Annotated in this window: 144 protein-coding genes; 71 read left to right on the top strand and 73 right to left on the bottom strand. The window is 67.9% G+C overall.

Annotated elements, in window-relative coordinates:
• Positions 1-93: 93 nt before the first annotated feature.
• The 3 genes from AC1RM6_RS18060 (at position 94) to AC1RM6_RS18070 (ending at position 1989) form a co-directional block, all read left to right on the top strand.
• On the top strand, positions 94-537 hold the full coding sequence (locus AC1RM6_RS18060; RefSeq protein ID WP_493103690.1) for a TadE/TadG family type IV pilus assembly protein: 444 nt from the start codon (positions 94-96) through the stop codon (positions 535-537).
• 2 nt (positions 538-539) lie between these two features.
• Complete coding sequence (locus tag AC1RM6_RS18065) at positions 540-995, top strand: hypothetical protein (protein ID WP_493103692.1); 456 nt, start codon at positions 540-542, stop codon at positions 993-995.
• A gap of 94 nt (positions 996-1089) precedes the next feature.
• Positions 1090-1989 carry a response regulator gene (locus tag AC1RM6_RS18070; protein ID WP_493103694.1) on the top strand — a complete coding sequence of 300 codons (900 nt, stop codon included), beginning with the start codon at positions 1090-1092 and terminating at the stop codon, positions 1987-1989.
• On the opposite strand, the gene AC1RM6_RS18075 is transcribed toward AC1RM6_RS18070, so the two are convergent.
• The 5 genes from AC1RM6_RS18075 to AC1RM6_RS18095 all read right to left on the bottom strand — a co-directional run bounded on the left by AC1RM6_RS18075 (position 1962) and on the right by AC1RM6_RS18095 (position 7981).
• Positions 1962-3068, bottom strand: coding sequence for a sensor histidine kinase (locus tag AC1RM6_RS18075; RefSeq protein ID WP_493103696.1), 1107 nt, complete (start codon positions 3066-3068; stop codon positions 1962-1964). The two genes, AC1RM6_RS18070 and AC1RM6_RS18075, sit on opposite strands and share 28 nt — an antisense overlap.
• Positions 3061-4083 carry a ParB/RepB/Spo0J family partition protein gene (locus tag AC1RM6_RS18080; protein ID WP_493103698.1) on the bottom strand — a complete coding sequence of 341 codons (1023 nt, stop codon included), beginning with the start codon at positions 4081-4083 and terminating at the stop codon, positions 3061-3063. The genes AC1RM6_RS18075 and AC1RM6_RS18080 overlap by 8 nt, the downstream gene beginning before the upstream one ends.
• A gap of 243 nt (positions 4084-4326) precedes the next feature.
• Complete coding sequence (locus tag AC1RM6_RS18085) at positions 4327-5559, bottom strand: autotransporter outer membrane beta-barrel domain-containing protein (RefSeq protein ID WP_493103700.1); 1233 nt, start codon at positions 5557-5559, stop codon at positions 4327-4329.
• 143 nt (positions 5560-5702) lie between these two features.
• The gene (locus tag AC1RM6_RS18090) at positions 5703-6716 is read right to left on the bottom strand and encodes a ParB/RepB/Spo0J family partition protein (protein WP_493103701.1); all 1014 of its coding nucleotides are present in this window, start codon (positions 6714-6716) and stop codon (positions 5703-5705) included.
• Between the two features lie 74 nt (positions 6717-6790).
• On the bottom strand, positions 6791-7981 hold the full coding sequence (locus tag AC1RM6_RS18095; protein WP_493103703.1) for an AAA family ATPase: 1191 nt from the start codon (positions 7979-7981) through the stop codon (positions 6791-6793).
• A 360-nt stretch (positions 7982-8341) separates the two neighbouring features.
• Here AC1RM6_RS18095 and AC1RM6_RS18100 point away from each other — a divergent pair, with 360 nt between their 5' ends.
• The 7 genes from AC1RM6_RS18100 to AC1RM6_RS18130 all read left to right on the top strand — a co-directional run bounded on the left by AC1RM6_RS18100 (position 8342) and on the right by AC1RM6_RS18130 (position 19438).
• The gene (locus AC1RM6_RS18100) at positions 8342-10027 is read left to right on the top strand and encodes a ShlB/FhaC/HecB family hemolysin secretion/activation protein (protein WP_493103706.1); all 1686 of its coding nucleotides are present in this window, start codon (positions 8342-8344) and stop codon (positions 10025-10027) included.
• Between the two features lie 49 nt (positions 10028-10076).
• Positions 10077-10637: a 2OG-Fe(II) oxygenase gene (locus tag AC1RM6_RS18105; protein WP_493103708.1), complete on the top strand. Its 561-nt coding sequence runs from the start codon at positions 10077-10079 to the stop codon at positions 10635-10637.
• The gene (locus AC1RM6_RS18110; RefSeq protein WP_493103710.1) at positions 10628-11140 is read left to right on the top strand and encodes a prepilin peptidase; all 513 of its coding nucleotides are present in this window, start codon (positions 10628-10630) and stop codon (positions 11138-11140) included. Before AC1RM6_RS18105 ends, AC1RM6_RS18110 begins: the two co-directional genes overlap by 10 nt.
• A gap of 573 nt (positions 11141-11713) precedes the next feature.
• A complete protein-coding gene (locus tag AC1RM6_RS18115) occupies positions 11714-14047 on the top strand; it encodes a beta strand repeat-containing protein (protein WP_493103711.1) in 2334 nt (777 codons plus the stop codon).
• A gap of 1200 nt (positions 14048-15247) precedes the next feature.
• Positions 15248-16828 carry a hypothetical protein gene (locus AC1RM6_RS18120; protein WP_493103712.1) on the top strand — a complete coding sequence of 527 codons (1581 nt, stop codon included), beginning with the start codon at positions 15248-15250 and terminating at the stop codon, positions 16826-16828.
• Positions 16829-16920: 92 nt separating this feature from the next.
• The gene (locus AC1RM6_RS18125; RefSeq protein WP_493103714.1) at positions 16921-17508 is read left to right on the top strand and encodes a PilZ domain-containing protein; all 588 of its coding nucleotides are present in this window, start codon (positions 16921-16923) and stop codon (positions 17506-17508) included.
• 361 nt (positions 17509-17869) lie between these two features.
• The gene (locus AC1RM6_RS18130; protein ID WP_493103715.1) at positions 17870-19438 is read left to right on the top strand and encodes a response regulator; all 1569 of its coding nucleotides are present in this window, start codon (positions 17870-17872) and stop codon (positions 19436-19438) included.
• Positions 19439-19593: 155 nt separating this feature from the next.
• On the opposite strand, the gene AC1RM6_RS18135 is transcribed toward AC1RM6_RS18130, so the two are convergent.
• Positions 19594-21282 carry a class I adenylate-forming enzyme family protein gene (locus AC1RM6_RS18135; protein WP_493103717.1) on the bottom strand — a complete coding sequence of 563 codons (1689 nt, stop codon included), beginning with the start codon at positions 21280-21282 and terminating at the stop codon, positions 19594-19596.
• A gap of 160 nt (positions 21283-21442) precedes the next feature.
• Here AC1RM6_RS18135 and AC1RM6_RS18140 point away from each other — a divergent pair, with 160 nt between their 5' ends.
• Positions 21443-21931, top strand: a complete 489-nt coding sequence (locus AC1RM6_RS18140) for a nitroreductase/quinone reductase family protein (protein WP_493103718.1) — start codon at positions 21443-21445, stop codon at positions 21929-21931.
• Between the two features lie 268 nt (positions 21932-22199).
• Here AC1RM6_RS18140 and AC1RM6_RS18145 read toward each other — a convergent pair whose 3' ends face one another.
• The 3 genes from AC1RM6_RS18145 to AC1RM6_RS18155 all read right to left on the bottom strand — a co-directional run bounded on the left by AC1RM6_RS18145 (position 22200) and on the right by AC1RM6_RS18155 (position 24138).
• Entirely contained in the window at positions 22200-22613 is a 414-nt protein-coding gene (locus AC1RM6_RS18145; protein WP_493103720.1) for an EthD domain-containing protein, read from the bottom strand.
• A 66-nt stretch (positions 22614-22679) separates the two neighbouring features.
• Positions 22680-23273 carry a TetR/AcrR family transcriptional regulator gene (locus tag AC1RM6_RS18150; RefSeq protein ID WP_493103722.1) on the bottom strand — a complete coding sequence of 198 codons (594 nt, stop codon included), beginning with the start codon at positions 23271-23273 and terminating at the stop codon, positions 22680-22682.
• A gap of 52 nt (positions 23274-23325) precedes the next feature.
• On the bottom strand, positions 23326-24138 hold the full coding sequence (locus AC1RM6_RS18155) for a TauD/TfdA dioxygenase family protein (protein ID WP_493103723.1): 813 nt from the start codon (positions 24136-24138) through the stop codon (positions 23326-23328).
• Positions 24139-24350: 212 nt separating this feature from the next.
• On the opposite strand from AC1RM6_RS18155, the gene AC1RM6_RS18160 reads away from it, so the two are divergent.
• Together AC1RM6_RS18160 and AC1RM6_RS18165 are read left to right on the top strand one after the other, a co-directional pair.
• Positions 24351-25139, top strand: coding sequence for a thioesterase family protein (locus AC1RM6_RS18160; protein WP_493103725.1), 789 nt, complete (start codon positions 24351-24353; stop codon positions 25137-25139).
• A gap of 138 nt (positions 25140-25277) precedes the next feature.
• Positions 25278-26534 (top strand): MFS transporter, encoded by a 1257-nt coding sequence (locus AC1RM6_RS18165; protein ID WP_493103727.1) that lies wholly within the window; start codon positions 25278-25280, stop codon positions 26532-26534.
• Between the two features lie 52 nt (positions 26535-26586).
• Here the strand turns inward: AC1RM6_RS18165 and AC1RM6_RS18170 are convergent, their stop codons facing one another.
• Positions 26587-28623 carry a molybdopterin-containing oxidoreductase family protein gene (locus tag AC1RM6_RS18170; RefSeq protein ID WP_493103729.1) on the bottom strand — a complete coding sequence of 679 codons (2037 nt, stop codon included), beginning with the start codon at positions 28621-28623 and terminating at the stop codon, positions 26587-26589.
• An 82-nt stretch (positions 28624-28705) separates the two neighbouring features.
• Here AC1RM6_RS18170 and AC1RM6_RS18175 point away from each other — a divergent pair, with 82 nt between their 5' ends.
• Positions 28706-29263: a TetR/AcrR family transcriptional regulator gene (locus tag AC1RM6_RS18175; RefSeq protein WP_493103731.1), complete on the top strand. Its 558-nt coding sequence runs from the start codon at positions 28706-28708 to the stop codon at positions 29261-29263.
• Here the strand turns inward: AC1RM6_RS18175 and AC1RM6_RS18180 are convergent.
• The 3 genes from AC1RM6_RS18180 to AC1RM6_RS18190 are packed head-to-tail and all read right to left on the bottom strand — an operon-like array spanning position 29251 to position 35558.
• Positions 29251-30660 (bottom strand): M20/M25/M40 family metallo-hydrolase, encoded by a 1410-nt coding sequence (locus AC1RM6_RS18180; RefSeq protein ID WP_493103735.1) that lies wholly within the window; start codon positions 30658-30660, stop codon positions 29251-29253. The genes AC1RM6_RS18175 and AC1RM6_RS18180 overlap by 13 nt on opposite strands.
• Before the next feature lies 1 nt (position 30661).
• Entirely contained in the window at positions 30662-33649 is a 2988-nt protein-coding gene (locus AC1RM6_RS18185; protein WP_493103737.1) for an amidohydrolase family protein, read from the bottom strand.
• A gap of 28 nt (positions 33650-33677) precedes the next feature.
• Positions 33678-35558 carry a gamma-glutamyltransferase family protein gene (locus tag AC1RM6_RS18190; RefSeq protein WP_493103738.1) on the bottom strand — a complete coding sequence of 627 codons (1881 nt, stop codon included), beginning with the start codon at positions 35556-35558 and terminating at the stop codon, positions 33678-33680.
• A 460-nt stretch (positions 35559-36018) separates the two neighbouring features.
• On the opposite strand from AC1RM6_RS18190, the gene AC1RM6_RS18195 reads away from it, so the two are divergent.
• The 4 genes from AC1RM6_RS18195 (at position 36019) to AC1RM6_RS18210 (ending at position 43289) form a co-directional block, all read left to right on the top strand.
• Positions 36019-39135 (top strand): TonB-dependent receptor domain-containing protein, encoded by a 3117-nt coding sequence (locus tag AC1RM6_RS18195; RefSeq protein ID WP_493103740.1) that lies wholly within the window; start codon positions 36019-36021, stop codon positions 39133-39135.
• 349 nt (positions 39136-39484) lie between these two features.
• The gene (locus AC1RM6_RS18200; RefSeq protein ID WP_493103742.1) at positions 39485-41155 is read left to right on the top strand and encodes a gamma-glutamyltransferase family protein; all 1671 of its coding nucleotides are present in this window, start codon (positions 39485-39487) and stop codon (positions 41153-41155) included.
• A gap of 193 nt (positions 41156-41348) precedes the next feature.
• On the top strand, positions 41349-41597 hold the full coding sequence (locus AC1RM6_RS18205; protein ID WP_493103744.1) for a hypothetical protein: 249 nt from the start codon (positions 41349-41351) through the stop codon (positions 41595-41597).
• Positions 41598-41912: 315 nt separating this feature from the next.
• Complete coding sequence (locus AC1RM6_RS18210) at positions 41913-43289, top strand: APC family permease (protein ID WP_493103746.1); 1377 nt, start codon at positions 41913-41915, stop codon at positions 43287-43289.
• 7 nt (positions 43290-43296) lie between these two features.
• On the opposite strand, the gene AC1RM6_RS18215 is transcribed toward AC1RM6_RS18210, so the two are convergent.
• Together AC1RM6_RS18215 and AC1RM6_RS18220 are read right to left on the bottom strand one after the other, a co-directional pair.
• Positions 43297-44562, bottom strand: coding sequence for a hypothetical protein (locus AC1RM6_RS18215; RefSeq protein ID WP_493103748.1), 1266 nt, complete (start codon positions 44560-44562; stop codon positions 43297-43299).
• Between the two features lie 8 nt (positions 44563-44570).
• Complete coding sequence (locus AC1RM6_RS18220) at positions 44571-45677, bottom strand: aminotransferase class I/II-fold pyridoxal phosphate-dependent enzyme (protein WP_493103750.1); 1107 nt, start codon at positions 45675-45677, stop codon at positions 44571-44573.
• Positions 45678-45959: 282 nt separating this feature from the next.
• On the opposite strand from AC1RM6_RS18220, the gene AC1RM6_RS18225 reads away from it, so the two are divergent.
• The 3 genes from AC1RM6_RS18225 to AC1RM6_RS18235 all read left to right on the top strand — a co-directional run bounded on the left by AC1RM6_RS18225 (position 45960) and on the right by AC1RM6_RS18235 (position 48275).
• The gene (locus AC1RM6_RS18225) at positions 45960-46478 is read left to right on the top strand and encodes a hypothetical protein (protein ID WP_493103752.1); all 519 of its coding nucleotides are present in this window, start codon (positions 45960-45962) and stop codon (positions 46476-46478) included.
• 100 nt (positions 46479-46578) lie between these two features.
• Positions 46579-47697: a DUF5694 domain-containing protein gene (locus AC1RM6_RS18230; RefSeq protein WP_493103754.1), complete on the top strand. Its 1119-nt coding sequence runs from the start codon at positions 46579-46581 to the stop codon at positions 47695-47697.
• Positions 47698-47717: 20 nt separating this feature from the next.
• Complete coding sequence (locus AC1RM6_RS18235; protein ID WP_493103756.1) at positions 47718-48275, top strand: hypothetical protein; 558 nt, start codon at positions 47718-47720, stop codon at positions 48273-48275.
• A 370-nt stretch (positions 48276-48645) separates the two neighbouring features.
• Here the strand turns inward: AC1RM6_RS18235 and AC1RM6_RS18240 are convergent, their stop codons facing one another.
• The 7 genes from AC1RM6_RS18240 to AC1RM6_RS18270 all read right to left on the bottom strand — a co-directional run bounded on the left by AC1RM6_RS18240 (position 48646) and on the right by AC1RM6_RS18270 (position 57833).
• Positions 48646-49095 carry a MaoC family dehydratase gene (locus AC1RM6_RS18240; protein WP_493103758.1) on the bottom strand — a complete coding sequence of 150 codons (450 nt, stop codon included), beginning with the start codon at positions 49093-49095 and terminating at the stop codon, positions 48646-48648.
• Complete coding sequence (locus AC1RM6_RS18245; protein WP_493103759.1) at positions 49095-50939, bottom strand: acetyl/propionyl/methylcrotonyl-CoA carboxylase subunit alpha; 1845 nt, start codon at positions 50937-50939, stop codon at positions 49095-49097. Before AC1RM6_RS18245 ends, AC1RM6_RS18240 begins: the two co-directional genes overlap by 1 nt.
• Before the next feature lie 4 nt (positions 50940-50943).
• The gene (locus AC1RM6_RS18250) at positions 50944-52545 is read right to left on the bottom strand and encodes a carboxyl transferase domain-containing protein (RefSeq protein ID WP_493103761.1); all 1602 of its coding nucleotides are present in this window, start codon (positions 52543-52545) and stop codon (positions 50944-50946) included.
• A complete protein-coding gene (locus AC1RM6_RS18255) occupies positions 52542-53456 on the bottom strand; it encodes an SDR family NAD(P)-dependent oxidoreductase (protein WP_493103763.1) in 915 nt (304 codons plus the stop codon). Before AC1RM6_RS18255 ends, AC1RM6_RS18250 begins: the two co-directional genes overlap by 4 nt.
• A gap of 280 nt (positions 53457-53736) precedes the next feature.
• Entirely contained in the window at positions 53737-54945 is a 1209-nt protein-coding gene (locus AC1RM6_RS18260; protein ID WP_493103765.1) for a CaiB/BaiF CoA transferase family protein, read from the bottom strand.
• Positions 54946-55115: 170 nt separating this feature from the next.
• Positions 55116-56261: an FAS1-like dehydratase domain-containing protein gene (locus tag AC1RM6_RS18265; protein WP_493103767.1), complete on the bottom strand. Its 1146-nt coding sequence runs from the start codon at positions 56259-56261 to the stop codon at positions 55116-55118.
• 18 nt (positions 56262-56279) lie between these two features.
• On the bottom strand, positions 56280-57833 hold the full coding sequence (locus AC1RM6_RS18270) for an acetate--CoA ligase (protein WP_493103768.1): 1554 nt from the start codon (positions 57831-57833) through the stop codon (positions 56280-56282).
• A 159-nt stretch (positions 57834-57992) separates the two neighbouring features.
• Between AC1RM6_RS18270 and AC1RM6_RS18275 the strand changes: the two genes are divergently transcribed.
• A complete protein-coding gene (locus AC1RM6_RS18275) occupies positions 57993-58814 on the top strand; it encodes an IclR family transcriptional regulator (RefSeq protein WP_493103770.1) in 822 nt (273 codons plus the stop codon).
• Between the two features lie 368 nt (positions 58815-59182).
• On the opposite strand, the gene AC1RM6_RS18280 is transcribed toward AC1RM6_RS18275, so the two are convergent.
• Positions 59183-60583, bottom strand: a complete 1401-nt coding sequence (locus AC1RM6_RS18280) for an aromatic ring-hydroxylating oxygenase subunit alpha (protein ID WP_493103772.1) — start codon at positions 60581-60583, stop codon at positions 59183-59185.
• 116 nt (positions 60584-60699) lie between these two features.
• Positions 60700-62595 (bottom strand): flavin-containing monooxygenase, encoded by a 1896-nt coding sequence (locus tag AC1RM6_RS18285; RefSeq protein WP_493103774.1) that lies wholly within the window; start codon positions 62593-62595, stop codon positions 60700-60702.
• A gap of 218 nt (positions 62596-62813) precedes the next feature.
• Between AC1RM6_RS18285 and AC1RM6_RS18290 the strand changes: the two genes are divergently transcribed.
• The 3 genes from AC1RM6_RS18290 to AC1RM6_RS18300 all read left to right on the top strand — a co-directional run bounded on the left by AC1RM6_RS18290 (position 62814) and on the right by AC1RM6_RS18300 (position 67688).
• Complete coding sequence (locus tag AC1RM6_RS18290; RefSeq protein WP_493103776.1) at positions 62814-64547, top strand: thiamine pyrophosphate-binding protein; 1734 nt, start codon at positions 62814-62816, stop codon at positions 64545-64547.
• Between the two features lie 70 nt (positions 64548-64617).
• A complete protein-coding gene (locus AC1RM6_RS18295) occupies positions 64618-66042 on the top strand; it encodes an aldehyde dehydrogenase family protein (protein WP_493103777.1) in 1425 nt (474 codons plus the stop codon).
• Between the two features lie 50 nt (positions 66043-66092).
• Positions 66093-67688: an SMP-30/gluconolactonase/LRE family protein gene (locus tag AC1RM6_RS18300; protein WP_493103779.1), complete on the top strand. Its 1596-nt coding sequence runs from the start codon at positions 66093-66095 to the stop codon at positions 67686-67688.
• A 19-nt stretch (positions 67689-67707) separates the two neighbouring features.
• Here the strand turns inward: AC1RM6_RS18300 and AC1RM6_RS18305 are convergent, their stop codons facing one another.
• Entirely contained in the window at positions 67708-69879 is a 2172-nt protein-coding gene (locus tag AC1RM6_RS18305) for a TonB-dependent siderophore receptor (protein ID WP_493103781.1), read from the bottom strand.
• Between the two features lie 112 nt (positions 69880-69991).
• Between AC1RM6_RS18305 and AC1RM6_RS18310 the strand changes: the two genes are divergently transcribed.
• The 4 genes from AC1RM6_RS18310 (at position 69992) to AC1RM6_RS18325 (ending at position 75050) form a co-directional block, all read left to right on the top strand.
• Entirely contained in the window at positions 69992-71020 is a 1029-nt protein-coding gene (locus tag AC1RM6_RS18310; protein ID WP_493103783.1) for a PstS family phosphate ABC transporter substrate-binding protein, read from the top strand.
• A gap of 24 nt (positions 71021-71044) precedes the next feature.
• Positions 71045-72064: a PstS family phosphate ABC transporter substrate-binding protein gene (locus tag AC1RM6_RS18315; RefSeq protein WP_493103785.1), complete on the top strand. Its 1020-nt coding sequence runs from the start codon at positions 71045-71047 to the stop codon at positions 72062-72064.
• Between the two features lie 82 nt (positions 72065-72146).
• Positions 72147-74663 (top strand): PepSY domain-containing protein, encoded by a 2517-nt coding sequence (locus AC1RM6_RS18320; RefSeq protein ID WP_493103786.1) that lies wholly within the window; start codon positions 72147-72149, stop codon positions 74661-74663.
• 252 nt (positions 74664-74915) lie between these two features.
• Entirely contained in the window at positions 74916-75050 is a 135-nt protein-coding gene (locus AC1RM6_RS18325) for a hypothetical protein (RefSeq protein ID WP_493103788.1), read from the top strand.
• 278 nt (positions 75051-75328) lie between these two features.
• Here AC1RM6_RS18325 and AC1RM6_RS18330 read toward each other — a convergent pair whose 3' ends face one another.
• The 9 genes from AC1RM6_RS18330 to AC1RM6_RS18370 all read right to left on the bottom strand — a co-directional run bounded on the left by AC1RM6_RS18330 (position 75329) and on the right by AC1RM6_RS18370 (position 84555).
• Positions 75329-75826 carry a nuclear transport factor 2 family protein gene (locus AC1RM6_RS18330; protein WP_493103790.1) on the bottom strand — a complete coding sequence of 166 codons (498 nt, stop codon included), beginning with the start codon at positions 75824-75826 and terminating at the stop codon, positions 75329-75331.
• Positions 75827-75851: 25 nt separating this feature from the next.
• A complete protein-coding gene (locus tag AC1RM6_RS18335) occupies positions 75852-76976 on the bottom strand; it encodes an acyl-CoA dehydrogenase family protein (protein WP_493103793.1) in 1125 nt (374 codons plus the stop codon).
• A 2-nt stretch (positions 76977-76978) separates the two neighbouring features.
• The gene (locus AC1RM6_RS18340; RefSeq protein WP_493103797.1) at positions 76979-77908 is read right to left on the bottom strand and encodes an acyl-CoA dehydrogenase family protein; all 930 of its coding nucleotides are present in this window, start codon (positions 77906-77908) and stop codon (positions 76979-76981) included.
• Positions 77898-79055, bottom strand: coding sequence for an acyl-CoA dehydrogenase family protein (locus AC1RM6_RS18345; protein WP_493103801.1), 1158 nt, complete (start codon positions 79053-79055; stop codon positions 77898-77900). The genes AC1RM6_RS18340 and AC1RM6_RS18345 overlap by 11 nt, the downstream gene beginning before the upstream one ends.
• A gap of 2 nt (positions 79056-79057) precedes the next feature.
• On the bottom strand, positions 79058-80683 hold the full coding sequence (locus tag AC1RM6_RS18350) for an AMP-binding protein (protein WP_493103803.1): 1626 nt from the start codon (positions 80681-80683) through the stop codon (positions 79058-79060).
• 6 nt (positions 80684-80689) lie between these two features.
• Positions 80690-81487, bottom strand: a complete 798-nt coding sequence (locus AC1RM6_RS18355) for an SDR family NAD(P)-dependent oxidoreductase (RefSeq protein ID WP_493103805.1) — start codon at positions 81485-81487, stop codon at positions 80690-80692.
• Between the two features lie 94 nt (positions 81488-81581).
• Positions 81582-82544, bottom strand: coding sequence for an acyl-CoA dehydrogenase family protein (locus AC1RM6_RS18360; protein ID WP_493103806.1), 963 nt, complete (start codon positions 82542-82544; stop codon positions 81582-81584).
• A 212-nt stretch (positions 82545-82756) separates the two neighbouring features.
• Entirely contained in the window at positions 82757-83272 is a 516-nt protein-coding gene (locus AC1RM6_RS18365; RefSeq protein WP_493103808.1) for a nitroreductase/quinone reductase family protein, read from the bottom strand.
• Between the two features lie 146 nt (positions 83273-83418).
• Positions 83419-84555 (bottom strand): Fic family protein, encoded by a 1137-nt coding sequence (locus AC1RM6_RS18370; protein WP_493103810.1) that lies wholly within the window; start codon positions 84553-84555, stop codon positions 83419-83421.
• A 307-nt stretch (positions 84556-84862) separates the two neighbouring features.
• On the opposite strand from AC1RM6_RS18370, the gene AC1RM6_RS18375 reads away from it, so the two are divergent.
• From AC1RM6_RS18375 to AC1RM6_RS18390, 4 genes are all read left to right on the top strand, one after another.
• Complete coding sequence (locus AC1RM6_RS18375) at positions 84863-85165, top strand: PspC domain-containing protein (protein WP_493103812.1); 303 nt, start codon at positions 84863-84865, stop codon at positions 85163-85165.
• Positions 85166-85434: 269 nt separating this feature from the next.
• The gene (gene msrB, locus AC1RM6_RS18380; protein ID WP_493103814.1) at positions 85435-85884 is read left to right on the top strand and encodes a peptide-methionine (R)-S-oxide reductase MsrB; all 450 of its coding nucleotides are present in this window, start codon (positions 85435-85437) and stop codon (positions 85882-85884) included.
• Positions 85881-86390: a peptide-methionine (S)-S-oxide reductase MsrA gene (msrA, locus tag AC1RM6_RS18385; RefSeq protein WP_493103816.1), complete on the top strand. Its 510-nt coding sequence runs from the start codon at positions 85881-85883 to the stop codon at positions 86388-86390. Before msrB ends, msrA begins: the two co-directional genes overlap by 4 nt.
• 2 nt (positions 86391-86392) lie before the next feature.
• Positions 86393-86827: a DoxX family protein gene (locus tag AC1RM6_RS18390; RefSeq protein ID WP_493103817.1), complete on the top strand. Its 435-nt coding sequence runs from the start codon at positions 86393-86395 to the stop codon at positions 86825-86827.
• Positions 86828-87042: 215 nt separating this feature from the next.
• Here the strand turns inward: AC1RM6_RS18390 and AC1RM6_RS18395 are convergent, their stop codons facing one another.
• The 3 genes from AC1RM6_RS18395 to AC1RM6_RS18405 form a co-directional block, all read right to left on the bottom strand.
• A complete protein-coding gene (locus AC1RM6_RS18395; RefSeq protein WP_493103819.1) occupies positions 87043-87453 on the bottom strand; it encodes a hypothetical protein in 411 nt (136 codons plus the stop codon).
• Positions 87450-87878, bottom strand: a complete 429-nt coding sequence (locus AC1RM6_RS18400) for a hypothetical protein (RefSeq protein ID WP_493103822.1) — start codon at positions 87876-87878, stop codon at positions 87450-87452. The genes AC1RM6_RS18395 and AC1RM6_RS18400 overlap by 4 nt, the downstream gene beginning before the upstream one ends.
• Positions 87879-88230: 352 nt before the next feature.
• Positions 88231-88836 (bottom strand): helix-turn-helix domain-containing protein, encoded by a 606-nt coding sequence (locus AC1RM6_RS18405; protein ID WP_493103824.1) that lies wholly within the window; start codon positions 88834-88836, stop codon positions 88231-88233.
• A gap of 117 nt (positions 88837-88953) precedes the next feature.
• Between AC1RM6_RS18405 and AC1RM6_RS18410 the strand changes: the two genes are divergently transcribed.
• From AC1RM6_RS18410 to AC1RM6_RS18435, 6 genes are all read left to right on the top strand, one after another.
• Positions 88954-89424, top strand: a complete 471-nt coding sequence (locus tag AC1RM6_RS18410; RefSeq protein ID WP_493103825.1) for a hypothetical protein — start codon at positions 88954-88956, stop codon at positions 89422-89424.
• Positions 89425-89438: 14 nt separating this feature from the next.
• Positions 89439-90491: a DUF1376 domain-containing protein gene (locus AC1RM6_RS18415; RefSeq protein ID WP_493103827.1), complete on the top strand. Its 1053-nt coding sequence runs from the start codon at positions 89439-89441 to the stop codon at positions 90489-90491.
• Positions 90478-90741 carry a hypothetical protein gene (locus tag AC1RM6_RS18420; protein ID WP_493103828.1) on the top strand — a complete coding sequence of 88 codons (264 nt, stop codon included), beginning with the start codon at positions 90478-90480 and terminating at the stop codon, positions 90739-90741. Before AC1RM6_RS18415 ends, AC1RM6_RS18420 begins: the two co-directional genes overlap by 14 nt.
• Positions 90729-91205, top strand: coding sequence for a DUF2280 domain-containing protein (locus tag AC1RM6_RS18425; protein WP_493103830.1), 477 nt, complete (start codon positions 90729-90731; stop codon positions 91203-91205). Before AC1RM6_RS18420 ends, AC1RM6_RS18425 begins: the two co-directional genes overlap by 13 nt.
• A 3-nt stretch (positions 91206-91208) precedes the next feature.
• Positions 91209-92015 (top strand): terminase large subunit domain-containing protein, encoded by an 807-nt coding sequence (locus tag AC1RM6_RS18430; RefSeq protein ID WP_493103831.1) that lies wholly within the window; start codon positions 91209-91211, stop codon positions 92013-92015.
• Between the two features lie 415 nt (positions 92016-92430).
• Complete coding sequence (locus tag AC1RM6_RS18435) at positions 92431-93570, top strand: hypothetical protein (RefSeq protein ID WP_493103833.1); 1140 nt, start codon at positions 92431-92433, stop codon at positions 93568-93570.
• Here the strand turns inward: AC1RM6_RS18435 and AC1RM6_RS18440 are convergent.
• The 7 genes from AC1RM6_RS18440 to AC1RM6_RS18470 all read right to left on the bottom strand — a co-directional run bounded on the left by AC1RM6_RS18440 (position 93547) and on the right by AC1RM6_RS18470 (position 106269).
• Entirely contained in the window at positions 93547-93711 is a 165-nt protein-coding gene (locus AC1RM6_RS18440) for a hypothetical protein (RefSeq protein WP_493103835.1), read from the bottom strand. The genes AC1RM6_RS18435 and AC1RM6_RS18440 overlap by 24 nt on opposite strands.
• 81 nt (positions 93712-93792) lie before the next feature.
• A complete protein-coding gene (locus tag AC1RM6_RS18445; protein WP_493103837.1) occupies positions 93793-95028 on the bottom strand; it encodes an aminotransferase class V-fold PLP-dependent enzyme in 1236 nt (411 codons plus the stop codon).
• Entirely contained in the window at positions 95025-97523 is a 2499-nt protein-coding gene (locus tag AC1RM6_RS18450; protein WP_493103839.1) for a zinc-dependent metalloprotease, read from the bottom strand. Before AC1RM6_RS18450 ends, AC1RM6_RS18445 begins: the two co-directional genes overlap by 4 nt.
• Positions 97524-97730: 207 nt before the next feature.
• Positions 97731-99710: a M56 family metallopeptidase gene (locus AC1RM6_RS18455; protein ID WP_493103841.1), complete on the bottom strand. Its 1980-nt coding sequence runs from the start codon at positions 99708-99710 to the stop codon at positions 97731-97733.
• A complete protein-coding gene (locus AC1RM6_RS18460) occupies positions 99707-100078 on the bottom strand; it encodes a BlaI/MecI/CopY family transcriptional regulator (RefSeq protein ID WP_493103843.1) in 372 nt (123 codons plus the stop codon). The genes AC1RM6_RS18455 and AC1RM6_RS18460 overlap by 4 nt, the downstream gene beginning before the upstream one ends.
• A gap of 267 nt (positions 100079-100345) precedes the next feature.
• The gene (locus tag AC1RM6_RS18465; RefSeq protein ID WP_493103845.1) at positions 100346-104677 is read right to left on the bottom strand and encodes an autotransporter domain-containing protein; all 4332 of its coding nucleotides are present in this window, start codon (positions 104675-104677) and stop codon (positions 100346-100348) included.
• 164 nt (positions 104678-104841) lie between these two features.
• The gene (locus tag AC1RM6_RS18470; RefSeq protein ID WP_493103848.1) at positions 104842-106269 is read right to left on the bottom strand and encodes an aldehyde dehydrogenase family protein; all 1428 of its coding nucleotides are present in this window, start codon (positions 106267-106269) and stop codon (positions 104842-104844) included.
• Positions 106270-106367: 98 nt separating this feature from the next.
• On the opposite strand from AC1RM6_RS18470, the gene AC1RM6_RS18475 reads away from it, so the two are divergent.
• Both AC1RM6_RS18475 and AC1RM6_RS18480 read left to right on the top strand, forming a co-directional pair.
• Entirely contained in the window at positions 106368-107273 is a 906-nt protein-coding gene (locus AC1RM6_RS18475; protein ID WP_493103851.1) for a LysR family transcriptional regulator, read from the top strand.
• 86 nt (positions 107274-107359) lie between these two features.
• The gene (locus AC1RM6_RS18480; RefSeq protein ID WP_493103853.1) at positions 107360-107761 is read left to right on the top strand and encodes a hypothetical protein; all 402 of its coding nucleotides are present in this window, start codon (positions 107360-107362) and stop codon (positions 107759-107761) included.
• Here AC1RM6_RS18480 and AC1RM6_RS18485 read toward each other — a convergent pair.
• On the bottom strand, positions 107751-108110 hold the full coding sequence (locus AC1RM6_RS18485) for a gamma-glutamylcyclotransferase family protein (RefSeq protein WP_493103854.1): 360 nt from the start codon (positions 108108-108110) through the stop codon (positions 107751-107753). The genes AC1RM6_RS18480 and AC1RM6_RS18485 overlap by 11 nt on opposite strands.
• A 123-nt stretch (positions 108111-108233) precedes the next feature.
• Between AC1RM6_RS18485 and AC1RM6_RS18490 the strand changes: the two genes are divergently transcribed.
• Positions 108234-108668 (top strand): hypothetical protein, encoded by a 435-nt coding sequence (locus AC1RM6_RS18490; RefSeq protein WP_493103856.1) that lies wholly within the window; start codon positions 108234-108236, stop codon positions 108666-108668.
• 6 nt (positions 108669-108674) lie between these two features.
• Here the strand turns inward: AC1RM6_RS18490 and AC1RM6_RS18495 are convergent, their stop codons facing one another.
• Positions 108675-109313 carry an SDR family NAD(P)-dependent oxidoreductase gene (locus AC1RM6_RS18495; protein WP_493103857.1) on the bottom strand — a complete coding sequence of 213 codons (639 nt, stop codon included), beginning with the start codon at positions 109311-109313 and terminating at the stop codon, positions 108675-108677.
• Between the two features lie 118 nt (positions 109314-109431).
• Here AC1RM6_RS18495 and AC1RM6_RS18500 point away from each other — a divergent pair, with 118 nt between their 5' ends.
• Positions 109432-109662 (top strand): hypothetical protein, encoded by a 231-nt coding sequence (locus AC1RM6_RS18500; RefSeq protein ID WP_493103859.1) that lies wholly within the window; start codon positions 109432-109434, stop codon positions 109660-109662.
• Here the strand turns inward: AC1RM6_RS18500 and AC1RM6_RS18505 are convergent.
• Positions 109640-110278 (bottom strand): SDR family NAD(P)-dependent oxidoreductase, encoded by a 639-nt coding sequence (locus tag AC1RM6_RS18505; RefSeq protein ID WP_493103860.1) that lies wholly within the window; start codon positions 110276-110278, stop codon positions 109640-109642. The genes AC1RM6_RS18500 and AC1RM6_RS18505 overlap by 23 nt on opposite strands.
• A 169-nt stretch (positions 110279-110447) precedes the next feature.
• Here AC1RM6_RS18505 and AC1RM6_RS18510 point away from each other — a divergent pair, with 169 nt between their 5' ends.
• Entirely contained in the window at positions 110448-111029 is a 582-nt protein-coding gene (locus AC1RM6_RS18510) for an ANTAR domain-containing response regulator (RefSeq protein ID WP_493104096.1), read from the top strand.
• Positions 111026-112231, top strand: a complete 1206-nt coding sequence (locus tag AC1RM6_RS18515) for an ABC transporter substrate-binding protein (RefSeq protein WP_493103861.1) — start codon at positions 111026-111028, stop codon at positions 112229-112231. Before AC1RM6_RS18510 ends, AC1RM6_RS18515 begins: the two co-directional genes overlap by 4 nt.
• Here the strand turns inward: AC1RM6_RS18515 and AC1RM6_RS18520 are convergent.
• The 8 genes from AC1RM6_RS18520 to AC1RM6_RS18555 form a co-directional block, all read right to left on the bottom strand.
• On the bottom strand, positions 112217-113809 hold the full coding sequence (locus AC1RM6_RS18520; RefSeq protein WP_493103862.1) for an EAL domain-containing protein: 1593 nt from the start codon (positions 113807-113809) through the stop codon (positions 112217-112219). The genes AC1RM6_RS18515 and AC1RM6_RS18520 overlap by 15 nt on opposite strands.
• Before the next feature lie 196 nt (positions 113810-114005).
• A complete protein-coding gene (locus AC1RM6_RS18525) occupies positions 114006-115073 on the bottom strand; it encodes a lipocalin-like domain-containing protein (protein ID WP_493103864.1) in 1068 nt (355 codons plus the stop codon).
• Positions 115073-117601, bottom strand: coding sequence for an FtsX-like permease family protein (locus tag AC1RM6_RS18530; RefSeq protein ID WP_493103865.1), 2529 nt, complete (start codon positions 117599-117601; stop codon positions 115073-115075). Before AC1RM6_RS18530 ends, AC1RM6_RS18525 begins: the two co-directional genes overlap by 1 nt.
• Positions 117591-118268, bottom strand: coding sequence for an ABC transporter ATP-binding protein (locus AC1RM6_RS18535; protein WP_493103869.1), 678 nt, complete (start codon positions 118266-118268; stop codon positions 117591-117593). The genes AC1RM6_RS18530 and AC1RM6_RS18535 overlap by 11 nt, the downstream gene beginning before the upstream one ends.
• A 318-nt stretch (positions 118269-118586) precedes the next feature.
• Positions 118587-119030, bottom strand: a complete 444-nt coding sequence (locus tag AC1RM6_RS18540) for a GFA family protein (RefSeq protein WP_493103873.1) — start codon at positions 119028-119030, stop codon at positions 118587-118589.
• Between the two features lie 163 nt (positions 119031-119193).
• Positions 119194-120609 (bottom strand): amino acid permease, encoded by a 1416-nt coding sequence (locus tag AC1RM6_RS18545; RefSeq protein WP_493103877.1) that lies wholly within the window; start codon positions 120607-120609, stop codon positions 119194-119196.
• A gap of 85 nt (positions 120610-120694) precedes the next feature.
• Positions 120695-121429, bottom strand: coding sequence for a sulfotransferase-like domain-containing protein (locus AC1RM6_RS18550; RefSeq protein ID WP_493103880.1), 735 nt, complete (start codon positions 121427-121429; stop codon positions 120695-120697).
• Positions 121430-121439: 10 nt separating this feature from the next.
• Positions 121440-122360: an aminotransferase class IV gene (locus tag AC1RM6_RS18555; RefSeq protein WP_493103883.1), complete on the bottom strand. Its 921-nt coding sequence runs from the start codon at positions 122358-122360 to the stop codon at positions 121440-121442.
• A gap of 187 nt (positions 122361-122547) precedes the next feature.
• On the opposite strand from AC1RM6_RS18555, the gene AC1RM6_RS18560 reads away from it, so the two are divergent.
• A complete protein-coding gene (locus AC1RM6_RS18560) occupies positions 122548-124185 on the top strand; it encodes a hypothetical protein (RefSeq protein WP_493103885.1) in 1638 nt (545 codons plus the stop codon).
• On the opposite strand, the gene AC1RM6_RS18565 is transcribed toward AC1RM6_RS18560, so the two are convergent.
• Positions 124155-124481 (bottom strand): hypothetical protein, encoded by a 327-nt coding sequence (locus AC1RM6_RS18565; RefSeq protein ID WP_493103886.1) that lies wholly within the window; start codon positions 124479-124481, stop codon positions 124155-124157. The two genes, AC1RM6_RS18560 and AC1RM6_RS18565, sit on opposite strands and share 31 nt — an antisense overlap.
• A 305-nt stretch (positions 124482-124786) precedes the next feature.
• On the opposite strand from AC1RM6_RS18565, the gene AC1RM6_RS18570 reads away from it, so the two are divergent.
• The 8 genes from AC1RM6_RS18570 to AC1RM6_RS18605 are packed head-to-tail and all read left to right on the top strand — an operon-like array spanning position 124787 to position 134397.
• Positions 124787-125995 carry a nitrate/nitrite transporter gene (locus tag AC1RM6_RS18570; protein ID WP_493103888.1) on the top strand — a complete coding sequence of 403 codons (1209 nt, stop codon included), beginning with the start codon at positions 124787-124789 and terminating at the stop codon, positions 125993-125995.
• Positions 125995-127191, top strand: coding sequence for an alginate export family protein (locus AC1RM6_RS18575; RefSeq protein WP_493103889.1), 1197 nt, complete (start codon positions 125995-125997; stop codon positions 127189-127191). Before AC1RM6_RS18570 ends, AC1RM6_RS18575 begins: the two co-directional genes overlap by 1 nt.
• An 11-nt stretch (positions 127192-127202) precedes the next feature.
• On the top strand, positions 127203-129686 hold the full coding sequence (nirB, locus tag AC1RM6_RS18580; protein ID WP_493103890.1) for a nitrite reductase large subunit NirB: 2484 nt from the start codon (positions 127203-127205) through the stop codon (positions 129684-129686).
• Positions 129683-130036 (top strand): nitrite reductase small subunit NirD, encoded by a 354-nt coding sequence (gene nirD / locus AC1RM6_RS18585; RefSeq protein WP_493103892.1) that lies wholly within the window; start codon positions 129683-129685, stop codon positions 130034-130036. Before nirB ends, nirD begins: the two co-directional genes overlap by 4 nt.
• A complete protein-coding gene (locus AC1RM6_RS18590) occupies positions 130036-132657 on the top strand; it encodes a molybdopterin-dependent oxidoreductase (protein ID WP_493103893.1) in 2622 nt (873 codons plus the stop codon). The genes nirD and AC1RM6_RS18590 overlap by 1 nt, the downstream gene beginning before the upstream one ends.
• Positions 132650-133465, top strand: coding sequence for a uroporphyrinogen-III C-methyltransferase (gene cobA / locus AC1RM6_RS18595; protein ID WP_493103894.1), 816 nt, complete (start codon positions 132650-132652; stop codon positions 133463-133465). The genes AC1RM6_RS18590 and cobA overlap by 8 nt, the downstream gene beginning before the upstream one ends.
• A 37-nt stretch (positions 133466-133502) precedes the next feature.
• The gene (locus tag AC1RM6_RS18600) at positions 133503-133931 is read left to right on the top strand and encodes a hypothetical protein (RefSeq protein WP_493103895.1); all 429 of its coding nucleotides are present in this window, start codon (positions 133503-133505) and stop codon (positions 133929-133931) included.
• A 37-nt stretch (positions 133932-133968) separates the two neighbouring features.
• Complete coding sequence (locus AC1RM6_RS18605) at positions 133969-134397, top strand: acyl-CoA thioesterase (protein WP_493103896.1); 429 nt, start codon at positions 133969-133971, stop codon at positions 134395-134397.
• Positions 134398-134442: 45 nt separating this feature from the next.
• Here the strand turns inward: AC1RM6_RS18605 and AC1RM6_RS18610 are convergent, their stop codons facing one another.
• The 5 genes from AC1RM6_RS18610 to AC1RM6_RS18630 form a co-directional block, all read right to left on the bottom strand.
• A complete protein-coding gene (locus AC1RM6_RS18610) occupies positions 134443-134811 on the bottom strand; it encodes a hypothetical protein (RefSeq protein ID WP_493103898.1) in 369 nt (122 codons plus the stop codon).
• Positions 134812-134905: 94 nt separating this feature from the next.
• On the bottom strand, positions 134906-135664 hold the full coding sequence (gene map, locus AC1RM6_RS18615; RefSeq protein ID WP_493103899.1) for a type I methionyl aminopeptidase: 759 nt from the start codon (positions 135662-135664) through the stop codon (positions 134906-134908).
• A gap of 1 nt (position 135665) precedes the next feature.
• Positions 135666-135872 carry a ParD-like family protein gene (locus AC1RM6_RS18620; protein WP_493103900.1) on the bottom strand — a complete coding sequence of 69 codons (207 nt, stop codon included), beginning with the start codon at positions 135870-135872 and terminating at the stop codon, positions 135666-135668.
• 634 nt (positions 135873-136506) lie between these two features.
• Complete coding sequence (locus AC1RM6_RS18625) at positions 136507-137262, bottom strand: endonuclease/exonuclease/phosphatase family protein (protein WP_493103902.1); 756 nt, start codon at positions 137260-137262, stop codon at positions 136507-136509.
• A gap of 176 nt (positions 137263-137438) precedes the next feature.
• Positions 137439-140018, bottom strand: a complete 2580-nt coding sequence (locus tag AC1RM6_RS18630) for a tetratricopeptide repeat protein (RefSeq protein ID WP_493103904.1) — start codon at positions 140016-140018, stop codon at positions 137439-137441.
• Between the two features lie 187 nt (positions 140019-140205).
• Here AC1RM6_RS18630 and AC1RM6_RS18635 point away from each other — a divergent pair, with 187 nt between their 5' ends.
• From AC1RM6_RS18635 to AC1RM6_RS18645, 3 genes are all read left to right on the top strand, one after another.
• Positions 140206-141138 carry a hypothetical protein gene (locus tag AC1RM6_RS18635; RefSeq protein ID WP_493103906.1) on the top strand — a complete coding sequence of 311 codons (933 nt, stop codon included), beginning with the start codon at positions 140206-140208 and terminating at the stop codon, positions 141136-141138.
• Between the two features lie 106 nt (positions 141139-141244).
• Positions 141245-141814 (top strand): LemA family protein, encoded by a 570-nt coding sequence (locus AC1RM6_RS18640; RefSeq protein WP_493103908.1) that lies wholly within the window; start codon positions 141245-141247, stop codon positions 141812-141814.
• Between the two features lie 4 nt (positions 141815-141818).
• Positions 141819-143765, top strand: a complete 1947-nt coding sequence (locus tag AC1RM6_RS18645) for a DUF2207 domain-containing protein (RefSeq protein WP_493103910.1) — start codon at positions 141819-141821, stop codon at positions 143763-143765.
• Positions 143766-143769: 4 nt separating this feature from the next.
• Here the strand turns inward: AC1RM6_RS18645 and AC1RM6_RS18650 are convergent, their stop codons facing one another.
• Both AC1RM6_RS18650 and AC1RM6_RS18655 read right to left on the bottom strand, forming a co-directional pair.
• The gene (locus AC1RM6_RS18650; RefSeq protein ID WP_493103912.1) at positions 143770-145122 is read right to left on the bottom strand and encodes a tetratricopeptide repeat protein; all 1353 of its coding nucleotides are present in this window, start codon (positions 145120-145122) and stop codon (positions 143770-143772) included.
• Positions 145123-145185: 63 nt separating this feature from the next.
• Entirely contained in the window at positions 145186-146742 is a 1557-nt protein-coding gene (locus AC1RM6_RS18655; protein WP_493103914.1) for a hypothetical protein, read from the bottom strand.
• A 132-nt stretch (positions 146743-146874) separates the two neighbouring features.
• Here AC1RM6_RS18655 and AC1RM6_RS18660 point away from each other — a divergent pair, with 132 nt between their 5' ends.
• Both AC1RM6_RS18660 and AC1RM6_RS18665 read left to right on the top strand, forming a co-directional pair.
• A complete protein-coding gene (locus AC1RM6_RS18660; protein ID WP_493103915.1) occupies positions 146875-149964 on the top strand; it encodes a ligand-binding sensor domain-containing protein in 3090 nt (1029 codons plus the stop codon).
• A 126-nt stretch (positions 149965-150090) separates the two neighbouring features.
• The gene (locus AC1RM6_RS18665; RefSeq protein WP_493103917.1) at positions 150091-151443 is read left to right on the top strand and encodes a vWA domain-containing protein; all 1353 of its coding nucleotides are present in this window, start codon (positions 150091-150093) and stop codon (positions 151441-151443) included.
• Positions 151444-151464: 21 nt separating this feature from the next.
• On the opposite strand, the gene AC1RM6_RS18670 is transcribed toward AC1RM6_RS18665, so the two are convergent.
• Entirely contained in the window at positions 151465-152079 is a 615-nt protein-coding gene (locus AC1RM6_RS18670) for a hypothetical protein (protein ID WP_493103919.1), read from the bottom strand.
• A gap of 129 nt (positions 152080-152208) precedes the next feature.
• Positions 152209-152868: a TetR/AcrR family transcriptional regulator gene (locus tag AC1RM6_RS18675; protein WP_493103921.1), complete on the bottom strand. Its 660-nt coding sequence runs from the start codon at positions 152866-152868 to the stop codon at positions 152209-152211.
• Between the two features lie 87 nt (positions 152869-152955).
• Here AC1RM6_RS18675 and AC1RM6_RS18680 point away from each other — a divergent pair, with 87 nt between their 5' ends.
• Genes AC1RM6_RS18680 through AC1RM6_RS18695 form a run of 4 tightly spaced genes read left to right on the top strand, consistent with a single transcriptional unit; the run spans position 152956 to position 158064 of the window.
• A complete protein-coding gene (locus AC1RM6_RS18680; protein ID WP_493103923.1) occupies positions 152956-154434 on the top strand; it encodes an efflux transporter outer membrane subunit in 1479 nt (492 codons plus the stop codon).
• Positions 154427-155587 (top strand): EmrA/EmrK family multidrug efflux transporter periplasmic adaptor subunit, encoded by a 1161-nt coding sequence (locus AC1RM6_RS18685; RefSeq protein ID WP_493103924.1) that lies wholly within the window; start codon positions 154427-154429, stop codon positions 155585-155587. The genes AC1RM6_RS18680 and AC1RM6_RS18685 overlap by 8 nt, the downstream gene beginning before the upstream one ends.
• A gap of 10 nt (positions 155588-155597) precedes the next feature.
• Entirely contained in the window at positions 155598-157130 is a 1533-nt protein-coding gene (locus AC1RM6_RS18690) for a DHA2 family efflux MFS transporter permease subunit (RefSeq protein WP_493103928.1), read from the top strand.
• 13 nt (positions 157131-157143) lie between these two features.
• Entirely contained in the window at positions 157144-158064 is a 921-nt protein-coding gene (locus tag AC1RM6_RS18695; protein WP_493103932.1) for a DMT family transporter, read from the top strand.
• Positions 158065-158310: 246 nt separating this feature from the next.
• Here the strand turns inward: AC1RM6_RS18695 and AC1RM6_RS18700 are convergent, their stop codons facing one another.
• Positions 158311-158676: a VOC family protein gene (locus AC1RM6_RS18700; RefSeq protein ID WP_493103934.1), complete on the bottom strand. Its 366-nt coding sequence runs from the start codon at positions 158674-158676 to the stop codon at positions 158311-158313.
• A 66-nt stretch (positions 158677-158742) separates the two neighbouring features.
• On the opposite strand from AC1RM6_RS18700, the gene AC1RM6_RS18705 reads away from it, so the two are divergent.
• From AC1RM6_RS18705 to AC1RM6_RS18720, 4 genes are all read left to right on the top strand, one after another.
• Positions 158743-159048 carry a helix-turn-helix domain-containing protein gene (locus AC1RM6_RS18705; protein WP_493103937.1) on the top strand — a complete coding sequence of 102 codons (306 nt, stop codon included), beginning with the start codon at positions 158743-158745 and terminating at the stop codon, positions 159046-159048.
• Between the two features lie 11 nt (positions 159049-159059).
• Positions 159060-160172: an alpha/beta fold hydrolase gene (locus AC1RM6_RS18710; protein WP_493103939.1), complete on the top strand. Its 1113-nt coding sequence runs from the start codon at positions 159060-159062 to the stop codon at positions 160170-160172.
• 141 nt (positions 160173-160313) lie between these two features.
• Positions 160314-160592, top strand: a complete 279-nt coding sequence (locus AC1RM6_RS18715; protein WP_493103941.1) for a type II toxin-antitoxin system Phd/YefM family antitoxin — start codon at positions 160314-160316, stop codon at positions 160590-160592.
• Complete coding sequence (locus tag AC1RM6_RS18720; protein ID WP_493103943.1) at positions 160589-161041, top strand: type II toxin-antitoxin system VapC family toxin; 453 nt, start codon at positions 160589-160591, stop codon at positions 161039-161041. Before AC1RM6_RS18715 ends, AC1RM6_RS18720 begins: the two co-directional genes overlap by 4 nt.
• 566 nt (positions 161042-161607) lie before the next feature.
• Here AC1RM6_RS18720 and AC1RM6_RS18725 read toward each other — a convergent pair.
• Positions 161608-162849, bottom strand: coding sequence for an MFS transporter (locus AC1RM6_RS18725; RefSeq protein WP_493103945.1), 1242 nt, complete (start codon positions 162847-162849; stop codon positions 161608-161610).
• Between the two features lie 150 nt (positions 162850-162999).
• A complete protein-coding gene (locus AC1RM6_RS18730) occupies positions 163000-163893 on the bottom strand; it encodes a LysR family transcriptional regulator (RefSeq protein WP_493103947.1) in 894 nt (297 codons plus the stop codon).
• A 114-nt stretch (positions 163894-164007) separates the two neighbouring features.
• On the opposite strand from AC1RM6_RS18730, the gene AC1RM6_RS18735 reads away from it, so the two are divergent.
• Positions 164008-164853, top strand: coding sequence for an oxidoreductase (locus AC1RM6_RS18735; RefSeq protein ID WP_493103949.1), 846 nt, complete (start codon positions 164008-164010; stop codon positions 164851-164853).
• 155 nt (positions 164854-165008) lie between these two features.
• The gene (locus AC1RM6_RS18740) at positions 165009-166295 is read left to right on the top strand and encodes a radical SAM protein (protein ID WP_493103951.1); all 1287 of its coding nucleotides are present in this window, start codon (positions 165009-165011) and stop codon (positions 166293-166295) included.
• A gap of 274 nt (positions 166296-166569) precedes the next feature.
• Here AC1RM6_RS18740 and AC1RM6_RS18745 read toward each other — a convergent pair whose 3' ends face one another.
• Positions 166570-166770 (bottom strand): DUF6771 family protein, encoded by a 201-nt coding sequence (locus AC1RM6_RS18745; RefSeq protein ID WP_493103953.1) that lies wholly within the window; start codon positions 166768-166770, stop codon positions 166570-166572.
• A 219-nt stretch (positions 166771-166989) separates the two neighbouring features.
• Between AC1RM6_RS18745 and AC1RM6_RS18750 the strand changes: the two genes are divergently transcribed.
• Entirely contained in the window at positions 166990-167778 is a 789-nt protein-coding gene (locus AC1RM6_RS18750) for a transglutaminase-like domain-containing protein (RefSeq protein ID WP_493103955.1), read from the top strand.
• A gap of 26 nt (positions 167779-167804) precedes the next feature.
• Entirely contained in the window at positions 167805-168107 is a 303-nt protein-coding gene (locus AC1RM6_RS18755) for a polyhydroxyalkanoic acid system family protein (RefSeq protein WP_493103957.1), read from the top strand.
• Between the two features lie 176 nt (positions 168108-168283).
• On the opposite strand, the gene AC1RM6_RS18760 is transcribed toward AC1RM6_RS18755, so the two are convergent.
• The 4 genes from AC1RM6_RS18760 to AC1RM6_RS18775 form a co-directional block, all read right to left on the bottom strand.
• Positions 168284-169894 carry a helix-turn-helix domain-containing protein gene (locus AC1RM6_RS18760; RefSeq protein ID WP_493103959.1) on the bottom strand — a complete coding sequence of 537 codons (1611 nt, stop codon included), beginning with the start codon at positions 169892-169894 and terminating at the stop codon, positions 168284-168286.
• A gap of 315 nt (positions 169895-170209) precedes the next feature.
• Positions 170210-170524 (bottom strand): hypothetical protein, encoded by a 315-nt coding sequence (locus AC1RM6_RS18765; RefSeq protein ID WP_493103961.1) that lies wholly within the window; start codon positions 170522-170524, stop codon positions 170210-170212.
• Positions 170521-171585: a hypothetical protein gene (locus AC1RM6_RS18770; RefSeq protein WP_493103963.1), complete on the bottom strand. Its 1065-nt coding sequence runs from the start codon at positions 171583-171585 to the stop codon at positions 170521-170523. The genes AC1RM6_RS18765 and AC1RM6_RS18770 overlap by 4 nt, the downstream gene beginning before the upstream one ends.
• A 15-nt stretch (positions 171586-171600) precedes the next feature.
• Positions 171601-171951 carry a hypothetical protein gene (locus tag AC1RM6_RS18775; RefSeq protein WP_493103965.1) on the bottom strand — a complete coding sequence of 117 codons (351 nt, stop codon included), beginning with the start codon at positions 171949-171951 and terminating at the stop codon, positions 171601-171603.
• Positions 171952-172116 lie beyond the last annotated feature (165 nt).

The following is a 172116-nucleotide window of genomic DNA, read 5'->3' on the forward strand; positions in this document are numbered from 1 at the left end:
AGCCGTCCTCTCGGTCGGCGCCACCGGTTTCGGCACCGGCCTGTCCGACAAGCTCAACGGCCTGCTGAACACGATCGATTTCGGCAACTGATCATGACCGGAAACAGGGCCGGCGCTCGCTTGCGCCGGCTTCCCTCCTGTGAGGCCGGCGCCGCGGCGCTCGAGTTCGCGCTCGTCGCGCCGGCCCTCATCCTGCTGATCTTCGCGGTGATCGTTTATTCGCTCTATTTCTCCGCCTATCTCGGCATTCGCCAGGCGGCAGCAGAGGGCGCGCGGGCGGCGGTCGCCGGGCTCAGCACCACCGAGCGCGCGACGCTGGCGACCGCGCGCGCGCAACAGGTGATCACCGGCTATGGCAGCCTGTTGTCGGGCGGCGGCACCCCCGTCGTCACCGCGGCCGGCGACGGCGCGGGTCGCTTCAAGGTCCGGGTCAGCTACAATATCGGCGGCAGCGCGATCATGCGCTATGGCGCGTTCCTGCCGCTGCCCAGTTCCACGATCACCTCGTCGGTGACCGTCAGCAACGGGAGCTATTGATCATGAGCGCGATGGCATGGATCGGTGCGGCAATCCTGACCATCCTGATGCTGCCCGCGATCGCGGGCGAGCTCGAGAACAAGACGATCCCCTGGCCCTATCATGCGGCGCTCGGGATTATCGGCCTGATCTTCGCCTGGACCACCCGCGGCGCCGGCCCCGCGATGCTCGCGCTGCTGACCGGCGCGGCGCTGCTCGCGCTGCTCGCGGTCGGCACCGCCGCGCTCAGCCGCAGTTGGGGCGTGCGGCTGCTGGGCGGCGCCGATATCCGGCTGCTGTCGGCGGCCGCGATCTGGGTCGGCCCGGCGGGCGTCATCCCGCTGCTGGCGGTCACCGCGGCGACCTTCGTCGCGGTCGCGGTGGTTTTGCGCATACGCACAAGACGCGTCATTCGCCCAACGATTGCGCTGATTACGGGTTTCTGCGTGGTTGCTATTTTTCTCGGCTATTCCGCATAGTTGTACCCAATCCAGTTACCAAAACATGCGGATGAGCCAAAGGGGTCTGGCTCGTTTTGCAAGTGTAACATGTTGCGGATTGGGGGAGTTTGTTGTGACGGTGTTGAATGCGATCAAGGCGGATGTCGACGTCAGTGCCATCCTTGTCGTCGATGACGAAGCGGACTGGATCGAAGAATGCCAGTTCATGCTCGAAAGCTTCGGTTACCCTTCGATGGGCGCGACCAATGTCGCCGATGCCCTCACCCGGATCACCGACCGCAGCATCACCACGGTCATCGTCGACTATAACATGCCCGGCCGCGACGGGATCAGCCTGATCGGCGAGCTTTCGGCGATCGCCGCCGCCGACGGGCGTGAACTCCGCTTCATCATGGCGACCGGCCACGCCACCCTCGACGTCGCGGTCGGCGCGCTCCGGGCCTCGGTGGTCGATTTCCTCAGCAAGCCGATCAACCGCGACGATCTGCGCGCGTCGCTGCTGCGCGTCCATGGCGTCCGGTCGGAGGCGCCGGTGCGCGGCGCGCTCGCCGCCCAGCTCTCGGGCCTCAGCGCCGAGATGCAGCGCCTGTCGAGCCTGATTGGCGATCCGGGCTTCGGTACGCCGGGCGATCGCGCGCCGTCGACCGGGGGCGCGGCCCAGACCGTCCAGAAACCCGCGGTGGTCGATTCCGACTATCTGCGCGGCCTGCTGCGCAAGGAAAGCAAGCGCCGTACCCTCGGCAACGGCACATTGTTCGGCGATCCGGCCTGGGCGATGCTGCTCGACCTGCTGATCGCCAAGCTCGACCGTCGCAACGTCTCGGTTTCGAGCGCGTGCATCGCCTCGGGCGCACCGACCACCACCGCGCTGCGGCTGGTCAACCGGCTGGTGAGCGAGGATATCCTGCACCGTGTCCCCGACGAGCGCGACGGGCGGCGCGATTTCCTGGTGATCAACCCCGAGATCGAAGCGCCGCTGCTCGCCTATCTGAGCGAAGTCGCCAATTCCTGAGCGTCGGCGGTCGGGCGCCGCGTCACCGGCGCGACCCCGATCGCGCGATGCGGCAGGCGCACCGTCAATCCCGTGATCGCCGGCCCCAGCCCGGGCTGGTCGAATCCGATTGCCCCGCCGGTACGCCGGATCAGATAGCGCGCCATGCTGAACGCCAGCCCCTCGCGGGTCGCGCCATATTGGATCGGCAAGCCGTCGTCCTGAATATGGAGGGTGATCCCCGACCGGTCGATCGACCGGTCGACCAGGATCGTGCCGCACGCGCCGGCGCCTTCGCCGTTGCGCCGGGCGAGGATCGCGTCGAACGCCTGGCCGATCATCGCCCGCACCATCATGTCCGCGCCGCCACGCGGCATCGCCACCACGAAGCCCGGCGCATCGCCGCGGATCCGCAGGCCGACCCCGGCGAACAGCAGCACCGGCCGCAGGTCGCCGATCGCGCGCATCAGCGCGACGTCGAGGTCGACATCCTCGTTGGGCTGGCTGTCGGCGTACATTTCGAGCGCGCTGCGCCCGAAAAGCTCGTCGCAGCGATCGACATGGTCGAGGATCGCGTCGAACTTGGCGAGCGCCTTGTCGGTCTGGCCCGATCGCAGCTTGGTCGCGCCATTATGCGCGGCGAGCGAGATCGCCGCGATCGGCTGGCGCAGTTCGTGGCGGAATTCGGAGATCAGCGCCGACATCGTCGCCATCGCATCGGGCGGGCTGAAACGCCCGCCGAAGCTCGGCGCGCGGCGCGCGATCATATAGCCCCTGCCCCAGCGCCCCTCGCCGTCGCCATCCTGCAGGATCAGCAGCTGCCAGTTGCGGCCGATCGCCGGCTCGACCGCGCGAAACTCGACGATCGCCTCGTCATGGCGGCGGATCGCCAGAAAGGCCGCCTCGTCGTCGGGATCGATCTGCAGCCGATAGGCGCGCGGGCCGCGGTCGAAGCGGAGGGTGCCGCCGGGTTCGTGAACGATTCGATCGATGACCAGCGGTGCACCGGCATGCTGCTCATCGACCGGCCGGTCTACGCGGGGCCTGCGCAACAACCCCAGCCAGTCGCGCACGCCGGCCGGTGATCTTCCGTCAGCCATCCTGTTCCTCCCCCAATATGATCATGTCCTTGCGCAGCTCGGCGATCCGCCGCGACAGGTCGGCGAGGATCACCTCGACATCGGCCTCGGGCGAGATCGCAAGGTCGACCGCGATATCGCCGGCCTTGCCATGGCGGATCCGCCCGACCTGAACCCCGCCGATCAGGATCGGCACCGGCTCCTGGCGATGCGCCTGCTCGACCACCGCCTGGCGGAGCCGAGCGAGCACCGCGGCAGCGGCCAGCAGCGGCTGGTTGCGCGCCGAACGCCGCTGCTGTTCCTCGCCGACCGCGATCGCGGCCTCGATCACCAGCGCCCGGCTGTCATGCCGGCGCAGCAACGGGGTCAGCACCTCCGAATGCCGCACGCGCAAATCGTCGCGGGTCGCGAACGCCTCGACCACCTCGTCGGGAAGCTGTGCCAGCGCCAGCAACCGGCTGAGCTGGCTGTTCGACAGGCTCAGCGCCTGCGCCATCCGCGACTGGACGCCATGATAGAAACGATCGACCGCCGCCTGATAGCTGCGCGCGCGATCGATCTCGGTGATGTCGGCGCGCTCGCGATTTTCGATGTCGGCGATGCGAAACGCCTCCTCGTCGGTCGCCTTGATCACCATCGCGCTGAGCCGCAGTTCGGGTCGGCCGTTACGGTTGAGCCAGTCGATCGCGAACCGCCGCCGGCTGCCCGCGAGCAATTCATACGGCGCCTCGGCGTCGGGGCCGGCAAGCCGCACCAGCACCGGAATGCGGTTGCCGCCCTCGGCCGCGATCGACTCGATCAAGCTGCGACACCCTTCCGAGGTCAAGCGCGGCACGTCGCGCGGATTGCCGTCCCACACCGCGCATTCGGAGGGCTGCAGCATGATCAGTTCGCGCCCCGCACGATCGTCGCGCACCACCCCGGCGAGCCGCGTATCGAGATGGGCGAGATGCTCGCGCGACGCCGCTTCGGTCGGCAACCGCACCGGCTGGTCATAGGACAAGGTGGTCAACAGTTCGCGCATCAGGCCAGCCATCGTCACTCACTCCGATTTGAAGGTTCGACCATGATCCTAGCGAAAGGATCGCGGCGTGCGCGGGGAGATGTGTTCGATCCGGTTTTAACCCGTTCTTCGTCAGACTGTTTTGCGTATGCGCAATTCATCACAGACGATCGATATTTGCATATGCGCAAAGTTTCCATTGCGCGATATTGCGTATGCGCAAAACGAATCATCTTATCATTATTGAACGATGACTTTGCGTATACGCAATGCATGTCAGAAGCGCCGACTGATGTTGAGGGCCAGCGCGTGGATGCGGCGGTCGGATGCGAGCTCGCCATTATAACCGATCCGAACCGATGTCCTCGCGTCATAGGTCGCGGTGACTCCGGCGGCCACGGTCGCGACGTTGCGCCCGAGCCTATTAGGTTGCAAAATGAAAGTCGCTAGATCGTTGGTGGCGGGCCGTGCCTCGATCCGGGTATCGGGCCGGCCGCGCAGCTCATAGCGCCAGTCGGCCTGCACGCTCGGGCGGATCGCCCATCGGCCCTTCTCGATCACCGTCGATACCCGCGCACCCAGGCTGCTGCGCAGCGACTGACCATGATAGGGCGCCACCCGCAGCGCCGCGGCCCCACCGGTTTCGAGCAGGCCATTGACCTCGGAATAGCGATAATGGAGCCCGGCAAAGGGCTGGATCCGCACCTTGCCCGCCGCGAGCATATAGCCGGTCTCGCCGCTCGCCGCCCAGCCGTCGCCGTCGGCCTTGGCGGTCAGCCGGTCGGCGAAGCTGCCGAAGCCGACCTGCCGGCGCAGCTTGTAATCGGCATAGTTGTAGGTGAGGCTGGCGTCGACATAGACCCGGCCGTTGTCGATGCTCGCATAGGGCCCGATGCTGGTGTTGAACAGGTTGATCCGCGGCCGCTGGCTGTCGAGCCGGGCATCGGTGCCGTCGATCCCGACCATCACCCCCAATATGATGTCGCTGCGCGGTGAAAAATCGACCCCGAAACCGATCGAGCGGCTGTCGGATTTGGTCTTCGGCCGGTCGGCGGCGGCATCGTAGCGCGCACCGCGGACATCGCCGAGCAGCACCATGTTGATCCTTCCCGCGCCATCGGCACGGTCCGGGCCATCGATCGCGCGGTTGCGCCGGTCGGCGAGATAGGTCCCGATCATCGCCGCGCGGGCATCGAGCGCCTGGATCGCCAGCTTGGGCAGCGCGCTGTAATTCTGCGTCGACAATTGCCCGAGCGCGTCGGCGCGCGCTGCTACCGTCGGCAGCGCATCGATCGCATTGAACATCGCCGCGCGCGCCGCCGGCGGGGTTCCGGCCTGGCTGTCGAGCGAGGCGCCGACCGCGATCTGGTTCGCGGTCTGGCCGAACGGCGCGAATGGCCGCGCCGATGCCGCGCCGGCACCGATCGCGACCAGCGCCATCAGCACCCAGGCCAGATGCCGCAGCGCGCGTGCGACCGGCGCCGATCGTGGAAACGGGATTCCGGACAAGACGCAACTCCCCCTTCAAGGAAACCAGCGCTCATCGTTGGCGGAAGCGGCTTTTCTGGCCAGTTCAAGTGGGTTCGGATCGGTTCTACCGGATCGCGGCATTCACCACCCATGCCACGGAAAGCGTGGCATTATTCTCGGCCTCACCCCTCGAAATACTGATCCACCAGCGCCAGCAGCGCCGCCTGGACCTCACCGCGCGACGCACCGCTGCGCGGCAGGATGCGGATCGCCATCCCCTTGCCCGCGCCCTTGCTGTCGACCTGCAGCATCGGCTTGCCCGATCCGCTTATGATCTCGCGTGCCGCCGGCGCCCTGGGGCGCCGCGCAGTCTCGCTGGCGGCCGCGAGCAGCGCCGTCACCACCCGGTGCGGCTCGAGCGCGGCATCGCCGGCGCGGTGCCCCGCCGCGATCCGTTCGGCGGCGGCGATCATCGGTTCGCGGGTGATCGCCTGACGCAGCATCGGCGCGAGCTGGCCGGCATGGCGCGCGGTGATCCCGCGCGGATCGGCGAAGGCGCCGACGATCGGCTGCGGTAGCCGCCCGACCTCGAGGATCCGGCTCATCCAGCCATTGGAGACGTTGAGCCGCTCGGCCATCGCCCCCTGCGAGCCGCCATAGAAGAGGTCGAGCGCGCGCAGGTAATCGCGGGCGCGCTCGAGGTCGGAAATATCCTTGCGCGCGCGGTTTTCGACATCGGCGAGCCGGAATCCCTCCTCGTCGGTCACCGACTGGATCGTCACCAGATAGTCGAACTGCGGATAATTATGCGCGCGCAGCCACGACACCGACCACCAGCGGCGCACCCCGGCGATGATCTCATAATCATGATCGGGGTCGTCGCGCAGCCGGCGCACGATCGCCGGGATGCGCTGTCGCCCCTCGGCCTTCAGGCTGGTGATCAGATCGCTGCAGGTCGCCTCGTCGAGCAGCTCGATCGCGCGGTTGTGCAGCGTCCAGGGCCGGCAGCGCGCGGGGTCGACCCATTCGGTGCGGTCGGTGACCAGCGCCCCGGTCGCGAGCCGCGACAGCGCGTCGGTGCGACTGCCCAGCACGTCGCGCGCCGGGGTCGCCCCGGCCGGCGCCGCGGCCCCCGCCACGCTTTCGACCATCGACGCCCCGAAACCGCGATTGCCCCCATTTTTCTGGCCGGTCATCCGCCCCACCCTTTTGTTCGAGAAAAATTCGATAGTAAAATCAATCTTCTGATCCTGATTTGCGCGCGGGCAAATCAGCCTTGTCGTGCCCAGACCCGCTGGATCTCCCCCGCAATCTCGGCATTGACCGCATCGAGATGCCGCACGCACCGGCGGTGGACCGAATGAGAGGTGATCGGCTGGTCGAGCTCGTAGACGGTCAGCAGCCGCGAGATCGCATTGTCGATCTCGGCGCTGTCCTTGAGCACCGCCTTGAGCATCGACGATCCGAACAGGCCCGCGCTCATCTGCAAGATCTCGCGGTGCATCGACTTGGATTCGTCGGCCTTGGTCGCGACCAGCCGGACGAAGCTGTAGATCGGTCGCCGCAGCTCCATCGCCTCGAGCGCCTCCATCGTCGTCTGCAGCATGTCGAGGAACGACACCGTCGACGAGAAGTCGACGATGCTCGGCGGCATCGGCACGATCAGCGCATTGGCGGCGTTGAGCACCCCGAGCGAGATCATCCCCAGCGCCGGCGGCGGATCGAGGATCACCACGTCATAGTCGTTGGCGATCGTCGCGACCGCCTGGCCGATCTGGTCGATGATCTCGAACCCGCGCCGCTGCGCGAGATGCGCGGCGATCTCATATTCGAGATTGTAGAGCTTCAGATTGGCCGGGATCAGGTCGAGCCCGTCGAAATGAGTCCGCCGGATGCGCGATGCCAACCCGCCCTCGCCCTCGTCGTGGAAATAGCCATAGAGGGTATCGCGCTCGTCCAGGTCGACATCGGGGACATAGCCGAACATCATCGTCGCCGACGCCTGGCTGTCGCAGTCGATCAGGCACACCCGATACCCCCTGATCGCCAGATATTGGGCGAGGTGGACCGACAGCGTCGACTTGCCGACCCCGCCCTTGAAATTCTGGCAGGCGATGATCGCCGGCATGTCATGGTCGCGGCGCCTGGGCGAGGTCCCGAACAGCGCCCGCATCGCGTTGAGATCGGCGAGCGAATAAGGGGTGCGATGCCCGCTGCTGGCGAGGCGTTCGCGCGCCGGCAGCCGGCCGTCCTGTTCGGCCGCGCGGATCATCGCCGCGGTGGCGCCGACCAGCTTGGCCGCCTTCGAGATCGTGTAGGTCGGCCCCCGCTTGCGCCCCGCCGCGCCGTCGACCGCGCCGGCCCGCAACTGGGTCATCACCGCCATCGCCTTGGCATAGATATCTCCGATCTGACCGCGATCGCGATCGTCGGACAGCGTGCTCGTCATCTGGTCGGCCATGTCCGTCTCCCCTTCTTCATCAGCCCGGCCAAGGCTACGCCCGCGCGCGTCTTCGACCGACCCGTTTCCGGACCGGTGCGGGCTTTCCACCCGGGCCTCCGGTCTGCCGCTGCGCGGGCGAAGCCGGCACCGCGCACGCTTCGTCCCCGCTTTCCGGGCGGTTCGTCGCGCGCGCGACCGCCGGCGGGGCGGTCGTGAAGCAACCGATCCGGTTTTTGTTGAACGTGAACCCCCCGGCATTTTCACCCATCCCAAGCTCGAAACCGGTCGTTGCGGCCGGGAATCAGTCGAAGGGGCCGAGGACCAGGGCATGCGAACAGGCGCGCCTCAACAGGCCGGGAAACCGGGCAGGAGCAGCTCGTGCTGACGCTGGAGCGCATGCGCGCAACGCTCGCCGGCGGGCGCGCCCTCGCGCTGGCTGTCGGTCTCGGCCTGGCGAGCCCCGCGCTGGCGCAGCCGCAGGTCCCCGCGGGCGTCGGCGAAAATCAGAGCCAGTCGCCGCAGATCGATCGCGACCGGTCCGATCGCGTCGCCCCGGCGCTGCCCGCCGCCCCCAATGTCTCGATCGCGCGCCCGGCCGCCCCCGGAGTCGCCGCCGCCGCGACCGCGGTCGCGCTCACCCGGGTCCGGTTCGAAGGCGCCTCGCTCGCCCCCGCCGCGCTCGGCAACGCCACCGCCGCCTTCATCGGCCAGCCACTGACCCAGCCCAATCTCAAGGCGATCGCCGATGCCGTCGGCAAGGCCTATGCCGCCAGCGACATCGCTTATTATTCGGTGGCGATCCCCGCGCAGACCCCGACCGGCGGGGTGCTCACCGTCCGCGTCGTCGAAGGCGCGGTCAAGCGCTACGCGATCAAGGGCGTGTCGGAAACCTCCCCGACCAAGCTGGTCGAGGCGCACATCGCCCGGATCATGAAGGACACGCCGCTGCGCAAGAGCGTGCTCGAACGCAGCCTGTCGCTGATGCGCGACATGCCCGGCCAGACGGTCGAGGCGCGGATCGGACAGATCGATGCCTCGGGCGCGCTGCTGCTCGAGATCGACCTCAAGCGCAAGCCGGTCAACATCAGCGTGACGATCGACAATAATGGCGTCAGCAACGTGATCAGCGCCTTCCAGGCGCAGGTCGCGGTGACCGTCAACGGTCTGGTCCGCGAAGGCGACAGCACCCGGGTCAGCTCCTATCTGCCGATCCACCCCGATCGCTACAAGCTCTACACCGCCAGCCATTCGACCCCGATCGGCACCAACGGCATGACCGCGACGATCAGCGGCGCCCGCGTCGAATCGCGATCGAACAACGGCGTCGAGGGCCAGGCGACGCTCGCCGGGCTGTCGCTCAACTATCCGCTGATCCGGTCCTACAAGACCAATGTCTCGCTCACCGCCTCGCTCGACGGTATCGACAGCAGCAACTATTATCTCGACACCCGCTTCGGTGACTATCGGTCGCGCGCGCTGCGCGCCGGCGGCAGCTGGTCGAAGGCCGACGACAAAAATGGCTATGCGGTCAGCGCGGTCGTCAGCCGCGGGCTCGACATATTCAACGCCAAGGCCTTTGCAGGCTTTTCGGAAACCGGCTTCACCAAGGCGAACGTCCAGGCGGTCGCGGTGCGCACCGTCGCCAAGAACCTCGTCGCCAAGGTCACCGCCACCGGCCAATATTCGCGCGACAAGCTGCCGGTCACCGAACGGCTGTCGCTCGGCGGCCCCGGTGCCGGCCGCGCCTATCGGGTCGGCACGATCACCGCCGATCGCGGCGCCACCGCCATGATCGAGCTGAGCTGGACGCTGCCCAAGCTGCCCGACCGGTTGAAGGGCAGCGCGCTGTTCGGCTTCGTCGACGGCGCCACCGGCCATGTCGTCGGCCGCCCGGTCTACAGCCTGCCCGCGCAGACATCGACGCTCGCCTCGGCCGGCGGCGGGGTCCGGGTCGGGTTGGGCAAATGGCGCGCCAGCGTCGAGGTCGCCGTGCCGGTCAAGCGCCCCGCCGCCAGCTATAGCCGCTCCGCACGCCTCTTCGCAGGGTTCGGGCGCAACTTCTGAACACCGGCTTTGCGAATACGCAAAGGCGGTCCTGTCGAGGGGCACGACCATGAAGAACGTGTGGGAAGTCTGGACCTCGGCGCTGAGCAGTGCCGAGTGCGACATGATCGTCGAACGCGCGCTCGCCTATGAGCCCCAGACCGCGACGATCGGCTTCGCCAAGGACCAGCGCCAGAACGACGCCTATCGCTCGTCGGTGGTGCGCTGGCTCAACGTTCCGGGCGAACGCGAGATCGTCGATCGGCTGATGCATTTCGTCCATGCATCGAACCGGTCCAATTTCGGGGTCGACATCGCCCAGCCCTTCGACCTCCAGTTCACCGAATATCATGGCAGCGCCCGCGGCAAATATGACTGGCACCAGGATGTCTGGCTCGAATCGAACCGGATGTTCGACCGCAAATTGTCGCTCGTCGTCCAGCTCTCCGAACCCGGCGACTATGAAGGCGGCGGTTTCGAATTTTTCGGGATCCAGCATCCCGGCGCGGTGTTCGCCCCGCGCGGCAGCATGCTGATCTTCCCGTCCTGGCTCCAGCACCGGGTGCTGCCGGTGACCAAGGGGCTGCGCCGCAGCCTGGTCTCCTGGGTCGAAGGTCCGCGGTGGCGCTGACCCCGGCGGGGGTTCCCGGCCCCGCCGCCCTGGTGGCGATCGGCTGCCTGGCGCTCCTCGCGCTGCTGCTCCTGATCGCCGCGATCGGCGATGTCCGCGCGCGGATCATCCCCAACCGGCTGTGCCTCGCCGTCGCGCTGCTCGCCCTCCCCTTCTGGCTGCTCGCGGTCCCGCACCCGATCGCGCGGATCGCCACCCAGGTCGGCCTGCTGCTGATCGCCTCGCCGGTCCTGCTGCTGCTGTTCGCGCGCGAAGCGATGGGCGGCGGCGACATCAAGCTGATCGCCGCGCTGATGCTCTGGCTGACGCCGCCCCAGCTCCCCCGGGCGTTCATCGTCATGGCGCTCGCCGGCGCCGCGGTCGCGATCGCGGTTGTCCTGTCGCACCGGATCGCGGCCCGATCCGCCGAAGCCGCGCCGCCCTCGGTGCCCTATGGCGTGGCCATCGCCCTCGCCATGCTCGGCGCCCTCCACGCCGACCTGGTGACGCTTCTCTCAGCCTGAGGCCGGGCGGTCCTCTTCCTCTAATATCCTCCCTGCGCGCAGCGTGGGGAGGGGGACCATCCGCAGGATGGTGGAGGGGTCTTCTGCGCTATCGAGGTTGCGCAGACCCCTCCACCAGCTTCGCTGGTCCCCCTCCCCAAAGCTGCGCTTTAGGGAGGATCGAGGCCAGCTACCACGCAGACGGATCGATCGCCCCAACCGAGTCGCCGGACGATGACGACGCCACCGCGCCTGCCCCCACCTTTTCCCACCACCAAAACCCGTTCTCGCCCCCGATCCGACCGCCATCCGCATTCGATCCGGACATGATCGCGATCCGGGTTTTTCGGCGTCCCGGCCCCTCCGGCCCACGTCTTTCCGGCTTTGCCGCCCGCTTTCCGCCCCGCTTGCGGGTATTGCGCATGCCGTCCCGGATATCGCGCCCCCACCCCGCCCCCGACCGGGCCCGCCCTCACCCGCCCAGGCCCCCGATCCGACCGCATCGGCTGCTGTTCGACGCGAGCCGGGGCCCCTGCACGCCTACGACAAGAGGGCTGGCCGGGGTTTCGTCACACGGCTCAGGGGAGAATGATCATGGCAAAGTCCACACGCAGTTCCTATCGCCGCAACCTGCTCGCCGCCTCGGCGCTGTCGATCCTGTTGCTCACCTCGGCCTGCTCGAGCGGGATCGGTTTCGATGTCGGCATGGGCGCCGGCCCGTCGGGTTCGGGCCAGGATCCGGTCGAGCCCTCGGGGCCGACCGGGCCGAGCGATCCCTCCGGTCCAAGCGGTCCGTCCGGCGGCCCGTCGGGCCCCACCGACCCCAGCGGCCCCAGCGGTCCGACCGACCCGTCGGGCCCAACCGGCCCCACCGGCCCCACCGATCCTTCGGGCCCCACCGGCCCCACCGATCCGTCAGGCCCGACCGGACCGACCGATCCCACCGGCCCGACCGGCCCCACGGGTCCCACCGGCCCGACCGGCCCCACCGGATCGACCGGGCTCAGCAGCGGCGTCGCCGGCATCTCGATCGGCAACAGCACCCCGCTCGGCCAGTCGGGATCGAGCACGCTGGTCGGCGTCAATGTCCTGCCGACCACGACGCCCTCGACCGGCACCGCCGCCACCGTCGACGTGCTGACCGGTAACGGCACCGTCGTCGACGTCGCCCTGCCGACCACCACCGAGCAGGTCCAGGATGGCCTCGCCCCGGTGAGCTCGCTGGTCACCGCGGTCGCCGGCGCTCCGGTCGGGACGATGGTCGGCTCGCTGACCGACAGCCTGTCGCCGACCGTCGCCGCGGTCACATCGACCGCCAACGGCGTCGTCGCCCCGCTGCTCGCGGGGGTGAACAGCGCCTTGTCGCCGGTCACCGATCCGCTGCTCGGATCGACCGGCACCCTCGCCCCGGTCACCAATGTCGTGCAGACCGTGCTCGACACCGTCACCGGCACCTTGCCGGGCAGTTCGACCGATCCGGTCGGCTTCAACGGCCCGCTGGTCGGTGCTGCGGTCGGCGGCTATGCGGTCAGCGGCGCCTCGACCGGCGACACCCTCGCCGGGATCAACCTGCTCCCCGCCGCCACCGGCGCCACTCCGGTCACCGGCACGCTCACCACGGTCAACGTCCTCTCGGGCGGCCAGGTGGTGAACGCGACCCTGCCGACCACCGCGGCGGGCGTCGAGGCCGGGCTCCAGCCGGTCGTCGGCCTGACCGGCGCACTGCTCGGGCCGCAGGTCGGCGCCACCGTCAACCAGGTCACCGAAGCGATCGCCCCGCCGGTCGCCGCGGTCACCTCGACCGTCCAGGCGATCGCCAGCCCGATCGTCAGCGCGGTCAACACCCTCGCCACCCCGGTCGTCGCACCGGTCCTGGCGACCACGGGTCCGGTCGCGCCGGTCGGCACCATCGTCCAGACCCTGGTCGGCACCGCCGGTGCGGTGCTCGCCAACTCGGGCGGCGTCACGCCGACCGATCCCGCCGCCGCGCTGGCGCCGGTCACCACCCTGGTCGCCAATGTCGTCGGCGGTGCCGGTTCCCCGACCAGTCCGGGTGCGGTCCTCGCTCCGGTCACGGCCATCGTCGGCACGGTCCTCGGCGGCGCGGGTGCGCCAACCGATCCCGGCGCTGTGCTCGCACCCGTGACCGCGGTCGTCGGCAGCGTGCTCGGTGGCGCCGGCGCTCCGACCGATCCGGGCGCGGTGCTCGCCCCGGTCACCGCGATCGTCGGTAGCGTCCTCGGCGGTACCGGCACCCCGACCAGCCCGACCGCCGTCCTCGCGCCGGTGACGGCCGTCGTCGGCAGCGTCCTCGGCGGCGCCGGTGCTCCGACCGATCCGGGTGCGGTGCTTGCGCCGGTCACCGCGGTCGTCGGCAGCGTGCTGGGCGGTACCGGCACCCCGGCCAGCCCGGCCGCGGTTCTCGCGCCGGTGACGGCGGTGGTCGGCAGTGTCCTTGGCGGCGCAACCGGCGGCACCCCGCTTCCGACCGATCCGGGTGCGGTTCTCGCTCCGGTCACCGCGATCGTCGGCGGTGTCCTCGGCGGCGCCACCGGCGGTACCCCACTCCCGACCGACCCGGGCGCGGTGCTCGCGCCCGTCACCGCGATCGTCGGCAGCGTCCTCGGCGGCGCCACCGGCGGCACCCCGCTTCCGACCGATCCGGGCGCAGTGCTCGCTCCGGTCACCGCGATCGTCGGCAGTGTCCTTGGCGGCGCCGGCGCCCCGACCGCTCCGGCGACCGCCCTCGCCCCGGTCACCGCGGTCGTCGGCAATCTGCTCGGCGGCAGCGGCGGAACGCCCGCCGTCAGCATCGTCGGCGCCGTCGCCGGCGCAATCACGGTCGGCGGAACCCCGGGCACCGGAGCCGCCAACCCGCTCACGCCCGTCACCGCTCTGGTCGGCGGCCTGCTCGGCAGGTCCAACTGACCGGGGGTCCGGCCCGCCTTCGCCCCGGCGGGCCGGACCAATCGGGCGCGGATATGCCCGAAGCGGACATGACCGGGGCCGCGTCGCCGATGAACCGGTTCCGCGAAAATCGCCGCCCGATCGTCACTTCATAGCTCGCCGCGACACCGATTGCGCACTTCCGGCCCCGCTTTGCGGACCTCCACCCGACCGCAGCCGGGCCGCACGATCACCCGCCGCAACCGATCCCGGCCAGTCCGACCGCATCGGCTTCTGTTGGACCCGCCGGTGCGCCGGCCAGGCCCTAGGACAAGCAACCGGCCATGGTTTCGTCCCATGGCTCAGGGGAGAATGGAAATGGCACAGAACACCACGCGTCGCTTCAAACGGAGCCTGTTGAGCGCCTCGGCCTTGTCGATCCTGCTGCTCGCATCGGCCTGTTCGCACGGAATAGGCTTCGATGTCGGCATGGGTGCCGGCCCGTCCGGCGGCCCGGGCACCCCCGTCGAGCCATCCGGCCCCAGCGGCCCCAGCGATCCTTCGGGTCCCTCGACCCCCTCCGGACCATCGGGCGGCCCGTCGGGTCCCGCCGATCCTTCCGGGCCCAGCGACCCATCGGGCCCCAGTGGCCCATCGGGGCCGTCCGACCCCTCTGGCCCCACCGATCCTTCCGGCCCGTCCGGCGGCCCCTCTGGCCCTGCCGACCCCTCTGGTCCCAGCGATCCGTCCGGCCCCAGCGGCGGTCCCTCCGGCCCTGCCGACCCCTCCGGTCCCAGCGATCCGTCCGGGCCCAGCGGCGGCCCCTCCGGCCCAGCCGACCCCTCCGGTCCCAGCGATCCATCCGGTCCCAGCGATCCATCCGGGCCCAGCGGCCCGTCGGGGCCCAGCGATCCCTCGGGACCGACCGACCCGTCGGGCCCGAGCGGACCCAGCGACCCCAGTGGTCCCACAGATCCGAGCGGCCCGAGCGGCCCCACCGATCCCAGCGGACCGACCGACCCGACCGGGCCGACAGATCCCAGCGGGCCGACGGATCCGACCGGCCCGACCGATCCCAGCGGGCCGACCGGACCAACCGATCCCAGTGGTCCCACCGGGCCGACTGGCCCGACCGGACCGACCGGCCCCACCGGACCGACTGGCCCAACCGGTTTCACCGGCGCGGCGGTCACCGCCTCGGTCGGCGGCAGCGCGCTGCTCGGCCAGTCGGGATCGAGCACGTTGATCGGCGCCAATGTCCTGCCGACGGCGACGCCCTCGACCGGCACGCTCGCCACCGCCAATGTCCTGACCGGCAATGGCACCGTCGTCGATGTCGCCCTGCCGACCACCACCCAGCAGGTCCAGGACGGGCTCGCCCCGGTCGGCTCGCTGGTCACCGCGATCGCCGGCGCCCCGATCGGCAACGCCGTCGGCCAGCTGACCGACAATCTGTCGCCGACCGTCGCAACGCTGACCTCGGCGGTCGACGGCATCGTCTCGCCCCTGCTGGGCGGCGTGAACAGCGCCTTGTCGCCGCTCACCGATCCGCTGGTCGGGCCGACCGGTACCCTCGCCCCGGTCACCAACGTCGTGCAGACCCTGCTCGACACCGTCACCGGCACCCTGCCCGGCAACCCTACCGATCCGGTCGGCTTCGACGGCCCGCTGCTCGGCGCCGCGATCGGTGGCTATCCGGTCACCGGCGCCTCGACGACCGACACCCTTGCCGGGATCAACCTGCTGCCGGCCGCCACCGGCGCGACCCCGGTCACCGGCACCCTCACCACCGTCAGCGTGCTGACGGGCGGCCAGGTGGCGAACGTCACTTTGCCGACCACCGCTGCCGGGGTCGAAGCCGGGCTCCAGCCGGTCGTCGGCCTGACCGGCGCGGTGCTCGGTCCGCAGGTCGGCGCCACCGTCGGCCAGGTCGCCGAGACGCTCGCCCCGCCGGTCGCCGCGGTCACCTCGACCGTCCAGGCGATCGCCAGCCCGATCGTCAGCGCGGTCAACACCCTCGCCACCCCGGTCGTCGCACCGATCCTCGCCCCCACCGGACCGCTCGCACCGGTAACGGGGATCGTCCAGACGACGGTCGCCACCGTGACCGGCGCGATCGGTGGTGCCGGTGGCGCCGGGTCGCCGCTCCCGACCGACCCGGGCGCGGTGCTCGCCCCGGTCACCGCGATCGTCGGCACCGTCCTCGGCGGCGCCACCGGCGGCACACCGCTTCCGACCGATCCGGGCGCGGTGCTCGCTCCGGTCACCGCGATCGTCGGCAGTGTCCTCGGCGGCGCAACCGGCGGCACCCCGCTTCCGACCAACCCCGGTGCGGTGCTCGCTCCGGTCACCGCGATCGTCGGCGGTGTCCTCGGCGGCGCCACCGGCGGTACCCCACTCCCGACCGACCCGGGCGCGGTGCTCGCGCCCGTCACCGCGATCGTCGGCAGCGTCCTCGGCGGCGCCACCGGCGGCACCCCGCTTCCGACCAACCCCGGCGCGGTCCTCGCGCCCGTCACCGCGGTTGTCGGCAGCGTCCTCGGCGGCGCCACCGGAGGCACGCCACTTCCGACCAACCCCGGTGCGGTGCTCGCGCCCGTCACCGCGGTGGTCGGTACCGTCGTCGGCACCGTGACCACCGTCGTCGGCGGCGCCGTGGGCGGAACCCCGCCGCTCCCGACCAGCCCGGGCACCGTCCTGGCTCCCGTCACTGGCCTCGTCGGATCGATCGTCGGCACCGTGGGGGGCTCGCCGACCGCTCCGACGGGGCCACTGGCACCGGTCACCAGCCTGGTAGGCAACCTCCTCGGCCGGGCGCACTGACCGGTGGCCCGGCCCACCTCCGCCCAGGTGGGCCGGGTCCTCGTGCTTGCAGATCATCGATGACCAAGAAGGACGACAGGAAGGAAAAACCCATGGGCCAGGCGCTTCAACCGACCCTCGACATCCCCTTCGCCACCGACAAGCGCCGTGCCGAACGCGCGCAGGTTCGCCTGTCGGCACGGGTACAATCCTATTCGCGCTTCATGCTCGAAAGCATCGGCTCCGACGAGGAGGAGATCACCGACGTCACCGTCAAGGATCTCTCGCTCGACGGTCTCGCCACCGACGCCGTCGGCGGCCTGCGGGTCGGATCGATCGTCCGGCTGCAGATCCCGCTGGTCGGCTGGCGCAACGCCGAGGTCCGGTGGATCCGCGGCGGGCATGCCGGATGCCGCTTCCTGGTGCCGCTGGCCCAGGACGAGCTGCGCGCGGCGATCGTCTCGAACCCGCTGATCAACGCCAACTTCCCGGGACTGGTACCGCATATCGACCGCGCCGATGCCGATCCGCTGGGGCTGGTCCCGCGAGTCGTCCCCGATGCCCCCGCGGTCGAGCTGGTCCGCCTGCCCCGATTGCCCTCGCTCCAGCGTGACAGCGACTGGCCGTCGCCAACCGTCTTCGGGATCAGCGTCGCGGTCGCGCTGTTCGTCTGGGCCATCCTATACGCGCTGGTCGCCTAGACCGCGCTCTCCCCGTCGCCCGGGACCTCCCCAGATCCCGGACCGACACCCGTCGACGAGGGCGACGCCGCCCCTGACGCCGCCCTCAACCCACACTCCGGCCATCAGCCCACCGGAACGACGGGAATAGCCTGCCGACCTGACGAAAAGAGCGGCGGGCAGTGACTGTAGCGTAGCGTACGGCCGAATAAGCCGGCGCGGGGCCGATCGGCACGGGCGATGCCCGCGCCGGTCGGTCCTTGTCCGCAGCCCTTCACCGGACCCGCGACGATAACGATTGCGGCGGCGCGGCGACATCCGTTGTACCCCTGAGGTTGAGCCGCTTCCGACACGTCCTAGCATGGGCGCAGGGGAGCTGCTCATGGCGGAATTTTTCGATGACCTTCTCGGCGCGGGCTATGCGCCGCACGGCTATTGCCTGCTCTGGCGGCCATGGCTGATCTGGACGCATGTCGTATCCGACGCGCTGATCGCCTGCGCCTATTTCTCGATCCCGTTCATCCTGCTGATCTTCGTGCGCCGCCGCACCGACCTGATCTTCAAGGGCGTGTTCGTGCTGTTCGCGGTGTTCATCTTCGCGTGCGGGTCGACCCATTTGATGAACATCTGGAATCTCTGGCATGGCGACTATGCGCTCGAGGCGGCGATCAAGGCGATCACCGCCGCGGCATCGCTGTCGACCGCGGTGATCCTCGCCTTCCTGCTGCCCAAGGCGATCGGCCTGCCCTCGCACGCCCAGCTGCAGGAGGTGAACGACGCGCTGCGCGCCGAGATCGTCGAGCGCCAGAAGGCCGAAGCAGCCCTCCTCCACGCGCGCAAGCTCGAGGCGGTCGGCCAGCTCACCGGCGGCCTCGCGCACGACTTCAACAATCTGCTGCAGGTGATCGAAGGCAGCGTCGAGCTGATCGCCACCGAGACCGAGGACAGCCGCCACCGCAAGCTCGCCCGCACCGCCCGCCAGTCGGTCGATCGCGGCCGCAAGCTCACCGGCCAGCTATTGTCCTTCTCGCGGGTCCAGAACCTCACCCTGCGCCCGATCGACGTGCTCGGCCTGCTCGGCGGCATCGAGGATCTGCTGCGCCGGCCGCTGCCGCCGTCGATCGATTTCGTCCTCGAGGCCGATGACGCGATCCCCGCGGCGATCGCCGACAGCAGCCAGCTCGAAATGGCGATGCTCAACCTCGTCCTCAACGCCCGCGACGCGATGCCGACCGGCGGCCGGCTGACGGTGACGCTCACCCAGCGCCGGCTCGCCGGCCGCGACGATGTCCCCGACGACGTCTATGTCGCGATCAGCGTATCCGACAGCGGCCAGGGCATCGCCGCCGAGGCGGTCGACCGAGTGTTCGATCCCTTCTTCTCGACCAAGCCGGTCGGCCAGGGGTCGGGCCTCGGGCTGAGCATGGTGTTCGGCATGGCCCGGCAGAGTGGCGGCACCGCGATCGTCGAATCGACCCCCGGGGTCGGCGCCAGCTTCACCATCTTCCTGCGCCGCGCCCAGGAAATGGCGGCGCCCGCGCCCGAGGCCGAGGAAAGCATCGCCGATCTCGCGAAACGGATCAAAGGCGCCAACCTGCTGGTGGTCGACGACGACGAGGCGGTCCGCGACACGCTGGCGATGATGCTGCGCAGCCTGGGCTGCATCGTCGACGAGGCCGAGAGCGGCGAGGAGGCGCTGCGCATCCTCGAACGCAAACAGCCCGAGCTGGTGCTGCTCGACTATGCGATGCCGCGCATGACCGGCGCCGAGGTCGCCCGCCGGATCACCACCCGCTGGCCCGACATCGCGATCGTCTTCGTCACCGGCTTCGCCCGCTCGGGCGCGATCGACGCCGCGATGGGTGGCCGCGCCCGGGTGCTCTACAAACCGATCTCGACCCGCGACCTGACCCGCACGCTCGCCGCAGCGCTGGGGGATCGGCTGGCTTAGGAGGACTTGGCCGCCTCAACCATTCGTCATCCCGGCGGAGGCCGGGATCTCGGGAGGCAGAGGCGCGCCCTATCCGCGCGAGATTCCGGACAATACCCGCCCTTGGACGGGGCAAAGCCCCGATCCGGGGGCCGAGGCGACAAACAAATGCCAGTTCACCCCGCCTCCGCCGCCAGCCGCGCCTTCGCGAAGTCGCGCAGCGCGCTGGTCTTGACCTTGGCGCTGCCGGTGAAACTCAACTGATCCTCCTCGACGAAGATCACCCGGCGCGGGGTCTTGTAGCTCGCCAGCCGCTGGCGCAGATAATCGCGCACCGCCGCCTCGTCGATCGTCGCACCGGGCTCGCGCACCACGCAGCTCACCACCATCTCGCCGAGCGCCGCGTCGGGCACCCCGACCGTCCGGCTGAGCCGCACCCCGGCACAACCGGCCAGTTCGGTGTCGACCTCGATCGGCGAGACATTGGCGCCGCCGGTCTTGATGATGTCGGTGATCCGCCCTTCCCACACCAGCCGTCCGCGCTCGTCGATCCGCCCGCCGTCGCCGGTCCGCAGATAGCCGAGCGCGTCGAGCGTCTCGTCGATCGGCACCCCGACATAGCCGAGCATCAGCGTCGCCCCCTTCAGCCCGATCTCGCCCGACGCGCCGCGCGGCAGGATCGCCCCGGTCAGCGGATCGACGATCGCGACCGCCGCCCCCGGCAGCGCCACGCCATGGGTGTCGCCGGCGACCTCGGCCGGGGTTCCCGACGGGAAGCCGGTCATGATCGTGAAGGTCTCGGTATTGCCATAAGCCCAGCGCGGTTCGACCCAATCGGTAGTCACGGTCGGATGGCGCGCGAGCGGGCTCTGCGCATCGACATAATGGAGGCTCGACAGGTCGGCACCGGCCCAGTTCGGCGCCGCCTCGAGCCGCGCCCATTGATGCGGCCAGGCGACCGCATGGGTGGCCCGCTCGGCCTCGATCAGCGCCAGCGCACCGGCGGGATCGAAGGTCGGCTGCAGGATCAGCGCCCCGCCCGACGAGAAGGTCGGCCCGAGCGTCTGGCAGAAATTGCCCGACCAGAAGAAGCCGTTGGCGGTGACCGTGCGGACGTCGTCGCCGACATTGCAGAACCAGCGCCAGCGCCACAGCTGGATCGCGACCGCGCGGTGGCTGCTGACGATGCCCTTGGCCTTGCCGGTCGATCCCGACGAGAAGAAGATCACCCCGGTATCGGCGGGGGTGACCGCGGCCGCCGTCGCCGCGACGATCTCCGGCGCTATCGCCGCACCATGGCCGATGAAATCCGTCCAGCGTTCGATCGCGCCGCCCGGCTCGCTTTGGCCGAGCATCACCAGCCGGCGCAGGAACGGAAAGGCGGGTGCCGCCAGCCGGCCCGGCGCGTCCCGCCCGATCTCGGGCGCGAGGTCGCGCAGGATCGCCGCGAAATCGGTCTTGAGCACCTGGCGTTCGAACAGCAGCAAGTCGACGCACGATGCCTTGAGCAGCTGGTCGAGTTCGGGCGCGGTCGAAAAGGTGCTCAACGTCACCGCGACCCCGCCCGCCATGCCGATCCCGAAAAAGGCGGCGAGCCATTCGGGTCGGTTGGTGATCAATATCCCGACCCGGCTGTCCTTGCCGACCCCGCAGGCGACCAGCGCCCGCGCGATGTCGGCCGCACGCGCGTGGAAATCGCGGTAGCTCCAGCGTTCGACCCTGCCGTCGTCCTGATGGAGCACCAGCGCCTCGCGGTCGGCGAAACGCGCCGCCACCTCGGCCAGATAGGCCGGCAGCGTCAGCGCCCCCAACCCGGCCTCTTCGGCGAGCGGCGGTCCCTGGAGGACGGAAAGTTGCGCGGTCATTCGGCATCCCCTGCCCGGCGCCATGCTGCGCCCGATGGACTTTGCTAACCGGGCGGGCGCATCGCGGTCAATTAAAATTGATCAAGCGTTCAATTTTCTCTTGGGGCGGTGCCGGCTTCGCGCTAACCGCAGGACGATATCGACCGGACAGGAGCGCCCGATGAGCAACGAAACCAGCGCGGACATCGCAAAGACCCGGCGGAGCTGGGGCGAGGAACATCTGGCGACCTATCTCGAATCGGGCGGTACGCGGGGCCATATCGTCGATGTGTCGGACATTGGCGGCCATGGCTTTACCACGACGCTGCTGCTGCAGACCGCCGGCCGCAAGAGCGGCCAGATCCGCACCAACGGCCTGATCTATGGCGATATCGGCGGCGAGGTCGTGATCGTCGCGTCGAAGGGCGGCGCCGACCAGCACCCGGCCTGGTATCTCAACCTCACCGCCAGCGACGAGGTCGCCTTCCAGATCGCCACCCAGGCCTTCCGCGCGACCTGGCGCGAACCCGACGCCGCCGAACGCGTAAAGGTCTGGGCGTTCATGGAAAGCGTGTTTCCGCCTTATACAAAATATCAGGCATCGACCGACCGCCAGATCCCGCTGGTGATGCTCAAGGCGATCGCGCCGACCGAGACCTTTACGGGCTGAAGGACTGAGAGGGCCCCGCGTCTTCCACTATCGTCATCCCGGCGGAGGCCGTCGGCGCTGACTTATGGCTTTTCCTTCCTTCGTCATTCCGGGCTTGACCCGGAATCTCTTTGCCTTTGAGGGGCGGAAGAAGAAGTGAGATCCCGGATTAAATCCGGGATGACGGGTTAAGTCGGCGCCTATGGGCGCAGGCCGGGATGACGGATAGGTGGAAGGGAGAGCCGCGGTTCGAGAGGCAGTGAACACGCGCCGCCACCTCTCCCCAACCTCACGCCGCGAACTGCGGCACCACCACCGGCACCTTGTTCTCCGGCCCCACCGGCGAGTCCGATTCCCACACCGTGCACACCGGGTTGCTGTTCGACGCGAACAGCTTGAGTTCGTCGGCCTTGCGCGCCTCGAGGAAGTCGGGATTGCCGAGCCCCTTCATCGCCGCCTCGAAATCCTCGCGGCTGTTCCACCAGATTTCCATGATGCAATCGAAGCCGGGATCGATGACTTCGCCGGTCAGCGGGTTCTTCTCGGGGGTGACGTAGCGGCGGACATAGCGCTGGGCATTGGGCAGCGGCGGCGGCGCGCCGATCTTCTGCGACAGCTGCGAATGCTGATGCTCATAATAGTCCATGAACTGCTCCATGGTCAGGTCGGCACGCTTGCGCAGGAAGACGATCTGCTTGATCATTCTGGCTCCTCTCGTCCCGCTCCATCGGAGCAGGCCCCTATCGTTCGCGAAAAATTGAACGACTGATCAACTATTCGGCTCGACCGAGTCAAGCGCCGACTGGAGCAGCGTGTCGATCATCGCGCGCAGTTCGGCATGGCCGGTGGTGACCCCGGTCGCTTCCTCCATCACCAGGATGCGCGACATGCCGGTGACCAGCAGCACCAGCGCCATCGCCTTGCGGCCGGCGGCGTCCTCGACCGCGCCTTCTCCACCGAGCGCCCTTGCCAGCGCCTCGGCCTGGGCGGTGCGCAGGGTGACCGCGGTCTCGGCCATCCGGCCCTGGATCATCTTGCGGTGGTTGGCGAGCGCGTAGAATTCGGTGCCGAGCGCGGTGTGCGCCGAATCCTTGCTCAGCTTCCAGAACGCCTCGAGCGGCCGGTCGGACGACAGGGCCTCGATCACCCGCGCATGCGCGCGTTCGGCCGCGCGCTCGTAGACCGCCATCAGCAGGTCTTCGGTGGTCGGGAAATAATAATGGACCAGCGACGGCTGCACCCCGGCTTCGAGCCCGACCCGGCGGGTGCTGACCGCGGCATAGCCCTCGTCGACGATCAGGGTCTCGGCAGTGTCGAGCAGCAGCGTGCGCTTCGCCGATCCCTTCGCTCCCCTGCCCGCCATGCCCGCGCCCTTCGTTCCTGCCGTGTGACAGGATGGCGTAGGCGAGCCGCGATCAGAAGGAAACCGGCTCGTCGCCGTGCAGGGTGGTCCGGTGCATCAGCCGCTTGCTGTCGAGCGCATAGCTGTCGGCGCGGTGCATCGTGCCGGTATTGTCCCACAGCAGGAAGTCGCCGACCTTCCATTTGTGGCGATAGACATATTGGTCCTGGGTCGCCCAGTCCTGGAGCCGGCACAGCAGCATATTGCCGTCCTCGATGCTCATATCCTCGACATAGAAGCAGGTCGCGCCGATCAGCAGCGAGGCGGCGCCATGCTGGTGATGCCAGACCAGCGGGTGGGTCTGCGACGGGCGGGTGCGCCAGCGCGCGAGTTCGGCCGCGGTCGGCTGCGGATGGACGAGCTTCTGGGTGGCTTCGAGCGCGTGGCGGACCTTGACCCCCTCGAGCGCCTTCTTCTCCTCGTCGGGCAGGTCGGCATAGGCCGCATAGGTGTTGCTGATCAGCGTGTCGCCGCCCTCGTCCGACAGCGTCTTGGCGGTGAGCATCGTCGCCTTGGCGGGCACTATGTCGTTGGCGCCGTCGATGTGCCAGAAAAAGGCGCCGCGGGTGTAATCGGCGGTGCTCGACACCGTCGGGTCGAGCGAGATCTTCGACACCCCCTCGTCGCCCAGCGGCACGACCTCGCCGATCGTCTGCGCGAAGGCGAGTTGCTCCTCGTCGGTCAGGAACAGTTCGCGGAAGACCAGCGCGCTGCGTTCGACCAGCAGCTTCTCGATCTCCCTGGCATAGGTGCCGTTGACGAGATCCTCGCGCGAGATGCGGATTTCGCTGCCCACGCGTGGCGAAAGATCGATCGATTCGAACATGGCACGGTCATCCTCAGGCGCCGTCTGCTGTCGCGGCGTGTCGGCCATTTTCTGCGCCTCCCCCGCGGCGCGAGTCAAATGATACAGCCGCGTTTCCATCATCGCTACGCCGGGGCGATGGACCGCGCCCCCCACCTGCGGAACAGGGGATTTGACGGACCGCGCATTCATGCCATGAGCACCGCGAACCGAACCGGGAACCGCATCGACCCATGGCCACCCTCGACCAGAACATCGCCGCCCTCGCGCCCGAAGGCGACGATTTCGTCATCGATGCCCCCGAGGACTGGGCGCAGGGCCGCACCCTCTATGGCGGCATGACCGCGGCCCTGTCGTGGGGCGCGATCGGGCGCGCGCTGGGCGATCTCGGCCCGCTGCGCTCGGCACAGTTCAGCTTCGTCGGCCCCGCCACCGGGCGGCTGCGCTTCACCGCGTCGGTGCTGCGCCGCGGGCGCTCCTCGGCGGTGGTCGACGTCGATTGCCGCAACGCGGACGGCCTCGCCGCCCGGTCGATGTTCGTCTTCGGGGCGGCCCGCGAAAGCCGGGTCGCGCACGACTTCGTCCCGCGGATGGCGGTTCCGGTGCCCGACCGGTGCGAGCCCTTCCACACATCGACCAAGCCGCTGCCCGGCTTTCTCGGCCGCTACGAATATCGGCTCGCCGCGGGGGCCCGGCTGTTCGAGACCGACAAGCGCCCCGAATTCGCGATATGGGTACGGCTGCGCGACGGCGCCGCCGACGACCGTGTCGCCGCGCTGCTCGCGGTCGCCGACGCGCTGCCCGGCGCGGCGATGGCCAATTTCCCGGCCCCCGCCCCGCTCAGCACGATGACCTGGACGGTCGACTTCCACCAGCCACTGGCCGAACCCGGCGACTGGTATCTGGTCTGGTCGTCGAGCGAGAAGGCCGCCGAGGGCTATTCGCTGCAGGCCATGCGGGTCTACAGCGAAGCCGGCGAGCCGCTGGTGTCGGCTCGGCAGATGGTCGCGATCTTCATCTGAATCCGGCGCGGAATCGCGCAAAACCGCCACCCTCTCATCTTCACCCCTTCCCCCCGGCCCTCCGCTCGTTCACAAGGTGAGTCGGCGGCGATGCGGAAACAGATATTCCGGTCCGCCATCGGGAGAGGAACCGGAAGCATGGCATATTTCGCCGAACTGCGTCAGAACTGGCGGCCCTTGCTCGCCGCCACCATCGGGATGGCGAGCGGCATGTCGATGGTCGGCATGGTCACCACCACGATCGTCCCGAGCCTGATCGCCGATGTGGGCTGGTCGAAGGCCGATTTCGCGATGGTCGGCAGCCTCGCGCTCGCCACCGCGCTGGTGTTTCCGTTCGTCGGCCGGCTGACCGATCTGGTCGGGGTGCGGCTGACCGCACTGATCGGCCAGGTGATCCTGCCGCTGATCTATCTCGCCTACAGCCTGATGGACGGCAAACTCTGGGTCTATATCGCGATCTTCGCGCTGCAGAGCCTGCTCTGCGTTACCACCACCTCGACCGTCTATACGCGGCTCGCGGTCCAATATGTCGTCAAGGCGCGCGGGCTGGCGCTCGCGATCGTCGCGTCGGGCCCGGCGATCGCCGGCATCGCGCTGGCGCCGATCCTCAACCATTATGTCGAGGTCAATGGCTGGCGCGCCGCCTATCAGGCGGTCGCGATCTGCACCGCGATCGCCGGACTGGTCTGCTTCCTGCTGATCCCGAGCAGCAGCGCCCCCGCCAAACCGCTCGCCACCGCGCCGAAGCGCCGCGCCCGCGACGATTATCCGATGATCTTCCGCACCCCCGCCTTCTGGATCCTCGTCGTCGCGATGCTGTTGTGCAATCTGCCCCAGACGATCCTGCTGGTGCAGCTCAAGCTGCTGCTGCTCGCCAACCATATCACCGGCGAAGGCGCCGCGGTGATGCTCAGCACCGTCTCGATCGGCATGCTCGCCGGCCGCTTCGTCACCGGCATCGCGCTCGACCGCTTCCGTCCCTATCCGGTGTCGTTCTTCAGCCTCGCGCTGCCGAGCATGGGCCTGTTCATCATCGCCTCGAGCTATGATGCCCCCGCGGTGCTGACCTTCGCGGTGTTCTGCCTGGGCTTCGCCTTCGGGGCCGAGGGCGATATCGTCGCCTTCCTCGTCGCCCGCCATTTCGGGGTCGCCGTCTACAGCTCGACGCTCGGCCTGCTGACTGCGGTGATGTCCTTCTCGACCGCATCGGGGGCAGCCCTGCTCAGCTTCACCCTTGCCCGCACCGGCGGCTACGAGCTCTATCTGGTGATCGTCGGCGTCGCGGTGCTGATCGGCGCGACCGCGATCCTGCTGCTCGGCCGCGGCAGCCCTCCGGGCAAGCTCGCGCGCACGATCGAAGAGCCCTATCCGCATCCGGCGGTCGCGGCGGAATAGGCTTGCCTCTCCCGATCCTCCCCATGCAGGTGCATGGGGAGGATCTTTTCCATCAGCCCGGCACCGCCTCCAGCCTGATCGGAATCCCCGAATAGCGCACCATCCCGGTCAGCCGGTCGACATGGTCGATGCTGGTCAGCAGGTTGACATTGGCGGTCTCATGGCCATGCGGAATCGAGGCGACGCCGCGGCGGATCATGTCGCTGACATTGGCGATCAGGACGATCTCCCCGCTGTCGGTCCGCACCCGCACATCCTGGCCATGGACGATGCCGTTCGCGGCAGCATCGTCGGGGTGGAGGATGATGTCCGCCGGGCTCCCGAGAAAACTCAGCGAGGCGTTGAGCTTGCGGCGCTGGCGGCGCGGGATGAAGCGCAGCGGCGGCTGGTCGTCGATCGTCGCCTCGTCGGCGGCGCGGACCGCATTCCACATCGCCACCAGCTTCGCGGGCGCGAGCCGCCAGCCGCCGATCCGCTCGATATGCCGGTCGACCCAGCCCGCCGGAAATTCGAGCGGCAGGGTCACCTGCCCCGCCGTCGCGAGGTCGTCGAAACTGCAGCGCGCCCCGGCCATCAGCGGCGCGAGCATCGCATGGTCGGCGCCCTCCACGCGGTCGTCGGCGGGGACATGGTCGGCGACCTCCATCCCCATCCGCCGCATCAGCTGCGAGATGATCCACCACGAGGCCCGCCGCTCGCCGCGCGGTTCGGCGACCGCCGGCGAATAGAGCATCGAGAGACTCCCGCTCAGCGTATCCCAGAACGAGATGTCGGGCCGCTCGACCTGGTCCTTGGTCGGCAGGACATGCGTGGAGAGCGCGGTGGTGTCGTTGGCGATCACCTCGAAGGTCACCATCAGGTCGAGCTTTTCGAGCGCGGGGACCAGCATGTTCGCGTCGGGGAAGGAGCGCACGATGCTGCCGCCGAGATTGACGAGCGCGCGGATATTGCCGGCCTGGATCTCGCCGGGCAGCGCGGCGCAGGGCCAGTCGCCGATCAGCCCCGACACCTCGGGCATCGTCGGCGCGCCGGGGGTGAAGGGATCGTCCATCAGCGGCAGTTCGAAACTGTCATATTGGGTGATGAAGCCCGGGTGGAACCACACCCCGCCGGGCCGGTTCATCTTGCCGGTCAGGATCGTCAGCACCCAGGCGAGCCACTGGGTCACATTGGCGGTCTCGGCCATCGTCGCGCCGGTGCCGGTCTCGACGGTCACCCCGCCCTTGCGCCGGATCGCGTCGAGCAGGTCGTCGAGTTCGGCCTCCCCGACCCCGGCGATCTTCGCGGCGGTGGCGCGGTCGAAACCGGCCAGCGCGGTGCGCAGTTCCTCGATCCCGGCGACCGGCTGCGCGAGCACGACCGGCCCGCCGTCGAGGATCTCGCGGACCAGCCAGGCGAGGATCGCATAATCCTTGCCCGGATAGGGCGCGATATGGCGGGTCGAGAATTTGGCGGTCTCAGTACGCAGCGGATCGATCGTCCAGATCTCGCCGCCGCGGCCGGTGATCGCGCGGATCGGGCCGGCCGGGTTGAACATGCCGGTGTTGTGACCATGGCTGACCATCGGGTTGACCCCGACATAGAGCAGCATGTAGACCGCATCATAATCGGTCTTGCCGCTCAGCCCCGGAAAGCCGCCGACCAGGCTGCAGACCAGCACTTTCGCAGTACCGTCGATCGTCAGCGGCGAGAATTTGGGGGGCGCGCCGAAGCCGCGATACCAGGCCTCGCCGGTGCGGAAACCGGCGGCGTCCATGCCCAGCCCGCTGCCGAAATAGAAACCGATCGCGTCCGGGCCATGCGCGTCGCGGATCGCCGAGAGGCGCGCGGCGATGTCGTCGAGGCACTCGTCCCAGCCCACCGGTACGAGCGCGCCGTCCCTGCGCATCATCGGCCGGTCGATCGCGTCGGGATGATGGTGCAATTTGCCGATCGCCCGGCCTTTCGGACAGGTATAGCCCTTGCTCAAGGGGTGATCGAAGTCGCCCTTCACCCGGGTGATCTGCCCATCCTCGATGTCGACGACGATGCCGCACAGGTTCGTGCAGATCTTGCAGTGGGTGCGTTTCGAGACCTTGGTTTCCAGCACGGCATCCTCTCGCCTGTCGGGCAAGGCCGTGCGGATTTTTCCGATCGACTCAGAGCCCATTTCCATGTGAACAGTTGCTCACATGGAGCAGATTGTCCAGCGACGCCGGGACTCGGCACAGACCAAGGCGCGAATCCTCGCCGCCGCCAACCGCGTGTTCGCCGATCTCGGCTATGCCAAGGCGGGCCTGCGCGACATCGCCGCCGAAGCCGAGGTCGCCTCGTCGCTGATCGTCCGCTACTTCGGGACCAAGGCCGGGCTGTTCGAGGCCGCCTTGATCGAGACGATCCGCACCAACAGCGTGTTCGCGCAGGAGAAGCACGGCTTCGGCCAAGTGATGGCGCAGCTCGTACTGGAACAGAGCAACATCGCCATCACCGCGATGCTGGTGATGGCGCTCGCCGACCCCGAGGCGAAGGCGGCGGCGCAGCGCGTGTCGGAGGCGCAGATCATCCAGCCGCTCGCCGACTGGCTCGGCCCGCCCGACGCCTATGCGCGCGCGCTGAACATGTTCTCGCTGCTTACCGGCTTCGTGGTCCAGATGCAGGCGCTGCGCACCGACGCGATCCCGCCGGCCTCTTTGCGCTGGCTGGCGGACGCGCTCGACGCGCTTGTCGATCCCGGCGATCAGTCCTTCTGATCGGCATAGGCCTTGACCAGCCCGTAGAGGAAGGTCCGCGCCTCCATCACCGACCGCACCCGGATCCGTTCGTTGAGGCCGTGGACCCCGTCGCCGTCTGGGTCGCGGAAGATGCCGGAGACGCCATAGGTCGGAATGCCCGCGGCGTTGAGGGTGACCGCGTCGGTGGCGCCGGTCGCCATGTGCGGGACCACCGGCACCCCGGGCCACACCGCCGCCGACAATTTCTCGGCGGGCAGCAGCACCCGGTCGGTCACCGGCGCGGGCGCGGCGGGCTTGTAGCCGCGGGTCGCGGTGACGCTCACCTCGGGATCGTCGACGACCTTGACCAAAGCCGCGCGGACCTCGTCGGTCGGCACCCCCGGGATCACCCGACAGTTGATCGTCGCGGTCGCGCGCTGCGGCAGCGCGTTGGCGGCATGGCCGGCGTTGAGCATCGTCGCGACGCAGGTGGTGCGCAGCATCGAATGATAGCTGGGCGACCGGTTGAGCAGGTCGCTCGCCGCCTTGTCCTGCGGATTGGCGACGACCGCGGTCATCGCCGCCCCGTCGGCGCCGCCGACCACCTTGGCCATCCGGGTGAAATAGCCGCGATTGGCGTCGATGAACTGGACCGGGAAATCGAACCGGCTGAGCCGGTCGAGCGCGCGGGCGAGGCTGTAGATCGCATTGTCGGGACGCGGCAGCGACGAATGGCCGCCGGGGTTGGTCGCCTCGAGGGTGAAGCCCATCACCACCTTCTGCGCGGCCTGGAAGGTCTGGTCGACCCGCTTGCCGTCGGCGTCGAGCTCGCCATAGCCGCCCTCGTTGAGCGCGATGCCGGCGTCGATCAGCGGGCGCTGATTGTCGACCAGCCATTTGGCGCCGTTGAGATACAGCCCCTCCTCGCCGCAGGTCAGCGCCATCTTGATCGTGCGCAGCGGCTTGTAGCCCTCCGCCCGGTAGCGCAGCAGATTATCGGCCCAGATCGCGTCCTGCGCCTTCATGTCGGCGACCCCGCGTCCATAGAGGAAACCGCCCTCCTCGATCAGTATGAACGGATCGCGGGTCCAGTCGGCGCGGCGCGCATTGACCACGTCGATATGGCCGAGCATCAGCACCGCCTTGAGCTTCGGATCGCGCCCCGGATAGACCGCCACCAGCGCCCCCGCCTTGGGATTGCCCTCGGGGACGAACAGATGGAGGTCGGCCTCGGGAAAGCCCCCGGCCTTCATCCGCGCCGCGACCTTCTCGGTTACCGCGGTGCAGCTGCCGGTGTCGAAGCTGCTGTCGGTCTCGACCATCTCCTTGAGCATGGCGCGGAACGAGGCTTCGTCGGGCTTCGGCGCGGCCTGCGCGACAGCCGGGAGCGACGTCGCGACCAGCGCCGCCGCGACGAATATGTGGGTGAACCTCATGCTATTTCCCCGCCTTGCCGGCCATCGCCACCAGCTCCTCGACCGTATAGGCCCGGCCATTGGCGATCACCGTCTTCACGTTGAACGTATTGGCGATATTCTCGCGCGGATCGCCCTTGACCAGCGCGATGTCGGCGAGCTTGCCCGCCTCGAGCGTGCCGGCGTCGAGGTTGAGCTCCTCGGCCGATGTCCTGGTCCCCGCCTGCAGCGCCTGGAACGGGGTGAGCCCCGCGTCGACATAGGAGGCGAGCTCGGCGTGGAGGTTGATCGCGATCGTGGTGTCGGTGCCGGCGGTGACCTTGGCGCCGGCGTCGTACATTTTCTTGAGCGCCTGCAGGCTCCCCGGCAGCCCCGACAGCCGCAGCGCCGCGACCATCGGATTTTGTTCGAGCACCGATTTCTGCGCCCAGATCGGGTAGAGCGCGAGCCGCGGATCGTCGCGATAGGCGGGGTTCTTTTCGAGATAGCCCGGCAGCGCCCCGAAATTGGTCGGGGTCAGGTAACGCTGGCTCTGCCTGAACAGCTGGATCACATCCTCATAGGCGCGGCCCTGCGGCCCCTGTTTGGGCGAATAGCCGCGCCGGCTGGTGGCACCCATATGCTCGGTCGCATCGACCCCGGTATAGGCCGCCGGATAGATTTCATGGCCGGTGACCGGCACCCCCATCGCATGCGCCGCCTCGACGATCCGCCGCTGGTAGAGATCGGGCATCCGGACATAGCTTTTGACGAGATCATATTTGAGCAGCCGCGCGCGCTCGAGTTCGCGTTCGAGATGCGCCGGCCCCGCGACCGCGACCCCCATCTTGTAATAGACGCGCTGCCATTCGAGCAGCGGGCCGTTGGTGTAGATGCGCGGCCCGATCCGCACCCCGGCCTCGTTCGCCTCGCGGTCCTCGACCCCGTCATAGGGCTGGTTGCCCGGATCGCGCACGGTGGTGATGCCGTACGCCAGCCAGGCGCGGTGCGCATTGGCGCCGAAATCCTTCTGGACATGGGCATGATGCTCGATCAGCCCGGGGATCGCGGTCAGCCCGGTGCCGTCGACGAGCTTGCCCGAGGCGTGGAGCGCGGCGTCGTGCGCGCCGATCGACACGATCCGGTTGCCCTCGATGACGATGTCCTGGTCGTGCTTCGTCTCGTCATGGACCGCATCGACGAGGTTGGACACATGGACGATCGTCCGCCCGACGGGCTTGGCGAGGGTGTAGCTGAGGTCGACCGGAATATCGCTGATCTTGCCGGTCTCGATGTCGATCGACTTCACCTTGTCGGCCGATTCATAGACGATCGTCTTCGAATCCGCCGCCCAGGACGGGAAATAGGAGATGTCCGAGGTGTAGCTGCGCAACGGCCCGGTCGGGGTGCCGTCGGCCGACACCGGCCAGATCTTCAGCACGCCCTCGTAGATCGCCGCCATCTTGGTACCGTCGGGCGACCAGGCCGGACCGCCGCCGCCGCGGGTGTCCATCGAGGCATTGGGTTCGGGCAGCTTCCAATAAGGCGCGCTGCCGTCGACCGGGATCAGATAGACCTGATTGGTGCCCTCGCGGAAACTCGCCGAGAATTTGTAGGAGAGCGCGACCGCCAGCGTCTTGCCGTCGGCCGACCAGCTCGGCGATCCCGGCTGGCCGAGCGACGCCTGCAGTCGGGTGACCTTGCCGGTCGCGACATCGGCGAAGCACACCCCCGCCACGCCCCACATGCCGTCGACGTCGACGAAGGCGATCTTGCTGCCGTCGGGCGACCAGGCGGCGCCGAGCGGCTGGGTGTCGATCGTGGTGAACTGGCGATCCTTGCCGGTCCTGAGGTCGCGGATCCACAATTGCGGCAACCCGCCGCCCTTGTCCGAGGTGTAGACCAGGCTGTTGCCGTCGGGCGACCAGGCGACATCGGCCTCCATCGCCGCGTCCCTGGTCAGATTCTCGGGCGCCCCACCCTTGGTCGACTGGAGATAGAGATCGCCGAGCGCGACATAGGCGATCCTGCTGCCGTCGGGCGACACCGCCGGCTTGACGATGCCGAGCGCGCGGCGCGGTGCGGTCGAATCGAAGTCGCGCCTGGCGCGAACATAATCGGGCCGGGTGACCTGCAGCTTCACCGCGAACGGGATGCTTGCGAGCTTCGCCCCCGTCCGCCGACGGATGCGGCCGTCGGAGACATAGACATAGTCGTCGCCCTTCGGCAGCCACGACACCCGGAACGGGAAGACATTCTCGTCGCCCGACACCGGCTTGCCGTCGATCTCGAGCCGGCTGCCCTTGGCATCGGCGACGACATAAGCGAGCTGGCCGTTCGGGCCCCAGGACGGCGCGTCGACCTTGCCCTCGACCTTGCGCAGCGGCGTCTCGACCTTGTCGGCGAGCGTCGTCGCGAACAATCCGGTCGCGGTGCCGCGGGTGCTGGCATAAGCGATGCGGGCGCCGTCCGGCGACCAGGTCGGCATCCGGTCCTCGCCGGGATCGCTGGTGAGCTGGGCGATCTTTCCGCTGGCGATATCGATCGTCCAGATATTGTAGTTCGGCCCGCCCGCGCCGAGCCGGTCGGACGAGAAGGCGATCGTCCTGCCGTCGGGCGACCAGGCCGGCTCGCGATCGTCATAGGCGCCGTCGGTCAGCTTCTTCGCGTTCGATCCGTCGGGCGCGATCGTCCACAGATCATAGCCGCCGTCGCGATAGGCGAAATAGGCGAGCGTCTTGCCGTCGGGCGACCAGACCGGCTGGCGGGCATCGTTGAAATAGTCGGTGATCAGCGTGCCGCGGCCGCCCTTGGCCGGGATGATCCACAGGCTCCCCTGCAGGTCGACCGCGAGATATTTGCCGTCGGGCGAGATCGCGACCGCCATCGAGGTGCCCTCATGGACGTCGAAGGCGATCGTCTTGCCATGGCCCGGAGGCGCGGGCTGGACCGGTTCGGCCTGTACCGCCGCCATGCTGCCGAGCAGCGCCGTGGCCGCCAATAGGCGCACCGCGTTCATCATTTTCGTCATGCCGACCCCCGTTTATCTGTCTTTGAATTCACCAGCCGAAGACATAGCGCTCGCGCCGCACGTCTGCGCCGCCGCGCAGCGTCCCCGGCCCCGGCACCACCCCCGCCGCGACGATCCCGGTCGACACCCCATAAGGCCCGAGCACGTCGAGCTTGTGCCCGCGCGCGGTCAGCGCCGCGCGGATATCGGCGGGCACCCGATCCTCGATCTCGAGCACCCCAGGCTCGTCCTTCTTGACCATGAACGATCCGTGGAAATGGTTTGAATTGATCCGCGGCGCCTCGATCGCCGCCTGCAGCGGCTGGCCGAACGCCAGCACCCGCAGCAGCACATTGACGATCTGCTGGTCCTGGTTGTCGCCGCCGGGCGTCCCGATCGCGAGGAACGGCGCGCCGTCCTTCAACACCATCGCCGGCGACAGCGTCGTGCGCGGCCGCTTGCCCGGGACCAGCACGTTCGGGCTTTCGGGGTCGAGGTCGAACACCGTCATCCGGTTGCTCATCGGCACCCCGGTGTCGCCGGCGACATAGGCGCCGCCGAGCAGCCAGCCCGAACTCGGGGTGCAGCTGAACAGATTGCCGTGCCGGTCGACCACCTCGACCGCGGTGGTGTCGGCGGTCGGGCCGCCCTTCACCTTGAGCATGTGCGGGGTGAACGCCGGCGTCGTGCGCGGCTTGCCTTCATACGCCCAGGGGTCGCCATAGCGATGCTCGATCGAGGCGCGCGGCCCGATCAGCTTCGCCCGCGCCGCGGCATAATCCTTCGACAAGATCCCCTTCATCGGCACGGTCGCGAAATCGGGATCGCCGAAAAAGGCGTTGCGGTCGTCGAAGGCCAGCTTGATCGCCTCGGCCAGCGTGTGGAGATAGAGGTCCGATCCCGGGGTCATCGATCCGATGCCGGCAGCCTCGGCGATGTTGAGGGTCAGCAGCATCGCCGGCCCCTGGCTCCAGAAACCGCCCTTGCACACCTGATAGCCGAACACGTCGGCGGTCATCGGCGCCTCGACCTTGCCCTTGTAGCGGGCGAGATCCTCATAGCGCATCAGCCCGCCATCCTTCTCGACCGCGGCGCCGATCCTTCTGGCGATGTCGCCCTTGTAGAAGGCGTCGCGGCCGGCCTGGATCGCCGCCTTGCGGTCCTTGGTTTTCTTGAAAGTGGCGGCGTCGGCGGCGGCGATCGTCCGGATCGTGCGCGCGAGATTGGGCTGGCGGAAGATCTCGCCGGTCTTCGGCAGCGCCCCGCCCGGATAATAGGTCTCATAGGCGCTCGCCCATTTCGACGTCGCCTTCTTCTGGCTGGCGAACACCTCGGCGAGGAAGTTGTACATCACGAAGCCGTCGGCGAGCTCGATCGCCGGCTGCAGCACCTGGTCGAGGGTCATCGTCCCGTTGAGCTGCAGCGCCAACGCCATCGCGTCGACCATCGCCGGCACCGTGCCGCCATTGGGGCCGTTGCCGGGGATGATCCCGGCGGCGGCGAATTTGTCGGGGGTGGCGAGCCCCGGCGCGGTCCCCTGCCCGTTGACCACCGAGACCTTCTTCGTCTTCGCGTCATAGATGATCGACGGCGCCTCGCCGCCGAAGCCGAAATGCGAGATCTCGGTCACCGCCGCCGCGAACACCGCCGCGACCCCGGCATCGGTGGCGTTGCCGCCCGCCATCAGGATGCGCGTCCCCGCCGCCACCGCATAATGGCGCCCGGCGGCGACGATCCCGAAGCTGCCGACGATCTCGGGCCGCAGCGTCTCGCCCGCGCTCACCAGACGGGTTGGCTCGATCGGCGCGGATTTAGCCGGTACGGTTTGTGCGCCGACCTTCGCCGCTCCGCCGATCAGCGCCGCCCCACCGATCGCCAGCGCGGCGAGGTCGCGGCGGCTCGGATGCGAAGGTCCGTCGATATCGTTCATGCTGCGCCCCTTTTTGCACCGGCCGATCGACCGGTTGCTCCCTCGATAAACGATCGGCGCCGCGATTGCCGCCACCCCGTGCTTAACTTCTTCGCGATCAAGGCAATTATGAATAATTCCCGAACATTTGCGACAAATATGAGAAATTCGCATTACCGGATGGCGGATTTCCAACGTTAAGCCGTTCTGACTGGATGAGCAGACGGAGATGATAATTCCGCAATAGGGACCGGGTGGCGCGCGCACCTTGGCCAACCCTGACTCATGTCACTGGGAGAAGGTGCCGGCACTCGGTCGGGATGCGTTTTCATGCATGTCGTCTCGCCGGCACTTGCCGGCGGGCCAGCACAACCTCGTCCGGGCAAGGGCGGCACGGCGTCGACGCCGCGCCAGTCGTCAACTTCACCGTCGCTGTCACCCGAAAGCGGGGCAGCGCGATCTCGATGGGGGAAAACAGGGTATGACGCGGACACTCCTGCACAAGGCCTATCTGGGGGCGAGCCTGCTCGCACTCGCAGCGACCGGCGCACACGCACAGACGGCAACGCCGGCAAGCGGCGCCGACACCGCGCCGGCCGAAGAAGCCGCCGCCGACGTCAATGAAGCCGACGCGATCGTCGTCGTCGGCTCGCAGATCAAGGGCATGAAGCCCACCGGCGCGCTGCCGGTCAGCATCGTCGGCGCCGAACAGATCGGCGCGGTCGCCGCGGTGTCGGGCGCGGACCTGTTCCGCTCGATCCCGCAATTGGGCGGCGTCACCTTCAACGAGCAGGTGCTCGGCGGCGGCAACGCCAACGCCGCGCGCGGCGACGTCTCGACGGTCAGCCTGCGCGGCCTCGGCCAGGGCAATACGCTGCTGCTGATCAACGGCCGCCGCACCGTGCTCCACCCGACCTCGCAGGCGATCACCGGCGTGGTCGATTCGGGCGTGCCGACCTTCGGCTACAACGCCAACACCATTCCGGTCGGCAATATCGAGCGGGTCGAGGTGCTGCGCGACGGCGCCGCCGCGCTCTACGGGTCGGACGCGGTCGCCGGCGTTGTCAACAACGTCCTCAATTCGAACTTCAAGGGCGCCAAGTTCGACGCCCAATATGGCGGCGCCGAGGGCACCAACCTGCGCGAATTCCAGGCCAATGGCCTGGTCGGCACCGATTTCGCCGAGGGCCGCGGCAATATCTCGCTGTTCGGCGGTTATGCGCAGAAGTCGAAACTCTATCTGAGCGACCAGGACTATACCGCCAATGTCGATCGCCGCTCGTTCGTCGCGGGCACCGCGTTCGAGACGGTCGCGGCGTTCAACGGCACCAGCACCGGCAGTACGCCCTGGGGTACGTTCCGCGCGTCGGGCACCGGCATCATCACCAGCAACGGTACCCCCGTCACCAACGCCTCACGCCAGTTCCACGTTCAGCCGAACACCAACAGCGGCTGCCGGGTTGCCACTGCCACCACCGGGGTCTGCTATGACGACGGCAACGGCGTCACCGAAATGTCCGCCGCCGATTCCAACCTCCGCTTCAACGCGCCCCTGACCTTCGACAATCTCACCACCCAGCCCTCGGTCAAGCGCATCAACCTGTTCAGCAACGCGCATTACGACCTGACCGACGAGATCACCCTCTACAGCGAGGCCGGCTTCTACCGCGGCAAGACCAGCGCGATCGTCGCCTCGGGCGGTTCGCTCGCCAACATCCCGATCACCGTCGCCGCCAACGCCTATTGGAATCCGTTCGGCCCGGTCGGATCGCCGAACCGCCTGCCCGGGCTCAACATCCCGGCGACCGGCCTGCCGGTGACGATCAGCGCGCTCAACTATGTCGACGCCGGCACCCGCAAGGTCGACGTCACCAATTATCAATATCGCTTCCTGACCGGCGCCAAGGCGCAGTTCGGCAACTGGAATTTCGACAGCGCCGCGCTCTACACCTGGGCGACCGCCAAGGATGTCGCCGACGGCCTGTCGAACACCCTGCTCCAGGCCGCGATCAACAAGACCACCGCGGACGCCTATAATCCGTTCAACGGCGGCAGCCTGACCACCCCGTCGATCGGTGACGGCTCGCTCAACAACCAGGCGACGATCGACAGCTTCAAGATCAAGGCGACCCGGCGGACCCGCACCTCGCTCGGCCTGTGGGATTTCAAGCTGTCGAACGCGCATCTGCTCGATCTGTGGGGCGGCAACAGCATCGGCATCGCCGGCGGCGTCGAATATCGCCGCGAGACCTATCATGACAATCGCGACACCCGCCAGGGCGGCGTCCTCGGGGTCGACACCACCTATACCGACGCGGTCACCGGCATCTTCTACGGCTCCGACCTCGCCGGCGCCAGCCCCAGCCCCGACGTCCGCGGCAAGCGCAACGTCAAGTCGGCCTATGCCGAGCTCGCCATCCCGCTGGTCAGCCCCGAAATGGATGTCCCGCTGGTCCGCTCGCTCGATTTCCAGGTCGCCGGCCGCTACGAGGATTATAGCGACGTCGGCAGCGTCGCGAAGCCGAAGATCGCCGGCTCGTGGGAGATCTTCAAGGGGATCAAGGCCCGCGGTTCCTGGTCGCAGGGCTTCCGCGCCCCGAACCTCGAGGTGATCAACACCTCGACCCTCGACCGCGTCAACACCGGGGTCGACTATGTCGTGTGCGAGGAGGATCTGCGCGCCCGGCGGATCACCAATTTCTCGCAATGTACGCGCAGCATCTCGGTGCTCCGCCGCAGCGGCGGCAACCCCAATCTCAAGCCCGAACAGTCCGAAAGCTGGAGCTTCGGCGGCGTCGTCACCCCGCCGCTGCCCGCCGGCTGGGGCAATGCGGTGATCACCGTCGACCGCTGGCGCATCCGCCAGAAGAATGTCGTCGGCCTGCTCGATTATCAGAACGGCCTCAACCTCGATTATCTGCTGCGCGTCCAGGGCAGCAGCAACCCGAACGTGATCCGCAAGGCCCCGACCGCCGACGACATCGCGCTGGCCGCCGGCACCGGCCTCGCCCCCGTCGGCGAACTGCTCTACGTCATCGCCAATTTCGAAAATCTGCTGCCGGTGACGGTGCAGGGGATCGACTTCGACCTCGACTATCGCATCCGCGACACCGGGATCGGCAACTTCGCGTTCAACGTCAACGCGTCGAAGCTGATCTCCTATGTCGTCGACGCGCCGAGCGCGGTCCAGCAGGTGATCGACGCGCGCGCCGCCGGCACGATCAACGCCGGCGTGCCGATCCAGGGCGGCGGCGACGTCGTCGGCCGCGACGGCCAGCCCAAATGGCGGGTCGCGGCGACCCTCAACTGGTCGCTGGGGCCGGTCTCGGTCGGCGCCTTCGCCCAATATATCGACCATGTGTATGAAAATGCGGTGCGCGACGCCAATGCGGTGGCGTTCGTCGTCAAGAGCCAGACCACGGTCAACCTCTATGCCGGCTACGCCTTCGACACCGGCGCGCTCAAGGGCACCTCGGTCATCGTCGGCGCGCGCAACATCTTCGACAAGGATCCGCCGCTGTCGTCGGCGGGCTATCTGTCGAACCTCTACCAGCCGCAGGCGCGCTACTGGTACACCAGCATCAAGAAGGTGTTCTGATCGATGTGGGGCGCGGCGGTGTCGCGCCCCATCCCCGTCGTTCCGGCGGAGGCCGGAACCGCCCAAGACAGAACGATTCGCTCACAGCTTGGGCGGCCCCGGCCTCCGCCGGGGCGACGAATGGGGCCGACGAGAGCGGGACAATGCCGATATATGGACGCGACCGATCGATGGAGTCATTCCATGTCTGACGTAACTCGCCGCACTCTGCTCGCCTCCGGTTTTGCCGGCCTCGCCGCCTCGGCCCTTCCCACGGTCGCCCTCGCCCAGTCGGGCCAGCGCGCGCCCGACGCCCCGCGTTCGGGCAGCGCCACCGTCGCCGCGCACCGCCCCGAAGTGCCGATGCCGCATGGCGGGGGTCACCGGCGGCCACCCGCTGGCCTCGATGGCGGGCCTGCGCATGCTGCTCCAGGGCGGCAGCGCCGCCGATGCCGCGGTCGCGGTGATGGCGGTGCTCAACGTCGTCGAGCCCTGGGCATCGAGTGCGGCGGGCAACGGCTTCGCGACCTGCTTCGATCGCAAGGCGGGCAAGGTCACCGCGCTCGCCTTCACCGGCGCGGCGCCGAAACGGCTCGACCCCGATGTCGATCCGAAGCTGCTCGACAGCGGCCCCAAGGCGGTGACCGTGCCCGGCGCGTTCGGCGGCTGGATCGCGCTCGCGCGGCGCTTCGGCCGGCTGCCGCTGGCGACCCTGCTTGAACCGGCGATCGGCTATGCCCGTGACGGCCATCCGCTCGACGCCTCGATCGCCGCGACCATCGCCCGCCAGCAGGCGACGCTGGCGCGCTACCCGACCAGCGCGGCAATCTTCCTCCCCGGCGGCAAGCCCCCCGCCCCGCGATCGATCTTCAGGAACGAACCGCTCGCGCGCACCCTCCAGGCGCTGGCCGATGCCGAGACCAAGGCGTTCGCGGGCGGCGCCGACCGCGACCGCGCGCTCCAGGCGGCCTATGACCATTTCTACACCGGCCCGGTCGCGCAGGAGTTCGTCCGCTTCTCGCAGCAAACCGGCGGCTGGCTGCGGCTCGACGACCTCGCCACCTACCGCCCGCGCTGGGCGGAGCCGGTCCACACCAGCTATCGCGGGCTCGACGTCTATTGCAGCCCGCTGACCTCGCGCACCGGGCTCGAACTGTGCGAACAGCTCAACATCCTCGAAGGCTTCGACCTGGCCGGCCTTGCCCCGGGCAGCGCCGCGCTCACCCATCTGCTGATCGAGACGATCCGGGTCGCCAAGGCCGATGTCTATCGCTACGCCGCCGACCCCGCCTTCGCCACCACCCCGGCCGAAACCCTGTTGTCGAAGGGCTTCGCCGCCCAGCGCCGCACGCTGATCGATCCGGCGCGCGCCGGCGCCTATCCCGAGGGCGGCGACGCCGCGCGCTACGCCGCGGCCCGATCGGTGCAATGGGCCGCCCGCGACCAGCAGACCCGCGGCGGCGACACCACCAGCCTGTCGATCGTCGATGCCGACGGCAATGCGGTGGCGGTGACGACCACCGTCGGCGGCGGCTTCGGCACCTCGATGGTGATGGGCGACACCGGGCTGCTGTTCAACAACGGCCTGCGGCTCGGATCGACCGCGCCTTATGCCGGCCACCCCAACAAGGTCGCGCCAGGCAAGATCGCGCTGCTCGGCAACGGCCCGACGATCCTGCTCGACAAGGGCCGGTTGCATCTGGTGTACGGATCGCCGGGCGGCGAGACGATCGGCCAGACCCAGTTCCAGTTCCTCAGCCATGTCATCGACGGCGGCCTGCCGATCCAGGCGGCGATCGAGGCCCCCCGCTTCGCGATCGAGGCCGATCCCAATTTCTACAGGCCCGGCGCCGCGCTGACCGTTCAGATGGAGGGGCGGTTCGGCGATGCCGTCGTCGCCGACCTCACCGCGAAGGGACACCGCATCGAACAGGTCGGCCCCTATGCGATCGGCAGCGTCCAGGGCATCCTCGCCGATCGGTCGGGGGCGTATATGGGCGGCGCCGATCCCCGGCGGATGGGTTATGCCGTCGGCTATTGAGGAGCCGCTCGCCGCCGATTCAAAATCGATGAAAACGGCCGAATACCGCGCCTTATCTCCACTATTCATATGGCGGGCGATCGATGCCACCCAACATATCGCCCTTTCTTATCCGAAATGGAGCGAATTGATCCATGTTGGAACATGGTAGTTCGACTTGACATAGGTTACCCCGACAGAGCGGGGGGACCAAATGATGCGAACGGACGTCAACTATATCCTCCCACGCGACGTCCAGGGCAAGCTCAGGTCGGGCAGTATCGAGACCAGCGGCCCGATCGCCGAACTGCTCGACCTCTACGGCGCGCTGCCCGAAAGCGAACGCCGCCATGCGGTGATCATGCTCGACAAGCATATCGCGATGCCCGCCGACTTCACCCGGCCGACCGCGATGAACCTGTTCGACGGCGAAGCGACGATCCTGCTGCCCTATCTGGGGTAATAGCACGGCCGATCCCTGACGTTCGTCCCCGTTCGCGTGACGGTTCAGCGAGACGCGCCAGCCACCCAGGCTGCCCGCATGCCCGCCCATCGCCATGACGCCCGCCGATTGCCTTGCCGCCGCGATCGTGCGAGCGAGCGAAGCGCGACAGCAACAGGGGACATCGATTTTGGCCAGAGTGATTTTGAGGCAGATAAACTATCTGCCGGCTCGAAAATCACGGCAAACAAAAGCCATCCGGACTGGGGCCGCTTCCCTTTGAAGCGGCGACGGTCCGGACAGCCGCTTTGGGCGACATTGGTCCGGTGCAAGCCGGTGCTCGACGCCATCGCCGACGCGCCCGACGATGACGGCGCCGAGCCGAAGCTCGCCCGCAATATCGGCCTGTTCCAGCTCACCATGCTCGGGGTCGGCGCCACCATCGGCACCGGCATCTTCGTCGCGCTGACCACCGCGGTGCCCGAGGCCGGGCCGGCGGTGACGGTCTCCTTCGTGATCGCCGGCATCACCGCCGCGCTCACCGCTTTGTGCTATGCCGAGCTCGCCTCGGCGGTGCCCGCGGCGGGATCGTCCTACTCCTATGCCTATGCGACGCTCGGCGAGCTCGCCGCCTTCCTGATCGGCAGCTGCCTGCTGCTCGAATATGGGGTGTCGGCCTCGGCGATCGCGGTCGGTTGGGGGCAATATCTCAATGAGCTGCTCGGGCTGACCACCGGCTGGCGCATCCCCGATGCGTTCGCGCGGCCGCCGGGCGCCGGCGGCACGATCAACCTGCCCGCGGTGGTGCTGATCGGCCTGTGCCTGATATTGCTGCTGCGTGGCGGGCGGGAGTCGACCACCGCCAATGCGGTGCTGGTCGTCGCCAAACTGCTGGTGCTCGCCTTGTTCGTCGTCATCGCGCTCGCACACTTCACCCCCGCCAATCTCCGCCCGTTCGCGCCGATGGGGATGGCCGGGATCGGCTCGGCGGCCTCGTCGATCTTCTTCTCCTATATCGGCATCGACGCGGTCTCGACCGCGGGCGAGGAGGTGCGCAATCCGCGTCGCGACCTGCCGATCGCGATCATGGCGTCGCTCGGCATCGTCACCGCGGCCTATCTGCTGGTCGCGGTCGCCGCGATCGGCGCCCAGCCCTGGACGATGTTCGCGGGCCAGGAGGCGGGGCTCGCGGTGATCCTGCGCAACCTCACCGGCGCCGGCTGGCCGGCGGTGATCCTGTCGCTGGGCGCGATCGCCTCGATCTTCAGCGTGACCCTGGTCGTGCTCTACGGCCAGACCCGCATCCTCTACGCGATGAGCCGCGACGGGCTGCTCCCCGCCTTCTTCCGCCGGCTCGATCCGGTGAACAAGGTGCCGCGCCAGAATATCTGGGTGGTCGCGGTTGCGGTCGCGCTGCTCGCCGCGTTCGTGCCGCTCGACACCTTGGTCAACCTCACCAGCATGGGCACGCTGATCGCCTTCGCCGCGGTCTCCGCCGGGGTGATCATCCTGCGCCGCACCCGCCCCGACCTGCCGCGCGGCTACCGCGTCCCGCTGTTCCCGCTGCTGCCGATCGGCAGCGTCGGCTTCTGCCTCTATCTGATCGCCGGCCTCCCCGCCGACACCTTCGCGCTGTTCGCTATGTGGCTGACGGCCGCCGCGGCGATCTATTTCGGCTACTCGATGCGCCGCTCGGGGCTGGCGCAGGCGTAGGATGATCTCAACGGCGACGTAGCAGGAATAGGCAACCACCGAGGATCAGGAAAGGTAGCACCAGCCATGCGGTTGCCTGGCTTTTTGCCGGCCTTGGGGCTCGACAGGTTGGCGGATCGATCGTTGCCCGCATGCGCTGCCTGATCTGGGGGAATATTCGCTTCGGATCGATGAATTTCAGCTTCGCTCCCGACTGTGCCAACGCCGCACGGATGCGGCCGACATGCGCCGCATCGACGACGATCGCCAGATCGACCCCCTTCAGTTGGCCGGGGCGAACATCGCGGCCGATCCGCTCGATTTCGGTGGTGAGATTGGCGATATCGGGCGATCCTATCACCCGCACATCATCACCTTCCCAGGCGGCTTCGGTAAGGGCTTCGTCCAGCCATTTCAGCGATGGCTGGTAATCGGCGGCACTCGGCACGCGGAGCACGGTCGTGCGCGCCACAGGCGCATCTTCGGACCAGTTCGTCCGGTATTCGGTTTCATCGAGATAGTGATGCCAGCTCTGATCCTGCCCATTCGTGGGAGCCGAAATCGGCGCGTTCCATTGCCTGATCGCTTCACGCTCGCTCGCACAATTTGCCCGCGCGACGACCGCCGCGTCGTTCAGCGCCAATTTCCAGGCAGCACCACCAACGCCGACCGGCGCACCATCCACAAGCCGGATCGCCAGATCGATCGTTCGCCCCTCGCTGAACGAGAATTCGCCGTTGGTGGGCTGGACGACCGGGACGATCAGTCTCGCACCATCGGGGGACATTCGGGGCTCGCCGCGCCAGTGAAGCGAACTCACCGAGCGGGGAAGCGCGGCGACGAACCAACCGGGGAACAATTGCTCCAGCCCGAACTTACGGACGAGCTGCCCATTGCCATCGTAAATCGCGATGGCATCGGCCCCATAACCCATCGAATGCCAGTTATCGAAGGTCGCGAAGCCCTGGCCCTTGTTCGCGACCACGACATCGACCGGTCCGACTTCATTGACCAGCGGCTTTGTCCACGCGATTTCCCAACGGCCCGACGCGCCGAGCCGTTCGAGCGTCGCGATCGCGCTCGTCGCCTGCGATCCTGCGCGCGCACCGGCCGGTTCGCGGCCTTCGGTCTTGTCTTCGAAATAGGCGAGCGCGCTTTCGAGATCGCGCGGCACGACCGTCAGTCGCGCACTCTTGTCCTGCGACAGATAGGCCTGCGTCGAAGGCGGTATCCAGCTGTCCGCCCAGGCCGCACCGCTCGACCCAAGGATCAGCCACAGAAAGATGCGCTTCATTCGTCCCCCTAGCGATACCGCCCCAGCGCCGCCGAAATCGCCGCCAGCCCGCCCGCCAGCTCGTCCGCGGTCGGCCAGCCGAACCCGATCCGGAAGAATTCGCGTGGCATCTCGAACCAGTGCCCCGGCCCGACATAGGTCCCGTGCGTCTCGAGCAGGTCGCGGTAGAAGGCATCGGCATCGAACCCCGCCCCGACCACCACCCGCGGAAAGCCGACCACCCCGCCTGACGGTCGCACCCAGTCGACCAGCGGCTCGGCATCGATCCACGCCTGGACAAGGTCGCGCCGCCGCGCCATCTCGGGCAGGATCGCGGCCAGGAACGCCTCGCGCCCGCGCAGCATGTGCAGCGCCACCGCCTCGTCGAGTACGCTGCCGCAAATCCCGATCTGCTCCTTGGCGGCGAGGAAATTCTCATAGAGCGCGGCATCGCGGGTCACCAGCCAGCCGACCCGGATGCCGGGGATGCCATAAGCCTTGGACAGCGAGGCGACGCTGATCGCCCGGTCGCTGAGCGAGGCCGCGGCGGGCAGCCGCGCGCCATAGCTCAGGTCGCGATAGGTCTCGTCGACCAGCAGCCGGCAGCCCTGCCGCTCGGCGATCGCGATCAGCGCGTCGAGATCGGCGCGGTCCATCATCGTCCCCGTCGGATTGTGCGGGCAGGTGACGCTGATCAGCTTCGTGTTCGGCCGCACCAAGGCCGCGACCGCGGCGACATCGATCGCGAAGCCCCGTTCGAACGCCAGGTCGACATAGTCGATCGCGCAACCGATCGCCCGCGGCGTCTCAATATTGGTGGAGTAATTGGGCCGGACGACGATCAGATGATCGGCCGGCTGCAACAAGGTGGTGGCGATGATGAACAGCGCCCCGGCCGCCCCGGCGGTCATCAGCACATCGTCGGCCACCAGCCCCGCATCCTGCCCGGCGATCAGCGCGCGCGCCTCGCCATCGCCGCGATGCTCGCCATAGAGCAGGGTCAGGTCGGGGATATGCACGCCGATGTCCGACAGCTTCTGGTCGGCGATCGAGCTTTCGGACAGGTTGAATCGGATCCGGCCATAGCCGAACTCCTCGGGCGATTCCTTCTCGATCGCCATTCGTGCGTAACGCATGCGGCCCCCCTTCGCTGGTGTCGGGGCAATGCTATCGGGGCATTGCGCACGCCGCCATCCCCATCGAGCAGGCCGGCCTGCGCTGCGCCACGCGATCCGGACGCTGAACGGCAAGAACCGCCATCGCGGCGCAGAACGGAGATGAAACCTCCTCCGAAATGGTGAAGCCTAATCCGTCGCGCCACGCCGGATATCGGTGCGGCATCGTCCGCTGCCACGATGGCTTGGGCCGACGAACCCTTAAGCGTCCGGTAAGGCGAACAGGATAGAAGGACATGGATGATGTCGCATCCGGACTTGCCGGCCATATCGGCCGTCGAACTCGCGGCCGGGGAACGCATTCGCTGGTCGGGCCGCCCCGATCCGCTGGCCGGCATGGCGGGCAAGGCCGCTCTTGCCGGCTTCGCGGTCTCGTGGCTGGCCATCGCCATATCGGGTCTGTCCTCGGCGATCCCACGCGGCGACAGGCTCGCGATGCTGATCACGGCCTGCTTCGTGGGCATCGGCATCGTCATGCTGTTCGCGCCGCTGTTCGACTATCGCAGCGCACGCGGCACGAGCTTTGCGGTCACCGACCGCCGCCTCATCGTCGTCCGCGCCCGCGGCCGGTCGATCACATCGATCCAGCTCAGCGGAATCCGCCAGGTAGAGCGCGTGCTCAGGCGCGGGCGGATCACCCTGCGTATCCCGACCGCGCTCGTCAGCGACGGCGATGGCGGGCAGAAGGTCGATTATACCATCCTCCATGGCCTGGCCGACGGTGATCAGGCCTATCGGCTGCTGACCCAACACCGCGCCTGAACCGCCTGCCGGGGATCACCCGGCACCATCATCCCATGTGTATTGCATAGACAATACAGCAAGCGTATCGAGCCACGGTGACTATCACCAGGGGCGCCTCATGATCCGTTTACGCCATCGAACCGCATTGTCGGTCCTCGCCTTCGCGCTGATCGCCGGCTCGGCCGTGGCCGCCGCACCGGCGCCGGATTATCGTCCGGCTTTCCACCCCGACCGGCTCAAGGGCCCGCCCGCCGGCAGACCAAACGAAGTGCTGGTGCTCGGCACCCCGCATCTCTCGGGGATCGACGGGCTGCGCCCCGACATGCTGGCGCCGCTGCTCGCGCGGCTGGCGGCATGGCGTCCGACCGCGATCGCCACCGAGGATCTGTCGGGACTGCAATGCGACAGCCTGCGCCGCTATCCGGCGCGCTACGCCGCGACCGTCAAGGATTATTGCCCCGACCCTACGGCTGCCGGCCAGGCCAGCGGGCTCGACGTGCCCGCGGCGAATGCCGAGGCGGAGCGGCTGCTGGCGGCCTGGCCGGCCGCGCCCGCGCCGGGGCAGCGCCGCCACCTCGCAACGATCTTCCTCGCGGCGGGGGAGCGCGGATCGGCGCTGGTCCAGTGGCTCCGCCTGCCGCCGGCCGAGCGGCGTGCCCGCGACGGGCTGAATCTCGAACTGGTCGCCGCGCTGGACAAGCTCAAGGACCGTCGCAACGAGTCGAGCCTGATCGCGGCCGCGCTCGCCGCGCAACTCGGGCTCGAACGGCTATGGAGCGTCGACGATCATTCGGCCGACACCCCCGACCCGACCGATCCCGCCGAGGCCAAGGCCGCCGGCGACGCGATCTCGCACGCCTGGGACAACCCCGCGACAAAGGCCCGAGCCGCCGAGGACGACCGGCTGAAGGCCGGCCTCGCCCAGCCGGACGGGCTGCTGGCGATGTACCGCGCCTATAATGCGCCCGAGGGGGCGATGCAGGCCTATCGCTCCGATTTCGGCGCCGCGCTGACCGAGCCGTCGCCGCAGGGCTTCGGCCGCAACTATGTCGGCTATTGGGAGACCCGCAACCTGCGGATGGTGGCGAACATCCGCGATATGCTCGGCCAGCACCCGGGCACCCGCCTGCTCGCGATCGTCGGGGCGTCGCACAAGGGCTATTATGAGGCCTATCTCGACCAGATGCACGATGTGCGGCTGGTCGATGCGGAGAAGGTTCTCGCGGCCGGGCGATGAGGGGCGCCATCAGGCCATGCATGGGCGAAGCATCATGGATCGGTGGGTTTGATAAACCAGTACCGCAACTCCACCGAGCACCGTTATATAATTGTAAAAATTCTTGGGGAAGTTTTTCACCATTCAATATAGTACATATACCTATTGATGGTAAATTTCAAGAACTCCCCATAGAGATTATTGACCAGAACAATTATTCATGCACTTATCAATCACATATCGAATCGATGAACATTATTTGGCAAGGACATTTCATGAGAAACTCAGCTTTCGCAGGAATCATCGTGCTGATAATGTCGTTTTCTGCCCCAATGAGTGGAGCATTAGCCGAATCCATCGAACTTGATCAATGCATCCAGCAAGCGGATGCAGAATATTATCACACACTTACCTACTGCTTTGGCTATCCGTTCAACGATGCATCGCAACGAGATTATTGCCAATATACCGCAGAATTAACTCATAATTATGACCTTCAGGATTGCTATTCAATGTATGGCGAACCGATCTCCTATCAAAAACGCAGAAAAGATAACCTGCGATCAAATTATCCAAACCCAAAAAATATCATGCTCTGATTTTATTCGCACCGCCAATTTAGAAAAGAAATCTGCACCATTATTATCGAAGCTAACGACTTTCGCGGTGTCGATCTGCTGACGAAGCGCCTCCGCCAAGGCCGGATACGCCGCCGCTATGATCTCAAGAACTTCTCGTTCGATAGGCCAGAGCGGCCCATCTAAGGCGTGTAGCCGATCTAGCGAGCAACAACAGGAGCTGGCTGCTTCCACAGCCGAACGACAGACTTCGCCTACGATCGGTAGCACCAACGCAGACGAAGATGCTGCCATCGGGACGGAGACATCTCGCCTCATTCGATCAAGCGCCGGCTTCGCCGCCCCGCCCCCTCCCAGCTCTCCCCTACAAGTGGGAGAGAGGGACCGTCCCTCACCCCTTCCGCTTCAACAACGCCATCCTGAGACACCGGCACACCACCTCGGCCCGCTGGTTGATCAGCTCATGCGTGAAGGTCACGATCCCCGCATCGGGCCGCGACTTCGATTCCCGCAGCTCCGTAATCTCGCTCGTCGCCCGCATCGTGTCGCCCAGGAACACCGGCTTGGGCATCACCAGCTTGTCGTAGCCCAGATTCGCCACCAGCGTGCCCAGCGTCGTGTCGGAGATCGTCAACCCGATCATCAGCGCGAAGGTGAAGGTGCCGTTGACGAGGATCTGGCCGAACTCGGACGCCTTGGCCGCCTCGACGTCGATGTGCAGCGGCTGCGGGTTGTGGGTCATCACCGAGAACAGCAGATTGTCGGTCTCGGTGACGGTGCGGCGGATCTCATGCTCGATCCGGTCGCCAATCTGCCACTCATCGAAATGCCGTCCGGCCATCAGGCGTCTTCCTTCTCGATCTTCACCAGCACCGCCTCGACCTGCACCTGGCTGCCGGTCGACACGTTGAGTTCGGCGACCACCCCGTCGAACGGCGCGGTCAGGCCATGTTCCATCTTCATCGCTTCGAGGGTCAGCAGCTTCTGCCCCTTGACCACCTTGTCGCCCGCGGCGACCTCGACGACGATCACCCGGCCCGGCATCGGCGCGAGGATCGCCCCCGACGACGCCCCCGCCCCCGCCTCGGCGGTCTTGCGCCACGCGGTGAGCAGGCCGACCTGGCCCTGGTCGATCACGAAGGCCGACGATGCCGGATCGGCCGCCCCCTGCCCTTCAAGCGCCACCTCGACCGGCGCGCCGTCGAGCAGGAAATAGGCCGATCGCTTCGGCGCGGCGTTCAGGCGGAAGCCCGGCTGCTCGATCGGCCCGACCAGCGTCATCGCCGCCTGGGTCAGCGCCGCCGCCGACGGCGCCGGCGGGGTCGCCATCGCCTCGCCGTCGCGGCCGATCAGGCCGGTGTCGACATCGCCGGCGACGAACGCCGGATGTTCGAGCGCCTGGACCAGAAACGACGCGTTGGTCTTGACCGGCCACACCGCCGTGCCCGTCAGGATCGCGCCGAGCCGCACCCGCGCCTGGTCGCGATCGTCGCCGCGCGCGATCACCTTGGCGATCATCGGATCGTAAAAAGGCGAGACCTCGGCGCCCTCATAGACCCCGGTGTCGATCCGCCCGCCTTCTCCGGTGCCGAACTTCAGCAGTTCGAGCGTGCCGATGCTGGGGAGAAAGCCCTTGGCCGGATCCTCGGCATAGAGCCGCGCTTCCATCGCCCAGCCATTGATCGCCAGTTCGTCCTGCGCCTTGGGCAGTTTCTCGCCGCTGGCGACACGGAGCTGCCACTCGACCAGATCCTGGCCGGTGATCTCCTCGGTGACCGGATGCTCGACCTGCAGCCGCGTGTTCATCTCCATGAACCAGATCCGGTCGGCGCGCAGGCCCTCCGAGGCGTCGGCGATGAACTCGATCGTCCCCGCGCCGACATAATCGACCGCCTTGGCCGCACGCACCGCCGCGTCGCAGATCGCCGCGCGGGTCGCCGGGTCCATGCCGGGGGCCGGCGCCTCCTCGATCACCTTCTGGTGGCGGCGCTGCAGCGAGCAATCGCGCTCGAACAGATGGACGACCTGCCCATGCTTGTCGCCGAACACCTGCACCTCGATGTGGCGCGGGCGCTGGATATATTTTTCGATCAGCACATGGTCGTTGCCGAACGACGACGCCGCCTCGCGCTGGCACGAGGCGAGCGCGTCGGTGAAGTCGCCCGGCGCCTCGACCAGCCGCATCCCCTTGCCGCCGCCGCCGGCGACCGCCTTGATCAGCACCGGATAGCCGATCGCATCGGCCTGTTCGGCGAGGAACGCCGGCGCCTGATCCTCGCCCATATAGCCGGGGGTGACGGGAACGCCCGCCGCCGACATCAGCTGCTTGGCGGCGTCCTTCAGGCCCATCGCGGTGATCGACGACGGGTTGGGGCCGACCCAGACGAGGCCCGCGTCGATCACCGCCTGCGCGAAGGCGGCGTTTTCGGAGAGAAAGCCATAGCCGGGGTGGATCGCCTCGGCGCCGGTGGCCTGGGCGGCGGCGATGATCCGCTCGCCGATCAGATAGGATTCGCGCGCCGGCGACGGCCCGATATGGACCGCGGCGTCGGCGAGCCGGACATGGAGCGCCTGCGCGTCGGCGTCCGAATGGACCGCGACGGTGCGGATGCCGAGGCGCCGGGCGGTGCGGATGATCCGGCAGGCGATTTCGCCGCGATTGGCGATGAGAAGCGATTTTATCATGCGGCTACATCCTGAACACGCCGAAGGCCGGCCGATCGGGGATCGGCGCCTCCAGGCTGGCGGCGAGAGCGAGGCCGAGCACGTCGCGGGTCTGGGCGGGGTCGATCACCCCGTCGTCCCACAGCCGCGACGTCGCATAATAGGGGCTGCCCTCTTCCTCATATTTGGCGCGCACCGGGCCCTTGAAGGCCTCGGCCTGCTCGGGGGTCCATTTGGCGGCGTCGCGGTGGACGGTCGCGAGCACGCTTGCCGCCTGCTCGCCGCCCATCACGCTGATCCGCGCATTGGGCCAGGTGAACAGGAAGCGCGGCGAGTAAGCGCGGCCGCACATCCCGTAATTGCCGGCGCCGAAGCTGCCGCCGATCAGCACGGTGATCTTGGGCACCGTCGCGGTCGCGACCGCGGTCACCAGCTTGGCGCCATGCTTGGCGATGCCCTCGGCCTCATATTTGCCGCCGACCATGAAGCCCGAGATATTCTGGAGGAACAGCAGCGGGATCTTGCGCTGGCAGGCGAGCTCGATGAAATGCGCGCCCTTCTGCGCGCTTTCCGAAAACAGCACGCCGTTGTTGGCGAGGATCGCCACCGGCAGCCCATGGATATGCGCGAAACCGCACACCAACGTGGTGCCGAACAGCGCCTTGAACTCGTGGAACTCGCTGCCGTCGACCAGCCGCGCGATCACCTCATGGACGTCATAGGGCGCGCGGACATCGTCGGGGACGACCGCGTAAAGCTCCTCGGCGGCATATTTCGGCGCGACCGGGACTTTCGTCGGCAGCCCATGGAGATGAGCGGGCCCCAGATGGCTGACGATGTCGCGGACGATGCTCAGCGCATGTTCGTCATTGTCGGCGAGATGATCGGCGACGCCCGACTTGCGGGTGTGGAGTTCGCCGCCGCCCAGATCCTCGGCGCTGATCTCCTCGCCGGTCGCCGCCTTCACCAGCGGCGGACCGGCGAGGAAGATCGTGCCCTGGTTGCGGACGATCACCGTCTCGTCGCTCATCGCCGGCACATAGGCGCCGCCGGCGGTGCAGCTTCCCATCACGCAGGCGATCTGCGGGATGCCCAGCGCGCTCATATTGGCCTGGTTGAAGAATATCCGCCCGAAATGGTCGCGGTCGGGGAACACCTCGGCCTGGTGCGGCAGGTTGGCGCCGCCGCTGTCGACCAGATAGATGCATGGCAGCCGGTTCTGCTCGGCGATCTCCTGCGCGCGCAGATGCTTCTTCACCGTCATCGGATAATAGGTGCCGCCCTTCACGGTGGCGTCGTTGCACACGATCATCACCTGGCGACCCGAAACCAGGCCGATCCCGGCGATCATCCCCGCGCCGGGGATCTCGCCGTCATAGAGATCATAAGCGGCGAGCTGACCGATCTCGAGGAACGGCGATCCCGGATCGAGCAGCCGTTCGACCCGATCGCGCGGCAGCAGCTTGCCGCGCCCGGCATGGCGCTGGCGCGACGCCTCGTTGCCGCCGAGCCCGGCGGTGGCCACCCGCTCGCGCAGCTGCTCGGCGAGCGCGCGGTTATGCGCGGTCCGGGCCTTCGCCTCGGGGCTCTCGGGGTTGAGGGTGGTGGAAAGAACAGGAGCGCTCATGCGTTCGCCTTGATCATCTGGAATCCGTATAGCAAATGGTCGAGCTGGCCGTTGGGGACCGGCGGGAACACCAGCGGGTCGGCGGTGCTGCGGATCGTCTCGATCTGCGCCGCGACATCCTCGACCGTCCAGCTCGGCTGATAAAGGCCAGGGCTTTCGGCCAGATAGGCGCGGGCGATCCGCCCACCCATCGCCACCAAGGTCTCGCCGCTCACCGAACAATCCTCATGCGCCAGCCACGCGACCGCGGGCGCCACCATCTCGGGCTCCATCGGCGGGAAGGCGCTGGTGTCGATCCCCTCGGACATGCGGGTGACCGCGGCGGGGACGATGACGTTGCTCTTGATGTTGTCGGCCTCGCCCTCGATCCCGATCGTCTGCGACAGCCCGATCAGCCCCGCCTTGGCGGTGGCGTAATTGCCATTGTCCGACTTGCCGTAGAGCCCGTTGATCGACGCGGTCAGCACGATCCGGCCATAGCCGGCGGCCGCCATCAGCGGCAGCGCCGGGCGCACGACATGGAAGGCGCCGCGCAGATGGACGTCGAGCACCAGCTCGAAATCCTCGTAGCTCATATCCTTGAGCGGGCTGCGGCGGACATTGCCCGCGCTGTGGATGACGATGTCGACCCGCCCGAACGTGTCGATCGCCTTCTGGATGATCGCCTGCCCGCCCTCGGGGGTCGCGACGCTGTCGGTCGACGCGATCGCCTCGCCGCCGGCGGCGCGGATCTCCTGCACCACCTCCTCGGCCGGCCCGGCATCGACCCCGTCGCCTTTCATCGCCGCGCCGAGATCGTTGACGACGATCTTCGCGCCGCGCGCCGCCAGCAGCAGCGCATAGGCCCGCCCGAGCCCCCTGCCCCCACCGGTGATCACCGCGACCCGATCGTCGAACCTCAGCTCAGCCATGCCTTCAGTCTCCTGTTCTTGCCCCACCCCGCCGCCGCAGGCGGTGGGAGGACGAAGGGTCTTCTTGTTCTTTCCAACGCCGTTGTGAAGGGGTGAAGATATCCATCGCACCAACGCTGAAGATCCTCCCCATCGCAGATGGGGAGGGGGACCAGCGAAGCTGGTGGAGGGGTGGTGCGGAACCTCGACGGCTGCGATGCCTTCAAGGTCGGAAAACCCCTCCACCGCCCTGCGGGCGGTCCCCCTCCCCGCGCTCCGCGCAGGGAGGATCTAAGAACAACTACCCCACCACCTTCGCCGCCCGCAGCGCCGCGATCCGCTCCTCCGACAACCCCAGCACCTCGCGCAAAATCTCGTCGCTATGCTGCCCCATCACCGGCGGCGCGGTCGGCACCGGCTGCGGCGCGCCGGGGAATTTGACCGGGCGGTTGACGATCGGGATCATCCCCAGCACCGGATGCTCGGTCTCGACCACCATCTCGCGCGCGATCGCCTGCGGCTGCGCCAGCGCCTCGGTGATCCCCAGTATCGGCGCGTGCGGCACCTGGTGCGCGGTGAAGATGTCGACCAGTTCGGCGACCGTCTTGTCCTGGGTTCGCCCGGCGATCAGCGCATTGACCGTCTCGCGGCTGTCGCGGCGCTTCTGCAGCGTGTCGAGCTGCCCGTCGGGGTCGCAATCGCCCAGATCGAGCGCCTGGCAGATCTTGCCCCAGAAGCCGTTGGTCAGGCAGGCGATGATGATCGACCCGTCCTTCGCCGGGAAGGCGCCATAAGGCACCAGATTGGGATGCTGCGACCCTTGCGGGGTCGGGTCCTGCCCGGTGAAGAAGGCGAGCTGCGCCAGATAGCCCAGCAGCCCGACCACCCCGTCGAGCAGGCTGACGTCGATCAGCCGGCCCTTGCCGGTGGCGTGCCGCTCGTGCAGCGCCGCGAGGATCGCGATCGGTCCGTTGATCCCGCCGACCAGGTCGCCCATCGGCAGCCCCAGCTTGGTCGGCATGCAGCCCGGCTCGCCATTGACGCTGAGCGCCCCCGACAAGGCCTGGACGACGATGTCGAACGAGGGGAGATCGCGCAACGGCCCGGTCATCCCGAAGCCCGATATCGCGCAATAGATCAGCCCGGGATTGATCGCGGCCATCGCCTCATAGCCCAGGCCCAGCCGGTCCATCACCCCGGGGCGGTAATTCTCGATGAGGATGTCGCATTTGGCGACCAGATCCCTGGCGAGCGCGACCCCGTCGGCGCTCTTGAGATCGATGACGATGCTCTTCTTGCCGCGGTTGCCGGCGAGGAAATAATGGCTCTCGCCGTCGCGGTGCGGCGGAAAGGTGCGGGTATCGTCGCCGGTCTCGGGCGGCTCGATCTTGAGCACCTCGGCGCCCATGTCCGCCAGCGCCAGCGACGCCGCCGGCCCTGCGAGCACCCGGGTGAAATCGAGCACGCGGACGCCGTGGAGCGGTCCCGCCCATGTCGATGCTTCAGCCATTTCGGTGCCTTTAAAAATCTAGCCCCTCCCTTTCAAGGGAGGGGTTGGGGTGGGTGCGAGCGAAGCGAGCTCCCTAGCCGTCCCGCAACGCTCCGCCAGAGGCATCGAGCCTCTGGCTACGCCACCCACCCCAACCCCTCCCTGAACAGGGAGGGGCTTTTATAGTAAGCTCAGCGCTTCGGCAGCTCGACGATCGACGTCCCGAACGCCGAGGTCTCGCCACGATGCGTCGTCGCCTTCTGGCTGATCTCGACGAGATACTTGCCGTCTTCCTCGTACTTGCGGACGACGGTGCCGTCGATGAACATCGCGTCGCCATCGGGATTGTGGCGGCGGATCTGGCACTTGCTCTTCCGCAGGAAGCCTTCGTCGCCCATCCAGTTGGTGACGTGATGGGTCAGCCACGAGCAGCGCTCGGGACCGTAATCATAGGCACCGGGAGCACCGACCTCGAGCGCGAACGCCTCGTCCCAGTGAACCCGCTCGGGGCAATCGGGCACGTTGAAGCGGTTCTTGATGCCCAGGCCGGGATGCTTGACCTGCATTTCGTTGGCGAGCTTGTTGGCGCGGATATAGAGGCCGCCCCAGCCCTGCGCGTAGCAGATGAAGCCGGTGACCGTCATCGGCCCCTTCATCATGCGCGGCAGTTCCTCGCCCTCGGCGACATCGTCCCAGTAGCGCGGGGTCGCGCCACGGATTTCCTCGGCGGCGTAGATCGCGCGGAACTCGGCGAGCTGCTCCTCGGTGAACGGCTCGACCCGGCCACGGGCCTCGGTGTACTTGGTGCCGCGCTCGCGGGCCTCGTCACGGTCGGTACGGAACACCCAGCTGTCGGCCTCGGCGACCTTCTCGCCATTCTGGTTGAAGAAGTCGACATGGTAGATCTGCTGGAACGAACGCCCGGCGAACTTGGTCTGATGCTCGACCAGGTCCTTCAGATAGGCTTCGGTGGTGATCACGTCGTTGCGCAGCACCGGCTTGTGCCAGGTCCAGTCGGCGCCCGCCCACATCGCGTGCACGCCCGACAGGCCGCCGCAATAGCCCGAAATGATCCGGCTGGTGGTGAACAGGAAGCTCGGCAGCGCCAGGTTGGTGCCGTACTTGGTGGTCGCGGCATAGGCCGGGTCGCACCACAGGGGGTTATCGTCGCCGATGCCATGCGCATAATGGCGGATCGCGTCGCGGGTCGCCTCGTAATTCCACGGCTCGACCGTGTCGGTGATCTTGACGCCGATGCGCTTGCGCAGGTCGGCCAGGCCCTCCTCGGTGATCTTGGGGAAGCGGGCTTCCGGCTTGGTGTCGGTGGTAGTCGCCATGTTTCTTTCTCCTGAAATTTAGACGAGCGCCGCGGCTTCGCGGTCGCGGAGGATCTTGCGGTGGACCTTGCCCGCCGGGGTCTTGGGCAGTTCGGGCACGAACACGATGTGCCGCGGAAATTCATGCTGGCTCAGACGCTCGCGGGTGAAGGTCTGCAGTTCCTTGATATAATCGGGGTCCGATGCCCGGCCGCTGACCACGAACGCCTTGGCGACCTGGCCGCGCGCCTCGTCGGGGACGCCGATGATCGCGACCTCCTCGACATCGGGATGCTTGAGCATCGTATTCTCGATCTCGACCGCGCTCATCGTCCAGCCCGCCGAGATGATGACGTCGTCGGCACGGCCGCAATGATAGAGATAGCCTTCCTCGTCGACCCGGGCGAGATCCTTGGTCGTCTCCCAGCCGCCGCGGCGCCACAGCATCAGTTCGCCGACTTCGCCGGCCGCGGTCGTGCTGCCGTCGGCGCGCTGCACTTCGAGCTTGAGCCCCGGCACCGGCTTGCCCAGCGACCCCGGCTTGACCGAGAAATCGGCAGCACCCGGATAGTTGACCAGCACCACGCCGATCTCGGTGGTGCCGTACATGCTGCACGCCGGCACATGGAAGGTCTCGTCGATGAACTCGAGCGTCGCCGGATCGATCGGCTCGCCGGTGAACGACAGCTTCTTCATCGCGAAGCTGAACTCGCTCGCCTTCCCCGAATTCTTCATCATCCGGTAGTGGGTCGCCGCCGCCGACATGTTGGTGATCTTGTAGTCGGCCAGCCCCTTCATCAGCCGCACAGCGTCGAAGCGGCCGGCGAAGGTGCCGGTGGTGACGCCCAGCGCCAGCGGCGCCAGCGTGCCGTGCCACAGGCCGTGCCCCCAGGCCGGCGAGGACGGGCAGAAATATTCGTCGCCGGGGCGGATGCCGGTGCCGTAGAGCGCCGCGAACATCAACGTCACCAGCGCCTTGTGGGTGTGCTTGACCGCCGCCGGCAGCTCGCGGGTGGTGCCCGAGGTGTACTGGAACACCGCCATGTCGTCGGCGCGCGATTTGGGCGCATAGCTCGACGAATAGCCGGCAATCTCTTCGAGCAGCCCCTGGTCGGCGACGAACACGCGCAAGCCCTCGACCTGGTTGGCGAGCGGTGCCTTTTCGCTGTTGGTGATCATCAGCGCCGGCTTGCAGTCGTCGACCCGCAACCGCAGCCCGTCGAGCCCGAACAGGGTGAACATCGGCACGCTGATCGCGCCCATCATCATCGCGCCGAACAGGCTGACATAGAAGGGCAGCGACGGCTCGAGCATGAAGGCGATGCGATCGCCCGGCTTGATGCCATTGGCCTCGAGCCAGTGCGCGAACCGGGCCGAATTGGCGGCGATCTCGTCGAAGCTCAAAATCTCGTCGGCGCCGTCCGAATGCGCGATCCGCACCGCGGGGCGGCCCGACCCGTCGGCATGGCGCAGGATGCACTCGTTGGCGATGTTGAGCTGCTCGCGGTCGCCATCGAACAGGTCCCACAATGCCGCCGAGTCGGCGTGCTGCTGGGCGTCGGCATAGAGCGTGTAATCGGTGAGCTTCGCCATGGATCCAACATTGCTTGGCTGGGAACGGACACCTCTCGGCGCCAGCGCTTCCGGCTGACTTCAGGACGGCAGCGGAAATGACATGGAGTCGGTTTGTTGTAAATATAGAATGTCATTCTATATATTGAACACGATCGCTTCACCGGCTATGCAGCCCTTATGGCCCGATCGACCAACCAGCAGCTTGCCGCCACCAGCACCGACCGCGACCTTGCGAAAGCGGTCGAGGCGTCCAAGGCCCCCGCCATCTCGCGCGCCGCCGCGGTGCTGCGCCTGCTCGGCAAGAGCGACGCGCCGCTCGGGCTCCAGGCGATCGCCCGCGAACTGGGGCTGGTGCCGAGCACCTGCCTCTATGTGCTGCGCGCGCTGGTCGCCGAGGAACTGGTCGCGTTCGACGCCGACACCAAACGCTATGCGCTCGAGGCCGGGGTGCTCACCCTCGCCCGCCAATGGCTGCGCCGCGACCGCTTCAACGACCTCGCCAAGCCGGTGCTCGACCGCATCGCCCAGGATTTCGACGCGACCCTGCTCGGGGTCCAGATCGTCGGGCTCGACCATATCGTCGTGGTGACGACCTCGCAGTCGGGCACCACCTTCCAATTGAGCGCCCAGATCGGCAGCCGCTTCCCCGCCCTGATCAGCGCCACCGGCCGCTGCATCGCCGCCTTCGGCAAACATTCCCCCGACGCCATCGAAACCCGCTTCCGCACTCTGCGCTGGGACGACCCGCCGAGCTTCGAGGACTGGCAGGCCCAGGTCGCCCAGACCCGCCTCCAGGGCTTCGCGGTCGACGAGGGCAATTATATCTCCGGCGTGACGGTCGCCGCCGCTCCGGTGTGGAAGACGCCAGCCAAACTCAGCCACGCCCTCGTCGCGATCGGCATCGGCAGCTCGCTCAAACGCGCGGGACTGCCCGCGCTGCAACAGGCGCTGCTCATCGGCGCGCGCGGCGTGTCGAACCAGTTGTGCGGGGAAATGTAGCCCAATCTCCGTCGCCCCGGCGGAGGCCGGGGCGACGAAATCGGCAAGCACCGACACCCCCAAGCCGTCGCCCCTGCGAAGGCAGGGGCCCATGGCTATCTCCTCACAAACCGCCGCCGAATGAAGGCAAAACGCCATGGCGACGGCGCACCACCGCGGGCTTCCCGCCCGATGCAACAGCCATGGGCCCCTGCCTTCGCAGGGGCGACGGGGAGAGGCTTACGCGCTCGGGATGCGAACCGACTGGGCCGGGAATGTGGCCCCTTGGATCCTCCCCATCGCAGATGGGGAGGTGGCGCCGAAGGCGACGGAGGGGCTTCTTCGGTCCGCGAATGCGCGCGGCGAACGAAGCCCCCTCCCCGACCGGATCAATCCAGCTTCCTGGGTCCAGCCACCCCACCCATATATTTCGCCAGATTCCGGTGGAAGTTGGTGATCTTCTGCTCCTGGTGCGGGTTCGGCAGGGTTCCACGGAAACCGCGCGACTTCATGCCCTTCTGGACCGCCGCCATGTTCGAATAGTCCTGGCTGAGCACCAGTCCCCATTTCTCGGCGGTCGCCTCGGCATAGACCCATTCGGTCTTGGGCTCCTCGCCCTCGGGGAAGCGCTCGATCGCGTAGGATTCGAAGATGCACTTGCTCGGATCGTCGCCGTACGGCCGGGTGCGGTAACACAGCGCGAAGGTGATCCCCTGCAGGATCGACATGTTCGGGAACACATGCCAGGCGAGCCCGGCCTTGGCCATCTGCTCAGGGCTGATCGTCGGCCACACCACCCCGCGGGCGGCGTCGTCGGCGCGGGCCGAGGCGAGCCAGTGCGCGATCACCTCGGGCGCCGGCGTGCCCTCGGGCAGTTCGTCGACCAGCCGCTTGGCCGCATTGACCAGCGTCTCGGTGGTGCTGGCGTTGTTGACCGTCGTGTAGATCTCGTTCTGCAGATTATAGGTCGAGATCCGCGGATCGAGGCCCTTGCCGGCGCGGGTGATCGTGCTCGACTGCTTCATCTTCAGATCGGGATCGCGCTGGTCGAAGCCGCTCACCCCGTGCAGGTCATAGGCGTCGCTATAGGCGTAATAATCGCCATGGTTGAGCATCTGGGTGTGGGTGCCGGCGACATGATAAGGCTCCATGAACGCCTCGAGCCCGGTCTTCCAGTTGCAGTCGAAGATCACCCACTGGCGCCATTTATAGCGCATCTTCTCGAACTCGAACGGGTCGAGGATACCCGCCGCCGGCTCGAGATATTCGCGCAGCGACACGCATTCGGGGTCCATGTTGATGAACAGCCAGCCGCCCCAGCTGTCGACCTTGACCTCCGACAGCGCGGTGCGCGCGGGATCGTCGAGGCCGCCCTTCCAGTCCTGCTTCTCGTGGACATGGACATTGTTGCCGTCGAGATCGAAGGTCCAGCCATGGAAGCCGCAGACGATGCGCTTCTTGGTGCCGCAGGCATTGTTCTGGCCGCACGGCGTGTCGATCAGGCGCCGGCCGCGGTGCGGGCAGACATTGTGATAGGCCTTGATCGTGTCGGGCGCCGATCGGGTGATGATGATCGAATCGTCGCCGACCTCATAGGTGATGTAATTGCCGACCTCGGGGATTTCCTCGACCCGACCGGCCATCTGCCAGACCTTGGGCCAGAGCAGTTCCTTCTCGGCCTCGGCATAATCCTTCGAGATGAAGGCATCGACCGGATAGGTCAGCGGATCGTCGAGATCTTCCTCGCTCAGCGGCGGGGCCTCGGCCGAGAAATTGACCGGCTTGTTCATGACACTCTCCTAAGTGCGATCGCCACCGATGCAGGACTCGGGGGACTGGACGATCTCCCCGAGCCTAACATCAAATACGCGATTCGGTATCATATGACTGTACTGCCGGTTACGGATCAAGCCGGATCGGTCACACCGACCGCTTCGACCCCGGCTTCGGCGGGCCCGCTGCCGAGTTCGAGCCCTTCGAGATCGCCCGCCGCGCGCCAGTCCTCGAGCAGTTTCTCGAACACATAATAGCCCGGGCCATAGGTCTCGCCGAGATACCAGCGGTACTTCTTCTCGCCTTTCTCGTCGACCTCGGCCGCGCCTTCGTTGATGAAGTAGCTCGGGGTGCATTCGCGCTGGAACGCCGACAGGTCGATCGCAGTCTCGCGGATATGCCGGACATAGCCGTCCTGCGCCACCTGGCTCGGCTCGACCGTCGTCGCGCCGCGTTCGAGCGCCTCGCCGATGATATAGGCGATGTGGCGACCCTGCTGGCTGAAGGTCTCGGTGGTCGACGAATTGACCCCGCCCTGGATGAAGCCGGTGAAGAACTGGTTGGGGAAGCCGCGCGCCATCATCCCGTGGAAGGTCTCGTAGCCATGCTTCCAGGCGTCGTAGATCGACACGCCGCCGCGGCCCTCGATCCGGTCGATGCCCCAGCGCCGGTCGAGGTCGGAGGTGACCTCGAAGCCGCTGGCGAAGATCATGCAGTCGATCTCATATTCGACCCCGTCGGCGATGAAGCCCTTCTCGGTTATCGCCTCCACCCCCTGGGTCGCCGACACGTCGATCACCTTGACGTTGGGGCGGTTGAAGGTCGGGTAATAATCGTCGTTCGAGGCCGGCCGCTTGCACAGATAGCGGTAATAGGGCTTGAGGATCTCGGCCGCCTGCTTGTCGGTGACGATCGCGTCGACCCGGTCGCGCAGCCGCTCCATCACCCGATAGTCGACCTGCTCGCGCCGTGCCATGAACTGCTCATAGTCGAGCGCGGGCCAGCCTTCGGCCTCGAACTCGGCGAGCAGGGTGCGGTTGATCTCGGTCCAGATGTCGCAGATCATGTCGGTCTCGCCCGGCCGCAGCATCTCCATCGCCGCGCGATGGAAATTCTCCTGGCGCGCGCGCTGCCAGCCCGGCTGGAGCGTCTTGACCCATTCGGGATCGACCGGGGTGTTGTTGCGCGCGTCGACGGTCGAGGCAGTGCGCTGGAGCACGTAGAGCTGCTGCGCCGCCTTGCCGAGGAACGGGGTCGCCTGGACCGCGGTGGCACCGGTGCCGACGATCGCGACCCGCTTGTCGGCCAGCCTGTCGAGGGTCGGGTTCTTCTGGTCGCCGCCGGTATAGTCATAGTCCCAGCGCGCGGTGTGGAACATCTTGCCCTTGAACCGGTGGATGCCGGGGATGCCCGGCAGCTTCGGGATGTTGAGCAGGCCGTTGGCCATGATCACGAAGCGCGCGCGGATATCGTCGCCGCGGTCGGTGGCGATATGCCAGCGCTGGATGCTCTCGTCCCAGTGCAGCGACGTGACGATCGTGTGGAACAGCGCCTTCTCGTACAGCCCGGCGGTGCGGGCGATGCTCTGGGCATATTCGCGGATCTCGTAGCCGTCGGCGAATTTCTTCGACGGCATGAAGCCGGTTTCCTCGAGCAGCGGCAGATAGCAGCAGGCGTCGTTGTCGCACTGGAGACCCGGATAGCGGTTCCAGTACCACACCCCGCCGAAGTCGCCGGCATGGTCGATGTTGCGGAAGCTGGTGACCCCGGCCTTGCTCAGATGATGGCCGGCGAGGATCCCCGCCCAGCCGGCGCCGAGCACCGCGACGTCGATATCCTCGGACAGCGACTCGCGCGGGGTGGTCGGGCTGTGCGGATCGCCCTCATAGGTTTCGGCGAACTCGCCCTCGGGCTGGATATATTGCTCCTGCCCCTCGCGGCGGATGCGGCGGTCGCGCTCGCTGTAATATTTGGCACGCAGCGCCGGGATGTCGATCTCCCGGGTCTTGAGCGTCGGCTTGCAATTCATCTCGATCCCCTCGTCCTCTGCTGTGCCGGCTCGGCTTTGCTGGACGCGTGCATAGCGCGACCGACGCTAATCAACAACGTTGTTCAACAAGCCGATATCGTGCAGGATCCAATCGACCGCTCTGGCGATGGATTCACGGGTGCGATCCCGACCATTGCGATGAAGGACGAATCCCTTCAGACCCGGAGTAAATGCGCACCACGAAGGAGAGTAGAACCATGGGCGTGCCTGTTTACGAACGCATCCTGCAGTTGTTCGAAGCCGAGGGGATCAACACCCTCTTCGGCATTCCCGACCCCAACTTCGTGCATATGTTCCTGCGCGCCGAGGAGCGCGGCTGGACAGTGATCGCCCCACACCATGAGGCCGCCGCCGGTTTCATGGCCGAAGCCGCCTCGCGCATCACCGGCAAGCCCGCGGTCTGCATCGGCACGCTCGGGCCGGGCATCGCCAACGCCGCCCCCGCGATCCAGTGCGCGCTGGTCGAGAATTCGCCGGTGATCTTCCTGTCGGGCCAGCGCGCCCGCGTCACCGAACAGCGCGTCCGCCGCGGCCGCATCCAGTTCGTCAAGCAGATGCCGCTGTTCGAGAATTCGGTGAAATATTCGGCGTCGATCGAATATGCCGACCAGACCGACGAGATCATCCGCGAGGGCATCCGCAAGGCGCTCGGCGGCACCCCGGGCCCGGTCTATATCGAATATCCCAGCCACATCATCACCGAAGAGCTCGACCTGCCCGAGCCGCTGCCGCCGTCGCGCTATCGCCTGGTCAACCAGGGCGCCGACGTCGACAAGGTTGCCGAGGCGGTCGCCGCGATCCGCGCCGCCAAGAACCCGATCCTGCTGGTCGGGCACGGCGTCCACACCTCGCGCACCGAGGAATCGGTCAAGGAACTCGCGCTGCTGATGAACTGCCCGGTCATCCAGACCTCGGGCGGCACCTCGTACATCCCGGGGCTCGAGGATCGCACCTTCCAGTACGTCTTCTCGAACGCCTCGATCGAGGCGGTCACCGAGTCCGACCTGTGCCTCGCGCTCGGCACCGAGCTCGGCGAGCCGGTCCATTATGGCCGCTGGCGCTACTGGGTGAAGAACGAGGCGATCCGCAAGTGGATCTATGTCGAGCAGGATCCGTCGGCGATCGGCGTCAACCGCCCGATCGATATCCCGCTGGTCGGCGATCTGCGCGGCGTCGTGCCGCAGCTCGTAGCCGCCCTCAAGGACAACCCCCTGCCCGACGCCCCCGGCCTCGCCGCCTTCATGAAGGACGGCCAGGCCGAGCTCGACCAGCTCGCCGAGGAATCGCTTACCCGCAGCGACGGCAGCGGCGACGTGCCGATCCACACTTCGCGCTTCGTCGTCGAGGCGACCAAGGCCTTCCCCAAGGACGGCATCATGATCCGCGACGGCGGCGCCACGGTGATCTTCCAGTGGACCTATTCGCAGTGCAAGCCGCACCATGTGATCTGGAACCAGAATTTCGGCCATATCGGCACCGGCCTGCCTTATGCGACCGGGGCGATGCTCGCCGACAAGGCCGCGACCGGCAAGCAGCGTCCGGGCATGCTGCTAACCAGCGATTCCTCGTTCCTGTTCCACATCGGCGAGCTCGAGGTCGCCGCCCGCTGCAACCTGCCGCTGGTCTGCGTGGTCGGCGTCGACAACCAGTGGGGCCTCGAGGTCGGCGTCTACAAGCGCACCTTCGGCCAGGGCACCGCCGAGACCGGCACCCACTGGAGCAAGGACGTCCGCTTCGACAAGATCGGCGAAGGCTTCGGCTGCCATGGCGAATATGTCACCAAGGCCGAGGACATCGGCCCGGCGATCGAGCGCGCATATGCCAGCGGCAAGGTCGGCGTCGTCCATGTCGTGATCGACCCCAAGGCGAATTCGGAAGAAATGCCGAAATATGCCGAATTCCGCACCTGGTACGCCGAAGGCACGCAATAAGGGCTTTCCGCCCCATCGAACGATAACGGGCGGCCGATCCTGATCGGCCGCCCGAACGATTGGAGACGATATGCGCGACTATCTCAAATTCTATATCGACGGTAAATTCGTCGATCCGGTCGAGCCGAAGACCGCCGACGTCATCAACCCCGCCACCGAGGCGGTCTCGGGCCGGATCTCGCTCGGCTCGATCGCCGATGTCGACCTCGCGGTCGCCGCCGCCCGCCGCGCCTTCGGCAGCTGGTCGCTGACCACGCCGGCGCAGCGGCTGGAAATCCTGGAAGCGCTGCTCGCCGAATATCAGCGCCGCCAGGGCGAACTCGGCGCCGCGATCACCGAGGAGATGGGCGCCCCCGCCGGGCTCGCCAACGGCTTCCACGTCTTCCTGGGCTCGGGGCACCTCCAGACGGTGATCGAGGTGTTGCGCGAGTTCAAGTTCGAGGAACAGCGCGGCGCGACCCGCATCGTCAAGGAGCCGATCGGCGTCTGCGCGCTGATCACGCCGTGGAACTGGCCGATGAACCAGACCTGCGTGAAGGCCTTCCCGGCGCTCGCCGCCGGCTGCACGATGATCCTCAAGCCGCCGCAGCTCGCACCCTATTCGGCGCAGATCCTCGCCGAGATGATCGACGCCGCGGGCGTGCCGGCGGGCGTGTTCAACATGCTCCAGGGCAGCGGCTCGGTGATCGGCGCGGCGCTGTCGTCGCACCCCGATGTCGACATGGTGTCGTTCACCGGCTCCGAGGGCGTCGGCGTCGAGATCGCCAAGAGCGCCGCGCCGACCGTCAAGCGGGTCTGCCAGGAACTCGGCGGCAAGAGCGCGTTCATCGTCCTCGACGATGCCGAGCTGGTCAACAACGTCACCGTCGCCACCGCGACGATGATGGGCAATTCGGGCCAGACCTGCAGCGCCGGTTCGCGCCTGCTGGTCCCCAACAGCCGGATGGACGAGGCGGTCGCTGCCGCCAAGGCAGCGGCCGAGGGCGTCACCGTCGGCGACCCGCTGACCGATGTCGCGATGGGCCCGGTCGTCTCGAAGGGCCAGTACAACATCATCCAGGAGTATATCCAGAAGGGCATCGACGAGGGCGCGACCGTGATCGCCGGCGGCCTCGGCCGCCCCGACGGGCTCGACAAGGGCTGGTACGTCAAGCCGACCGTGTTCGCCGCCGCCACCAACGACATGGTGATCTCGCGCGAGGAGATCTTCGGCCCGGTGCTGGTGATCATCGGCTATGACGATGTCGACGATGCGGTCGAGATCGCCAACGACAGCAATTTCGGCCTCGCCGGCTATGTCAGCGGCGTCGATCTCGACCAGGTCCGCGCGATCGGCCGCCGCCTGCGCGCCGGCTGGATCGGCCTCAACGGCGGCTTCGATTTCCACGCGGCGTTCGGCGGCTACAAGCGCTCGGGCAATGGCCGCGAGTGGGGCGAGTTCGGCTTCCACGAATATCTCGAGGTCAAGTCGCTGCTCGGCTACGAGCCGGCATAAGCTTCGGCGGCGGGGCGCAGACCCCGCCGCTGCATCAGGAGAGAGAGAATATGGCGTCGCAGCCTAGCCGCTACACGGCCGCAATTCCGGCAACCCCGGTCGGCGACTGGACGCTGGCGCGGATCACCCCGCCCAGCCGGCTGTTCGGCGCCAACGGCATGCGCACCGGCGCCGACGGCCGCATCTATGTCGCCCAGGTCTCGGGCAGCCAGATCAGCGCGATCGATCCCGACAGCGGTGCGATCGAGACGATCAGTCCGCTCGGCGGCAATGTCGTCGCGCCCGACGACCTCGCCTTCGACGACGACGGCAATATCTATGTCACCGAGATCACCGAAGGCCGGATCGGCATGCTCGCGCCGAACGGCAGCTACAAGGTGATCCAGGGCGACATGCCGGTCGCCAACCCGATCACCTATCACCAGGGACGGCTGATCGCCGGCGAATGCCGGGTCGGCGGGCGGATCATGGAGCTCGACCGCGCCGGCGGCGCACCGCGCATCATCCTCGACAATGTGCCGATGCCCAACGCCTTCACCGTCGGCCCCGACGGCAAGCTCTATTTCCCGGTGATGGGCACCAACGAGATCTGGCGGGTCGACCTCGCCGGCGGCGCCCCCGAGGTCGTCGCCAGGGATCTCGGCGTCCCCGACTCGGTCAAGTTCGATGCCGAGGGCTTCATCGTCTCGACCCAGGTCTATAGCGGCCAGGTGTTGCGGATCGATCCGCGCACGGGCGCGCAGTCGGTGCTCGCCAGCCTCACGCCCGGCCTCGACAACTGCACCTTCGTCGGCGACCGGCTGTTCGTCTCCAACATCACCGGCTACGTCACCGAGGTCCTCGCCGGCGGCAAGACCCGCGACCTCGTCCCCGACGGCCTCAACTGGCCGCTCGGCCTGGCGATGGGCGACGATGGCCGCCTGTTCGTCGCCGACGGCGCCTTCACCTATCTGATGGCACCGGGCGGCGAGCGCACCCTCGCCGGCATGATCTTCTCGCCGGGCTTCCCCGGCTATACCCGCGGCGTCGCGGCCGCCGGCGACGGCCAATATATCGTCACCACCGCGCAGGGCGTCGTCGCGCGCTGGTGGCCGGCGAAGGAGGCGAACGAGATCCTCGCCAGCGGTTACGACCAGCTGTTCGGGGTCGCGGTCTCGTCGACCGGCGCGATCGCCTTCGCCGAGATGCCGACCGGCCGCGTGTTCGCGGTCGGCGCCAGCGGCGCCGAGGAGCTGGCGTCGGGGCTCGACCGTCCCAAGGGCGTCGCCTTCGACGATGCCGGCACCTGCTTCGTCTCCGAATCCGGCGCCGGCCGCGTCGTCCGCCTTTCAGGCGGCAAGGCCGAGACCGTGCTCGATGGCCTCGGCACCCCCGAGGGCATAATCGTGCGCAATGGATCGCTGTTCGTGGTCGACACCGGCAGCAAGAGCCTGATCGCTTATGATCTCGCGACCGGCATCCGCGAGACGATCGCTTCGAACCTGCCGGTCGGTGCCCCCCCAGGCGTGGTCCCGAAATTCCTCGCGGCGATCGGCGACATGTCGGGCCCGATGGGCCCGTTCGCCGCGATCGCCGCCGGGGCCGACGGCACGCTCTATGTCTCGGGCGACGCCGAAGGCAGCGTGCTGGCGATCCGCAGGCGCTAGGGCTTTCCGCAGCCCCCGGTCAGAAGAACATCCGCGCCTTGAGCAGCACTGAGCGGGGTTCGCCGACGACGATCGCCGGCTGGGTGGTGCCGCTGTTCGAGACATAATAGGTCTCGTCGAACAGGTTCTTGGCGTTGATCTGGAATTCGACGGGCGTGCCGGCGATTTTCGTCGAATAAGCGAGGAAGCCGTCGAACACCTGCGAGGCCGGCAGCCAGTAGACCTTGCCCGATCCATCGCCCGCACCCCATTTGCTCGAGATGCGCGCGCCACCGCCCGCGCGCAGCGTGCCCGGACCGACCGCGCCGAAATCCTTGGTCAGGAACAGCGACCCCTGGTGCTTCGAAACGCCGTTGAGCGGATTGCCGAGCAGCTTGGGATCCTCGAGCACCTCGGTGTCGGTATAGGCGTAGCTCGCGGTCAGGTTCCACGAGGTGCCGATCCGCCCCGACATGTCGACCTCGGCGCCGCGCGAGCGGACCCTGCCCGCGGCGCGGGTGATGGTGTTGCCGCTGGAGTCGGTGTCGCTCACCTGCACGTTGCGCTTGATGATGTTGTAGAGCGCGGCGGTCGCGGTCAGCCGCGCGCCGATATATTTGACGCCGCCTTCCCACGACTTCGCCTGCTCGGGCGGTAAGGTCCCGATCGGCGACGCGATCGAGGTGTTGGGCCGGAAGCTCTCGGTATAGCTGCCATAGACCGACAGCTTGGGCGTGAAGAGATGGACGAGCCCGAGCCGCGGCACCGCCTTGCCCTTGTCGATCAGCGCGCCGGTGATGAAGGGCCGCCCCTTGCCGGTGAGTTCGTGGACCTGATCGTAGCGGACGCCCGCCAGCAGGATCCAGCTTTCGGTCAGGTGGATGCTGTCCTGGAGGAAGAAGGCATATTCGCGCAGCTTGTCGGTCTGGTCGCTGTCCCTGGCGCTGACCACGGTCGGATAGGGAAGATTGCCGTAGACCGGGTTGTAGATGTTGAAATTGGTGTTGTTCGGATTGCGGATCAGGTCGCCGAGCACGCGATAGTTGCGCATATAGTCGCCGCCGATCAGCAGTTCGTGGCGCATGCCGAGCAGGTCGAGATCGCCGACCGCGCTCAGCTGGACGACATGGGCGGTCTGGCGCGCATCGAGCGTCGCGTCGCCGCGGCGTGTGACGACACCGGTCGTCGGGTTGACCGAGATCGTCCGCGCCTGATGGTCGTTATAATAATTATGGCTGAAGCCATAGTTGAGCCTGACCTTCCAGTCGTCGGCCAGCCGATGCTCGATCCGCAGCCCGGCATTGTCCGAGGTGCCCCTGGTGACGTTATATTCCTCGTCGAGGCGCCGCGTACGCGGAATGTCGAACACCTTGCCGGTCGCGACGTTGATCTGGGTGCCGCGGTCGAACGGCACCGAATAGGTCATATGCTCATAGCTGGCGACGACGCTGGTATCGTCGCCATACCAGGCGACCGACGGCGCCACGACCCATTGCTTGATCTTGCCGAAATTGCGCCAGTAATCATAATGTTGCCAGTCGCCGATCAGGCGATAGGCGAAGCCGCCCTTGCCGATCGCTCCGCCGAGGTCGGCCTGCGCGCCGCCGCCGCCGAAGGTCGTTCCCCACAGCGACAGCGCCCGCAGCGTATCGACGGTCGGCTTCTTGGTGACGATGTTGATGATGCCGCCCGGATCCTGCACCCCGTACAGCATCGACGCCGGCCCCTTGAGCACCTCGACCCGCTCGGTGGTGGGGGTGAAGTTGCGCGCCTGCACCGACTGCACACCGTCGCGCAGGATCGAATTGTCGCGGTTGGTGCCGAAGCCGCGCTTGAGGATCGCGTCCTGGGTGCCGCCGAGGGTATTGCCCTGCTTGATGCCGCTGACCGTCGCGATCGCCTCGTCGAGGCTCAGCGGCTGGCGGTCCTGGATCAGCGCCTGGGTCACCACCGCCATCGACTGCGGCACCTCGACCAGCGGCGCGTCGGTGCGGGTTCCCGCCGACACCTGGGTGGCCTGATAGCCGAGGATGCGATTACGCGCGGTCACGACGATCTCGGGACGCTCGACGGTCGCATCGGCCTCGGCGCCGGTTTCGGCGTCGACCGGCGCCGTGACAGTCGTCTGGGCCTGGACGACATCCGCCGCGAAGCACAGCGCCAACGACATTGCGATCGCCGACGATGACAGCAGACGCGCGGAAAAGGCCATTTTTTCGAACTCCGAATGGGTGAGCCGCCGCCACTAACGCTAATGCGACAGATTATCACTAGCTATTTTGCGGCACGGCGGATAATTCGCGCTTCGCAACCAAGGAGCGCCCATGATTCCGAGATTTCCGCGATATTTTGCGCTCGCGGCCTTTTGCTGCGCAGCAACCGGCGCCGGAATTGCGGCCCCATCCACCGATAGCTTCGCCGCCTACAAGCCGCGGCCGGTCGTCGTCGCCACCGATCATGCCTATCGGCAGCCCGACGGTTCGGTCGCGCTCGGCGGCGCCGAGCATGTCCGCTATATATTGGAGCGGGCAAGCGCCCGCTTCTCGGCCACCCACCCCCAAATACGCTTCACCGATCTGGGCAAGGGCACCACCAGCGCCATTCCGCTGCTCGCGCACGACCGCATCCTGTTCGGATCGATGGGCCGCGGGATCGCGCCGCTGGAGGTCAAGTCCTACGCCAAGATCGTCGGCGAGGCGCCGCTCGAGATCCGGATCGCGCACACCAGCGACGACACCTCGCAGCATCTCGCGACCTCGCTGGCGGTCTATGTCAACCGCGCCAATCCGCTGACGAAGATCACCAGCGCCCAGCTCGCGCAGCTGATGACGGTCGGCAATCCGGCGGGCGACTATTCGCGCTGGGGGCAGCTCGGTCTCAAGGGCGAGTGGGCGCCGCGCGCGATCCATCCTTATGGCACCCCCGAATTTTCGGGCTTCGGCACCTATATGCAGCGCGAGCAGCTCGGCGGCCGCGCGCTGGCGCCGGCCTATGAGCAATATGGCGACACCGACGATATCCTCGACCGGCTTGCCGCCGACCCGGCGGGGATCGCGGTGGCGGCGCTCGGGCGCGAGACCCCGGCGCTGCGCCAGCTGGCGATTGCCGCCGACGACACGCGACCGTTCAGCCTGGGCAGCCGCGAGGACGTGCGCGCCGGGCGCTTTCCGCTGGGCCGCTATCTGCTCGTCTATGTCCGCAAGCAGCCGGGCAAGCCGGTCGATCCGTTGGCGAAGGAATATCTGCGCCTGCTGCTGTCGGCCGAGGGCCAGGCGATCATCGCGTCCCAGGACAAGGGCTATATCCCGCTGACCCCGGCCGAGGTGCGGGCCGAACTCGCCAAGCTCGACTGACCGGCCTCTGTGAGAAAGCATATCATGAAGATCCAGACCCTTTCATGGCTGGCGCTCGCGTCGGTCGTCGCCCTTCCGATCGCGGCGCAGGCCGCGGGCAAGGCCTCCGGCGAGGTCGCGCCGCGGGCTTCCTATGTGCTGCCCGACGGATCGGTGTCGATCATCGGCAATGACGGGATGGACGGCCTGATCGCCGGCTTCGGCAAGATCGTCGCGCGCAGCCGCCCCGACATGCGGCTGACGATCATGATGAAGGGATCGTCGACCGGACTTCCGGCGCTCGCCGCGGGTGCGACCCCGTTCGCGCCGCTGGCGCGCGAGGGCTGGCGCGGCGAACTGGCGGGCTTCCGGCAGATCCACGGCTATGAAGCGACCCCGGTGCGGATCGGCTATTCGGGATGGGGACCGCGGCCGACCGGAAAGACCCCCGCGGCGGTCTATGTGGCAAAGGCCAACCCGCTCGAGGCGATCTCGGTCGAGGATCTCGGCCGGGTGTTCGCGGCCGGCAGCATCAAGGGCGACGTCAATCTATGGTCGCAGCTCGGCCTGGCCGGCGAGGCGGGCGGACGGCGCATCCACATCTATGGCCTGCGCGACGATGGCGGCTTCGCGACCGCGTTCCGCGACCGCTTCTTCGGCAAGCTGACCTACGCCCCGCGCTACGAGCCGCTCGACGATTATGCGGCGGTGATCCGTGCGGTCGCTGCCGACCCCTATGGCATCGGCATCGTCGGATGGGTGGACGCGGCGAAGATCAGCGACGGCGTCCGCGTCCTGCCGATCGCGGCTGCGGGGCAATCGCCCGCCCTGCCCGCGCGCGACATCGTCGCGGCCGGCCGCTATCCGCTGTCGTCGGCGCTCTATTTCTATGTCGACAGGGCCCCCGACCAGCCGGTCGACGCGCTGACCAGGGCCTGGCTCGAGGCGGCGCTGTCCGACGAGGGGCAGGCGCTGATCGCCGCCGAAAGCGACGGTGCCGAAGGCTATCTGCCGCTGTCGCCCGCCGACCTGGCGGCCGAGCGCGCCAAGCTCGCCCGCTTCTAGACAAGGTGCGGCGGGCCGCCGTCCCCCTGCCCGCCGCACCTCCGATCGACCGTTCCCCTCGCATGAAGAGACCAGCAAGCCCGTGACCCGCCGCGTCCTGTTTCAGATCCACTGGTTCCTCGGCATCACCGCCGGCTTCGTCCTCGCCCTGATGGGGGTGACCGGCGCGACGATGAGCTTCGAAGACGAGATCATGGCGGCCCTGAGCCCCGGCGTGGTCACCGTCGCCGCCCAGCCCACGCCGCGGCTCTCGCCCGACATACTGATCGCGCGCGCATCGGCGCAGCGCGACGGCGCGACGGTCGCCAGCCTCACCATCGCGTCCGATCCCGGGCGTCCGGCGATCGTCGGCTTCGATCCCGCCCCGGGCAAGAAGGGGCGCGGCGAGACCAGCTATGCGGACCCGTATAGCGGCAGGCTGCTGGGCCATGCGACCGGCGAAGCCTTTTTCGAATTCGTGCGCGGGCTGCATCGCTGGCTGGCGCTGCCCGGCGGCGGCAACGGCATCGGCCGGCAGATCACCGGTTTTTCGGCGATCGCGCTGATCTATTTCGCGCTGTCGGGCCTCTATCTGCGCTGGCCGCGCCGCCCGCTCGACTGGCGCGCCTGGTTCGTTCTCGACCTGCGCAAGACCGGCCGCAATCTCTACCGCGCCCTGCACGCGGTGATCGGCGGCTGGGTGCTGGTCTTCTATCTGCTGAGCGCCACCACCGGGCTATGGTGGTCCTATGACTGGTATCGCCAGGGCGTGACCTACGCACTGACCGGCAAGTCCGGCGGCGAGAAGGACGAGAAGCCCGCCAAGCCATCGAAGAAGCCGGCCAGGCCGGTCCCGCTCGCCCCGGCCTGGGCAGGTTTCGAGCAGGCGACCGGCGGCCGGTTCGACATCGTCCGGATCACCATCCCGAAGGGCAAGAAGCCGGTCGCGTTCCGCGCGCTGCGCCTCGACGCACGCCATGATCGCATGACCGATGATTACCGGATCGACGCGAAGACCGGCGCGATCGCCAAGGCCGATCTCTACGCGAAGCGGGCGATCGGCCAGACGATCACGACCAGCATGTACGAACTGCATCGCGGCGCCTTTTTCGGGCTGCCCGGACGGCTGGTGATGCTGACCACCAGCCTGACGATGCCACTGTTCACCGTCACCGGGCTGCTGCTCTATCTGGCGCGGCGACGCAGGAAGCGCGAGCTCGCGGCGGTCGACGCCCCGTCGCCGGCGGCCGGCGGCGATGGCGCCCTGCTTGTAATCCATGCCAGCCAGACCGGCGGCGCCGAGCGCCTGGCCCGCCAGACCGCCGCCGCCTTCGACGGCGCCCGGGTCGTTGCGCTGGCGGAGCTCGACGCGGCGATGCTCGCGCAGGCGAAGCGGGCCTTGTTCGTGGTGAGCACCTATGGCGACGGCGAGCCGCCCGACCGGGCCCGCGGCTTTGCGCGGCGGACGATGGCGGCGCCCCTGGCGATCGCCGATCTCGATTATGCGGTGCTCGCGCTCGGCGACCGCGAATATCCCGATTTCTGCGCCTTCGGCCACCAGGTCGACCATTGGCTCCATGCCGGCGGCGGCCGGCGGCTGTTCGACATGATCGAGGTCGATGGCGAGGATGCCGATGCCCAGCGCCAATGGCAGCAGCAGCTCGCGACGATCGGCGCGCGCAGCGACATTCCCGACTGGCAGCCGGCCGCCTATGACCGCTGGCGCCTTGCCGAGCGCAGGCTGCTCAACCCCGGCAGCGCCGGCGGACCGGCCTTCCACATCGCGCTCGATCCGGTCGGCGATGCGCACGCCGACTGGGAAGCGGGCGACATCGCCGAGATCGCGCCGCGCCACGCCCCCGCCATGGTCGCATCATGGCTGGCGGCGACCGGCCTGGATGGTACGGCGATGGTCGAGGGTCTGCCGCTCGCCGATCATCTGGCGAAGAGCCTGCTGCCCGAGGTCGCGACCGTCGGCGCGCGCAGCCCGGCAGAGATTGTCGCCGGGCTGCGCCCCCTGCCCCACCGCGAATATTCGATCGCCTCGATCGTCGCCGACGGCCAGATCCACCTGCTCGTCCGGCAGGCGGCCGACGCCGACGGGCGGCTGGGCCTCGGATCGGGCTGGCTGACGGCATTCGCCCCGACTGGTGGCGAAATCGCGATGCGGCTCCGCCCCAATCCCAATTTCCGCGCACCGCCGGCCGCCGCTCCGATGATCCTGATCGGCAACGGCACCGGCCTCGCCGGGCTGCGCGCGCATCTGCGCCAGCGTGTCGCTGATGGCATCGGCGAGACCTGGCTGCTGCTCGGCGAGCGCAGCGCGGCGCACGACGCCTTCCATGACGACGAACTGCGCGGCTATCTCGCCAGCGGCACCCTCGCCCGGCTCGATCGCGTCTGGTCGCGCGATGGCGGTAGGAATCGCTATGTCCAGGACCTGCTGCCGGTCCATGCCGACATGCTTCGCGCATGGGTGGACCGCGGCGCCGCGATCCATGTCTGCGGTAGCCTTGCGGGCATGGCGCCGGCGGTCGACGCGGCGCTGCGCGCGGCGCTGGGCGATGCCGTGGTCGAGCGGATGACCGACGAAGGGCGCTACCGCCGCGACATCTATTGAGGCCGCACGACCTCGCCCGCCGATGTTCGAGGAAAAGCCGCCCGATGGCCGGTGCCGCCGACGCCGCACGTCCGCCGGATCGGAGCCCGTGACAGGCGGCTGTCGCGCCTGGTTCCGGTCTCGGCGGCGGCTGGACGATGTCGGGCGGTTAATTCCGATGAAACCAGAGGCGATGCGAAAATAACGCGCTTATCGGCCGAAAACCGCCGCGTGGTTACGCTTGTTTTACAATGTTTCGCTATCACGGCCTGCATGAGCCCGATCGAACATGCCATCCTGCTGACCGTCATGGTCCTCTACCCCGCCCTCATCCTGCGGCCGAAACGGCATGCGCAGGCGCTGGTGATCGACGAGGCACAATTGTGCGTCGAGCGGCGTCGCCGCTGAGAGGCACTTGCTACGTGGGTCATCCCGGCCCCCGGATCGGGGTTTCCCCCGTCCGAGCACAGGCATTGCCCGGGATCTCGTGCGGATAAGTCGCGACCTGGCCTACCGAGATCCCGGCCTCCGCCGGGATGACGCGTGCTGAGAGGCCGAGCCACAGGGCTTCACATCCAGCCTATCCCATTCGCTTTGCGTATTTCCGTGATCCCGGTCACGCGCACCGCCCGGCCGGTCGCGCCATAAGATGGGCTCTGCGGGGTAAGGTAGCTTAGGCGTTTTCTTCAATCGACCTTGCGGCGGGTGAAGGTCGGCTCGTCGGCGCCGGGCATGCCCGGGGGCGAGCCATAATCGGGGCTGTCGACGAAGTCGGCCGGCAGGTCGGTGGGCCCGCGATATTTGAGGCCGAAATGGCGGCGCTGGAAATACCAGGCTCCGCCCTGCTCGACATATGTATCGTAATAGACGCCGAGGGTCAGCGCCGAGCTGCCGTCCATCATCCGGGCGATTTCGGTGACCGGGGTACGGCTCGTCGCCACCCCCTGCCCTATATCGACCAGCGGCGCGCCGGTGATGCACCAGACCTTGGCGCAGGCGCCGAGCAGCCGGCCGAAGGTCGCCTCGATCTCGGCGCGGCCGGTCATCTCCATGCCGGCGATCTTCCAGACCCCGTCCTCTGCGAACAACGCCGCGAAGCCCGCCGCGTCCTTGCGCCAGGCGATGTCGGCGAAGCGGGCGTGCAGCTGGCGGATCGCGCATTCGGCGACGACGAAATCGTTCACGGGCTCTCTCCTTGCTTTATGGTTCTCAGCGGGGCCCGCGCGGCAGGCCGAGGACGCGTTCGCCGATGACGTTGCGCTGGATCTCGGCGGTGCCGCCGGCGATCGTCTCCGAGAAATAATCGAGATAGTCGTGCGCCCAGCCATGGTCGCCGAGCGTCTCGGGCGCACCGAGCCCGTAGAGCTCGATCGCGGCGGCGCCGACACGCTGCGACAGTTCGGCGAAATAGAGCCGGATCATCGAGCCTTCGGGTCCCGGCACCCCGGTCTCGGCATCGATCGCGAAACGGTACGCCATCGCCCGCATCGCCGAGGCCTCGGCGCGCAGCCGGGCAAGCCGGCCGCGCAGCGCGGCGCGCTCGGGCGGACAGGCGGCGACCAGTTCCTCGACCTTGAGCAGCAGCCGGATCTGGAGCGCGAGCGAGGCGGTGCCGCGCTCGAAGCTCAAGGTCGCCATCGCGGTCGACCAGCCATTGTGGAGACCGCCGACGACATTGCTCAGCGGGATGCGGACATTGTCGTAGAAGACCTCGCAATATTTGGTCGGCCCGGCCATCGTCGCGATCGGCCGCACGGTGATGCCGGGCGCGTCCATCGGGCAGATCACCCAACTGATCCCCTTATGCGGCTTGGCGGTCGGATCGGTGCGGACCAGCAATTCCTGCCAGTCGCCGATATCGGCGAAGCTCGACCAGATCTTCTGTCCCTCGATCACCAGTTCGTCGCCCTCGACGCGCCCCTTGGTGCGCAGCGAGGCGAGGTCCGATCCCGATCCGGGTTCGGAAAAGCCCTGGCACCAGATCACCTCGCCGCGCAGAATCTTGGGCAGGTGATAGGCCTTCTGCTCTTCGGAACCGCAGGCGATCAGAGTCGGCCCGGCATGGTTCATGCCGACGAACGAGGCGTCGAGGGTCGATGGCCCACCGGCCAGCGCATATTCCTCCCACCAGACGATCTGCTCGTCGACGCTCAGGCCGCGGCCGCCGAACGCGGTCGGCCAGGTCAGCCCGGTCCAGCCGCCCGAGGCGAGCCGCTGCTGCCAGCCGAGCACATAGTCGCGCGAGGCGGGACCGTCGGGCGGGCTCTGCTCGCTGGGCACATTCTCGGCCAGCCAGGCGCGCGCACGGGCGCGGAAGGGATCGATGTCGGCCATGATCAGTTGCTCCCCCCGCTGCCCCAGGCCGCCTGCGCGGCGGCGCGCGCCTGCGCGCTGCTGCCGCCCAGTTCACCGAGCAAAGCGCGCAACCGGTAGGTCCAGAAATGCAGCGGGAATTCGAGGGTCAGCGCCATCGCACCCGCGAACTGGTGAAGGTCGTAGGTGAACTGCGGAATGCGGTCCTGCGCGAAGGTCGCGGCGACCGCACAGTCGAGCTCGCTGTCCGACCAGGCGGCGCGCAGCGCGAGCCAGCGGGTCGACTGGACGGTCTCGGCCGCCATTGCGAGGCGATGCTGGATCGCCTGGAAGGCGCCGAGCGGCCGGCCGAACGCGACCCGGTTCTTGACATGGTCGAGGATCGTGTCGAGCGCCGACTGCATCAGTCCGGCCGCCTCGGCGGCGATCGCCAGCCGCCAGCGCCGCGCCAGCGTCTTGGCGGCATCGCCCTCCAGGATCGTCACCTTGGCTGCCGCCGGATCACGCAGCCGGCCATAAGGATAAGCGAACAGCGTCTCGACCTCCTCGACCATGTCGGGGACGATCTCGACCTGTTTCACGCTGTCGCCGTCGAGGACGAGCAGCAGGCTCGCCATCGGCAGGTAGCGCGACGCCGCGCCGATCCGGGTCGACAAGGCGATCGGGCGGATGCCGGGATCGATGCCGAGCGCGGGCGCGACCAGGATCGTCGCCGCCGCCTCGACCGCGCGCGGATAGCGGGCGAGCGCCTCGACGATCAGCGTGCCGTCGAGCGGGCCGAAGCCTTCCTCGCGGGCGATGTCGAGAAAGCCGTTTTCGGCGAGCGCCGCGTCGAGATCGAAAGCATAGGACGAGGTCACCGGCTCCTTCGGCGGTTCCTTGCCGAACGAGGCGACGAGCTTGTCGAGCCCGTCGACGATGCTCGCCTGATCTTCGCTGAGTTCAAAGTCCACGTTGGTCTCCGCTCGGCAGCTCGAGATAGCGGCGCGCCGCGATGTTGAGCTGGATTTCGGCGGCACCCGAGGCGATGCCGGCGGCGATCGCGCGCTGGTGATGCGCCTGCTGGAAATCATCCTCGCCGAGCAGCCCCTCGGGCCGGAACTCGGTGAGGAAATTGTTCACGCCATTGTCCGAATTGACCACCGCCCAGCGGGCAAGGCTGCCGAACGCATCGGGCGGGGCATTGTGCGCGCGCTGGTCGACGACGCGGTAGACGAGCATCCGCGCGGCCTGGGTCAGCGCAAGCGCGCGGCCGGCGCGATCCTGCAGCACCGGATCGTCGTCGAAGCGGCCCTCGTCCTGGAACTGGGCGACCGCGCGGTCGAGCATGCTGCGCGAAAAGGCGTAGCGGGGAATGCCGACGCGCTCGTTCTGGAGCGCATAGTTGATGATCTCCCATGCCTGACCCTCGGCGCCGAGCCGGTCGATCGCGGGCACGAACACCTCGTCGAAGAACACCTCATGGATGTCGCCCTCGCCGATCAGCGCGGGGATCTGCTTCACCTGGATGCCGGGGGACTTCATGTCGACCAGCAGGATGACGATCCCGGCCTTGCCGGTCGGCGCGGTGCGCGCGAGCAGGAAGCAATAATCGGCATGGGTCGCGTAGGAGGTCCACACCTTGGCGCCGGTGACGCTGTAGCCGCCCTCGACCGGGACCGCCATCGTCCGCAGTGCGGCAAGATCGGAACCCGCCGACGGCTCGGAAAAGCCCTGGCACCAGATCGCCTCGCCATCCTTGATCCGCGGCAGATGCTTGTCCTGCTGCTCGGCGGTGCCGTAGCGCATCAGCACCGGGCCGACCCAGTTGACGTTCATATATTGCGGTCCGCGCGGCTCGCCCGCGGCCCACATCTCCTCGCTCATGCCGTACTGGTCCCAGGCGGAGGTCTCCTCGCCGCCATGTTCGACCGGCCAATGCGGGATCAGCAGCCCGTCGGCCGCGAGCAGCTTGCAGAAGCCGCGCGAATATTCGGTCTGGGCGTCGCTGCCCGGGCCGTGCAGCGCGGTCTGCTCCCAGTCGTCGGGCAGGGTCTTCGCGAGAAAGGCGCGGATGCGCTCGCGATAGGCCTGCTGTTCGTCGGTCCAGCCAAATTCCATCGTCAGACTGCCTTCTGCTGCGCGGTGGGCGCGAGGAGTTGATCGCGCAGGACATGTTTGAGCACCTTGCCGGCGGCGTTGCGCGGCAAGGCGTCGTAAAAGGCCACCTGCTCGGGGATCTTGAAGCGGGCGACATTGTGCGCGTCGAGAAAGGTCTTGAGCGCGGCGAGATCGGCCTTCGCCGCACCGCGCGGCACGATCACCGCGCAGGCGCGTTCGCCGGTCTTCGGATCGGGCAGCCCGACGATCGCGATCTCGGCGATGTCGGGATGCTGGACGAGCAGGTCCTCAACCTCCTTGGGGGCGATATTCTCGCCATTGCGGATGATGATGTCCTTGGCGCGGCCGGTGACGACGACATAGTCGCCGTCCTGAAGCCGGGCGAGGTCGCCGGTGCGGAAATAGCCGTCGTCGGTGAAGGCGCCGTCCTCATGCTCGGAGCGGACATAGCCGAACAGCATTTGCGGCCCGCGCACGAGCAGTTCGCCTTCCGGACTGCCTCCGGCCAGCTTCACCTCGGCGATGCCGACCTTGCCGTCGGTCTCGGCGCCATGGGCGAGATCGCCATGCGTCATCGACCCGACCGTGGTCACCGGCACCTCGGTCGATCCGAACACCCGGCTGATCGTGCAGCCGGCGAAATAGCCGCTCGCCTCGCGGATCAGCGCCGGCGGCACCGAGGCGCCGCCGCAGATGAACACGGTGAGATCGGGCAAGGTCGTGCCCTGGTCGCGGGCATTGTCGAGCAGCGCCTGGAGGAACGGCGTCGCGCCGGCCATATGGGTGCAGCGCTCGCGCGCCATGATCGCGACCGCGGCGGCCGGATCCCAGCTTTCCTGGAGGATCGCGCTTGTGCCGAAGATCATCGGCAGTTCGAACGCATAGATCGACCCGCCGATATGGCTGATCGGCGACGGCACGAAGAAGGCGTCGCCCTGGTTCGCGCGCCAATGCTGGTGGATCTGGGTGGCGAGCGCGTTGATCGAATTATGGGTGTGGATCACCCCCTTGGGCAGACCGGTGGTGCCCGAGGTGTAGAGCACCAGCTTGACGCTGTCGGCATCGACCTTGGGCAGCGGCACCGATCCGTCACCGTCGAGCAGGTCGGCATAAGCGGTGTAGCCGGCCGGATCGCCGCGCAGCACGACGACCTCGGGCGGGGTCGCCATCGTCGCCGCGATCCGCGCCATCATCGCGCGATAATCGAACTTGCGGAACTCGGCGGGGATGAAGATCGCCTTGCTGGCGATATCCTCGAGCTGGAAGCCGACCTCGCGATCGCGCAGCTGCGGCACGATCGGCTGGATCACCAGCCCGGCGAGCGACGCCGCGAGATAGATGGTCGCCGCCTCGTGCCAGTTGGGCAGCATGAACGACACCGCGTCGCCGGGCTTGAGCCCGCGCGCGACCAGGCTCGCCGCGACCTTGCGCGCCTCGCCATAAAGCGTCTGCGCGTCGATGCGGACATCGCCGTCGACGAGCACCAGCGCATCGGGCCGCTCGGCGGCGTGGCGCGCGGCGAAGCCGCCGATCGTCTCGTCGATCCACAGCCCGCGGGCACGCGCATCGGCGGCGCGCGCCTCGTCCCAGCGCAGCGACCAGCCCAGTTTCTCGCGCCGTTCGACCACGCGACCTCAGCCCTCGACCGGAACCGCGGTGATCGCCGATTCCGCAAGGAACTTGGTCGACGACCAGCCGCCGTCGACCGCGAGCACCTGGCCGGTGATGAAGCGCGCCTCGTCCGACAGCAGGAAGGCGATCGCATAGGCGGCGTCGTCGGCGGTGCCGGTGCGGTTGAGCGGGGTCATGTCGAAGTTCATCCGCTTGAAGCGCGGATTTTCCCAGTTGTACGCGGTCATCGGGGTTTCGAGCACGCCGGGCGCAACGACATTGGTGCGGATGCCGCGCGGGCCATATTGCGCGGCCATATGCTGGGCGAGGCCGATGATCCCGGCCTTGGCCGCCGAATAGGCGCCGCCGCGCAATCCACCGATTAGCGCGAAGGTCGAGGCGACATGGACGATCGAGCCGCCGTCGCCCATCACCCGCAGCGCCTCGCGGCACAGCCGGAACGGCGCGCGCAGATGGACGCTCAGGAAGAAATCGAGCACCTCGTCGGTGGTCTCGTCGACCGGGTAAGGCTTGCCGACCCCGGCGCTGTTGGCGACATAATCGAGCCGGCCGAAGCGTTCGACCGCGCGGTCGACCACGCCCGCCGCGGCGGCATCGTCGGTGACGTCGGCGGGGAAGACCTCGACCTCGCCCCAGCCCGCTTCGGCGCCGGCGGCGAGTTCGGCTTTGAGCGCCTCGAGCGGCTCGACCGAGCGGCCGAGCACGACCACCGACACGCCCCGCTTGACGAGGATCCGGGTGAGCGCCTGGCCGACGCCCGATCCGGCCCCGGTGACGATCGCTACCTTGTTCTGCTGCATATCCGCTCCGGCTTCCTGATATTGCTTGCCCGTTCAGGCTAAGAAGGTGGTCAGCATTCCGACCATGCGCGACATGACGCCCGCGCGAAACAGCTTATTGCGCCATCGGCGGCGCGCCGACCGCGACCCGTTCGGCCGCGGCATCGGCACCGCCCGCGGCCTCGACCAGCAGATGCGCGCGCTTGACCACCAGATGCGGGTCGGCCTCGTCGCTGAAACCGATGCCACCATGGATCTGGACATTGGCGCGGGCATTGGCGAGCGCGGCGTCGATCGCGAGCAGCAAAGCGGCCTCGACCTGGAAGGCGGCATCGTCCCTGCCCTGGTCGAGCGCGACCGCGGCGAAGGTGACCTGGTCGGTCGCGGCGCGGGTGACCATCGCCATGTCGGCGCAGCGATGCTTGATCGCCTGGAAGCCGCCGATCGGATGGCCGAACTGTTCGCGCATACAGGCATAAGCGACGCCCATGTCGCGCGCGCAGGCGGCGACCCCACACAGCGCGGCGGCCTCGACCAGCCGGACGCGCAGCACCGCCTCGACCGGCGCCCAGCCGATATCGGCGGGGACGCTGCCCGTCTCGATCGGCACGGTCCAATGATGGCCGTCGATCAGCGCGCGGTTGCCGAAAGCGGCGATCGGCAGCAGCGCCGCCTCGCCCGCGCGGCGCAGCAGGACGAACTCGGCACCGTCGGCGTCGAGCAGACGGACCTCCGATCCGGCGAGCACCGCCGGCGCGACCCGGACATCGCCGGCGACGATCCGCGCGCGCAGCGCATCGTCGGCGAGATGGGTGGCCATGATCGCCGCCAGCACCTGCGGCCCGGCGAGCCGGGCACCGAGCTCGGTGGCGGCGAGCGCCTCCTCGACCGGCGACAGGCCGACCCCGCCATGTTCCTCGGCCGAGGCGATCCCGAACAGGCCGAGTTCGGCGAGCGCGCTCCACGGCTCCTGGCTATCGGGCTTGTGGAGGCGGTCGAGCGGCAGCAACTCGTCGAGCGGACGGGCGAAGGCCTCGTCGATGAGCGCGCGCTGATCGGGGGTCGGTTGCAGGATCATGGCCGGTCTATGCCATCGCCATCCGGGGCTAACAACGGCGCGGGGCCGGCAGAGACGGCCGACCGATCAGGTATCGCCCGTGCGTAGGAACGCGACTTCCTCGGAGCCACCTCCGGTAAACATCGCCCTTCGCCTGAGCCCTGCCGATCCTCCCTAAACCTGCGCGCAGGGAGGATCTTGGCAGCGGCGCGCCCGAGCCCCCGCCCCACCCTTCAGAAATCCCGGGTGCCGGTGGCGTCGGCCTCGGTGAAGACCGGGATCGGCGCGACCGCCTTCATCATCACCAGCGGGATGATGCGGTCGGTCGATGCCTGATAGTTGGCGTAGGACGGAAAGACATCGACCATGAACGCCCAGACCTTGTCGCGCTCGGCGCCCTGGGGCTCGCGCCAGGTCGCGCGGAACGCCTGGGTGGCGATCTGGAACTCGACATGTTCGCTGTCGCGGATGTTGAGATACCAGGCGGGATGCTCGTCGGCGCCGCCCTTCGATGCACAGATCACCACCTCGCCGCCGATGTCACCGTAGATCAGCGGGGTGACGAACACGCGCCCGCTTTTCCGGCCGGCATATTTGATAAGGCAATGGGTGGTGAAGCTGTGGCCGCCGACGGGGATGAGGTCCATGATATGGCCCTCGGCCCCGCCCGAACGCAGATAGAGTTCGCGATGCTCGACGATCCAGTCGCGTCGCGTTTCCCTGATGGCCGCCGATGAATCGTCGCTCATGCTATCCTCCCTCATCCTGTCCTGCCTGGAGCATCGCGCCTGCGCGCCCGTCAGGCGAGTCCCGAATATTCGTACTGCATCGGGAGAAAATTGACATCGCCGGATCGAACAATATGTCGAGCCGGAAAATGCCTATCCCGGCCTCGTCATTCGCCGCCCGCTGAGCCCGCAGGGCGATCGCCATCGACATTCAACCAGTAGCGGGTCGATTTGAGCGTGCCGGTCTGTATGAGCGCCCCGATCGCGACCAGTTCCTGCAGATCGCGCGTGGCGGTGGCGCGCGAGGTATCGGCGATGACGATATAATTGGCGGCGCTGAGACCGCCGGCGAAACCGTCCAGCCCCTCGCGCAACATCCGCGCGACCACCTTCGCCTGCCGATCGTTGAAACCGCCCCGAAAGCGATCGTAGAAGCGGGTCTTGGCGAGCAGGAAATCGACCAGGTCGAGACTATAGCCCTGCGCCTCGATCACGGTTTCGGCAAAATAGCGCAGCCAGCCGGTGATTTCGTTGTGCTTGTTGGCGGCCTCCAACGCATCATAATAGGCCGAGCGCTTGCGCTGGATGATCTGCGACAGGGCAATCAGGCTGGGCTGCCCGATCACCTGCGACAGCGCCTTTTCAGCCAGAGCCCGCGCAATCCGCCCGTTGCCGTCCTCGAACGGATGGATGCTCACGAAAAACAGATGCGCGATCCCCGCCCGCACCAGCGCGCCGAGCGGCCGCGCGCCATCCGGCGCGGTCGCGGCGAACCAGGCGAGGAAACGCGCCATCTCGTCGGCGACTACGGTCGATGGCGGCGCCTCGAAATGGACCCGGGGCCGGTGGAGTGGGCCGGAAACCACCTGCATCGGATCCGCATGATCGCGATAGCGGCCGACCGCACGGATATCGTCGCGCCCGCTCACCACCATGCGATGCCATGCGCAGAGCATCTCGTCGGTCAGGGGCGCGGCGAAGCCGCGATAGAGCGCGATCATCATGTCCGCGATGCCGCGCTCGGCCGGCGGAACGGCGCGCATGCCGGCCTCCAGACCAAACTCGCGGCGTAACGACGACTGGACGCTGTCGCGGTTGAGCATCTCGCCTTCGATCTCGGACGTCTTGAGCGCCTCGCCCGTCATGATGTCGATGGTGATGCCGGCTCGATCGCCATCAGCCAGATGCCGGACCGATCCGATCAATATCCCCGATCGCTGCAGGAAGCGCGCCTCCAAAGCGGCGAGCGCCGTGCCATCCCAATCGAAATCGGGCCAATCCGGCTGCTGCCAATTCCACCGCATGAGGTATAAATTCCCTGTTTATGCCTCATAATAGCGGATATCATGAGGCATAAACAGTGGATTCATGCCTCACGCCGCATGATCATGTGCAATGCAGCATCGAAGGTCGCGGGCGTCGCGCCGCCCCCGGTGCAATCTGGCGAATTTTCCCAACTTCCGGCGAAGTTGATAGCAAAATTCACCACCGCACCGCGGGAACGCGCCGTTAAGCTCCCGGAAATGCTGGCTCGCTATATTTGGCACGGCTCATGCAGAGCCATGTGCAACCGGAGCGGACATGTGGTCCGCGCCACCAGGAACCAGACCGATGACCGCCAAGCAGCCCAATCTCTTCACCCGCCACGACACGTTCTTCGGCGTCTGCGAAGGTCTCGGCCAGGATCTGGGGATCAACCCCAATATCCTGCGGATCGGCTTCGGCGTGTCGCTGCTGTTCGCGCCGAAGATGGTGCTGGCGGTCTATTTCGCCGCGGGCCTGATCGTGATGGCGACGCGCTTCTTCTTGCCCGTCCACAAGCGCGCCAAGACCGCGGTCGTCGAGACCAAGGCGGTCGAGGCGGTTGCGCAGAAGGACGAGGCCGAGGCGATCGATTACGCGATCGCGGCGTAAGGGCGGCCTTCCCTACCTCGTCGCCCCGGCCTTGTGCCGGGGTCCATGGCTGCTTCCACAAGAACCACCGTCGAGGTCGGCACATGTGGCCTTTCACCGGTCGCCAGATATTCGACACCGGCATGTGACGCACCAGCCATGGACCCCGGCACAAGGCCCGGGGCGACGGGAGGGGACTGGTGCATCCTACACCCCCCGCATTTTTGCGCCCCGCCCCCGCTCGACAAATCGCAGGCGACCACCCATCTTCGCGGAAGATGGAGAACGCCATGAGCCAATATCGCAAGACCGACGAAGCCGTCGCCGCGCTGACGCCAGAACAATATCACGTCACCCAGCAGGCCGGGACCGAGCGTCCGGGCACGGGTGCGCTGCTCTACAACAAGGACCCCGGGGTCTATGTCGACATCGTGTCGGGCGAGCCTTTGTTCGCCTCGGCCGACAAATATGAATCGGGCTGCGGCTGGCCGAGCTTCACCAAGCCGATCGAGCCCGCCAATGTCGCCGAACTGCGCGACGGATCGCACGGGATGATCCGCACCGAGGTACGCTCGGCGCATGGCGACAGCCATCTCGGCCATGTCTTCCCCGATGGGCCGCGCGACCGCGGGGGCCTGCGCTATTGCATCAATTCGGCGTCGCTGCGCTTCGTGCACCGCGACGACATGGAGGCCCAGGGCTATGGGGCCTATATCGATCAGGTGGAGGGCGTGGCATGAGCGAAGAAACCGCAATCCTGGCCGGCGGCTGCTTCTGGGGCGTGCAGGAACTGGTGCGCCGCCAGCCCGGGGTGATCTCGACCCGGGTCGGCTATAGCGGCGGCGACGTGCCGAACGCGACCTATCGCAACCATGGCACCCATGCCGAGGCGATCGAGATCGTCTTCGACCCGGCGCAGACCAGCTATCGCGCGATCCTCGAATTCTTCTTCCAGATCCACGACCCGACCACGGTCAACCGCCAGGGCAACGATATCGGCATGAGCTATCGCTCGGCGATCTATTATACCAGCGACGAGCAGAAGCGGGTCGCCGAGGACACGATCGCCGACGTGAACGCGTCGGGGATCTGGCCGGGCAAGGTGGTGACCGAGGTCAAGCCCGCGGGCGATTTCTGGGAAGCCGAACCCGAGCATCAGGATTATCTGCAGCGTATCCCCAACGGCTATACCTGCCATTTCGTCCGCCCCGGCTGGAAGCTGCCGCACCGCGCCGACGCCGCCTGATTATGACCGGACCGGCCCCGTCGCCATCGGCGAACTGGCCGGTCCGGATCGCGCGCGGTGTGCTGGCGGCGGTCTATGGCGCCGCCGGCGTCCTGCACCTGGCGATCCCGCATGTCTTCGAGCGGATCGTTCCCTTCTGGGTGCCGCAGCCGCATCTGACCGTGCTGGCGACCGGGATCTGCGAGATCTTCGGTGCCGCCGGGCTGCTGATCCCGCGCACCCGGCGGCTCGCCGGGATCATGCTCGCGCTCTATGCGCTGTGCGTGTTTCCCGCGAACATCAAACAGGCGATCGACGATCTGTCGGCGGGCACCGGCCTGAGCCTGTGGTATCACGCCCCGCGGATGGTCGCGCAGCCGCTGATCATCTGGTGGGCGCTGATCGCCGGCGAGGTGACGCGCTGGCCGTTTCGGGTGGCTCGGCCGACAAGGCACTGACCGCCCGCCAGTCGTCGCGCTCCTCGGGCGCGACATAGTCGGCCGCCTCGGGATCGGTGCAGTCCGGACAGGGCATCCAGTCCTCCTGCTCGAACACTTCCTGCATATCATCGCAGCGACGGCAGCGGATCATGCCAGCGCCAGCAGCGCGAGGACGATCGTCAGCAGCATCCCGCCGAGCCATTCGCGGCGGACCGCCACCCCGAGCAGCCGGATCATCGCGCCCCCTCCCCGCCGCGGGCGGCCGCGGCGATCGCGTCGGCCACCCCGATCGTATCGGCAACGAGCGCATCGGCGATGTCGGCCGCCTCCCCCTCGTCGAAGCGCGATGCCGGGCGGCGGTGGAGCGGATGGGCGCGGTCGATCGCGGCATCGCGGCACGCGCCGATGCGGTCGTGGAGCGCGGTACGGGCATGGTCGAGCGCGAACCAGGCCTGGTTGGCCGCCTCCCCCGCCGGATCAGGCCGGCCGAAGAAGCAGCAGGCGGGCTCGAGCCGGTCGAGCAACAGCCCGAGATCGAGCCAGGCGCGGATCAACGGCGCGGCGTCGGCGGCCCAGCCATCGGCGCGGGCCTGGGCGATGGCGAGCGCCGAACGCGGCTCGGCGAAGCAGGTCGGCGCGTTCATGCGATCACCGACGTGGCCGACAGCCGGACCACCGGCGCGACCCCGGCCGGCACCCCGAACGCCTGCTCGACGACCGACGCCGGGATCATCCCGCCGCGCGACCAGGGCTGGCTTTCGAACAGGGCCGCGAGCGCCTCGCCATAGGCACGGCCGGGCTGCGCCTTCGCCTCATGATAGAGGATGGTGCGATAGGCGCGCTCGCAGTGGAAGCCGAGCCGTTTGAGATTGACCATCGTCACCGCATGGATCTGCGACCAGTCGGCCTCGACCCGGCCATGGAGGACGCGCCGCGCGGCATCGCGGCTGCACAGATCGAGCGCGTCGCCGAGCCCGAGCGCGAGGCAGTCGGCAGGAGCGAGATCGGCGGGCGGCGGCTCGGACGGGGGTGGCGGCGGAGCGGGCTTGAGCTTGGCATATTGGAGCATGGGAACCTCCTGATGGAGGTGAATTATCCTAATGTGATAATATGAGCAAGCAGATTTATCTGTTTGGGATATTTTCGAACACGCTTCGAGATTGAACTATCCATATGCGCCTGGAATTTTGATCCGGAATCGAGCGATCAGAGCGCGTGATCGGCGCGCTCAGGCGCCACCCATATCCGTCGCCCCGGCGGAGGCCGGGGCCGCCCCAGTCAAAAGCGCACCAGCTCAATATGCACAGAAGTGCCCCGCCCCGGTCATCGGTCGATGCAGGAGCCTTGGGCGGCCCCGGCCTCCGCCGGGGCGACGGCCATGGGCGGCTGGATATGGCAAAGCGAACGCCCCGCCGGCGGCGTCAGAACTCGCGGACCGCCAGGGTCACGCGGCCGATGACGATGATCGGCTCGCGGCCGAGCGGAATGACCTGGTGGACCGGGTTGGACGAGCAGGGCTCGAGCCGCGGCGGGTCGGCGAAGAACTGTTTGAAGGTCGCCTCGCCCGCCTCATTCTGCATGGAATAGAAGCGTTTGTTGAGCAGATCCTTCTGATCGGGATCGACCACGATATAGCCGCCCTCGCCCGTCACCAGGTCCATCGAGTCGCCGTCGGGGAACAATACGAAGCTGTTGACGCCGGTGCGCAGGTCGGGCGGAACCCCCTGCCAGCCGAGCGGCTCCATGATCGCCTCGCGCCATTGGCCGGCGGCGATCTGGCCGATGATCGGCAGCAGCAGGCCGCTGCGCTGAACCTTGATGATCGCCTCCTCGGGCACCTGGAGCGCCTTGGCGATCGCGATGATATAGTCGACGGTCAGCCCCATCCGCCCGGTCTCGAGCTTCGCCAGCGTGCCCGGGGTGATCGCGTCGTCCATGCGATCGACGACATCCTCGAGCTTCAGCCCTCGCTCGAGACGGAGTTCCCTGATGCGGTTCGCCGCGTAGCGCCTGCGTTCTTCAGCCATATTCCCATATAGCAGGCCGCTTTTCACAGCGTCTTATCCGATACGGATAATAATCATCTTGTTCGAATTATCCAATTGGGATAACAATCGACTCATGCAGGCCGGAAAGGTGATGCCATGAGTGACCAGAAAGACGATGCGACGCCGGTAAACCGGCCGCATAGTGGCGATGCGCCTGCGGTAAACCGCCCGCATTGCGAACATCCCGACAATTGCGCGGCGGCGTCGCCGAACACCCATTGCCGGCCCTGCACGTGCCGGGCGCTTGGGCGGTCGGCGTCGCATCGCGCGAAAGTGTCGGCCGGGGTGCGGGCGATGTTCAAGGATCCCGAGAAATCGGCGGCGCGACGCGAGGCGGCGCGGCAGAATATCCAGGGCGCCTGGCTCAAATCCTGCCGGATCAAGGGCGGGCGCACCCGGTCGGAAAAGATGCTCGGCTGGTGCCCGCTCGAATATCGCGACGAATATGGCCGGCTGCGCGGCGAGCTCGGCGCCGCCGAGGCGAAGCGGATCATCACCGACCAGATCAGGCGCGACGCCGCCCGCTATGTGGCGACCGGCGCGCTACAGCGGACCGGCATCGCATGAGCCGGGCCGCACTGATGACGTCTCCCCTGCCCGATCCCCCCACGGCGCCACTCACGGCGCCACTTACTTCGGCCGACTGCGACCTGCGCGGACTCGCCTTCATGCCGCTCGACGTCGCCCGGCTGGTCGACAGCGACATGGTCGCGCTGACCAGCGGCGAGGAGTTCAAGGCGGCGGTGATCCTGTGGTGCAAATGCTGGCTGCAGGTGCCCGCCGCCAGCCTGCCCGACGACGACCGGGTGCTCGCCCATCTGACCGGGGCGGGACCGCGCTGGGCGCGGGTCAAGGCGCAGGCGCTGCGCGGGTTCGTGCTGTGTTCGGACGGGCGTTGGTATCATCCGGTGGTCGCCGAAAAGGCGCGCGAGGCGTGGCGGCACCGCAGCAGCCAGCGCGACAAGGCCAACCGCCGCTGGGCGAAGGTCGCCGCGGCGGCCGGATCGGGGGCGGGCGAGACGGCGGTGCCCGAGGCCAAGGTTGCGCCCGGCGTCTCGACAGGCTCGACGCGAACGGATGGTGCCAGGAGCGACAACCGCGCCGCGAGTCAGGGCCAGAACCATGTCGCGCTGATGCTGACGCTGTGCGACCTCGCGGGGATGGCGCGGCCGGCGACGCCGGCGCACATCGCCGCGCAGACCGCGATCGTGCGCGGCTGGATCGAGGCGGGCTTCGATCCCGATCGCATCATCGGGCCGACGATCCGCGCGGGCGTCGCCCAGGCCGACCAGCCGACCCGGTCGCTACGCCGTTTCGACGCCGCGGTCCGCCATGAAGGTGCGCGCCAGCGCGCGAAGACCGGGGGCAAAGCCCTCGCCGCGCTGGCCTTCGACCGCAAGGGCGAGGACGAAGCGGTCGCCGGCTTCCGCCGCGCGCTGCTCGCGGGGATCGGCGAAGCGCCCTATCGGCGCTGGTTCGACGGCTGCCGGATCGCGCGCGACGGCGACATCGTCCGGCTGGTGTTCGCCAATGCGTTCCGCGCGCAGCAGGCGCCGCGTAACCATAGCGACGTCGTCGAGCGGCTGGCGGCGCAGGCGCTGGGCGCGCGGATGGTGGCGTATGATGTCGGCTGAAGTGACGGGCGACGCCGCGCTGATCGCCGAGCTGCGCGCGCACGAGGCCCGCTGGAACGGGCTGATCGACCGGCTGCGGGTGCGGCCCGGGATCGACCAGCGCCAACTCGGCATGGCCGCGGCCGAGGGCGAGAGCGCCTATATGCGCGCGCTGCGCGCGATCGCGCCGCCGCGGCGGCGGGTGACCGGCGGCGTGCCGGTGGCGGGGAATGACATCGACGATCGGCAGGCGCGACCATGGCGCGACTGACCACCGACCAAAAGTGCTTCCTGATCGATCGGATGGCCGCCTTCGATACCCCGTCCGAGGCCGCGGCCGCGTTCGAGGAGCGGTTCGGCTTTGCGATCGAGCGGCAGCAGGCGATCAAATATGATCCCGAAACGCTTTCGGGCTATGCTCTGGGCGGAGCATGGAAGATGCGCTTCGAGGAAAAGCGGCGCGCCTTCATCGAACAGGTCGAGACGATCCCGATCGCCCACCGCGCCTATCGGATGCGGCGGCTTCATGAGATGGAGCAGGCGGCGCGCGCCGAAGGCGATCGCAAGCAGGCTGCCGCGCTGATCGACCAGGCGGCAAAGGAGGTCGGGGGCGCCCCCTCGCGCGGAAGCGCCGGTGCGTCGCGCCCGGTGGCCGGTGCCGATGCGCCGTCGCCCGACCAGGCGCGCGACGCGCTGCGTCTGGCGATCTCCGCCGCGCTGGACAGGCTGCGCTGAACGATGGCGACGATCGACGACATCGTCGCGGCGATCCGCGCCCGGCCCGGCTATGAGCCTGGCCGGTTCGATCCCGCGGCGCTGGTCGCGGCGCTCGACGACCCGACGGTCGACGCGCTGCTCGCGGCGATCGCCGCCGATCGCGAGGCCACCCGCTTCGGCAGGCTCGGCCGGCTCTTTCCCGACGACGGCGCGCTCGCCCGCCACCATTACCCGCGCCATCTCGACTTCTTCCGCGCCGGTGCGCGCTATCGCGAGCGCTGTTTTCTCGCCGCGAACCGCGTCGGCAAGACCCTCGGCGCCGCCTATGAGACCAGTTGCCACCTGACCGGCCTCTATCCTTCCTGGTGGGAGGGCCGCCGCTTCGCGGCCCCGGTGCGCGCCTGGGCGGCGGGCGCCACCAACGAGACCACCCGCGACATCATCCAGGTCGAATTGCTCGGCGAGGTCGTCCATGACGCCGGCCGGCGCTGCGTCGACGGGTCGGGGCTGCTGCCGCGCGCGATGCTCGGCGATCAGAGCTGGAAGGGCGGCACCCAGAATCTGGTCGACGCGATCCAGGTCCGCCACGCCAGCGGCGGCTGGAGCCATCTCGCGCTCAAATCCTACGAACAGGGCCGCAAGGCGTTCGAGGGCACCGCGCGGGAGCTGATCTGGCTCGACGAGGAAGCCGGGGTCGACGTCTATGGCGAATGCCTGATCCGCACCGCGACGACCCGCGGATTGCTGATCCTGACCTTCACCCCGTTGAAGGGGCTGTCGGAAACGGTGTTGCAGTTTTTGCCGAACATGCGCCCGGGGGATCACTAACTATTCTTCTTCCGCCATGCTGAACTTGTTTCAGCATCCACCGTGCGACGGGGAACGTTCCCGAATATCAGAGTGGATGCTGAAACAAGTTCAGCATGACGGGATTAGCGATCCTACCCCCGCCCCAGCATCTCCGCCACGATCATCATCTCGTCGCGACTATTGTAGATGCGCGGTGAGAATCGTACCAGATCCTTAACGCCGACGGTGACAATGGAGCGCCCTCCGTCCATTTTCCGGGTTGATGTTGATCACTACCTCGTCAGATAAAATGACACGCCCATGCGCTCATACATCGGTCGCTTAGATCGATATAATTTCGGTAATAATGATTAAAATTTTTCAGCGCTATATGTCCCCAGAGCTTTTAGGCTAGAGTACAACCTTGCATAATGCGTCGCTATAAGGGGGAGACATGACGCTCATAGCAGCATTCGATTATGACGACATGCCGCCGATCCTACTCGGTGACATCCTGTTGTCGAAGATTAAAGCGGCGGAACCAGGCGACCTCGGCGTCCCTACTCCACTGGTTGGCGAGCCAAATCGCGCAATCCCGGTGGGCAAGGCACTATCGATCACGAACTTTGCGCAGAAGCTCGTGATCGTCCATCCCCACATGTGCGTCGCCTGGGCGAACGACAAAGATACCGCCATCGATTTTATCGAAGCTCTCCGCGAGATGGTCGCGGGGAAGGACGCGATTTGCCCTATTGAGATCGCGAAATGGCTTAAAAGCTGTGAAGATACGCTCCGGCCTATTAACTATATTGTCTGTATCCGTTGCGACGACGGAGCCTTCGAGCTGCTCTCCGACCTCCTTGATAGAGGAAAAGCTAAATCGCACCCGAGGTATGTGGGTGGTAGCGGCGAAAAGCACCTATTAGATGCTGCCGACCGGATAACAGATCAGGACGTGCCCGATGGGATGGACCCTTACGTCTATCTATCCGGCCGGGCCTTTGATCTAGCAGGTGATGCAATTTCATCCCAAAAACTCATGGGCGAAGGGATTTCGGAGGGATGGGGCGGAGGCTTCGAAATCGCATTCTTCGACGGACAGCAATTTCAAAAGCTGCCATATCTAACTATTTATTGGCATATTCGAAGCTGCATCGGTGGATTTGAACTTCACGTAGCTGACACATCTGCAATGCCTATTAGTTACCAGTTTTACCCTGATGAAGATACGTATGTTGTGAACAAATATGTAGGGAGAAAGCATACTGAGCTCTTCGTTGTCACACCGCCTGGTGGATCAGAAGAGCCTCGTTATGCGCTCCCCTCGCGGGTGAAGGGAAATTACTCGCTCAACGTCGTCCATAGCCCGATCGGCGTCATGACCTATACCGAAGTCCGAGCTGAAGGGTTCGAGGATATCGAATTCGAGATCGGCGATCAGTTTAAGGTCAGGCACCGCGCCGGCTTTTTCAAACGCTTCGTCGAGGCAATCGAAAAGCATATGAGACCTATCCAATCTATCCATTTATGGACCGGGCGCTTCGAATATCCGCTGTATAGGGTGGATGCATCAGGCCATCGCGAGATGCTCTAACGCGAGATCGAGCAGTTCGCCCGGATCGGTCGCCCCGAACCCAAGCAGTTCGCGCTTCCATAGCTCACGATCGTCGGCGCCGGATTCGAGGTTGCGCGCGATTCGATCTAAATCCACCACACCAGCAGCGGCTGGAGCCATCTCGCGCTCAAATCCTATGAGCAGGGCCGCAAGGCGTTCGATGGATGCTGAAACAAGTTCAGCATGACGGGATTAGCAATCCTACCCCCGACCCAGCATCTCCGCGACGAACAGCATCTCGTCGCGCTCATTGTAGATATGCGGCGAGAAGCGGATCAGGTCCTGGCCGCCGGCGGTGGCGAAGGCGGTGGCGATCCGGCCCTGTTCCCATAGCCGCCGGCGCAGCGCGGCGACATCCCGGCCGGGAAAGGCGATCGTCATCACCGGCCCCGCCAGCGCGGGATGATCGCTGCTGACCGGCTTCGCCCCCTTCACCCCCGCGAGGATGGCGCGCATCTCCGCCGCCTTGGCCCGGACCTGCGCCTCGATCGCCGCCTCGCCGAGCCCGTCGAGCACATCGAGGGTGGCGTCGATCGCGCCGAGCTTGGGGTCGTCGCGCTGGCCGAGGATCTCGTAGCGCTGCGCGGTCGCCATGTTGCGCGGGTCGGTGAGCCAATAGCCATGGCTGAGCATCGTCGGGGCGAGCTCGTCCATGCGGTCGCCGCGCACGTAAAGAACGCCGCCTTCGAGCGGGCCCATCAGCCATTTATGGGTGCTCCCCGCAAAACTGTCGCAGCCGAGCGCGGCAAGGTCGAGCTTCATCCAGCCGAAGCTCTGGGCGCCGTCGACATGGAACCAGGCGCGGTTGCGGCGGGCGATCTCGGCGATCGCCGCCACCGGATAGACCAGCCCGGTGACGTTGGTGATGTGCGATACGAAAATCGCGCGGGTGCGCGGGGTGATCGCCGCGGCGAAGGCGTCAGCGACCGCCTGCGGCGAGGCCGCCGCGACCGGGGTCGGCAGGATCTTCAGCACCAGCCCGTCGCGCTTCGCGCGCAGCTTCCAGCTGTCCAAAGTCGACTGGTGGTTATGCTCGGTGACGATCACCTCGTCACCGGCTTTCAGATCGAGCCCGAGCACCGCGACGGTGTTCGCCTCGCTGGCGTTGCGGACCAGCGCGATCTCCTGCGCGGTAACGCCGAGCCGCTTTCCCAGCCGGGCGCGAAGATGGTCGGCCAGCACCGGGAATTTCTCGCGATATTCGCGCGATGGATTGGCCTGGAACGCCAAGGTGCCGCGATGCTGGGCATCGACGGTGCTGCGAAAGGCCGGCGCGATATTGGCGGCGTTGAAATAGCGGATGCCGGAGTCGAGCAGCAGTTGCGCGCGGATGCCATCGCCCGATGATGCCGCCGCAGCCAGCGTGGGCACCGCCAGCGAAGTCGCGAGCGCGGTCTGCAGCAGGCCACGACGCGAGACGGGGAGCGCGTCGCTCATCGCGCGAAGGCCTCGTCCATCCACTCGCCTTCGCCCCCGATCGGATCGCCGGGCGGGATGTCGATCGTGCGCGGGCGTTCGGCGAGCAGCTTGTCGAATTGCTGCGGATCGAGGAGTTGGCGCGACAGGCTCTGCGCCCAGGCGTCGCCGCGGCGTTTGGCGAGGGTTTCGGCGATGCCGTGGACGCGGTCGGACAGGATCGCCGCGACCTCGGGGGCGGTGTCGCCGCGACGCGCGGTCTGCGCCATCATGACGATCGTGCGATAGGAGATACGACGGGTGAGCGCATCGCCGCGCTCGGGGATGGTCGCGGCGACCAGCCGGTCGAGCAGCTCGGCGAGGCCGAGCGCCTGCGGGTCGGTCGCGTGCTGGATTTCGACCCGGGCGAGCCGCGATGGCGCGAGCAGCGCCCCCAGCGTGATCTCGGCGGCGGCATCGGCGGCGACCAGCGGGTCGAACACCGGGCCGCCGGCGGTGCCGAACAGCTCGATATCGAACTGGCGGTTGTCGCTGCCGTTGCGCGCCGCCGACAGTAAGGGCAGCAGCGTCGGCGGCACCCGCAGCTGATCGGGGGCGAGGGTTTCGAGCAGCGCCGCCAGCGCGGCGCGCTGTGCCGCGGGCGGTGCCGGCATCGCCGCCTCCCGCCCGCCGCCGCCGACCGCATAGGCGAAATCGACCCCGCCGACCGTCTTGGCCGCCGACACCAGCTGATAGCGGTGGAGCAGCCAGATCGGCACGAAGCGGCGGCGCAGATTGGCGACCGGTTCGCCGGGGCTGAGCATCGCCAGCCCGAAGCGGTCGATCGCCGCGCGGCGCACCGCCATCAGCCGGACCAGTTCGGCGGCGGGATCGGCGCCGTCGTCCCACAGCCCACCCCAGGGCTGGGCGGTGTCGGGACGCCGGGCATTGTCGTCCTGGACGAAGCGCAGGCCCGCGGCGACGGTGGCGGCCGCCTTGGCATCGACCGCCGGCTGGCCACCGGCGGGTTCGCCATAGAGCCAGTCGACCGTCGCCATGTCCCAGCGGCCGATGCCGCGGCCATAGGCGTCGCCGAGGTCGGGCTTGCCGTCGACCAGGCCGATGCGCGGCGCGGGATAGTCCATCACCGATCCGCGATCCTGGGTGCTCGCCGCGAAATTATGCGCGAAGCCGAGCGAATGGCCGACCTCGTGCGCGCCGAGCTGCCGCAGCCGGGCGAGCGCGACCTGGATCGGGTCGTTGGGGCCGCCCTGCCCGGTGGTCGCGGTGCCGACCAGCCCCTGGAAGATCTGGATGTCCTGGCGCGCGCGTTCGGAGCCCAGCACCACCATACCCTTGACGATCTCGCCGGTGCGCGGATCGACGATCTCCTGGCCATAGGACCAGCCGCGGGTCGCGCGGTCGACCCAGTTGACCAGATTGTAGCGGACATCGAGCGGGTCGGCGTCCTCGGGCAGCAGCTTGACCTGGAAGGCGTCGATATAGCCGGCGGCGTCGAACGCCTGCTCCCACCAGCCGATCCCCTCGATCAGCGCCGATCGGATCGGTTCGGGGGCGGCGCGATCGACATAGAAGATGATCGGTTTCTTGACGTGCGAGCGCGCGGCGCCGGGATCGGTCTTCTCGAGCCGGAAGCGGTTGGCATAGTCGCGCACCACGTCGCCGCCGAGCGGCACGCCATAATCGACCGCCTGGGTCGCGAAGCCGCCGAGCCGGACGTCGAAGATGCGCGGCACGAAGCCGGGCGCGGGCAGCCGCACGAAGCTGTGGTGGACGGTGAAGCTCACCCGGCGCGGATCGGGAGCGATGTTCGACACCTCGTCGCCGGGCTTGTCCGAGGTGAAGGTCTGGACCGCGTCGATCTCGAAATTGTCGGGGAACAGCTTGGCCGAGCCGGCGTCGGCGGCGCTGAGCTTGTCGTCGAGCTTGAAACCCTTGCCCGCGCCCTGCGCGGCGCCGCCGACGCCCATCGCATCATCCTCCTGGCCGAGCGAGCGGGCGATGCCCATCGCGTCAGCGGCAAGGAAGCCGGCGAGATCGACCACCAGGCCGCCATCGGGCAGGGTCGTGGCGATATCGCCCATCCACACCAGCGAGGTCGCGAAATCGGCGTTGCCCGCGCCCTCGGCGAGCTTCGAGGCAGGGGCGCGGAAGCGCGGATTTTCGAAGATGATCGCGACCTTCTTGCCGATCCGGCGGAAGGCGAGCATCTGGGTCTCGCCGATCCGCCCGCGATCGAGGAAGGTCGGTGCCGAGCCGAGGCCGGTGCGCAGCGCGGTGGTGTAGAGATAGCGCGCCGAGACCCCGTCGGCGCCGGGCGGCGGCAGGGTGACGAGCACCCGGCCGGCATTCTTGTCGACATGGACCGGAAACAGGCCGCTGAGCGCGGTGGTGTCCTTATACGGGCTGGCGGGCGGCGCGACGGGTGCGGCGGGCTTGGCCGGATCGGCGGCCGATGCCGTAGTGGAGACCAGAGCCAGCGCGAGCGCGACCGACGACACCAGATGAAAGCGCATCATAACCCCTGTTTTCGGAATATGCGCAGGATGTGGCGAACGCGGCGGCGGGGCAAGGGGGAAGCGCGGGAGCGCCATCCAACCTCCCCGTCATGCTGATGAAAATCAGCATCCAGGGCCGCAACCTCGCGGCAAGAAGCGCAAAGGTGCGGCTCTGGATCCCAAATCAAGTTTGGGATGACGAAGAAGAAAGTAGCCCCGACGAACTCAATGCCGCGAGGGTTCGCGGTCGAGTTCGGAGAGCGCCTGGTCGAGGCCCTCGAGGGCGTGGCGGCGCTGGTCGTCGGTCAGGTCGCGCGCGGAGGCGATCGAGGCGCGGGCGGCGTTGAGCGCGGTGCGGATCGTGCGGTTGAGCTGCGGACCGCAGGTGGCGAGCGTGCCGAAATCGCTGTTGGCGGGCATCACCACGCCCTGGCGCGCGCAACTCGTCACCATCTTGGCGCGGGTGGTGGCGAGCGCATTGTCGACGATGCGCGGGATGTCGCGGGTGACCCGCGCCTGTTCGGCGAGCGCCTGCTGGCGGGCGACCGCGGCGGCGCGCATCGCATCGCGCCGGGCAGCGCTCGACGGCCCCTGCCCCTCGGCGGCGGCTTCGCGCCGGGCCTCTTCGGCCTCGCGACGGGCCTCGGCCGCGTCGCGTGCGGCCTCGGCCCGCGCCTGGGCAGCCTCGCGCTGCGCCTCGGCGCGCGCCTGGGCGGCTTCGCGCTGGCCTTCGGCACGCTCGCGGGCCGCCTCGGCCTTTGCCCGGGCGCCCTCGCGGCGCGCCTCTTCGCCCTCGCGGCGGGCCTGTTCGCTTTCACGCAGCGCCTCGCGCCGGGCGTCCTTGGCTTCGCGGCGGGCATCCGCGGCTTCGCGCTGGGCCTCGGCGACGCTCTGGCGGATCTCCTCGCGCTCGGCGGCGCTGAGCTGGCCGTGGCGGACCGTCACCACACCGTAAGGCCGGTGCGGCGGCGCGGGCGGGGCCGGCGGCGTCGGGGCCGCCATCGGCGACAGCGGCGCCGGAGGGGCCGGCGGCGCGGGCGGCGCGGGCGGATCGATCGCGGCGAGGCGCTGCGGCGGTGCCGGCGGGGTCGGGACTTCGGCCGCTGCATAAGGCGCCGTCGGCGCGCTCGGCGGGACCGCGGTGGTGCGGATCGCCGGGCCGGTCGAACGGATCGCAGGCACCGCGGGAACCGCCGGGATCGCGGGCACGGCAGGAACGGCCTGGGGCGCGACGGCTTCGGGGGCGAGCCCCGAGGCGGTCGCCATCACCCCGCCGCCGATCATCAGCGCGGCGATCGCGGCGCCGGCGAACAGCCGCAGCCGGCCATAGGGTTTGCGGGTCATCATCGAGATCCTCCTGGTCAGTTCCATCTTGGGGTCGAGCGCACAGGCGATCGCCGGCATGCGCGGCACGACCGATTTGATCAGCGCGCGACCATAAGCGGCGCGGTCGTCGGGGTCGGCGCCGACCAGCACGGTGGCGTCGCAGGCGAGTTCCTGATCGGCGCGGAAGCGGCGATAGGCGCTATGGGCAAGCGGGTTCCACCAATGGAGCGCATGGACGAGCAGCGCCGCGAGATTGGCGACGATGTCGAGCCGGCCATGGTGCGCGGCCTCATGCGCGAGCGCGAGCCGGCGTTCCTCGGGGCCGTAGCGGCTGAGGAAATCGGGGGGCAGCAGGATGCGGCGGCGCAATATGCCGATCGCGACCGGCCCCTTGACCGCCGGGCTCACCATCAGGTCGATCGGGCCGTCGGTCGGCAGATGGACCGCGCCGACCAGTGCCCGCGCCAGGAAGCGGCGATAGCTGAGCATCTGGAGCGCGAACCACAGCAAGGCGACGGCCAGCCAGAGGCCGAGGATGATCTCGCCGGCGTCGGCCCAGGTCCAGGCCAGCGCCTGCGACCCCTGCGGTGTGAACACAGCGCTCGCGGGAGCCAGCGCCTGCCCGTCGGCCGCGCCGGCGGCGTCGACCAGATCGGCGAGCGCGGCGTCGATCGGCCGGGCGGTGTCGCCGGCGGGCACCGGCGGGAACAGCGCGCTCCAGCCGGGCAGCGGCGGCAGGATCATCCGCAGCGCCGGCAACAGCCACAGCGCATAGGAAGCGCGCGCGCCGAAGGCATGGGCGACCGGCTCGCGCAGGACGAGGACGATCGCCATCAACAGGCTCGACGCGAACAGCGTCTGGATCAGCCAGCCGCTCATGGCTTGATCGCCTTGAGCAGCGCCTCGAGCTCGGCGATGTCGTCGGGGGTCAGCCCGTCGGTCGCGGCGAGATGCGCGACCAGCGGCGCCGCGCGGCCGCCGAACAGCCGGTCGACGAAGCGCCGCGCCTCGCCGCGCGCATAGGCGCCACGTTCGACGGCGGGGCGATAGAGATAGCGGCGGCCATCCTCCTCATGGACGAGCGCGCCCTTGGCGAGCAGCCGGCCCAACATCGTCTTGACGGTGCGGTCGCTCCAGCCCCGCGCGGGATCGATCCGCTCGGTGACTTCGGTGGCGCTGAGCGGTGCGTCGGCCGCCCATAGCGCCTCCATCACCACCTGTTCGCCTTCGCTTATCCGGTCCGCCATGTCCGCCCAGCTCCCTACAGCTGATTACAACTGTAGTCATGATGACGATTACAGTTGTAAACATCAATGGGGTTTCGACGAACGGCCAAGGACGGGGGACAAACGGCCTGCCCCAATCCACCCCTCCCTGAAAGGGAGGGGCAAGGGGTGGGTCGCGATGTCGGAGGCTCGACGCCCCCGACGGAGCTTCACGCGGAACAGCCGGAAGGCTCGCTTTGCTCGCCACCCACCCCTCAGTCCCCTCCCTTGCAGGGAGGGGAAGAAGGTTCAGAACCGGTAGCTGACCGTCGCCTTGGCGCCGTGGCTGGTCCAGTCCTTCGAGATCTGGCCGACATAGGAGATGCCGAAGCTGAAGGCGCCGCGATCGATGTCGACGCCGCCGTCGATCACCGCCGCCTCGCGCGGCAACAGCACGCCGACGCTGGTGAAGGCGGTGCTGCCGGGCAGGCGCGCCGAGACGTCGCCACGGATGTCGCCCCAGATCTTCTGATAGCCCACGCTGAAGCGCGGGTGGACGCCGTCCGCGAGGGTCCCGCGGACATCGAGGCCGGCGATGCCGATCCCGACCTTCTGGGTGCCGCGGGTGACCGTCAGCGAGGCGGCGCCGCCGGCATCGGTGAAGCCGTCGGTGCGGCTGCGGACATAGGCCAGTCGTGCGAACGGCGTCAGGTTGATGTCCTGCGCGGTGTAGCGATAGGCCATCTCGCCGAAGAGCTGCAGGGTGGTGCCGTCATAGCTGGTCTTCGGGGTTTCCGAGACCGTTCCCAGCGTCACCTGCCGCCGCGCATCGATATCGTGCCAGGCCAGCGTCGCGCCGAGCTTCGCCGACAGGCCATGACTGGCATAGCCGACGCCTGCGCCGACGAACTTGCTGTCGACATCGGCCGAAGCCGACCGGGCATCGACGTCGAAGTCCGAGGTCGAATAGCCCGCGAGCGCGGTCGCGGTCAGGCCGTCATGGGCGATGCCGAAGCCGGCGACGATGCCGGTGGTGTCGTCCTGGAGCCCGGCGGCGCCGAAGCTGCCCTTCGACTGGCCCCAGTCGCCGAGCGCGCTGCCCCAGACGAAGCGGCCGTCCTCGCCACGAGCGTCGAGCGCGCCGAGCGCGGCATCGCGGACGAGCCGGCCATTGTTGGTGAGCCCCGACAGCGTCGTCGCATAGAGCTCGCCCGACAGGCCGGTGAAGCCGGCGCGCGCGCCGGCCGCGCTCTGGACCAGCGCCTGTTCGTACAGGACATTGCCGATGCCGAGCGCCTGGACCGCGGTCGCGACGCTCGCCTGGTTGAAGCTCTGCGCCACGCTCGCGAAGCTGATGTCGTTGCGATAGAGGCTGAGCGTCACGCTGTTCGCGGCATAGGCCAGCCGCGGGGTGAGGAAGGCCAGGTCGGTCGTCACCGTACCGAAGGTGCCGGTCACCCCGCCCGCCGCGGTCAGGATCACATAGTCGGTGCGCGGATTATAGGTGCCGGCGGCGGCGAGCACCTGGACCTTGGCGGTCGCGGCGATCGTCGCGGCGCCGGTCGCATCGGTGCGGTCGGCCTGGCCGGCGGCATTGGCCTCGACCTGGTAGATGCTGTTGGCGGCGAAGCTCAAGGCGCCGTTGACGGCCAGCCGGCCGATCGAGTTGCCGGGGGCGAGGATCGCGCCGCTCTGCAGGGTGACCGCGCCGACGCTGCCGGTGCCGCCGAGAGTGGCGCCGCTCGCGACGGTGACCGCCGAGGTCAGCGTGCCGTTGACGTTGAGCCGGCCGGCGGCAAGGCTGGTGGTGGCGAAGCTCGACGTGCCGGTCATCGCCCAGGTCCCGGACGTGACGTTGAGCGTTTCGAAATTGACCGCGCCTGCAAAACTGCCGCCGGTGCCGCCGAGGTTGACGATATCGGTGCCGGCGCCGCCATCGACGATGCCGGTGATCACCGAACCGGTCAGCAGGTTGAGGGTGTCGTTGCCGGCGCCCATCGCGATCGCGGTGCCGTTGCCGGTGATGACACCGGAATTGGTTATCGTGTCGGCGAAGCCGCCGACCAGACTGATCGCCGCCCCGCCCAGGCCGCGAATGGTGCCGGCGTTGGTGATGGTGGTCGCACCGGCAGCCGCACCGGCCGAACCATTGTCGACAAGGATGCCGACGCCCGCACCTTCGATCAGCGCGCCGGCGCCGTTCTCGATCGTGCCGCCGCCGATCGCGATGCCTTCGGCGCTGTTCGGCGAGCCGCCCGAGTCGACCCCGGCGGCGCTCAGGCCGCGGATCGTGCCGAAGTTGCGCACGGTGCCGATCAGGTCGATGTCGACCCCGTCGCCGTCGCCATTGGTGGCGACCCCGTCCCACGCGCCGGTGATCGTGCCATAGTTGACGACGGTGCCGGTGCCGTCCGAACCGACCCCCGATCCGTTGCGGCCATTGATGGTCCCGCGGTTGGTGACGTCGACCGCGACGTCGCTGGTGATGCCGTGGCGCAGGCCCGAGATGGTGCCGGTCACAGCGTTGATCACGACCCCCGATTTGCCCTGCCAGTCGATCCCGTCATAGCTGTTGTTGGCCGCGCCGTCGGAGCGAATCAGCCCCTCGTTGGTGACGACCGCGCCCTGTCCCGGCCGGATCGCGTCCTGGCCGACCGACTGGAGCACCCCGCCGACATGGTTGTTGATGACGATCGCGACGCCCGTATTGGCGATCGCGTCGAAATCGATCGCCTGGCCGCCATTGCTGGTGCGGATCGTCCCGAAATTGTCGACGGTGACGCTGCCGCCGGTGAGGTTGGCGTTGATCCGGACGGCGTCGTCGGCCGAACTGATCACCGCGCCTGCGGCGTTGGTCAGGCTGATCGTGCGGGCATTGTTGCCGCCGGCGAGGTTGATCGCGCGGCCGGTGGCGTTGGTGCTGCTGATCGTGCCCGCGTTGGTGATCGACACGCTGGTGCCGGTGGTCGCGATCGTCGCCGACAGCGCGCTGGTCAGGGTCGCGCCCGCGGCAACGCCATAGCTGGTGCTCGACAGCGCGCCGGTGAGCGCGAGGGTGCCGCCGCTGACGGTCGTCGCGCCGGTATAGCTCTGCGCACCGACGGTGAGCGTGCCCGATCCGGTCTTGGTGACGTTGCCGGCGCCCGAGATCGTGCCGGCCAGCGTGCTGGCATTGGCCTGGTCGAAGACCAGCGCGCCGGCATTGGCGATGTTGCCGACGATCGCGCCGGTACCGATCGCGGTGGCACCGCCGGCGATCGTCACCCCGCCCGAATAGCTTTGGGTGCCGCTCAGCGTCCAGCTGCCGGCATTGACCGCGAGCGTCTCGAAATTGGTCGCGCCGGCAAACACGCCCGCGCCGCTGCCGCCGAGGGTGATCGCGTCGGTGCCGGCGCCGCCGTCGATGGTGCCGGTGATCACCGAGCCGGTGAGCAGGTTGAGGGTGTCGTTGCCGTCACCCATCGCTATCGCGCTGCCCACCCCGCGGATCGTGCCCGAGTTGGTGATGACGTCGGCATAGGCGCCGACCATCGTGATCGCGGCGCCGCCGAGCCCCTCGATGGTGCCGGCGTTGGTGATCGTCGTCGCGCCATAGCCGGCGCCGCCCGCGCCATCGTCGATCAAGATGCCGGTGGCGCCGCCGCTGATCAGTGCGCCGGCGCGGTTGTCGATGCTGCCGCCGCCCATCGCGATGCCTTCGGCGCCGTTGGGACGGCCGCCCGAATCCACCCCCGCGGCGCTGATGCCGCGGATCGTGCCCGTATTGACGATCGTGCCGATGAAATCGATGTCGACCCCGTCGCCGTCGCCATTGGTCGCGACCCCGTCCCAGGCGCCGGTGATCGTCCCGCTGTTGGTGACGGTGCCGTTGCCGTCGGAGCCGACCCCCGATCCGTTGCGGCCATTGATGATGCCGGCGTTGGTGACGGTCAGGTCGACATCGCTGGTGATGCCGTGGCGCAAGCCCGAAATGGTGCCGGTCACGAGGTTGTTGACCGTCGCGCTGTGGCCCTGCATGTCGATGCCGTCATAGCTGTTGTTGGGCGCGCCGTCCGAATAGATCAGCCCGGCATTGTTGATCACCGCACCCTGGCCCGACCGGATCGCGTCCTGGCCGAACGAGCGCAGCTCGGCGCCGGCGGCATTGTTGATGGTGATGCTGGCGCCGGTCGAGGCGATCGCGTCGAAATCGATCGCCTGGCCGCCATTGGTGGTGCGGATGATCCCGCGATTGTCGACCAGGATCGTCCCTGCGGTGACGTCGAGGTTGATGCGGAAGGCATCGTCGGCGGACTCGATCAGCGCGCCGGCGGCGTTGGTCAGGGTGATGCTGCGCGGATTGGCCGACCCCGACGCGTTGATCGCGCGGCCGGTGGCGTTGGAGGTGCGGATCGTGCCGGCATTGCTGATCACCAGCGCGGTCGAGGCGGTGCTCCAGTTGATCGCCGGGTTGGTGCTGGTCTGGAGGGTGCCGGTCGCCTGCACGGTGATCGTGTCGGTGCCGCCGACGGTCTTCTGCGCGGTGTCGGTGGCGCCCGCGGCGACGACATAGTCGGTCGCGAACGCCGGCGTCGCCGACGCGATCGCCGCGACCGAACACAGTGCGAGTACCGTACGGCTCGCTTCGAGCATGATGCGCATTGCTATCCCCCTTATGATTCAAGGGGCTTCCGGTAGGCGAGAGATTTGAAGCTTATGTGACAGCAAGCTATTCCGTCGCCCCGGCGGAGGCCGGGGCCGCCCAAGGCTTATGCGTACCGTTCCATCTTGGGCGGCCCCGGCCTCCGCCGGGGCGACGTCAAACTCTATCCCATCACCGCCCGCGGCTCGAGGAAGGCCTCCAGCCCGAACACGCCGTTCTCGCGGCCGATGCCCGATTGCTTGAAGCCGCCGAACGGGGCGAGATTTTCCATCGGGGCGTTGTTGATGATCACCCGGCCCGCGACCAGCCGGTCGGCGACCGCACGGGCGCGGGCGGGATCGGACGAGGCGACATAGGCGTGGAGGCCGTAATCGGTGTCGTTGGCGATCGCGATCGCCTGCTCGTCGCCGTCATAGGCGATGATCGACAGCACCGGCCCGAAAATCTCCTCGCGGGCGATCCGCATAGCGTTGGTGACCCCGGTGAAGATCGTCGGCCGCACGAACCAGCCTTCGGCCTCGCCCTCGGGCAAGCCATCGGGTCGGCCCTCGCCGCCCGCGAGCAGGGTCGCGCCCTCCTCCTGGCCGAGCCGGATATAGGACTGGACCCGCTGCCACTGGCGCGCGCTCACCATCGGGCCGATCGTGGTCGCCGGATCGCGCGGATCGCCCGATTTGATATCGGCGACCGCGGCCTTGATCGCCGCCTCGAATTCGGCGAGCCGCGACGCCGGCACCAGCAGCCGCGTGCCCGCGAGACAGGCCTGGCCGCTGTTCATATAGCCGGCCTGGAGCGCGAACGGCACGGCCTCGGCGAAGTCGGCATCGTCGAGGATGATCATCGGCGACTTGCCGCCCAGTTCGAGCGTCACCCGCTTGAAGCTCTCGGCCGCCGCGCGCAGGATCGCCTTGCCGGTGCCGGTCGATCCGGTGAAGCTGATCTTGGCGATGTCGGGATGCGCACTCAGTTCGGCGCCGACCACGTCGCCGCGGCCGTTGACGATGTTGACGATCCCGGCGGGCAGGTCGGCAGCGGCGAGCGCCGCGATCACGACGCTGGTCTGCAACGCGCTCATCTCGCTCGGCTTGATCACGCAGGTCGATCCGCTGGCGATCGCCATCGCCAGCTTGCCGCAGATGAAGCCGGCATTGCTGTTCCAGGGCGTGATCACCCCGACCACCCCCATCGGCTCCATCGTCACCCGCGCGGTGCCGATCGTCCGCTGGAATGCATAGCTCTCGAGAGTGCTCGCAGCGTCGAGCAGCACGCTTTTGCCATGATCGACCATCCATGTCGCGCGCTCGGTCGGCGCACCATATTCCTCGACAACCGCCGCCAGCAGTTCGGCGTCGCGCGCGGCGAGCGCGTCGTGGATGCGGTGGAGGATCGCGATCCGTTCGGCCTTGCTGCTGCGCGAGAAGGCCGGGAAGGCGCGCTTCGCCGCGGCGATCGCGGCCCGGGTGTCGATCTCGTCGCCGAGCCGGACCTGGCCGATCACCGCGCCGGTCGCGGGATTGTGGAGGTCGAACAGCTCGGCGCCGTGCGGGACGACCAGCGCGCCGTCGATATAGCTTTGCTCGATCAGATACATGATGCTCTCCGAATATCGGTACGGCCCGCTATCTAGGTGGCTGGGATTGGATCGATAAGCCGTATAAACCAGCATGAAGTGATGCAGGATTTCGTACAATGATCCGGACGCATACCGAATATGACGCGGTACTCGCGGTCGCGCGGCTCGGCAGCTTCCGCGCCGCGGCGATCGAGCTCGGCATGTCGCCCTCCGCGCTCAGCCATGCGATCGCCGCGTTCGAGGCGCGGCTCGGGGTCAGGCTGTTCAACCGCACCACCCGCAGCGTGTCGCCGACCGACGCGGGCGCCCAGTTCATCGCCCGCATCGCCCCGGCTTTGGGCATGATCGGCGAGGCGATCGCGGCGATCGACAGCCAGCGCGAGACCCCGGCGGGCACGTTGCGGATCAACACCTCGGCGGGCGCGGCCCGGATGATCCTGACCCCGATCATCCTCGACTATCTGCGGCTCTACCCGGAGATGAACGTCGTGCTGGTGACCGAGGGGCGGCTGGTCGACGTCGTCGGCCAGGGTTTCGACGCCGGCATCCGCATCGCCGAAGCGGTGCCGCAGGACATGATCGCGGTGCCGATCGGCGGCGACCAGCGCATGGTGGTGGTCGGATCGCCCGCATATTTCGCCGAGCATCCGCGCCCGCAGGCGCCCGAGGATTTGATGGCGCATCGCTGCATCCGCGCGCGGATGGCGAGCGGGCAGATCTATCATTGGGAGTTCGAGAAGCGCGGCCAGGCGGTGGCGATCGACGTGCCCGGCCAGCTCGTGCTCGACGAATGGACGCTGATGCTCGAGGCGGTGCTCGTCGGCGCCGGGCTCGGCTTCCTCAGCGCCTGGTCGGTCGCGCCGCATCTGGCGAGCGGGCGGCTGGTCGCAGCACTCGAGGACTGGACCCCGCCTTATCCCGGCCTGTGCCTCTATTATCCCGGCCGCCGCCATGTCCCCGCCGGGCTGCGCGCGCTGATCGACCTGATCCGCAAGCGCAATGCGCAGGGCATGCTGGCCTGACGATCGCCCAGCCGGTTGCAGCCACGGCATCGCCGCGCCATGCTGGTCTCATGAGGATCGGGCGCCCTCGACGAAACATGTTGATCTTGGCCGCCGCGATCCTCTTCGTGGCGGACGGGGCATTCGTCATCGATCGGCTGGTGGTCCACCGGCTGCGCGCCTGGACGATCTACATGCCCGAGCTGGAGCAATCACAGCGCCAGAATCCGTTCTCCCTCCTTTTCACCTCGGAATTCTGGGACCCGAGAATTCCGCCATCGTCGGCGATCAATCCATTTCAACTCGACCGGCCTTCGATGATGCGCGACCTGCTCGCCTGCCGCCCCGAAACCTTGGTCTTCGAACATATGTCCGAGATGCTGCCTATTCGCTATTATGGCTATGCCCGAGACCCGGCCTTCGCTGCATGCGTAACCCGCTCGCTCCCGACCGGATATGCGTTGGCTGAAGGCGAGTTACCTCCGGAAATCCCGCCCGTCATTCCCTGACAACCGGGCAGCCGCAGCCATCCGGCGCGACGTAGACGAACGCCGTGCGCCCCGATCCCAGCATCACCTCGATCCGCGCATAGGTGTCGCCCTCATAGGCGTCGACCGCGGGCAGGTCGGCGGCCTCGATCGCCAGCGCCGATCCGATGATCGGCGCGGTCACCGCCGGATCGCGGCGCAGGATCAGATGGACCTCGCTGCCGCTCGCGCCGATCACGTCGGGGTCGGTGATGGTGACATGGTCGACGCGGAAACCGGCCAGGCTGTCGGGATCGCCATCGAGGAGACGCCCGAACACCGCACGCTGGACCTCGGGCTGGCGCAGGGTGCCGTAGGAGAAGATGATCATGCGGCCCGTCGTAGCGCGGTCGTCGCCCGAACAGGAGGGATTTCGTCCGGGTTCGGCCGGATGGTGCCCGACGCGCGCCCCGCCGGTCTGGCCAAGCGGCCTCGCCCGCACTACATGCGGCGCATGACGATCGCCGATATCGATGCGTGGCTCGGCAAGACGCTGTTCCTGCCGCCGATCATCAAGCTGTGCCAGATGACCCGCCAGACCCAGTTCGCGGTCTCGCGGCTGTTCTGGTTCCTGACCGCGCTCGACCAGCTCCGGCTCGCCGAGACGATGGCGTCGAAGATCATCGCCGGGCTGTTCAGCCTGGCGATGATGGTCAGCGCGTCGTTCCGCGCCGACCTGCCGTCCTTCTCGATGCTGTGGTTCCGCATGATGGCGCTCGCCTTCCTGGCGCTCGACCTGGCGCACGGGGTGACCGCCAACGACTGGCGCGGGGTCGAGATCTGGGTGCTGGTGCTGTTCGCCGAATATGCCGCGACGATCCGGACGATCCCGCCCGCCGAGACGAAGCAGAAGAAGACCGCCTCGCGGCCCGCCGACGTCCGTTCCTGACGCCGGTCAGCCCGCCATCGCCGCCCGGATCGGCGCATGGGCCGCGGCATGGATATGGTGGCCGCGGAAATCAGTGAGCGCGGCGACGATCCGGTCGGCGACGCCCTGGGCGCCGTCCCTGTCGACGATCGGATCGATATAGCTGACCCGGACGCAGGTGCCCGCGACCTCGGACAGCAGCGCCGCGGTCAGCCCCTTGTGGCCCGCGCTGCAGCTCGACCAGCGCTCGCGGCCTTCGGGGGGCATATAGTCGAACATCGCGCCGACATTGACGATATGCCCCGCATTGCGGACCCGCATCATCGGCAGCAGCGCGTGCGAAAGCGAGGACGCGGCGACGACGCCCGCGAGATAGCCGGCCAGCAGCGCCTCGATCGGCCCCTCGGCATCCTGTTCGCAATGGCGGATGCTCGCCATGTTGACGAGACCGTCGACCGGGCGCCCGGCGAGCGCCTCGGTGAGGATGGCCAGCCCGCGCGCGGTGGTGACATCGGCGGCGATCGTCTCGCTCACATCGGCCGACAGGCAGCTGTCGATGGCGACGACCCGGGCCCCGGCGTCGCGAAGCCGCTTCACCACCAGGCTGCCGAGGCGCCCGGCGGCGCCGGTCACGACAATCGTCCGGTTTTCGTTCAGCACCACCATCCTGCCCCCCGCTTTGCCCCGCCATGGGATAGACGGCGCCGAACGGACCGGACCGTAACCGTGCGGCGCGTCAGGACGATGAACCCAAGCGCTCCGGCCGCGTTGACCGGGCATGACGATGAACATCGAAGGATCCGAACTGGTGGCGGCGGTGCGTGCGGCCGCGGCGCGCCACAGCCTGACCTGGGACCAGTTGGTGCCGAGCAGCTTCGTGATCGACCTGAGCGCCGAGGCCGCCGAGGAGGAGGCGTATCGCGAGATGGCCGAGGTCAAGAAACGGCTGCGCGACCATATCTGCGCGACCTACGGCATTTCGATCCGGGAACTCAGCAGCCTGGCGATGCCTTGAGCGCGGCCAGCGGGCGTTCGTGGAACGGCGCGGCTTCGCGGTCGATCACCGTCTCGACGATCCGCCCGGCGAGCCGCGCGGCCGCTTCGCCGCCATGCTCCCCGCGAGGTTCGACATGGGTGACGGCGACGCCGCTGCCCGCCAGTTCGCCGCGCAGCGCCTCGCTCAGTCCCTTGAGCCCGGCTTTGGCGCTCGACCATTTGACGAAGCCCGAAAGCGGGGTGTCGCCGAACGGCGCACCGACCGTGACGATCTGGCCTTGGCCGCGCGCCTTCATCCCCGGCAGCAGCGCCCGCGCGATCATGGCGGGCGCGATCAGGCCCGTCGTATAGCCCGCCCATAATTGCTCGATCGACCGGTCGCCGGTCTCGCTATCGGCGAGGCCGGCGAGGTTGATCAGCACGTCGACCGCCCGCCCCGCGATCGACCGGCACAGCGCCTCGATCGCTTCGCGGCCGGCGAGATCGGCGAGGATCATCTCGTCGGCGTCGATCGCCGCCGCCTGATCGACCCCGACGACCCGCCCGCCGGCGGCACGGAGCGCCTGCGTGACGAGAGCCCCGACCCGACCCGCGGCGCCGGTGATCAATATCGTCCTGTCGTCGAGCCGTCCCACGACCTTCTCCCCGATCGGGCCGATCGCGATCCGCCCATCGACAGCAGACGCCGCCGCTGGTGCAGACCCGCACCCGGGCCGGGAAACTATTTTCGGATCGCATCTCCGGCTTGACCCCGGCCGAGCGGAGCGCCAAGCCGCCGGAAGCGATGGGGCGGCGGAGGCGATCCTGAAGATAGCGGTCGTGGACGAAAGCGCGGCACGCGCCGCGGTGATCGCGGAGGGACTGCGCGAAGCGGGCTTTTCCGACATCCACCTGCTGCTCGAACGGCGCGGGCTGGTCGCGGCGCTGCACGCGCTGTCGCCCGACGTCGTGCTGATCAACCTGGAGAATCCCGGCCGCGACGTGCTCGAGGAGAGTTTCGCGCTGTCGCGCGCGCTCGCCCGGCCGATCGCGATGTTCGTCGACCAGTCCGACGAGCGCTCGATCGCCGAGGCGGTCGATGCCGGCATCTCGGCCTATGTCGTCGACGGGATGCGCAAGGAACGGATCAAGCCGATCCTCGAACTGGCGGTGCGCCGCTTCAACGCCTTTTCGCGGCTGCAGGTCGAACTCCACGAGGCGCGGTCGGCGCTCGCCGAGCGCAAGGTCGTCGACCGCGCCAAGGCGATCCTGATGAAGCGCCGCAAGATCGACGAGCCCGCCGCCTATGCGCTGCTGCGCAAGCAGGCGATGGACGGCGGCCGCCGCATCGCCGAGATCGCCGAGGCGCTGGTCACCGCGGAGAGTTTGTTGGGAGGCGATCTATGAGCCTGTTCCGGATCGGCTTCGTGCCGCTGGTCGACGCCGCGCTGCCGATCGTCGCGCACGCGCTGGGCCTTGCCGAACAGGAAGGCGTGGCGATCGAACTGCACCGCGATTCGAGCTGGGCGACGGTGCGCGACCGGCTGATCTACGGCCAGACCGACGCCGCGCATCTGCTCGCGCCGCTGGCGATCGCGACCTCGATGGGGCTTGACCGGCCGGCGGTGCCGCTCGCCGCCCCGTTCATGCTCGGGCTCAACGGCAATACGGTGACGGTGTCGACCCGGGTGGCGGCGCTGCTCGGCGACTATCGGGTGAACGACGTCGCCGATACCGGCCGGCGGCTGGCGGCAGCGGCCAGGGCGGAAGCCGAAAGCGGCCGCAAGCTGCGGCTGGCGGTGGTCCACCGCTATTCGAGCCATAATTACATGCTGCGCTACTGGCTCGCCGCGTCGGGCTGCGACCCCGACCGCGACGTCGAGATCGTCGTGGTGCCGCCGCCGTTCGTCGCCGATGCGCTGGCGATCGGCGAGGTCGACGGCAGTTGCGTCGGCGAGCCGTGGAACAGCGTCGCGGTAACCCATGGCGACGCGGTGATCGTCGCGGCGACCAGCCAGATCTGGAACCGCGGGGTCGAAAAGCTGCTCGCCTTCCGCCGGCCCGCGCTCGACGAACGCCGTGCCGAGGTCGAGGCGCTGCTGCGCGCGCTCCACCGCGCCGGCACCATCGTCAGCGATCCGCGCCGCCGCGCCGAGGTTGCCGATCTGCTCGCCCATCCCGACCATATCGGCCAGCCCGCCGAACTGATCGAGCGCGCGCTCGCCGGCCGGCTGATGCTGCGCCCGGGGGAGGAACCGACCCCGGTCGAGGATTTTCTGGTGCTCCACCGCGAAGCCGCCAACTTCCCGTGGCGCAGCCAGGCGATGTGGCTCTATTCGCAGATGGTGCGCTGGGACCATGCCGACCTTGCCGGCCATGATTTCCAGGAGGCCGCCGACGTGTTCCGGCCCGATATCTACCGGTCGGCGCTGGCCGGCACCGGCGCCAACCTGCCGGGCGCGAGCGCGAAGGTCGAAGGCGCGATCAGCCGGCCGACCGGTGTCGGCAGCACCAGCGGGCGGCTGATCATGGGGCCCGACCGCTTTTTCGACGGGCAGTCGTTCGATCCCGACCGGGCGCGCGACTATGTCGAATCACAGGCCAAGTAGCGCTGGTTCCAGCGGGCGCGATGCACGGTCGGCGCGCAGCCGCTGGAGCAGATCCTCGAGCGCGAGCGGGCGACTGTAGCGATAGCCCTGGGCGAGCCCGACCGCCATCGCCCCGAGCAGCCTTTCCTGCTCGGCGGTCTCGACGCCCTCGGCGATCAGGCACAGGTCGAGGTCGCGCGCCATGTCGATGATCCGCCCCGCAACCTGGCTCGACGCCGACTCGGTACCCAGCGACTGGACGAAGATCCGGTCGATCTTGATATAGTCGATCTCGAGCCGGGCGAGATGGCCGAGGCTCGAATAGCCGGTGCCGAAATCGTCGATCGCGATCCTCACGCCGATCGCGCGCAGCCGCCGCATCGTGCTGCGCGCGAGATCGACGTCGAGCAGGCTGCGCTCGGTCGCCTCGACAATCAGCTGGCCGGGCGCGATGCCCGACCGGTCGAGGAAATCGCGGACCTGGTCGACGACGTCCTCGCGGTGCATGTCGTCGGCGGCGAAATTGACCGCGATGTGGAGCCTTGGCGCGGTCGGCAATATCGACCGCGCATCGGCCGCGAGCAGATCGAGGACATGCGCGGTGAGCTGGCGCATCAACCCGGCCTTTTCGGCGATCGCGACGAAACGGTCGGGCGGCATCGCGTCGCCGCGGCTGCGCCGCCAGCGGATCAGCGCCTCGACCCCGACGATCCGCCCGGTCGGAAGATCGACGACCGGCTGATAGACGAGATGGAATTCGCGCGCCTTGAGCGCCTGGCGCAACAGCCCCGGCAACGAGGCGCGGCCATGGACGACATAGATCAGCACCGCCGACAGCAGCAACCCGACGGCGATGCCGAGCGGCACCAGGATCATCGCCGCCTGACGGACGAAGCCCGCGGCATGGGCGATCGGCAGCGATGCCACCGCGCCGAGATCATAGCGTTGCGAATGGACGATCGCGACCATCCGGTCGCCGCTCTGGAACACTAGGTCGCCGGCCGGGCCGGCACCGAGCCAGGCCGGCGCGACATCGCCCCGCATCGCCATCAGCCGGCGCTTCGACGCGGTGAATATGCCGACCGCGAGGTCGGGTGCGGTGTCGACGAAGCTGAGCACCAGCTCCTTGTGGACGATCCCGACGAAGCTGCCATAGCCGACCATCAGATAGGATCGGCGCGGATCGATCAGCCGCACGTCGGTGCGGATGCTGGTGCCCTTGCGCGAGACGAAATCGGGCCTGCCGACCTCGAAGCCGCGCCGCCCGGCGAAGGACGAGCAGGTCATGCGGGTGCCCTCGACATGGCCGACCGCCTGCAGCAGCGTCGAGCCGAGGTCGATCTGGCGCATCCGGTCGATCCCGGCATCCGAACAGATCGTGGCGTCGTCGAAGCCGGCGATCGCCTGCGTGCCCGCGATGAGCTGATCGGCGGTCATTTCGGAGCGGGCAAGCGCGCTGCGCGCCTGGCCGAGCAGATAATCCTGCTCGCGCTCGATCGCCTGGCGCCGTGCGAGGTTGAGCGAAGCCGAGATCGGAAGGCCGGCGGTCAGGAACACCCCCGCCACGATCGTCGCCGTCAGCCGGCTGAAAAACTTCATCGTCGCCCCTCTCCCGGCGCCGCCTAGCATGGTCGGGGTGCGAATTGGTTAATGACCGCGACCATGTCCCGCGACGGGATCGGTCGCGCGGCCGATACGCGATCTCGAAGATGCTGACGCATCCTCGATCGATATGCTCAAGCGCCGCTCGGGCTGATACCGGACCACGATGAGTCAAGCTCATCGGGATCCGGTATCACATCGTCAGCGGCCGGTCGTAACCGGTGAGCTCGAGATAGCCGCGCCCGCCCGCGGTGCGGACCGCACCTTCCCAATAGACCGGCAGGCCGCTGCGGCGGCCGTCGAGTTCCTGCGCGGCGAACAAGGGCGTCAGCCGCCAGCGGCGGATACCCTCGGGCAGCCGGATGCTGAGCCGCTGCGCGACCGGATAGACCGCGCCGGTCGCAGGACTCCGCCATGTCGCGAGCGGCTGGAAGGCGACGTCGCCCGGCCCGAGCACCGCCACCGTCCCGTCGGCACGGCGCAGCGATCCCCCCGCCCAGACGGTGCCGCCGCCCTTGCGGCGGATCCGGAACGCCATCAGCGCGCTGCCGTCGTCGAAGTTGAGCCCGGTCCAGTCCCACCCCTGCGCATCGGGGGCGAGATAGTTGGACGACCATTCGCGATCGAGCCACGCCTCGCCGGTGACCGCGACCGCTGCGCCGCCGCGGATCACGGTGCCGCGCACCCGCAGATGCGGGATCGAATAATAATGGCTCGCTTCCTCGGGCTTCGGCCCCTTGCGGCTATAGCCGCCCTGCCCCTGGAGCAACGGCTTCTGGGTCGGCACGAAACCGAGATCGAGCACGAAGCCATCAGCGGCGATCCGGCTGGTCCAGCGCCCGTCGGGCAGGCGGCGCAGCTGCCAGTCGCGGATCGCGACATCGGCGTCGCCGACGCGCGCCCCGGCCAGGCCGAACCCCGCCCGCGCCGCGCGCTCGCCGTGGAGCAACCGGCCGGTTCGGGCATCGGACAGCGCGGCATGCGCGAACATCACCTGCCGCGCGGCGAAGCGGCTGGGGTTGGCGGGATCGACCGGCGGCCGGGTGCGGAAGAAGGTGACCTGGAAACCGAGCGGTTCGCCGCTCCGGGTGCGCAGCCAGCCGGTGACATACCACCATTCGGTGCGGAAATCGGGATGCGCGCCATGATCGCGCGGGAAACGCATCACGATCCCCGGCCGCACCATGGGATAGGGCGTGGCCGCCGCGGCGGCGACGCTCAGCGCGGCGATCGATAAGGCGAGGAATCGCAGCAGCTTCATCACCAGTCCTCGCGCACCGACTGAACCGCCCCGCGCGCGGTCGCGCGGCGCCCCGCGAGCATCGCGGTAAGCGCCGCGGCGATCGTCAGCGCCGCGGCGACCGACAGCAATGTGCCGAACGGGATGCGGGTCGCCATCGTCCAGTTGAACGATTGCGGGTTGATCACATGGATCAGGATCTGGGCGAGCACCAGCCCGAGGCCGATCCCGGCGAGCGCCCCGGTCAGCCCGACGATCGCCCCCTCGGTGGCGAGCATCGCGGTCAGTTGCCGCCGGGTCAGGCCGAGATGGCGCAGCATCCCGAACTCGCGCTCGCGCGCCATCGTCTGCGCCGACATCGTCGCGGCGACCCCGGCAAGCCCGACCAGGATCGCCACCGCCTCGAGCAGATAGGTCACTGCGAAGCTGCGGTCGAACAGCGTCAGCGCGAGCCGGCGCAGCGTCGCGGGCTCGGCGACCTCGACCTGCTCGCGCAGCGCCGCCGGCAGCCGCGCCTTCATCGCCGCGGCGACCGCACCTGGCCTCGCTCCCGGCCGCAGCCAGGCCGACAGCTCGTCGCGGCCGGTGTCGCCGGTCAGCCGCTGATAATCGCCCTCGTCGACCAGCACCGCCCCCGCCTGCCGCGCATAGTCGCGCCACACCCCGGCGACCGCGAAGCGGGTGCGGCCGGCGACAGGAAGCGTGATGATGTCGCCGGGGTTCCAGCCATAGAGGCGCTGCGCGGGTTCGGAGACCCAGACGGGCAGCATCCCTGGCTGCAGCGTCTCGGCGCGATCGATCAGCACGAGCAGCGGATCACGGCCGTCGCGCTCCGGCCGGGCGATCAGCATCACCGGCGGACGATCGGGCGCGATCGTCAAAGGCTGCGACCGGCTGAAGCTGAGCCGTGCAACGCCCGGAACCGCTGCAAGCGCGGCGCGGTCGGCCGGATCGAAGCTCGCCCCGACTCCGCTGCGCAGATAGAGATCGGCGCCGAGCACGTCGCCGAGCCAGTCGTCGACCGCGCTGCGGAAACTCGTCACCATCACCGCCATCGCGATCATCAGCGCGGTCGAGGCGACGATCCCGCACAAGGCGGTCGCCGCCTCATTGGGGGCGCCGTGGAGATGGCGGACCGCGAGCAGCCGCGGGACATGGCGGCCGGTGCCCCGCGCGAGCGGCGCCAGCAAAGCGCGCGCGAACCACGGCACCCCGGCGATCCCGCCCGCGAGCAGCAGCCCGATCCCGACGAACCCGAACAGCGGCAGCCCCGCGACCGGCGGTAGCAGCGCGACTGCGCTCCCGGCGGCCAGCAGCACCGCCGCAGGCCACCAGGCGACCAGCGCCCGCGGATCGATCATGTCGCCGGCGTTCTTGAGCGCGGCGGCCGGGGCGGCCCGCGCGGCGAGCCGGGCGGGCAAGGCGCTGCCGAGCACCGCCGCCAGCAGGCCGAGCGCGAAGAAGCCGATCGCGGCAACCGGCAGGAAGACCGCCCGCAATGTAACGCCGCCGAAATAGCCCGCACCGAGATCGCCGCCGAGCCAGTGGAGCGCGCCCCAGGCAAGGCCATAGCCGGCCGCCAGCCCGGCCATCGACCCGACCATCCCGATCGCCAGCCCCTCGACCACCACCGCGGCGATCACCCCGCCGCGCGACAGGCCGAGCGTGCGCAGCAGCGCGAAGGCGCGCTGGCGGCGGACCACCGCCAGCGACTGCGCCGAATAGACCAGGAAGCCGCCGGTCAGCAACGCGACCAGCGCCAGCATGTCGAGGTTGATGCGATAGGCGCGCGACAGCGCATCGCCTTGCGCATTCTGCGCCTCGGCGCTCGATAGCACCGCATCGGCGGGCAGCAGCGCGCGCAGCGCCGCTTCGGCCGCCGGGCGATCGGCGAGCGCAAGATCGACCCGGTCGATCCGGCCGAGCCGCCCGAACCGCCACTGTGCGGCGGCGATGTCGATCACCCCGAACGCCGCCGCCTCACCCGCCGCCGGCAGTGTCCCGGCGATCCGCAGCGATACGCTGCGGCCATTGGCCAGCACCGCCACCGACTGGCCGACCCGCAGCCCCGCCTGGGCGAGCGCGGCGCGCGACAGGAACAAAGCCGCCTCGTCGAACGCGCCGTCCTTGCTCTGGTCGGGGCCCTGCGGCCGCAGCCCGACCAGCGTCGGCGTCACCGCGGCGGCGCGGATGACGTCGATCCCGAGCAGGGTCAGCCGGGTTTTGCCGATCCGCGCGTCGAGCCGGACCACCGGACTGGCATCGGCGACCCCGGCGGCGCGGACGATGCGCGGATAGAGGGTCTCGTCGAAGCCGAGCCGGCTGGTCGCGCGCACCGACAGGTCGGCGGCGCCGCTGACCCCGCGCATCGCCCCGTCGAACGAAGCCAGCGCCGATCCGTTGACGATATGCACCGCGAAACCGAGCGCGACCCCGACCGCGATCGCCACCGCGGTCAGCAGGAAGCGCGCGGGGTGGAAGCGCGCTTCGCCGCCGATCAGCCAGAGAAGCGCCAGCCGGCCGGACGACAGGCCGGGCTCAGCGCCCACGTTCGACCAATCCGTGTGCGGTCAAGGTCAACACCCGGTCGGCGACCGCCGCGGTCGCCTCCGAATGGGTCACCATCACCGCCGCCGCGCCGCCCTCGCGCACCGCCGCGCCGAACAGCGCCAGCACCCGCGCGGCGGTGTCGGGATCGAGATTGCCGGTCGGCTCGTCGGCGAGGATCAGCGCCGGGCGGTGCACCAGCGCACGGGCGATCGCCACCCGCTGCAGCTCGCCCCCCGACAGATCCCGCGCATAGCCGGCGCCGCGCCCGCCGAGCCCGACCGCCTCTAGCATCGCCTCGGCGCGCGCCTGCGCTGCGGCGGCATCGGGCGAGACGAGCGCCAGCGGCAGCGCGACATTCTGGCGCAGGGTCAGATAGGGCAGGATATGGAAAGCCTGGAACACGAACCCGATCCGCTCGCGCCGCACCCGCGTCCGCGCGGTCTCGTCGAGCGGTCCGAGCACGACCCCGTCGACCGCGACGCTGCCCGCATCGGCATCGTCGAGCCCGGCGAGGATGTTGAGCAAGGTCGACTTGCCGACCCCGGACTCGCCGGTGATCGCCACCAGTTCTCCCGCCCCGACATCGAGATCGAGGTTGCGGAACAGGCTGCGCGGGCCGGGCACGCCCTTGGCGAGCGCGCGGACGGCAAGGAGAGCGGGCGGCATCATGGCATGGGTTTGGGGGAGTGCGGGGGAAGCTTCAAGGGTGATCGAGCCCCGTCCCACCCACGTCATCCCGGCGGAGGCCGGGATCTCAGGAGGTTAGCGCGCGCCCTTGCCTCCCGAGATCTCGGCCTTCGTCCATTGGCGCTGACTTAACCCGTCGCCCCGTACTGGTTGCGGGGTCCATGGCTGGTGCGTCGAGTGCCATGCCTAAAGAAAGAAGAGCAGATAAGCCTGGGTTCAACCCCGAGCGGCGGTCTGCGCGGCGATAGCCATGGCCCCCGCAACAAGTGCGGGGCGACGAAGAAGAAAGGTCGCCCCTCACTCCCGGTTGCGCTGAAACTGCGGCACATCGAGCGGCTTCACCCAGGGCAGCCGCCGGATCACCCAGCTTTCATATTGCGGTGCGAATGCCGCCGGGTCGTCGAAGCTCGCCAGCGACAGCTCGATCTCGGGCCCGGCGAAGCTGGCGACCCGCGATCCGCAGTGCGGGCAGAACAGCCGGCGATAATCGCGGGTGCTGTCCCAGCCGGCGGTCTCCCCCGCGAGCTGGACATGATCGCGCGCGAAGATCACGAACGGGAAATAGGCCGAGGCATGCGCCTTCTGGCAGGTCAGGCAATGGCACAGCCCGCAGCGTATCGGCGGGCCGCGGACGATGAAATGGACCGCGCGGCAGGCGCAGCCGCCCGAGCGGACCTTGCCGATCCGCACCTTGCCGGCGCGGATCTCGATCTGGGTCGGAACTCTGCCACTGTCGTCCATAGCCCGGAAAACGCGCGATTCCGCGAAAAGATGCCCGTTCCCGCTTGTCGAAGCCAACGCCTCCTTCCCGTCATTCCGGCGAAAGCCGTAATCTCTTTGCCTTTCGCGGGCGCAAGAAGAAGTGAGATCCCGGATCAAGTCCGGGATGACGGATGAGGGGCGATCAGACCTTCGCCACCCCACCCCGCACCAGGCTGTGGCGCCGGCCATAAAGCAGATAGACCGCCAGCCCGATCGCGTTCCAGACGAGGAAGCGCAGGATCGTCGCGGTCGGCAGGCTCGACAGCAGATAGAGGCACCCCAGAATCGCCAGCGTCCCGACGACATAGGGCGCCGGGCAGCGGAACAGCCGCGGCATGTCCGGCGCATGGCGGCGCAGCACCATCAGGCACAGCCCGACCGCGATGAAGGCGAGCAGCGTCCCGGCATTGGCGAGTTCGGCGATCTCGTCGAGCCGGAACAGCCCGGCGACCAGCGCGATCGACAGGCCCGTGAGCAAAGTGATCAGCGTCGGCGCGCCGGTGCGCGGGGAAACCCGGGCGAGCCCGCGCGGCAGCAGCCCGTCGCGCGCCATCACGAAGAAGATCCGGCTCTGCCCGTACATCATCACCAGGATCACCGACGGCAAGGCGACCACCGCGGCGAGCGCGATCAGATGCGCCGCGACCGGGTGCGACAGCGATCGCAGCACCAGCGCGAGCGGCTCGGGCGAATGGCCGAGCGCGGTATAGGGCAGCGCGCCGATCGCGGCGATCGCCACCCCCATATAGATGGCGGTGCAGACCAGCATCGATCCGACGATGCCGATCGTCAGGTCGCGCCCCGGATTGCGCGCCTCCTCCGCCGAGGTCGCGACCGCATCGAAGCCGTAAAAGGCGAAGAACACGATCGCCGCCGCCGCCATCACCCCATGTTTCATGCCGCCGCTCTCGGTGCTGCCGAAGCCATAGGGCATGAACGGGTGGAGGTTGGCGGCGTCGAAGGCGGGCAGCGCGAAGGCGACGAACATCGCCAGCGCGACCAGCTTGATCACCACCAGGATGATGTTGAGGGTGGCGCTCTCGCGGGTGCCGGCGATCAGCATCCCCATCACCGCGAGCGCCACCAGCACCGCCGGCAGGTTGACGATGCCGCCGCCATGCGGCCCGCTGAGCAGCGCCGCGGGCAGATGGATGCCCGCCGAGGCGATCCAGCCGACCAGATAGCCCGACCAGCCCACCGCGACCGTCGAACAGGCGAGCGAATATTCGAGGACGAGGCTCCAGCCGACGATCCAGGCGACGGTCTCGCCGAGCGCGGCGTAGCTGAACGTATAGGCGCTCCCCGCCGCCGGGATCATCGTCGCCAGTTCGGCATAGGCCAGCGCCGCGCAGGCGCAGACCGCGCCGGCGATCGCGAACGCCAGGATCACCGCCGGCCCCGCCCGCTCGGCGCCGACCCCGGTCAGCGTGTAGATACCGGTGCCGACGATCGCCCCGACCCCGAGCGCGATCAGATGCGGCCAGGACAATGTCTTGGCGAGCCGGTGCGCGGCATCGTGGCGGACCAGATCATCGAGCGACTTGCGGGGACCGAACATCGATTCTCCTTGGATTGTTTGCCTTCGATCCTCCCTGAAGCGCAGCTTTGGGGAGGATCAAGGGAGCGGGGCGACGCCGCCAACCTCACACCGCCAACCGATACCCGGCCAGCCGTTCATAAAAAGGCTCCGCTTCCTCGGCGATCCGCCGCAACCCCTCGGGCAGATCGTCCAGCCCGACCGACCGCCCCGGCGCGGCGAACCCCGTCGAGCGCTCGACCGCATCATACCAGGCCGGCGCCCACACCCCGTCGCTCGCCCGCGATCCCGCCGGCCACGCCAGCATCGCCTCCGAAAAGGCGATGCCGATCGACGCGCACAGCGCCGCCAGCGTCGACCGCGGATCGGCGAGCACCTGATCGGTGTCGACGACGATCGGCGCCTCGCCGCTGCGCTGGGCGACATGGTCGAAGATCTCGCTCTGCCGCACCACACCGATATCGTCGAGGGTCACCTCGGCGCGCTTGACCGTATAAGAGGCGAGCACCCGCTCGGGCCGGCGGATCAGGAAGACATTGGCGCAGGCCTCGGTCCAGTCGAGCCCGACATCGGCCAGCATATGATGCGCCATATGCTTCTGGTACCAGAGCGGCGATCCGTCGGGTGCCTCGCCCGCCATCGCCGCGGCGACGTCGCGCCAGTCCTGCGGCTGCGAGGCCAGCACCGCGTCGCGCATCGGATGATCGAGCCCGGTCGCCGCGAGATAATGTGCATAGAAGGGCTCGTCGGAGACGGCGCAGTCGGCGCGGTTCTCGAACGATCGCATCATCGCGGTCGAGATGTTGCGTGGCCCCGACCACATCGCGATGCGCAAGGTCATGCCAGGGACCTCACAGCAGCGGATGCGCGGCGGCGTCCGCGTCCTTGAGCGCTTCATAGGCGGCGGCGAGCGCCGCGGTCACCGGCGCGCCGGCGCCGGGCAGCGTGCGCCCGTCGAGCTCGCGCACCGCGGTCACCCCACCCATCGTCCCGGTCACGAAGACCTCGTCGGCGTCGCGCAACGCCTCGATCGGGAAATCGCCCTGGTCGAGCGAGGCGACGCCCGATCGGCACAGGGCGATGATGTTGGCGCGGGTGATGCCGTTGAAGCAGTGGAGATCGCCCGAGGTGAAGACCCTGCCCGCCTTGACCCAGAACAGGTTGGTGGCGTTGCAGGTCGCAACATGGCCGTGCGGATCGAGCATCACCGCCTCGTCGGCGCCGCTGTCGATCACATCGAGCAGCGCGCGGATCAGGCTCACCCGGCTATGGGTGTTGAGCCGCATGTCGAACATCTCGGGCGCGGTGGTGCGGATCGCCGAGGTGCGCAGCACCAGCCCGCCGCCGGGGGGGACCATCGCGCGGGTCTTGAATTCCGCGGTGCAGACGATCGTCGCCTTGCCCAACGCGTTGCGCGGATCCTGATTGACGGTCGCCTTGCGCCCCCGGGTGACCATCAGCCGCAGATGCCCTCCATCGGCCATCGCATTGGCGCGCAGTAGCCGCACCAGTTCGGCGACGAGTTCGGCCCGGCTCAGCCCGATGTCGATCCGCAGTTCGGCGGCGGCCGCATAGAGCCGGTCGAGATGCGCCTCCAGGAACAACAGCGCCCCGCGATGGAGCCGCAGCCCTTCCCAAACCCCGTCGCCAAGCCCGAATCCGGCATCGAAGATCGACACCGTCGCCTCGCGCATCGGCACCAGCGCCCCGTCGACCAGCGCGAACACGTCGCGGTTGCGCGGGTCCTCGACGAAATCCTGACTACCCGCCACGCATTGCCTTTCGTCCCGATCGAACCATGGCCAAAGGTAGCATCGCCGATGCGGGAGTCGAGACACCGGCTCGCATCGCTGCCGCAGGCGACGATTCCTCCAAAATGGCGTGATCTCCCGGCGCGCCCGGCTTGGCAAGGCGGTCGGCGATGGTGCATGCGGCGATCCGACAACCGGGGGGTTCGACATGAAATTTTTGAAGGCTTCGGGCCTGGTGGCCGTCGGCATGTGCGTGGCGATGCCGGCCCACGCATCGGACAAGCAGGATTTCGAATCCTGTGACGGGCGGCTCCAGCCGGGCCGCCAGGACGACGGCATGCGCGGTGCGGCGAGCACCAGCTCCTATGCGATCATGCTCGGGCAGCGGCCCGATTCGGTGGCGGCGTGCGACCGTGCGCTGGCCAGCCCCCGGCTGCTGCCCACCCAGACGCTGCGCCGGGCGCATCTGCTGCGGGCCCGGGCCGCCGCCTATCTTCGCATCGGCGACACCGGCAAGGCGCTCGCCGATATCGACCTTGCCGAGGCCGCGACCGCCGATCGCGCCGCCGACCGCTTCCACCAGCGCAGCATGGCGGTTTCGCTCAAGCTGCTGCGCGCGATCGCGCTGGCGCGATCGGGCAACATCGCCGGCGCGGTCCCGCTCGCCCAGGCGGCGATGGCGGCACGGCCCTATTCGCTCCAGGTCCAGGAGGCCGGCGCGGTGATCCTGCAGGCCGCTCGCCCGGTCGGTACGCCGTCGCCATCGCCGTGGATCGGGGTGGCGGCGCTCGAACCCGATGCGGGCGCCAAGGCCGTGATCAGCGAAGCCGAAGTCGGCAATTTCGCCGGTGTGCTGACGCTGCGCCCGAACGTCGCGCTGGTCTGGCCGACCCAGCCGCTGGCGCCCTTCGCCCTGGTCTCGCGATCGCCCGACGTGTCGCGGATGCTGTCCGCCACGGTCATATCGCTGCACGGCGCCTATGCCCGCGCCGCCACCGGCGACCCGGCCGGTGCACGCCGCGAGATCGCCGAGATCCGTGCCCATATCGCGACCGCGCGACCGCTGACCGCCGAAGGGCCGGCCGGCGAGGCCGGAGCCTCGTCGATGAAGGCGATCGAGCGCTATGTCGACATACGTGCACACCAGACCGAGGCGCGGATCGCGGTCGCCGAGGGACGCGTCCCCGATGCGATCGCGGCGCTGATCGCGACCCCGATGCCGCGCGATGCCGCGACGATCGAGCTGCTGGCCGCGCTGAAGGCCAAGGCCGCGGCGAAGGATGCTCCGATGCTGCCCGACGCGACGCCGTTCGCCAAGGAGCTCGACGACAAGCGCCGCGAGGAGATTACATCGGCGGTCGACATCGCGCTGATCGAGCCCGAAACGCCGCGCGCGGTCGTCGACTATGAACGATCGCGCCCGAACATCCTCGGCGCGCTGGTCGGCGGCGCGCTCAGCATGGGGACGACCCTGCTCGGCGGGATCAACCGCACCGACGGCTTCCGCTCGACCCCGAATCCCGACGGCACCACCAAGGTCGAGTTCATCGGCAACACCCCGTCGGCGGCGCTCGTCCAGGAAATGACGCTGCTGCGCGCCGCCGAACTCACCCGCACCGCCGGCAAGACCGCCTTCGTCATCGTCGACCGCCACGATTATTCGCGGCGGCTGACCACGACCCAATATGGGCGGGAGGTCAGCAGCGTTCCGACCGGCTTCAAGACCGAACTCACCATCCGCCCGGTCGACGCGACCCCCGCGACCGAGCGCATGCTCGACGCGGTCAAGATCATCGATGCGCTGGGGCCGCTTTATTATGAGGACAAGCCGGCGGTGAAGAGCTGATCGGCGCCCAGTTGATCTATCCGCGAAGAACGGCTGCCCCAGGTTCGTGGCGAACCACAAATCGGTGACAGCGCACTTTTAGCGACCGGCTTCGGACTCGTCGTGCGGGCGAAGGCCCACGTCATCATGACTTCGATCCGAAACCCGCTTCCCACCATCCAAAGTTGCAAATGTTGCACTGCCGCAAAAAGAATCTTGCGGGAAAGCGCGATCCGTGACAGCTTCATGACGGTCGAGACGATGAAGTCCCGATTCCCATAGCCGGGCCGCTCCAACGACGGGGCGATCCGGGCCACGGCCCCCAAAGGCCACGGCACAGGCAATGACGCCGCCCGAACCGGTCCCGACGACCGCGCTTCGAGGCGGCTTTTTTCTTGTCCGCAGAAGATCGGGCTTTCCGGCCCGCACCCATGCGGACGACCTCGAACCAAGGATCGTTCATGCGGACCGGGCTGCTTATCGCGAAGGATGACGAAGGCGGGTGCGACACCCTGCCCCGCCGCCTGCGCGCGCCCGCCGCCACCATCTCGCCGCGCCTGCTCCCCCCTGCGCCCCGCGTAAGCAGCCGCTCTTCCGTCGCGCCTTCTCTTTGGAGATTTCGATGAACAAGGGTTTCTGGGCTGCCGGTCACCGGCCGACATTATTCGCCGCCTTTCTCTATTTCGACCTGGCCTTCATGGTCTGGGTGCTGCTCGGGCCGCTGGCGCCGGCGATCTCGGCCGATCTCGGCCTGTCGCCCGCGCAAAAGGGTTTCATGGTCGCGGTGCCGACCCTCGCCGGCGCGATATTGCGCCTCGTCAACGGGGTGCTGGTCGACCGGATCGGGCCAAAGCGGACCGGGGCGATCAGCCAGATCATCGTCATGGCCGGGCTGCTCACCGCCTGGCTCGCCGGGGTCCACAGCTTCGGCGGCACGATCGCGGTCGGAGTGATCCTGGGCTTCGCCGGCGCCAGCTTCGCGGTCGCGCTGCCGCTCGCCAGCCGCTGGTATCCGGCCGAGCATCAGGGCACCGCGCTCGGCATCGCCGGCATGGGTAACAGCGGCACGGTGTTCGCCGCCTTGTTCGCGCCGATCCTCGCCAAGCTGCTCGGCTGGAACGCGGTGTTCGGGCTTGCGGTGATCCCACTAGCGATCGTGTTCGTCGTCTATCTGGCGCTCGCCAAGGATGCCCCCAACCCGCCAGCGCCCAAGCCGGTCACCGCCTATCTGGCGGTGCTGCGCAAGGGCGACGCCTGGTGGTTCATGCTGTTCTACGGGGTCACCTTCGGCGGCTTCGTCGGCCTGTCCTCGTCGCTGTCGATCTACTTCACCGACCAGTTCGGGCTGACCCCGGTCACCGCCGGCTATTGCACCGCCGCCTGCGTGTTCGCCGGATCGCTGGTGCGACCGATGGGCGGGGCGCTCGCCGACCGAATCGGCGGCACCAAGGCGCTGACCATGGCCTATATCCTCGCGGCGCTGACGCTCAGCGCGATCAGCACCGGGCCGGCGACGGTCGTCCTCGCGCTGGGCCTGTTCGTGGTGGCGATGCTCGCACTCGGCGCCGGCAATGGCGCGGTGTTCCAGCTGGTGCCGCAGCGCTTCAAGGAGGAGATCGGGGTGATGACCGGGCTGGTCGGCTTTGCCGGCGGGGTCGGCGGCTTCTACCTCGCCTCGTCGCTCGGCCTCGCCAAGCAACTCACCGGCAGCCCGCAACTGGGCTTCCTGATCTTCGCCGGGCTCGCGCTGGTGGCGCTCGGCGGGCTGACCCTGGTCAAGGGCCGCTGGCGCGCGACCTGGGCGACCGCGCTGGCCGGTGCGCGGATCTGATGCGCGCCTTTCTTCCCATCGCCATCGTCGGGGGCGCCATCGCGTCCCCGGCGCTGGCCGCCCCTTTGACCCTCAAACCCATCGTCGAAGCGCGACTGCGCTATGAAGGCGTCGACCAGGACGGCATCGCCCGCAACGCCGACGCGCTGACCGCCCGGCTGCGCGGCGGGATCGAGGCCAGCAGCGGCCCCTTCTCGGCGCTGGTCGAGGCCGAGGGCACGCTGGCGATCGCCGAACGCTACAACAGCAGCACCAATGGCAAGACCCGCTTCCCGACCGTCGCCGACCCCGACAATATCGAGCTCAACCGCATCCAGCTCCAATATCGCGGCGCGCCGAAGACGGTGGTCACGCTCGGGCGGCAGCGGATCAACCTCGACGACCAGCGCTTCGTCGGATCGGTGGCGTGGCGCCAGAACGAGCAGACATTCGACGCGATCCGGGTCGAAAGCAGCGCGATCGGCCCGGTCGCGGTAGATATCACCTATAGCTGGTCGGACCGGACGATCTTCGGGATCGACAGCCCGATCCGGGCGATCCACGGCGACAATATCTTCGCGACCGCCGGCACGAAGATCGCAGGCGTGACGGTCAAGGGCTTCGCTTTTCTGATCGACCAGGACCAGGCGACCCGGCGGCAATATTCCAGCCAGACCTATGGCGCGCGCGCCGCGGGCAGCTGGCCGATCGGCAAGGCGGCGAAGCTGGCGCTGACCGCGAGTTTTGCCCGCCAGTCGGACTATGCCGGCAACCCCAACGACTATGCCGCCGATTACTGGCTCGGCGAGGCCGGGCTGACGGTCAGGGCGCTGACCCTGACGACCGGCTATGAGATACTCGGCGCGTCGAACGGCGCCGCCTTCACCAGCTTCCAGACCCCGCTCGCCACCCTCCACAAATTCCAGGGCTGGGCCGACAAATTCCTGACCACCCCAGCCAACGGCATCCGCGATGCCTATGCCAGCGCCGCCTATGGCGGGGTGAAGACCCCGGCCGGGCCGCTGTCGCTGCTGGTGGCCTATCACCGGTTCGAAAGCGACCGGCTGTCGCAGCACTATGGCAATGAATGGAATGCGCAGGTCGGGCTGAAGGCCGGCCGGCATGTCGCGCTGCTCGCCAAGTTCGCCGACTATCAGGCCGATCGCTTCGCGACCGATACCCGAAAATTCTGGCTCCAGCTCGATTATACGCTCTGAAGGAGATGGTGATGCTTGTCCCGAATGTCCCTCTCGACCATCTTGTGGTGATCGGCAACGGCATGGCCGGCTGTCGCGCGGTCGAGGAAATATTGGCGCGCGATCCCGGCAAATACCGGATCACCATCTTCGGTGCCGAACCGCATGTGAACTATAACCGGATCATGCTGTCGCCGGTGCTCGCGGGCGAGAAAAGCTTCGACGAGATCGTGATCAACCCGATCGACTGGTATGCCGACAACGGCATCGATCTGATCGTCTCCGATCCGGTGGTGGCGATCGATCGCGCCGCGAAGACCGTTACCGCGAAGAGCGGGCGCACCCTCGATTATGACCGGCTGCTGATCGCGACCGGGTCCGATCCGTTCATCATCCCGGTCCCCGGCAAGGACCTGCCCGGGGTGATCAGTTTCCGCGACATGCACGATGTCGACGCGATGCTCGCGGCGGCGGCGCTGGGGGGCGACGCCGTCGTGATCGGCGGTGGTCTTCTTGGCCTGGAGGCGGCCCATGGGCTGACCCTGCGGGGCATGAAGGTCACCGTCATCCATTTGATGGACACGCTGATGGAACGCCAGCTCGACGAGGCCGCCGGCTGGCTGCTCAAGACCGCGCTCGAGGGGCGCGGCCAGACGGTTCTGACCGGCGCCAATACCGAGGCGATCCTCGGCACCGACAGGGTCGAAGGCGTGCTGCTCAAGGACGGGCGGACGATCCCGGCGAGCCTGGTGGTGATGGCGGTCGGCATCCGCCCGAACGTCGCGCTCGCCCGCGACGCCGGGCTGGCGGTCGGCCGCGGCATCCAGGTCGACGACGCGATGGTGACCAGCGATCCGGCGATCCTCGCGGTCGGCGAATGCGTCGAGCATCGCGGCCTGGTCTATGGCCTGGTCGCGCCGATCTGGGAGATGTGCCGCGCGCTCGCCGACGGCGTCACCGCGAAACCCTCCGACGGCTATCAGGGATCGGTGCTGTCGACCAAGCTCAAGGTCGCCGGGCTCGACGTCTTCTCGGCGGGCGATTTCTCCGGCGACGACGGCGCCGAGGACATCGTCCTGCGCGACGCCGCCCGCGGGGTCTACAAAAGGGTTATCGTCAAGGATGACCGCGTCGTCGGCGCGGTGCTCTATGGCGATACCGGCGATGGCGGCTGGTATTTCGACCTGCTCAAGAAACAGCAATGCGTCGCCGACATTCGCGACGCGCTGATCTTCGGCCAGGCTTTCGCGTCCGGTGGAGGGGCGCTTGCGGACCCTAAGGCGGCCGTTGCGGCGCTCTCGGACGATGCCGAGATCTGCGGCTGCAACGGCGTGTCCAAGGCGAAGGTCGTCGGCTGCATCGAAGCCGGCGCCGCCACGCTCGACGCGGTGCGGGCGACCTGCAAGGCTTCGGCCTCGTGCGGGTCGTGCACCGGGCTGGTCGAGACCCTGCTCGCGCTGACGATCGGCGAGGATTATGCCGGCGAGCGCGCGACCAAGACGATGTGCAAATGCACCAGCTTCGGCCATGACGAGGTCCGCCGGCTGATCGTCGAAAAGGGCCTGAAGGCGATCCCGGCGGTGATGCAGGCGCTGCACTGGTCAACCCCCGACGGCTGCGCGAGCTGCCGCCCCGCGCTCAACTATTATCTGCTGTGCGCCTGGCCGGGCGACTATCGCGACGACCAGCAGAGCCGCTTCGTCAACGAGCGGATGCACGCCAATATCCAGAAGGACGGCACCTATTCGGTGGTGCCGCGAATGTGGGGCGGGATCACCAACCCCACCGAACTGCGCGCGATCGCCGACGTCGTCGAGAAATATGACGCGCCGATGGTCAAGGTCACCGGCGGCCAGCGGCTCGACATCTTCGGGATCAAGAAGGAGGATCTGCCCGCGGTGTGGGCCGATCTCAACGCCGCCGGCATGGTCTCGGGCCATGCCTATGGCAAGGCGCTGCGCACGGTGAAGACCTGCGTCGGGTCCGAATGGTGCCGCTTCGGGACCCAGGATTCGACCGGCCTCGGCGTCCAGCTCGAACGCAAATTCTGGGGTTCGTGGATGCCGCACAAGTTCAAGATGGCGGTGTCGGGCTGTCCCAGGAACTGCGCCGAGGCGACGATCAAGGATTTCGGGATCATCTGCGTGGACTCGGGCTATGAGCTCCATGTCGGCGGCAATGGCGGGATCAAGGTCCGCGCCACCGACCTGCTGTGCAAGGTCGCGACCGAGCGCGAGGCGATCGAGCATGCCGCCGCCTTCGTCCAGCTCTACCGCGAGGAGGCGCGCTATCTCGAGCGCACCGCGCCGTGGATCGAACGGATCGGCATGGATTATCTCAAGGCCCGGATCGTGCTCGATCCCGAAAACCGGGTGGTGCTCGCCCAGCGTTTCTGGCTGAGCCAGAGTTTCAGCCAGGACGATCCCTGGGCCGAACGGGTCGATGGCGCCGACCGCAATCTCCATCGGCCGCTCGGCGAGATCCGACCCCACCCCGCGCAGGAGCAGTTCGCATGAGCACCCCTTTCGCCGCCGACTGGATCGATGTCGGCGCGGTCGTCGACATCCCGCTGCGCGGCGCCCGCACCGTGCGGATGGCCGATGGCGAGGAGATCGCGATCTTCCGCACCGGCAGCTCGGCGGTCTATGCGCTGGTCAATGCCTGCCCGCACAAGCAGGGGCCGCTGTCGCAGGGCATCGTCCATGGCACCAGCGTCACCTGCCCGCTGCACAATTGGGTGATCAGCCTGGAAACCGGCGCGGCGCAGGGCGAGGACAAGGGCTGCACCCCGACGATCCCGCTCCGGGTCGACGCCGGCCGCATCCTGATCCGCCGCGCCGACGCGCTCGGCCGGGCCGCCGCCTGATGTCCGCCGGGCCGCCGGGCGCGATCCGCACCACCTGCGCCTATTGCGGGGTCGGCTGCGGCGTCGTCGCCTCGGTCGACGGCGCCACCGGCACGGTGCGGATCGCCGGCGACCCCGACCATCCCGCCAATGCCGGCCGGCTCTGTTCGAAGGGCACCCATCTCGGCGACACCGTCGGGCCAGAAGGCCGTCTGCTCCACCCCGAGATCGACGGGCGCCGCGCAAGCTGGGACAAGGCGATCGCGCTGGTCGCGAAGCGCTTCGCCGACACCATCGCCCGGCACGGCCCCGACAGCGTCGCCTTCTATGTCTCGGGCCAGCTGCTGACCGAGGACTATTATGTCGCCAACAAGCTGATGAAGGGCTTCATCGGTTCGGCGAATATCGACACCAATTCGCGGCTGTGCATGTCGAGCGCGGTCGCCGGGCATATGCGCGCGTTCGGCGAGGATATCGTGCCGGCGAGCTATGACGATCTCGACGCCGCCGACCTGATCATCCTGGTCGGATCGAACACCGCCTGGTGTCACCCGATCGTCTATCAACGGATCATGAAGGCGCGCGCCGAACGCGGCACCAGGCTGGTGGTGATCGACCCGCGCCGCACCGAGACCTGCGAGGAGGCCGATCTCCATCTGCCGCTGCGCCCCGGCAGCGACGTCGCGCTGATGAACGGGCTGCTCGCGCATTGCCGGCGCGAGGGACTGGTCGACGAGGATTATCTCGCCGAACATGTCAATGTTCCGAACGACTTCTGGGACGATCTTGCCGTCGATCACGATCTCTGGTCGGTGGCGAAGACCTGCGAGCTGGCACCCGCCGATCTCCAGCGCTTCTACGATCTGTTCGCCGCCAACCCGCGGACGGTGACGATGTTCAGCCAGGGGATCAACCAGTCGATCCGCGGCACCGATCAGGTCAACGCGATCGTCAATCTCCACCTCGCCACCGGCCGGATCGGCAAGCCCGGCGCCGCCCCCTTCTCGATCACCGGTCAGCCCAATGCGATGGGCGGGCGCGAGGTCGGCGGGCTCGCCTCGACGCTCGCCGCGCATCGCGACTTCGCCCCCGAGAACGTCGCCGAGGTCGGCCGCTTCTGGGCGGCGCCGGCGATGGCGACCCGGCCGGGGCTCAAGGCGGTCGACCTGTTCCGGTCGATCCGCGAGGGCCGGATCAAGGCGCTGTGGGTGATGGCCACCAACCCCGCGGTCAGCCTGCCCGACGCCAACATGGTCCGCGAGGCGCTCGCCGCCTGCCCGTTCGTCGTCGTCTCCGACTGCATCGCCGACACCGACACCGGCCGCACCGCCCATGTGAAGCTGCCCGCCGCCGGCTGGGGCGAAAAAGACGGCACCGTCACCAACAGCGATCGGACGATCAGCCGCCAGCGCGCCTTCCTGCCGCTCGCCGGCGAGGCGCGGCCCGACTGGTGGATCATCGCCAAGGTCGGCCAGGCGATGGGTTGGAAGAGCGCCTTCGCTTTTGACCGCCCCGCCGACATCTACCGCGAACATGCCCGGCTGTCGGCCTATCGCAACGGCGGCAAGCGGCTGTTCGACATCGGCCGCCACGGCGCGATCGCCAATCCCGATTATGATGCGATGACCCCGTGGCGCTGGGGCGACACCCCGTTCGCCGACGGCCGCTTCCCGACCGAGGACGGCCGCGCGCGCCTGGTCGCGGTCCGCCAGATGAAGCTCGCCGATCCGCTCGGCGACTGGCCGCTGACCCTCAACACCGGCCGCTATCGCGACCAGTGGCATACGATGACCCGCACCGGCCTGTCGGCACGGCTGTCGCAACATCGCCGCGAACCCCTGGTCGAGATCAACCCCGGCGACGCCGCCCGGCTCGGCCTCGCCGAGGGCGATCTGGCGAAGGTCGCGACCCCGCAGGGGGCGAGCCTGTTCCGGGTGAGCCTGAGCGAGGGCCAGCGGCGCGGCGACATCTTCGTGCCGATCCACTGGACCGACCGCCAGTCGACCGGTGGCCGTGCCGGGCTGCTGCCGCGCGACCTGGTCGATCCGCATTCGGGCCAGCCGGGGTTCAAGTCGACCCCGGCGCGGATCGAGAAGGCGGCGGTCGACTGGCGCGGCTTCCTCGTCACCCGCGATGCCGTCGCGATCGAGGCGCTCGATTATGCGACGAAGATCCGGGTGTCATCGGGCTGGCTGGTCGAATTCGCCGGCAGCGGCGATCCCGTTCGCGCCACCGCCGCGCTGCTGCCCAGGGGGCAGCGGATCGAGACCGCCGATGCCGCGCGCGGATCGCTGCGGGTCGCGGTGATCGAGGACGGCCGGGTCCAGGCCGCGCTCTACGTCACCCGCAGCGGCCGGCTGCCCGAACGCGACTGGCTGATCGCCCAGCTCGAGGCGATCGAGGAGCCCGGCGCGATCGAGCTGCTCGCCGGCCGCCCCGCCACCCCGCGCGCGGATCGCGGTGCCATCGTCTGCGTCTGCTTCGACGTCGGCACCAAAACGATCCTCGCAGCGATCCGCGACCAGCAGCTCGCCAGCGTCGAGGCGGTCGGTGCCGCACTCTCGGCCGGAACCAATTGCGGATCATGCCGCCCCGCCATACAGCGCCTGATCGGCCAGTCGAAGGAAGCCGTAAATGCATGATCATCGACAGGATCGCATCGCCACCGGCGAGGTCTGGCTGGTCGGCGCCGGCCCGGGCGATCCCGAGCTGCTGACGATCAAGGCGCTGCGGCTGATCGAGGCGGCGAGCGTGGTCTTCTACGACGCGCTGGTCGGCCCCGGCGTGCTCGACCTGATTCCGGCGCATGTCCGCCGGGTCCCGGTCGGCAAAAGATCGGGCCGCCATTCGAAGGATCAGCGCACGATCGACGCGCTGCTGGTCGAGGCCGCGCTCGACGGCGAACGGGTGGTGCGGCTGAAGGGCGGCGACCCGGCGATCTTCGCGCGCGCCGCCGAGGAGGTCGAGGCTTGCGCCGCGCACGGCATCACGGTGCGCATCTGCCCCGGCATCACCGCGGCGAGTGCGGCGGCGGCAAGCGCCTGCGTGTCGCTGTCGCTGCGCGGCCTCGCCCGCGAGCTGCGCTTCGTCACCGCGCATGCCAAGGGCGCCGAGCCGCTCGACCTCGACTGGGCGCGGCTGGCCGATCCGGCGGCGACCACCGCTTTCTATATGGGCCGCGCCGCAGCACCCGAGATCAGCAAGCGGCTGATCCGCCACGGCCTGCCCGCCGAAACCCCGGTGCTGATCGCCTGCGACGTCAGCCTGCCGAGCGAGCGGCTGCTTCACACGACGCTGGGGCTGCTCCCGCTCGCCGCCGATGCGCTGGCGGCGGGGAGCCCGGCGCTGATCGTCATCGGCGAGGCGACCCGGCCGAACATCGCCCGGGCGGTGCGGCAGCCGGCTTGCGCTTCGGTCGGCGGTGCGCAAGGTTCGACGCGAACCCGATAAGGCACGCGATCACGCGGCCACGGACGAGGAGAGCGATGTGGCCAACGAGATGCCGAACCCCGACGATTATACCGGCCTGTCGCGGGCGGTCCTGCAATATAGCGCGGGGTTCAAGCAGATCGCCGACAAGGCGCATGCAGGACCGCTCGTCGATGCCGACTGGGACGTGCTCGAACGGCTGGTCGATGTCGATGCGTTCGAACGGCTCGGCGTCTTCCTGGGGGCCAAGGCCGAACGCTTCGGCTGGGACATCTATAAAAGCTATATCTCGCAATATGCCGGCTTCACCACCTGGGAAGGGACGGTGCGGCACATCACCGAGAATCCGGGCCGGGTGATCCTCGAACTCGAGGAGCGCAACACCCGCGACGGGGTGACCGACGTGTCGAACACGGTGACGATCTACGAATTCACCGATGCGGGCAAGTTGCGCCATCTCGACGTCTATGTGATGCCCCTGCCCTGAGTATCGGCCGCGATCGGGCGGCCGGCAGGAGATATTGATGGCCCGTATCGATCGCGCGCGGCTCGACGCCGCGACCTTCCCCGTGACCATGGCGGTGCCGACCCGCTATGCCGACATCGACATCCAGGGGCATGTCAACAATGTCGCCGCGGCGGTGATCCTTCAGGAGGCGCGGGTCCAGTTCAACACCACCGCCGGGCTGAAGATGGAGCTTGGCGGCCTGCGGGTGATGGTCGCGGCGATCGCCATCGAATATGCCGGCGAGATGCACCATCCCGATTCGGTCGAGGTCGGCACCGCCATCGTCGCGATGGGCCGCACCTCGCTGACGATCGCCCAGGTCGCCCGCCAGAACGGCCGCACCGCGCTCTACGCCGAGACCGTGCTGGTCCTCGCCGACGCCGACGGCCCGGCTCCGATCCCGGCGGGACTGCGCGAGGCCTATGGGCGGCTGATGCTGGGATAGAGGTCTATTGAGCCCCTCCCTTTCAAGGGAGGGGCTCATTTCAGATCACGCCGGAAACGCCGCGACGAACGCCACGAAATCGTCGAACGCGTCGGGATCGAACTCGAGCCCGGTCGGGGTGCGGATCAGCCGGATCCGCGCCGCCGCCTCGCGCACCGCCGCGGCATGGTTGGCGTCCTCGGGCGGGTGCGCGAGGTTCCACGCCTGCAGCGCGGCGATCCGCGCCTGGAGCGCGAGCGCGGCGGCGGGTTCGGGGCGCAGGCTGCGATCCTGGGCGAAGGCCTCGAGGATCAGCGTCTGCGCCGAGGGATCATGCTTGCGGCCGACCGGCAGCAGCGCGAGGCTGCGCAGCGCCGCATCGAGAACATCGCCGCTGAGCTTCACGGCATTGAGCGCATCGAGCGCGTGGGACATGGGACGGCACTCCGATCGAGGGAAGGTCGGCGCGCCGAAGCGCAGCCACTTGAACCCGATATGGGAGCCGAGGCCGAAGCTTCAAGCCGGCCGGTCAGCGCCCGTCGGCGCGCAACGTCAGTATCTCGACCCCGTCGGCGGTGACCGCGACGGTGTGCTCGAACTGGGCGGACAATTTGCGATCCTTGGTCACCACCGTCCAGCCGTCGTCCTCGGTCTCGACCATGCGGGTGCCCTGGTTCACCATCGGCTCGATCGTGAACACCATCCCCTCGCGCAGCTTGAGCCCGGTGCCCGGCCGGCCGAAATTGAGGACCTCGGGCTTCTCGTGCATCTCGCGGCCGATCCCGTGTCCGCAATAGTCGTGCACCACCGAATAGCCGTTGGTCTTGGCGTGGCGCTCGATCGCGAAGCCGATGTCGCCGAGATGCGCGCCGGGGCGTACCGCGCGGATCCCCTTCCACATCGCCTCCTGCGCGACCCGCACCAGCCGGCGCGCCGCCGGCGGCGCATCGCCGACCAGATAGGTCTTGCTCGAATCCGCGATGAAGCCGTTCTTCTCGAGGGTGATGTCGAGGTTGATGATGTCGCCGTCGCGGATGATCTCCTCCGCGTCGGGCACGCCATGGCACACGACATGGTTGATCGAGCAGTTCAGCACATATTTGAAGCCATATTGGCCCTTGCTCGCCGGCCGCGCGCCGAGATCGTCGGTGATGAAGCGCTCGACAAGGTCGTTGACCGCCATCGTCGACAGGCCGGCGAGTTGCTGCCCGTCGAGCATCTCGAACACCGAGGCGAGCAGCTTGCCCGAAATGCGCATCAGCGCCAGTTCGTCGGGAGTCTTGACCATGTCAGGCCGCCACCGTCCCCGTCATCCGCACCTGCGCGCCTGCAAGCTGCATCCGGACGATCTCGTTGAACGACAGGGTCGGGTTGGCCTCGGCGAGCATGCCGATCTTCATCCAATATTCGGCCTGGGCGTTGATCGACCGGCACATCACCGTACTCGCCCGCCGTGCCTCGGCGTGGAGATCGTCGTCGATTTTCACAATGCCCATCGAATCCTCATAGGCTGATCGATATACGAAACGTATATGATTCATATATCAGCTCTGCAAGAACCAAGGCTATGCCGGCGTAGAGATCACTCGTCGAAACCCGCCGCCCCATCGACGCGAAGCGTCCGTCAGATCGTTGCCCGCACCTGTTGCGGGGCGACGGCTATCGCCGAAACTCGACGCGGCAGCCCGCCCTGCTCCGATATGGTCTGGAAGAAGCCGGCGCATCCCGGCTCTATTGCTAGAGCGTTCAGGTCAGGTGGAATCATCTGACGGTTCGAAATGCGGAAAACAAAGGCTATTAGAGTGTGTTCCGATTCAATCCGATCGGGACACACTCTAGGGTCTAAACCCATAAATTGCGAGGTCGTGATGGTATCAAAGCGGGAGGAGTTGCGAGGAAAGCGGATGAAAGCATGGCAGCTTTATGGTGAAGCCGCTTGACGATGCAGATCACCCGCTTTGACACCACCCGCAGGGCAAGGGGTAATTTCGCCCGCGGCTGCGTTGCTCGCTTGCCGGATAGCGCCGCTATCCGTCTGCGCTCCCGCCTTGCCACGAACAAAATTACCCCTTGTCACGGCCTCGCAATTTATGGGTTTAGACCCTAGATCGCCGCCCGCCTCATGGCCGATCAGCTGACCTCATAAACGACCGGGCAATGGTCGAACTGCGCGATGATGTCGGTCCAGGTCGACGCCCTTTTGCAGCATCGCTTCGCCTTCACGGTTCGGGCACTGCCGTACATGATATAATCGAGCACGCGACCGGTGTTGATATTCTGATATAGCGGCCTTGACAGACCAAGGGTCTGCGGGTCGGGATATTGGTATCCATTACGATTCCACTGTGTGAAATCCAGATCCACCTTGTCCCACCGTTTCGACCTTCTTCTGCCCCATTCAAAACCGTCATCGACATCTTCGAACGCATAGTTGAAGTCGCCGCCAACCACCGCATTAGGTTCCAATTTCAGATAATCGATGACCTTTGCGACGGCGTTTCCACCACCTTTCTTGGAAGCATTGGCGTGAATCACCCAAAGCGTCAGCGGCGGGTTGATGCCGTTGCACACGACCTTCAGCAATCTTCGACGTTGCGTCAGCCGGGGAAGCCGTAACCCCGTCCCGGTGAAATTGAGGTTCGACCCCGCTTTCCTCAATGCGACGAGGTCTTTCGTGCTGGGATCGAAATTGAGGTCGAGCGGGGACATGCGGTGAATTTCGACCATCTGCGTCGCATCTTCGAGCGCCTGACGATCCAGTGTGTGACCGACTTCTTCGAGCAGCAACAGATCGGGGGCGATTTCGCCGCACCATGTGCTGAACGTGGCCTTGCGATGGCCAAATGACGTCTCGCCCATATTGACGTTCCAGAACGCAATTCTCATCGCCAGCCGTCTCCCGAAATCCGGATCGACGATAGCGAAATGCAGAGATCCCCGATTGGTCTGGCTGACGAAATATCCCGCCTAAACGCGCAAATGGCGACGAACCACGGGATTGGACGCGATATCCACGCCGCGTCGAACGCGCGAGGGCGTCAGGACGGGGCGCATCCACCCACTCAGGCTGCCGCCCTCTGCCCTTCGCCCGTCGCCGGCACCCGCAGATGGACCGGCGGCAGGCCGGCCGCGTGGCGCTCATGGGCGAGCTCATATCCACGCTCGAGATGGCGGGCATAAGATATACCGTCGAACAGGGGCGTCGTCTTGCGGTTCGCGGCGAGCGTCGCCTTGACCGCAGCGAGCCGCCCGGGATCGGTCGCGAGCGCGAGCGCGAGTTCGGCATAGGCCTGCGGCGTCTCGGTTACCAGTTCGGGCAGGCCGATCGCGTGGAGCAGGCTCGCGGCGACCCGCGCCGGGAAGCTCGCGCCCAATTTGGTGACCAGCGGCACCCCGGCCCATAGCGCGTCGCTGGCGGTGGTGTGGGCGTTGCAGTGGAAGCTGTCGAGGAACAGGTCGGCGCAGCGCTGGCGCGCGAGATGGTCGGGCAGCGCCATCCTGTCGGCGAACACCAGCCGCTCGGGATCGATGCCCCGCGCCGCGGCCTCGCATTTCAGATTGGCCTCGGCCCAGACATTGTCGCGCAGCAGCCACAGCACGCTGCCGTCGACCTTCGCGAGCAGGTCCATCCAGATCGCGAATTCGGCCGGGCGGATCTTCCACGATCCGTTGAAGCTGCAGAAGACGATACCCTGCGCGGGCAGGCCGAGTTCGGCGCGGGTGAACAGCCGGTCGGACATGACCCGGTCGTCGTTCGCCTGATAGCTGTGCGGCAGGCTGATGACCTTCTCGCTATAATGGATACGGCCAGCCTCGGGGATGACGATGTCGTCGGCAACGATATAGTCGATGAAGTCGGCGCCGACCGACCCCGGATAGCCGAGATAGGCGATCTGCACCGGCGCCGGGCGATGCGCGAAGATGCCGATCCGCATGTCCTGGCTATGGCCCTTGAGGTCGACCGCGATGTCGATCGCGTGGCTGCGGGCGAGATCGGCGATCGCGCGGTCGCTGAGCGCGCTCACCTCGTGGAAATGATCGACCGCCGCGACGGCGCGCGCGCGCATCGCGTCCTTATGGTCGACGCCATAGGAAAAGGCGTGAATTTCAAACCGGTTGCGGTCATGTGTTTCGAGCAATTTTGCGATCAGGTGCATCGTCGCATGGTTGTGGAAATCGGCCGAGAAATAGCCGATCCGGATTCGCGAACCGGTGCGCACCCGCGCCGGGCCGGCGACCAGCGGGGTCGTGACATGGTCGGCGATCCACTTGCGCGCACGGGCGAGCTGGCGGTCGGGGCGGTCCTCGACGCCGATGAAGGTGAAGGGGGTGATCGCCGCCGTCGACAGGCCCAGCCGGGCGAGATCGGGCCGCGGCAGATCGGGTGCGCGGTCGGCATCGCTCCACATGCACATCCGCGCCTGCTGGTGGATCAGCTGGCCGCTCGCCCCGGCATGATCGGGCTGGAGCGCGATCGCGGTGCGATAGGCGGCGACCGCCTCGTCGATCCGGCCCTGCTCCTGCAGGACATTGGCGCGGTTATAATGGCCGGCGGCATCGTCGGGCCGCAGCCGGATCGCCTGGTCGTAGCTGGCCAGCGCCGCGTCGAGCCGCCGCTGCCCGTGGAGCACGGTGCCGCGATTGGCGTGTGCGTCGGCATGGTCGGGGTCGATCGCGACCGCGGCGTCGTAGCACGCGACCGCATCGTCGGACCGCTTGAGCTCCTGGAGGATGACCCCGCAATTATACTGGACCTGCGCCGAGCCGGGCTGGAGCCGCACCGCTGCCTCGCAGGCGGCCAGCGCCTCCTCGAAGCGGCTCAGCCCCTGGAGCACCCCGCCGCGATTGCTGTGCGCCTCGGCGAAGGCCGGCGCGAGGGCGATCGCCGCGTCATAGGCCTTGAGCGCGTCATAGGGCTGGCCGAGCGCCTTATAGGCATTGCCGCGGTTGCTGTGCGCGGCGGCATGGTCGGGGCGCAGCCGGATCGCCTCGTCATAGGCGGCGACCGCCTCGAGCGAACGGCCGAGATCGAGCAGGACATTGCCACGATTATAATGGGCGTCGGCCGATCCGGGCTGGAAGCGGACCGCGGCGTCATAGCTGACAAGCGCCTCGTCGGACCGGCCGAGCTGGCGCAGCACCAGCCCGCGATTGCTGTGCGCGCCCGCCGCCTGCGGCTGGAGCGCGATCGCGCGATCGCAGCTCGCCAGCGCCTCGTCGAACCGCTGCAGCCGCAGCAAGGCGACCGCGCGATTGCCATGGACGTCGCCATGGTCGGGGCGCAGCGCGACCGCGCGGTCGTAGCTGGCGAGCGCCTCGACCCAACGGCCGGTCCCCGCCGCGGCGGCGCCGGCGACATTGTGGAGATCGGCTTCGTTCGGCCAGGACTGGGTGAGCAGCACGGCATGATCATAGGCCTCGCCGAGCCGCCCCTGGTCGTAGAGCGCGAGCACCGCCTGCATGCCGCGGTCATAGGCGCCGCCTGGCTTGGGTGCGGCGAGATCGCGCAGGCCGTCGAGCGCACGCTTGTTGCTCGGGAAGACCGCCAATATCTCACGATAGAGCCGCTCGGCCTCGGCCGCCTCGCCCTTGCGTGCCGCGGACTGCGCCTTGCGCAGCGACTGGTCGACATTGATCTTCATGGCATGGTCTCACCGATATCGCCGTGCGCGCACGACAGGGCATCACCGCACATATCCGGGGATTGGCTTAAAAAGCGTTAACCATGATCCCGCGGCCGGCGGCATCGGAACCTGTTGCTTGCCAATGGGTTGCGACGATCGGTTCGATCGCGACATCAGCGATCGGCGATGGGGAGGGACGATATCGATGCGCCATCATTGGCCAGTCATCCTGGCAGCGATCACGACGCCGGCGACCGCGACACCCTGGTGGTATGCCGGGCGCGCGGCCGACCGGGTGGTGTTCGTCGATGCCGGATCGATCGAACGGACCAGGGATATCGTCCGCTACTCGGCCAAGACGGTCATCCGCGACCGTGCCGATCCGGTCGCGATGACGCTCGCCTTCATGCAGGCCGACTGCGGCAAACGGCGGATCGGCTGGGCCGGCATCCAGCGCTACGGCTATGACGAGCGCGTCATCGACACCTCGACCCGGCGCAAGGCCGAGATGGCGGACGTCCCCGCCACCTCGCTCGCCGATGCCGAGCTCGGCTTCGTCTGTTCGGACGCGCAGGCGCGCGAGGCCGCGGGGCTGTTCGCGCTCACAGTCGACGACGCCGCCTTCACCGAGGCGCTGCTCGCCGCGCAGGATATGGCACCGCGCGCGCTACACGACCGGATGTCGGCCGATCGCACGGTGCCGGTGATCCGATCGACCGCGCCCGATCCCGCCAGCTTCGGCACCACCCGGACGGTGAAGACCGGCGAGCCGATGGTGCCGCCGCGCGACTATGCGAAGGGCGCGCAGCTGCCGAACCCCGCCGACTATGACCCGATCGAGGCCGGGCGGATCTACGACATCGCCTATCAGGGGGTGAAGGACGGCGAGTTGCAGTTCGAGATACGCGGCTATGCGATCGACGATCTCGTCCACCCCGCCTCGGGCCAGACCGAGACCGTGCGCGTCGGCGCGAAATCGATCGCCATTCGCGACCTGGCGATCACGATCGAGAGCGCCCAGCCCGACCGCATCCGCTACCGGGTCGCGATCGAAAAGCGCGCGGCCGTCGTCCCCGACTGTCCGCCGGGCGGCTGCACCGAAGAACCGGTCGCGGTCGAGGCGTCGCCGCAACCGTGAGGTGCGTCACAGCGCCGTCCTTCAGGCGGTCTATGGCCCGGCCGATGATAAATGATATTCTCCTGCGGATCGTGGAATATAGCCGCAGGCCAGGGAGACGCGCGCGATGAACATGGTGCCATGGCTACCGGTCGCCGTCGTGGCGGTGCTGCTGATCGGCATCGTCCTCATCTACAACCGGCTGGTGCGGGCCCGCGCGCAGGTGCGCGAAGGATGGAGCGGGATCGCCGTCCAGTTGCGCCGCCGCGCCGACCTCGTCCCCAACCTCGTGTCGACGGTCGCCGCTTATGCCGATCATGAGCGCAGCCTGCTCGAAGAGCTCACCGCCCGCCGCAGCGACGCGGCCGGCGCCGCGAATGCCGGCGATGCCGCGCGCGCCGACAGCGCGCTCGGCGGCGTGCTCGGCCGGCTGATGCTGGTCGCCGAGGCCTATCCCGAACTCAAGGCCGATGCCAATTTCCGCAGCCTGCAGGACGAGCTGGCGGCGATCGAGACCGAGTTGCAGGGCGCGCGCCGCTATTACAACGCCACCGTGCGCGACCTCAACAGCCGGATCGCCTCCTTCCCCGATCTGCTGATCGCCCGCCCGCTCGGTTTCCATGAGGAAGCCTATTATGAGGACGACGATCCGGCGATCGCGACGGCGCCGTCGATCGATTTCAAGACCAGGCGCTGACGCCGTGCGGGGGCTGGCAAAGGTCGTCGCCGCGCTGGCGCTGCTCGCCGCCGCGCCCGGTTTCGCCGCGGAGCGCATCACCAGCTTCGTCAGCGATGTCCGGGTCGAGGCGAATGGCACGCTCGACGTCGTCGAGACGATCGACCTCGTCTCCGAAGGCACCGAGATCAAGCGCGGCATCCAGCGCGATTTTCCCACCCGCTACAGGAGCGGCATCGGCCGCCAGGTCGTCGTCGGCTTCACCGTGGTCGACGTCGCGCGCGACGGCCATCCCGAGCCCTATAGCCTGATCGGGATGAGCAATGGCGAGCGGGTGCGGATCGGCCGTGCCGACACGCTGCTCGCCCCCGGTCCGCATGTCTTCCGCATCCATTACCGCACCACCCGCCAGATCGGATTCTACCGCGACTTCGACGAGCTCTACTGGAACGCCACCGGCACCGGCTGGACCTTCCCGATCGAGCGGGCCGAGGCGCGGATCACCCTGCCGCGCGCGGTGCCGTTCGGCCGGCGCGCGGTCTATACCGGCTATCAGGGCGCGCAGGACCATGACGCCATCGTCGCCGCCGAGGCGCCCGGCCGGATCGTCTTTCGCACCACCGGGCGGCTCGAGGCGTCGCAGGGGCTGACCGTCGCCGCATCCTGGGCCAAGGGCGTCGTCGCCGAACCCGGCGCCGCGACCCGGTTCGGCTGGGCGGTGCGCGAACAGGGGCCGCTCCTGCTGGCGATCGCCGGGCTGCTCGCGCTGTTCGCTTACCTCGCCGCGACTTTATGGCGGGTGAAGCGCAACCCCGATCGCCGGCCGATGGTGCCGCTGTTCGCGCCGCCCGACGATCTGTCGGCGGCGGCGCTGCGGCTGATCTGGCGGATGGGGTTCGATGGCCGCGCCTTTTCGGCGGCGATCGTCGACAGCGCGGTGCGCGGCGGCCTGCGGATCGTCGAGGCGCCCGGCGGCGGGCGCAAGCCGGCGCGAACGCTGGAGAAGGGCGAGGCCGACGCGGCGCTGCCGCCCGCCGAGGCGAAGATGCTCGCCCGCCTGTTCCGCGGCAAGGCGTCGGTGGCGCTCACGCTCGACAATTATGAGCGGCTCACCGATGCCCGCGAGATATTGCGGGACGAACTCGAGCGCGCGCATGGCGACGGCCGCAGCTTTTCGGACGCCGCCAGACAGGCCTTTGCCGGCTGGCGGCTCTTCGCCGGACTGTTGCTGCTCGTCGCCTTCGCGCTGGCGCTGGCGGGCGGATCAACGCCCTGGCCGACGACGCTCGGGATCGCCGCCGCCGCGATCGCGATCTGGTTCGCACTGCGGCTGCTCGCGCGCGGGCGCAAGACGATGCGGTCCGGCCGCAAGATCCTATCGTGGATCGGATCGGCGCTGCTGTGGATGGCGCTGATCGGACCGTACGGAATGCTGCTCGCGCTCGGCCTCACCAGCGGCAATATCCTGCCGCTGGTGATCCCGCTGATCGCGATCCCGTTCATCGCGATCACCGGGTCGCAACTGCGGGCACCGACCGCCGAAGGCTGGGCGATGCGGGCGCGGATCCTGGGGTTCCGCCATTATCTGTCGGTGGCCGAGGAGGACCGGCTCGAGAAGCTCCACCCACCCGAGCGGACGGTCGCGCTGTTCGAGCGCTATCTGCCTTATGCGATCGCGCTGGGCGTGGAAAATCGCTGGGCGATGCGCTTCACCGCGATGCTCGCCGCAGCGGCGGCAGGCGATGCCGCGCAGGATCAGCCATTGGGCTGGTATAGCGGGCGCAGCGATCGCTGGCAGGACCCCGGCAGCTTCGCGACGGCGATCGGCGCGTCGCTCTCCGCGTCGATCGCCTCGGCGACGACCCTGCCCTCCTCGTCGAGCGACAGTTCGAGCAGCAGTTCGTCGAGCGGATCGTCGGGCGGCGGTTCGTCGGGCGGTGGTGGCGGCGGCGGCGGCGGATCGGGCTGGTGATCGGTCAGCGCGGGGCCAGCGCGGTCAGCGCCCGCTGCGCGCCTGCCGTCTCGGGATCGATCGCGAGTGCACGCCGGTAGAGCGCCGCGGCGCGATCGAGGTCGCGCGTCACCCCCGAACCCGCCTGATAGACGCGGCCGAGGTTGAGACAGGCCTCGGCATTGTCGAGATCGCATCCCTTGTCGAACTGCGCCGCCGCCTTCTCGGCATCCCTGGCGACGCCGATCCCGCTCTGCGTCAGCAGCCCGAGATTGCCGCAGGCCAGCCCCTCGTCGCGGTCGCACGCCCCGTCGTAGAGCGAGGCCGCCCGCGCCGGATCCTTCCTCACCCCCAGCCCCTGATCGTAGATCACGCCGAGATTATAGCAGGCATGGGCATCCTCGTCGTCGCAGGCCCGGGTGAACAGCTTCAGCGCCCGCCGCGCGTCGGGCCTGACCCCGACCCCGAGCGAATAAGCGGTGCCGAGGCTCGAGCAGCTCGCGACATTGCCTGCGTCGCACGCTTCGGCGAAATAGCCCGCCGCGCGCCTGGGATCCTTGTCGACGCCGTCGCCGAGCGCATAAGCGAGCCCGATATTGCCGCATCGCGCCGCCCCGCCCTTTTCGCAGGCCAGCGCGAAGAAGGCGGCGGCATAGCGGGCATTCTGCGCAACCCCGACCCCCTTGCGATAGGCGATGCCGAGCAGGGTGCAGCTATCGGCATCGCCGCCGCGGCACGCGCGGTCGAGCGATCCGATATCGGAGCCGGATGCCGATGCGGCGGTCGCGGTCGAAGCCGTGGCGGTCACCGCTTCGACCGCGTCGCTCTCCTCCGGTTCGGGCACCGGAACGACCGGCACGACGACGGGCACCTTCGCGCCGATCATCGCGTCGTGCAGCGCACGGGCATCGCCGGGCTCGTTGCCGCGGGCGATCAGGGCCTCGGCGAAGGCAACCTCGTCGACCGCGAGCGCGAACAGATCGTTGGCCACCCGATGCCCCTCGTCGCCACAGGCGAAGCGCAGTTCGGCATCGCCCAGCGTGTCGGGGGCGACATCCTGCATCGGACCCGGCCGCATCCCCGGCGGCCCGATCGGCCGGCCCTTGTCGTCATAACGGAGGATGCCGAGCAGCCCGAGCCGGTGCCGGCCGCAATCGGCGCGCATATGCGATTTGGTCATCGCCTCGGGATCGGCGGGGCGGATCACGACCATCGACCAATAGGTGACGATATCCTTGCGACGCTCGATCGATCGGGCATCGACGAAGACGACGCGTCCGGGCCCGCTGTTGACATACCACCATTCCGACGCGCCCGCGGAAACCGGCGCCATTATCGCCAGCAATGTCCCGAAGCCTGCAAATGCTCGACGCGACATTCACTCTCCCGGCATCGTTCGCACGGCCAACGCCCGCCGGCTCACGCATGTTCCTGGCGGGCGTCAGGGGAAGCGCCGCTCGGGCCGCGGCGGGATGCGCGGCATTTCCGGAACCCGGTCGAGCTTCGTCGCCGGCGCCGGGCGTCGGCCCTGGGTGAAGAACGCCACCGCGCCGATCATCGCGAAGGCGACGACGACCATCACCAATATCAGCGCCACGGTCTGGATCGGGCTGCGCGCGAGAGGCGTCGGCGGCGCAGCCCCTCGACGGGCCCTCGCGGCATCGGCCTCGCGTTCGATCAGCGCGCGGAAACCGGCGATCGGCCCCTCGCCGTCGTCCGACGATCGGCCGAGGATCGTGTAGCGGCCGCTATGAACGTCGATGTCCGCGGTCAGCGCGATTCCGGCGAGATGCGAACTGATCGCCAGCCGCGCGACGCCGTTGCGCGGAAAGCGGACGGTGCCGTCCCAATCGGTGCCGCGCAGATCGATCAGGATGCGATGCCCCGCAATCGCGACGACGCAGGGCGACTGGATCCAGTGCCCGTTCCCCCATTCGGCAGCCTCGAGTTCGACCAGCAGCGATCCGTCGGGGGCGATGAAGCGGCTGAGATAGGCATTGGCCTTGTCGAGGCTCTGGCGAAGCGCCTGCGCCGCCGCGTCGGCCAGCGCTGCGAGCGGGCGTTCGGGATCGGGTTCGACAAGGTCGTGGAAGCTGCCGGCGACCGGATCGATCCGGAAGATCGTCTGGCGATATTTCTGCTCGAGCACCAGCAGCAGCCCGCCATCGGGCTGCGGCACGATCCGGCTCGAAAACCAGCCCGCGCCGTCGAACAGCAGCGCGCCGGTCGCCGCCAGCCTGAGCGTCGCCTTCGGCGCGACCGCGTCGAACCGGCCGGCCGCCGCCTCGCCGAAGCTGTGGCTATAGACCAGCGTACCGTCGGCCGAGTGGGCCTCGGCGGCATCGGCCGGCACGATCCAGCGGTAGAAGCCCCAGACCCCGTTCGAAAGCTCGGCGGCGGCGAACCGGGTCGCTTGCGCGCCATCGTCGACGGCGTGCACCGTGAAGCGATGGATCTCGTGCGGATGCGCGGGGTGCGGCAGCATCACCGGCGGCCCCGGTTCGGCGCGCCAGGTCGCCGCCCAGATGCCGATCCCGTCGAGCAGCAGGCCATCGCGTGCGAACCCGACATGCGCGGCGTGCCAGCCCGACGGCGGTTCGAGGCTCGGCGTGAAGGCTGGTATGGCGATCGGCAGGGGTGCGGCCGGACGCGGCGGCGGCGCGGCTTCGGCCGGCCGCGCCGGTGCGGTCGATCGCGGACGCAGCAGCGCGGCCAGGCCGACGCCGATGCCGAAACCGACAAGCGCGGCGACGACCCAGGGTATTGCCAGGATCGATCCGATCAGCCCCAGGCCGAACAGCAGCTGGCCGAGATCGAAGGTCTTGGCCGGATCGTGCGCGACCTCGACCGCCGCCATCGCGACCAGCACCAGCACCGGCGACACCAGCCATGCCAGCAGCGCGCGCAACCGCCAGCGGCGCGGTACGAACCCGCCGATCAGCGCCGGAACGCCGATCGCCGCGACGAGCTGGGCGATGAGGAAGGCTGTGCTGCTCATGACCGGTGCCCCAACATCCATCGCGCGTTTTCCTAAGCCCTCGAAAACGCGTCGATCTTTGTGATGACCGGCTTTCATCGGTGCGAAAAGCTGTTATCGTTACGCAATCGATATCTTTCCGGCAGCATCATCTTGACCGCGACGGCGCGCAGCCGACCTTCCTTCCATCATGCGCCATGGCTCGCTATCGGCCTGCTGGCCTCGCTGGCCGGCATGCCGTCGGCCGCCGCGCCCATTGCCGACCGCTGGAGCAGTCTCACCACCACGGTGTTCCACAACTATGGCCGCGACCAGGGGCTGCCGCATCCGGTGCCGACCGCCTTGGTGCAGGATCGCGCGGGCTTCATCTGGATCGGCACCCAGGGCGGGCTCGCCCGCTGGGACGGCTATCGCTTCCACAGCTACAAGGCCGACGCGGCGGTGCCGGGCAGCCTGCCCGACGACTGGATCCAGGCGCTCCATATCGATCGCGCCGGCCGGTTGTGGATCGGCGGCGGCGCCGGCGGGCTCGCGCGCTACGACGATATCGCCGACCGCTTCGTGGCGGTGCCGCTCGGGCCCCGGTCGGCGCGGCGCAGCCATATCGGCGCGATCGCCGACGACGGCGCCGGCGGGCTGTGGATCGGCAAGGATGACGGGCTCCACCATCTCGATCCTGCGACCGGCGCGACGCGGCCACCGCCTCCGGGCGGCCCCGACGGCGGCGTGCAGGCGATCCTGCGCGACCGGACCGGCGCACTGTGGGTCGGCACCGGCACCGGGCTGACGCGCCGGGCGCCCGGCACCACCGCCTTCGCCGCCGTCCCGCTCGACGGCAGGGCGGCGGGCGTCACCACCCTGTTCGCCGACGACAAGGGCCGGATCTGGATCGGCACCCGGCGCCATGGCCTGTTCATCGTCGACCATGCGGACGCCGCGCCGCGGCCGGTCGGCGCCGGATCGCCACTGACCTCGGGATCGATCGCGGCGATCGCCGCGGCCGGACCGGACAGCGTCTGGGTCGGCCTGCGCGGCGGCGGCATCGTCGCGGTCGATGCCGCGACCGGGCGGCTCCAGCCGATCCGGCAGGACCGCGCGGTGCCCAACAGCCTGATCCACGACGATGTCTGGACGCTGCTGCGCGACCGCTCGGGCGCGATCTGGGCCGGCAGCACCGGCGGGCTCAGCTACCATCCCCACGACGCCGGGCTGATCTCGACCGTCTACGGCGCGACGATGCGGCCCGGCGGGCCGAGCGCGGCGGATGTCATGTCGATCCTGCCGGCGCGCGACGGCCGGATCTGGGTCGGTTATCTCGACGGCGGCGCCGACCGGATCGATCCGGCGACGGGCCGGGTGGAGGCGCTGCGCCCCGACGCCGCCCATCCCGATCATGCGCTGCCGCCCGACGCGATCTTCGGCATGGTCGAGGGCGATGACCGCACCGTCTATTTCGGAACCCGGCGCGGGCTCTACGCCAAGGCCCCGAACGCGCGCGCTCCGCATATCGTTGTCCTGCCCGGCCGCCGTCCCGACGCCTCGGTCGGCGCGCTCGCCTTCGACGCGGGGCTGCTGTGGATCGGCGGCGAGGATGACGGGCTGCGCGCGATCGCACCGGGCAGCCGTGACAGGCTGCGCTTCAGCCCTGTGGATTCGGCGAAACTCCCCGACCCCGGCGTCAACGTGATCCGGCGCGGCCGCGGCGCCGATCTGTGGGTCGGCACCCGTGACGGGCTCGCGCGGATCGACCTCGCCACCCATGCGATCGAGACCATCGCCGCGGTCCCAGCCGACCCGGCCGCGCTGCCGGGACGCTTCGTCGTCGCGCTGCTGATCGACCGCCAGGGCCGGCTGTGGGTCGGGACCTTCGGCGGCGGGGTCGCGGTGATGACCGGCCGCGGTGCCGATCGCCGGCCGCTCTTCCGCCGGATCGGGCTCGCCGAGGGCCTGCCCCATCTCAACGTGGACAGCCTCCAGCTCGACGGGAGCGGCACGATCTGGGCGGGAACCGACGACGGCCTCGCGCGGATCGATCCGGCGACGCTCGCGGTCCGTGCGGTGCGCCCGGCCGACGGTGCGCCGCTGATCGACTATTTCGGCGGCGCCGGCGCGACCCTGCCGACCGGCGAAGCGCTGTTCGGCGCCAAGGGCGGCTTCAGCATCGTCCGGCCGGGCCCGCTGCCGCGCTGGCGGCTCCAGCCGCCGGTCATGGTCACCGATCTTCGCGTCGGCGGGATCGCGTTGCCCGCCGGCCGGCTCAACCGCGGCGGGGCGATCGCGCCGGTCACGGTCTCGCCCGGCGCCAACAGCCTCAGCGTCGAGTTCGCCGCGCTCGACTTCTCGGCGCCCGAACGCAACCGTTACGCCTATCGGCTCGACGGTTTCGACGGCGACTGGGTCGAAACCGACGCCAGCCGGCGGCTTGCGAGCTACACCAACCTGCCGCCGGGCGACTACACGCTGCGGCTGCGCGGGTCGAACCGCGACGGGGCCTGGTCGGTGCGCGAGCTCGCGCTGCCGATCCGGGTGCTGCCGGCCTGGTATCAGCGGCTATGGTTCAAGGCGACGATCGGCATCGCGCTGCTCCTCGGCGTCCGCGCGCTGATACGCTGGCGCACCCGCTGGCTGCGCCGCCGCCAGCGCGAGCTCGAGGCGCAGATCGCCGATCGCACCGCCGACCTGCTGGGCGCCAATGAACGGCTCGCGCATCTGGCGATGACCGATCCGCTGACCGGCTGCGCCAATCGCCGCCATTTCATCGAGCGCGCGCAGGATCTGATCGCGCTCGCCGGGCGCCGGCGCATGCCGCTGAGCCTGGCGATCCTCGACCTCGACGATTTCAAGCGGATCAACGACCATTTCGGCCATCCGGCGGGCGACGCGGTGCTGGCGATGGTCGGTCGCGTCATCGACGACCATATCCGTGCGAGCGATCTCGCCGGGCGCATCGGCGGCGAGGAATTCGCGCTGCTGATGCCCGACACCCATGCCGCCGGCGCACGGTTGCTCGCCGATCGGCTGCGGGCCGCGATCGGCGAAGCCATGGTCGAGGCCGATGGTATCGAGATCCGCGTGACGAGCAGCCTCGGCGTCGCGGGCATGCGGTCCGGCGAAGATTTCGGCGAACTCTATGTCCGCGCCGACACCGCGCTCTACCGCGCCAAACAGTCAGGCCGGAACCGCGTCGAGATGGCAGGGGACCGGTCGGCGGTTCCGGTGCCCGCGATCGTCACCCCCGACTGAGAATCCCCTCAGCTGAGGATACCCGGCCAGAGGCATCAACGGTTCGTCGATAAAATAGCACGGATTGTCGCTTGGATATTTCAATCAAACTGATAGAGTTTGCGCGAAACAGCCCAGGAGATGTCGATGCGAAAACTCGGCCATGGTTCACACCGCGTGGATCTGCACCACTGGTTCCTCCCGTTTCTGATACTGCCCGCCTGCCTGACGGGCTGCAGCAAGGCCGAGACCGCGTCGGAGGACGCCGCGCCCCCGCCGACCCGGGTCACGTCGACGAAGAAGGAATGGAATGTCGCCGGCATCGTCACCGGCAAGGTCGAGACCTCGACGAGCGAGCCGGTCACGTCGCCCGCCCCCGACGAAGCCCCGCCTAAGCCGGTCGCCCAGTCGGGAAACCTGACCGCCGGCGACTATGACGATCTGCTCAATCCCGGCCTCTATGCGCGCTATGCCGGCGATTTCCTCCAGCAGCACGGCACCGAGCTGCCGTTCGTCGATACGCGGACCCGGATCGCGATCAAGGTCGTCGATGCACGAGGTGCGCCGGTACCGTTCGCGAAGGTCGATGTCGGCCGCAACGGCAGCCCGCTGCGTCTGACCGCCGCGGCCGACGGCTCGGCCTCCTTCTATCCCCATTTCGACAAGGTCCCGGCCCAAACCCGCGTCAGCGTCAGCGCCGACGCGGGCCAGGCCAGCCGTTCGATCAGCCTCGCCGGCAAAGCCGGCATGCCGGTGACGATCCAGCTTCCCGGCGTCGCTCGGCCGGTGGCGGCGATGGACCTTGCGCTGGTGATCGACACCACCGGCAGCATGGGCGACGAGATGGCCTATCTCCAGGCCGAACTCGGTACGATCGTCGCGCGGCTGAAGCGCGAGTCGGGCAATCTCGACCTGCGGATCGGGGTGATCCTCTACCGCGACGACGGCGACGACTATGTCGTCCAGTCCTTTCCGCTCACCGCCGATCTGCGCACGGTGCGCGCGACGCTCGCCGATCAGACCGCCTCGGGCGGCGGCGACCTGCCCGAGGCGGTCGACCGCGCGATGGGGGCCGCCGAGACGATGCAGTGGCGCCCGCAGGCGGCAAAGGCGCTGCTGCTGGTCGCCGATGCGCCGCCACACAAGGACGCCATCGCCTCCACCCTCGCCTCGACCGAGCGGCTGCGATCGCGCGGGGTCCAGATCGTGCCGGTGGCCGCCAGCGGGGTCGAGGACAATGCCCAATATGTGATGCGGACGATGGCAGCCCTCACCCAGGGCCGCTACATCTTCCTGACCGACGACAGCGGCATCGGCGAGGCGCATGCCGAACCCGACGTCGCCTGCTATGTCGTGACCCGCCTCGACCAGCTCGTCGGGCGGGTGCTCGCCGGCATCGCTCAGGGCAAGCGCATCGAGCCCGCCCGATCCGAGGTGATCCGCACGGTCGGCGACTATGATCGGGGACGGTGCAGGATCGCGCAGGTCGCCTCGAACTAACCGTTGGACCTTGCCATTGCGTCAGGCAGCCTGGTCGAACAGGCTGCCTGGCTCGATGGTCGAGAGATAATCCGCGGCGGTGCTGCCCTGCGCGTCGGCGGCGGCCTGCCTGCCATATTTCGCCTCGTCGGCAGTGCTCGCGGCGCCGGTGGTCGTTTCCGAGGTGCCGTCGGTATAGGTGATGGTGGTGGTCTTGATCGCACCGGCGACGGTGACGGTGCGCGAACGCTCGGTCTTCTGGGTGCTGCCCCCTGCCCCGCCGCCGCCTCCGCCACGCGGCCCGCCGCCCGCCTTGCCCGATGCTTCGGAGGCGGTCTCGCCGTCATCGCCGGCGGCGGCCTGCGGTTTCCCGTCGATCTCGTCGAGCGCCTTCTTGACCTCGGCGGCGTCGCTCTCGCTGAGCTTGCCGGCGGCGACGTCCGAGGCGATCCGCTTGTCGAGCGCCGCGCGCACCGACAATTTGTCGGGTGCCGCGCCAGCAGCTGCCCCATTCCTACCCCGGACTTCCTTGCCGGCCACCTCCTTCACCGCGGCGTCCATGTCGGATGCGACCAGCGAGGCCTTGTCCGACGACAGGCCCTGCGCCTGCAACCGCGCAAGCACCGGATTGGTCGAACTGACGCTGCTGCTGATCACGGCCTGTCTCCACGGATTCCCCGATGGAAACGACGCGATCGCGCCTTTCTTTAGAGCGATATGGCAACAAGTGGCATGATCCGGCGGCTCACATATCGCGACCTCTGTCCGGCATGCCGGTGAACAGCCTCAGAAATTCGCGATCTGGCTGGCATCGACCGCATAGGCACGCAGGAACAGCCCGACCGCGCGGTCGATATCGACCGCGATCAGCTCGGGGGTGGCGCGGTCGATCAGGCCGACCAGCAATTGCTGGTGGCAGCCCGACAGGCACAGGCTGGTCAGCATCCGCGCGAGCGCCATCGGCTCGCCCTGGCGCATCGCCCCGCGCGCCATCGCCCCCGCCAGATAATCCGCCAGCAGCCGGTGGGTGAGCTGCGGCGCGCGGTCGTAGAAGATCACCCCCATTTCGGGGAAACGCCCGGCCTCAGCGACCACCAGCCGGTGCAGCGCGATCGCATCGGGCGAGGTCACCTTGGTCATCAGGCTGGCGTAGAAGCATTTCAGCGTCTCGCCGAGCTCGCCATGGGGATCGAGGATTTCAGAAAGATGCGCGCGGAAGGCGATCGTCTTCTGATCGATCACCGCCGCGAACAGCTCCTCCTTCGACGGAAAATAGCTCCACAGGGTCCCTTTCGAGCCGCCGAGCGTTGCCGCGATGCCCGACATGGTGGTGCCGGCATAGCCGCGCTCGAGAAAGGACTGCGCGGCGACCGCCAGGATCGCCTCGCGCCGGTCCTGGCGGCGCAGTTCGCGGCGGCTGCACATCGAAAGGGCACTGGTCTTCATGGCCGTACCATATAGTACGGTTTTTTGGTTGACAAGGTCATCGCTGCGGCGCAATGGCGTTTCCATACCACACAGTACGGTACGATCATGATCGCGACTCGATTTTTCCAGGCTACATCCTCGGTCGCGCTGGCCGGCGCGCTGCTGCTCGGCGGCTGTGCGCCGATGCCCGATCTAGGCAAAAAGCCGCTTGTCCGCGGTCCAGAGACGGTGGCGGCGGGCACGGTGCTGGCGGGCAACCCGGCCGGGGGTGCGACCGCGCGCTGGCCCGACCAGGCGTGGTGGACCGGCTATCGCGACCCCCAGCTCGACGCGCTGATCGACGAGGCGCTGCACAACTCGCCCGACGTCGCCGCGGCGGCGGCGCGCTTCCGCCGTGCGGCGGGCCTCGCCCAGCAGGCGCGCGGCGCGCTGCTGCCGTCGATCGATGCCGAAGGCAGCGCGGGCTACACCAAGCAAAGCTATAATATGGGCTTCCCCAAGGAGTTTGTCCCCAAGGGCTGGCTCGACAATGGCAAGGCCTCGCTCGATCTCAACTTCGATATCGACCTGTGGGGCAAGAACCGCGCCGCGCTGGCGGCGGCGACCTCGGACACCCGCGCCGCCGAGATCGACGCCGCGCAGGCGCGGCTGATGCTGAGCACCGGCATCGCCAGCGCCTATGCCGATCTCGCCCGGCTCCACGCCGAACGCGACATCCAGGCGCAGACGCTCGAGATCCGCACCAGCACCCAGAAGCTGGTCGCCGGCCGGGTGGTGAGCGGGCTCGACACCCGCGGCGACCTGCGCCAGTCCGACGCCGGGGTCTCGACCGCGAAATCCGACCTCGCCGCCGCCGACGAGGCGATCGCCCTGCGCCGCAACCAGATCGCCGCGCTGGTCGGCGCCGGCCCCGATCGCGGGCTACAAATCGCCCGCCCCGCGCTCGCGGCTCCGGTCACCGACGGCGTGCCCGCGGGTGCCACCACCGATCTGATCGGCCGCGTGCCGACGGTCGCCGCCGCCCGCGCCCGCACCGAAGCGGCGGCAAGCCGGATCAAGGTGGCGCGGGCCGACTTCTTCCCGGCGATCAGCCTAAGCGCGCTGATCGGGGTCCAGTCGCTGGGCCTGGGCAATCTGGTCGAAAAGGATTCGCTCTACGGCAATGCCGGCCCGGCGATCAGCCTGCCGATCTTCCATGGCGGCGCGATCCAGGGCCAGTATCGCGGCGCCCGCGCCAGCTATGACGAGGCGGTCGCCGATTATGACAAGAGCGTGGTCGACGCCTATCAGGCGGTCGCCGACGCGGTCACCAGCCAGCGCGCGCTCGCCGACCGGATCGGCAATGCCCGCACCGCGCTGACCGCGTCCGAAGAGGCCTACAAGATCGCACGGCTGCGCTATGAAGGCGGGCTGTCGACCTATCTCGACGTGCTGGTGGTCGAGGAGCGGCTGGTCGCCGCCCGCCAGGCGGTCGCCGAACTCGACGCCCGCGCCTTCGCGCTCGACGTCGCCCTCATCCGCGCTTTGGGCGGCGGCTTCGCCACCCCGACGACCATCACCGCCAAGGACAGTTCGCATGGCTGACGCCTCCCCCGCCCCTCAGGACCAGAAGCAGGATGCCGCCGCCGAACAGGCGCAGGCCGATCGCACCGCGACCCGCAAGACCTGGCTGATCCGCCTCGCGATCGCGGTCGCGGCGATCGGACTGCTCTACGGGCTCTATTATCTGCTGATCGGCCGCAACCATGTCGGCACCGACAATGCCTATGTGAATGCCGAAATGGCGCAGGTGACCCCGTTGATATCGGCGCAGGCGATCGAAGTCGCGGTCACCGACACCCAGGCGGTCAAGCGCGGCGACGTGCTGGTGCGGCTCGACCCGGCCAATGCCCGGATCGCGATCGCCCAGGCGCAGGCCGACCTCGCCGAGGCCCGCCGCAAGTTCCGCCAGAGTGCCGCGACCAGCACCGCGCTGTCGGCGCAGGTCGACGCGCGCGGCGCCGACATCGCCCAGGCCCAGGCCCAGCTCGCCACCGCCCAGGCCGATCTCGACAAGGCGAAGATCGACCTGCAGCGCCGCGAACGGCTCGATGGCAGCGGCGCGGTCTCGGGCGACGAGCTGACCAGCGCGCGCAAGAGCTTCGCCGCGGCCAAGGCGGCGATGCTGCTGGCGCAGGCCGGGGTCAAGCAGGCCCAGTCGACCCGCGGTGCAGCCCTCGGCGAACTCGCCGCCAACCAGGCGCTGGTATCGGGATCGACCGTCGACACCGACCCGGCGGTGCTCGCCGCCCGGGCCCGGCTCGATTCCGCCAAGCTCGACCTCGATCGCACCATCATCCGCGCGCCGATCGACGGCATCGTCACCAAGCGCCAGGTCCAGGTCGGCCAGCGCGTGACCCAGGGCACCCCGATCATGGCGATCGTCCCGGTCGCCCAGGTCTATGTCGACGCCAATTTCAAGGAACGCCAATTGCGCGACGTCAAGGTCGGCATGCCGGCGACGGTCACCGCCGACCTTTATGGCGGCAGCGTCGAATATCATGGCAAGGTCGCCGGCATCGGCGGCGGCACCGGATCGTCGATGGCGCTGATCCCGGCGCAGAACGCCACCGGCAACTGGATCAAGGTGGTCCAGCGGCTGCCGGTGCGGATCGCGCTCGATCCGAAGGAACTGGCCGAACATCCACTGCGGGTCGGGCTGTCGACCGAGGTCGAAATCGACCTGTCGGGCCGATAGGGCCCGACCGATGGCCGCGCAAAGCTATGATGCATCGGCGATCGCGCCGTCCCGGCGCCTGCTCGCCGGGCTGGTGCTGGCGCTCAGCAATTTCATGGTCGTGCTCGACCTGACCATCGCCAATGTCTCGGTCCCGCACATCGCCGGCAATCTCGGCATCTCGGCCGACCAGGGGACCTGGATCATCACCTCCTATGCGGTGGCGGAGGCGATCTGCGTGCCGCTGACCGGCTGGCTGTCGCAGCGCTTCGGCACGGTCCGGGTGTTCCTCTACGGGATGATGGGCTTCGGCCTCTTCTCGCTGCTGTGCGGGATGTCGGTGACGCTCGGCATGATCGTCGTCTGCCGGATCGGCCAGGGGCTGTGCGGCGGCCCGCTGATGCCGATGTCGCAGACCCTGCTGATGCGGATCTTCCCGCCCGAACAGCGCGGCCGGGCGATGGGGTTATGGGCGATGACGACCCTGCTCGGGCCCGGCCTTGGCCCGATCATCGGCGGCTATATCAGCGACAATTGGAGCTGGCACTGGATCTTCTTCATCAACATCCCGATCGCGGTGCTGTGCACGGTGGCGGGGTTCGCTCTGCTGCGCTCGGCCGAGACCCCGACCGTCCAGCGCCCGATCGACAAGGTCGGTCTCGCCCTGCTCGTCTTCTGGATCGGCTGCCTGCAGGTCATGCTCGACATCGGCCGCGACCATGACTGGTTCGGCGATCCCAAGATCGTCGCGCTGGCGGTGATGGCGGCGATCGGTTTCCTGGCGTTCGTGATCTGGGAACTGACCGAGGAACATCCGATCGTCGACATCCGGATCTTCCGCTACAAGGGCTATAGCGCGGCGGTGGCGACCCTCGCTCTGTGCTTCGGCGCCTATTTCGCGTCGATCGTGATCATCCCGCAATGGCTGCAGCTGTCGATGGGCTATACCGCGCAGAAGGCCGGCGTCGTCACCGCCTTCACCGCGCTGACCGCGCTGACCACCTCGCAGATCGCCGCGCGGATGATCGGCAAGGTCGACCCGCGGATGATGGTGTCGTGCGCGGTCGCCTGGCTCGGCTGCATGTCGCTGATGCGCGCGCAGTGGAACAGCGGCGCCGATTTCTGGACGCTGGCGACCCCGCAGATCCTGCAGGGCTTCGCGATGTCGTTCATGATGATCCCGCTGACCAGCCTGACGCTGAGCACGGTCCGCCCCGACGAGACCGCATCGGCGGCGGGCCTGCAGAATTTCCTGCGGACGATGGCGGTGGCGATCTCGACCTCGCTCGCGCTCACCGTCTGGGGCGATGCCCAGCGGGTCGCGCAGAACGACCTCGCCTCCAAGCTCCAGCCCGACGACGTCCAGCGCCAGTTGAGCGCCTCGGGGATGTCGATGGAGCAGGCGCGGCAGATGATCGGCAACATCGTCGACCAGGAAGCGGTCGCACTGGCGGTCAACCACACTTTCTACCTGACCGCCGCGGTGCTGTTCTTCGCCGCCGCGGTGGTGTGGCTGTCGCCCAGGCCGAAAGGACCGCTGGCGGCCGGCGGCGGGGGTCATTAAAGCGCGGGGCGATATGCCTTCCCCTGCCCCGTCCCCAACCCCGTCGACCGCCCGCGTCTATGCGACGCTCAGCCTCGTCATGCTGCTGTGGGCGGGCAACTCGATCGTCGCGCGCGCGGTCCATGAATCGATCCCGCCGTTCAGCCTCGCCTTCTTCCGCTGGACCGGTGCGCTGCTGGTGCTGCTGGCCTGGGCGCGCACGACGCTGCCCGCCGACGCCGCCGCGATCCGGCGGCACTGGCGGACGATCCTGCTGCTCGGCGCGGTCGGGGTCGGCTGTTTCAACGCCTTGCTCTATTCGGGGCTGCGCACCACCACCGCGACCAACGCCCTGCTGATCCAGGCGGCGATCCCGGCAACGGTGCTGCTGTTCGATCTGATCCTGTTCCGGGTGCGGCCGCGCCTCGCCCAGGTCGCCGGGGTGACGGTCGCCGCGCTCGGCGTGCTCGTCATCATCTTCCGCGCCGATCCGGCGGCCTTGCTCGCGCTCAGCTTCGGCCGCGGCGACGCGCTGGTGCTGGCGGCGGTGGTCGCCTGGGCGCTCTACACCACCCTGCTGCGGCTGCGCCCCCCGATCGCGGCGGCGAGCTTCCTGTTCGTCACCTTCCTGATCGGCGCAGTGGCGATGCTGCCGCCGGCGATCGCCGAATGGCAGGCCGGGATGCTCCACCCGACCCACGGCGCGCTGCTCGGCATCGCCTATGTCGCGATCTTCCCGTCGGTGCTCGCCTATTTCCTGTTCAACAAGGCGGTCGCCGAGATCGGCGCCGGCCCGGCCGGCCAGATGATCGCGCTCCAGCCGCTGTTCGGCGCGCTGCTGGCGATGCTGCTGCTCGGCGAGACGCTCCACCGCTATCATCTCGCCGGCATGGCGCTGATCCTCGCCGGCATCGCGCTGCCGCTGATCGGTCGTCGCGGCCCCCGCGTCCTATAGCGCAAGCCGCAGGGACAGCGCCGTCACCGCGTCGATGTCGGCAGCAGTCGCGGCCGGTGTGATGGTTGGAATGATCGACATCACCGCTCTCACCATCCTGCAAAGCCAACGGCGTCCCATCATACGAGATTCCGGCGCAGGCCGGAATCTCGTGAGACGCCATCGCGACGTTGTCTCCTGAGATTCCGGCCTGCGCCGGAATGACGACAATCGAGGGACACGAACGGAGGCCGGCAAGCCCGCTCGCTATCGCGACGACATGACAAAGCTGTTGCCGTCGGGATCGCTGAACTTGGCGAATGTGCCCCAGGGCTGCTTCTCGGGCGGGCCTTCGAACGCGACGCCCTTCGCACGCATCTGGCGATAGCTGTAATCGATATCGTCGCATTCGAACGAACCGTTGAAGAAGGTGCCGATCCGGTCCTCATGGCCTTCCGGCGTGAACAACACGATACGGGTGTCGGCGCCGGGGATGCCGAGTTCGATCCAGCGCTGGCCCGGCCCCATCGGCTGATCGGTCATCACCCGAAAGCCGACCTTCTCGGTCCAGAACAGCACCGCGGCGTCCTGATCCCTGGTGGGGATCGATGCGAATTTGAGCATGGTGATCATCGGTCGTTCTCCTTGGGCCAAGGCTAGGAGCCATGCTTGACCCGGTCGAGCGACGCAGCCATTGCTATGGCAATGGTTGCGCTGACGATCGATAGCTATGTCCTCGACACGCTGATGGCCGATCTGGTCAACCATGACCGGCGGCCGTCGGCCTATCTGGTCTATCTCGCGATCTGGGCGGCGGGCGACGGCGGCCGCATCGCGCTCAGCCATGCCGATCTCGCGGGGCGCACCGGCCTGTCGAAACGCTCGGTGCAGGCGGCGACCGGGCATCTCAAACGGCGCGGGCTGATCGAGGTCGAGACCAGCGGTCCGACCGATATCCCGCGCTATCGGCCGCTGACCCCGTGGCGGCGCTGGCGGAAACCATGATAGCATCGGCCATGCGCCTTTGCCTCGCAGCCCTCGCCACGCTGGCGCTCGCCGCGTCCGCTCCCGCCGCGGCGGTCACGCCCAACGCGGCGGCCACATCCGATCCCTACGCCCCCGGCCGCGCGATCATCGCCGATATCGGCCGGATCGTGACCCCCAATGGTATCCAGGAGACGTTCGAGGCCGAATTGGGCGGCGCGCGGCAGGTGATCAATGTCCGCGGTGCCGACCGCGCCAATCCGATCCTGCTGTTCGTCCATGGCGGCCCCGGCGCGGTCGAGATGCCGATCGCCTGGGCGTTCCAGCGGCCGTGGGAAGATGTCTTCACCGTCGTCCAGTGGGACCAGCGCGGCGCTGGCCGCTCCTACCGGCTCGAGGATCCGGCGAAGCTCGCGTCCACCCTCACCTTCGAACGCTATCGCGACGATGCGATCGAACTGATCGAGCTGCTGCGCAAGCGCTATGGCAAGCGGAAGATCGTCCTGCTCGGCCATAGCTGGGGCTCGTCGGTCGGGCTGGCGGTCGCGATCAAACGGCCCGACCTGCTCTACGCTTATGTCGGCATGGGCCAGCTGATCGACTGGCGCGAGAATGAACGGCGCGGCATCGCCTGGACGCTCGCGCAGATGAAGGCCGACGGCAATGACCAGGCGGTGCGCGAGATCGAGGCGCTCGCCCCCTATCCCGACGGCGCCTTCACCATCGACAAGGCCGATGGCTGGCGCAAATGGGCGATCGGCAAGGGCTCGCTCGCCGCCTACCGCGCCGACGCCGATTTCTACCTGCGCGCGCCGCGGCTCTCGCCCGAATATACGCCCGCCGATCTCGAGGCCTGGGACAAGGGCAGCGCCTTCACCGTCACCACCCTGTGGCCGCGCCTCGCCGATGTCGGCTTCCTCAAGATCACGAAGCTCGACGTACCGGTGCTGATGCTGATCGGCCGCCACGACCACACCACCGACGCCGCGCTCGCCGGCGAATGGATGGACCGTCTGAGCGCGCCGAAGAAACAGACGGTCTGGTTCGAACATTCGGCGCATCTGCCGATGATCGAGGAGCCTGGAAACACCTTCGCGGCGCTGCTCCGCTATGCGCGGCCGCTGGCGGATGAGGGGCAGCGGTAGAGTCCGCTTTTGAAATGCGCAGCGCCAATCGCCCGCCAGAGAGACATGGCGAACTCCGGGCGTGAGTTGCGCAACTTACACAACTTCCTATATCTGACTATCTGACCAGTTGGAGTCTCGAAGATGTCCGCGCCACCTATCATGCGCCATGGCCCCAAAGGCCTGAAGTCTGCAAGCGGCTGGAAGCTCGAAGATGCGAAAGCGCGCTTCAGCGAGGTCGTACGGCTGGCCCGCAATGAGGGACCGCAGCGGGTCACCGTGCGCGGCCGTGATGCGGTCGTCATCATCAGCATCGAGGAACTGGAGCGGCTGATGCCGGCGGAGCCCCGCGCGCCGCTCGTCGCCTTCCTCGAAAGCCTGAGACTGGACGGCCTCGACCTCGAACGCGAGGCCGACACGGGACGCGACCTCGACCTATGAAGGGTTGGCTGCTCGACACCAATGTCATCGCCACGCTGATCAACCCGAACGGAGCGCCGACCGTCAAGGCGTGGGCCGCCGGCCAGCCCGAACAGACATTCTTCCTGAGCGTCCTGACATTGGCCGAATATGATAAGGGCATCCACAATCTGGCGAGCGATCATCCGCACCGGTCGCGCTATGCAGCGGCGCGCGATGCGCTCGAAGCGCGCTTTGCCGGCCGCATCCTGCCCGTCGACGATAAGGTGGTGCGAAGCTGGGGACGGATCTCGGGCAGGGTCAAGCGCGAAACCGGCGAGGCGCCCGGCGTGATCGACACCTTGCTGGCGGCGACGGCGATCGAGCGCGACCTGTTCCTCGTCACCCGCAACGTCCGCGACGTACGGTCGAGCAGCGCCGCGATCTTCAATCCCTGGGAGGATGATCCGGCCGACTTCCCGCTCGGGTGAAGTCGGCCCACGGACTACCGGGGCACTCTCTTCAATAGTGTGTTGCCGCTATGGATGACAGAAGACCTCGCGGCAGACCGCCAGAAGATTGGCGCCATATGAGGCGTCGATGACGACCAGGCAGACGTTCGCATTTTCTATGCGGGTCAACTGCCGCCTCATGAAAAGCAGGTGTTTTTCGTGATATTGCGGAGCAGCCGAAGGGTGCGGAGGAAGGAAGAGGCGATCCAGGTCGATGTGCGTCGCAGGCGCCCTCCCCGTGACGATTTCAACGAAGGATATGATGTTCCCCTCACGAAAATCATCGATTGCCAGCGCCTCGAGGCCTTCGAGAAGGAGTTCGCAATCAGCCCCGCCTACCTGCCGAAGATAGAGGGTGGCAGCCCCGTCCCGGAGACGAACGCCGGTCAGATGACCGTCATGAAAATCGGGGATTGTGTCCCATCCGCACCTGAATTACGGGGGCGCCCTCTCCGTTTCAACCAGCACGAAACCCAAACATGACACCCTCCGCGCCCGACCTGATAATTCGGTGACAGGGTAATTCGGTGACAGTGCACTTTTAGTCACACTGCGCGGACGGGAACGCGCAGCACCAGGACCGTCCCGATCAGCATCGCCCCGGCCAGCATCAGCAACGCCGCCGCCGTCCCACCCGACACATCCCTGATCCAGCCGACCGCATAGGGGCTGACGAAGCCGGCGATCTGGCCGATCGAATTGATCAGCGCAAATCCCCCGGCGGCGACCCCGGCGCCGAGATGGCGGTTGGCCGCCAGCGTCATCCCGAACAGCGACAGCATCGGACCGGCAGTGGCGCCGGCGGCGATCGTCAGCCCCGCCACGCCCAGCATCAGCGGCAGCGCGAGATGCCAGCGCCGCTCGTCGCGCCGGTCAGCCGAGCGCCCCATCGCGATCATCAGCACGGTCGCGGCGCCATAGGGGACCGCGCTCATCAGCCCGATCCTGAGCGGCGCGCTCTCGCCACTCGCCTTGATGATCGTCGGCAGCCAGAAGTTGATCGCATAGACCCCGCTCTGGATGCAGAAATAGAGCAGGCCCAGCCTCCAGACCGCCGGATTGCGCAGCACCGCTCTGAAACTGTCGGCGGCGCCGGACGGCGTGTCGCGCGCGTCGCGGGCCAGCGCCTCGGACAGCCGCCGCTTTTCGGCCGGATCGAGCCAGGACGCCTGCGCGATCCCGTCGCTCAGCACGAACCAGGTCAGCACGCCCAGTGCGATGGTCGGCAGGCCCTGGAGCAGGAACAGCCATTGCCACCCCGCCATGCCGCCCTGCTCGCCCGAGAAATGGTCGAGCATCCAGCCCGACAGCGGCCCGCCCAGCACCCCCGAAACCGGGATCGCCGCCATGAAGACCGTCATCACCCGGCCATGGCGCGCGCGCGGGAACCAGCGGGTGAGATAGAGGACGATGCCGGGGAAGAAGCCCGCCTCGGCCGCGCCGGTCAGGAAGCGCAACGCGTAGAAGCCGGCCGGCGTGGTCACGAACAGCAGCGACGTCGAGCACAACCCCCACGCCACCATCATCACCGCCACCCAGCGACGCGCGCCGAGCCGTTGCAGGATGAGGTTGCTGGGCACGCCACAGGCAAGATAACCGATGAAGAAGATGCCGGCGCCGAGCCCGTAGACGGTGTCGCTCATGCCGAGATCGTCGAGCATCTGCAGCTTGGCGAAGCCGACATTGACGCGGTCGAGATAGTTGAACAGGTAGCAGACGAACAGGAACGGGATCACACGCAGCGCGATCTTCCGGTGAGTGCGCTCCAGTTCGTCTGTCGCCGTCACGCCGCTCTCCTCATCTTTCCGCTATTCTATCAGCCCAGAGCATGCCCTGATCAGATTGATCAGAACATGCTCTAAATTGTCTTTGTTTTCCGTATTTTCTGAGCCGTCAGGTAATTCCACCTGACTTGAAAATACTCCAAGGCCGCGACGTCAGGGCATCGCCCCCCGCACGAAATCGACGAACGCTCTCAGCGCCGCCGGCATCTGCCGCCGGCTCGGATAATAGAGATACATGCCGGCATAAGGCGGGCACCAATCGTCGAGCACGCGGACCAGCCGGCCGGCGGCGAGGTCGGCCTCGACCTGCGCCTCGAACAGATAGGCGATGCCGGCGCCCTCGCGCACCGCGTCGATCATCAGGTCCTGGTCGTCGAGGATCAGCCGGCCCTCGACCTCGACGATCCGCTCGACCCCGTCCTTCTCGAACTCCCAGCCATAGAGCCGCCCCGACTGGAAGCGCAGCCCGATGCACGGCAGGCCCTGCAGATGCTCGGGCTCGGTCGGCCGGGGATGCCGCTCGAAGAAGTCGGGCGAGGCGACCACCGCCGAGCGCTGCTGGCCGCCGATCGGCACCGCGATCATGTCCTGCGCGATCGTCTCGCCGAAACGGACCCCGGCGTCGAAGCCCTTCGACACCATGTCGACCAGCCCGTTGTCGACCGCGATCTCGACCGACACGCCGGGATGGCGGGCGAGGAAGCGGGTGACCAGCGGCAGCAGCGCCACCCGTGCCGAGACCCGCGCGGCGTTGAAGCGCAGCGTGCCGATCGGGGTGCCGCGGAAATTGTTGAGATCGTCGAGCGCGTCGTCGATGTCGCGAAACGCCGGCGCCACCCGCGCGTGCAGCCGTTCGCCCGCCTCGGTCAGCGCGACGCTGCGGGTGGTGCGGTTGACGAGCCGCAGGTCGAGCCGTTCCTCGAGCGCGCGCAGCGCATGGCTGAGCGCCGACGGGGTGCAGCCGAGTTCGTCGGCGGCGCGGCGAAAGCTTCTGTGCCGCGCGACCGCGAGAAAGGAGGTCAGGTCCGAGGGGCCGATGGCACGCATTAGTGAATAATGCTCAACAGCTATACGAAAATCCAGTCGATTATCTCATCTCTTGGATCGGCCTATCCCTTGCCCATCGCCGGATCGGCCGGCGCAAACCCAAGGAGATTGATCATGCGGACCTGGTTCATCACGGGCGCGTCGCGCGGCTTCGGCGCTCTCATCACCGAACATGCGCTGGCCAAGGGCGACGCGGTCGTCGCCGCCGCGCGCAACCCACGCGCGATCGCCGATCGCTTCGGCCATCAGCCCAATCTGCTCGCGGTCGCGCTCGACGTCACCGACGAGGCGCAGGCGCAGGTCGCCGCGAAAGCCGCGATCGACCGGTTCGGCCGGATCGACATCCTCGTCAACAATGCCGGCTACGGCCTGCTCGGCGCGGTCGAGGAAGCGACGGGAGCAGAGGTCGAGGCGCTCTACCGCACCAATGTGTTCGGGCTGCTCGCGGTCACCCGCGCGGTGCTGCCCTACATGCGCCGCCAGCGTTCGGGGCGGATCATGAACCTGTCGTCGGTCGGCGGCTATGCCAGCGGCGCGGGGTTCGGGGTCTATTGCTCGACCAAATTCGCGGTCGAGGGGCTGACCGAGGCGCTCGCCGCCGAACTGGCGCCGCTCGGCATCCACGCCACCGCGATCGAGCCCGGCTATTTCCGCACCGACTTCCTCGATGCGACCTCGCTGAGCGTCAGCCCGGCCGAGATCCCCGATTATGACGAGACCGCGGGCGCGGTGCGCCGCTTCGCCAAGGTCGTCAGCCACAACCAGCCCGGCGACCCGGTCAAGTTCGCGCAGGCGATCGTCGCCTTCGCCGACGCCCCTAACCCGCCGGTCCGCCTGCCGATGGGCAGCGACACCGTCGCGCGGATCGCCGAGAAACATGCGTCGGACGCCGCGATCGTCGCCGAATGGCGCGCGGTGTCGGTCTCGACCGACTTTGCGGAGGCAGGATCGGCCACCTGAGAGCCGTTCGCGCGTCTCACCATCATCTTCGAAAAGGGTCAACCGGCGCAAATCGGTCCGGAGACCAACGGTCGACGGCGAAAAAATTTCCTTTCATTGGGCATCGCAAAGTGTCCAGATGCAGGAAAATCGGCGCCGAATCTCTGGAGATGTCAATGGATTGCCGAATCCTGCGAATGCTTACTTTGAAGAGCAACGGCCAACTGGCCTGCGACGACAGTAGCGGATACGGAATCATATTGGGCGAGGTCAGCACCGGCATCGGCTGGGACATTCGCAAAGTCATCGACGGTCCGATCTATGCGCATGTCCGCCGGTCTTTTGCCGAGGGGCGCGTGCCCTGGCCAGGCACGTGCGAAGGGTGCCACACCTTTTCGAGCGGCGGCGTCGCGCAGGACATGTTGGGCAGCCGGATCAAGTTGATGATCGAGCCAACCCTGGCATGCAACCTCGGCTGCCCGTCCTGCCAGCGCAAACGCGAGGGCAAGATACGAACCGGCAAATGGGATCTACAGCCGGCGACACTCGAAGCACTTCTGAAAAGCTGCTCGAAAAACGGCATAGAGATAGAGGAGGCGCATTATCTGGGTTGGGGCGAGCCGCTCCTCTACGAAGGGTTGGCCGACCTGACGCGTCTGGTCCGCAAATGGCATCCCCACTGCGTGCAGGAAGCTACGACCAGCGGCAGCGTCGACGTCTCCGATCTTCTGATCGACGTCGATCTCGATAAGCTGACCGTATCCTGCGATGGCGTGAAACAAGCATCCTATGAGCGCTATCGCAGGGGCGGCGACATCTCGAAGGTCTTCGCTCTCCTGGAATTCATGGCGGGGCAGGCGCAGCGACCGTTCGTCGAGTGGAAATATATCGTCTTTTCCCACAATGACAGCGACGAGGACCTGGCGGAGGCACAGCGACTGGCCGAACAGTTCAAGGTCGACTCCCTGCTGTTCATCCTCACCCATTCAAAGGGCGCTTCTACGCGCTTCACCGCGGCCAATATCGAGGAATTTCCGCTCACCTATGACCGGGCGACAGTCTCACCCGCCGCCGGCATGATGACCATCAAGCGCGCCGGACGGGTAATTGCCGATGCGTCGTCGCTCGGCGACCAGGAAAGCTTCTCCCTGTACATCGATCAAGTACAGATCACGCATAGCGACATATTGGAAGTGCGCGGCTGGAGCCTGCGCGCCGATGGTGGCTATGTCGATCGCATCGAATGCCATTTGGGCGAAAGACGGATCGGCCGGGCCGTTCCAAGAGAACGACGCACAGACGTTATCCGTGCCAGGCAATATGCGACCGGCCCGGATTGCGGCTTCTCCTTGAAACTGCCGCTGAAGCACGGTCAATTATATGAAACACTTCAGTTCACCGCCCTGTCAGGCAACCAACATCATATGTTTTCGGCCGTCTTCCGCTTCGATTCCGACTTTTAAATCCATGCCTGGAATACATAACATCGGAAAATAATCTTCCAGGACCGCCTGATTGGCAGCGTAGACGATGACATGCCGCGTCGATAGTCGCGTGTTGACCTGGCCGATATCGGCTACTGTTGTTCGCCGAGGTTCAAAAAATGCTCCGGGTTTGCGACATGCCAGCGCGAGATCCGGCACCGTCTTGTCCTCATCATGTCGCCGTCGCCATGACCTTTCCAGCCCTCCTTTCACGACCATCGTGGCATAGCTCCGAAGAGGATCGGTACAGCCATCACGCCCCGCCCAACGGCAGTTCCATCGTCCGGTCGTCGACCTCGCCCAGCACCAATCCCAGCCGGTCGGCGATCGTCCCCGCCAGTTCGTCGGCGGCGCGCAGGCGCAGATCGGGATCGGTCATCGTCAGCCCCACCCGGGCCCAGCCGGGCGCGTTCAGGATGACATCGGCGAGATGGTGGCGGGTGACTCGTTCCATGTTTCGATAAGAACAAAAAGAGAACATATCGTCAAGCGGCGACAGCGGGAATGGATGCGCAATTTTTGCTGCATCGCATCAACCGGCCTCCCCTTTTCGTGCGCGCCGCCCTATGACCGGCTGACGCCCGCCCGCTGCCCCTCCTTGCGATCGCCGATCGCATGGTGCGGACACCGATGCGGCTTCACGCGTTCACAGCGTCCAACAGCGGGAACCCCGATGCGCCTTCAGATCGACGCCGACCTTCAATATCGGCTGTGCCAGCCGACCGACCTGCTGCTGACCATCGAGGTCGCGCAGATGGTCGACCAGACGATCGTCAGCGATCTGCTGACGATCGACGGGGTCGGCCCGCTCCGCGCCACCGAGGGCGAGGACGGGATCGGGCGGCGGACCTGGATGTTCGGCCATGACTATTTCCGCGCACGTTACCAGGCGGTGGTCGATGTCGATCGCCGGCCGGTCCGCATCGACGAACTCCATATCGCCCCGCGCCGCGACCTGCCGCCCGAGGTGATCCCCTATCTCTGGCCGAGCCGCTATTGCGAATCCGACAAGTTCGAGGCGTTCGTCGCGCGCGAATTTCCCGGCGTCGACCATGGCTCCAAGCTGCTCGAAATGGCCGAGTGGATCCATGAGCATGTCGACTATCGCATCGGATCGAGCGACGGATCGACCACCGCGGTCGACGTCTTCGTCAAGCGCCAGGGGGTGTGCCGCGACTTCGCCCATCTGATGGCCAGCTTCGCACGGGCGGTGGGCGTGCCGGCGCGGCTGGTGTCGGCCTATGCCTGGGATCTGAACCCGCCCGATTTCCATGCGGTGGTCGAGGTCTGGCTGGAAAATGACTGGTATCTGGTCGACGCCACTCAGCTCGCCCCGCTCGACGGACTGGTGCGGATCGCGGTCGGCCGCGATGCCACCGACATCGCCTTCATGACTGTGTTCGGCGAGGCCGAGCTGCTGTCGCAGAGCGTCGCGGTCAGCGCACTGCCGAAACCAGACTGACCCGCTTTCCTGTCCGAGGTTGCTTCATGCCCGATCCGATCGTCATCGACATCCCCCACAAGGCCGGCCGGGCCGGCGCGCGCGCGAAGATCGAACAAGGCTTCGACCAGCTGATCGGGATCATTCCCGGCGGCCGGGTGACCGAGCATCGCTGGGAGGGCGACACCCTCGCCTTCACCGTCGAGGCGCTCGGCCAGCGTGTGGCGGCGCGGATCGACGTGCTCGACGACAAGGTCCATGCGCTGCTCGACCTGCCGCCGACGCTGGCGCTGTTCGCCTCGACGATCAAGGACAAGCTGCTCGAAAGCGGAACGAAACTGCTGCGGTGATCCGCACATGAAAAAATTCGGCGATGCCGGGAACCATGCATCCCTCTGGCGGTTATGTTCCCCGAGGTCGCTTTTAGCACCCCCCCCCCGCTCAGCGGCCTCCCTTCAGACCCGTCGGCATCCCATGCCGGCGGGTCTTTTGCCATGGTGCCGGCGAACGTGCCGGACGTTGCATGTCAGCGGCTTGCCACAGCGCGGCGGAATTCGCGCGGGCTCTGGCCCACGATGCGCCGGAAGCTCTTCTCGAAATGACTCAGATCCGCAAAGCCGACGCTCAACGCGATGTCGGTGATGTTGCGCCGGCCGTCGGCCGACAGCAGCTCGCGCGCCTTGTGGATGCGTATGTGGCTGAGCAGGGTCTTGAACGGCATGCCGATGCCGCTGCGGAACAGGAAACTCAGGTGCGACGGGCTGACATTGGCGTGCCAGGCAAGCTGCCCCAGAGCGATCGGCTCGTCATAATGCTGGCCGAGATGGACGAGCGCGCGGGCGAGCGCATCGTGGAGCCCCTGCAGCCGCGTTCCCGCTCCACCGATCGCGAACCGGACCCAGCGGTCGGCCTCGTCGGGCTCCACATTCTCGTCATCGGCTTCGCTCGCCTCCACGCCTTCTTCCTCGCAACGTTCCGGCACGATCGCGGGCGCGTGGCGGCAGATATCGCGGCGGTGGATCGGGCGCCCTTCGGTCATCGCCGCCAGCCGCGCGATCACCCGTTCGAGTTCGAACAGATTTTCGGGCCAATGATGCGCCTTGCACAAGGCGACCAGGGTATCGGTGCGCTTGTCCTCGGCACGGTAGCCGTTGCGTTCGAGCGCCTGACAGATCAGCGCGTCGATATCGCCGGCCCGATCGCGCAGCGGCGGTATCGTCGCCGACAGGAAATCGAGTTCGGCGAGCAGGGCGCGCGAAAATGTGCCATCGAGCACCCGGTCATGAAGATCGGTGGTCGTCGATGCGATCAGCCGTATCGATTGCGATTGCGGGGCTGACAGCCATTGATCGAGCCGCGACGGCAGATATTGGGGCAATTGCCGCTGCAATCGCGGATCGAGTTCGTCGACCCCGTTCAGGAACAGGGTGCCGCCCTGGGCACGTTCGACCCAGGCTCCGGGGGCGCCCCAGGGCTCGGCGCAATCGACCTGCACGAAAGCACCGGCCGCGCAGGGGCTGCAGCAATGAATCGTCGCGGCGAGCTGGACCTTCTCGGTCCCGAATTCTCCCCGCAGCAGCACCGGCAGCGCATTGCTGGCGGCAAGCTCGAGAAAGCGCTCGAGGTCGCGCAACGGCTTGCTCATGCCCACCAGCAGCAACGGCCGCCCCAGCCGCTGTTCGGACCAGCAGCGTACCTCGTAGCGCTTGACCAGCAGCCCGCAATGGCGCGCGAAATGCAGCAGCAGCTCGCGCGCCGGATCCGTGGGATCGAGCGGCGCGGGCATGACCAAACACAGTTCGCCGAGTTCGACACCGGCATAGCTGATGGGAAAGAGCAGCGCGGCTTGGTCGTCGCCTTCGTCCAGCCGCGCCGGCTTCGGAGGTGGCATGTCGGCGGGCGCCGGCATCGTCATGCCGCTCCCCGCGGGTTCACCGAGCCACTCCGACATCGCCTGTCCACCATGATGACCGATCGCCAAGGTCCCGATCCCGCGCAGGCGGATATAGCTGCTGACGGGACCCACGCGTTCGGCGAGCGCCCGCATCAGGGCATCGAGCAGATCGGGAAGGGTTCGAAACGATCCGCTGATGCTGGTCAGCAGTTCGTCACCAATATGATGCGCCGAAAATGCCACGACAATTCCCTCGAAGAAAATTGCTCAAAAGGGCAGACGGCCGCGACCCGTCCCTAATTCGGCAATGGACATGCCAAACGGACTTTCGGTGTCACGATAATATTACCTGCCCCGCAGAACATGATTAAAAAGCAATGTATCGAGTCGTGTCAACAATCATTTCAATGATTTACGGCACGTTTTTCGATCCATGCTTTTATTATGGGACAAGCAATGTTTAAGGGACTCGCATGGCATCTAACCCTATCGTGGCGCAGCCAATAGGGGATGGGCGGTGCGATGATCGCATGATCTCCGGGCGATTGGGCTTTGTGGTCAGCCGTTCGCGCCTGGCTCCGTGGGCGTGACCGCGGGCGTCGCCGGAGCGACCGGCACCGAAGCGGCCACCGCATTGGCGATCGCCGCCTCGGCGGCGGCGAAGGCCCGCGCCTGTGCGTCCCGCGCGTCGGCGAAGGCCTGCGCCATCGCCGCCGAAACCGCTGCCGCCTGTTCGGTACGCGACTGGGATGCCTGCTCGACCGCCATACGGGCGGCATTGGCGGCCGCCATGACCGCGGCCTGGGCGATCGCGACCGGCGAAGCGGCAGGCTGGTCGGCCGGCGTCGGCTGGTTTTCGGAATCGTCGATCATGATGCAACCTCCGTGCTGGCGTCTGTGACGGGGGCTGCGGCCGGCGCGAGCCGGCCGAACCCGCGCAGGGTGATCATGCCCGACGGCGCCAGTTCGATATCCGCCTGATCGCTGTCCGACTGGATATGGAAAAGGCAGGACGCCCCATTCTGCCCCAGCCGCCCCCGTCCGATCTCGGCGGCATTCAACAGCAGCTGGGCGCGCACCAGATAGTCGCGCACGATCGCCTGTGCTTCGCTGCCGGTCTGCCCGCCATAGCCGGCATTGGTGACGAACTGCTGGAATGCCAGCGACACGCGACCGAAGCCGATCTGGCGCCCCATCAGCAGCCATTCGCCGATCGCCGCCCCCACTTCCCATGGTGCCACCAGCCCGTCGACGCTGGGACAATCGAGTGCGCCAAAGGTCAGGGGCAGCAGCGTATCGAGCGCCGCCTGCATCGCCGCCGCTCGCTGCGGCTGGCCCGTCGCGCCGAGCCCGCCCGCATAGCCCCGATAGGCGCGGAAATAATCGATGAACTCCATCGGCGTCAGCGCTTGCGCGACCGCAAAGGCGGCGGCTTCGGTGCCCGGCACCGCCGCCATGTCGCCATCGCGCTGCAGGCCGAGCATGGCGATCTGGTCGTCCAGGCTCATCGCCTGGAACAGGGGCGCACCGCCGACCTGCAGATCGGCGAGAAACCCCGTGACCGGCTCCAGATCGCTCTGGACGACCAGATTGTGCAGGGCGAGGACATTCTGGAGGCCCGCGGGATCGGGTGCCGGATCTGCGCCGCCTTCGGCCCGGGCCAGCATGCGCAAATCGGCCACTCCCATCGTCATGAGCTTGACCGGACTGACCCACAGGCCGAGGCGCGGCAGCAGCATCAGCGACGTGCCGTGCAGGCCCGACTGGATGCCGGCGACGAGCGTGCTCTCGTCGCGGAAATGATAGCGCGCCTGCTGATCCTTCATCGCCCAGTCCAGCCATTGCTGGCCGCCATCGATCATCGCGACGACGACGCGCCCGACCTCGGACAGCCCTGACGGCCGATATATCCTGCTCGATACCGATATCGTCATGTCCTCAGCTCCTCATCAGCCGGATGGGAAGTCACTGAGGATCTTGGCGGCAGCCGCGCCAATTCCGGCATAATCCTGGGTGGCGTTCTTGACCATGTCCTGGGCATATCCCATCGCATCGGCATATTGCGGCAGACCGGTCGCCAGATATTGCGCCATCGCCACGCCGGCGGCCGTGGTCGCGATCGTCGATATGTTGCGCAACGCATCGGTCGCGTCCTGCACCGCGATCGCGGTCGACTGCGCGACCGATTGATAGGCCTTGCCGGCGCCGCTGGTCAGCACGACCTGCGATGCCATCGTCGCCAGATGCGACTGGTTGATGATATCGATAACCTGTGGGTTGACCTGGTTCTGATCGGGCATGGCTGTTCCTCACATCAAGGGCGGCCTGACGGCGGCGGCACCGTTTATGTCGGCGTCGGCGTGGGTGATGGCGTCGGCGTGGGTGTCGGTGTCGGTGTCGGTGTCGGTGTCGGTGTCGGTGTCGGTGTCGGTGTCGGTGTCGGTGTCGGTGTCGGTGTCGGTGTC

The sequence above is a fragment of the Rhizorhabdus sp. GW822-FHT03C02 genome (assembly GCF_058801765.1).

Coding starts and splice junctions, on each gene's coding strand:
- AC1RM6_RS18060 (WP_493103690.1), top strand. CDS start 94: ATGACCGGAAACAGGGCCGGCGCTCGCTTGCGCCGGCTTCCCTCCTGT.
- AC1RM6_RS18065 (WP_493103692.1), top strand. CDS start 540: ATGAGCGCGATGGCATGGATCGGTGCGGCAATCCTGACCATCCTGATG.
- AC1RM6_RS18075 (WP_493103696.1), bottom strand. CDS start 3,068: ATGGCTGACGGAAGATCACCGGCCGGCGTGCGCGACTGGCTGGGGTTG.
- AC1RM6_RS18080 (WP_493103698.1), bottom strand. CDS start 4,083: ATGGCTGGCCTGATGCGCGAACTGTTGACCACCTTGTCCTATGACCAG.
- AC1RM6_RS18090 (WP_493103701.1), bottom strand. CDS start 6,716: ATGACCGGCCAGAAAAATGGGGGCAATCGCGGTTTCGGGGCGTCGATG.
- AC1RM6_RS18095 (WP_493103703.1), bottom strand. CDS start 7,981: ATGGCCGACCAGATGACGAGCACGCTGTCCGACGATCGCGATCGCGGT.
- AC1RM6_RS18105 (WP_493103708.1), top strand. CDS start 10,077: ATGAAGAACGTGTGGGAAGTCTGGACCTCGGCGCTGAGCAGTGCCGAG.
- AC1RM6_RS18115 (WP_493103711.1), top strand. CDS start 11,714: ATGGCAAAGTCCACACGCAGTTCCTATCGCCGCAACCTGCTCGCCGCC.
- AC1RM6_RS18125 (WP_493103714.1), top strand. CDS start 16,921: ATGGGCCAGGCGCTTCAACCGACCCTCGACATCCCCTTCGCCACCGAC.
- AC1RM6_RS18130 (WP_493103715.1), top strand. CDS start 17,870: ATGGCGGAATTTTTCGATGACCTTCTCGGCGCGGGCTATGCGCCGCAC.
- AC1RM6_RS18135 (WP_493103717.1), bottom strand. CDS start 21,282: ATGACCGCGCAACTTTCCGTCCTCCAGGGACCGCCGCTCGCCGAAGAG.
- AC1RM6_RS18140 (WP_493103718.1), top strand. CDS start 21,443: ATGAGCAACGAAACCAGCGCGGACATCGCAAAGACCCGGCGGAGCTGG.
- AC1RM6_RS18145 (WP_493103720.1), bottom strand. CDS start 22,613: ATGATCAAGCAGATCGTCTTCCTGCGCAAGCGTGCCGACCTGACCATG.
- AC1RM6_RS18150 (WP_493103722.1), bottom strand. CDS start 23,273: ATGGCGGGCAGGGGAGCGAAGGGATCGGCGAAGCGCACGCTGCTGCTC.
- AC1RM6_RS18155 (WP_493103723.1), bottom strand. CDS start 24,138: ATGTTCGAATCGATCGATCTTTCGCCACGCGTGGGCAGCGAAATCCGC.
- AC1RM6_RS18160 (WP_493103725.1), top strand. CDS start 24,351: ATGGCCACCCTCGACCAGAACATCGCCGCCCTCGCGCCCGAAGGCGAC.
- AC1RM6_RS18165 (WP_493103727.1), top strand. CDS start 25,278: ATGGCATATTTCGCCGAACTGCGTCAGAACTGGCGGCCCTTGCTCGCC.
- AC1RM6_RS18175 (WP_493103731.1), top strand. CDS start 28,706: ATGGAGCAGATTGTCCAGCGACGCCGGGACTCGGCACAGACCAAGGCG.
- AC1RM6_RS18180 (WP_493103735.1), bottom strand. CDS start 30,660: ATGAGGTTCACCCACATATTCGTCGCGGCGGCGCTGGTCGCGACGTCG.
- AC1RM6_RS18185 (WP_493103737.1), bottom strand. CDS start 33,649: ATGACGAAAATGATGAACGCGGTGCGCCTATTGGCGGCCACGGCGCTG.
- AC1RM6_RS18190 (WP_493103738.1), bottom strand. CDS start 35,558: ATGAACGATATCGACGGACCTTCGCATCCGAGCCGCCGCGACCTCGCC.
- AC1RM6_RS18195 (WP_493103740.1), top strand. CDS start 36,019: ATGACGCGGACACTCCTGCACAAGGCCTATCTGGGGGCGAGCCTGCTC.
- AC1RM6_RS18200 (WP_493103742.1), top strand. CDS start 39,485: ATGGCGGGGGTCACCGGCGGCCACCCGCTGGCCTCGATGGCGGGCCTG.
- AC1RM6_RS18205 (WP_493103744.1), top strand. CDS start 41,349: ATGATGCGAACGGACGTCAACTATATCCTCCCACGCGACGTCCAGGGC.
- AC1RM6_RS18215 (WP_493103748.1), bottom strand. CDS start 44,562: ATGAAGCGCATCTTTCTGTGGCTGATCCTTGGGTCGAGCGGTGCGGCC.
- AC1RM6_RS18220 (WP_493103750.1), bottom strand. CDS start 45,677: ATGCGTTACGCACGAATGGCGATCGAGAAGGAATCGCCCGAGGAGTTC.
- AC1RM6_RS18225 (WP_493103752.1), top strand. CDS start 45,960: ATGTCGCATCCGGACTTGCCGGCCATATCGGCCGTCGAACTCGCGGCC.
- AC1RM6_RS18230 (WP_493103754.1), top strand. CDS start 46,579: ATGATCCGTTTACGCCATCGAACCGCATTGTCGGTCCTCGCCTTCGCG.
- AC1RM6_RS18235 (WP_493103756.1), top strand. CDS start 47,718: ATGGGCGAAGCATCATGGATCGGTGGGTTTGATAAACCAGTACCGCAA.
- AC1RM6_RS18240 (WP_493103758.1), bottom strand. CDS start 49,095: ATGGCCGGACGGCATTTCGATGAGTGGCAGATTGGCGACCGGATCGAG.
- AC1RM6_RS18245 (WP_493103759.1), bottom strand. CDS start 50,939: ATGATAAAATCGCTTCTCATCGCCAATCGCGGCGAAATCGCCTGCCGG.
- AC1RM6_RS18250 (WP_493103761.1), bottom strand. CDS start 52,545: ATGAGCGCTCCTGTTCTTTCCACCACCCTCAACCCCGAGAGCCCCGAG.
- AC1RM6_RS18255 (WP_493103763.1), bottom strand. CDS start 53,456: ATGGCTGAGCTGAGGTTCGACGATCGGGTCGCGGTGATCACCGGTGGG.
- AC1RM6_RS18260 (WP_493103765.1), bottom strand. CDS start 54,945: ATGGCTGAAGCATCGACATGGGCGGGACCGCTCCACGGCGTCCGCGTG.
- AC1RM6_RS18265 (WP_493103767.1), bottom strand. CDS start 56,261: ATGGCGACTACCACCGACACCAAGCCGGAAGCCCGCTTCCCCAAGATC.
- AC1RM6_RS18270 (WP_493103768.1), bottom strand. CDS start 57,833: ATGGCGAAGCTCACCGATTACACGCTCTATGCCGACGCCCAGCAGCAC.
- AC1RM6_RS18275 (WP_493103770.1), top strand. CDS start 57,993: ATGGCCCGATCGACCAACCAGCAGCTTGCCGCCACCAGCACCGACCGC.
- AC1RM6_RS18280 (WP_493103772.1), bottom strand. CDS start 60,583: ATGAACAAGCCGGTCAATTTCTCGGCCGAGGCCCCGCCGCTGAGCGAG.
- AC1RM6_RS18285 (WP_493103774.1), bottom strand. CDS start 62,595: ATGAATTGCAAGCCGACGCTCAAGACCCGGGAGATCGACATCCCGGCG.
- AC1RM6_RS18290 (WP_493103776.1), top strand. CDS start 62,814: ATGGGCGTGCCTGTTTACGAACGCATCCTGCAGTTGTTCGAAGCCGAG.
- AC1RM6_RS18295 (WP_493103777.1), top strand. CDS start 64,618: ATGCGCGACTATCTCAAATTCTATATCGACGGTAAATTCGTCGATCCG.
- AC1RM6_RS18300 (WP_493103779.1), top strand. CDS start 66,093: ATGGCGTCGCAGCCTAGCCGCTACACGGCCGCAATTCCGGCAACCCCG.
- AC1RM6_RS18305 (WP_493103781.1), bottom strand. CDS start 69,879: ATGGCCTTTTCCGCGCGTCTGCTGTCATCGTCGGCGATCGCAATGTCG.
- AC1RM6_RS18310 (WP_493103783.1), top strand. CDS start 69,992: ATGATTCCGAGATTTCCGCGATATTTTGCGCTCGCGGCCTTTTGCTGC.
- AC1RM6_RS18315 (WP_493103785.1), top strand. CDS start 71,045: ATGAAGATCCAGACCCTTTCATGGCTGGCGCTCGCGTCGGTCGTCGCC.
- AC1RM6_RS18325 (WP_493103788.1), top strand. CDS start 74,916: ATGAGCCCGATCGAACATGCCATCCTGCTGACCGTCATGGTCCTCTAC.
- AC1RM6_RS18335 (WP_493103793.1), bottom strand. CDS start 76,976: ATGGCCGACATCGATCCCTTCCGCGCCCGTGCGCGCGCCTGGCTGGCC.
- AC1RM6_RS18345 (WP_493103801.1), bottom strand. CDS start 79,055: ATGGAATTTGGCTGGACCGACGAACAGCAGGCCTATCGCGAGCGCATC.
- AC1RM6_RS18355 (WP_493103805.1), bottom strand. CDS start 81,487: ATGCAGCAGAACAAGGTAGCGATCGTCACCGGGGCCGGATCGGGCGTC.
- AC1RM6_RS18360 (WP_493103806.1), bottom strand. CDS start 82,544: ATGATCCTGCAACCGACCCCCGATCAGCGCGCGCTCATCGACGAGGCC.
- AC1RM6_RS18365 (WP_493103808.1), bottom strand. CDS start 83,272: ATGAGCGACGATTCATCGGCGGCCATCAGGGAAACGCGACGCGACTGG.
- AC1RM6_RS18370 (WP_493103810.1), bottom strand. CDS start 84,555: ATGCGGTGGAATTGGCAGCAGCCGGATTGGCCCGATTTCGATTGGGAT.
- AC1RM6_RS18375 (WP_493103812.1), top strand. CDS start 84,863: ATGACCGCCAAGCAGCCCAATCTCTTCACCCGCCACGACACGTTCTTC.
- msrB (WP_493103814.1), top strand. CDS start 85,435: ATGAGCCAATATCGCAAGACCGACGAAGCCGTCGCCGCGCTGACGCCA.
- msrA (WP_493103816.1), top strand. CDS start 85,881: ATGAGCGAAGAAACCGCAATCCTGGCCGGCGGCTGCTTCTGGGGCGTG.
- AC1RM6_RS18390 (WP_493103817.1), top strand. CDS start 86,393: ATGACCGGACCGGCCCCGTCGCCATCGGCGAACTGGCCGGTCCGGATC.
- AC1RM6_RS18395 (WP_493103819.1), bottom strand. CDS start 87,453: ATGAACGCGCCGACCTGCTTCGCCGAGCCGCGTTCGGCGCTCGCCATC.
- AC1RM6_RS18400 (WP_493103822.1), bottom strand. CDS start 87,878: ATGCTCCAATATGCCAAGCTCAAGCCCGCTCCGCCGCCACCCCCGTCC.
- AC1RM6_RS18405 (WP_493103824.1), bottom strand. CDS start 88,836: ATGGCTGAAGAACGCAGGCGCTACGCGGCGAACCGCATCAGGGAACTC.
- AC1RM6_RS18410 (WP_493103825.1), top strand. CDS start 88,954: ATGAGTGACCAGAAAGACGATGCGACGCCGGTAAACCGGCCGCATAGT.
- AC1RM6_RS18415 (WP_493103827.1), top strand. CDS start 89,439: ATGACGTCTCCCCTGCCCGATCCCCCCACGGCGCCACTCACGGCGCCA.
- AC1RM6_RS18420 (WP_493103828.1), top strand. CDS start 90,478: ATGATGTCGGCTGAAGTGACGGGCGACGCCGCGCTGATCGCCGAGCTG.
- AC1RM6_RS18425 (WP_493103830.1), top strand. CDS start 90,729: ATGGCGCGACTGACCACCGACCAAAAGTGCTTCCTGATCGATCGGATG.
- AC1RM6_RS18430 (WP_493103831.1), top strand. CDS start 91,209: ATGGCGACGATCGACGACATCGTCGCGGCGATCCGCGCCCGGCCCGGC.
- AC1RM6_RS18435 (WP_493103833.1), top strand. CDS start 92,431: ATGACGCTCATAGCAGCATTCGATTATGACGACATGCCGCCGATCCTA.
- AC1RM6_RS18440 (WP_493103835.1), bottom strand. CDS start 93,711: ATGGCTCCAGCCGCTGCTGGTGTGGTGGATTTAGATCGAATCGCGCGC.
- AC1RM6_RS18445 (WP_493103837.1), bottom strand. CDS start 95,028: ATGAGCGACGCGCTCCCCGTCTCGCGTCGTGGCCTGCTGCAGACCGCG.
- AC1RM6_RS18450 (WP_493103839.1), bottom strand. CDS start 97,523: ATGCGCTTTCATCTGGTGTCGTCGGTCGCGCTCGCGCTGGCTCTGGTC.
- AC1RM6_RS18455 (WP_493103841.1), bottom strand. CDS start 99,710: ATGAGCGGCTGGCTGATCCAGACGCTGTTCGCGTCGAGCCTGTTGATG.
- AC1RM6_RS18460 (WP_493103843.1), bottom strand. CDS start 100,078: ATGGCGGACCGGATAAGCGAAGGCGAACAGGTGGTGATGGAGGCGCTA.
- AC1RM6_RS18465 (WP_493103845.1), bottom strand. CDS start 104,677: ATGCGCATCATGCTCGAAGCGAGCCGTACGGTACTCGCACTGTGTTCG.
- AC1RM6_RS18470 (WP_493103848.1), bottom strand. CDS start 106,269: ATGTATCTGATCGAGCAAAGCTATATCGACGGCGCGCTGGTCGTCCCG.
- AC1RM6_RS18475 (WP_493103851.1), top strand. CDS start 106,368: ATGATCCGGACGCATACCGAATATGACGCGGTACTCGCGGTCGCGCGG.
- AC1RM6_RS18485 (WP_493103854.1), bottom strand. CDS start 108,110: ATGATCATCTTCTCCTACGGCACCCTGCGCCAGCCCGAGGTCCAGCGT.
- AC1RM6_RS18490 (WP_493103856.1), top strand. CDS start 108,234: ATGACGATCGCCGATATCGATGCGTGGCTCGGCAAGACGCTGTTCCTG.
- AC1RM6_RS18495 (WP_493103857.1), bottom strand. CDS start 109,313: ATGGTGGTGCTGAACGAAAACCGGACGATTGTCGTGACCGGCGCCGCC.
- AC1RM6_RS18500 (WP_493103859.1), top strand. CDS start 109,432: ATGAACATCGAAGGATCCGAACTGGTGGCGGCGGTGCGTGCGGCCGCG.
- AC1RM6_RS18515 (WP_493103861.1), top strand. CDS start 111,026: ATGAGCCTGTTCCGGATCGGCTTCGTGCCGCTGGTCGACGCCGCGCTG.
- AC1RM6_RS18520 (WP_493103862.1), bottom strand. CDS start 113,809: ATGAAGTTTTTCAGCCGGCTGACGGCGACGATCGTGGCGGGGGTGTTC.
- AC1RM6_RS18525 (WP_493103864.1), bottom strand. CDS start 115,073: ATGAAGCTGCTGCGATTCCTCGCCTTATCGATCGCCGCGCTGAGCGTC.
- AC1RM6_RS18535 (WP_493103869.1), bottom strand. CDS start 118,268: ATGCCGCCCGCTCTCCTTGCCGTCCGCGCGCTCGCCAAGGGCGTGCCC.
- AC1RM6_RS18540 (WP_493103873.1), bottom strand. CDS start 119,030: ATGGACGACAGTGGCAGAGTTCCGACCCAGATCGAGATCCGCGCCGGC.
- AC1RM6_RS18545 (WP_493103877.1), bottom strand. CDS start 120,609: ATGTTCGGTCCCCGCAAGTCGCTCGATGATCTGGTCCGCCACGATGCC.
- AC1RM6_RS18550 (WP_493103880.1), bottom strand. CDS start 121,429: ATGACCTTGCGCATCGCGATGTGGTCGGGGCCACGCAACATCTCGACC.
- AC1RM6_RS18560 (WP_493103885.1), top strand. CDS start 122,548: ATGAAATTTTTGAAGGCTTCGGGCCTGGTGGCCGTCGGCATGTGCGTG.
- AC1RM6_RS18570 (WP_493103888.1), top strand. CDS start 124,787: ATGAACAAGGGTTTCTGGGCTGCCGGTCACCGGCCGACATTATTCGCC.
- AC1RM6_RS18575 (WP_493103889.1), top strand. CDS start 125,995: ATGCGCGCCTTTCTTCCCATCGCCATCGTCGGGGGCGCCATCGCGTCC.
- nirB (WP_493103890.1), top strand. CDS start 127,203: ATGCTTGTCCCGAATGTCCCTCTCGACCATCTTGTGGTGATCGGCAAC.
- nirD (WP_493103892.1), top strand. CDS start 129,683: ATGAGCACCCCTTTCGCCGCCGACTGGATCGATGTCGGCGCGGTCGTC.
- AC1RM6_RS18590 (WP_493103893.1), top strand. CDS start 130,036: ATGTCCGCCGGGCCGCCGGGCGCGATCCGCACCACCTGCGCCTATTGC.
- cobA (WP_493103894.1), top strand. CDS start 132,650: ATGCATGATCATCGACAGGATCGCATCGCCACCGGCGAGGTCTGGCTG.
- AC1RM6_RS18605 (WP_493103896.1), top strand. CDS start 133,969: ATGGCCCGTATCGATCGCGCGCGGCTCGACGCCGCGACCTTCCCCGTG.
- AC1RM6_RS18610 (WP_493103898.1), bottom strand. CDS start 134,811: ATGTCCCACGCGCTCGATGCGCTCAATGCCGTGAAGCTCAGCGGCGAT.
- map (WP_493103899.1), bottom strand. CDS start 135,664: ATGGTCAAGACTCCCGACGAACTGGCGCTGATGCGCATTTCGGGCAAG.
- AC1RM6_RS18620 (WP_493103900.1), bottom strand. CDS start 135,872: ATGGGCATTGTGAAAATCGACGACGATCTCCACGCCGAGGCACGGCGG.
- AC1RM6_RS18625 (WP_493103902.1), bottom strand. CDS start 137,262: ATGAGAATTGCGTTCTGGAACGTCAATATGGGCGAGACGTCATTTGGC.
- AC1RM6_RS18630 (WP_493103904.1), bottom strand. CDS start 140,018: ATGAAGATCAATGTCGACCAGTCGCTGCGCAAGGCGCAGTCCGCGGCA.
- AC1RM6_RS18635 (WP_493103906.1), top strand. CDS start 140,206: ATGCGCCATCATTGGCCAGTCATCCTGGCAGCGATCACGACGCCGGCG.
- AC1RM6_RS18640 (WP_493103908.1), top strand. CDS start 141,245: ATGAACATGGTGCCATGGCTACCGGTCGCCGTCGTGGCGGTGCTGCTG.
- AC1RM6_RS18650 (WP_493103912.1), bottom strand. CDS start 145,122: ATGTCGCGTCGAGCATTTGCAGGCTTCGGGACATTGCTGGCGATAATG.
- AC1RM6_RS18655 (WP_493103914.1), bottom strand. CDS start 146,742: ATGAGCAGCACAGCCTTCCTCATCGCCCAGCTCGTCGCGGCGATCGGC.
- AC1RM6_RS18665 (WP_493103917.1), top strand. CDS start 150,091: ATGCGAAAACTCGGCCATGGTTCACACCGCGTGGATCTGCACCACTGG.
- AC1RM6_RS18675 (WP_493103921.1), bottom strand. CDS start 152,868: ATGAAGACCAGTGCCCTTTCGATGTGCAGCCGCCGCGAACTGCGCCGC.
- AC1RM6_RS18680 (WP_493103923.1), top strand. CDS start 152,956: ATGATCGCGACTCGATTTTTCCAGGCTACATCCTCGGTCGCGCTGGCC.
- AC1RM6_RS18685 (WP_493103924.1), top strand. CDS start 154,427: ATGGCTGACGCCTCCCCCGCCCCTCAGGACCAGAAGCAGGATGCCGCC.
- AC1RM6_RS18690 (WP_493103928.1), top strand. CDS start 155,598: ATGGCCGCGCAAAGCTATGATGCATCGGCGATCGCGCCGTCCCGGCGC.
- AC1RM6_RS18695 (WP_493103932.1), top strand. CDS start 157,144: ATGCCTTCCCCTGCCCCGTCCCCAACCCCGTCGACCGCCCGCGTCTAT.
- AC1RM6_RS18700 (WP_493103934.1), bottom strand. CDS start 158,676: ATGATCACCATGCTCAAATTCGCATCGATCCCCACCAGGGATCAGGAC.
- AC1RM6_RS18705 (WP_493103937.1), top strand. CDS start 158,743: ATGGCAATGGTTGCGCTGACGATCGATAGCTATGTCCTCGACACGCTG.
- AC1RM6_RS18710 (WP_493103939.1), top strand. CDS start 159,060: ATGCGCCTTTGCCTCGCAGCCCTCGCCACGCTGGCGCTCGCCGCGTCC.
- AC1RM6_RS18715 (WP_493103941.1), top strand. CDS start 160,314: ATGCGCCATGGCCCCAAAGGCCTGAAGTCTGCAAGCGGCTGGAAGCTC.
- AC1RM6_RS18720 (WP_493103943.1), top strand. CDS start 160,589: ATGAAGGGTTGGCTGCTCGACACCAATGTCATCGCCACGCTGATCAAC.
- AC1RM6_RS18730 (WP_493103947.1), bottom strand. CDS start 163,893: ATGCGTGCCATCGGCCCCTCGGACCTGACCTCCTTTCTCGCGGTCGCG.
- AC1RM6_RS18735 (WP_493103949.1), top strand. CDS start 164,008: ATGCGGACCTGGTTCATCACGGGCGCGTCGCGCGGCTTCGGCGCTCTC.
- AC1RM6_RS18740 (WP_493103951.1), top strand. CDS start 165,009: ATGGATTGCCGAATCCTGCGAATGCTTACTTTGAAGAGCAACGGCCAA.
- AC1RM6_RS18745 (WP_493103953.1), bottom strand. CDS start 166,770: ATGGAACGAGTCACCCGCCACCATCTCGCCGATGTCATCCTGAACGCG.
- AC1RM6_RS18750 (WP_493103955.1), top strand. CDS start 166,990: ATGCGCCTTCAGATCGACGCCGACCTTCAATATCGGCTGTGCCAGCCG.
- AC1RM6_RS18755 (WP_493103957.1), top strand. CDS start 167,805: ATGCCCGATCCGATCGTCATCGACATCCCCCACAAGGCCGGCCGGGCC.
- AC1RM6_RS18765 (WP_493103961.1), bottom strand. CDS start 170,524: ATGATCGACGATTCCGAAAACCAGCCGACGCCGGCCGACCAGCCTGCC.
- AC1RM6_RS18770 (WP_493103963.1), bottom strand. CDS start 171,585: ATGACGATATCGGTATCGAGCAGGATATATCGGCCGTCAGGGCTGTCC.
- AC1RM6_RS18775 (WP_493103965.1), bottom strand. CDS start 171,951: ATGCCCGATCAGAACCAGGTCAACCCACAGGTTATCGATATCATCAAC.